Annotated in this window: 195 protein-coding genes, 1 tRNA gene and 11 pseudogenes (2 of these 207 running past the window's edge); 108 read left to right on the top strand and 99 right to left on the bottom strand. The window is 55.9% G+C overall.

Features of this window, described 5'->3' with window-relative positions; all coding sequences use genetic code 11:
* Both thcB4 and HU724_RS13565 read right to left on the bottom strand, forming a co-directional pair.
* Positions 1 to 762, bottom strand: partial view of a Thoeris type III anti-phage system protein ThcB4 gene (gene thcB4, locus HU724_RS13560; protein ID WP_186567037.1) — the 5' portion only. The gene continues 393 nt to the left of window position 1, outside the view; only the first 762 of its 1,155 coding nucleotides appear in the window; it begins with the start codon at positions 760 to 762; its stop codon lies off the left edge, out of view.
* Between the two features lie 32 nt (positions 763 to 794).
* Positions 795 to 1,313: a TIR domain-containing protein gene (locus HU724_RS13565; RefSeq protein ID WP_217847192.1), complete on the bottom strand. Its 519-nt coding sequence runs from the start codon at positions 1,311 to 1,313 to the stop codon at positions 795 to 797.
* A gap of 527 nt (positions 1,314 to 1,840) precedes the next feature.
* Between HU724_RS13565 and HU724_RS13570 the strand changes: the two genes are divergently transcribed.
* The 3 genes from HU724_RS13570 to HU724_RS13580 all read left to right on the top strand — a co-directional run bounded on the left by HU724_RS13570 (position 1,841) and on the right by HU724_RS13580 (position 5,572).
* Positions 1,841 to 4,471, top strand: coding sequence for a UvrD-helicase domain-containing protein (locus HU724_RS13570; protein WP_186567035.1), 2,631 nt, complete (start codon positions 1,841 to 1,843; stop codon positions 4,469 to 4,471).
* A gap of 323 nt (positions 4,472 to 4,794) precedes the next feature.
* Positions 4,795 to 5,307, top strand: coding sequence for a hypothetical protein (locus tag HU724_RS13575; RefSeq protein ID WP_186567033.1), 513 nt, complete (start codon positions 4,795 to 4,797; stop codon positions 5,305 to 5,307).
* Between the two features lie 10 nt (positions 5,308 to 5,317).
* Entirely contained in the window at positions 5,318 to 5,572 is a 255-nt protein-coding gene (locus tag HU724_RS13580; RefSeq protein WP_225927691.1) for an MbcA/ParS/Xre antitoxin family protein, read from the top strand.
* 24 nt (positions 5,573 to 5,596) lie between these two features.
* Here the strand turns inward: HU724_RS13580 and HU724_RS13585 are convergent, their stop codons facing one another.
* The 4 genes from HU724_RS13585 to HU724_RS13600 form a co-directional block, all read right to left on the bottom strand.
* Entirely contained in the window at positions 5,597 to 6,013 is a 417-nt protein-coding gene (locus HU724_RS13585) for a helix-turn-helix domain-containing protein (protein WP_186567031.1), read from the bottom strand.
* A gap of 161 nt (positions 6,014 to 6,174) precedes the next feature.
* Complete coding sequence (locus HU724_RS13590; protein WP_186567029.1) at positions 6,175 to 7,065, bottom strand: hypothetical protein; 891 nt, start codon at positions 7,063 to 7,065, stop codon at positions 6,175 to 6,177.
* Positions 7,066 to 7,215: 150 nt separating this feature from the next.
* A complete protein-coding gene (locus HU724_RS13595) occupies positions 7,216 to 7,599 on the bottom strand; it encodes a hypothetical protein (protein WP_186567027.1) in 384 nt (127 codons plus the stop codon).
* Between the two features lie 236 nt (positions 7,600 to 7,835).
* Positions 7,836 to 8,471 carry a helix-turn-helix domain-containing protein gene (locus HU724_RS13600; protein ID WP_225927692.1) on the bottom strand — a complete coding sequence of 212 codons (636 nt, stop codon included), beginning with the start codon at positions 8,469 to 8,471 and terminating at the stop codon, positions 7,836 to 7,838.
* A 204-nt stretch (positions 8,472 to 8,675) separates the two neighbouring features.
* Here HU724_RS13600 and HU724_RS13605 point away from each other — a divergent pair, with 204 nt between their 5' ends.
* From HU724_RS13605 to HU724_RS13620, 4 genes are all read left to right on the top strand, one after another.
* Positions 8,676 to 8,957 carry a hypothetical protein gene (locus tag HU724_RS13605; RefSeq protein WP_186567025.1) on the top strand — a complete coding sequence of 94 codons (282 nt, stop codon included), beginning with the start codon at positions 8,676 to 8,678 and terminating at the stop codon, positions 8,955 to 8,957.
* A 165-nt stretch (positions 8,958 to 9,122) separates the two neighbouring features.
* The gene (locus HU724_RS13610) at positions 9,123 to 9,620 is read left to right on the top strand and encodes a hypothetical protein (protein ID WP_186567023.1); all 498 of its coding nucleotides are present in this window, start codon (positions 9,123 to 9,125) and stop codon (positions 9,618 to 9,620) included.
* 202 nt (positions 9,621 to 9,822) lie between these two features.
* Complete coding sequence (locus tag HU724_RS13615) at positions 9,823 to 10,209, top strand: hypothetical protein (protein WP_158497709.1); 387 nt, start codon at positions 9,823 to 9,825, stop codon at positions 10,207 to 10,209.
* A gap of 93 nt (positions 10,210 to 10,302) precedes the next feature.
* Entirely contained in the window at positions 10,303 to 10,761 is a 459-nt protein-coding gene (locus HU724_RS13620; RefSeq protein WP_186567021.1) for a hypothetical protein, read from the top strand.
* 87 nt (positions 10,762 to 10,848) lie between these two features.
* Here the strand turns inward: HU724_RS13620 and HU724_RS13625 are convergent, their stop codons facing one another.
* Positions 10,849 to 11,817 carry a toll/interleukin-1 receptor domain-containing protein gene (locus HU724_RS13625; protein ID WP_186567019.1) on the bottom strand — a complete coding sequence of 323 codons (969 nt, stop codon included), beginning with the start codon at positions 11,815 to 11,817 and terminating at the stop codon, positions 10,849 to 10,851.
* A 400-nt stretch (positions 11,818 to 12,217) separates the two neighbouring features.
* Here HU724_RS13625 and HU724_RS13630 point away from each other — a divergent pair, with 400 nt between their 5' ends.
* On the top strand, positions 12,218 to 12,568 hold the full coding sequence (locus HU724_RS13630) for a hypothetical protein (protein WP_186567017.1): 351 nt from the start codon (positions 12,218 to 12,220) through the stop codon (positions 12,566 to 12,568).
* An 18-nt stretch (positions 12,569 to 12,586) separates the two neighbouring features.
* Here HU724_RS13630 and HU724_RS13635 read toward each other — a convergent pair.
* Together HU724_RS13635 and HU724_RS13640 are read right to left on the bottom strand one after the other, a co-directional pair.
* Positions 12,587 to 12,967 (bottom strand): annotated as a pseudogene (locus tag HU724_RS13635) (DUF4113 domain-containing protein); the annotation flags it as partial.
* A 41-nt stretch (positions 12,968 to 13,008) separates the two neighbouring features.
* On the bottom strand, positions 13,009 to 13,587 hold the full coding sequence (locus tag HU724_RS13640) for an AraC family transcriptional regulator (protein ID WP_437180342.1): 579 nt from the start codon (positions 13,585 to 13,587) through the stop codon (positions 13,009 to 13,011).
* Between the two features lie 28 nt (positions 13,588 to 13,615).
* Here HU724_RS13640 and HU724_RS13645 point away from each other — a divergent pair, with 28 nt between their 5' ends.
* Positions 13,616 to 14,077 carry a Rid family hydrolase gene (locus HU724_RS13645; protein WP_186567015.1) on the top strand — a complete coding sequence of 154 codons (462 nt, stop codon included), beginning with the start codon at positions 13,616 to 13,618 and terminating at the stop codon, positions 14,075 to 14,077.
* Here HU724_RS13645 and HU724_RS13650 read toward each other — a convergent pair.
* From HU724_RS13650 to HU724_RS13660, 3 genes are all read right to left on the bottom strand, one after another.
* Positions 14,074 to 15,081 carry a LysR family transcriptional regulator gene (locus HU724_RS13650; protein WP_186567013.1) on the bottom strand — a complete coding sequence of 336 codons (1,008 nt, stop codon included), beginning with the start codon at positions 15,079 to 15,081 and terminating at the stop codon, positions 14,074 to 14,076. The two genes, HU724_RS13645 and HU724_RS13650, sit on opposite strands and share 4 nt — an antisense overlap.
* A gap of 408 nt (positions 15,082 to 15,489) precedes the next feature.
* A complete protein-coding gene (locus tag HU724_RS13655) occupies positions 15,490 to 15,957 on the bottom strand; it encodes a metallophosphoesterase family protein (RefSeq protein WP_186567011.1) in 468 nt (155 codons plus the stop codon).
* 90 nt (positions 15,958 to 16,047) lie between these two features.
* The gene (locus HU724_RS13660; protein WP_186567009.1) at positions 16,048 to 16,563 is read right to left on the bottom strand and encodes a GrpB family protein; all 516 of its coding nucleotides are present in this window, start codon (positions 16,561 to 16,563) and stop codon (positions 16,048 to 16,050) included.
* A 452-nt stretch (positions 16,564 to 17,015) separates the two neighbouring features.
* Between HU724_RS13660 and HU724_RS13665 the strand changes: the two genes are divergently transcribed.
* Positions 17,016 to 17,609, top strand: coding sequence for a DinB family protein (locus HU724_RS13665; RefSeq protein WP_186567007.1), 594 nt, complete (start codon positions 17,016 to 17,018; stop codon positions 17,607 to 17,609).
* Here HU724_RS13665 and HU724_RS13670 read toward each other — a convergent pair.
* The 5 genes from HU724_RS13670 to HU724_RS13685 all read right to left on the bottom strand — a co-directional run bounded on the left by HU724_RS13670 (position 17,530) and on the right by HU724_RS13685 (position 21,265).
* Positions 17,530 to 18,450 (bottom strand): LysR substrate-binding domain-containing protein, encoded by a 921-nt coding sequence (locus HU724_RS13670; protein WP_186567005.1) that lies wholly within the window; start codon positions 18,448 to 18,450, stop codon positions 17,530 to 17,532. The two genes, HU724_RS13665 and HU724_RS13670, sit on opposite strands and share 80 nt — an antisense overlap.
* Positions 18,451 to 19,524: 1,074 nt before the next feature.
* The gene (locus tag HU724_RS27815) at positions 19,525 to 19,773 is read right to left on the bottom strand and encodes a DUF2625 family protein (protein WP_225927609.1); all 249 of its coding nucleotides are present in this window, start codon (positions 19,771 to 19,773) and stop codon (positions 19,525 to 19,527) included.
* Between the two features lie 2 nt (positions 19,774 to 19,775).
* Complete coding sequence (locus tag HU724_RS27555) at positions 19,776 to 19,937, bottom strand: hypothetical protein (RefSeq protein WP_225927610.1); 162 nt, start codon at positions 19,935 to 19,937, stop codon at positions 19,776 to 19,778.
* A 142-nt stretch (positions 19,938 to 20,079) separates the two neighbouring features.
* Positions 20,080 to 20,754 (bottom strand): FMN-dependent NADH-azoreductase, encoded by a 675-nt coding sequence (locus HU724_RS13680; RefSeq protein WP_042609824.1) that lies wholly within the window; start codon positions 20,752 to 20,754, stop codon positions 20,080 to 20,082.
* Positions 20,755 to 20,782: 28 nt separating this feature from the next.
* Positions 20,783 to 21,265, bottom strand: a complete 483-nt coding sequence (locus tag HU724_RS13685) for a GNAT family N-acetyltransferase (RefSeq protein ID WP_123418303.1) — start codon at positions 21,263 to 21,265, stop codon at positions 20,783 to 20,785.
* Positions 21,266 to 21,354: 89 nt separating this feature from the next.
* On the opposite strand from HU724_RS13685, the gene pdxR reads away from it, so the two are divergent.
* Positions 21,355 to 22,857, top strand: a complete 1,503-nt coding sequence (gene pdxR, locus HU724_RS13690) for a MocR-like pyridoxine biosynthesis transcription factor PdxR (RefSeq protein WP_186567003.1) — start codon at positions 21,355 to 21,357, stop codon at positions 22,855 to 22,857.
* Here the strand turns inward: pdxR and HU724_RS13695 are convergent.
* On the bottom strand, positions 22,784 to 23,263 hold the full coding sequence (locus tag HU724_RS13695; RefSeq protein ID WP_186567001.1) for a carboxymuconolactone decarboxylase family protein: 480 nt from the start codon (positions 23,261 to 23,263) through the stop codon (positions 22,784 to 22,786). The genes pdxR and HU724_RS13695 overlap by 74 nt on opposite strands.
* A gap of 611 nt (positions 23,264 to 23,874) precedes the next feature.
* On the opposite strand from HU724_RS13695, the gene HU724_RS13700 reads away from it, so the two are divergent.
* On the top strand, positions 23,875 to 24,618 hold the full coding sequence (locus tag HU724_RS13700) for an SDR family NAD(P)-dependent oxidoreductase (protein WP_186566999.1): 744 nt from the start codon (positions 23,875 to 23,877) through the stop codon (positions 24,616 to 24,618).
* Positions 24,619 to 24,988: 370 nt separating this feature from the next.
* Here the strand turns inward: HU724_RS13700 and umuC are convergent, their stop codons facing one another.
* Both umuC and HU724_RS13710 read right to left on the bottom strand, forming a co-directional pair.
* Entirely contained in the window at positions 24,989 to 26,269 is a 1,281-nt protein-coding gene (umuC, locus tag HU724_RS13705) for a translesion error-prone DNA polymerase V subunit UmuC (RefSeq protein WP_186566997.1), read from the bottom strand.
* Complete coding sequence (locus HU724_RS13710; RefSeq protein ID WP_186566989.1) at positions 26,256 to 26,687, bottom strand: LexA family protein; 432 nt, start codon at positions 26,685 to 26,687, stop codon at positions 26,256 to 26,258. The genes umuC and HU724_RS13710 overlap by 14 nt, the downstream gene beginning before the upstream one ends.
* A 98-nt stretch (positions 26,688 to 26,785) precedes the next feature.
* On the opposite strand from HU724_RS13710, the gene HU724_RS13715 reads away from it, so the two are divergent.
* Together HU724_RS13715 and HU724_RS13720 are read left to right on the top strand one after the other, a co-directional pair.
* A complete protein-coding gene (locus HU724_RS13715) occupies positions 26,786 to 27,496 on the top strand; it encodes an SOS response-associated peptidase (RefSeq protein ID WP_186566986.1) in 711 nt (236 codons plus the stop codon).
* Between the two features lie 178 nt (positions 27,497 to 27,674).
* Entirely contained in the window at positions 27,675 to 28,040 is a 366-nt protein-coding gene (locus HU724_RS13720) for a histone-like nucleoid-structuring protein, MvaT/MvaU family (protein ID WP_186566984.1), read from the top strand.
* Positions 28,041 to 28,161: 121 nt separating this feature from the next.
* Here the strand turns inward: HU724_RS13720 and HU724_RS13725 are convergent, their stop codons facing one another.
* The gene (locus HU724_RS13725) at positions 28,162 to 29,124 is read right to left on the bottom strand and encodes a GlxA family transcriptional regulator (protein WP_186566982.1); all 963 of its coding nucleotides are present in this window, start codon (positions 29,122 to 29,124) and stop codon (positions 28,162 to 28,164) included.
* A gap of 381 nt (positions 29,125 to 29,505) precedes the next feature.
* Here HU724_RS13725 and HU724_RS13730 point away from each other — a divergent pair, with 381 nt between their 5' ends.
* The 5 genes and pseudogenes from HU724_RS13730 (at position 29,506) to HU724_RS27950 (ending at position 33,900) form a co-directional block, all read left to right on the top strand.
* Positions 29,506 to 29,913, top strand: coding sequence for a hypothetical protein (locus HU724_RS13730; protein WP_186566980.1), 408 nt, complete (start codon positions 29,506 to 29,508; stop codon positions 29,911 to 29,913).
* A 141-nt stretch (positions 29,914 to 30,054) separates the two neighbouring features.
* Positions 30,055 to 30,825, top strand: a pseudogene (locus HU724_RS27935) (MCP four helix bundle domain-containing protein); the annotation flags it as partial.
* Positions 30,826 to 30,894: 69 nt separating this feature from the next.
* Positions 30,895 to 31,683 (top strand): methyl-accepting chemotaxis protein, encoded by a 789-nt coding sequence (locus tag HU724_RS27940; protein WP_410479224.1) that lies wholly within the window; start codon positions 30,895 to 30,897, stop codon positions 31,681 to 31,683.
* Between the two features lie 351 nt (positions 31,684 to 32,034).
* Positions 32,035 to 33,042: pseudogene (locus HU724_RS27945) on the top strand (methyl-accepting chemotaxis protein); the annotation flags it as partial.
* A 102-nt stretch (positions 33,043 to 33,144) separates the two neighbouring features.
* Entirely contained in the window at positions 33,145 to 33,900 is a 756-nt protein-coding gene (locus HU724_RS27950; RefSeq protein WP_437180359.1) for a methyl-accepting chemotaxis protein, read from the top strand.
* 375 nt (positions 33,901 to 34,275) lie between these two features.
* Here HU724_RS27950 and HU724_RS13745 read toward each other — a convergent pair whose 3' ends face one another.
* On the bottom strand, positions 34,276 to 34,818 hold the full coding sequence (locus HU724_RS13745) for a cysteine hydrolase family protein (RefSeq protein ID WP_186566974.1): 543 nt from the start codon (positions 34,816 to 34,818) through the stop codon (positions 34,276 to 34,278).
* Between the two features lie 88 nt (positions 34,819 to 34,906).
* Positions 34,907 to 35,797 carry an MBL fold metallo-hydrolase gene (locus HU724_RS13750; RefSeq protein ID WP_186566972.1) on the bottom strand — a complete coding sequence of 297 codons (891 nt, stop codon included), beginning with the start codon at positions 35,795 to 35,797 and terminating at the stop codon, positions 34,907 to 34,909.
* A 220-nt stretch (positions 35,798 to 36,017) separates the two neighbouring features.
* Between HU724_RS13750 and HU724_RS13755 the strand changes: the two genes are divergently transcribed.
* Positions 36,018 to 36,974 carry a GlxA family transcriptional regulator gene (locus HU724_RS13755; protein WP_186566970.1) on the top strand — a complete coding sequence of 319 codons (957 nt, stop codon included), beginning with the start codon at positions 36,018 to 36,020 and terminating at the stop codon, positions 36,972 to 36,974.
* 193 nt (positions 36,975 to 37,167) lie between these two features.
* On the opposite strand, the gene HU724_RS13760 is transcribed toward HU724_RS13755, so the two are convergent.
* The 3 genes from HU724_RS13760 to HU724_RS13770 are packed head-to-tail and all read right to left on the bottom strand — an operon-like array spanning position 37,168 to position 40,174.
* Positions 37,168 to 37,806 carry an RraA family protein gene (locus HU724_RS13760; RefSeq protein WP_186566967.1) on the bottom strand — a complete coding sequence of 213 codons (639 nt, stop codon included), beginning with the start codon at positions 37,804 to 37,806 and terminating at the stop codon, positions 37,168 to 37,170.
* Positions 37,807 to 37,839: 33 nt separating this feature from the next.
* Positions 37,840 to 38,814 carry a hydroxyacid dehydrogenase gene (locus tag HU724_RS13765; protein ID WP_186566965.1) on the bottom strand — a complete coding sequence of 325 codons (975 nt, stop codon included), beginning with the start codon at positions 38,812 to 38,814 and terminating at the stop codon, positions 37,840 to 37,842.
* Positions 38,815 to 38,824: 10 nt separating this feature from the next.
* Positions 38,825 to 40,174, bottom strand: a complete 1,350-nt coding sequence (locus tag HU724_RS13770; protein WP_186566963.1) for an MFS transporter — start codon at positions 40,172 to 40,174, stop codon at positions 38,825 to 38,827.
* 170 nt (positions 40,175 to 40,344) lie between these two features.
* Here HU724_RS13770 and HU724_RS27820 point away from each other — a divergent pair.
* Both HU724_RS27820 and HU724_RS13775 read left to right on the top strand, forming a co-directional pair.
* Positions 40,345 to 40,536, top strand: a pseudogene (locus HU724_RS27820) (helix-turn-helix domain-containing protein); the annotation flags it as partial.
* A gap of 114 nt (positions 40,537 to 40,650) precedes the next feature.
* Positions 40,651 to 41,889: an IclR family transcriptional regulator gene (locus HU724_RS13775; RefSeq protein ID WP_225927698.1), complete on the top strand. Its 1,239-nt coding sequence runs from the start codon at positions 40,651 to 40,653 to the stop codon at positions 41,887 to 41,889.
* A gap of 157 nt (positions 41,890 to 42,046) precedes the next feature.
* Here HU724_RS13775 and ycaC read toward each other — a convergent pair.
* From ycaC to HU724_RS13795, 4 genes and pseudogenes are all read right to left on the bottom strand, one after another.
* Positions 42,047 to 42,679 (bottom strand): annotated as a pseudogene (gene ycaC / locus HU724_RS13780) (isochorismate family cysteine hydrolase YcaC).
* 324 nt (positions 42,680 to 43,003) lie between these two features.
* The gene (locus tag HU724_RS13785) at positions 43,004 to 43,696 is read right to left on the bottom strand and encodes a DUF421 domain-containing protein (protein WP_186566960.1); all 693 of its coding nucleotides are present in this window, start codon (positions 43,694 to 43,696) and stop codon (positions 43,004 to 43,006) included.
* 152 nt (positions 43,697 to 43,848) lie between these two features.
* Positions 43,849 to 44,076: a DUF6555 family protein gene (locus HU724_RS13790; RefSeq protein ID WP_186566959.1), complete on the bottom strand. Its 228-nt coding sequence runs from the start codon at positions 44,074 to 44,076 to the stop codon at positions 43,849 to 43,851.
* A gap of 164 nt (positions 44,077 to 44,240) precedes the next feature.
* Entirely contained in the window at positions 44,241 to 44,651 is a 411-nt protein-coding gene (locus tag HU724_RS13795) for a response regulator (RefSeq protein ID WP_186566958.1), read from the bottom strand.
* A 422-nt stretch (positions 44,652 to 45,073) separates the two neighbouring features.
* Between HU724_RS13795 and HU724_RS13800 the strand changes: the two genes are divergently transcribed.
* The 6 genes from HU724_RS13800 (at position 45,074) to HU724_RS13825 (ending at position 50,685) form a co-directional block, all read left to right on the top strand.
* Complete coding sequence (locus HU724_RS13800; protein WP_186566957.1) at positions 45,074 to 45,892, top strand: chemotaxis protein CheB; 819 nt, start codon at positions 45,074 to 45,076, stop codon at positions 45,890 to 45,892.
* Positions 45,893 to 46,248: 356 nt separating this feature from the next.
* Positions 46,249 to 47,073, top strand: a complete 825-nt coding sequence (locus HU724_RS13805) for an alpha/beta fold hydrolase (protein ID WP_225927611.1) — start codon at positions 46,249 to 46,251, stop codon at positions 47,071 to 47,073.
* A 186-nt stretch (positions 47,074 to 47,259) separates the two neighbouring features.
* The gene (locus HU724_RS13810; RefSeq protein ID WP_186566955.1) at positions 47,260 to 47,484 is read left to right on the top strand and encodes a DUF2188 domain-containing protein; all 225 of its coding nucleotides are present in this window, start codon (positions 47,260 to 47,262) and stop codon (positions 47,482 to 47,484) included.
* 190 nt (positions 47,485 to 47,674) lie between these two features.
* Entirely contained in the window at positions 47,675 to 48,130 is a 456-nt protein-coding gene (locus HU724_RS13815) for a hypothetical protein (protein WP_225927612.1), read from the top strand.
* A gap of 299 nt (positions 48,131 to 48,429) precedes the next feature.
* Positions 48,430 to 49,941: a sensor domain-containing diguanylate cyclase gene (locus HU724_RS13820; protein WP_186566953.1), complete on the top strand. Its 1,512-nt coding sequence runs from the start codon at positions 48,430 to 48,432 to the stop codon at positions 49,939 to 49,941.
* Positions 49,942 to 50,073: 132 nt separating this feature from the next.
* Positions 50,074 to 50,685: a LysE family translocator gene (locus HU724_RS13825; RefSeq protein WP_186566951.1), complete on the top strand. Its 612-nt coding sequence runs from the start codon at positions 50,074 to 50,076 to the stop codon at positions 50,683 to 50,685.
* Positions 50,686 to 50,738: 53 nt separating this feature from the next.
* Here the strand turns inward: HU724_RS13825 and HU724_RS13830 are convergent, their stop codons facing one another.
* Positions 50,739 to 51,047 carry an AzlD family protein gene (locus HU724_RS13830; RefSeq protein WP_186566949.1) on the bottom strand — a complete coding sequence of 103 codons (309 nt, stop codon included), beginning with the start codon at positions 51,045 to 51,047 and terminating at the stop codon, positions 50,739 to 50,741.
* Positions 51,037 to 51,753, bottom strand: a complete 717-nt coding sequence (locus tag HU724_RS13835; RefSeq protein WP_225927699.1) for an AzlC family ABC transporter permease — start codon at positions 51,751 to 51,753, stop codon at positions 51,037 to 51,039. The genes HU724_RS13830 and HU724_RS13835 overlap by 11 nt, the downstream gene beginning before the upstream one ends.
* 158 nt (positions 51,754 to 51,911) lie before the next feature.
* On the opposite strand from HU724_RS13835, the gene HU724_RS13840 reads away from it, so the two are divergent.
* Positions 51,912 to 52,775 (top strand): LysR family transcriptional regulator, encoded by an 864-nt coding sequence (locus HU724_RS13840; protein ID WP_186566945.1) that lies wholly within the window; start codon positions 51,912 to 51,914, stop codon positions 52,773 to 52,775.
* A 173-nt stretch (positions 52,776 to 52,948) separates the two neighbouring features.
* Here HU724_RS13840 and HU724_RS13845 read toward each other — a convergent pair whose 3' ends face one another.
* The 4 genes from HU724_RS13845 to HU724_RS13860 all read right to left on the bottom strand — a co-directional run bounded on the left by HU724_RS13845 (position 52,949) and on the right by HU724_RS13860 (position 55,751).
* Positions 52,949 to 53,422, bottom strand: a complete 474-nt coding sequence (locus HU724_RS13845; protein ID WP_186566943.1) for a hypothetical protein — start codon at positions 53,420 to 53,422, stop codon at positions 52,949 to 52,951.
* Between the two features lie 470 nt (positions 53,423 to 53,892).
* Positions 53,893 to 54,102 (bottom strand): hypothetical protein, encoded by a 210-nt coding sequence (locus HU724_RS13850; RefSeq protein ID WP_186566941.1) that lies wholly within the window; start codon positions 54,100 to 54,102, stop codon positions 53,893 to 53,895.
* Between the two features lie 421 nt (positions 54,103 to 54,523).
* Positions 54,524 to 54,976, bottom strand: a complete 453-nt coding sequence (locus tag HU724_RS13855; RefSeq protein ID WP_367617185.1) for a VOC family protein — start codon at positions 54,974 to 54,976, stop codon at positions 54,524 to 54,526.
* 34 nt (positions 54,977 to 55,010) lie between these two features.
* On the bottom strand, positions 55,011 to 55,751 hold the full coding sequence (locus tag HU724_RS13860) for an SDR family NAD(P)-dependent oxidoreductase (RefSeq protein ID WP_186566939.1): 741 nt from the start codon (positions 55,749 to 55,751) through the stop codon (positions 55,011 to 55,013).
* Between the two features lie 155 nt (positions 55,752 to 55,906).
* Between HU724_RS13860 and HU724_RS13865 the strand changes: the two genes are divergently transcribed.
* Entirely contained in the window at positions 55,907 to 56,509 is a 603-nt protein-coding gene (locus HU724_RS13865; RefSeq protein ID WP_130928746.1) for a TetR/AcrR family transcriptional regulator, read from the top strand.
* A 31-nt stretch (positions 56,510 to 56,540) separates the two neighbouring features.
* Here the strand turns inward: HU724_RS13865 and HU724_RS13870 are convergent, their stop codons facing one another.
* The 3 genes from HU724_RS13870 to HU724_RS13880 are packed head-to-tail and all read right to left on the bottom strand — an operon-like array spanning position 56,541 to position 58,674.
* Complete coding sequence (locus HU724_RS13870; protein ID WP_130928745.1) at positions 56,541 to 57,518, bottom strand: saccharopine dehydrogenase family protein; 978 nt, start codon at positions 57,516 to 57,518, stop codon at positions 56,541 to 56,543.
* Positions 57,515 to 57,916 carry a VOC family protein gene (locus tag HU724_RS13875; RefSeq protein ID WP_130928744.1) on the bottom strand — a complete coding sequence of 134 codons (402 nt, stop codon included), beginning with the start codon at positions 57,914 to 57,916 and terminating at the stop codon, positions 57,515 to 57,517. The genes HU724_RS13870 and HU724_RS13875 overlap by 4 nt, the downstream gene beginning before the upstream one ends.
* Positions 57,917 to 57,930: 14 nt before the next feature.
* On the bottom strand, positions 57,931 to 58,674 hold the full coding sequence (locus HU724_RS13880) for an SDR family NAD(P)-dependent oxidoreductase (RefSeq protein WP_186566937.1): 744 nt from the start codon (positions 58,672 to 58,674) through the stop codon (positions 57,931 to 57,933).
* Positions 58,675 to 58,813: 139 nt separating this feature from the next.
* Here HU724_RS13880 and HU724_RS13885 point away from each other — a divergent pair, with 139 nt between their 5' ends.
* Positions 58,814 to 59,707 (top strand): AraC family transcriptional regulator, encoded by an 894-nt coding sequence (locus HU724_RS13885; protein WP_177433955.1) that lies wholly within the window; start codon positions 58,814 to 58,816, stop codon positions 59,705 to 59,707.
* Here HU724_RS13885 and HU724_RS13890 read toward each other — a convergent pair.
* Positions 59,619 to 60,137, bottom strand: a pseudogene (locus HU724_RS13890) (nuclear transport factor 2 family protein); the annotation flags it as partial. The gene HU724_RS13885 and the pseudogene HU724_RS13890 sit on opposite strands and share 89 nt — an antisense overlap.
* A gap of 15 nt (positions 60,138 to 60,152) precedes the next feature.
* Here HU724_RS13890 and HU724_RS13895 point away from each other — a divergent pair.
* A pseudogene (locus HU724_RS13895) lies at positions 60,153 to 60,260 on the top strand (winged helix-turn-helix transcriptional regulator); the annotation flags it as partial.
* 189 nt (positions 60,261 to 60,449) lie between these two features.
* Here HU724_RS13895 and HU724_RS27955 read toward each other — a convergent pair.
* Positions 60,450 to 60,602 carry a DUF7693 family protein gene (locus HU724_RS27955; RefSeq protein ID WP_419790014.1) on the bottom strand — a complete coding sequence of 51 codons (153 nt, stop codon included), beginning with the start codon at positions 60,600 to 60,602 and terminating at the stop codon, positions 60,450 to 60,452.
* 329 nt (positions 60,603 to 60,931) lie between these two features.
* Between HU724_RS27955 and HU724_RS13900 the strand changes: the two genes are divergently transcribed.
* From HU724_RS13900 to HU724_RS13910, 3 genes are all read left to right on the top strand, one after another.
* A complete protein-coding gene (locus HU724_RS13900) occupies positions 60,932 to 62,500 on the top strand; it encodes a DUF6531 domain-containing protein (protein WP_186566935.1) in 1,569 nt (522 codons plus the stop codon).
* A gap of 180 nt (positions 62,501 to 62,680) precedes the next feature.
* Complete coding sequence (locus tag HU724_RS13905; protein WP_186566933.1) at positions 62,681 to 65,473, top strand: RHS repeat-associated core domain-containing protein; 2,793 nt, start codon at positions 62,681 to 62,683, stop codon at positions 65,471 to 65,473.
* Between the two features lie 15 nt (positions 65,474 to 65,488).
* Complete coding sequence (locus HU724_RS13910; RefSeq protein ID WP_186566931.1) at positions 65,489 to 66,076, top strand: hypothetical protein; 588 nt, start codon at positions 65,489 to 65,491, stop codon at positions 66,074 to 66,076.
* 300 nt (positions 66,077 to 66,376) lie between these two features.
* Here HU724_RS13910 and HU724_RS27565 read toward each other — a convergent pair whose 3' ends face one another.
* Positions 66,377 to 66,586, bottom strand: a complete 210-nt coding sequence (locus HU724_RS27565) for a hypothetical protein (RefSeq protein WP_225927613.1) — start codon at positions 66,584 to 66,586, stop codon at positions 66,377 to 66,379.
* Between the two features lie 327 nt (positions 66,587 to 66,913).
* Positions 66,914 to 67,441, bottom strand: coding sequence for an SH3 domain-containing protein (locus HU724_RS13915; RefSeq protein ID WP_186566929.1), 528 nt, complete (start codon positions 67,439 to 67,441; stop codon positions 66,914 to 66,916).
* Between the two features lie 381 nt (positions 67,442 to 67,822).
* On the opposite strand from HU724_RS13915, the gene HU724_RS13920 reads away from it, so the two are divergent.
* The 6 genes from HU724_RS13920 (at position 67,823) to HU724_RS13945 (ending at position 74,484) form a co-directional block, all read left to right on the top strand.
* Positions 67,823 to 68,215 carry a MarR family winged helix-turn-helix transcriptional regulator gene (locus HU724_RS13920; RefSeq protein ID WP_186567213.1) on the top strand — a complete coding sequence of 131 codons (393 nt, stop codon included), beginning with the start codon at positions 67,823 to 67,825 and terminating at the stop codon, positions 68,213 to 68,215.
* Positions 68,212 to 68,958: an NADPH-dependent F420 reductase gene (locus tag HU724_RS13925; protein WP_186566927.1), complete on the top strand. Its 747-nt coding sequence runs from the start codon at positions 68,212 to 68,214 to the stop codon at positions 68,956 to 68,958. Before HU724_RS13920 ends, HU724_RS13925 begins: the two co-directional genes overlap by 4 nt.
* 775 nt (positions 68,959 to 69,733) lie before the next feature.
* Positions 69,734 to 71,377, top strand: a complete 1,644-nt coding sequence (locus tag HU724_RS13930) for an acetolactate synthase large subunit (protein ID WP_186566925.1) — start codon at positions 69,734 to 69,736, stop codon at positions 71,375 to 71,377.
* 201 nt (positions 71,378 to 71,578) lie between these two features.
* Positions 71,579 to 72,724 (top strand): Re/Si-specific NAD(P)(+) transhydrogenase subunit alpha, encoded by a 1,146-nt coding sequence (locus HU724_RS13935; RefSeq protein ID WP_186566923.1) that lies wholly within the window; start codon positions 71,579 to 71,581, stop codon positions 72,722 to 72,724.
* A gap of 9 nt (positions 72,725 to 72,733) precedes the next feature.
* Positions 72,734 to 73,045, top strand: a complete 312-nt coding sequence (locus HU724_RS13940; protein WP_186566921.1) for an NAD(P) transhydrogenase subunit alpha part 2 — start codon at positions 72,734 to 72,736, stop codon at positions 73,043 to 73,045.
* 2 nt (positions 73,046 to 73,047) lie between these two features.
* On the top strand, positions 73,048 to 74,484 hold the full coding sequence (locus tag HU724_RS13945) for an NAD(P)(+) transhydrogenase (Re/Si-specific) subunit beta (protein ID WP_186566919.1): 1,437 nt from the start codon (positions 73,048 to 73,050) through the stop codon (positions 74,482 to 74,484).
* A 1,073-nt stretch (positions 74,485 to 75,557) separates the two neighbouring features.
* On the opposite strand, the gene HU724_RS13950 is transcribed toward HU724_RS13945, so the two are convergent.
* Together HU724_RS13950 and HU724_RS13955 are read right to left on the bottom strand one after the other, a co-directional pair.
* Complete coding sequence (locus HU724_RS13950) at positions 75,558 to 76,517, bottom strand: LLM class oxidoreductase (protein WP_186566917.1); 960 nt, start codon at positions 76,515 to 76,517, stop codon at positions 75,558 to 75,560.
* Positions 76,518 to 76,797: 280 nt separating this feature from the next.
* Positions 76,798 to 77,703 carry a LysR family transcriptional regulator gene (locus HU724_RS13955; RefSeq protein WP_186566915.1) on the bottom strand — a complete coding sequence of 302 codons (906 nt, stop codon included), beginning with the start codon at positions 77,701 to 77,703 and terminating at the stop codon, positions 76,798 to 76,800.
* A gap of 372 nt (positions 77,704 to 78,075) precedes the next feature.
* Here HU724_RS13955 and HU724_RS13960 point away from each other — a divergent pair, with 372 nt between their 5' ends.
* From HU724_RS13960 to HU724_RS14000, 9 genes are all read left to right on the top strand, one after another.
* Positions 78,076 to 79,281: a CaiB/BaiF CoA transferase family protein gene (locus HU724_RS13960; RefSeq protein ID WP_202883380.1), complete on the top strand. Its 1,206-nt coding sequence runs from the start codon at positions 78,076 to 78,078 to the stop codon at positions 79,279 to 79,281.
* A 25-nt stretch (positions 79,282 to 79,306) separates the two neighbouring features.
* Entirely contained in the window at positions 79,307 to 80,785 is a 1,479-nt protein-coding gene (locus HU724_RS13965) for an aldehyde dehydrogenase (RefSeq protein WP_186566913.1), read from the top strand.
* A 46-nt stretch (positions 80,786 to 80,831) separates the two neighbouring features.
* Positions 80,832 to 81,323 carry a MaoC family dehydratase gene (locus tag HU724_RS13970; RefSeq protein WP_186566912.1) on the top strand — a complete coding sequence of 164 codons (492 nt, stop codon included), beginning with the start codon at positions 80,832 to 80,834 and terminating at the stop codon, positions 81,321 to 81,323.
* Entirely contained in the window at positions 81,320 to 82,534 is a 1,215-nt protein-coding gene (locus tag HU724_RS13975) for a CoA transferase (protein ID WP_186566910.1), read from the top strand. Before HU724_RS13970 ends, HU724_RS13975 begins: the two co-directional genes overlap by 4 nt.
* 50 nt (positions 82,535 to 82,584) lie before the next feature.
* Complete coding sequence (locus HU724_RS13980; RefSeq protein ID WP_186566908.1) at positions 82,585 to 83,985, top strand: GntP family permease; 1,401 nt, start codon at positions 82,585 to 82,587, stop codon at positions 83,983 to 83,985.
* Positions 83,986 to 84,019: 34 nt separating this feature from the next.
* Positions 84,020 to 85,678, top strand: a complete 1,659-nt coding sequence (locus tag HU724_RS13985; protein WP_186566906.1) for a GMC family oxidoreductase — start codon at positions 84,020 to 84,022, stop codon at positions 85,676 to 85,678.
* Positions 85,679 to 85,689: 11 nt separating this feature from the next.
* Positions 85,690 to 86,508: an HTD2 family dehydratase gene (locus HU724_RS13990; protein ID WP_186566904.1), complete on the top strand. Its 819-nt coding sequence runs from the start codon at positions 85,690 to 85,692 to the stop codon at positions 86,506 to 86,508.
* A 27-nt stretch (positions 86,509 to 86,535) separates the two neighbouring features.
* Positions 86,536 to 87,375 (top strand): HpcH/HpaI aldolase/citrate lyase family protein, encoded by an 840-nt coding sequence (locus HU724_RS13995; RefSeq protein WP_186566902.1) that lies wholly within the window; start codon positions 86,536 to 86,538, stop codon positions 87,373 to 87,375.
* Positions 87,376 to 87,526: 151 nt separating this feature from the next.
* Positions 87,527 to 88,576 (top strand): hypothetical protein, encoded by a 1,050-nt coding sequence (locus tag HU724_RS14000; protein ID WP_186566900.1) that lies wholly within the window; start codon positions 87,527 to 87,529, stop codon positions 88,574 to 88,576.
* A gap of 8 nt (positions 88,577 to 88,584) precedes the next feature.
* Here the strand turns inward: HU724_RS14000 and HU724_RS14005 are convergent, their stop codons facing one another.
* Positions 88,585 to 89,541, bottom strand: coding sequence for a LysR family transcriptional regulator (locus HU724_RS14005; protein WP_186566897.1), 957 nt, complete (start codon positions 89,539 to 89,541; stop codon positions 88,585 to 88,587).
* Positions 89,542 to 89,666: 125 nt separating this feature from the next.
* Between HU724_RS14005 and HU724_RS14010 the strand changes: the two genes are divergently transcribed.
* The 11 genes from HU724_RS14010 (at position 89,667) to HU724_RS14060 (ending at position 99,708) form a co-directional block, all read left to right on the top strand.
* Positions 89,667 to 90,449 carry an SDR family NAD(P)-dependent oxidoreductase gene (locus tag HU724_RS14010; protein ID WP_186566895.1) on the top strand — a complete coding sequence of 261 codons (783 nt, stop codon included), beginning with the start codon at positions 89,667 to 89,669 and terminating at the stop codon, positions 90,447 to 90,449.
* A gap of 28 nt (positions 90,450 to 90,477) precedes the next feature.
* Positions 90,478 to 91,464, top strand: coding sequence for a quinone oxidoreductase family protein (locus HU724_RS14015; protein ID WP_186566893.1), 987 nt, complete (start codon positions 90,478 to 90,480; stop codon positions 91,462 to 91,464).
* Between the two features lie 59 nt (positions 91,465 to 91,523).
* Positions 91,524 to 92,273: an SDR family NAD(P)-dependent oxidoreductase gene (locus HU724_RS14020; RefSeq protein WP_186566891.1), complete on the top strand. Its 750-nt coding sequence runs from the start codon at positions 91,524 to 91,526 to the stop codon at positions 92,271 to 92,273.
* Positions 92,274 to 92,308: 35 nt separating this feature from the next.
* A complete protein-coding gene (locus tag HU724_RS14025; RefSeq protein ID WP_186566889.1) occupies positions 92,309 to 93,055 on the top strand; it encodes an SDR family NAD(P)-dependent oxidoreductase in 747 nt (248 codons plus the stop codon).
* A 45-nt stretch (positions 93,056 to 93,100) separates the two neighbouring features.
* Positions 93,101 to 94,279 (top strand): ABC transporter substrate-binding protein, encoded by a 1,179-nt coding sequence (locus tag HU724_RS14030; protein ID WP_202883379.1) that lies wholly within the window; start codon positions 93,101 to 93,103, stop codon positions 94,277 to 94,279.
* 68 nt (positions 94,280 to 94,347) lie between these two features.
* Positions 94,348 to 95,223: a branched-chain amino acid ABC transporter permease gene (locus tag HU724_RS14035; protein ID WP_186566886.1), complete on the top strand. Its 876-nt coding sequence runs from the start codon at positions 94,348 to 94,350 to the stop codon at positions 95,221 to 95,223.
* A gap of 2 nt (positions 95,224 to 95,225) precedes the next feature.
* Positions 95,226 to 97,223, top strand: coding sequence for a branched-chain amino acid ABC transporter ATP-binding protein/permease (locus tag HU724_RS14040; protein ID WP_186566884.1), 1,998 nt, complete (start codon positions 95,226 to 95,228; stop codon positions 97,221 to 97,223).
* Complete coding sequence (locus HU724_RS14045; RefSeq protein ID WP_186566882.1) at positions 97,216 to 97,938, top strand: ABC transporter ATP-binding protein; 723 nt, start codon at positions 97,216 to 97,218, stop codon at positions 97,936 to 97,938. Before HU724_RS14040 ends, HU724_RS14045 begins: the two co-directional genes overlap by 8 nt.
* A gap of 16 nt (positions 97,939 to 97,954) precedes the next feature.
* On the top strand, positions 97,955 to 98,263 hold the full coding sequence (locus tag HU724_RS14050; RefSeq protein WP_186566880.1) for a DUF1330 domain-containing protein: 309 nt from the start codon (positions 97,955 to 97,957) through the stop codon (positions 98,261 to 98,263).
* Between the two features lie 43 nt (positions 98,264 to 98,306).
* Entirely contained in the window at positions 98,307 to 98,789 is a 483-nt protein-coding gene (locus tag HU724_RS14055; RefSeq protein WP_186566878.1) for a hypothetical protein, read from the top strand.
* Between the two features lie 13 nt (positions 98,790 to 98,802).
* Positions 98,803 to 99,708 (top strand): N-acyl homoserine lactonase family protein, encoded by a 906-nt coding sequence (locus tag HU724_RS14060; RefSeq protein WP_186566876.1) that lies wholly within the window; start codon positions 98,803 to 98,805, stop codon positions 99,706 to 99,708.
* A gap of 110 nt (positions 99,709 to 99,818) precedes the next feature.
* Here the strand turns inward: HU724_RS14060 and HU724_RS14065 are convergent, their stop codons facing one another.
* Positions 99,819 to 100,811, bottom strand: coding sequence for a zinc-dependent alcohol dehydrogenase family protein (locus tag HU724_RS14065; RefSeq protein ID WP_186566874.1), 993 nt, complete (start codon positions 100,809 to 100,811; stop codon positions 99,819 to 99,821).
* 320 nt (positions 100,812 to 101,131) lie between these two features.
* Positions 101,132 to 102,121, bottom strand: a complete 990-nt coding sequence (locus tag HU724_RS14070; RefSeq protein ID WP_186566872.1) for an MBL fold metallo-hydrolase — start codon at positions 102,119 to 102,121, stop codon at positions 101,132 to 101,134.
* 1,099 nt (positions 102,122 to 103,220) lie between these two features.
* Here HU724_RS14070 and HU724_RS14075 point away from each other — a divergent pair.
* On the top strand, positions 103,221 to 103,610 hold the full coding sequence (locus HU724_RS14075; protein WP_186566870.1) for a VOC family protein: 390 nt from the start codon (positions 103,221 to 103,223) through the stop codon (positions 103,608 to 103,610).
* Here the strand turns inward: HU724_RS14075 and HU724_RS27570 are convergent.
* Together HU724_RS27570 and HU724_RS27960 are read right to left on the bottom strand one after the other, a co-directional pair.
* The gene (locus HU724_RS27570) at positions 103,598 to 103,819 is read right to left on the bottom strand and encodes a hypothetical protein (protein WP_225927614.1); all 222 of its coding nucleotides are present in this window, start codon (positions 103,817 to 103,819) and stop codon (positions 103,598 to 103,600) included. The genes HU724_RS14075 and HU724_RS27570 overlap by 13 nt on opposite strands.
* A gap of 167 nt (positions 103,820 to 103,986) precedes the next feature.
* Complete coding sequence (locus tag HU724_RS27960) at positions 103,987 to 104,325, bottom strand: DUF7693 family protein (RefSeq protein WP_186566868.1); 339 nt, start codon at positions 104,323 to 104,325, stop codon at positions 103,987 to 103,989.
* Between the two features lie 163 nt (positions 104,326 to 104,488).
* On the opposite strand from HU724_RS27960, the gene HU724_RS14085 reads away from it, so the two are divergent.
* On the top strand, positions 104,489 to 104,680 hold the full coding sequence (locus tag HU724_RS14085; protein WP_186566866.1) for a hypothetical protein: 192 nt from the start codon (positions 104,489 to 104,491) through the stop codon (positions 104,678 to 104,680).
* 238 nt (positions 104,681 to 104,918) lie between these two features.
* Positions 104,919 to 106,220: a beclin/Apg6 coiled-coil domain-containing protein gene (locus HU724_RS14090; RefSeq protein ID WP_186566864.1), complete on the top strand. Its 1,302-nt coding sequence runs from the start codon at positions 104,919 to 104,921 to the stop codon at positions 106,218 to 106,220.
* A 419-nt stretch (positions 106,221 to 106,639) separates the two neighbouring features.
* Here HU724_RS14090 and HU724_RS14095 read toward each other — a convergent pair.
* From HU724_RS14095 to HU724_RS14110, 4 genes and pseudogenes are all read right to left on the bottom strand, one after another.
* Positions 106,640 to 107,138, bottom strand: a pseudogene (locus tag HU724_RS14095) (hypothetical protein).
* A pseudogene (locus HU724_RS14100) lies at positions 107,135 to 107,343 on the bottom strand (hypothetical protein). Before HU724_RS14100 ends, HU724_RS14095 begins: the two co-directional pseudogenes overlap by 4 nt.
* A gap of 106 nt (positions 107,344 to 107,449) precedes the next feature.
* The gene (locus HU724_RS14105; protein ID WP_186566862.1) at positions 107,450 to 107,662 is read right to left on the bottom strand and encodes an autotransporter outer membrane beta-barrel domain-containing protein; all 213 of its coding nucleotides are present in this window, start codon (positions 107,660 to 107,662) and stop codon (positions 107,450 to 107,452) included.
* 593 nt (positions 107,663 to 108,255) lie between these two features.
* Positions 108,256 to 108,657: a helix-turn-helix domain-containing protein gene (locus HU724_RS14110; protein WP_186566860.1), complete on the bottom strand. Its 402-nt coding sequence runs from the start codon at positions 108,655 to 108,657 to the stop codon at positions 108,256 to 108,258.
* A 568-nt stretch (positions 108,658 to 109,225) separates the two neighbouring features.
* On the opposite strand from HU724_RS14110, the gene HU724_RS14115 reads away from it, so the two are divergent.
* The 5 genes from HU724_RS14115 (at position 109,226) to HU724_RS14135 (ending at position 117,647) form a co-directional block, all read left to right on the top strand.
* Entirely contained in the window at positions 109,226 to 109,594 is a 369-nt protein-coding gene (locus tag HU724_RS14115) for a hypothetical protein (protein ID WP_186566858.1), read from the top strand.
* 79 nt (positions 109,595 to 109,673) lie between these two features.
* Positions 109,674 to 111,044 carry a hypothetical protein gene (locus HU724_RS14120; RefSeq protein ID WP_186566856.1) on the top strand — a complete coding sequence of 457 codons (1,371 nt, stop codon included), beginning with the start codon at positions 109,674 to 109,676 and terminating at the stop codon, positions 111,042 to 111,044.
* A gap of 376 nt (positions 111,045 to 111,420) precedes the next feature.
* The gene (locus HU724_RS14125) at positions 111,421 to 112,353 is read left to right on the top strand and encodes a hypothetical protein (protein WP_186566854.1); all 933 of its coding nucleotides are present in this window, start codon (positions 111,421 to 111,423) and stop codon (positions 112,351 to 112,353) included.
* A gap of 521 nt (positions 112,354 to 112,874) precedes the next feature.
* Positions 112,875 to 116,816 carry a YobI family P-loop NTPase gene (locus tag HU724_RS14130; RefSeq protein ID WP_186566852.1) on the top strand — a complete coding sequence of 1,314 codons (3,942 nt, stop codon included), beginning with the start codon at positions 112,875 to 112,877 and terminating at the stop codon, positions 116,814 to 116,816.
* A 516-nt stretch (positions 116,817 to 117,332) separates the two neighbouring features.
* Positions 117,333 to 117,647, top strand: a complete 315-nt coding sequence (locus HU724_RS14135; protein WP_186566850.1) for a hypothetical protein — start codon at positions 117,333 to 117,335, stop codon at positions 117,645 to 117,647.
* A 713-nt stretch (positions 117,648 to 118,360) separates the two neighbouring features.
* Here the strand turns inward: HU724_RS14135 and HU724_RS14140 are convergent.
* Entirely contained in the window at positions 118,361 to 118,837 is a 477-nt protein-coding gene (locus tag HU724_RS14140; protein WP_069868481.1) for a hypothetical protein, read from the bottom strand.
* 173 nt (positions 118,838 to 119,010) lie between these two features.
* Here HU724_RS14140 and HU724_RS14145 point away from each other — a divergent pair, with 173 nt between their 5' ends.
* The gene (locus HU724_RS14145; protein ID WP_186566848.1) at positions 119,011 to 120,183 is read left to right on the top strand and encodes a phospholipase D family protein; all 1,173 of its coding nucleotides are present in this window, start codon (positions 119,011 to 119,013) and stop codon (positions 120,181 to 120,183) included.
* Positions 120,184 to 120,601: 418 nt separating this feature from the next.
* Here HU724_RS14145 and HU724_RS14150 read toward each other — a convergent pair whose 3' ends face one another.
* A complete protein-coding gene (locus HU724_RS14150; protein WP_186566846.1) occupies positions 120,602 to 121,021 on the bottom strand; it encodes a hypothetical protein in 420 nt (139 codons plus the stop codon).
* A 516-nt stretch (positions 121,022 to 121,537) separates the two neighbouring features.
* Between HU724_RS14150 and HU724_RS27580 the strand changes: the two genes are divergently transcribed.
* From HU724_RS27580 to HU724_RS14175, 6 genes are all read left to right on the top strand, one after another.
* Positions 121,538 to 121,855: a hypothetical protein gene (locus tag HU724_RS27580; protein ID WP_225927616.1), complete on the top strand. Its 318-nt coding sequence runs from the start codon at positions 121,538 to 121,540 to the stop codon at positions 121,853 to 121,855.
* A 744-nt stretch (positions 121,856 to 122,599) separates the two neighbouring features.
* Positions 122,600 to 123,742 (top strand): hypothetical protein, encoded by a 1,143-nt coding sequence (locus HU724_RS14155; protein WP_186566844.1) that lies wholly within the window; start codon positions 122,600 to 122,602, stop codon positions 123,740 to 123,742.
* 332 nt (positions 123,743 to 124,074) lie between these two features.
* A complete protein-coding gene (locus tag HU724_RS14160) occupies positions 124,075 to 124,293 on the top strand; it encodes an MbcA/ParS/Xre antitoxin family protein (RefSeq protein ID WP_186566842.1) in 219 nt (72 codons plus the stop codon).
* Between the two features lie 1,571 nt (positions 124,294 to 125,864).
* Positions 125,865 to 127,316, top strand: coding sequence for a site-specific integrase (locus HU724_RS14165; protein ID WP_225927618.1), 1,452 nt, complete (start codon positions 125,865 to 125,867; stop codon positions 127,314 to 127,316).
* Positions 127,316 to 130,717, top strand: coding sequence for a hypothetical protein (locus HU724_RS14170; RefSeq protein WP_186566840.1), 3,402 nt, complete (start codon positions 127,316 to 127,318; stop codon positions 130,715 to 130,717). Before HU724_RS14165 ends, HU724_RS14170 begins: the two co-directional genes overlap by 1 nt.
* Entirely contained in the window at positions 130,714 to 131,433 is a 720-nt protein-coding gene (locus HU724_RS14175) for a hypothetical protein (RefSeq protein WP_186566838.1), read from the top strand. The genes HU724_RS14170 and HU724_RS14175 overlap by 4 nt, the downstream gene beginning before the upstream one ends.
* A gap of 159 nt (positions 131,434 to 131,592) precedes the next feature.
* Here the strand turns inward: HU724_RS14175 and HU724_RS14180 are convergent, their stop codons facing one another.
* Positions 131,593 to 131,850 carry a hypothetical protein gene (locus tag HU724_RS14180; protein ID WP_217847171.1) on the bottom strand — a complete coding sequence of 86 codons (258 nt, stop codon included), beginning with the start codon at positions 131,848 to 131,850 and terminating at the stop codon, positions 131,593 to 131,595.
* Between the two features lie 561 nt (positions 131,851 to 132,411).
* On the opposite strand from HU724_RS14180, the gene HU724_RS14185 reads away from it, so the two are divergent.
* Positions 132,412 to 135,288, top strand: a complete 2,877-nt coding sequence (locus HU724_RS14185) for an AAA family ATPase (RefSeq protein WP_186566836.1) — start codon at positions 132,412 to 132,414, stop codon at positions 135,286 to 135,288.
* A gap of 527 nt (positions 135,289 to 135,815) precedes the next feature.
* On the opposite strand, the gene HU724_RS14190 is transcribed toward HU724_RS14185, so the two are convergent.
* A tRNA-Ser gene (locus HU724_RS14190) sits at positions 135,816 to 135,905 on the bottom strand.
* Positions 135,906 to 136,157: 252 nt separating this feature from the next.
* On the opposite strand from HU724_RS14190, the gene HU724_RS14195 reads away from it, so the two are divergent.
* Positions 136,158 to 136,829, top strand: coding sequence for a Bax inhibitor-1/YccA family protein (locus HU724_RS14195; RefSeq protein WP_008006561.1), 672 nt, complete (start codon positions 136,158 to 136,160; stop codon positions 136,827 to 136,829).
* A 65-nt stretch (positions 136,830 to 136,894) separates the two neighbouring features.
* On the opposite strand, the gene HU724_RS14200 is transcribed toward HU724_RS14195, so the two are convergent.
* Both HU724_RS14200 and HU724_RS14205 read right to left on the bottom strand, forming a co-directional pair.
* Complete coding sequence (locus tag HU724_RS14200) at positions 136,895 to 137,224, bottom strand: YceK/YidQ family lipoprotein (RefSeq protein ID WP_024012842.1); 330 nt, start codon at positions 137,222 to 137,224, stop codon at positions 136,895 to 136,897.
* A 58-nt stretch (positions 137,225 to 137,282) separates the two neighbouring features.
* Complete coding sequence (locus HU724_RS14205) at positions 137,283 to 137,720, bottom strand: Lrp/AsnC family transcriptional regulator (protein ID WP_056785725.1); 438 nt, start codon at positions 137,718 to 137,720, stop codon at positions 137,283 to 137,285.
* A 147-nt stretch (positions 137,721 to 137,867) separates the two neighbouring features.
* Here HU724_RS14205 and HU724_RS14210 point away from each other — a divergent pair, with 147 nt between their 5' ends.
* Positions 137,868 to 138,761, top strand: a complete 894-nt coding sequence (locus HU724_RS14210; protein WP_186566834.1) for a DMT family transporter — start codon at positions 137,868 to 137,870, stop codon at positions 138,759 to 138,761.
* Between the two features lie 3 nt (positions 138,762 to 138,764).
* On the opposite strand, the gene HU724_RS14215 is transcribed toward HU724_RS14210, so the two are convergent.
* From HU724_RS14215 to HU724_RS14230, 4 genes are all read right to left on the bottom strand, one after another.
* Positions 138,765 to 139,805 (bottom strand): FUSC family protein, encoded by a 1,041-nt coding sequence (locus tag HU724_RS14215; RefSeq protein ID WP_038861649.1) that lies wholly within the window; start codon positions 139,803 to 139,805, stop codon positions 138,765 to 138,767.
* Positions 139,806 to 139,860: 55 nt separating this feature from the next.
* Positions 139,861 to 140,820, bottom strand: coding sequence for an HlyD family secretion protein (locus HU724_RS14220; RefSeq protein WP_016774598.1), 960 nt, complete (start codon positions 140,818 to 140,820; stop codon positions 139,861 to 139,863).
* Between the two features lie 2 nt (positions 140,821 to 140,822).
* Positions 140,823 to 141,179: a DUF3302 domain-containing protein gene (locus tag HU724_RS14225; RefSeq protein WP_130912428.1), complete on the bottom strand. Its 357-nt coding sequence runs from the start codon at positions 141,177 to 141,179 to the stop codon at positions 140,823 to 140,825.
* Between the two features lie 102 nt (positions 141,180 to 141,281).
* The gene (locus HU724_RS14230; RefSeq protein ID WP_186566832.1) at positions 141,282 to 142,907 is read right to left on the bottom strand and encodes an NADP-dependent glyceraldehyde-3-phosphate dehydrogenase; all 1,626 of its coding nucleotides are present in this window, start codon (positions 142,905 to 142,907) and stop codon (positions 141,282 to 141,284) included.
* Between the two features lie 376 nt (positions 142,908 to 143,283).
* Between HU724_RS14230 and HU724_RS14235 the strand changes: the two genes are divergently transcribed.
* From HU724_RS14235 to HU724_RS14280, 10 genes are all read left to right on the top strand, one after another.
* A complete protein-coding gene (locus HU724_RS14235; RefSeq protein WP_186566830.1) occupies positions 143,284 to 143,895 on the top strand; it encodes a transposase in 612 nt (203 codons plus the stop codon).
* Positions 143,896 to 143,991: 96 nt separating this feature from the next.
* On the top strand, positions 143,992 to 145,548 hold the full coding sequence (locus tag HU724_RS14240) for a ShlB/FhaC/HecB family hemolysin secretion/activation protein (protein WP_437180360.1): 1,557 nt from the start codon (positions 143,992 to 143,994) through the stop codon (positions 145,546 to 145,548).
* A gap of 12 nt (positions 145,549 to 145,560) precedes the next feature.
* Positions 145,561 to 147,360: a DUF2341 domain-containing protein gene (locus tag HU724_RS14245; protein WP_186566826.1), complete on the top strand. Its 1,800-nt coding sequence runs from the start codon at positions 145,561 to 145,563 to the stop codon at positions 147,358 to 147,360.
* Positions 147,361 to 147,371: 11 nt separating this feature from the next.
* Positions 147,372 to 147,797 (top strand): ExbD/TolR family protein, encoded by a 426-nt coding sequence (locus tag HU724_RS14250; RefSeq protein WP_003201710.1) that lies wholly within the window; start codon positions 147,372 to 147,374, stop codon positions 147,795 to 147,797.
* A 3-nt stretch (positions 147,798 to 147,800) separates the two neighbouring features.
* Complete coding sequence (locus HU724_RS14255; RefSeq protein WP_186566824.1) at positions 147,801 to 148,505, top strand: energy transducer TonB; 705 nt, start codon at positions 147,801 to 147,803, stop codon at positions 148,503 to 148,505.
* 39 nt (positions 148,506 to 148,544) lie between these two features.
* Complete coding sequence (locus tag HU724_RS14260; protein WP_186566821.1) at positions 148,545 to 150,242, top strand: putative porin; 1,698 nt, start codon at positions 148,545 to 148,547, stop codon at positions 150,240 to 150,242.
* 17 nt (positions 150,243 to 150,259) lie between these two features.
* Entirely contained in the window at positions 150,260 to 150,889 is a 630-nt protein-coding gene (locus tag HU724_RS14265) for a DNA repair protein (RefSeq protein ID WP_186566819.1), read from the top strand.
* A 17-nt stretch (positions 150,890 to 150,906) separates the two neighbouring features.
* Entirely contained in the window at positions 150,907 to 151,377 is a 471-nt protein-coding gene (locus HU724_RS14270) for a YbjN domain-containing protein (protein WP_186566817.1), read from the top strand.
* Positions 151,374 to 152,321 carry a peptidylprolyl isomerase gene (locus HU724_RS14275; protein WP_186566815.1) on the top strand — a complete coding sequence of 316 codons (948 nt, stop codon included), beginning with the start codon at positions 151,374 to 151,376 and terminating at the stop codon, positions 152,319 to 152,321. Before HU724_RS14270 ends, HU724_RS14275 begins: the two co-directional genes overlap by 4 nt.
* Positions 152,322 to 152,488: 167 nt before the next feature.
* Complete coding sequence (locus HU724_RS14280) at positions 152,489 to 153,469, top strand: substrate-binding domain-containing protein (protein ID WP_186566813.1); 981 nt, start codon at positions 152,489 to 152,491, stop codon at positions 153,467 to 153,469.
* A gap of 665 nt (positions 153,470 to 154,134) precedes the next feature.
* On the opposite strand, the gene HU724_RS14285 is transcribed toward HU724_RS14280, so the two are convergent.
* From HU724_RS14285 to HU724_RS14295, 3 genes are all read right to left on the bottom strand, one after another.
* On the bottom strand, positions 154,135 to 154,494 hold the full coding sequence (locus HU724_RS14285) for a DUF6124 family protein (protein WP_042610027.1): 360 nt from the start codon (positions 154,492 to 154,494) through the stop codon (positions 154,135 to 154,137).
* Positions 154,495 to 155,449: 955 nt separating this feature from the next.
* A complete protein-coding gene (locus HU724_RS14290) occupies positions 155,450 to 158,395 on the bottom strand; it encodes a hypothetical protein (protein ID WP_186566811.1) in 2,946 nt (981 codons plus the stop codon).
* Positions 158,396 to 158,741: 346 nt separating this feature from the next.
* On the bottom strand, positions 158,742 to 159,101 hold the full coding sequence (locus HU724_RS14295; RefSeq protein WP_186566809.1) for a DUF6124 family protein: 360 nt from the start codon (positions 159,099 to 159,101) through the stop codon (positions 158,742 to 158,744).
* Between the two features lie 654 nt (positions 159,102 to 159,755).
* Here HU724_RS14295 and HU724_RS14300 point away from each other — a divergent pair.
* Positions 159,756 to 160,274 carry a GNAT family N-acetyltransferase gene (locus HU724_RS14300; RefSeq protein ID WP_186566807.1) on the top strand — a complete coding sequence of 173 codons (519 nt, stop codon included), beginning with the start codon at positions 159,756 to 159,758 and terminating at the stop codon, positions 160,272 to 160,274.
* A 1-nt stretch (position 160,275) separates the two neighbouring features.
* On the opposite strand, the gene HU724_RS14305 is transcribed toward HU724_RS14300, so the two are convergent.
* Positions 160,276 to 160,968, bottom strand: a complete 693-nt coding sequence (locus HU724_RS14305; protein ID WP_186566805.1) for an aspartate/glutamate racemase family protein — start codon at positions 160,966 to 160,968, stop codon at positions 160,276 to 160,278.
* A 197-nt stretch (positions 160,969 to 161,165) separates the two neighbouring features.
* On the opposite strand from HU724_RS14305, the gene HU724_RS14310 reads away from it, so the two are divergent.
* The 10 genes from HU724_RS14310 to HU724_RS14355 all read left to right on the top strand — a co-directional run bounded on the left by HU724_RS14310 (position 161,166) and on the right by HU724_RS14355 (position 177,192).
* Positions 161,166 to 161,657 (top strand): hypothetical protein, encoded by a 492-nt coding sequence (locus HU724_RS14310; protein ID WP_186566803.1) that lies wholly within the window; start codon positions 161,166 to 161,168, stop codon positions 161,655 to 161,657.
* A gap of 408 nt (positions 161,658 to 162,065) precedes the next feature.
* On the top strand, positions 162,066 to 163,040 hold the full coding sequence (locus HU724_RS14315; RefSeq protein ID WP_186566801.1) for a hypothetical protein: 975 nt from the start codon (positions 162,066 to 162,068) through the stop codon (positions 163,038 to 163,040).
* A gap of 129 nt (positions 163,041 to 163,169) precedes the next feature.
* Positions 163,170 to 163,847, top strand: coding sequence for a DUF3313 domain-containing protein (locus HU724_RS14320; RefSeq protein WP_076563101.1), 678 nt, complete (start codon positions 163,170 to 163,172; stop codon positions 163,845 to 163,847).
* Between the two features lie 288 nt (positions 163,848 to 164,135).
* Positions 164,136 to 164,636 carry a thiol peroxidase gene (tpx, locus tag HU724_RS14325; RefSeq protein WP_016774621.1) on the top strand — a complete coding sequence of 167 codons (501 nt, stop codon included), beginning with the start codon at positions 164,136 to 164,138 and terminating at the stop codon, positions 164,634 to 164,636.
* Between the two features lie 174 nt (positions 164,637 to 164,810).
* Positions 164,811 to 166,115, top strand: a complete 1,305-nt coding sequence (locus HU724_RS14330) for an MdtA/MuxA family multidrug efflux RND transporter periplasmic adaptor subunit (protein ID WP_130887338.1) — start codon at positions 164,811 to 164,813, stop codon at positions 166,113 to 166,115.
* Positions 166,112 to 169,213 carry an MdtB/MuxB family multidrug efflux RND transporter permease subunit gene (locus HU724_RS14335; RefSeq protein WP_186566799.1) on the top strand — a complete coding sequence of 1,034 codons (3,102 nt, stop codon included), beginning with the start codon at positions 166,112 to 166,114 and terminating at the stop codon, positions 169,211 to 169,213. Before HU724_RS14330 ends, HU724_RS14335 begins: the two co-directional genes overlap by 4 nt.
* Positions 169,214 to 169,349: 136 nt before the next feature.
* Entirely contained in the window at positions 169,350 to 172,457 is a 3,108-nt protein-coding gene (locus HU724_RS14340; protein WP_186566797.1) for an efflux RND transporter permease subunit, read from the top strand.
* Positions 172,454 to 173,926 carry an efflux transporter outer membrane subunit gene (locus HU724_RS14345; RefSeq protein WP_186566795.1) on the top strand — a complete coding sequence of 491 codons (1,473 nt, stop codon included), beginning with the start codon at positions 172,454 to 172,456 and terminating at the stop codon, positions 173,924 to 173,926. Before HU724_RS14340 ends, HU724_RS14345 begins: the two co-directional genes overlap by 4 nt.
* 299 nt (positions 173,927 to 174,225) lie before the next feature.
* Entirely contained in the window at positions 174,226 to 176,307 is a 2,082-nt protein-coding gene (locus tag HU724_RS14350) for a putative bifunctional diguanylate cyclase/phosphodiesterase (protein WP_016774626.1), read from the top strand.
* A gap of 138 nt (positions 176,308 to 176,445) precedes the next feature.
* Positions 176,446 to 177,192: an SDR family oxidoreductase gene (locus HU724_RS14355; RefSeq protein WP_130887336.1), complete on the top strand. Its 747-nt coding sequence runs from the start codon at positions 176,446 to 176,448 to the stop codon at positions 177,190 to 177,192.
* A gap of 131 nt (positions 177,193 to 177,323) precedes the next feature.
* On the opposite strand, the gene mapR is transcribed toward HU724_RS14355, so the two are convergent.
* The 3 genes from mapR to HU724_RS14370 all read right to left on the bottom strand — a co-directional run bounded on the left by mapR (position 177,324) and on the right by HU724_RS14370 (position 180,846).
* Positions 177,324 to 178,733, bottom strand: a complete 1,410-nt coding sequence (gene mapR, locus HU724_RS14360; RefSeq protein WP_186566793.1) for a GntR family transcriptional regulator MpaR — start codon at positions 178,731 to 178,733, stop codon at positions 177,324 to 177,326.
* 238 nt (positions 178,734 to 178,971) lie between these two features.
* A complete protein-coding gene (ccoG, locus tag HU724_RS14365; protein WP_186566791.1) occupies positions 178,972 to 180,402 on the bottom strand; it encodes a cytochrome c oxidase accessory protein CcoG in 1,431 nt (476 codons plus the stop codon).
* A gap of 195 nt (positions 180,403 to 180,597) precedes the next feature.
* The gene (locus HU724_RS14370) at positions 180,598 to 180,846 is read right to left on the bottom strand and encodes a DUF3203 family protein (protein WP_024012873.1); all 249 of its coding nucleotides are present in this window, start codon (positions 180,844 to 180,846) and stop codon (positions 180,598 to 180,600) included.
* Between the two features lie 123 nt (positions 180,847 to 180,969).
* Between HU724_RS14370 and HU724_RS14375 the strand changes: the two genes are divergently transcribed.
* A complete protein-coding gene (locus HU724_RS14375) occupies positions 180,970 to 181,482 on the top strand; it encodes an MgtC/SapB family protein (protein ID WP_016774631.1) in 513 nt (170 codons plus the stop codon).
* Between the two features lie 167 nt (positions 181,483 to 181,649).
* On the opposite strand, the gene HU724_RS14380 is transcribed toward HU724_RS14375, so the two are convergent.
* Positions 181,650 to 181,808: a hypothetical protein gene (locus tag HU724_RS14380; protein ID WP_165368403.1), complete on the bottom strand. Its 159-nt coding sequence runs from the start codon at positions 181,806 to 181,808 to the stop codon at positions 181,650 to 181,652.
* A gap of 217 nt (positions 181,809 to 182,025) precedes the next feature.
* Here HU724_RS14380 and HU724_RS14385 point away from each other — a divergent pair, with 217 nt between their 5' ends.
* The 3 genes from HU724_RS14385 (at position 182,026) to glgB (ending at position 189,785) form a co-directional block, all read left to right on the top strand.
* Positions 182,026 to 184,023 (top strand): alpha-1,4-glucan--maltose-1-phosphate maltosyltransferase, encoded by a 1,998-nt coding sequence (locus tag HU724_RS14385; RefSeq protein ID WP_186566789.1) that lies wholly within the window; start codon positions 182,026 to 182,028, stop codon positions 184,021 to 184,023.
* A 186-nt stretch (positions 184,024 to 184,209) separates the two neighbouring features.
* Positions 184,210 to 187,551, top strand: coding sequence for a maltose alpha-D-glucosyltransferase (gene treS / locus HU724_RS14390; protein ID WP_186566787.1), 3,342 nt, complete (start codon positions 184,210 to 184,212; stop codon positions 187,549 to 187,551).
* Positions 187,552 to 187,553: 2 nt separating this feature from the next.
* Complete coding sequence (glgB, locus tag HU724_RS14395; RefSeq protein WP_186566785.1) at positions 187,554 to 189,785, top strand: 1,4-alpha-glucan branching protein GlgB; 2,232 nt, start codon at positions 187,554 to 187,556, stop codon at positions 189,783 to 189,785.
* Between the two features lie 116 nt (positions 189,786 to 189,901).
* On the opposite strand, the gene HU724_RS14400 is transcribed toward glgB, so the two are convergent.
* The 19 genes and pseudogenes from HU724_RS14400 to HU724_RS27970 form a co-directional block, all read right to left on the bottom strand.
* Positions 189,902 to 190,954 carry an autotransporter outer membrane beta-barrel domain-containing protein gene (locus tag HU724_RS14400; RefSeq protein WP_186566783.1) on the bottom strand — a complete coding sequence of 351 codons (1,053 nt, stop codon included), beginning with the start codon at positions 190,952 to 190,954 and terminating at the stop codon, positions 189,902 to 189,904.
* Positions 190,955 to 191,333: 379 nt separating this feature from the next.
* On the bottom strand, positions 191,334 to 192,116 hold the full coding sequence (locus HU724_RS14405; RefSeq protein ID WP_016774637.1) for an endonuclease/exonuclease/phosphatase family protein: 783 nt from the start codon (positions 192,114 to 192,116) through the stop codon (positions 191,334 to 191,336).
* A gap of 214 nt (positions 192,117 to 192,330) precedes the next feature.
* Positions 192,331 to 193,089: a PIG-L deacetylase family protein gene (locus HU724_RS14410; RefSeq protein WP_122601767.1), complete on the bottom strand. Its 759-nt coding sequence runs from the start codon at positions 193,087 to 193,089 to the stop codon at positions 192,331 to 192,333.
* A 178-nt stretch (positions 193,090 to 193,267) separates the two neighbouring features.
* The gene (locus HU724_RS14415; RefSeq protein WP_186566781.1) at positions 193,268 to 193,927 is read right to left on the bottom strand and encodes a glycosyltransferase family 2 protein; all 660 of its coding nucleotides are present in this window, start codon (positions 193,925 to 193,927) and stop codon (positions 193,268 to 193,270) included.
* Complete coding sequence (locus HU724_RS14420; protein WP_186566779.1) at positions 193,924 to 194,523, bottom strand: SAM-dependent methyltransferase; 600 nt, start codon at positions 194,521 to 194,523, stop codon at positions 193,924 to 193,926. The genes HU724_RS14415 and HU724_RS14420 overlap by 4 nt, the downstream gene beginning before the upstream one ends.
* On the bottom strand, positions 194,520 to 195,278 hold the full coding sequence (locus HU724_RS14425; protein ID WP_186566777.1) for a PIG-L deacetylase family protein: 759 nt from the start codon (positions 195,276 to 195,278) through the stop codon (positions 194,520 to 194,522). The genes HU724_RS14420 and HU724_RS14425 overlap by 4 nt, the downstream gene beginning before the upstream one ends.
* Complete coding sequence (locus HU724_RS14430) at positions 195,275 to 196,273, bottom strand: acyl-CoA dehydrogenase family protein (RefSeq protein ID WP_024012877.1); 999 nt, start codon at positions 196,271 to 196,273, stop codon at positions 195,275 to 195,277. The genes HU724_RS14425 and HU724_RS14430 overlap by 4 nt, the downstream gene beginning before the upstream one ends.
* A gap of 1 nt (position 196,274) precedes the next feature.
* Entirely contained in the window at positions 196,275 to 198,434 is a 2,160-nt protein-coding gene (gene glgX, locus HU724_RS14435) for a glycogen debranching protein GlgX (protein ID WP_186566775.1), read from the bottom strand.
* Between the two features lie 238 nt (positions 198,435 to 198,672).
* Positions 198,673 to 199,011 (bottom strand): DUF2934 domain-containing protein, encoded by a 339-nt coding sequence (locus HU724_RS14440; protein ID WP_186566773.1) that lies wholly within the window; start codon positions 199,009 to 199,011, stop codon positions 198,673 to 198,675.
* A 21-nt stretch (positions 199,012 to 199,032) separates the two neighbouring features.
* Positions 199,033 to 201,807, bottom strand: coding sequence for a malto-oligosyltrehalose synthase (locus HU724_RS14445; protein ID WP_186566771.1), 2,775 nt, complete (start codon positions 201,805 to 201,807; stop codon positions 199,033 to 199,035).
* Positions 201,804 to 203,882: a 4-alpha-glucanotransferase gene (gene malQ, locus HU724_RS14450; protein ID WP_122692629.1), complete on the bottom strand. Its 2,079-nt coding sequence runs from the start codon at positions 203,880 to 203,882 to the stop codon at positions 201,804 to 201,806. The genes HU724_RS14445 and malQ overlap by 4 nt, the downstream gene beginning before the upstream one ends.
* Positions 203,879 to 205,681 carry a malto-oligosyltrehalose trehalohydrolase gene (treZ, locus tag HU724_RS14455; RefSeq protein ID WP_186566769.1) on the bottom strand — a complete coding sequence of 601 codons (1,803 nt, stop codon included), beginning with the start codon at positions 205,679 to 205,681 and terminating at the stop codon, positions 203,879 to 203,881. The genes malQ and treZ overlap by 4 nt, the downstream gene beginning before the upstream one ends.
* A 17-nt stretch (positions 205,682 to 205,698) precedes the next feature.
* On the bottom strand, positions 205,699 to 207,285 hold the full coding sequence (gene glgA / locus HU724_RS14460) for a glycogen synthase GlgA (RefSeq protein ID WP_137213532.1): 1,587 nt from the start codon (positions 207,283 to 207,285) through the stop codon (positions 205,699 to 205,701).
* A gap of 533 nt (positions 207,286 to 207,818) precedes the next feature.
* Positions 207,819 to 208,772 (bottom strand): D-2-hydroxyacid dehydrogenase family protein, encoded by a 954-nt coding sequence (locus HU724_RS14465; protein ID WP_186566767.1) that lies wholly within the window; start codon positions 208,770 to 208,772, stop codon positions 207,819 to 207,821.
* Between the two features lie 12 nt (positions 208,773 to 208,784).
* Positions 208,785 to 209,831: an alpha/beta fold hydrolase gene (locus tag HU724_RS14470; protein WP_125916206.1), complete on the bottom strand. Its 1,047-nt coding sequence runs from the start codon at positions 209,829 to 209,831 to the stop codon at positions 208,785 to 208,787.
* Between the two features lie 86 nt (positions 209,832 to 209,917).
* Positions 209,918 to 210,352, bottom strand: a complete 435-nt coding sequence (locus tag HU724_RS14475) for a YqaA family protein (protein ID WP_041480976.1) — start codon at positions 210,350 to 210,352, stop codon at positions 209,918 to 209,920.
* Entirely contained in the window at positions 210,352 to 210,798 is a 447-nt protein-coding gene (locus tag HU724_RS14480; protein WP_041480975.1) for a DUF411 domain-containing protein, read from the bottom strand. The genes HU724_RS14475 and HU724_RS14480 overlap by 1 nt, the downstream gene beginning before the upstream one ends.
* A 241-nt stretch (positions 210,799 to 211,039) precedes the next feature.
* Positions 211,040 to 211,567, bottom strand: a pseudogene (locus HU724_RS27965) (methyl-accepting chemotaxis protein); the annotation flags it as partial.
* 333 nt (positions 211,568 to 211,900) lie between these two features.
* A pseudogene (locus HU724_RS27970) lies at positions 211,901 to 213,031 on the bottom strand (HAMP domain-containing protein); the annotation flags it as partial.
* A 353-nt stretch (positions 213,032 to 213,384) separates the two neighbouring features.
* On the opposite strand from HU724_RS27970, the gene HU724_RS14490 reads away from it, so the two are divergent.
* Positions 213,385 to 213,912 (top strand): hypothetical protein, encoded by a 528-nt coding sequence (locus HU724_RS14490; protein ID WP_024012886.1) that lies wholly within the window; start codon positions 213,385 to 213,387, stop codon positions 213,910 to 213,912.
* 45 nt (positions 213,913 to 213,957) lie between these two features.
* Here the strand turns inward: HU724_RS14490 and HU724_RS14495 are convergent, their stop codons facing one another.
* From HU724_RS14495 to HU724_RS14515, 5 genes are read right to left on the bottom strand one after another with little or no spacing between them, the layout of a single operon-like run.
* On the bottom strand, positions 213,958 to 214,893 hold the full coding sequence (locus HU724_RS14495) for a GNAT family N-acetyltransferase (RefSeq protein ID WP_186566766.1): 936 nt from the start codon (positions 214,891 to 214,893) through the stop codon (positions 213,958 to 213,960).
* Complete coding sequence (locus HU724_RS14500) at positions 214,862 to 216,172, bottom strand: phenylacetate--CoA ligase family protein (protein WP_225927619.1); 1,311 nt, start codon at positions 216,170 to 216,172, stop codon at positions 214,862 to 214,864. The genes HU724_RS14495 and HU724_RS14500 overlap by 32 nt, the downstream gene beginning before the upstream one ends.
* Positions 216,173 to 216,216: 44 nt before the next feature.
* On the bottom strand, positions 216,217 to 218,619 hold the full coding sequence (locus tag HU724_RS14505; RefSeq protein ID WP_186566764.1) for an aldehyde dehydrogenase family protein: 2,403 nt from the start codon (positions 218,617 to 218,619) through the stop codon (positions 216,217 to 216,219).
* A gap of 1 nt (position 218,620) precedes the next feature.
* Complete coding sequence (locus tag HU724_RS14510) at positions 218,621 to 219,751, bottom strand: LuxE/PaaK family acyltransferase (protein ID WP_186566762.1); 1,131 nt, start codon at positions 219,749 to 219,751, stop codon at positions 218,621 to 218,623.
* Between the two features lie 9 nt (positions 219,752 to 219,760).
* The gene (locus HU724_RS14515) at positions 219,761 to 221,008 is read right to left on the bottom strand and encodes an MFS transporter (RefSeq protein WP_186566760.1); all 1,248 of its coding nucleotides are present in this window, start codon (positions 221,006 to 221,008) and stop codon (positions 219,761 to 219,763) included.
* 354 nt (positions 221,009 to 221,362) lie between these two features.
* Between HU724_RS14515 and HU724_RS14520 the strand changes: the two genes are divergently transcribed.
* Positions 221,363 to 221,551 (top strand): hypothetical protein, encoded by a 189-nt coding sequence (locus HU724_RS14520; protein WP_016770563.1) that lies wholly within the window; start codon positions 221,363 to 221,365, stop codon positions 221,549 to 221,551.
* An 18-nt stretch (positions 221,552 to 221,569) separates the two neighbouring features.
* Here HU724_RS14520 and HU724_RS14525 read toward each other — a convergent pair whose 3' ends face one another.
* On the bottom strand, positions 221,570 to 221,947 hold the full coding sequence (locus tag HU724_RS14525; protein ID WP_133337893.1) for a fe2+ zn2+ uptake regulation protein: 378 nt from the start codon (positions 221,945 to 221,947) through the stop codon (positions 221,570 to 221,572).
* Positions 221,948 to 222,190: 243 nt separating this feature from the next.
* Between HU724_RS14525 and pvdQ the strand changes: the two genes are divergently transcribed.
* Positions 222,191 to 224,530, top strand: coding sequence for a bifunctional acylase PvdQ (pvdQ, locus tag HU724_RS14530; RefSeq protein WP_186566758.1), 2,340 nt, complete (start codon positions 222,191 to 222,193; stop codon positions 224,528 to 224,530).
* Between the two features lie 52 nt (positions 224,531 to 224,582).
* Here the strand turns inward: pvdQ and HU724_RS14535 are convergent, their stop codons facing one another.
* The gene (locus HU724_RS14535) at positions 224,583 to 225,584 is read right to left on the bottom strand and encodes a FecR family protein (RefSeq protein WP_186566756.1); all 1,002 of its coding nucleotides are present in this window, start codon (positions 225,582 to 225,584) and stop codon (positions 224,583 to 224,585) included.
* A 153-nt stretch (positions 225,585 to 225,737) separates the two neighbouring features.
* On the opposite strand from HU724_RS14535, the gene HU724_RS14540 reads away from it, so the two are divergent.
* Positions 225,738 to 226,007, top strand: coding sequence for a PepSY domain-containing protein (locus HU724_RS14540; RefSeq protein ID WP_041480965.1), 270 nt, complete (start codon positions 225,738 to 225,740; stop codon positions 226,005 to 226,007).
* A gap of 59 nt (positions 226,008 to 226,066) precedes the next feature.
* Here the strand turns inward: HU724_RS14540 and HU724_RS14545 are convergent, their stop codons facing one another.
* Positions 226,067 to 230,686 carry the 3' portion of a dermonecrotic toxin domain-containing protein gene (locus tag HU724_RS14545; RefSeq protein WP_186566754.1) on the bottom strand. It continues 231 nt past the right edge of the window, so the window shows 4,620 of its 4,851 coding nt (coding positions 232-4,851); its start codon lies beyond the right edge, outside the window; the stop codon is at positions 226,067 to 226,069.

The following is a 230,686-nucleotide window of genomic DNA, read 5'->3' on the forward strand; positions in this document are numbered from 1 at the left end:
TTGGTTGGTCAGCGACGCGCCATCAGATAAGAAATCGTCTTTGGTCAGGCGTAAATCCAACGTAACTTGGCTTCGGTCATCGAGATCTACCTCTGGCCAGCCAGCTCTGAGAATGGGAACGCCCCGGAACACGGCGCGCCCAAACTCTGCTGTTGTCCAACGGCTGTCGAAGTAGGACGGTGTGTCCAGATAGATCATGACATCGCTATCGCACAGCTTTTGCCAGAGCACTTCCTGAAAGTGCTCCCCTGGCAAGATCTCATGCGTGTCGAGGAAAACGTCGAACAACCGTTCTGAAAGCGCCGCATAGAGCTGTAGCGCTGCGGTGGTAGATTCCGTTCGTCTGTAGCTCAGGAAAACGCGTCGTTGCCGAGGCAAGAGCGAAGCGCATTCCAGCAAGCAATTGACGATGGTCAGGATGTCCGATGAGTCCAGTCCTAGCCCGTTCAGGATCGATACTGACGGAGGAAACTCCGCGGCCAGATGCCCGAGTTTCGACGCGACAGGGATGACGGGGACACCATCCTTCATCAATTTCGTGATGTGTACGTCTTGGCCATCAGGAAGAGGGAAACAGAGGGCTGCGGTGCATTTCCCGTTGGCTACGCGGTACTCGTCAGGCATACCTGTATACCAATCGACCTCAACGCCGAGGTTGAGTGACAGCACCGCGAGCTTCGCTTTCAAGGCTTCGTGGAATTCATCAACAAAGCCTTCGGGAGGCGAACCGAAAATAGCCAGGTAGTAAGAGGCGTGCTGCATGATGTTTCTCATTGGCAGAGTGATGAGGGGGGTTAGTAGGGCTTTCTGATTGCTATCGCTTCTTCTACCCACTTGCCAAGATTCTGGGAGATGTTTGCGTACCGCGTGGCACTGTCATAGCCGGCTGGATCATACGACCGCACAATGTTAGAAAGCGGGACGTTGTTGATATTGAAGTTCGCAAACGGGTTGGCACCGATTCTGGAGGTTTGATTGTTGCGATCCATCACGGCGTGAATGTAGACCCCAAGCAACCCCATGCCTTTCTTCCAAGCTTCTACGATTTCGTAATCGATCCACTTCCGGCCCGCAGTTTGTGAGCCGATTAGCACAATCGCGCACGAGCAGCCGTTCATTTCGGCGGCGATCCTGTTTTTGATTGCCTGTTCGCTGCCATTTTTCACAGCTTCCCAGCCGTTGTCATAGGCCTCACGGGCGCCATGGATAGCCCCGATCGAGCGAATCTTTGCAGCTCGCCAGTTGTCGGCCTGGTAGTGAAAGCTGTAGAAGCAATGGCGCATGATCCCGTCTCCGCGCAGGTAATGCAGCACCGAATGCTCGGTGCTGCGAGGGCGTTGATATCATAGGGCCGCTACTCATGGGGCGCTACATCATGCTTGTAAAAAGGCTACGCAGACTCAAGCGCTTGCGCTGGGAGCGCGCGGGTGAGCGTGCGCTGTTCAAGTTACGCCGGTTGCTTAGCCTTACTGGCTTCCAAGCGCTCGTGAACTTGCTTGAGAGCTTCCCGGCGCTGTTGCGCATCAGGGGCCTCCACCTGCGCAAGAAGCCAATTTGCAGCTGCGTTTAGCTCCATCACGCCCAGATCCTTGCCGTCTGGGCTGAGTGTTACCAGTCAGCTGCCGCTGACGTGAGTACTCGTAACCACCGGGTGTGGGGTAGGCGATACACAGTGCGTGCGTCGCGGGATAGAGCATTTTACGAGAAGCAGTGAGAGAAACGTCCGCTCTGGTGGTAGGCTTCTCGTGGCCTAAGCCTCGGATGAGGCGTCGCATTTGAGCCTATTCCCACGACTCACGTAGCGCATGGGCTTTGTCGCACAAAAAGGAGATTGGCTGTAGTGGATGCCCCAAAGCCTGACGCACAAGCGGATGAGATCGTTGAGCCAGTGTTATCTAAAAGTCTGCTGCATCGCGTGGTCAACCGACTACTTGATGTCGCGGGCGTGCAGCAGGCCTCTGCTTGGAAAGCAGGTCTTGCCGCGGGGCAACATGATGGATATCAGAGGGGATTGAAAGTAGGTCAGGCAGCAGGCCTTGCTACAGGAAATGAGGTGGGGCATGCACGCGGTCTTGGTGAAGGGCGTGTTACCGGGCATGAGGAAGGTCGAGCCCTTGGCTTTCAGGAAGGGCAGGTGGCTGGGTTCAAAGCTGGGCACCAAAAAGGATTTGACGAAGGTAAGCTGGTCATCGAGGTTCAGGCAGGCCCCGAACCAATGACGGGAGCTCCGAGTATTCGGGAAGACCAACTCTTTAAGGATTGGCGCTTCCCGATTACAGAGGAGTTGGAGGCACAAATCAGAGCTGACGTTGCTGACCGGTTGCCGAAGCAACCGCCCTCAGCGGATCAGTGGAAAATGATTCTGTCCAAAACTCCTACTACTTCTGTGGTTGCCGGGGCGGGGAGTGGCAAATCTACCACCATGGTGCTGCGGCTTCTGGTGTTGAGGCATTACTTAGGAATCGATTTCTCGAACCTCACCGTTGTCACCTTTACGGTTGAGTCAAAGAAGGATTTCGCTAAGAAAGTCCGAGAGGTTTTCAAGCTTTGGGGCTATGACATTTCCCATGATGACTCGCTGAAGATCGTCCGCACCTTTCACTCAAGGATTTTGTCCTTTGCCCGCTGCCTGCCAGGTATGAGTCAGGTGCAGCCTTTCGAGTTCTTGGAAAAGGACGGCACCACGAAAGAGAAAGGCTCCATGTTTCAGGTGAAGGTGGGGGAGCCTCAGCTGGAGCTGATGAACGAATGCTACATGCGTCTCTACAACAAGAATTCAACGTTCAAAACGCTCATCGGTAAGCTGTATCGTCATGCGCTGGCGATGGAGAAGGTCAACGCAGATAGCCCCGATGCGCTGAAGGCGCAAAGGCAGGCGCGTGACTTGGCAAAGGCTGATGAAGACATCTGCGATACACTGGAGCGACTTTGGCGCGCTGCAGGCAAGTGGCCGATCGAAGGCATTGAGCCATCGCGCAAGGTGATTCAGCTTCTCGGCGAGGACTTCCAAGTCAACGGCTACATTCCCGAGCTCGATGCCTTTGTCATACTGGGGGTGGATAAGTCGGAACCAAGTGATTTGAAGGCAAAGGAGGGGCGCTTTCCCTACCTCACCGCGGACGTCAAAAACAAGCGAATCCTTTTTCAGGCTCATTGCTCTCGGCCAGTCATCTACCTAAAAAGCTATGTCGAATCGGCCAGTCCGATAGAGGCAATTTGCAGCTTGGTGAACACCTGTCCAAAATTTACTTATAAGCTTGAAGGTGACATTGCTCCTCAGTACATCACGGAGGCGTTCTACAGCGCCGCATCGTACATGGAGAATCTTGGCTTGGATGTTTTTGAGGCCATCAGGGCCATGCGCCTACGCAAAGACGATGCAGATCGTGACTTCTTCCATGCCCTCGCGATCTACTGGAACGACTTCACACGGATGCTGTTCAACATGACTCCGCCGGTGATGACCTTCAACACAATGTTCTCCATCTTCAGCGAACGCAAGCCCCATAACCTTCGAGCACTGACACCAGATGTGCTGCGGCCGATGACTACTTTGCTAGTCGACGAGTTTCAGGATGTCGGCGCTAATACCATCTCCTGGATACGTGCGACGTTTGCTGAAATCGAGCGACGGAATTTGAGGGTTCCCACCAACGGTTCGCCGGCGTACGCCTCGCTCATGGCAGTCGGCGATGATTGGCAGAGCATATATGGTTGGCGTGGTAGTTCTCCGCACTACCTTATCGACTTTGACAAGGTCTTCGAATCACCAGAACCCAACCGGGTGCTTATGCAGGAGAACCACCGGTCTCACCAAATGGTGATTGATGCCGCGGAAGAAATCGTAAAGCGTACGCCAGGTGGTGTACCTGGCAAGCGGGGGATTGCGAAAAACCAAGCTGTGGCAGAGCATCAGGTACCAGTCGAAGTGCGCGAGATGGATTGGAATCAGATCGCAGCCGATGTTGGGCGACACTACGATGCAGGTGATTCGATCCTCGTCCTGACACGCTCAAACTCCGTGAAGGAAGAGGCGCGCGACGCGCTGGAGGATCTTCGTGAACGAGCCAGGCTGGAAAGGCGATCTGACCAAATCAAGTTCCTGACCTACCATTCTGCAAAGGGACTGCAAGCCAAAGCTGTTTTCTTGCTTGGTGATTGCGACCTCAAAACGTCCTCTCCGTCCAAGAATGACCTGTACGCTCAGGCTGGCCTCAATCGCCCGGGTGATCCTTGCGGATACGACACTTCACAAGGCGAGGAAGCCTTGCGTACAGCATATGTGGCGATTACCCGAGCGATTACCTATTGCTACTGGTACCTGGATGATGGGGCTAAGCCGGTGATCGAGCGGGCCAGCCGTCATATCAACGCGGCTCAACCGTGCTGGAATCGGGTGAACGCTCCTGTTCCGGACGCTGCCAGCAAGCCCAAAAGGCCAGCTAAGCAGCCTGGAAGTCGAGTTCACTGAGTTCCTCCGAGTGATAGAGAATGTGAAGCAAGCAATTGGACGAGCATCTCATTCGATTTCTAAAGGGCGACGATCCGTTGATGCGAGAGGCGATTGACGCGCTTAAACGTTATCACGAGGCTGTGGATGCTTCAGCCCCTGAGGAAGAGGTAGTGCATCTGAAGAACGAAGCGGAAGCGCTCTTTCAGGCAGTGTCCGATTACCTAGTCCGCGCGACCGGAGGTTAAGCAGGGACGCTGCATTGATCGTACCTGAGAGTGAGCAGGACTGTGTCGCGTGGTAGTCAAGACCTAGTAAATGAAAACTTTCTGAAGAGGAAGGCCATGGGAAAACATCAGCATCTCGTCGACCTAGCGCTGGGTGGAGAATTGCCCAAGCTTGCGATCGAGTTTTTCATCGTGTTCTCCAGATTCGAATGTGCTCTCAAGCGGTCAGGGGATTATGCAGCGCCAGGCGACAACGCAAAGGTAAACGCCAATTGGGACGCTTTCGCAAAAGATCTCGGGAATGGCTTTTTCGAAGAGGTGATTGCTCAGGGTTTAGCTCCAGACCTAGTGCACAGACCGCCGAAGCTACAAGTGATACTTCCAGATGGAGGTGGGCTGGGGTGGCGTGACAGCTCTGCTGTCACCAACTCGGTGGAGCTTTTCATCGCAGTTCGTCGTGCCCGGAACAACTTGGCGCATGGAGCTAAGTACCGTGACCAAGCCACGGGGAAGGTAGATCCCGTTGAGGGATCTGAGCGTGATGAAAGGTTGCTGGATCAGGCATTGGCTGTGCTTGGCCTAGCGCTCGAACGAAATGCAAAAGTGCAGGGCTTTTTCCAGCCGTACTGAGCTGAGTAGCATGCACGGCGTAAAAGCAATGGTGCGAGGTATGCACTATCGAGGGTTCGAGAGGGTGGAAAAAGTGGAGTTTTCAGAGCTGCTACGGTATCAGGCTGAGCGAGTATTTGGTGACAAACTCAAAGCTGCGACGTGGCTGAGGCAGCCACGGCCTCACTTCGACGGGCTCGCTGCGCTGGAGTTTGTCCAGGACGAGGCCACCTGCCTGCAGGCAAAAGAGTTCCTGGACAGGCTTGAGCACGGTTTTTCATGCTGACCTGACATCGGCAGTCGCTCAGTCTTAGAGGGCGTGCTCAGTTTGATTAGGACAGGTGGAGGGTTGTCGTTTGGGGAGCCGCGCCGGTGGCGCTGCCTCGACAGGGCGGGAAGGATGGAAAGACATGCTCTGTTGCAGGCTGCTCAGTCCTGGTAGGCCACCTTCGCGTTCCAATGTTTCGAGTTCAACCTTCAGTGTGTTGACAAGATATCTAGCCGGTCTGCAACCGCCTTCGCTCAGCGTTAAAGCCAATAGCGTCCATGGGCTCAGTTCGAGACGCGCGCTGAGCTGTTCGAGCTTGTCTAGAGTGATGTTTGATTTACCGCTCTCAAGCTTCGACAAGTAGGTACGGCTGGTTGCGTCTGCGAATTGCCGCTGGGCAATGCTGCGCTTGCACCTGCTGGCGCGGAGCACGGTCGCAAATGACGACTTGAGTGTCATGAGCTCGGCCTGGTCATCTGACGTTGTAGATACATCGCGTTCAGAGTTTTCCTTTTTGGATGCTGCTTACCGGAGTGCTAGCACTTGATCGTGATTGGTCGAATGCAATGGCTAGTGACAGTTTAGCATGGGATTTTGTTGGAAAAACGGTTCTCTAATTTTTAGACCCTAGCTTCTAAAGCTGATGTGAGATCTTCACCCATCATGAACAGAGCTGCCTCAATTTCTCGGCTCGTCCATGTCCTGGGTAGCCTAGCGCCACTGCAGTCAAGCGTTGCGGCTTTGGCTAACCGCCCGATGATCCAGTTGGCTCTCCGATTCCAAGTTGCATGTCGTCGGTGGTATCTGATGTGGCCGGAAGGTGTGAAGTATTTGAAGGTTTTGCTATCAGGGGTTCTCACAGCTTTTGGCGTTTTCTGCGTATTGGCCCTCATGCAGCCAAAGCGCAGATGCTCAGGAACACGGAGCCCGCACTCCTGTGCCCACTCTTGTGCAAGCCATGCAAACGCCGCAGCGACACGGCTGTCGTAGATCACGAATCCAGGCAAGATTAGAGAGTGGATTTTTGTGGTGCCGGCATTGGAGCGAAGATCGCTCAGCCTCTCAAGCAGATTAGGTTCCTCGCTTTCTAGAGCCGGAAGGGCGCGAGTAAGGTATTCGTGCAAGCCTCCGTTTAAATTCTCTAGCCACACTGCATTACCTGGGCGTTTGAAGACGCCTCCCCACTCCATAATCGCTTGTGCCCAGCCATTCAGTTCAGCGGCGTTGACTGCGTGCGGAGCCATGCAGCCTTTGATGCCGTCCGACAGTTTCTGCAGAAGCGCTTCATTCTGAGCAAAGTTCGAGTTCCTAGCGATGCTCATAGCTCCTGCGGGTGTGGCAAGCTCGATGCGCTTGAGAGGCCAGCTATAACGCTCGAACGCATTGCTCAAAAAGTCATCAACACCGGCCCGATGTGGGAACTGGAGAGGGCGTGCTCCGATGGCCACCGATTCGAACCAGGTCAGAAACGCCAAGGTATCGGGGTTCGTGAGAAAGTCATTTTTCGTCATGGCACCTAGCGCTCCATTTCCAGCCGGCATTCTTGCAGACGGCGCTGCCTTAGCACACCCGAATGCTATGCCTGGTGTGATCGGGTACTCAGGTTGCAGACTTTGAACAGGGGGAGCTCTCGTGGCTTCCCATCGGCGGCGTCATCGGTGCTATTTTGGTGTGCCGAGATACTGCGTAAATTCCTGAGCGTCTATTGCCTGTAACCGGTAATACTGTCCGTTCGCTTTGAGTGCGGGTTGGAGCTGACACTGCGCGTATGGAATGCCATAAAAGGTATTCCGACCATGGATGTTGAAGACAAACTCTTCTCCGCGGAAATGTTCGTGTTCCAGCAGTAGGTTGTCGAGAGCACCCGCCGCCTCCCCGTGTCCTTCGGCGATTTCGATTACTAGGGCGCGCAGGGTGGAGCTATCTCTGTCGGAGACCTCCACTGAGAATTTCCGCTGACGGTGATTGCCACCACTAAAACCACCTCCTGAACTGGCGGAACCGATTCGATTGAGGGTGATGTGAGCGAGCAGTACTACTTCCACGGTTTGGTCTCCATAATTCTGATTATCCACGATCGCAGATGGTAAGTAGTCGGTGGCTTGCCCGGGTCTGGTTTGGAATGCAGCGACTGCAAATGTGGGACGAGAGCCGTCAGCCACCATCCGCATCCCCTTAAACCATTCAAAACGATCGGCCGCAGGACTCGCATCACTGCTCGGGACTAATGTCACGATGAATGTCTCTGCGGGATTAGCGCCTAGTGCTCAGATGATCCTGTTCAACTCTCAGTTGACAGCGCCCGCTCCCAAAGAAACCCCACGGTTGATCGGCTTATCCCAAGCCGCCTAGCGGTCTCTGCCTTGCTCAAGCCAATCTCTTTGCACTCCAGCACTTTTTTGAGCTTGATCAAATTCACTGGTCGAGCGGCAGGCCGCTTCACTAGATCAATTCCAGCAAGGTGCGCGGCAATATCGTCGTCGCTGACGCGTTTTTGTAGCTCCTTCAGCTCCTCTGCGGCCTCTGCGAGCAAAGCCGAGGAGGGAATCTTATTCCGTGTCGAGAGAATCAGCGCCATGAAAGCCAAAGGGCTCATGCCGAGAGCCTCGGCAAGTTCTACGAATTTATCAATGGTGGGGCTGCTTTCGGCGTTCTCGATTTTGCTCAGGTATGTGCGCGATGCTGCATGGGCAAGGTTTTCCTGAGTGAAGCCTAGATTCCCTCGAACTGCTCGAACGACCGCTGCCAGTGCTGGCTTCAACAAGATGATGTCCTCAAAAGAGAGGATGTAGCCATGTTGTCGTGTACAGTTACACGTCATATGATGTATAAAACCGTACAGATTGCTGTCAGTGATCTCGCTTGCACTGGCCGGCGCGCCAATCAGCGGCGTGTAAGGGCACTGCGGGCTCAGCATGCACAGCCTTGGGTATGGTTATGCGTACGCAGCGTGACTACGGTTGGAGGCTCACTCAATTCTTCCAATTATTTACTAAATCGCACCGCGTATAGCGAGCCTACTGAAAGAGGAGGCGGTGTAATCGCTCGTCGTTCGTAATAGTTTTATCAATTGTCGAGAATCCAGCAGATGTTCAATTGTGATTGTGCGCAAGACCGCCAGATGGCTGAGGAACTCCAGGGCGCCTTGCAAGGATTGCCTCAAGAAGTCGTCCGGGCTCAGCACGTCGACTGGTCGGTCGGTGTCGACGCATTCCTTTTCGGCGCCGCGAGGGTGGGGGAGCGCTATGTCGCGCTTGTCTACAGCGACCAATCGGGAGTGTCGAAAAACGGTATGACAGTCGCGACACCTCCCGTGCGCTGCATCGCCGAGAAAGACGGCTTCAAGCTGGTTCGCAGTGTTGTAGGAGATCACTACGTGATCACAAGCGAGCACGATTGTTGAGTGCCAAAAGGCTCTGATTGGCTTCAAGCCCAATTGGGAGACGAAAAGGACAATAACCCCAACTTCGTTTTCAAACGTGTACGCATGAACTACGCCATCAGGAGGGGCTTGATGGGTATTCAGATAGCCGCACCTTCCGAAAACCGAAGCGCTTAAGGATGAAAAATGGCTGACCTCGAAAAAATAACCGTGACGATCAAAAATTATGACGTCCAAGCGCAAGGCGATCTTGATGCTCTTTACAGTCGAGTGCGACTTGAAGATGCAAATGGAGAAACATTCTATTTCAAACAGGTGGTTGTTCCGAAATACCTGAAAATTCATGGTGCGATGGCGACCGAGACTCCACAAACCTGGTATTTCAAGAGAATCTCGAAAAAGACCATTGTGGTGCTGGCTTTTGAAAACAAAGCCGGAAAAGTTGAATACGATCTGGATGACATCCGGTTGATCGCAAGATCGACAATATTGAAAGGCGTGGTGTTCTCGCTCGGCTCAATTCCTGCGGCCATTATTGCTGCCACGGCAACATTTGGACTCGGGTTGGTCATCATGCCGATGGGGCTCTGGTATGGATACAGGAACATTTTCAAGCTTCCAGCGATGCTTGGTCGCAAAACACTCCTTCGCGATTTTGCGAAGCACGGAATCATTGTTCGCTAATCACCGCGAACGTTAGTTCGACGTGCGTTGTGGTTGCGTAGTCGAGAGATCGCTAACTTATGAAACTGACCTCTCTACCTCCCGTCCGACCTTTGCTTGGGAGGCGTAGCCTGGACTTGCAATCTATGGATAAGGCTGACGGACAACTGCGCAGCACCCACTCAACTAACCATGAGTACATACGTGCTCCCAGGGCGTCGTGATGAGTGATATCTGGCTACGAGAACGAGAACGAAGGAAGGCGCTATGGCTGCTCGCTGAACTGGTACCGGGCGATCAAAGCGCACGAGCGATCCTAGAACGATTGGATGAGCTTGAACGACTTGATCATGAAGTTCCATTGAGCGCCTGCCATCTCGACCACGCTGAACTGGTTCGGCTGCCTAGGGAGGCTCATCCCGTAGGGTGCTGGATTATTCGCGATGCAGATATCCCAGAACCTTGGAGATCCCGCTTCGCGGTGGCTCTGGGGTCAGCAGGTCGCGTGGAGGCAGGATTCTATTGGCATGATTGGACTGATTTTCTAGAGGCTTGGGAGCGCGAAGTCGCGCACGTGGAACAACATCGATTGGCGCTTGATGACGAGTAACGGCAATTTCCCGAATGCCCACGATGTTACTCCAGTGGATCAGAGTGGTCTCTTGAGTATGGAAAGCGGGAATTAGTCAGCGGGAGGAGAATGATGGAGAAGCACGTAAGAACGCTGGGCCGTGACAACCTATCAGAACTCGAATCTGTTGAACGACTAGTAGCGTCAATCGGGCCAGCGGCGTTCGAAGCCGATGTACGATTTTTATCGAGCCTGCATACCGTTGATACCGAGTCAGCTATCCAATCGATCAGCCGCCTCACCCATCCCTCCCTAATCGGGATGAGCGAGACACCCTTCCAAATTTTCCAACGGCTGTGTGACGACCTTGTATTACGAGCTCCGTCGTTGCTTCAGCGCCCAAGTTATCGATACAGAAATGGTGATAACACAGCAGTTCCTTTTGGACTCTGGTTGAGCATCGTTCGGCATGCCCGAGAACATTTTGACCCAGCAGGGTTGGATGCGGATTTTTTGGTCGCAAGGATACGGGAGGGGCATTCGAGCAAGGAAGCCTTCGATGCTCTTATTGCTTCGAAGCGCCCCAAGTGATGGGAGACATTGACTCCAGGCGATAAGCACCCGATACGCGTCTCGCCTCCACTCCATCACCAAGTCTCTGTGGTTGGCCAGGAAAGGTTATCTCTCGCGTTGCAAAGGCGTGATGACGATTCCCCAGAGCGCCTCCGCAGCACCTTCTTGAGACAGCTTCTGGTCGTGTCCGGAAAAGTAAGACATGCCCAGAGTTTTCAAGTACAGGGTCTGATCATCAGCGTTTACCGAAAGTGACTCGTTGTAGCTGTTGCCCGCTAACGAATCGCCTTGGCTGTAATAAATCCCGGCACCCAGCTGACCTCCCGTAAACACCGTCCCCCTAGCAACGTCCCGTCCGTCCTTGTAGATGACCGCAGAAAAGCGATTGGCGTCGATTCGACGATACACACCTTCATAGCCAGGATTACGAGCTTGAAGCTCTTGCAGGGAGTTCTCGAAGTAGCGAGCGATATATTCGAAGGTGTCCAGCAAGAACTGATCTTTGTCCCGCTGGGTGAAGCTCTTGGCAACTCTAAGGTTACTCGACCGGGGGCCAGTGGCCGGTAGCGGGGAGGGCGGTTGTAGGATAGCCGTCGCCGAGCGAGCGATTTGCGATGAAGGAATGGGCACCTCCTTGCGGCATCGTTCTACAGCTTTACGCACTGCCTGCGCTACTTGCAGGAAAGCTACATCGCGGTCAGGCCACAGGGTGACGGGTTTACCATCTTCAGGCGTGGCAAGCAGCTTACCGAACGGAGCATGATGCCAATCACACGCGCGCAAAATCACAGGGATCACGATCGCTTCCTTCGCGGCGTGGCGTTCCATGGCGCGAGCCATCTCGATGTTGTAGCAATAATCAGAGGCGATGAAGTCCGGGCTGACCAGGAGAAGGATGATTTCATCACTGTTGATGTGGTTGTCGATGGCTGCATCGATTTCTTGACCAGCTTCGATCCTGCGGTCATGCCAAGTGTCGATAACGCCTTGGCGCTTGAGCATCGATAGCTGTTTTTCCAGATGATCACGAAGCGCCTCATCGGCATGGCAGTATGAGAAAAAAACGCTTGGCAAGATCGGCGCTCCATGGATTGGTGACGGCTTAGATCTTAGGGGCTGTCCGATGCCGAAGTACAGGCCTTAACATTCCCGTGTAGGACAACGTGCAGCGTGTCGTGCGATTCATAAAGCGTACATTGTCGTAGCTCTGGTAATCGATATATTGGGCGGGATCCTTAGTCACTTCGGTGAGTTAGCTTCGAGTAGCGCTTCTTTTAGAGCTGCGAGAGCGCACTCCAAACGGCGATCTTCCCGAGGATCGCCACTTGCAGGCTTGTGCGATTGACAGTGATGTAACAGGGCCTCTAGGTCGTTTTGGTTAAGGTCGAATTCGATTTGCATCAGCTTGCTCTCTGTAAGTGAGGGGCGACGGGTTGAAAGCTAGGCACTGCCCGAGGAAATTAATGAGGTTAGCGTGCAGGATGAGGTAGCGAATCTGCTTTGGGAACAGTCGTGGCAGGTCTTCGGCGAATCTCTGAGCAAGGTATTAAGTGAGGCCTTTACTAGCTACAAGCGCAGCGCCGGCTACGATGAGATGCAGCGCTTGTACCCGAGCGCGGTAGGTGACGAGGCTTTTCAAGTTTTGAGACAAGCGCTAATCCAGCAGTGGCCCAAGGTCAATGGTGAGAGCTCGCACGCTTATGTTGAATTGCGTGGTCGCCTCAAAGGGCACGTTGAGCAGTACTTACTTCGCCGCCTCGTTCTAGGTAATCAGGTCGCACCGGCGCTCCGAGATGCGCTGTTTGCTGCTGATTTGGGCGTGTGAGGCTGAAACATTCGCTCATTACTTAGCAATGACAGTCCACAGCTGGTTAATCTTCGTCATATAGCTCTGGCTCATCAGTTCACTGCGCATCGCCCAACCAGGCGCGGCAGTCACGCTGGCTAAACGCAGCACTCCCTGTCCCCAGCGACTATTGATCTCATCCAGGACACCCATTACTTTGTCCGCAATCACAGGCTGCGAATGCGCAAAGAGGTCATCAGTGAATTCGCCAGGCTGTCGCAGATCCATCAGCAAAATCTCGGCTTTGCTGTATTTGTAGCCCGATCGGAAGAGGCGATTGACCGCTTCGGTCGCAGCCTTCGTCGTCAGCCTCACGTCGTTGATCGGATACGGCAATTCTACCAAGGCGCCGTTCACATACGTCACCTCCTCGGGGTTAGACCTGCAGACACAACTGCCACTATATGAAGCTCATCAAATCACAGCGCAGGCGATTGATTGTTCTGTTTCCAAGCCCTCGGAGTCACACCTTCGGTTCGCACGAATGTTCGACAGAAGTGAGACTGGTCAGAGAAGCCACACTCCAGTGCAATGTCCGCAAGTAGCAATCTCGAAGTCCGAAGCAGCTGCTTGCCCCTCAAAATCCGCTGCTCTCGCATCCATTCTTTAGGTGAGACAAGAGTGCTTTTTTTAAACTGACGGGTGAAATGGCTGCGCGATAGCGCACACGCCTGTGCGATAGCTGCCACGGAGATATCTGCGTCCAGGTTATCGAGCATCAACTGCTTGGCGCGCTGGATCTGCCAAGGTTTCAAGTGTCCGGATTGTTTAGCCAAATCCCTAATTGAGGACGCGCATGTTTCGTTTTTCATCCTGATTTCTTTTTCCCAGTAGCCGGTTGATAAGCTCAATCCAGCGGTCAGTCGATGAGAAAAATTTAACGGAAGGCGCGTCGTGATGGGGGCGCAATTTTGCGTTGCTGAAGGCGCAAAAATGCGCCTTTCCAATAGTGTTTCCAGTGCTAGCCTTTGCTTCCCGACAACTCGAATCGACGTCATTCGATCCGTCATCTGCAAGGAGAAAGCAATGGCTGCTTCACAACCGCACGGCAAAAACACCGCTTACTGGGGCGTCTCATGGGAGGAGGGCTACGGCTACCCCCAGGCCAGAAAAGTTGGAAACGAGATCTATATCTCTGGTCAGTTCAACCACGATGAGGAGGGTAACCTGGTTGCTCCCGCACCTTTGAATAGCGAGGGCAAACCCAGCGATTTCTCGTCGATAGGAGAGCAGATGCGCGTCTCCTACGACAACATCGCCAAGTTGCTCGCGCTCTATGGAGCAACCCTTGATGATGTCGTCGAAGAAACGCTCTACGTCTTGGATATGGACGCGGCATTCGCCGTGGTAGGTGATGTGCGCAAAGCCGCATATCGCACTGAGCGGCCACAGTGCGCGAGCAATATCATCGGTGTATCCAGGTTGGCTCAACGTTCACAGCTGATTGAAATTGTCTGCAAGGCTGTCATCGGATCTCGCGCTGCCTAAGAGACGCTCCCGGTTTCGCCCTGCGCAACCGGGAGATCCAGCTGCCCTTCGATCAAAGGCTTTTGATGCGCTACGGCTGCTGCACAAAAAGTCATGAACGCCTTTACTCTCCATGACTTTCGAATGTCCTGGTGCGTGAGCAGCCAGAGCTCATCCTGTAGTTCGCGCACAACTGGCCCGACGCGTGTTAACCCAGGCGTAATGTCTCCCAACATGCATGGGAGAAACCCATAACCAAGGCCTGCCGCAATGGCAACGCTAGCCGCAGCAACTGAGTCCGTACGATAAGAAATACAGTCGGCGCTGACTCTGTCCTCGACGTAGCTTTTAGCCTTCAGCCCACATAATCCTGCGGAATACGACACCCACGGTTGGCCTTCTGCGAACGGGGTAGTAGTCGCTTGTTTTATGCTGCCATAAGGCGCCCATGCGATCGAAGCGAGCTTGCGCCCGACGAGACTTTCGGCAGGTTTTTTGGTCGCTCTCACCGCTACGTCAGATTCATCGCGAGCCAGACTTAACGTCTCGTTGCCAACCAGAACCTCGATGGCAATTCCTTCATTAAGTGTCTTGAAGTCGGCGATGATCGGCGTGAGAAAATACAGCAGCAGGGAGTCGCTGGTAGTGATCCTAAGCTTTCCAAGCAGCCCTTGACCTGCCCGAGAAACTCTACGAGTGACACTCACGATATCAAGCTCTACTCGTTCGGCGAGCGCCCGTAACTCGATGCCTTCCGGCGTCAGCATGTACCCTGAGCGACGGTGGTCAAACAGGGCGACCCCAAGCGTCTTTTCCACTTGAGCCACACGACGCGATACGGTGGATACATTGATCCCCAACCTCTTTGCAGTCGTGGCTCTATTACCGCATTCGCTTAGCGTCTTGATGATTCGCAAATCGTCCCAAGAAAGCTGACTAACAGCATCGGTTAAATTCTGGGTGACGCCGGTTGGTACGGGCAGAGTGATTGAAGCTTTTTTTGATGATGGTTTCACGCCAAGCATCCCAAACTTAGATTGCTCATCATACGAAATGGCTGGAGGTGAACCAAGAAATCACGTGCACAAGCGAACTTTGCCCAAGCAATCGGTGAGGATGCCTCGGTTAAAAAGGTTGGTGTCAGCTGATGGGTTAGTCCTTTATTTTTACCATGCCCCCTGACACCTTTGCGTGTAGCTTTCATTCATTCTGCTAGCGCTTAGAGACGCCAGAGGCGCTTCGCGAAGGAACGATGTTCGGCCACAGACGATTGGTGTCGTGTCTTACTTAATCTCCGATGGCAGCATGGCGCCAAGGGCGTCGTTCAGCGTTTTTTCAGAGGCTGGCTGCTTCCTACAAAACGCTGCGGCAACTGTTGGCGCGGCAGATCACGCGTGGATTCCCTGTTCTGGATCGCGGTAACCGTAGCGATTTCAGGCGGGGGGATCCAGCAGGGAAATCAGGCGCGGCTCGATGCTGTCGGGTTGTATCTCGAGAATCGCCAGCGTGACCGGCAATTTGAAACGCCGAGGGCCGGCGCTACCAGGGTTCACGTATAGACGATCGCCGCGCCATTCTATGCGCGGTTTGTGGGAATGGCCGGTGATGATGAGCTTGATGTCTGGATCCAGATCGGCGGGGACGTCGGCGATGTCGTGGATTAGGAGGGTGTGCCAGCCGTTGAGCGTGCAGGTCAGAAGGTCGGGAAGGTCTTTGGCCCATGGGCTGCTGAGATCATTGTTGCCGCGCACGGCGTGGACGGGAGCAATTTTGGACAATTGGACGAGGATGTCCGGGTTGCCGATGTCGCCGGCGTGGATGATCAGGTCACAGCCTTGGAGCGCGCCGATTGCTTCGGAGCGGAGGAGATTGTGAGTGTCGGATATTACGGCGGTTTTCACGGCCAATTCTCCGTGGACGTTTCGGGTAGGAGTGACTGCTTTCGGCCAAAAGCGGACACTTGATTCCGGGGGCGCTCAGCGACCCATCGGTCATTCAGGAATGGATATACCGGCATGAAGTAACGCCGCGATAATAAACGGAGACTTTTTCTCCAGATACTCAGCCATCCCACCAATATTGCTCGACTCCAACTGAAACTTCAGCGCTTCATACTGCTGGCGGATCGAGGCATCGCGCCTAAGCAAATCTCTGAACCCAAGCATCTGGGTGATCGTAAGGTGGCCACGGGTACAAGCGTGGAGCTTGTGCGTGCGAATCCCATCCACATTACGCCGATAGAAATGATGCCCTTCCGATAGATCACTTCCTCGTACATATCCCAAACCCATCAACACCTCGTCCCGCGCCGAGGCATTGCGATTATCGTGAACCTCGATGAGCACATCGATCTCGGGCTTCGCCGCGAGCCCTGGAACAGAGGTGCTTCCAACGTGGTGTATGGCAATCAGTTCATCGCCAAAGGCCGAAGCGATGAGTGGTTTGTCTGGCAGAAAGCGGGCGGGCCAAGTGGGATTGTAGGGAGTGATCTTGCTGGTCAATGCCATGTCCGTTCCTTGGCGACTAATATCTAAAGCACCGAATTTTCCGTCAAAACATCTGCATTCGCCAGCGACTGATAACGAAACCTCGGCATTACGGCGATTTAGCAGATCGAATTAGAATCTGGCCGAGGTTGGGTATCTGTCCTGTCCAGCGTCTGCTTCTGGCCGTAAGCAGCCGTTCAAGACGGCTCGTTTTTCAGGCGGCAGAGGCCCATCCCGTCGCCGCTACCTGGCGCTCACCCTCCACAACTGATCCAGCTTCGTCGTATAACTTTGGTAGGCTCCCTGATCAGCAAGGACTGGGGGGGGCAGGCAGCGCCTTTAGGCTTTCCGGCTTCAAGTCTACTAGCCCAAATTGGCTCCCTGGCGCTTGCCGACCGATAATCAGCGTCTTCGATGCCGCTTGTTATGAGGGCTATGCTTGGCATTACGCCCATTTAAACTGGGGAAATCTGGTGATCAACGTACGCACAGCCCGCATGCTTGCCGAGTACAAATGCTGGGCCGATCAGCGCCTCTTTGACAGCCTGGCCGCACTGCCTCCTGGCGAAGTCAACAAAGAGCGAGTGTCGGTGTTCAAAAACATAATTGGCACTTTGAATCACATTTACGTAGTGGACTGCATTTGGCAGGCTCACCTCGAAGGCCGGGGGCACGGCTTCCAAACTTCACATGATCTGCTGCATCCCGAACTCGCTGATTTGCGCTTGGCACAAAAGGAGATCGGTCACTGGTACTGCGACTGGAGCGCCCGGCAGAGCGAGGCATCGCTGGATAGACCCGTCGAGTTCACATTTGTGTCTGGGGAACGCGGCACCATGAGTGCCGGAGCAATGCTGATGCATGTGGTCAATCACGCCAGCTATCACCGTGGGTGGGTGATCCAGATGTATTTCGACATTCCGGCCATGCCGCCAATGACAGACATGCCGATATTCCTGCGCGAGACCGATCCAAGTTTCAATTCGCTCAATACACCGGCAGAGGCGTCGCCATGTGTTGGGCAATTAGTGAGCGCAACCAACGCTCTGCCGGATCGTTATCGTTGACCCCGCTCCAGACCATCGACAACTCCGACGGCACGATGTCAAAGGGCGGGTCATCAGCACGCAACTGGCTGCTGCCATCGATCAGCGCGCACGCCGCGTAGTCCGGCACTGCGGCTAGCATTTCCGTGCCCGCTAATAAGGCACGCAGACCTGAGAACTGGGGTACCGCCAGCATCACTCGCCGCGAGCGGCCGATGCGTGCCAAGTCGGTATCGATGGCGCCGGTCAAATCCCCGGAAAACGACACCAAGGCGTGAGGTCGTTCGCAATACTCATCCAAGGTCAGGGGGCCAGGACGATTATCGCCGCGCAGTATCTTTACGCGCAGATCCCGCAGCTTCTTGCGTTTAGCATTGGCCGGCAACTCGGTGGTGTAGCTGACTCCGACGGAAATCTCTCCGGAGGCAAGCATGGTCGACATCAGCAGAAAGTTAACCCGCCGTACCACTACGATTACGTTTTGCGCCTCTTCGCGAAGTTGATTGAGCAATGGTGGAAACAGGCCAAATTCGGCATCGTCGGAAAGGCCGATGCGGAATACGTCCCGGCTGGTGGATGGGTCAAAATCCTTAGCTCGGCTGACAGCTCCGGAGATTGTGTCCATGGCTGGTTGCAACTCTTTAAGAATTGCCAGCGCTCGCTGGGTCGGCTCTAAGGTACGACCGTTGCGTACTAGCAAGGGATCGTCGAATAAGTCGCGCAACCGCGCTAAAGCGGCACTGACGGCGGGTTGGCCTAAGAACAGTTTCTCCCCAGCCCGAGTCAAGTTCCTTTCGAACATTAAGGTTTCGAAAATAACCAGAAGATTCATGTCCACGCGACGCAAGTCGTTTCGATTCATTCGTAGGCCCTCGCAGGCAGCATAATTTTCAAGTAAAGCAGCTACGCGGCAGAACACCGTGTTTCTGCTGCAACTAGACTTCGAATCGCCTTATTCAATCTCTTTACATTTGACCGGAAATGGATCGGGTTCGTGTAGCTCAAATTGGCGTGGGGAGTACGTCCCGTATTTCCCTTAGCGAGCATTAGGACTCAGAGAGTTCTCCCCTCCAAGCTATGGTCGATGTCCAAAGCGGCACGCCACTTCTCGTCGCTCTTTAACCTTCGCATCTAAAGACAGGCTCAAGTCAACAGCAAAACGAGCTAAGTGCGATTCCCGTGCCCGCGAACCAAAATTTTCGTTTCAATTTTGCAGCAGAATCCGAGGGGCAGTCTGTGTTAGACCAGTGCTCGCGACTTTATTGATAAAAACGAAATCCAGTAGTCCTTTTTCCTCGCTTGTCCGCCTTCTCTCCCGAGTGGATCTTTGTACTAATCAACCCATGATCTGCGTTGCGGTGTTCCTAGGCAGATAGAGCAACTTCGTAACAATTGCTGCCAACAAAATTACAAAGGTCGGAGGACTTATGCGCCAAGATCACCTTGATGGTCTTGGTTACATTCTTAGAGGTAGCAAGGCAGCGCAGCTGCACTTGGGCATCCCACCATTGGGAGGCTCCCCCTGCTGTAAGCTAGGTCGAGAGAAACCTTGAAGGAAGGCTCGGTGTTGTATTGTTCAAACGTACTACCCGGAGTGTCAGTCTGACGTAAGCAGGTGGTCAGTGTCTCAGTAATCGTCCGGTAAATGCTTCAACTTTGAAGTGTCTGTGCGTAACCAGCGCACTTTGACTCACGGCCGGCCTGCTTATTTAATTAGGAGTGATGGCGGGGCGTACAACTGGCCGGCTAATGTGCAATTCAAATCATACTATTCAGCCATGCTGACAACCCTGCGCGCTTATTGCCACTGAGTCCCTCGTGTCCATAGGAATGGGTAGAAAGACACGCATTGATCTCCGCTCACACACTGAATGTCGTTGCGCCAGGATTACCAACGTAGGCCCTCTTAGTAGGCCGCCGTAAGATTGCTCACAGCTCATTCCAAGAAGGCGGTATAACTGATGCCCAATGGCTCCCACTGCAGAATATCGGGCGCCCAGTAGTACACCGCTCCCACATCGTCACCCAAGCCGCCCCCGTTGATGGAAAAGCATCCACCTGCTGCGTCATCTGCCACCAGCAGATGCCCTTGCGCCCGTCCCTCGCTCCATCCCGCCAGGCCCCGATCAATCTGTATCCCGCCAGTCTCGAATGCTATAGCCCCCAAAGTAGACTTGGTTGTCACCTTTAGCTGTAGAAGAACGCTGGAGTTTTGAGGTGAGGTGGAAGCAAGTCGTAGGGGCGGTCGGCATGCTCCAGCATCTCTCGTATGTAGATCATGGCAGGGTAATTAATTTCAAGCGACTTGGCTGCACCATGTGAAGTTTGAAACCAACTGAGGCGACTCATGATCAATTCCTGTTAAGAGGGGGGCATGCGGCCCATAGCTGCCGACCCGGGCGAACAGCTCTCCCGAAAATCAAAAAGCTAGGCTCAGCTTCAGGCATCGCTGCCGACCTTTGTGCTTCGGCCGTCTGGGGGGTTACCGGCTTCAGGCAACTGTTTCATGAGTCCTAGTTTCGATTTCCTCATGGAAGAACGTGTGCACATCGTCGTACCCTATTTTCTGCGCCGTTTTTAGCGCGTCCGTCCCTTTTGCTGTGCCTTCAACAGTGAAGTAATGCACCTGATTGAGACCGATGGTTTTCAGCACTGCGGATAGGTAGGGACGAAGAAAGTCGGGTTGCCGTGCCCTCTCACCGCTAATGTAGCCGCCGGTGGCTACGGCAACGTAGACGGGGCGATCCAATAACGTTCCAACCTTACCTTTTGATGTGCTGAGGAAAGTTTTTCCGACGCGTACGACGTGGTCGATCCAGGCCTTGAGCGGCGAGGGCACGCTGTAGTTGTGCATGGGAGTAGCGATAAGCAGCACATCGCAGGCATTCAACAGGATGATCATTTGGTCGGAGCGACTCAATGTACCTTTCTGATCCTCGGTAGCTATTTCGCTCGGATGGGCCAAGGCATGGGCATAAGTCGCATCGACTGGCGATAACGTGTTCAGGTCTATATCCGTCAGTTCAATCCCGCGTATGCCAGCGCGTACTGTCAGAGCGTGCAGAATCCGCTCAGACAGTTTCAAGCTTTCAGATGCATTACCGTTGGGACTGGCAATCAGGCGAAGGATTCGCAAAGGAGCGAGGGGCTTCTGAGACGGGTTCATGATATTGCCTCCTGTACGGGTGATGCGGTCATGGGGTATCGAACTGTTTTTGAAAACGCAGCGCGCCGGTATAAAGGCCTTCGCGGAAGTAGAAGCGTTGGGCGCGCGCGTTGGCCAAACCCGTGTCAAGCACAAGGCGAGCACAACCGCTGGCACGAGCCAGTCGTTCCAGAGCTCGCAATAACCGGGAGCCCCACTGGCCGCCGCGCTGGGCTTCATCGGTGATGAGGTCATCGACATACAAGAATGGGCCATAAATCAGATTCTCCTGAAGGCGGTAACCTGCAAGCGCCACGAGAGCCGATGACTCGAAGGCTCCAACCAGGCGATAGCCGCCGGCTCGCATTCGTTCGATACGACTCATAAAATCGGCCTCGCTTGTTAGGTGGGGGCGCAATTGCTGTATTACCGGGAAAGCGATTTTCAAGTCATGGCGGCTGTCTAGAGGACGCAGGGCAGTGTCGGCCAAGTCGAGCACGCTGGGCACGTAGTCTTGAAGATTGAACGTCATGGGAGAGGCCTTAGTGGGTTGTGATGGTCAAATCTTGAACTAACATTGCCTCAATTTATTGAACCAAGAAGTGAGATATGAACTAGGCCATGATGACTTCCTGTTCGCACCCTTTCGCCTCCTTGGATGGGCAACCCGGTTCGCCTCTGTACCGTCAGTTATATGACCGAGTACTCGCCGCCATCGCCGCTGGCACGCTTTCCCCTGGTGACCGATTGCCTTCGGTGCGAGCTCTCGCCAAGGATCTCGGCGTTGCTCGTGGCACCATCGAACTGGCCTATTCGCTGCTCACGAGCGAGGGCTACCTCTTGGCCCTGGGGCAGAAGGGCACCGTAGTCAATCCCGAATTGCAGAAGCCGCTACTGTCTGCCCCCGCTTTATCCGTCAGCAGCGAGGTGATTGAAAACTCCCCAGACGCACTATGGCGTCCACCGCAACTTTTGCCGTTTCAGATGGGAGTGCCTGCAATGGATGAGTTCCCACGCAAGATCTGGGCGCGCTTGGGTGCCCGTTATCTGAGAGGCATGCGTTCAGGCGATCTGGACTATCCGCCGCCGCACGGCCTGCCTGCCTTGCGCAGCGCCATCGCCTCATATCTGCAGGTGTCTCGAGGTATCGATTGCGGCGCCCATCAGGTGTTTATCACCAGCGGCTGGCGCAGTAGCCTGTCGCTGATCGTACATACTTTGCTGCGCGCAGGGGAGCGAGCCTGGGTCGAAGATCCTGGCTACCCAACCACGCGCCAAGTGCTTCGTCAATTCGGTATTGAGCTTGAGGCAGTGCCAGTTGATGCCGAAGGTATGGATGTGGAGCAGGCCATTGCCAGGCATCAGGCTGCACAGGTCGTCATGGTGACGCCGGGGCATCAAAGCCCGCTGTGTATGGCGCTGTCTTTGCCTCGGAGACAGTTGTTACTCGAATGGGTGGCCCGGAGCGATGCCTGGGTTGTCGAGGATGATTACGACGGCGAGTATCGCTATGTCAGTCGCCCCTTGCCGGCGTTGGCGAGCCTGGATCGCAACGGGCGCGTGCTGTACGCCGGGACTTTCAGCAAGGTGCTTTTCCCCGGTATCCGCCTTGCCTACCTAGTGGTGCCTCAGGGGCAAGTGGCAGCGTTTGAGCGTGTAAGTCGGGCGTTATTCTCCGCAGGCTCGCCAGCGATTACTCAAGCGCTGGTCGCAGAGTTCATTGTCGAGGGGCATTTCACTCGGCACATTCAGCGCATGCGAAGGCTGTACAGCGAACGACGCGCTTTGACTATTGAAGCGTTGGAGCGGAGTTTACCCAATGGACTGCTGGTGGAGCGCTCGCCAGGGGGGATGCACTTGGTACTCCGTTTGCCGGAGGGAGTAGCCGACACTGCCCTGACTGAGCAACTGCTGGCCAAAGGCATCGCCGTGCAACCCTTGTCGCGATGGAGTGTTTCATCGCGGCGTCAATCTGGGCTGCTGCTGAGCTTCACCAACTGCGCCTGCGCTGCTCAGGGCGAGCAGCTTGGCGCGTTGATAAACCGTGCGCTCAGTAGAGGTTGGCTTTGGTCAGGCCGAACACCTCATCCGACGAACCAGGGACTGCCTGAAAGGCCACATTGAGGCGATTCCAACCGTTGATGGCGACAATCAGGAACGACAAATCCGACAGATCCTGTTCGGAAAACTGCTCACGCACATCCGCGTAGAGGCTTTCAGGTACACCATGGGATGGCAGTTGGGTGAGGGCTTCTGTCCAGGCGAGCGCCGCGCGCTCTATTGGCGAGTAGAGTTGCGATTCACGCCAGACCGCAATGTGATGGAGGCGCAATTCGCGCTCGCCATGGATCTTGGCTTCCTTCACGTGCATATCCACGCAGAACGCGCAGCCATTCAATTGAGACGCCCGCAGCATTATGAGGTGGGCCAGGTCAGCCAGTAGCGGCTTCTTACTCAGTTGCATCGTCAGCTCCACCAGCTTATTGGAAGCCTGAGGCGACTGTTTGAAGTAATCAAGACGGTTGTTCATGGCGGTCACTCGCAGGGGGTTTAGGGTTGTTGGAGCCCACTGTAGCCACGCGTAGTCTAGTCAGACAGGGCCAAGAAAAGACCTTTCAACTAAGCCATGCAGTTCTGATTCTCGATTTGCCGTTCGCCGATGTTGCCAAGCCGGTTGTCCATGTACCCGGCGGAAGGCGACCCAAAGCCGGTGTATAAACTGGCACAGTAGCGGCAACTGAGTTGCGATGCGCGATAGTTCTGAGGTGGATAACAGGTGCAGCGCCTTTGTGAAGACTGCTTTCTCTCGCCGGTCGACAACGCCGAAACAGATCGCGAGAGAATGGGGCGGTGGGCGGCCAATCCGCAGTTCGCAGAGCAGCTCAGGCGTATTTACGAAGAGTGGAGTGGTATTTTCCTCTCAAAGAAATTCGATGCGGCCGGATTTTCAGTCCTATAACGCACCTGAGAACACAGCCATTGGCGCGTGTCAAAAAAACCTATTTGTCGTCATTTCGACAAAAACGAATAATGGTCAAATTGACTCGGTAGAGCTTCGGCACCCTGATTTTTATGACGTTTTAGGTTGGCATGAAATGTGTCAGTGATGGGTAAATGGCTTAATACCCAAGGAGCTGAAACATGAAAAGTGAGTTCGACAATCGTGTCGCTGTGGTAACCGGAGCAAGTTCAGGCATCGGACTGGCAGTCGTACAACGATTACTAAGCTATGAAGCGACGGTAGTGGCGATGTCCCGTGGCCAGGGCGGCCTGGCTGCACTCAAAGACGTTCATGGTGATCGCCTCCATATTGTCAATGGCGATGTTACGGTAAGTTCGGATCTTGAGAAGCTTGCACACTGCGTCTCCAGAATCGGGCCTGTAGATTTTCTAGTACCGAATGCAGGAGTCGCTGTACTTGAAGATAGCCTGGCGAGTCAGGGATTCGAGCGAAATTGGGCCGTCAACGGAGCAGGTGCGCTTAACACGCTTTCAGCTTTGCGAGCCCAATTGGCGAGACCCGCTTCGGTTGTATTTGTGGGGACTTTTCTTTCCGCTTTGGCCTTCCCAGGCTTGGCTGGCTACATTGCGTCGAAAACAGCACTGACAGCGCATGCTCGAACCTTAGCCGTCGAACAGGCTGAGGCGGGAATTAGAGTGAACGTCGTATCGCCAGGGCCAACAGCTACGCCGATCTGGCGATCACTAGGGTTGGATAATGCGACGTTGTCCTCAGTCGCGGAAACGGTCAACCAGCGCCTACTAGAGGGTAAGTTCCTTGAGCCGGAAGCGGTGGCAGATGTGATTCTGTTCCTTCTATCAGAGCGAGCACGTGGCATTTACGGCCAAGATATTGTGGTAGATGGTGGGTATACCTTGCGGTAGGGCATAGAAACGCGAAGAGGTCGTGTAGACATGTATCCGGTGCGGATCGTGCGCTCGGCCTCTTATTTTTCTTGCGCTAACTTTACCTCGATTGACGCGATCACCTCGGGCCCTTGATTACGTACATTCCCCCCATGGTTGCCCACCTTGTATCTATGATTCCTCAGCTGGCCGGTGCCGAGACGCCCAGCTTGCCTTGAACGAAAGACCCACATGGGCAAGCCCGCAGCGGTGACCACCTTTGCTATATGCATGGCTCATTTATGTCCGCTTCTGGCCGATTTCTGCCTGTCGTGACCGACTGAAATGACCCTAAGCAGCCGTTCAAGGCTGCTCGTTTCTGCGGCGGTAGATGCCCATCCCGCGGTCGCTACTTGGCTCTGACCGTCCACAGCTGATCTAGCTTCGTCGTGTAGCTCTGACTCATCAGCTCTCGCCGCATTGCCCAATCAGGCGCCGCAGGCACGCTGGCTAAACGCAGCACTCCCTTGCCCCAGCGGCCATTTATCTCATCCAGAACGCTCATCACCTTGTCCGCCATCACGGGTTGCGAATGGGCGAACAGGTCATCAGTGAATTCGCCGGGCTGCCGCAGATCCATCAGCAAGACTTCCGCCTTGCTGTACTTGTAGCCGGGACGAAAGAGACGATTGACCGCTTCGGTCGCAGCCTTCGTCATCAGCCGCACGTCGTTGGTCGGGTACGGTAACTCGACCAGCGCTCCATTCGCATACTTCGCTTCTTCAGGGTTGAACATGCCGGTGCGAATGCTGACCCGGATTTTCTTGCAGAGTGAGTTTTGCGTTCGGAGCTTTTCCGCCGCGCGTTGGGTGTAGGTAGCGACCGCTTCCTTGATCGGCTCAATCTGCGTGAGCCGCGTGCCGAACATCCTGCTGCAGCAAATTTCCTGCTTCGGTGGGTCAGCTTCCCCCAGTTCCAAACATGGGGTACCGGCTAGCTCGCGAGCCGTTTTCTCGACCACCACGCTGAATTTCTGACGAAGCATCCACGGATCGGCTTTTGCCAAGTCCATTGCAGCCTTGATGCCCATTGTTTCCAGATGAGCCTTCATGCGCTTGCCAATGCCCCAGACTTCGCCGACGTCGGTGTTGCGCAGCGTCCAGTCGCGTTTGAACGGATCGCACAAATCCACTACGCCGCCGGTGATATCGAGCAGCCGTTTGGCTGTGTGGTTGGCTAGCTTGGCCAGTGTCTTCGTGCGCGCGATCCCCACCCCGACTGGAATGCCTGTGCGCTTGAGAAGAGTGGAGCGCATGTGCCTGCCAAACGCGGACAGATCTCCAGGCATGCCAGTCAAATCAGCAAATGCTTCATCAATGCTGTAGACCTCAAGTGCCGGCACCATCGATTCGATGATCGTCATGACGCGCTCGCTCATGTCGCCGTACAGAGCGTAGTTACTGCTGAAGGCCACGATTCCATGCCGGCGTAGATGGTCTTTGATTTGGAAGTACGGCTGGCCCATTTTTACGAACGGCTTGGCGTCGTAGCTACGCGCGATCACACAGCCGTCGTTGTTGGACAGCACCACGATAGGTGTCTTGGCTAGGTCGGGTCTAAAGACGCGCTCGCAGCTCGCGTAAAACGAGTTGCAGTCGATCAGGGCGAAGACAGGCTCACGTATTGTCATGATCGCGCACGCTGTATTTCACAACGCCCCAGACCACAAGCTCATCGCCTTCCATGACATTTCTAGCCGGATATTTTGGGTTCTCTGACACAAGCAACACGGCGTTCTCGCGCAGAAGCAGGCGCTTGCAGAAGGGCTCCGAATTCAACGCGGCAATAACGATATCGCCACTGACCGCTTCGATGCTTCGATCGACGATCACCACATCCCCGGAATAGATGCCCGCGCCCTGCATGCTATCCCCATCAATCCTCACCAGATACACGTGCGGCGCCCTGATATCGAACAGCTCATCCAGGGAAATGTGCATTTCGATGTGGTCAGCCGCCGGGGAGGGAAAGCCCGCCGGTACTTTGGATGAATAAAGGGGCAGCTGCTTACCGCCAGAAGCGAGGGGGCCGAGGAGGGTGATGCTCATGATGCAAACCTTAGGAGATTAACTGTACATGCATACAGTTAACGATTTGGTTCGCTTGCGGTCAATGTCATAGGCACCACAATTCGACGGGTGACAGCATGTGCGGACGCTACTCGATCTACGAATCAATGGATCACTACCTCAAGGAGCTCGCGCCAAAGCAGTTGGTGATCAATGGCTATGACCTCTGGCCCGTTGAGCGATACAACGTCGCACCGTCGACGCGGGTGGAAATCATCCGGCCGGTTCGAGAGGGCTTGAGCATTGATAAGGTCAAATGGGGATGGGCGCCTTTCTGGGCGAAGGGAAAGCGTCCTGACCCGATCAACGCGAGAGTCGAGACCGTCATCATCGGCAAGTTTTTCAATCAGCTCTGGCCAAACGGACGCGTACTCGCGCCGGCGAACGGCTGGTTCGAATGGGTGAAGGACGAAGAAGATCCAAAGAAAAAGCAGCCGTATTTCATCACCTTGAAAGAGCAGATTCCGATGTTCTTCGCGGGATTGGCCGAGGTGCACGAAGGCCTGGAGATGGATGAGCGCGACGGCTTCGTCATCATCACCGCTGCGAGTGACGATGGCATGGTCGATATCCACGATCGCAAACCCTTGGTCTTATCGCCTCAGCACGCCCGTGAATGGGTCGATCCCGACACTTCACCTGAACGAGCTCGCGAACTCGCAATGGAGCACTGCAGGCCTGCTACGGATTTTCACTGGTACAAGGTTGGCAAGGATGTGGGGAATGTTCGTAATCAGGGCTCGCACCTGATTAAGCCACTATCTCTGGCTTCGGATGTTGACGACTGACTAAAACCGAGAGTCGACAGTATTCGTGGGCGGAACGACGAGCTCTCCACAATTATTTGGAATTATGGCCAAGCCATAATTATCGCGAATTGATAATTTTCCCTAGCCCGTTTACGAAGCGGGCACGAAATGCAGAACTGCAATACACTCTTAGTTACCTATCTAATCGAGACCTGTCATGTCCAAACTCGCAGAATTCCGCCAGCTCGAAAAACACCTCGCCGAACAGCTTCAGGCCCTGGAAGCCCTCAAGGGCGATGCAGGCCTCAAGAAAGAAATTGAGTTCGAAACAAAGCTGCGTGACTTGCTCGCAAAATACGGCTACAGCCTCAAGGACGTGATCAATCTCCTGGATCCGCAAGCTGGTCGTCGCGCTCCAGCGGTCGAGTCCAAAGCAGGGAGCCGCAAGCCTCGCCAATTGAAGGTTTATAAAAATCCTGAAACGGGCGAAGTCGTAGAGACCAAGGGCGGTAATCACAAAACGCTCAAGGAGTGGAAAACAAAGCACGGCGCTGCGACCGTAGAGTCTTGGCTGAGTAACTAATTACCTTCGAGAGAAGGCCCTTATAGGGCCTTTTTGCTCATCTTGGTACGGCGCGGATCTGCTTGATCGCTCGCTGAGGAGTTAGAGTAATCAGGCTGATATAGTGAGAGAAAAGCTGAAATCAGATGGTTGACTTAAATCTTTGGCGATACTCATTTGGGGTCACGCCAAAGAACTTCCAAAATTTACGTATCAAGCTCGCTTCATGTCCCAAACCGGTCAGGTACGCGATTTCCTTAAGAGGGCATTCCGTACTCACAAGCAGGTGACGCACCGCATCAACTCTTAATTTTTCGACCATCTTGCTCGGAGTCTGGCCTGTTGTAGTCCTGTACCTTCTTACGAATGTACGCTCGCTCATGTTCATTCTCTTAGCGAGCGTGGGAATTGACAGATCCTCTACAAGATTTTCATTCATCCACGCGTGCAGATCTGAAAAAGTTGAGCTTCTGGTTTGCATATCTAAGCTAGAACTGAATTGATTTTGATCGCCAGGCCTCTTCAAGAAAACAACCAAGTGCTTGGCCACTTTCAAAGCAAGGGCGTGTCCTAAATCAGCTTCAACGAGTGCTAATGCTAAGTCGATACCTGAGGTGACGCCGGCTGATGTCCAGATACGTCCGTCGTTGACAAATATTGGCCCACGATTGAGTAAAACATCGGGATAGTTTCGCTCAAGCTCATCATACGCAGACCAGTGCGTCGTCACCTCACAGCCTGAAAGCCCTCCCGCTGCGGCTAAGGCGAACACCCCGGTGCATACGGAGACTAGTCGTGTAGCTCTTTCAGCGTGTCTCTTAAACACCGTATCGAAGCGCGGGTTTTTGCAGAAGTCGTATATCCCTAACCCACCCGGGACAATCAATGTGTGCGGGGCAGGTGTGTTTTGATCTAAAGGTATTGAGTGGAGGTGCGTGCCAGGAAGGACAGTGGAGATACTATCGAGCGAAGCTATCGATAGATTGTAAGGCAGAGCTTTCGGATCCGAAAAATAGTTTGCTGTTAAAAATACTTCAAGGGGCCCTGCGAGGTCGATTAGGTTCGCATTAGAAAATGTCATGAACTGAATCGTTTTAGTAAGCATTCAGCGTCCCCTGCGCGCACCAATGTAGAGCGTATGTATTCATTTTTGGCGTGAATCGTCAACCTATTGTCATTTATTTTAGACGAAGTGATAGCGTAATATCATCACGTCGGCGATTTCTCGATGCCGATTAAACATCGGAATCTCTGATGGTTTTGACAGTGTCGATTCATTTTGGCATCCGCAGTCCTGGATCGAGCATAGGTATATCTCGGAGGCGAAGGAAACTAGGCAAAGCAGTTCTGGCTCAGCTTTAGTGTGCTCATCGTAATGGAATACAAAAACAATAATTCCATAACAGCTAACGAACATTGCTGGTCTACTATTATGTCAAAGTTATATAACTATGTGGAAGCAACTAAGAAGTGCGAAGAGCTCACCATGCAAATGGTGGAAGATGTTGGCGGCATTGTTTTCTCAGTCAGAGCGCTGGAACACACCTTCTTGCTTGCTAACCTTGAGGTTGAAAAAGCCGCGCAAATTGACGTTAGTGACTCCGGTAAAGCTACATCTCTGCCGTCTTATATGCTTGCTAGGGAATTAAAAAAGCTTAATTTTTCTCTAGAGGCTTTGAAGACGACAATCAAGCGTAACATTGGCGAAAGTCTCAGTTATCTAAACTCCGTCACAACTAGTCTCGAAATTGATATCCATGAAGATCCGGATGATCCTCTTTCAGAGGCGTTTTGTGAGTATAAGAGGGTGTTGATTAAAAGTATTCGTACTTTGAAGAAGCTTGATGATGAATTGTTCAATACGGAGATTGGTCTCGTAGATAATAAGCAGTGATCAGTTTGCAGGCTTAATTCGTGTTGAACGGATATCAGCTTTTGAAAAAAGTTGTGCTTCGCATTGCCGAATAATATTTCTATGAAGTCATCCGCATCCTGAGTGTTTCACTCGCGATGAAAAACGACTGTCGGAGTCACTATGTATTTCAGAAATTTAAGCATTTCTAAAAAAGCTACTCTATGTTTTGGGGTTATCACCGCTATTCTAATCGCGCTGGGTGGGTTTTCTTATATTCAGTTATCACATCTGCGGGCCGCTGGACAGCAGTTGGCAGAGAATGCGCTTCCAAGCACGCAAACTATTGATGATATCCAAATCTCTTTGCTAAATGCTCGCCTGGAAAGCATCAGAATGCTCGCGAATTCAACGAACGTAGCGGGAAAGCTGGCCGCAGAGTCTAAAGTCCAACATGCTGTGCAAACTTTGGAGGCTCGAAGTGAATATTATCGAAAGAACCTAATCTCGGACGATCAAGACTTGGCTCGTTTTGACGCCGCAGACCAAGCAATGAGAATTTACATTGCGGGGCTCGAACAATTAACTAAGCTTGATTCATCTGAGCATGAGCGCGCGCTGGCTTTCGCCAATACTACTCAAGCTGATAATGCCAATTTATTTCAGGATAAACTAAACGTAATAAGGCAGTTCAATGCAGAGCAAGCTAAAGCCCTGGGTGTCGAAGCTGGCGAGGTTTATGAAAAGAGTGTTGAAGTGCTTGCTGCTGTTGTTCTTGTATCTTTGTTGCTCACGGTCGTGTTAGCTATAGGGTTGACACGTAGCATTGTAAGGCCAATAGGGGATTCGCTCAGGCTGGCAGAAGAAATTGCATCAGGAGATCTGACCCGTCGCCTTGAGATTTCAGGATCGGATGAGGTGTCCAGGCTTATGGTCGCACTCAATTTAATGTCAAAAAATCTCCAAGGGACAGTTTTGGAAATTTCAGAAGCCTCCATGCAGTTAAGTTCAGCCGCCGTCGAAATGACGTCTATAACCGAGGCTGCGGATCGACTTCTTCAACAACAAAATAGCGAAATCGAACAGGCTGCTACGGCTGTCACAGAGATGACTTCAGCGGTGGAAGAAGTTGCTCGTAATGCCACCTCAACCTCACAAGCTGCCCAAGAGTCTAGTGAGTCAGCTAAGCGCGGTAACCTCCGTGTTTCTGAGACGTTGAGCGCCGTTGAAACCCTGACAGATCTCGTAGAAAGTTCGTCTTCTCAGGTGGTTAAGCTGGCAGCGCAGGCGGAAGATATAAGTCAGGTTGTGGGAGTTATCCGAAGTATAGCGGAGCAAACCAACTTGTTGGCCTTGAATGCAGCTATCGAAGCCGCGCGCGCAGGCGAACAAGGGAGGGGGTTCGCTGTTGTCGCTGATGAAGTCAGAGCACTTGCTCATCGAACTCAAATCTCCACTTTGGAAATTGAAAAAATGATAGCAGCCATCCAGAGTGGGTCATCAACTACTGTCGAGTCTATCCGTAAGAGCACTGAGGAGGTTTATAACACCAAACGGACGGCTGAGGGCGCGGGCCAGTCTCTGCAGCAAATCACTGACTCCGTTCTTCAAATCAACGAGCGTAATTTGCAGATCGCGGTGGCGTCAGAGCAACAAGCTAATGTCGCGAGGGACGTTGATAGGAGTTTGATCAGCATTCGATCTTTAGCCATCCAAAGCAGCGAGGGTGCGAATCAAACAATCACCGCAAGTAATGAACTAAGTCGGCTTGCGGTTAACTTGAACAGCCTCGTTCAAAAATTCAAAGTTTGACATGAGTGCCAGATACATCAACAGGCCTTAGCTTCCCTTCACAGCTTGCTTTTAGTAATGCGCAGAGGAATTTTACGGATGCTGATCAAAAATTCGATCAAGTCTCGCATGCTTATAATGGTGGGGGCGTGCCTTGGCTTGATAGTCGTATCTCTCGTTGCGATTGCTATCTATAGAGCTGACGCTAATACACGCTTAGTTAGCGTGGAGGCCCAAGGTCTTCTAAAGGACGCAGCCGACAAAATATTGGTGGCTGAAGCTGGGCTTCAAAGCGCAGCTGTTCAGAAATATTTCCAGGGCGCGTATCAGAGCGGGCTCGACATTTCGACCAGTGCGGTTCAAGTCCGCAAAATGATAAGGGATGGAAGTCTGGAGTCGCTAACGGGAAGGATTGAACTGATAAATTTAGTTTCGGACAATCTCAAGTTGCACCCTGAACTGCTCAGTCTTTATATAATTTTCGAGCCTAACTCACTCGATGGTAATGACAAGTTATTTATGGGAAGGGATGACCTTGGGAGCAACGAGGTCGGTCGATTTTCTTTCTATGCGGCGCAGCAGGATGGGCGCCTTGTTGTTCAGGCGACACCTGAGTCTGTTATCTCTGATACGGCCCTTACACTTGATGGTAGTGAGTTCAATCGTTGGTATACCTGTCCCCAAACATCCGCTAAGCCGTGTTTGTTATCTCCTTATTTTGATGACTCATCGGGTCGGAAAACATTGATCACCACGCTTTCCTTTCCTCTATTGGATGGTCAAAAGGTACTGGGAGTGGTTGGTATGGATATTAGCTTGGAGTCGGTGCAACAGCTGGTACAGGAAGGTAACACGAAGCTTTTCGGAGGAACGGGGCAAGTGAGTATATTCAGCCCAACCGGACTCTTGGCGGGCCACAGTGCAGATTCAAAAAAACTGGGATTGCCCTTGGTTAAGGCCGGCATTGATGATGCGATGGAGCTACTGAACTCCGTTAGTGGCGGCTCGACGTCTGTCGCTTTGCTGCATGGCAACCAGCGAGTGTCTCTGCCGGTGCAGCCTATTCCAGACTCCGCTAATTGGGGCGTTGTGCTAGACGTTCCTACTCACGTTGTAATGCAGCCAGCCCATGCTTTGGCGGCGAAATTGGATGAGCGCAATTTCTCTGATGCAGTTTGGTCAACATTTTATGGAGCCGTCACTCTAAGTTTGGGATTATTGATAGTTTTCTTGATTGCTCGAAGAATCGTTACTCCGATCCACCAGGTTTCGGAAATGCTTAAAGAGGTTGCAGGCAGTGGGGGGGATCTTACAAAACGACTGCACTATACCCGTAAGGATGAACTAGGCGTTCTGGTGATGTGGTTCAACACATTCCTCGGTAAGCTTCAGCCAATGATGTCCGATTTGAAGCGACTGGTATTAGAGGCACACAGCAATGCCGATAGATCAGCAAACATCTCGGATAAAATCAGCGCTGAAATGCAGCAGCAATACCGGGAGATTGACCAAGCGGCTACCGCGTCGAATGAAATGAGCTCTTCAGCTCAAGAAGTGGCACATAGCGCAACCAGAGCAGCCAATGCTACAGGTGAAGCTGGAGTCGCAACGCAGGATGGGCAGCGAATTATCAAGGCGACATGTGACACGATTGAGAGCCTGGCGAAGGAAATATCGACGGCCATGTTAAAGATCGAAGGGCTAGCTGGCAGTAGCGATCGTATCGGCAGCGTACTCGAAGTGATCCAGGCAGTAGCTGAGCAGACTAACCTTCTCGCTCTGAATGCGGCTATTGAGGCTGCAAGAGCGGGAGAGGCAGGCCGGGGCTTCGCAGTTGTGGCTGAGGAGGTTCGCAATCTCGCGAGCAACACCAGTCATTCGATTGAAGAAATTCGCGACGTGATCCAGCAATTGCAGAGAAATACGCTCGAAACAGTCAGCGCAATGAAAAAAGGGGTAGCCCAGGCTCAATTAGCAGTAATGCATGTGGGCGATGCTTCAAAAGCATTTGATCGGATTAATGAGTCTGTGGGCGTAATTAACGATATGAATTTTCAGATTGCCTCTGCAGTTGAGGAGCAGAGCAGAGTGGCGGGCGAGGTTAGCCAAAACGTGATCACAATTCGGGATGTTACGGAATCCCTTTCAGCGCAGGCGCAAGAGTCCCAGGAAGTCAGCAGATCAATTAACTCGCTGGCAATCAAGCAGCAGGCGCTCGCGAACCAATTTGTGACCTAAGGGTGGTTGGTGATTTGAGTAGATCGATGGAAGGTCGCACTCAGCCTCACCCTGTGGGGGCCCTGCCTCGTAAGGCCAGCTCTCACAGCTTTATGGACAACTTATTCGTGTTGCCTACATTCCCAGCAATTACCGGCATTGGAGCCGGCTAAAGAGGTTACGGTTCTAGTCATTTTCACTGCAGTAAGCCTCCGCGAAAGGGATTCGGAAGAGCCGTTTCGTGACGTTTAGACGCATATGTGCACCGCCGTGTTTAAGGACATTGCTCGCCATTTAATCGTCTGCGCGGTAGCTACGAAATCCTTCGTCTTCCTATCGCGATACTGGTAGGGAACAATAAGGGGCCCTAGGGCCCCATGATTTACAGCTACTCAGTCAAGCCGATAGGTACTCTTCCACAGACTGAACGGTGGCGTAGCCGAACTCGAATGCAGCCATTATTGCCGCATGCGCCTGTGGGGCAGGTACGGTCACACCGCGAAAGGTAAGATCCAGTGTGGCGCAAGCATCATGCAATACAGTCACCGGATAACCCATGTCCGCCGCTGCACGCACCACTGCGTCGATGCACATGTGGCTCATCGCGCCGATAACCACGATTTCCTGGACATCAGCGGCTTCTAACTGCTGCTTCAGATCTGTTTCCCTGAATGCGTTGATGTGTTTTTTTACAATCATAGATTCGTTATCTCGTGGAGCTACATCTGATTGAATGTTTGCACCAACAGATCTCTTTGCGAAGATGGGAGCCTCTTCAGCGGACTCATGCCTGATGTGAAAAACAGGGAGCCCCGCGTCACGAGCATCGCTGATCACCCGGATAGCATTCTCGACGGCGGTGTCGATGCCAGTCAGGGGCAGCTTGCCAGTGGGTAGGTATTCGTTTTGCAGGTCAACAACGATGAGACCTCGCTTCATAAAAATTACTCCTGCACATTATCCGTGTGATTCGGTAGAGGGCCGGGGTTTTGCGGTTATAAACCAGCGTCAACCACGGCCCAATTAATCAGAATTCCAGCGAAGCGCCGTCTTCCGGAATATCGACCCGGGCCTCAATGCCGTGCTTCCTGACGTACGTACGCAGTTCTTCACGGGTTAGCGACATGTGATTGATTGCGTCCATGTGCACGGCAACGATTTTTGCGTCTTTCGCAGCCTTTGAGGCTCGTAGGACGTCCTCCTCTCCCATGATGATCGAGCCTTTGTACCCGGTCATCATTGCTTTACCTGCGTTCAGAACAATGACTTCTGGATGATATTTCTCGATTGTTTGATCGACTTCTTTACGCCATACAGTATCGCCAGCAAGGTAAAGGGTCTTATAGCCTGGCGCTTGGAAGACTACGCCCATGGCTTCGCCTAGCGGTTTAGCAAGCGCCGGCACGGCATACATTTCGTCTGTTCCATGTTGACCACCAGTCTTGGTGATCTTGACGCCGCCAAATTCAGCTACATCAGTCAGTACGCGCACGTTCTTGAAGCCTTGGGAGCGAATCAACTTCGCATCGTCCTCATGCTGAGCGAACAGAGGAATGTCCTTCGGCAGTGCCTTCTGAGCAGCATCATCCCAGTGGTCAAGATGTGTATGAGTGACGATGACAGCATCTACGCCAGAGATCACGTCTACGGGCGACTCGGTCAGGTCAACCAATGGATTACGCAGGTTGCTACGGTAGGTGTTTTCAAATCCTGGGTAGGCCCCCTTTTTTGCCAGCATCGGATCAATCAGGAAGGTCGTACCGCGATAGGTGATTTTTGCGGTCGCGTTGCGAACTTGCTCAAATTCCACCTTCGAGGAAGCTTCAGCTGCTTTCGTAGCTTCGGTGTCCGCGAGCGCTGATGTAGTCGCCGCAGCGCAAGTCATGCTGAGCACTAGCGGGAGAGCTTTGAATTTCATGAGATTGATCCTGTAAATGAGTTGATGAACCCATTTTTGCGCAATAGCTGGAACCTCAACAGTGGCCTGAATGACATATTTCGATATAATCGGGCCAGCCGCCCAGCATTCGTCAATTGGCTGCGGCCACGTATCTCGTTCGCCTACAGAGCAAACATTTGTAGGTGTGGTTGTCGATAATTCTGCTAGCGATACATTTGAGCCAATACGAGGATTTCTAATGCAATCCATACAAGTTGCCGTCCTGGCTTTTAACGGAGTAAGCCTGTTTCATCTTTCTGTGCCCGGAGTAGTTCTGGGTTCAGCCCAATCCGCGCCTAGTGACCCTCAATACAAGGTCAGTTACTGCGCTGAAATTCCAGGGATGGTGACTTGCGACCAAGGCATCGATCTCGCGGTTGCTCACGGATTGGAGTTGATGGAGGAGTCTGACGTAATCGTCATTCCAGCGTGGGGCGATCAGTTGATAGCTGCATCGTCGCAACTGATAACAGCGCTCCAGTTAGCCCATGTTCAAGGCAAGCTAATTGTTGGATTATGTTTAGGCTCATTTGTCCTCGGAGATGCCGGGTTACTTGATGGCAAGGAAGCAACCACTCACTGGGCAGCCCGAGAAAAGTTCGCTCGACGTTTTCCTAACGCTAGGTTCAGACCTGAAGTGCTCTACGTCAGTGATGGCAACATCATGACTTCTGCTGGAACAGTGGCGGCAATTGACTGCTGCCTTCATCTGATACGCCAACGGCTCGGTGCTGACGTAGCGAATCGCACGGCGAAGATGCTCGTGACTCCGCCGCATAGGCAGGGGGGCCAAGCGCAGTATGTTGAGCAACCAGTGCCCCAACTATCCAGCGAGGCGCATCTGTCTGACGTAATGGTGTGGGCCCGAGCGAACCTCTCTAATGATCTGTCACTCGACGTATTGGCCGACATGGCTAGGATGAGTAGGCGCACATTTACCCGGCGATTCAGGGAGGCGACCGGCAGTACCGTCACAAAATGGTTGAACGCTCAGCGGGTTGCCAGAGCACAGGAGCTGTTGGAAACCACTGACCTGCCTGTGGAATGTATTGCGGGCGAAGCCGGGTTTGGTACGCCGTTATCGTTTAGGCAACAATTCAGCAGCCAACTCGGCACGTCGCCTTCGGAATATCGCCGAACATTTTCCGCGAGATAACTGTCGATCTAAAACGGATTCAACGAAGACGTAGATAAGCTCTTGTTGCGAAATTATCGAGTTTCTCGGTCGCAATTATCAGGAAGACTCCGCGAACGCTGAGGCGGCGTGTCCACGACTCAATTATGAGGATTCAGCGTTCAAAGTCTATCCAGGGAGGCTAAATATGGCTCCCCGGACTTCTCGACGACTCTCAGCGAATGCTCGCCCGGACTTTTTCTCTGAAACTGTTCTCGATCTCATCCTGGATTTTCAGTTTCTCAGCGAGTGATGGAACCAGATGGCGGCTGATGACGATAATTCCGTCTCTATCCCCCAGAATGGCGTCGCCTGGATTACACACAACGTTGCCGCAGGCGACTGGCGCCCCGACCTGGCCCGGGCCGTATTTGGAAGGGCCTGCTGGATTTACAGCGCGAGCGTAAGTGGGCAAACCCATGACACTCAGCTCTTCGATATCGCGGACGGCACCATCGATCACAACTGCTGCGACTTGGCGCGCCAGGCATACCTCGCCTAACAGATCGCCAAATACTGCACGGTTGATTTCACCGTTGCCGTTGATTACGAGCACATCCCCTGGCTTCGCATCATCCAATGCCCTGTGGATGGCCAAATTATCCCCTTCCCAAGTGAGGATGGGCAGCACCGTTCCGTAGAACGAAGCTTTACCTGCCACATGGTGGATAGCGGAGGCCATCATTCCCAGGCGCTGCAGGACATCGCCGATCAATGCGACTGGGTAATGCGATATCTCTTCAATTTGTTTAAGGGACGCGCGCTCCCAATCTCCGCTCACGGTGATGCTTTCATCAGTTACATTGATAAACATGGTGACCTCGGCGTGAATCCGTTTAAAGCGCTATTAGCTGAACGTCTTGGATGCAGGTTTGTTGACTGGGTGCAGTGGAGCTTCGCCGCGCAAGACTGCGGAGATCGCCTCTACCGCGCTCATGCCAACGCGCAGCAACGACTCATTGGTTTGCCCGGCAACATGGGGCGTCACGAGCAGGTTAGGTAAGTCGGAAACGGGGAATGTGTTGCAACTGAAAGGTGTGATCATGTCGATGTTTTCCGCCGCCAGCACATCCACACCTGCACCCCCCAGCTTGCCGCTGCGAAGCGCTTCGGCAACCGCCGCTTCATCGATCACTCCACCACGGCTGGTGTTGATCAAGATGGCACCTGTTTTCATTTTCTCGATTTCAGCCCCGCCAATGAGGTTCTCAGTGCCTAGCTGCAGAGGCACGTGGAGGCTGACCACGTCTGCATGTTCTAACAAGGTATCGAGATCAACCAACCGTTTATCGAAGCTCGAATCATAGGCAGGGTCAGTCGCAAGAACCTTCATACCGAAAGCTTCCGCAACTGGCGCAACGTGCCGGCCAATGTCGCCAAATCCAATCAAACCTAAGGTTCGGCCTTCGAGCTCTATACCAGTGAGAGACAGTCGATCTGCCGCCCAAATATTATTTCGAGTCTGATCAGTTGCTAGTTGAATCTTGCGGCTGATACCCAGCAGTAATGCAAACACGTGCTCGACGACACTTCTTCTGTTTGCGCCTGGTGTGTTGGTTACCCAGACACCCAACTCAGCTGCTGCTTTGTAGTCAACGTTGTCATAGCCCGCGCCGTGCCGGGCGACGATCCGCAGCTTCGGGGAGTGGGCAATCATCTCCGCAGAGATGTGGCCACCGCGCAAAAATACGGCATCTACTTGTTGTTGAATGTCGGCATAGGAAACTGCGTTCGGGCCGTAGCCGAGTCGAACTTCACCCAGAGGTGAAAGGGCTTCCAGTACGTCTGGATGAATCGGGCTTGTCACATAAATCAAAGGCATGATCATCACCTTAGGAGAATTGATGGGTGTTGACGTCATCGCCCGCCGCCGGTGCATTTTTACGAACGGTCGAGATAACGATCAGACCCAAGAGACCTGAAGCGCACAAAATGAATGCGGGCGTGGATTGATTACCGGTCGCGCCGATCAGCCAAGTGGCTAGGAACGGGCCGGAACCCCCGCCAATAACAGCGCCTACGCTGTGGCCAAATGCGACGCCGGTGTGGCGAATATGCATCGGGAAAAATTCCGGCATCACCGAATAAGTACCCGCTTGGCAGAGTGCGTACGGAATCATGCCGAGGGCGAGACCTGCCATTGCCAGATTTACCGAGCCTTGCTGCATCAGCATGAAGGACGGTATCGACACGACGGCGTAGGCCAAGTAGGAGTAACGCAGGATGGACTTTCCGCCGCGATAAGATCCGAGTTGGCCGGCGAGAGGGATCAGGAATGCAGCAAGAATCACGGCAATTAGAACGATGGTGGAAGCTTCGCCTTTCGAGTACCCCAGAATCGAACTGAAGTACGCCGCGATGAACACGGTGCCGATGTAAGTGCCGATGTTCTGAACCATCGCAATCATGATCACTTTGACCAGAGGCATGCGGTAGTCACGAATCAACTCGGCGAAGGGCTGGCCTTTTTTGACCTCGGCATCGTTTTTCTTAGAAGCGAACTCCGGGCTGTCTTCAATGCTTAGGCGCATGTAAAGACCAATAACCCCAAGGGGCAATGCCAGCAGAAATGGAATACGCCATCCCCAGGACAGCATCTCCGGATCGGTGAGCGACGCTGCAGCTAAGCCTGCAATCGCAGCTGCCAAACCCTTACCGAATTGAGCAATCGATGGCAGGAAGGAGATGTACAAGGCGCGGCGTTTAGGCGGAGCCCACTCGCGAATGTAGCTTGCAGCGCCACCAATTTCGCCACCAGCGGAAAAGCCCTGCAGCATGCGTAGTACGACAAGAAGTATCGGCGCCCAGACGCCAATCTGTGCATAGCCGGGCAACAGGCCAATCAGCGTGGCAGCAGCCCCCATCAAGGTAATGCTCGCGATCAGACTGAAGCGTCTGCCTACCTTGTCGCCGAGCCAGCCGAAGGCAATGGCGCCGAGCGGTCTCACCAAGAAAGCAGAGCCGAACACGAGGAAAGTGTTCAGCAGGCCGGTCGTTGCATCATCTGAAGGAAAGAAAACCATGGCGAGGGTTGCAGCGACATACCCGTAGACGCTGAAGTCGTAATACTCGACAAAGGTTCCAAATACAGCGGCCCTCGTGGCCTTCTTGGCTTTCCTCGTCTGCTCCGTCTCTTCAACGGTCTCAACGATAGGCTCGGCCATAACGTTATTGTTGTTCATGGGCACCTCGGGTTGGCGGACGTTCGTCTTATCAAAAAATGGGACACCGTCCTGCTTTTGTTTTTTCTAGATTCTAGAACCACAACGCGCTTGTCAACAGGCAGGTGCGATTTGCGGTTGGGCAGCTTTTGCCTCCAGAATGGAGCTCCAACACCTCGATTTGTCTAAAGATGGCTCAGTCAGAACGCTCTATTACCGCATCTACGCCAGCGCACCCCGCATCGAGCCATACCAGGCTGATAGAGGTAGTGGACGCACTTGTCAGGAGAGCTGGCGGGGAGCCTTGGGGGGTTCGAGAGCTTGCGGCAGAGCTTTCAGAGAGTCGGAGTACCGTTAATCGGATTTTGGCCTCCTTGGTTGAAGTCGGCCTTGCTAGTGAGATTGGACTTGGTAAGTACAGCATTGGGCCGAGGATTGACGTTCTTACCAAAACGCTCCGCGATAGGAGTGTGCTTCTCGGACGGAGCGGAGCATTGTTGAGTGAGCTGGCTGACTCATCACAATGCACTGCGCTGGTCTCGATCTACTGCCCGTCTAGTGACGGCTATTTCGTAGCTGCATGCCGCGAGGCCAAAGCTACTCTCACGTTTAGGCCTGCACTAGGTGTTGTCTTTCCGCTCAAATTCGGAGATATCGGTCGGCATTTTGCTGCTTTCATCGAAGCCGAATCTTCACTGCGCACTGAACGAGGTAACACAGAGGAGCCTGACTATAGTTCCTGTCGCGACCTAGGATTGTTATCCGAGGCAGAATTTCCCAGCGCTTTATCAATTGTCACGAAGGGGCTTGCAAACGGACTAATCGTGTCCATCTCCGTCCATTCGGTTAATAGCGCTAACTTAGATAAAAATTCGCAACTTGATGCGGATCTGCAACGAGTTGCTGCGGAAATAGACGCGGCAGTACAGTCTCGAAAGATGAACATGCTTCGGCAAGCGCCTAAGATATTGATTGAGGAAACTAAATCTACTGTCACTCGTCTTGAACGGCTCTTACTGTTGGCCTGTGCGTTTCCGGATGGGTTAAAACGAACCTTGGGATTGTCCGAGCAACTCTTATGCAATGAGGCTACAGCCAAACGACTGATACAGTCTGGAGCGCAAACAGGAATTATCAGCTTATCTGATGCAACCTTGTTTCCGGGCTCAACCCTCTATCGATGGGCTTCCAAGATCGGCAGCGATTTCCGCAATTTTGCGGATCTCACCCGGCCCATTTTGTCAGATTTAGTTCAAGAGACTGGTGAGACAATCGCGTTCCTCGTCTACGATGATGCGTGCAAAAAAGCAGAGTTTCTTGACGTGATTCAAGGGTGGCGCCCCATTCAATACAAACTGCAGATCAATGTCGAGGTGCCGCTTTATGCCGGCGCGGCAGGTAAAGCGGTGTTAGCTTTCTGTGAAGAAGAACTGGTTGATTCCATTGAGCTTATCCAAATCACCGAGGCAACCATTACCTCCAGGGAAGTGCTCAAGGAGGAGTTAAAGGTAATTCATGAAAGAGGTTGGGCCACCGGAGAGGGTGAGCGTGTGCTCGGAGCCTTCGGCTTGGCGGTACCGTACTTCGTAGACGGTAAAATTCGTGGGTCGATTTCAGCCACTATTCCTCAGTATCGCAAAGATGAGCGCGATCTTCCCTTACTACAAGAGTTGATGCGCGAGGCGACTAAAAGGATTGGACGACTTTTGTCTTTGGGATTAAACCTAGATCGGTGATTTAGGATAATAGGGCGATTATTGGCCATCTAAATTTCATTTAGCTTGAGTGCGAAAGAGTTCAGCACGATTTCAGTTCTAAAAGCTCTATTTATGCTTGCCCACAAGTGCGAATGCCTAAAGCCCGCATGAGCGGGCTTTAGGTTTCAAATCAGATTTAAGATTGATGTGCAGTCAACGCCGAGTAGCTGTTCATCAGATTGCGATAGTTTGGGATGCGCTGAGATAAGAGATTACCCAGACCTTCGATATCGTTGCGTCAATCACGGTGCAGCTCACACGCCACCGAGAACCAGTTCATCATCTGAGCGCCGGCCTGAGTCATGCGGCTCCACGCGGCTTGTTGCACGGTGGTGTTGAAAGTACCGGAAGCATCGGTCACCACAAACACGTCAAACCCTTCTGCCAGCGCCGACAAGGTCGGGAATGCTACGCAGACATCCGTCACCACACCGGCAATAATGATCTGCTTGCGGCCGGTAGCCTTGATCGCTTTGACGAAGTCTTCGTTGTCCCACGCGTTAATCTGGCCAGGGCGAGCGATGTACGGCGCGTCCGGGAACATCTCTTTTAGCTCCGGCACCAGCGGGCCGTTCGGGCCTTGTTCGAAACTGGTGGTGAGGATGGTCGGCAGTTCGAAGAACTTGGCCAGATCCGCCAGAGCCAGCACGTTGTTCTTGAATTCGTTTGGCGAGAAGTCTTGCACCAGCGAGATCAGGCCGGTCTGGTGGTCAACCAGCAGCACGATAGCGTCGTCTTTGTTCAGGCGGTTGTAGGTGGCGGTGCTCATGATGAATTCCTTTTGAAGTAAGTGAATGCTGTCGTTCAACATGGGCACAGAATAAGGATTAGAGCTGTCTCGAAAAAGGCGCTGGAAACGGTTTAACTGTCCACTGTACTAGGACAGTAGCAAGGGCTTATTTAGGGGCATCGATCCTCGACAGAGCGCCGTTCCGCATCAAGCATCAAAAATGCTCAAGCTCATCCTTGCTTGTCGCTCATTCGGGCAGGGCCCGGCTCAAGATGGCTTTTTAAGCCGCGCTAAACCCTGCGCGATGTGCCCAGCATTCCCACCAATCGCCCACAACGCGCCGCGAACGTAGTCCCCCTAGCGTCACCGACAGCGTGGTGTTGTGAGTGCGATTGACCAGATGCGGTGGTTACACCGAGAGCAGTCTGCTCGTTGAGCTTCAACAATATGATGCGAGAAACCGCAATTTACGCAGCAGTACAAAGCCGATGCAGGCGCAGTTTCAAACTCAGCACGATGCTCTAATGGTAGGACGGACAGCCCAGGGCGTAGGTCTTTCTGCTCGAAAAAATAAAGGCTGATGTCGCCGTCGGTCTCAACGAGCCCTAGTCTTACTTGGCCGAGGTGTTCGACGCCTTGCTGTCGTAACTCCATCAACAATTCGTTAGATGAGATGTTCAGCGTTTCTAAAGATTTGAGCTCATAGAGCCCGTCGCGGATGACGGTTACCGGAAGCCCATCCATCCAGGCTTCAAACTTTTTGCTCTTTGTCATCATTAGGACGGTAAGCCGGTAAAGAAGCAGGAGCGTGAGAAATACTACGGCGACCGGGAGTAGGGGAACGTCATGGTAGAAGGACACATCTCCTGCTGCTGAGCCCAATGTCAAAATCACGACCAGCTCAAAGAGTGAGAGCTGTCTGATCCCTCGTCGACCGCTGGATTTCAAAAAAAGAAAGACTGCGAGAAAAGCGAAGGTGGCCCTAAAACCTACCTCCAGCAAAAACGCTAAGGGGAATTCGTCTATCAGCATCCGCTGGATATCGAAAGGCGACATCGTGACCTCATTTTTATTTTCAGAGTGGACGACGGATCGAATCAGCGTTGGGTTCAAAAGCTGATTTCGGAATATTCAGCGGGTAATCGGACTTTGCGGGCGGTTACGACATGAAGCGCGTTCATCAATAGCCCGCGCCATACCACGCACTGCTACGTTGAGCTGGCTCGCCAGGTGACATCGGTAATGCCGTATTTTTCGGCTTGGGGTTTGGACACCATTTTCAGTGGTGGGCGACCAGGCCTGGGAATGGGAGCTACGCCCGCATCGCAACTAGCCCAGTGCCAGGCATCAGCGTTTTGCATCGCTTTGCTACGGATGATGAAGGTCTTCGGCACACCATGAAGCTTGTAGTTGATGACGAATAGATTGTTTTCCATGACTTACTCCGTCTGCTCATTTCAAACGGAGTCATCGGGCGTGGAAAAAATTCAGAAAATTCAGGGACTTCACCACCGAACGGTTTTCACTCGAGGTAGAGTCGCGAGTCTCAGGAGCTAAGCACTATCCGTGTCCTACCTGGCCTCATACTTTCAAGCCAGGCTCAGCGTTTGCTAATCGGGCTACCGGGTTGCAGAAGCTCCGCCACTGCCACCACCATCTCATCCAGCGACCAAGGCTTGTGCAGGTAAATAGTTTGAGCTGGCACTTCAGTGCCCTCGATCAGATAGCCCGAGGTAAGTATCGCAGCGATGTGAGGCCACCTGCCTTTGACCATCTCTATGAACTCGATGCCTTGGACTTGGCCGGGGACGCCGTGATCGGCGATAACTAAGGCGCATTCACCATGTGCTTCAAGCAGGTAGGTCAACGCATCATCCGCCGTCGCGAACGGGACGGTCGTCGCACCAATCTCATCCATGATATCGGTCATGAGCGACTGCAGAGTTGGGTCGTCCTCAATGACGATGACCTCACCGCGAATCGGCAGCAATCCTTCCCAATTTACGTTCAAACAATCCTCCTCTTACCAGAGAAACCGACCAAACAAACGGAACGGTTGCATGAGTGTAAGCGAAAATATCGCGTGTGCCGTGAAAGCGCTTGGAGCTCGCGGGTCATTCGGCTCGGCTCAAGTCCACTACAGCTGTCCTCGCATCGTATTGAAGGAGCGCGTGGCGCCTTGCTTTTCTGATAGTCCGTGAGAGCATCGAATCCCCTCCAATGGTGCGTTGGAGGCTACGAATGCTGCGTAGCAATCCCTTGATCTAGCTCAAACATTGTTCAATTTTTCGAACCTTCCCTCAGAGGTATGTATCGAAACTAGGAAGAGGGTAAGCGCCTAACGAGAAACATCGACAAGCACTCATTCGCGAATTAGCTGAGGCCGCTGAGTGAAATTGGAGCATGTAATAGCTAGCAACTTAGGATCGATCCATGCAGCAAGAAAGCCAAAACCCCCAAGTCATCGTCATCGGCACCTCCAGCGGCGGGCTTGCTGCATTGCGTGAATTTCTTGCCGGGCTTCCGTCTGATTTAAATGCGGCTGTCTTCGTCACGATGCACATCGGAGACCAACCTAGTGCTCTCCCTAACCTTCTTACTCAGTCGAGCCAATTGCCCGTCGGCTTCGCGTTGAGCGAAGAGCAGATACAGACGGGGCGTGTATACATAGCACCTCCCGACAAGCATCTGCTTGTCAAAAACGGAGTTGTTGAGATCATTCGAAGCGCAAAGGAAAACCACTCGCGGCCCGCGATTGATCCAATGTTTAGATCGGCTGCCATCAGCTACGGAAGCAGTGTCATAGGGGTGTTGATGACCGGCGAGCTTGATGACGGTGTAGTTGGGCTTCAGGCGATAAAAGCCTATGGCGGACTGGCCTTCGTACAAGATCCTGAGACTGCTGAAGCGCCCTCAATGCCAACGAACGCTCTCCGGTATGTGACCGTGGACGGATGCTTGCCGCTCACCGAGTTGAGTAAGAGGCTCGTACAGGTCATCAATCAGCGTACAGCGGAGGCGACAGCGGCTTCTGAGTCAAAACGTATCGAGCCATTCGCAACGGAGAATGATCTGGCTGAGGATTTCAGTAAGGGAGGTACCTCCGCGCTGGATGAGATCGGCCGAGTCGCAGGCATCTCCTGTCCTGAGTGCGGAGGCGCTCTGTGGGAGGTACACGCGTCATCGCCCCGGTTTCGCTGCCATACCGGGTCATGCCTATACCGCCGGCGCATTATTTCATGCGCAGGATGAAACGATTGAGGAAGCACTCTGGGTGGCCATTAGAGCGTTGCATGAAAAACAGTTGCTCCTTGGTCGGCTCGTTCAGAGCAGCAGAGATGGCGGGCGCTTGGGCGCGTTACGAGAATACGAACTTGCAAGTGAGGGACTCGAAGGCCACAAGGCAACTCTTCGAGAATTGGTTTCATCCTTACGTCCCGGTTGAACACGCGCCGACTCGGGTTCTTTTATTGTGGCGCCCAGTAACGTGTACGGCGCCGGTGAAGATGTTCGAAAGTTAATTTGAAGTCTCTATCAGGCTGTCTATTGCCGAAAACAATCGAGTTTTTACAGCTCATGACAGAGAGGTGTCCATGCCGAGCCGGATCATGACCGTTAAAGACTTGCAGGTGAATGTCTCAATCGCCGGCCAAGGCCCACCGTTACTCCTACTCAACGGTCTGGGAGGTTTGATCAAAACCTTCGATGCTTTGCGCAACGAACTAGGCGACTACACAACGATCACGTTGGACGTGCCTGGTGTCGGCAAATCGCAAATGCCCCGCTGGCCGATGCGTTTGCCAAGTCATGCCGATCTGATCGCCGAAATGCTCAAGCAACTGAGCATCGACCATGTTGATGTATTCGGCGTGAGTTGGGGCGGTGCATTGGCGCAAGAGTTCGCTCTTCGTCATCCCACCATGGTGCGACGGCTTATCTTGGCGGCGACCTCTGCGGGCCCGGTTCTACTGGTGAAGCCCGCTGACATCCTGGAGTTCTTTAGAGGAAGCGCAGGCGCCAAACAGCCCGAACGAGATGGTTCAGCCAGTTCGACACAGGCGCAGCTGCGTTTCGGTGTTGTAAAGCGAATGCTAACCGTACGCCTGCGAACCTACCACCACCAGCTAACCGCGTTAGTAGGCTGGACAAGTCTGCTGCGGTTATCCCGTTTGCGTATACGCACGCTCATCCTCATCGGCGATCGTGACACCCTCGTGCAGCCATACAATGCGCATGTCCTGCGACGCTCAATTCCACAAGCCGAACTGCGCGTTCTCAAGGGCGAGGGGCATTTTTTCGTAGTGACCAGTGCTAGGCGAACTGCTGGTTTGATACGCGAATTTCTTTCTCGGCAGCAGAACGGTGAAGGCCCGGTGCCGGAGATCGCTAACCGCGCTGGTAAGCAACGCTTGCAGCGAGCTAAGACTGTTTAAGCTTTGCCATGCTAAAGCTCTAACTCTGTATAGCGGCTACAGCCCCATGCTTCGGGAATTGCCCCTCATCCCGAGAAAACTTAATGGATCTCCGTAAGCATCGAGAATGCCGCTAATCCGTTCAAACTCTTCGGTTCTCCTATGGTCAACCTGTCAGGTATTGATCGTCATGTCAGAGGTTAGCCAATGGATAACTATCACATCAAAAAAGCGGAAGATCTCTGGGAGCTCATCAAAGAGGGCGCGCAACGCGCCTCCAAGACCGCATCCACCAAAGCAGAAATCACCGAGATAGCGAGCGAATTTCTTCAGGGCAAGAAAGCCTCTCTCAAAATCCACAAAGAGGACGGCACGATCCAAGAGGAGCGTACATTTCCTCGTTCAGCGGATCCTAGACAAACGAAAGGTTAAACAGACCATTTGCCCAGAGAGGTGCGGTGCCCATTGAGCCGCACTGCTGTGAATGCGGCCGACCGGAGGTCTCGCCGCATTTCAAGTGACTTCATTTCTAACTCAGGTGCAGATAATGGTAATCGCATGTCTAGGATGGGGGTCGTTGATTTGGAAACCGGACACCTTACCGCTCGCAAGCGAGTGGTTTATGGACGGCCCGGTGTTACCGATCGAGTTCGCGCGGGTCAGTGATAACGGAGACCTGACGACAGCTATCTGCGCAAACGCACCTGGGTGCAAAGTGCTTTGGGCGGTATTGGATCTCGACAACCTTGATGAGGCACGCGAGGCTCTTAGAATTCGGGAGGGGGTTCCTCAAGACCGGGAGGATGGCATCGGTAGTTTCGTGGTCGGTACGAACGCAGCGGGAATCATCGCTGAATGGGCGATCGCCCGCCGATTGGACGCGGTAGTTTGGACAGGACTGCCACCAAGATTCGGAGGCGTTGAGGGGCTCGTCCCCGCAGCAGAGGACGCTATTGCCTATTTCGCCGGCTTAAGCGGAGAAACACTTAAGAGCGCGCGCGACTACATCAATCAAGTGCCGTCGCAGATCGATACGCCTTACCGACGAGAAATCATTTCAAGGTTAGGGTGGCAGTGATCTGCACTGAAAGCCCGGAACGATTCCCGACATCATGCCCATCCGTTGGTCTGCGGTACCCAAGACGGTAATCCTCCTACGATGAAGAAAGTGGGGGTCGCTGCGATTCGCAATCTTCAATCGATAGGTTTATGAAGCATCTAGGTGTGTAAGTGGGAATCTGCGGGGGGGGTATGCAAAGAAATAACGTCTGTCTGCGCAGATTTTCAGGGATTCCGAAGCTGCGGGTGAACGCTTTAATTTCCACGCCGGTATAAAAATTGCTCGCTTGAGCCCACCGCCAATTTGAAGACGTATATATGACGCTCTCCTTACCGATCTACGCAAGGCTGACACCTAGAGCGTTGTCCCTTTCGCTGATAGGTTTCGTTCTTTTAGTTTGTTTATCGTTGATCCTTGCCACTGCTTGGCAAATTGTGCAGTCGTCCGGTGAGCGAGTAGACGCGGCCAAAATAACTGTTTCGAACATTGTACTTGCCGCTGAACAGCAGGCGCGTGACACGATGCTGCAGGCTGACAATACCTTGCGAGATCTGGCAGAGCGTGTGGCGCACGATGGAAGCGGCCCTGATCAACAGGAACGGTTGGCGAAGCTGATGGCGCGCCAAGTGAACGACATTGAAGGCGTTCAGGGTCTATTCATCTTCGATGCTCAAGGCAATTGGATGGCCAATTCGTTTTCCGAAGGTTTGCAAACCAAAAACAACGGCGACAGAGCTTACTTTCGATATCACCGTGAGCACGATGACCAGTCCATCCACGTTGGCTCGATAGTGGAAAGTCGAACGACAGGGGATATGGTGATCCCTATAAGTCGGCGTATCCAAACAGCCGATGGAGCTTTTGCAGGGGTTGCGTTAGCCACGGTTCCGGTTTCATATTTTCAAAGCTTTTTCAAACGTATGGCCGTGGACGACGAAGGGGTAATTTTCCTAGCACTCGATAACGGCGAACTCCTCGCGCGACGCCCGACCGTCGCAGCATTGATGACAACTAATCTTTCCAAAGGCGAAATTTTTAGCCGGTATCTACCTGAGAGCGATAGCGGGACTGCAGTCATAAAATCTATCGTGGATGGTATCGAGCGGATCTACGCCTATCGTCGTCTGGCTGGGCTGCCTATCGTCGCAGCAGCGGGCGTGTCGTATGAGCATGTATTTGCCCCTTGGTGGTCATATGTTTACCAATCGGTTGCACTGGTAGGTTCCATCATACTGGCGTTGGCAATTTTAGGTAGCTTGCTATATCGCCAGATCCAACAGCTGCTGGTTGCAGAGTACGAGCTAAAGATTATCCGAAAAGAGTTAGAGGTAATAGCCCACACAGATGGTCTGACTTCTCTAGCCAATAGGAGAAGCTTTGACTTGGCTATGGATAAAGAATGGAAGCGTGCCACGAGAAATCAGACAAGCATATCCGTAATCCTTTTGGATATAGATCTTTTTAAACAATATAATGACCATTACGGCCATTTAAGCGGCGATGAGTGCCTAGTGCGCGTAGCGAGCGTTATTGCAGCCAACGTCAACAGGCCAGGTGACTTCGCTGCGCGCTACGGTGGGGAAGAGTTTATAGTTCTGCTTCCGGAAACTGAACTTGCAGGTGCGGTCATGGTTGCAGAAAATATAAGGCTGTCCCTGTTGAATGCAAATATTCAACATTTAGCGAGTCCATTCGGGATTGTCACGATAAGCTCAGGTGTTGTTTCGACCTCTGGAACATTAGGGGAGAGTCCAAAAGAATTTCTGATCAAAGCTGACCAATTGCTTTACGCCGCTAAGTCTCAAGGGCGAAATCGCGTAGGAAGTTGAGCTGCTGACCGTCTCGAAATGCGCTTCGCCAACTCAAAGGCGTGACTGGGACGAGTGCTATGCTGTCGCTCAGAGTGTCAATTCTCGCGTGACACGTTTGAATCTCTTATATTGCAAAGCCAAGGGTGATGAATGCAGACAGCTAATCTGGTGACTTATCTCGTGACGTGCGTTATCGCGGCTGCAACCCCGGGGCCGGGCACCATTAGCGTTATTAGCTACAGCGTAAATCTGGGGTGGAAGAAAACTCTTCCCGTGATATTGGGGATCCAAGTCGGAATGCTTGCCATGGCTGTGCTGGCTCTTTCCGGGTTGACAGCGGTTTTAGGAGCGTCACCGGTATTATTTCAGACACTGCAATACCTAGGTGCGTTTTATATTGCCTACTTAGGATATATGAGTATTCGATACTCTCGTACTCAGATTTCGGTGCAAAGCGGAGAGGCCAGTGCAGAAAGAGCGCAAGGTTTTAGGCATGGAGCACTGGTAACGTTCGCTAGCCCGAAAACCTTGCTTTTTTTTAGCTCTTTTTTTCCTCTGTATATCGACGCCAACTCCGCAATCATTCCTCAAGTCGTACTTCTTTTGGCGATCGTTCTAGCTTGCACCCTGCTGATACACATTGTGTATGCCCTAGGTGTCGGTTTTGTAAGCGCTTGGCTAAAGCGACACAGCTTTGGCTTCAATATCTCTGTTGGTCTAATATTTATTGGACTTGCAGCATATATGCTGTGGCAGGTTTGAAGAGGATGGCCATGTAATCACCGGCGCTTCCAAAATCCCTAGGAGATTTCAGCTTAAAGATTGCGCCATAAAGCCGCTACGGCTATGCCTGCTGCGATAGCCGGGAGGGGCTTTTTAACGAGCAGCATCATCACTCCAGTTGTTACCAAAGCGAGGCGGGCTCCATTGTCTCCCGTGACTGCTAGCGGTGTTAGTACTGCTATCAACACTGAGCCGGACATTGCGCTAATGAATTGCTGAACGCGGTAGTTTATGGGCACAAAGGACATGACGAAAACGCCTCCCCAACGTGTCGCAAGTGTTACCACAGCCATGATCAGAATCAGGGAAATTGTTCCAAAGCCAGCGCTATCAATCCTCATTTTTATTTTCCATCCAGAAGGCTCCCAGAATCCCGCCGGCCAGCGCACCTACGACGACATGACTGTTTTTGGGCAAATACCAATATGCAAGTAGCGCTGCACCCGCAGCCACAATCCAAATGACCGTTATGCGCGAATTTTTCTTTCCCCCTATAGCCATGGCGAGCAAGAAACAACCCATCACCATATCGAGCCCTAGGCTGACGGGGTTTTTGATCGCGCTCCCAAAATATATGCCCAGCCAAGTCCCTATCGTCCACGATACCCATAAGGCGATCCCGCCGCCAAGTAGTACGCCAAAGCCAGGTTTTCGACTGTTGAAAGCCTGCATGGACATCGCCCAATTGGCGTCCGAAACCACCAACATGACGCCATATCGTTTAGCCAGGGGAAGCTCCCTTAACCAGGGGTACAAGGTTGCCCCCATCAAAAGATGTCGCGCATTGATCGCAAAGACCGTGATCATCAAAGGGACTACAGGGACGTGCGCGCCCCAGAGGTCAAGAGCTGCAAATTGTGCAGCGCCTGCGAATACGAGCAGGCTCATGAGTACAGTCGAAGACTCATTCAATCCAGCCTGAGCAGCAGCGAGCCCAAACGCGCCCCCAAAAACCGCTACAAATAACGATATGGGTAGCAAGCTCTTGAAGCCCGCCCAAGCCTCAATGGACGTTAAATCAGATACAGAGCTTTCAGCGGATACCACGGCGTTTCCTCCCAGTCCAATGATTAAGGCTGCGAAGGCAAAGCTTTGAAGCTCAGCGGCATCATAACGCGCAGCTGAGGCTACTATCGCTAACAGGCGATCTTTCGGAAAGCGCATAATGATTGTAGCTATTATCCGTTAATCGAATGGACGACGTGATGAACGTTCAAGACCTTCAAATAGATTGGCTCAAGTGCTTTGTGGCGGTCGTCGACACAGGATCGCTTACCAGCGCTGGGAACGAAGTGTTTCGCTCGCAATCGGCGGTGAGCATGCAGCTTAAAAAGCTCGAGGCTGCGGTGGGGCGGCAATTACTCATCCGGGATGCGCGCAACCATCAATTGACCCACGACGGGCAAATGCTCCTGGGATACGCCAGACGGATATTGGATTTGCATGCGGATGCCCAGGCGGCTTTCACTGGCGCTGAATTGAGGGGACGAATACGCTTAGGCGTTCCGGATGATTACGCAGCCAAATATCTCACTCCGGTGCTCAAGCGTTTTGCACCCCGCCATGGCTCGGTAGAAATCGAACTTCACTGCGAGCAATCGACTTCGCTACTACCTCGTGTTGAACAGGGCGATCTTGATTTGGCATTGGTATCGCGCGACCACTCTAGACGAGGCACGCTTTTGTTTCATGAGCCTATGGTCTGGGTTGGATCTGCTCAGTTTGACCTCTGGGCCCGAGATCCGCTTCCCATCGCAACGTATGAGGAAGCGAGTCTAGCCAGACGCTGTGCAATCGACTCATTAGCGCTGCAAGGCCGCAACTTCAAGGTGGTCTATCACAGTTCTAGCCTAGCGGGTCAGATCGCAGCAGTTGAGAGCGGCCTAGCGGTTGCTGTCCTGACTCGGTGCAGTGTTCCCGAGCACTTGGAGATACTTGGCGGAGAGCATGGGCTTGGCCCGCTGAGGCCAATGGAAGTTGCGGTATATCGAAGTCGCGCGTCTGCTAGATCAAAGTCAGTAGACAGTTTGCATAGCTTATTGGTCAAGACCCTCCGAATATCGGCTTGAGCTTTCACTTTGCATCACCTGCGATAGTGCAGTCGCCATCAGGTATTCCTTTTAGCCATGATTGGACAGACGGCCAACCCTCCGAGAACGCGCGGCCGCAGGCGGAAGCGGTCGTGACCAGTCGCTAGCGTTGGACAACTAACTGATGCCTAACGAATTCATATACAATGAGTTCAAATCCAGCCTAACCATTTCGCTACTCCTGAAGCGATAACCGCCGAGACGATACCGGCTGTCCAGCCAATCAGAGGAGTCAATTTTTGTAAGTTACCCGATTTGAATCCAGGTGCACCCTTAATAAACTTACTTGTAACATCGTCACCAGCCTCAGCAATATCCTCCGGCGCGTATCCGCCACCAACGCTGAGAAAAAAAATGCCAGAAGACTCTCTATTTATAGAGTCAATATTTTCTCTATCTGTTCGGTTGATCTTATCGCGCTCCGCAGCTTCGGTACTGGTAGTTTCGATGATTCTTACATGTGTGAGTGTATTAGGATCTATAAGATCATTATCGCAAAAAAAAGTATTCCCTTTCTCATAAGGCGCTATGAACTGTCGCAGCAGGGACTCCTTTGAGAGGTCAGCTAGCAGTACGCGAGTTTCACTTGAGTGGTTTAGCTTGCCAATGACGTGGAAGTAAGGCATCGATTCAAATCATCCGATAGGGTAGTAGCGGTCGCTGCTAGAATATTAGCCTATTAGAAGTCCCACCTTATATTTTTTGGCGCCTCAGGGCAGGTTATTGGCGGCTGCCTTGGTTACTTGCCAGCTTTTCGGTTCCCCGATTCGTCTTAGGCAATATTTCCGGCTTTAGTGTAGGCCTTATTATCTTCTTCTCGATGCCGACGTTCTGTTCCATCTTGTAGCTAGCATGTTCTGCACTGGCAACCCTTACCGAAACGGAAAAGATCATTTCACTGGCCTACTGTGCGGTGCGTCTCACCACGAAGTCATGACGGACACGTCGAGAGTCGCTGCGGATGAGTCCGCGACGTACGCGTTGTGCTCGAGGGGGAAAGTGATGACGCTGCTCTTGTCTCAGGATGAGGGATCGTGTTGGAGCTCCAAAATTGATTAGCATTTCCATGCAATCGCTCCTTCGGGCAAGGCCCGGCTCAAGATGCATTCCTAAGCCGTGCTAAACCCTGTTTGATGTGCCCAGCATTCTCACCAATTGCCCGCAAAGCACCTCGGACATTATCCCCGACTTCAGCACTGCCCTGGGCTTCAACATGGAGCGTTAACTCCATCAGCGCCGCCTCCAGGGCGAGCTGATTCTGATACATCCTTTCGAGCACATCTGATAACGAGTATTCAGCTGCCATTTTCCTCGTCCTCTCCCTGGAGTCATCTGAGCATAGCCATTTTTAGCGTTCTATGGATTAGCCGCATCTCACGCAATCTGTTGAGCACGTCGAAAATTGCCTGATCCTTCGTTTGGTGTGCAGTGAAGCCAATAGTGCAGCTTTTTGGGCGGAGGCCGCCCCCAGTTGTTGTTTCCCCCAAGAGGACGAACGTTTTGCCGCTGCTGGAAAGGATGACTTCATTTCACATCCAGATGCCCCTGTTCCTCGCGAAGCGGTGTTAGCGGAAGGTTGCCTTTATCATCGGCTTCGAACGGGCCGACATAGTGTTTTAGCCCGGTAACCCAGCGCTCCGTGCTGGACGCCCTGATCCGGATAACTGGGAAGAGAGATCATCGAAATCATTATCGCAGCAGTCCTAGCCGGATGAAGGGCTATGGAGTCAAAGAGCCGCTTGGCAAACGGCCTCTAGGTTCATTCCGTCGGGCGCCAAGACATAAGCCGCGTAATAGCTAGGGTGGTAATTAGGCCTTAGGCCGGGTGCCCCATTATCTTTGCCGCCGGCAGCTATGCCAGCCGCATGAAAAGCGTCGACCGCTTCACGGCTCTCAGCGACTAGTGCTATGTGCAGGCTATGGCTGGAATCGGGCTCGTCATGCAACCATAGAAATGGCTTTCCTCCACGGCCAAATCCCAGTCGTCGAGGCTTTGCACAAGGAGGATCAGCCTCAATGCTCATTACTAAGCTGATACCTAGTGGCCCGAGCAGTGAGGCGTAAAAGGTTTTGGCGTGCACGATATCCGAAACACCGATGCCCATATGGTCTATTGCCGAGCCCGCAAAATTGTTCATTAGATGACTCCATAAATATCGACTGCTCGGCTGGCGAAGCATGCAATTAATGCCCCGTGCGTCCGTTCATCAACCCCTAAATCTGCGATGCGCCACCGTCGGCGAATAGCTCGGTGCCATTAACATAGCTTGACGCATCACTCGCAAGGAAAAGAGCGGCTTGACCAATTTCGCGTGCCTCGCCGATTCGACCCAGCGTGCTTTTCTCGCTGAGGCCATCAATCACCTCCTGCGCGTTTTCGCCAAGTACATCGCGAAGGGATTGGGTGTTCACAGGGCCGGGGCTGAGTAGGTTGATACGGACGCCAGAACCTTTGATATCCAAAATCCAACTACGCACCAGCGCCCTCAGGGCCGCCTTTGTAGCTCCATAGACGCTCAGACCGGGGCCAGGGTTGATAGAGGCGGTCGAGCCGATGATAACAATGCTGCTCACCTTGCTCATCAACGGCAGTGCGCCTTGTACGGTGAAAATCGTGCCTTTGACGTTGGTAGTGAAAACTTTATCGAACCCTACTTCGGTGATCGCTCCCAGTGGCTCGATTACGCCTATACCTGCGTTGGCAATCAATACATCGATATGGCCATGAACCGCCTGCATGTGGCTGAACAACTCGGCAAGGTCTGTGGCGTTCGAGATATCCGTGCAGACAGCGGACGAGTTCCCGCCCAGGCGACTCACGGCTTCATCTAACTGAGGTTGCCGACGCCCCGTGATGATCAGAGTGGCGCCTTGGAGGGCGAACGCTTCAGCGATGGCGAAGCCGAGGCCTGAAGAGCCACCAGTTACCAGAACAACCTTGTTTTTAAATTCCATGGGAAACGTCTCAGCGAGTGAATATGTAGTGAACACTACATAGGTGCACGTTCAATCACAACCTTTTTAGCGATCACTAAACAATTGGTGCCCGACGCGATTGATATCAGCTGTAGCGATCGCTACAGTTGTCGCCTCGACTGAGTGAGACATCAATGAACATAAGCACCCGCCAGCGCCGTCCCGCGTTTGATCGCGAGCAAGGGATAGCGATTGCTCAGGCATTGTTTCATCACCGGGGGTACGATGCAGTCAGCCTGTCTGACCTGACGGATGCCATGAATATTAAGCCCCCAAGCTTTTACGCCGCCTATGGCAGCAAGGCCGAACTGTTCGAGCGGGCAATGTGTCGCTACGCTAGCGAAAAAGCATTACCTCTAGACAAGCTGCTAACGTCGGATTTGCCACCCGCAGCAGCGCTGAAGTCGCTGCTTGTAGCCGCTGCGAAGCAGTACGGAGGAGATACCGCTTTGCGTGGTTGTCTTATCACTGAGGGCTTGCGCGCGGATGATCCTGTTGCCCGAAGCATGGCCGAGAAGCTGGGAGGAGCCGCAATTCAGACAATCCGCAATTACCTTGACCAAGTTTGTCCCCGAGGCGCGCAAGCGCTGACTGACTACCTAGTGACCACTTTGCGTGGACTCTCTGCTGCAGCATGCAACGGCATGTCCCTTGGGCGGTTGATAGAGGTGGCGCAAATTGCCGGCACCGCAATTTCTGTAGCGCTAGATGCAGGCGACACCGCCGCTGACTCCTGAGCAACCGCCACTGCTTTAACCTTTTGATGATTTAGAGATCCGTGATAGTCGTACCCGCGATGCTCTCGGCGAACTCAACCCCCAGCAGCCTCGCTGGCGTCTCGAAGCCTGGTTGTCGCTTGCCTGCCAATACTCTGCGCGCAGCCTCCACTGCAGCGAGCGGAGTGTAGGTGTATCCATTGACAGTTTCGATTATCGAACGCGCAACAGCACCGTCGGCGCCGGTAACTTCGGCTACGGCTCGTGCGCGATGATTTTCACGTTGGTGCACATCCGGCCCCTCGGGAAGCGTTGAAATATCTGCTTGGGGAATCGGATCGCCAGAGAAATGCACGAACATGGAAATGTTGGGTATGCCAGTGGAATGCCAGCTCGTGATCAGATCGCCAAACGAGAGCGGCGCACACAGCTCCGGGCCGTCACCAAAATCGAACGATCGTGGTTGTGCAGCGGGAGTTGCAACCACTGCCCCGTCAATCCTCGCCAGCAACCCTGCACCAATGATTTCGCTAACACTTCGGGCCGAGCCACGTGACATCGAACCTGCGACCTGAAGTGCGATCTTTATCGACTGCGGCGCTTGCACCCGACGTGCAACATGCACCGCCAGGCAATCAGTTGGCACTACATCCCACCCGACCCCGGGCAGGAGCATGACGCCTGACTCGGCTGCCTTAGTGCCCATTCGCTCGGCCAGCTCATAGACCTTGATCTCAGCCGTGATATCAAGATAGTCGACGCCAGCGTTTATACAGGTCTGCATTAGCGCACTGGCCGTTTGAGCAAAGGGCCCGGCACAATTCAGGAGCGCGGCGACACCGCTAAGCATTTCTGGCGTCAAAGCATCAGGCATAAATATACGATAAGGAACATTCAACTGGGTGGCCAGAGCGCGCAGCTTCTCCTGATTGCGCCCAGCAATGATGACATCCAGCCCCTGCGCTGCTGCATACTCGGCAGCCATGCGTCCCATGTAGCCGGTTGCGCCGTAGATCATCAATTTCTTCATTGGGCGTGCTGCCAGTTCTTGTAAACGAATTCGAGGCTATAGCCGTCTGGGTCGAGGACATTGGCCGCGTAGTAGTTCGGGTCGTAATGCAGACGTGCGCCGGGAGGGCCGTTGTCTGTTGCCCCTTGGGCGATGGCCGCTGCATAGGCGATATCGACCTCGGCACGGCTATTGGCGACGAAACCTACGTGCACCGCCTGTCCCTCCACCGCCCCTTCGCGCAGCCAGAAGAACATTCGGCCATGGGCGCCAAAGCCCTTGAGGTCAGGATGACCAGGAGGCCCGTCCTTGCCGTCGTAATCCAGACGCGCCGTGATGCCAAGCGGCGTCAGTGCTGCCTGATAAAAGTGTATCGAGCGCTTGATGTCGCTCACCGAGAGAAAAATATGATCGAGCATGGAGCCTCCATGATTTAGATGATGTAGCCGCCTGCGACTTCGATGGTTTGCGCGTTGATCCAGGCGCTTTCCTGAGAGAGCAGCATCGCAATAACACGAGCGACGTCTTGCGGCTCGCCCACCCGGCCCAGTGCTGTCTGACTGGCCAGCATGGCTTCAAACTCATCGTTCAAACCGCCCCCCAGCTCAGTACGAATGGCACCAGGCGAAACCGCATTGGCACGAATACCGCGCTCACACAGTTCTTTCGCCATGTAGCGGGTCAATACTTCGAGACCGCCTTTAAAGGCCGCATACGGCGCGACCCCTGATGTCGCGACGCGCGTTGTGGCACTCGTCAGGTTGACGATGCTCGCGCCATCTTCAAGTAGCGGCAGCAGCGTTTGAGTGAGGAAGAAAGGCCCCTTGAGGTGCACTGCGAACAGGCCGTCGAATTGCTCCTCGCTGACTGACTCCAGCGGGTTGAACAGACCGTAGCCTGCGTTGTTTACAAGACCTGCCAGCGTGTTTGTGCCCCAGGTAATTTCCAGAGCGGAGACCACGGCATCACGAAATGCAGCAAAGTTTGAGGTGTTACTCACGTCCAGCCGCAGCGCCACCGCCTTGCCGCCAGCGGCCTCGATTTGCCGGACGATCTGGTGAGCTGCATCAGGATTCTGGTTGTAGGTAAGGATGACGCCCATCCCCCGTTCGGCAATATGGAGAGCAGCGCTGGCGCCAATGCCGCGACTGCCTCCGGTGATAACGATGACGCCCATGGTGCACTTCCCGTGTCGATGACTTGAGCCTCCACAGTAGAGTCCCCGGCCATCCAGAACGTGGCCATTCCTACTCGAAACCTGCCTGTTTCTGCTTTCTGCTTGCCAAGTCCCAAACGAGCCGGGCAGGATCCAGCCCATGACCACACAATTGAATGAACTGCGAGCCCTGACCTCAAGTGCTGAAAATCGGCGCACTGAGACAGGAATCCCCAGGGTAGCCATGGTGCAGGGTGAGATTCCCGAGCACATGCTGGCCGCCGTCTACGAGCCGATGATCAACCTGATTCTCCACGGCAGTAAAACCATGACCGTCGGGGAGCAGACGTTGCACTATGACCCGGCGACGTACTTCGTGATGTCGATCGAGCTGCCCGCCGTGGGCACAGTTCATCCGGCGTCGACCGGAGAGCCTTATCTCGCGGTAAGCCTGACTCTCGACCCGGTGGCGCTAACCACGCTGCTGGCCGACCTACCACTTCCGGCTGATCGCCATGACCAAGATCCGGGTTTTTCAGTAGCGCCGGTCACGCCTCAGTTGATGGATGCTTGGGTGCGCCTGCTGCGCTTGATGGGTGACCCACAAAGTATCGCCGCCCTGGCGCCGGCATACGAACGCGAGATCCTCTATCGTGTACTCCAAGGCCCTCACGGCTGGATGCTGCGTGAAATCGCCGCGCCGGACTCTGCGATGGCCCGTGTCAATCAGGCCATTCAGTGGATCCGCCGCGACTTCGCCGAATCTATTCGGGTAGAACATATGGCAGAGAAAGCAGCAATGAGCGTTTCGGCATTTCACCGACACTTCAAGGCGGTAACCACACTGAGCCCTCTGCAATATCAAAAGCGTGTACGCCTGCTTCAGGCTCGCACCCTTATGGTTGCCAACGCCAGAAGCGTCACTGCGGCTGCCTTTGAAGTCGGGTATGAAAGCAGCACCCAGTTCAGCCGAGATTACGCAAAAGTCTTCGGGCTACCGCCCTCAAGAGACGCTGCGCGCATTCAGCACGAGAATAAAGTTTCAAGGGCCTGATCAGATCAAATACGGCGAGGACTGCGGGATCTCCCGTCCGCCAGACGTTGTCCACCACGATGTGCTGAATGCGCCCAGTTTCACCCTGCCTGACCAGCTTCACGTCGTAACGGTTTTTCATGAGATAGGAACGGGAGTGATCAGTTTTCAAAACATGTTGGGCTTCTACCAACGCATCCAGCACCGCCTCATCTCCTTCAACGGTGACGCGGGGATTGTTCACAGAGTGCGTGGTATCGACTCGGCTAAGTGACGTAATGAGAGCCTGGACGATGGTGTCACGACCTTGAAGAACAGGGTATTCAAAACCGGCTTTGGCTGCTGCGGGCCGGAAATCAGAAGCGGCACTATCTGTAAGCGCCGAGGCCATAAGCCCGGCATCACGAATATCAATACCTGCAGCGTAGCCATATAGAGCTTCGGCGACTGCAAGCTTGTCAGCGGTGAAAAGCCGCTTCGCTTTAACGAACTGAAGCGGTGCCTGGACGGTATCACTCAAAAAGCGCTGACCCAGGCGCTCAGAAGGCTCGAACGTAACGGGATCCTTGCGCGCGGGTTGGCTTGCGTCGTTGCATCGGTAGGAAAATTACGACGATCCTGGGCCAGCGTCCGTCCTCATAAACCAAGTCGCAAAATAAGCTCCCAGTCGTAATTATGCGTTTGGGAACGACCTAGGTATCAAGCGTCTCTGGCGTAGTTTTTGAATGCATCGAAAATGCTCGCTCGCTGTTGGCTCTGGTCTTCAGAGCTCCTTCAGTTGGTTCTCAAGCGTTTGATTTTCCCACACAGAGAGCAGCGCAATGGGATCTGTGCCAAACCGGTTCCCCGAATCGAACGACCAACGCCGGCCATCTGGGCTTATGCACTCTTCACAGTAGTCGAGCTCGTCACACACGTTGAAAATCGTAATGCTCCCCCCTCGATCTTTACCATGAACAAACCGGCATAGAGCTCATCCCAACTCTGAGCGCTTTGCCTACGGGTGGGCGTTGGGAGCAGGGGCAGCTTCGCGGGATTTTCCGGAACTACCGCGCTTGATAATGCCAGTAATTTGAACGCCAAGGGTTCTTAGAGCTGGAGATTCCATACATCAGCCGATGTAGCTATCGCATGGCGTTGCACGGTACGTCGCACGTGCACGAAAAAAATTGCACACTCGCAATGAGCGGCTATAACTTACTGACAGGGAACATTTGGTCAAAGCTTTGGAGGCAAGGACGCTCTATGCGTAGTGTCAATACAATAAGCTTGGGAGCTATCGGTGTTGTATGGCTTACCATAGTTTGTGCAGTGCCCTGTAGCGCTGAAAACAAGTGGATCGGATACCGCTCGTCCATCACTCCACAGCCAGATATTATGTCAGCCTGCAAAGCGGCAGTCGATGTTGAATATGCGCCTGGAGCTTGGCCTTGGTCTCAGGATCTACTATTCAAAGATACCTTGCGCTTCACAAAGCTTGATTATCTCTATATTAATCCGATCATGGCGACTTGTGAGTTTACAGCTCGTAGCCCGTATAATCCTGAAATATATGGCACTGCCGGCGTAATTGTCGCACGCTATGGGACTCAGTGTGATACGGGTAATGAGTACAATCCTGATACTGGCCGCTGCGACTCAACGGCTGGAGAGATTCCAAGAAAACAATTGGGCGTCCCTCCCTTTCAAGGATGTGAGTCCAATACTTTTTTGGGGAATCCTATAAATTTCTCAACAGGAAACAAGTTTCAAGTAGAGAAGGATTATCTCAAGACAAGTAGTTCTCCGCTTGAAATCACGCGATATTATAATAGCAAGGACGGTATTTGGCGGCATACGTACTCGCAAAGTATATTTCTGACCCCAGAAATGGTCTGGATCACTTTAGAGGATGGCCGGCAAATAAAGTTTTCTCGCGTGGGCTCTGTAATTACTTCAGAGCAAACAGAGCTCGGTACTCTGAAGAATACAGCTGACGGTGGATGGGAATACATATCACCCAATAACGAGCGCTTGAGGTTTACTGATTGGGGCGTATTAGTTGGTAAAGTTGACGCGCTAGGGCGCAGTGTTCGTATTGAAAGGACTGGAACTGTCATTAAGGTGACTGATGAGTTTGGTGGTGTTCTTACTTTGAAAGAATATGGCGTCGCTCAACTCCTTTCCGCGGAGGCTCCTGGGGTAACCATAAATTACACATATAACGATCTCGGCGAGCTAGAGGTTGCAGAATTTAAGAGACATGGTAGCGAGATCGTCGAGAAAAGAAGTTATCTATACAAGCCAGGGACTGACAAAAAGCTATTGATTGGCTTGATTGATCAGCGGGGAGTACAAAGCTCTACTTGGGAGTATGACGAGGCTGGGCGCGCGACATCTAGCGAGCACGCTGGCGGGGTTGGTCACGTAAATATTGCTTATAATAATGATGGAACGGTTAATGTGACTAACGAACTAGGTAAGTCGACTCTTTATCAGTTTAGTTTGATTCAAGGGGTGAGGCGAGTGGTTTCAATTGTTGGGCAACCGTCCCCAAACTGCCCTTATAGCAACTCAACCTTCACGTATGACTCGCGCGGATTGGTAGAAACAAAGTCTGATGCGGAAGGGCATTTGACAACCTATGCATATAATGAGCGGGGCTTCGAGGTAAAACGTGTTGAAGGAGCAGGCTCAGCGCAGCAAAGAAGTATTAGTACAGAATGGGATCCGGTATTGCCATTGAAGAGCAAAGTTTTCGAGCCGACTAGGATGACAGTATTCACGTACGATGGGCAGGGAAGGCCGCTATCTGTTCAGGTCACGAGTAATTGATTTTATGGGAAGATGAAATTTAAATGATTTCGATTGATGTCTCCGGCAGCTTTTAAATTAAAGTGATCGCTACCGAGAGCGAAATTTATTACTCTGACTGTATAAGGTATGTGGCGGGTGAGTGTTATGTGGAGGCTTAATTGGAAACAAAACAATCATTTCATTAAGAAGGATCTTATGATGTCTCCAGTGACGCCTCGGATTAGTCTTTTAATAACAGTCATTGCAAGTTTTCTTATAAGTCTGCAGGTGTTTGCTGATAGCTCCACTAATTATACCTACACAACGTTGGGGCAGATCGCTAGCATTGACGGGCCGCGTACTGATGTCTCGGACGTTACTAGCTACACATATGACCCTCAGGGCAATCTGACCACGATCACCAATGCGCTGGGCCATGTTGTGACGTTTGCGAATTTCGATAACCAAGGGCACGCGCAATCGGTAACTGACGCCAATGGGGTGGTAACGATATTGGGTTATACCCAGCAGGGATGGTTGGCATCAAGCAATACTGCAGGAGCGACAACTAAGTACGCCTATAACGCAGTAGGTGACCTTACTCGCGCTACGTTACCGGACGGCAGTTTTCTTGCTTATTCCTATGATGACGCCCGACGCCTGATAAGTGTTGCGAATGCTCTCGGCGAGACTCAAACGTATACTTTGGATGCAATGGGCAACCGCACGGTCGTGCAGGTAAAGGACGCAAGTGGCGGCCTAACTCGTCTCCAGCATCGTACTTACGATGAGTTGGGGCGGTTGCTTACCTTAGTGGGTGCAAATGGACAAACGACGCATTACGCTTACGATCGGAACAATCAGCGCATAAAGCAAACTGATGCACGGAGTAATGCAACTACACAGGCATTTGATGCGTTGGGACGTGTAACACAAATTGTAGACCCCTTAAGTGGTGTCAGTGCACTGACCTATAACGCTGATAACAAGATAACTGTATTCGTGGATCCTCGCGGTGTCACGACAGAGTATGTGTATGACAGTTTTGGTCGTGTCCTGCAGGTAAAAAGTCCAGATAGCGGCCTTTCGACCTACGTTTATGATGAAGGGGGCAATGTCACACAAAAAACCGATGGTCGGGGTTTGATCACAACCTATCAGTACGACGCGCTTAATCGTGTAACAGCACGGCGCTATCCATCAAATCCAACATTGGATGTGCTGTACACTTATGATGCAAGCGATACGGATAACAAGGGCATCGGGCGCCTAACAGGTGTTCAAGATGCGAGCGGTACGGTGTCCTATAAATATGATGGTCGTGGGCTGCTTATCGCTCAGGATAGTGCTCAGAAATTAGATGCGCTCAAAGTTACCACCACTCAAAGTTACGATTATGACAATGCGGGGCGAATTGCTAGCTATAATTACCCGGATGGCATATCTGTGAATTACACCCGTGATGGTTCTGGGAAAGTAAACGCAATCACAGCGATATCTCTAGGAGATACATACCCAATAGCTACCAATATCAATTATGTTCCGTTCGGCCCGGTTAAAAAGTTGACGTGGGGTAATGGCTATGAGTTAACCCGTACGTATGATCAAGATTACCAGCTCATTACTCAGAATGTCGGCAATTGGCAGCATCAGTATAGCTACGATGCAGTAGGTAACATTACTAGCCAACAGAGCAATCTTTGGGAAGACGTGCAATACCGGTATGACGCTCTGAATCGCCTTACGCGTGAGCAGGCAGTCAGCACGCAAAAAGATTACGTCTTGGATGCCTCCGGCAACCGTACCTCGCGCACTACAACAAATCTGGCTAATGGTAACATCAGTGAGATGCAGCAAGCAGTTGTTGCGTCGGATAGTAATCGCTTGACGACGATTAATGATTTTCCACTTACCTACGATGAAAGTGGGAATATTCAGCAGCACAGTAACGGCTTGCGTTATACCTATGATGCCTCTGGGCGAATGAATGCGGTTTATCAAGATGGTACGCAAAAGGTTGCTACTTACGGTTATAACAACCAAGGGCAGCGAGATATTCAAATCAATTATGACCCAGTAAGCGGTGCGCTGCTGAATGGTAGCGTCTACCTGTACGGCCCTAACGGAGACCTAATCGGCCAAGCGAATTACAATTCGATAGGGCAAAAAACCCTAACCCGATATTGGTTCTGGCTGGATGGTATGCCATTGGCACAGGTCGAACTCAGCTATATAAATGGTTCCAATAATGGCCGTCGTTTAATTTATCTTCATCCGGATCACTTGAATACTCCGCGCCTAGCTAGCACAGATCAAGGTGTCATCTGGAGCTGGAACAGTGATGCATATGGAAACAGCCTCCCCAATGAAGACGTCGATGGAGATGGTGTCAAAACAAATATCCCTCTACGTTTTCCTGGGCAGCTTTATGACGTACAAACAAAGCTAAATTACAATTATTTCCGCGATTATGATCCCGAGATCGGGCGTTATATCGAGAGCGACCCGGTTGGACTCGAAGGCGGGTTGAACACCTATGGATATGTCTACGGAAATCCACTGAAATATTCAGACTCTAAAGGCTTAAATCCAGCCGTAGCTGGATTATGTTTTGTGCCTGGTGTGGGCTGGATAGGGTGTGGGGTAGCAGCGGCGGGCACAGGTGCTGCAGCTTTAGCCTGTTATCTTACGGGTACCTGTGAACGATTCGCTGAGGCCTGTAGTGCAGCTTGGAATGAAATCGCAGGTGGGGATGAAAGCGTAGTTGATACGACCCAGCCAGAAAATCCACCAACAATTTCTGATGATCCATCTCAGCCGCCAGGTGAGGGCTGGGAGTGGCGAGGTCGGGGAGAGCCTGGCTCAAGAGAAGGGGCATGGTATAACCCGAGTACTGATCAATCACTTCATGACGACAGAACTCATCCAGCAGGAAAAGATCCACATGTCACTTATACTGATCCAAGCGGTAAGCGTTGGGATAATTACGGAAATGGTTGGGTTTCCCAGTAATGGCGGTGAGAAAGCATGAATAAAATTTCTTTGTCTCAATTATCTGCGGTTTGGAAGGAGCATGTTTTACTACGAGCCTCAGAAGCCATGAAAATTGGCCTGATTGAAACCCAGGACTGCATAGATTTACAGAGCGGCATAGTTATCTTTCCAGGCGGCATTGATGAGGATTGCATAACAAATTCACGACCTGATACTACAGTGAATGAATTGCTGTCTGTTCGTCATGAGGCTTTCGGGAAATGGACAGAGCGCCTTGAGTGTTTGGAGGACGCAGCTGAAGCTTTGCATGAGCTATGTTATAAAGAGAAACAAGCATTTATGTTTTGTGAGGCGGGATACTTAAAGCTCGGAGATAAGTTTTTAACTCAATATGATTATGTTGTAGTTAATGGCGATCCGTTGCTTTTAGTAGATGTCCTCAAAAGCTCATCGGCCGATATAGCAAAAGTTTTGAGGGCTTCTCGATCTACAAGGATACTAGGAGTCGTAAAGGTTGAAGTGCCGGATAAAAATAGTTTTCTAGGCCGCCACAAATTGTTTATATGTGATGCGCTAGATGGGGATTCGGTATTTGTTTCTTCGTTGATACATGATTCTTAAATTGACGCGTTCACTACTATGCTGATTTTTAAGCATCACGACTCGGATTCCGGGCTCATGGCGATGCAAGGTGGTGGACGGCGCTGGGAAAGCGCCTTTGGGATGCATGTGCTGCAGTTATCATGTGGCTGGACTGGATTGCTAAAATATGGAGCACTCAATTAGTCCTTTCTAGAGTTTGTGATGCGTCCAATGGGGTAAGAGGATTGGTCAAGTGTCCATCGAAGCGGCAATACACAATCTTTCCAGGCGCCACCGAAAATCAAGTGATCACGGAACCGTTGATTCTTCTGGCAAGGTTCACGGGGTCTTTCTAAGCCTTGCTAAACCCTGCTTTATGTGACCCGCGTTCTCGCCAATCGTCCACAACGCACCTCGAACGTTACCCCCAATCTCAACGCTCCCCTGGGCTTCGACATGGAGCGTTGACTCCATCAGCGCCTCCTCTAGTGCGAGCTGATTCTGATACATCCTTTCCAGCACGTCTGATAACGAGTATTCGCCTGCCATTTTCCTTTTTCCTTTTTCCTTTCCTTGGAGCCATCCGTCTGCTATCCGATGTTTTTGTTCATTCGGTTTCGCTTTCTCCGGCACCAAAGAAGGGGGGAGCGCGCAGCGTCCCTACGAAGGATGGCGGTTTGGAACGGAAGCCATCTGCGCATATATCCCAGCTCAACCCCATTGCGCACATCCCAGCTAAGGTTCGAGTCAATGCCTATCTCACACCTGAGCGCCGTACGAAAAAAGGTACGTGCTTGGGCAATTGAAAGCAGTCCACTTTCGGCTGTTAACGCGACGAACGACTAACTCAAAGCTGTAGCGAGATCACGCCTGAAATCACACGCCGTAACGTTTCTTCCCTCCTGAAGTAATGCAGTATCTTCCCCCTCGGGGGCCAATGCATATGCTGCCGGATGAACATGGACAAGATGAGCCGTATTCAGAAGCGGGGCTACGCACAGGTTGCGGCGCGGCACGCGCAGATTTTGGAACAGGCGCGACGTAGCAATCTGCACCGCTGCAAAGATTTTTAGAGGAAAGCCACCTAGCTGGCTGGCCATCAACACTTACGCGTACCCACTCGTTTCGTTTTTCAAAGACCTGCACCTTGTCTCCCCGCTGAAGCTTGGAAATGATTTTTCCGCCGGGTTGATCTCGGATGTTGAGTTTGTCTGTGCTGACGTATTGGTCGGCTGGCGGGGCTATGGGAGATGAAGGTTTAGCTGGAAACGAGGCTAATTTACCCGGTGTGCTCTGGGTGGTGGGCTGAATTTGGGCTGGAGTAGTGTCTTTTTTGCCGATTGCCCACAGAACTGCGACCAAGATTAGAAGCGGGACAAACCAAGATTGAGATTTCTTGCGCATGTCCATTGCTCCCAAAAAAAGGTTCGTCAGTTGCCTTCGCGACGGAGTTGATTACTGCGGCCTACCGTGAGCTTAGACGTGCATCCGTTATCCTGTTCGAAATTCCAACCCGCTACTAAAGCGCTCACAGTTAGATTGCGCTGAGCAAGAGTTTCTACCGCCCAATCATCGGCGTCCCTCTCCAGGTCGTTGAATGCCTCACTGGTACGCTCGTTCAGCAGCCAACCATGGGCACGCGTGGCGCAGCTGTGCAAAACGTGGTGGATCGCTGTCGCAGAACAGGTTATTGTCTAGCGAACTAGATAATAGTGAGCTAGAGAATTGAATCAAAATAGCGTTAGTCAGCAGCTTTCGTTTGCCCTTTATGGCGCGGCAAACCGGATGGTGCGGCTACACAAGCCCTTTCTTGAGCCCTTAGGCCTTACGTTCCCTCAGTACCTGGTCGTGCTGGAGTTGCTCAATGGTGCCCCGCAACCCGTTGGCGTTCTCGGTGAGCGCCTAAGTATGGATACAGGAACGATTACTCCGCTCCTTAAGCGTCTCGAATTATCGGGGCTTGTTACGCGTAAGCGGGATCCCAGTGATGAGCGCCGCGTCCTCGTGGATCTCACATCTCAAGGTCGAGCACTGGAGACTGAAGTTCAGGCAATCACCGGCAAGATCAGGACTGCATGTCAGCTGAACGAGCAGAACGTAGTAGAACTTCGGCGCACCCTAGACGGCCTAGCCCACCCACCAATTGAACACCCAATCGCAACAGTGGAGGAACCATGAAAATCGGCATTCTCGGCACAGGACATATCGGTAAGACTTTGGTTAGCAAATTGAGCCTTGCAGGTCACATCGTTAAGGTTGCGAACTCCCGTGGCCCAGAGACGATCGACAAAGCATTGCTGACTACCGGCGCAGTAGCACTAACCGCGCAGGAAGCTGTAACGGATGTCGACGCAGTCATTTTGTCTGTTCCCCTTACGCGTATTCCTGATGTTGCTTCGATACTCTCAGGTGTCCCAAGCGAGACGGTGGTGATCGATACCTCCAACTATTATCCTTTCCGCGACGGAAATATTGACGCGATTGAAGCTGGACAAGTGGAAAGTCTCTGGGTCGCCGAGCAATTGGGTCGCCCGATTGTAAAAGCTTGGAACGCGATCGGTTCTGCTTCGTTAGCCAGCAAGGGTAAACCTTCCGGGGATCCAGACCGTATTGCATTGCCAGTTGCTGCCGACAGAGACAGAGATCGTGACGTGGCTAGAACCTTGGTCGAGGATACGGGCCTTGATTTTTATTATTCGGGGCCACTCAAGGACTCGTGGCGGCAGCAGCCTGGTGCCCCAGCTTACTGCACTGATCTCAAACTAAACGAGATAGCCGAGGCGCTCGCCGCGGCGGAAAAAGACAGGTTGCCGAAGCGTCGAGATCTGGGTGTCGCAGTGATGCAGGAGCGGCTTGGTGATGGCACGACCAATCCAGATGCAGAGTGGGGCGTACGATTGGTACGGGCTATTAATATGTAGGTTTCATTTGCGCGAAACGCTGTGATGTCGAACTTCGTAATGGTAGAAAAATTTGCCACAGCGGACGTGTGCATCACAGCGTTTCATTTCCGGAACATGCCCACCTTCCTTCTCGTCGTAACGCTTTGCGATGTTGTGGCTGAGGTCGGAGGCTGAAGGCTATATGCGTCACCTAGGCCAAGATCGGTGGGATTGTGTTAGCGGGCGGTGAACTTCAGTGCCGTCAGTACGCCCGCTGGCATAAGCCGCATATGCCGCTTCTCTTAGAAAGATCATCGTTTTATAGAAGCGTACCCTGAGCGTGCGGGAAGACGCTGGCTGGGCATTGTTAATTGGAAGCCAGGTACGCCCCCCTTAAGGCGTTTGGAGCCGCTCCGAAAGGCTGAAATCGTCATCATTCGTCAATCGAAAAGTCCCCCTAGCTTGAGCAACATGGTTCACATACATCGGAGCCTTATTGCGCGGTTTTGGCGCCAAGCATAGGCGCACACTCACAGCGAATGTCCCGGCTTTACAGCGACCTCTGCTCTTGAACTCCGTGAAATGATCTACCTTCGCCTCGAAGAAGGTCTAGGCCATTCAAAATGCGCTTTGTTTCGATCTGAATACCAGTCCTGTCCCGTTCAGCGCCTTTATCCCTAGAGGGCGCTTTGAAAGAATGCGAGTTATCAGTTGTATCAACTGACCGCCTGTGGATTGGCTTCATTAGCAGGCTAGCCGGATTATTCAGCGCAAACACTGACGTGTTTGACCTCCACCACCGAGGAAACAAACAATGGCCAAGGCCTCTGACGTATTCGTGCAAAGTCTGGAGAATGAAGGCGTGAAATACGTTTTCGGCATTCCAGGCGAAGAGAATCTCGACCTTTTAGAGTCCTTGCGAAAGTCGCCCATCAAGCTGGTGCTTACGCGTCACGAGCAGTCTGCGGGATTCATGGCTGCGACTTATGGCCGTCTGACCGGAAAAACGGGTGTTAGTCTTTCCACCTTAGGCCCCGGTGCTACGAATCTGGTGACCGCTGGAGCATATGCCTACCTTGGTGGTATGCCCATGCTGATGATTACTGGGCAAAAACCAATAAAAAAATCCAAGCAAGGTCGTTTCCAGATCATCGATGTGGTCGGCATGATGCAGCCGATTACGAAGTACACCCATCAGTTGGCATCCGCCGACAACATTCCTTCGCGTGTGCGTGAGGCATTTCGCCTTGCGGAAGAGGAGAAGCCAGGCGCTGTGCACCTAGAGCTCCCTGAGGATATTGCTGACGAGCAAACTGAAAGCACGCCGTTACCTCCAAGCTCCAGCCGTCGCCCACTGGCAGAGCACAAATCGATCTGTTCAGCGGTTGAAAAGCTCAAAGCTGCTCGTTCCCCGATCCTCGTCATCGGCGCCGGCGCGAACCGTAAAATGACTGCAAAAGTGTTGAGGCAGTTGATCGACAAAACAGGTATCCCTTTCGTGACCACGCAGATGGGCAAGGGGGTGGTGGATGAGCGTCACCCGCGTTTCCTAGGGAACGCCGCATTATCTTCAGGCGACTTTGTGCACCGAGCCGTCGGAGCTGCAGATCTAATAGTGAACATTGGCCACGATGTGATTGAGAAACCGCCTTTCTTCATGGCGCGCGGAGGGACTGAGGTCATTCACGTTAACTTCCGCTCTGCTGAGGTTGACCCAGTGTATTTCCCGCAGATAGAAGTTGTCGGGGACATTGCGAACGCGGTATGGCAGATCAGTGAAGCGCTAGATGACACTTCGCAATGGGACTTTACGCGGCTGATGGCCATCCGCGAAGCCAATGAAGCCCAAATTGCTGAAGGTGCCGACGATAATCGCTTCCCGATCTACCCGCAGCGGCTGGTCGCAGATATCCGGAGGGCATTGCCTTCCGAAGGCATCGTTGCGCTCGATAACGGGATCTACAAGATCTGGTTTGCGCGAAATTACAAGGCGCACATGCCGAACACCGTGCTGCTCGATAATGCCTTGGCGACGATGGGTGCTGGCTTGCCATCGGCGATGGCGGCGCACTTGGTCTATCCCGACCGACCAGTGATTGCGGTCTGTGGCGACGGTGGCTTCATGATGAACAGCCAAGAGTTGGAAACTGCCGTTCGGATGAAGATGAACCTGACAGTGGTGATTCTTCGCGATGACGGTTACGGAATGATCCGTTGGAAGCAAGCCAACATGGGTTTCACCGACTTCGGGCTGGATTACGGCAATCCCGACTTTGTTCAGTATGCGGAAAGCTACGGGGCCATGGGGCATCGTGTTGAAAGCGCGGAAACGCTACTTACGCTGCTGAACTGGTGCCAGAAGAATCCTGGCGTGCATGTGATTGACTGCCCAGTTGACTATTCCGAAAACGATTCGATTTTGAATCACGAACTCAGAAAGCGTAGCGCCGCCGTGTAACGCTCCGCCAGGGGCACCATATTTGGTGCCCCTGACGGCTTTTCTTGATTGGTATCAACTCTATACAAGTCTTGGCTCAAAACTGATGTTTTTCCATGTGTGAGCATGCACTAGCATCAACCTGTTAAGCATGTTCTGTGCCCTAACTTAACGCCACGATAATTATCTAAATTCAAATCGACGCTTTGTTTGGAGTCTGTTATGAAAATCGGAATACCTGCCGAGCGGCAGGCGCGCGAAAATCGCGTGGCGGCCACTCCGGAGTCTGTCAAAAAACTCATCACGCAAGGCCACACCGTAATAGTTGAAAAAGGCGCTGGCACTAAAGCAAGTTTTTTGGATGAAGCTTATGAAGCGGCTGGAGCAATTTTAAAAGATGCAGCTGATGCTTATTCAGCTGATATCGTCTTGAAAGTGCAAGCGCCAATGGCTGAAGAGTTTGAACTCATCAGAGCTGAATCTGTAATTTTGGGGATGCTCGATCCATTCGACCATGTGACTGCTGCTCGCATCGCAGCAAGCGGCGCCACTGGGTTCTCACTCGAATTGGCACCTCGTACCAGCCGAGCACAAAGTCTCGATGTGCTGTCGTCGCAGAGCAACATTGCTGGGTACAAGGCGATGATGATCGCGAGCAACCTGTATCAGCGCTTCGTGCCAATGCTGATGACAGCTGCCGGTACTGTGAAAGCTGCGCGCGTATTGGTGTTGGGTGCTGGTGTGGCTGGACTGCAAGCAATTGCAACAGCCAAACGTTTGGGGGCCGTGGTTGAGGCTTCGGACGTGCGGCCTGCGGTCAAGGAGCAGATCGAGTCACTGGGGGCAAAATTCTTAGATGTGCCTTTTGAGACAGATGAGGAGCGAGAGGCCGCGGAGGGGATGGGTGGCTACGCTCGCCCCATGCCGGCGACTTGGGTCAAGCGCCAGGCGGAACTGGTTCATACCAGGGCGGCTCAGGCAGACATTGTTATAACTACTGCGCTCATTCCTGGGCGACCAGCACCCACACTGTTGTCGGTAGAGACCATCAAAGCTATGAAACCTGGATCGATCGTAGTTGATCTTGCTGCAGGCCGAGGCGCTGAGCATGAGGGTCGTAGAGGCGGTAACTGCCCGCTCACCTGTGAGCATGAAGTGGTAGAGCATTTTGGGGTGAAACTGGTCGGATTTTCAAACCTGGCATCCATGGTTGCAACCGACGCCTCCTCACTGTACGCACGAAATCTGTTGGAGTTCATTAAATTGATTACCAACTCTGGCGGTCAACTTGAAATCAATTTGGAAGACGACATCGTCAGCGCTACCTTGCTGTGCCAGTCCGGTCAGTTAAATAAAAAGTTTAATTAGGGTGAACCTATGTTGAGCCATGTGGTTATAAATCTCATTGTTTTCGTGTTGGCGATTTATGTGGGTTACCACGTCGTCTGGAATGTAACGCCCGCATTGCACACCCCACTGATGGCCGTAACCAATGCCATCTCTGCGATTGTAATCATTGGAGCAATGCTTGCTACGGCACTTACTACTGATCCATTGGCTCGGTACTTTGGTGGATTTGCGGTATTTCTGGCTGCAGTCAATCTATTTGGCGGATTCTTGGTGACTCGCCGAATGCTAAGCATGTTTAAAAAGAAAGCTAAGCCAGACGCTGGCAAGGCGGGAGTCTGATCATGAGTCTCAATGTCGTTGCGTTGCTCTACCTAGTAGCGTCGGTACTTTTTATTCAAGCTCTGAAAGGCTTGTCATCACCAAGGTCTGCTCGTCTGGGCAACCTGTTCGGTATGTCCGGAATGCTGATCGCAATTCTGACTACTCTTGCTGTGATCCTTGATCATCCGAGGTCTGAAAGCTCATTGGAAGGGCTGGTCACCTTATTCGTCGCTTTACTGCTCGGTGCTTTAGTGGGGACTTATCTCTCGATTAAGGTCGAGATGACGAAAATGCCTGAGCTCGTAGCCGCCATGCATTCCCTGATTGGCCTTTCTGCGGTTTGCATTGCTTTTGCAGTGGTGCGGCAACCGCAAGTGTTCGGACTCGTGGATGAGCTCGCGCTTATTCCTATGGCGAACCGAGTGGAACTGGCGCTAGGTACCGCAGTAGGTGCGATAACATTCACTGGTTCCGTAATCGCATTCGGCAAGCTGTCCGGGCGCTTGAAGCTGCGTATTTTCCAAGGCGCGGCCATTAGATTTGCGGGCCAACATCACCTGAATTTGGCAATTGCTGTGGCGCTGGTCGCCAGTGGGGCAGTTTTCGTAATTGATCAGTCCTGGACGCCATTTCTGATCATGACCGCATTGGCATTAGTGTTCGGCGTGATGCTGTTGATACCGATTGGCGGGGCAGACATGCCCGTGATCGTTTCGATGCTGAACTCCTACTCGGGATGGGCCGCCGCAGGGATTGGTTTCTCACTGAACAATTCGATGCTTATCATCGCCGGGTCACTGGTTGGCGCATCAGGGGCCATCCTCTCTTACATCATGTGCAAGGCTATGAACCGCTCTTTCAGCAGCGTTCTCCTAGGCGGCTTTGGTGCTACCGCAGATGCTGGATTGACTGGGCAAAGCGAGTCGCGTCCAGTGCGCTCGGGTTCCGCGGATGATGCTTCGTTCATGTTGGCGAATGCTGAATCAGTTCTGATTGTACCGGGCTATGGTTTGGCCGTGGCACGCGCCCAGCATGCTCTCAAGGAACTCAGTGATAAGCTCCAAGCTCGCGGTGTTGATGTCCGCTACGCCATTCATCCTGTCGCGGGTCGGATGCCTGGCCATATGAATGTGCTACTGGCTGAGGCAGAAGTCCCGTATGACATCGTTCATGAGATGGAGGAGATCAACAATGACTTCGCCCAGACCGACGTCGTCCTCGTCCTGGGGGCCAACGACGTGGTTAATCCTGCAGCCAAGAACAACCCAGCTTCGCCAATTGCAGGGATGCCAATCCTTGAAGCCTACAAAGCCCGCACGGTGATCGTTAACAAGCGGTCGATGGCAGCGGGGTACGCAGGACTCGACAATGAGCTGTTCTATCTGGACAAGACAATGATGGTTTTTGGTGATGCGAAGAAGGTGATCGAGGAGATGGTACGTTCCGTCGATCAGTGACCAAGAAAAGGCTCACCTGCAGGTGGGTCTTTTTTTCCTGTCAGTGACGTCGGTGAACTAGGTTGGGTGGAGCGAAGGGAAGGGCTCTCTGAACCAGTGCACGAAGATATGAATTGCCGGGGACAGATGCGATTGGCCGTGATGGAACATCGCGGCGAACCTCGGTTTTAGCTTCAGCGGATGCCAAATTTCGACCAACGCTCTGCTTGCCAGATATTGATCCAATGCAATCCTTCGCGCCTGCCATATCCCGTCTGCGATAACGCACTGAACATGGCTGGTCGAGTCGTCGACCGCCAACATCACCGGGTTTTAACAGCATACGCTTTCTCTTTTCCCTCCAGCATGCATTGCCAGGCTAGCGGTTGCTTGCCTCCCCTCCAATTTGCGATCCCCTTGGCCAGCTTCAGGTGCGGCAACCCATTCTTGTTGCGCTCGAAGGTAGTGGCTGTGGTTAGCACACCTTTGATGCAGCCATGTGACCTCGGTGAGCTAAAAAGCCTCTCGATCCCGCTTTTACGGCCTGAATCGAGTCAGCAATTCGGGATCAAGGGTTGCTGTCACGGCGAAAACCGCGCATTCGACATCTATATCTAACGCCGCCACCCAGAAAAATGGTTGAGCACCTGCAGACGTTACGCGCAGTAGGCAGTAATTCGACGGCATCAAAAAGAATGTGCGATTACCGAGGCATAGCTCGACCCATGCCCACTACTACGGGCCTGCTCATGACTATCCGCAGAATGAGCTGAGTGAGTTTATTAGAGAGGGAAGAGCAGCTACTTAGTCCGTCCGACTGAGCGACTACTATTTCGAATGGCGGCGGGAGGTGAACAAAGCAGTTGCGCCGAAGCAGTTGTTGCTTCGCCGACTTCTCAGCTGTCTGAGGTGGAACGAAACTCCAAGCAGCTTGAGGTTCTGCCTGAGGGAAATTCGTATGCCTCAAGGCCGGTAATATATGTTGGATCCCGTTATCCAAAGCTTCCGCTTCGAGGGCCCAGGATTTTTTCTTCTGGCTTCGAGAGCTATTCAAGCTCACAAGAGGCTGCAATCAGCAGCCTCTAACTGACAGATCAGGTGAACAGCGGTAGCACCGACTCACCGAGCTCCTCGATAGTCTCCTTCACAGGACGGCTCGATACACGCATGTTTAACGCAACATGCGAAACGCCTTGATCACGCTGACGCTTCCACAGCTCGATCAGTGCCTTACGGCCACCGTAGATACCATGTCGCACCCGAAGCGGAGCGTCTGGATCGCGGTCGAGTTCGAAGAAGGTGCCGTAGCCGTAAGGCTTGAAGACCTGGGGGCCGCAAGCTGCTCGCCAGCTTTCGATAACGGTGGGTAAAAGTTCTATGTTGCTCTGATGCCAGATCCAGCCATCCATGTTATCCGCGAGCCATGAGATGTCTTGGCCGCAGCGCCCTACAGCCACGGTTTTCAGCCTGGCCTGTTTTGCCTTCGGAACTAGGTCGAGCGAGCCATCCAGCGTGCCGTAGAACTTGGACTGATGAACCGGGAATGATTGGTTTACGGCAGCAGTGATGAGTGTATGAGCATCCCTGAAGCGTTCGGAACGGTTCTCGAATTCAGCGCCGAATGCAGGATATTCAGAAGGTCGATCGCCAGTAGACAACCCAAGAATAAAACGCCCCCCGGTCAGTTGATCAACCGACAGCGCTTGTTTGGCGACTGCGAGAGGGTCACGGAGAGGAAGCACGATACCTGCAGTACCGATCGCAATATATCGCGTCGCCGCGGCAAGCCAACCGGCATACACCATTGGGTCATAGATCTGGCCCACATCTCCAAAAGCGGGATCCCGGAACGGTACATCCCTCAGCCAAAGCGCCGCAAACCCGAGATCATCTGCAAGTGTGGCCAAGGCAGTATGGTTTCTCATCGTTGGGGTATCGCTATTTGGGTAGCCTTCGAGGGGTGTCAACAAACCAAAGGTTAGCTCACCTGGCTTGAATACCTTGTCGAACACACTAGCTGCCGACGTGGCCGTGGAATTTCGATAGTCAGACATGGATTACCTCTTGAATATAATTCAGCGCAAAGCAACCACAGAAATTGGGGTGAGCAGCCAGATTGCAGATAAATAATCTGAGATTGAGCGTGGGAGTTGCTCGGGAAACGGGCGGCAGCCACCCGGCAAAGTCGGTGTGGAACTCCTTTACCTTGTGCGGAATTTTATCAAGCTGAACGCATTGGAAATATAAGCATTGGCTTCATAGACTGGTTCCAGCAAAGTACCAATCAACTGAGGACAAAGTGAGGCGTGCAACACGCCTCTGAGAAATTTCAGTTTACTTTTTTTGGGTGTTCAAGCTGCGGAATAACTCAGCCACCCATTCTACAAACACCCTTACATTAGGTGATAAATTTCGACGATCAGGGAACAGGATCGATACTTGTTTGGGCTCTGTATGTAAATTTTTGAGGACTTCTACCAACGCACCAGAATCAATGTGTTCCTGCACAGCGGGTCGGAGCCCTTGGAGCACACCAATGCCAGCCAGTCCGCAGTGCAGGAAGGAACCGGCATTGTCTACAGCTACCGCGCTTTTCATTTTGATGTCAACCAACTCGCCGTCGACTCGGAATCTCCACGGCATAATTTGCCGCCGATGTCCGACAATGAAGTTTACTGCCACGTGATTGCGCAGATCTTCAATGGTTGCAGGCGAGCCTCGCTGGGCGATGTATTTTGGAGCAGCACAATTCACCAGTTCGACTTGGCCGATCGGCTTGGCGATCATGCTGGAATCGTCCAGCACTCCTAAACGAATCGCACAATCTATTCCTGAGGCTATGAGATCGTTTTGATGGTCAGATGTACCGATGAACAACTCAAGGCCAGGGTAGCGCTCAAGGAAATCGGGCAGTTTGGGAATAATGATGGCATTTGCCACCACTGTGGGCATATCAACACGCAGCTTGCCTTTGGGTGGTCGATTAGGCGAGAACCATTCCAGCACATCTGAGATGTCTGTTAGCAGCTGAACGCTACGGTCGTAAAACAGCTCGCCATCAGGCGTCACATTTACTCTTCGAGTAGTGCGATGCAGCAACTGCACACCCAGATCTTTTTCAAGGTTCTGAATGGTTTTAGATAACGCCGGACGATGAAGCCGCATGGATTCTGCAGCCTTGGTGTAGCTGCCATGATCGACCACTGCCACGAACATCTCCATGGCTTCTAGCATATTCATTCTTGGAGCCTGTCATTGTTCATAGTTGGATCCTGACACAAATCCCGCAAAGGATAGCTCACCATCGTTCCCGAAACCGGTTAGCCACTGCAGCATAATTAGGCACGCTACCTGTAGTGATCAATCGCCTGACTATAAAACATCCTGCTTCCCAGCATGCGTACTGCTGTGGAAACAGTTTGTTAATCATAGTCTTACCAATGCTACCTGCCGACTATCGCTAAAGTCTTCCCAAACAGGGTCACGCAGCTGATCGAATAAAATGAATAATCCCATGAATTATTCAATTAGTGATGCGTTGCCCACGCTTGTAGCATTTCCTCATCCCTTGAAGCGGCTAGCCCGCTCAACTGAGTGCATGAGGAGAACGCTGTGAGCCAAACAACAATAAAACAGCCGATGGAAGGTGTCCGAGTGCTAGACATCGCGACGTTCGTCGCTGCGCCATTTTGCGGAACGATACTTGCCGACTTCGGTGCCGAGGTGATCAAGATTGAGCAGCCGAACGGCGGCGACACGCTGCGGAGATTTGGCACTCCGACTGAGTGCGGGGATACGCTCGTGTGGCTTAGTGAAGCCCGCAATAAGCAGTCGATGACGCTGGATTTGCGTACCCCTGAAGGAGCGGAGTTGTTCAGGGCGCTTGTGGCCGAGTCTGATGTCGTCCTGGAAAACTTCCGCCCAGGTACGCTTGAGAAGTGGGGGCTCGGCTTTGAAGCCCTACGTGAAATTAACCCTAAGCTCGTAATGCTCCGCGTCAGTGCCTATGGACAGACCGGGCCCAAGCGAGGTGAGCCAGGGTTTGCACGAATCGCACATGCCTTTGGTGGCCTCTCTTTTCTTGCAGGCGAGCCCGACGGGCCACCAGTTGTACCTGGTTCAACATCCCTTGCTGATTACATTTCTGGCATGTGGGGCGCGATTGGCGTGCTGTTGGCAATGCGTTCGGTCGCCGCCGGCGGCGTTGGCCAGTTCATCGATATCGGACTGTATGAATCGGTGTTTCGCTTGCTGGATGAAATCGCCCCTGCCTACGCCAAGTTCGGACTTGTCCGGGAGCGCATGGGGCCTGATACCGTCAACGTCGTGCCTCATAGCCATTATGAAACCAGTGACAACCGCTGGATTGCACTTGCCTGCAGCAACGACCGGATGTTCCAGCGGCTGGCCGTGACCATGGAGCAGCCTGAATTAGCTGAGCTCTACCCCACGAGTCCAGATCGAGTTGCTGCTAGGGCCAAGATCAATGCTCTCGTTTCTTTATGGGTCTCCCAGCACACTCAAGAAGAGCTCCTGAAGGTTTGTGCAGAGGGTCAGGTACCGGCAGGGCCCCTGTACTCGATCGAGGAAATCTTCCAAGACCCCCAATACGCCGAGCGCAAAAACCTCATTCGAATCCAGGATCCCCGTGTTGGTGAATTGGTACTACCAAGTGCCATCCCGCGCCTGTCCGAAACCCCTGCGACTTTCAAACACGCAGGCCCTGCGCTGGGTAGCAGTACCGATGAAATTCTTCGCCGAGTTCTCTCCCTGACGGCCGCCGACATCGCGTCGCTGCGTGCCAACCAAACCATCTGATTACTAACGTTACGAGGCAGCCAGAATGAAAAACTACAAAATGTACATCGGCGGCGAATGGGTCGAATCGTTATCGGGGGAGTCGTTCGAGACCAAGAATCCCTACACCGGTGAGGCCTGGGCAACGCTGCCTCGTGGCAATGCGGACGACGCAAACCGCGCCGTTGCGGCGGCTCAACGTGCGTTCGAGGACGGTGAGTGGGCGAGGATGACCGCCAGCCAGCGGGGGCAGCTGTTGCGGCGCCTAGGCGATCTGATCGCCGATAACGTTGATTTGCTTGCGAACACCGAAGTTGCTGACAACGGCAAGCTGCTCGCGGAAATGCGCGGTCAGGTCAACTATCTGCCCCAATATTTCTATTATTTTGGTGGCTTGGCAGACAAAGTCGAAGGTGGCGTACTTCCGATCGACAAGAAAGACACGTTCACTTTCACCCGCTATGAACCACTCGGTGTGTGCGTCGCCATTACAGCCTGGAACTCGCCGCTGCTGCTGGCGGTGAACAAGCTGGCTCCAGGGCTGGCGGCGGGTAACACCTTCGTTCTGAAGCCTTCCGAGTTCACGTCCGCGTCGGCGCTTGAGCTCGCCAAACTTGTCGAAAAAGCAGGTTTCCCTGCTGGTGTCGTCAACGTCGTAACGGGCTTTGGCCTGGAAGTTGGCGAACCATTGGTCAACCATCCCGACGTACAGAAGATTGCCTTCACAGGTAGCGAGATGGGCGGGCAAAAAATCTACGAGGCGGCAGCCAGGAACCTGAAAAAGGTGACCTTGGAGCTGGGAGGTAAATCTCCAAACATCGTCTTCGATGATGCCAATCTCGATAACGCCGTAAAGGGCGTTGTTGGTGGGATCATGGCGGCGACCGGCCAGACTTGCGTGGCAGGCTCCCGTCTTCTGGTTCAGGAGTCAATTCACGATGAGTTCGTCGACAAACTTCTGGCCTTCGCTAGTACCGCAAAAATGGGCGATCCGATGCTGTCCACCACCCAGATCGGCCCGGTAACCACTCCACAGCAGTATCAGAAAATCCTCGATTACATCGCTATCGCTAAGGACGAGGGGGCAATCTGTCGCTTGGGTGGTAAGGCTTCGACTGCACCTGAGTGCGGCAATGGTCTGTTCGTTGAGCCAACCATTTTCACTGGCGTACACAACAAGATGCGCATTGCCCAAGAAGAGGTGTTTGGCCCTGTCTTGTCCATCATCCCTTTCAAGGACGAGGCGGATGCTATTCGCATCGCGAACGACAGCCTATACGGCTTGGCTGCGGGTGTCTGGACTCAAAGCATGCGCCGTGGGCTGCTGATGTCCGAGAAACTTCAAGCCGGGATGGTTTGGGTAAACATGTATCGCGCTGTGAGCTACATGGCGCCGTTTGGTGGCTACAAGCGGTCGGGCGTTGGCCATGAGAACGGACAGGATGCGATCTACGCGTACCTGAAAACCAAGAGCGTCTGGTTCAGCACTGCGCTGCATACCCCAGACCCATTCGTTCTTGGTTGATTGAACCTGCCGTTCTCAAGCTTTGCGCACAAAAAGGATAAAAGCGATGCACCAGCCATTTCCTATGCCAGGCAACTTCTTTGACGATTTCGCGGTGGGTAATACCTACCGCCACTGGCCAGGTCGAACCATCACTGAAGCCGACAACATCCAGTTCAGCCTGTTGACGATGAATCGCCATCCGATGCATTGCGACAGCAACTTTGCAGCATCCAGTGAATTCAAGAAGCCGCTGATCAACAGCGGCCTCACCGTTGCGATTGTATTGGGCATGACGGTGGATGAAATCAGCCTCAATGCGATCGCGAATTTGGGGTGGAAGGACATTGAACTGAAGGCACCGGTCTTTCCAGGTGACACGCTTTACGCTCGATCGGAGGTCACTGAGGTTAGAGCTAGCCGCTCACGACCAGGGCAAGGAATCGTTACCTCGAGAACCGAAGCCTTCAATCAGCATGACGTTGTCTGTCTTGTTTTCACTCGTTCATGCCTGGTTCCGACTCGTGAGTTCGCCGAGACAGCGAGGGGTGGCCAATGAATTACGATTTGCTCAAAGGAACCCGAGTGATTGAAAGCTCGGCTTTCATCGCGGCACCTCTCTGTGGGATGACACTTGCGCAACTTGGCGCAGATGTCATCCGAGTCGACCTGATCGGAGGCGGCATTGACTACAACCGTCTCCCGTTGTCCGACGATGGCCGAAGTATCTACTGGACAAGCCTTAATAAGGCGAAGCGCTCAGTCGCAATTGATCTTCGGTCAGGGGAGGGGCGTGAGCTCATCCAGAATCTGGTCTGTGCTCCGGGTGAGCAATCAGGTGTGTTATTAACCAATATCGGTGTGGACTGGCTTAGTCATGAGGTGCTTCGCGCGCGGCGCGCCGACCTGATCAGTTGCACGATCGAAGGTAACTTCGATGGGAGCACGGCGGTCGACTACACCGTCAATTGTGCAACTGGATATCCAGTGATCACTGGAGATGGCTCCGAAGATCGTCCCGTCAATCACACGCTTCCGGCGTGGGACGTGATTTGTGCAAACCAGGCCGCTACTGCGGTGATAGCCGCATTGGGGCGACGGTACCGTGAGCGCGTTGGTGCAGAAATCCGCCTCGCACTCTCCGACAGCGCATTCTCCACTCTTTCTCACCTAGGCATGCTGACTGAGGCGGAGCTGCTGGAGCCTGAGCGTAAGTCGCTGGGGAATTACCTGTACGGTGCCTTCGGAAAGGACTTCGCAACGTCCGATGGCCGTCGCGTGATGGTGGTGGCCATCTCTAGCAAGCAGTGGACATCGTTGGTCAAGGCGTGCGGTTTAGAAGACATCATCGGTGGCCTCCAGCAGACCCTTGGATTTGACTTCCGCCAAGAGAAAGACCGCTTTGAGGGGCGCGAGATCATCGCACCGTTGATTGCCCGGTGGTGCTCGACGCGCACGCTGGCGCAGATCGAGCAGCATTTCAAATCTCACGGGGTCACTTACGGCCCTTACCGCACCGTCCGCCAGCTACTTGAAGAGGACAATCGCGTCTCTCTAGAGAACCCGCTGTTCGAATACATCGAGACTGAAGGAGTTGGCCAACACCTGTCCTGCGGCACACCTTTGCGTTTCTTTGGCCAGCAGCGCGGTCATGTACAAAGCGCTCCTGTCGTGGGGCAGCACACCGATGAAGTGCTCGCCGACGTCCTTGGGTTCGACTCCCATCAAATTGCCAGGCTGCACGACGCCAAGGTGGTCGCGGGCCCGTAAAAAGCAAAATCGACTCAACTCATCGACAAAAATAATAGTGAGTGCGCTTAATGAGTAGTTTGTTCATTTGCCTGGCCTCGCTAGGTTTCCTGATGTATGTCGCCTACAGGGGATTTAGCGTCATCCTGTTTGCGCCAATAGCGGCCTTGGGTGCAGTGCTACTCACCGATCCATCGATGGTCGCGCCAGCATACAGCGGCATTTTCATGGACAAGATGGTTTCACTGCTGAAACTGTATTTCCCTGTGTTCATGCTCGGCGCGGTCTTTGGAAAGCTCATCGAGGTTTCGGGGTTCGCGAGGTCGATCGTATCTGCGATCTCACGGGTCTTTGGCAGCAGCTACTCCATAACCTGCATCGTCGCGGTCGGAGGCGTGCTGACCTACGGCGGTGTATCGCTGTTCGTTGTAGTGTTCGCTATCTACCCGTTTGCTGCAGAGCTCTTTCGGCAGAACGACATTCCAAAGCGATTGATCCCCGCGACAATTGCCTTAGGTGCCTTCACATTCACAATGGATTCACTGCCTGGGTCTCCTCAGATCCAGAACATCATTCCTACGAGCTTCTTCGGCACCGACAGTTACGCAGCTCCTGTGCTGGGAATCGTAGGTTCGATCTTCGTGGCTGGGTGTGGGTTGATCTATCTGGAGTGGCGCCGACGTACGTTGATGGCTGCCGGGGAGGGCTATGGTACCGGACACACAAACGAGCCATCTCACATGCACGACCAGAAGCTGGTCAACCCATGGATCGCAATTCTTCCACTCCTGATTGTGGGGATTGGGAACAAGCTCATTCTTGAATTGATTTCGTTCAGCTACGGTGCAGGTAATCAGGTACTGGTGACGTTCCGGCCTGACTACCCTGGCGTACCTCAAGAAGTCACCAAAATGGCTGCCATTTGGGCGGTAGAGGGGGCGCTCACGCTGGGCATCCTCGCCACGGTAGTGCTGGCGTTCTCAAGAATCAAATACGTGTTTACAGAGTCCACCAAGATCGCAGTTTCAGGGTCGCTGCTGGCCGGATTGAACACTGCTTCTGAGTATGGGTTCGGGGCAGTTATCGCTGCGTTGCCTGGATTCAAAATGGTGGCTGATTCCCTCGCGCATATAGAGAACCCTCTGATCAATCTCGCGGTCAGCGTCAATATTCTCGCAGGCATTACGGGGTCATCGTCAGGTGGTTTGAGCCTGACGCTGGGAGCCCTGGGCGATCAGTTCATAGCGATGGCTCATCAACACGGAATTCCCGCAGAAGTGATGCACCGGGTCGCATCCATCAGCGCGGGAGGCATGGATACGCTCCCGCATAACGGCGCGATCATCACGCTCATGGCCGTTACGGGCCTCACGCATCGCCAATCGTATGGGGACATTTTCGTCCTAACGATTTTCAAAACCCTAGCCGCATTTATCGTGATCGCGGTCTTCTATCTGACTGGCTTGGTTTAAGCACTCAAAACAACTACAAGAGATGGGTATCTATATGAGCAACTCACATTATGACTACATCATCATCGGTGCAGGTTCATCAGGGTGTGTCCTGGCCAATAGACTGACAGCCGATCCCTCCAAACGCGTGCTTCTCCTTGAGGCCGGGCCTGCGGACAACCTGCTGTGGATCAAGATTCCTGCTGGCATGACGCGGCTGTTTTCCAACAACAAGGTGAACTGGCGCTATCAGGGCGCTGCGGAACCAGGCCTCAATAACCGAGTGCTTTATTGCCCTCGCGGCAAGACGTTAGGTGGCTCCAGCTCTATCAATGGTCTGGTCTACATGCGTGGCAACCCGAAGGATTATGATGATTGGCGAGACGAGGGGAACAGTGGGTGGGGATGGGACGATGTCCTTCCTTACTACAAAAAAAGCGAAAAACAACTGCGTGGTGAAGACGCTTTCCACGGTGCGGATGGTGAGTTAGCAATCGCAGACGTGGTAAATCCTCATCAGGCTTCTCAACTGTTCATCAAGGCAGCTCAAAACGCTGGTATTCCGTTTAACTCCGACTTCAATGGCGCTCGCCAGGAGGGGGTCGGTTACCCACAGATGACCATGCAAAACGGAGTGCGGCAGTCAGCCGCGACCGCGTTCCTCGACCCGATAAAGCACAGACCGAATCTTGACATCCTGGTCAACGCCCACGTTGAAAAGATCTTGTTTGAAAGTAACCGTGCAATCGGCGTCAGCTACGCCATCAAAGGTAAGCCCGGGAAGCGTACTGCCATGGCTAGCGAGATCATTCTCAGCGGCGGCACAATTGCGTCCCCGCAGCTTCTGATGTTGTCTGGCGTAGGGCCGAAGGAGCATCTGCAAGAACACGGAATTGCGGTCGTAAAGGATCTTCCGGGCGTCGGCGAGAACCTTCACGACCATGCATATGTGCACTTTCTGAATCAGGTATCACCGGAAATGTCCATCAACCACCAGATCCAAGGCTGGTGGCTGATTCCGCATGTTCTGCAATACGTAGGCGTGCGAAAAGGGTTGCTCACCTCTGCAGCAGCCCAGGTCGTTTCGTTTACCAAGTCCGATCCATCGTTCGAGTATCCAGACATCCAGATCCAGTTCCGTCCATTCAGCATCGTCGTGACTGAGGACGGCCGGATCGTCCCAGAGAAGATCCCAGTGGTCACAGCCTCGTGCAGCCAGGTTCGCCCTAAGTCCCGTGGACGGTTGCGCCTGAACTCTGCAAGTGCCTACGACGACCCGAACATCCTGATGAACTACCTCACTCATGAAGATGACTGCAAGGCAATGATTGCCGGAATCCGCTGGATGCGAAATATCTATTCATCGCAACCATTGGCGGACAAGGTTGTGAAGGAAACGATGCCCGGCCGACAGCTGCAAACCGACGAGGAATTGCTTGGCTACATCCGCAAGTTCGGCCAATCGATGTATCACCCTGTGGGTACTTGCCGAATGGGAAACGACAAGATGGCGGTGGTCGATAGCCGTTTGCGGGTTCATGGGATCCAGGGGCTAAGGGTCGTGGATGCGTCGATCATGCCCAGCATCACGTCAGGCAATACCAACGCTCCGGCAATCATGATCGGGGAAAAAGCTGCGGACATGATCATCGAGGATGCGTGCGCCCTGGCTAATGTGGGTTACACGCCAGCTACCAAATCGGCAGCGGTTTGAGGAGAATACCGATGGACTATTCAACCTGGGCTGGCCGTACTCAAACGCGGCATGACTCCATCAGCCCCGAGCTGGTTACCCGAATCGCGGGTACGTTGAGCGAGCCTGCTCCAGCAGCAGGAGAGCCATTGCCGTTGCTTTGGCATTGGGCATTTTTCCAAGAAGCTGTAGCAGCCGAGTTAATCGGTGTGGATGGCCACCCCGTAACTGGAGAATTTTTGCCCGAAGTGGGTAGTCGTGCTCGCATGTGGGCGGGTGGGCGGCTGGTATTTAACAAACCCCTGAAAGTAGGTGTTCCTGCCGAGCGGATCTCCACGATTGAAAGGATTCAAGAGAAAGAGGGGCGCTCTGGCTCTCTGTTGTTTGTGACGGTGAAGCACAGCATTTATCAGCTTAACGAACTGATGCTCACCGAGGAGCAGGACATCGTTTATCGCGACCCCAGCCCTTATAAAGCCGTGCCTGGTAAACCCGCACCCGAAGCGGAATGGCGTGATCAGGTAGATATCGATCCGGTAATGCTCTTCCGATACTCGGCAGTCACGTTCAATGGCCATCGGATCCACTACGACTGGCGTTATGTGACCGAGACAGAGGGTTATCCAGGTCTGGTGGTGCATGGGCCACTGACCGCAACCCTTGTTCTTCGAACCTTCACCAAGGCTAAGCCTGACGCTGTTGTACGCAGCTTCGCGTTTAAAGGCGTGCAACCGATTATCTCAGATCAGACGGTCGAGATAGGCGGGCTTGTGGAGTCTCCTGGCGTCGCTCATATATGGGCAGCCACAAGCAACGGCATCAGCCAGACCGGCCAAGTAACGTTTGAATAACCAGCCATTTATTCTGGAGTTAACTTCATGGATCAGCTTGACCGTGCTACTCAAATTGTCAGGTCTGCATTGTTCGTTCCTGGGGATCGGCCGGAACGATTTGCCAAAGCCTTGGCCGCGGGCGCCGACCGAGTGATCATCGACTTTGAAGACGCTGTCGAGGAAAGCGCAAAGCCGGGGGGCCGCGATTCGCTTCAGGCGTTCCTTCAGCAAAATCCGGAGGCGGGGGTGTGGGTGAGGATCAACAGTACGGGCCATGATCAATACCAAGCTGACGTCGATTTCTGCAATCGCGAACCAGGCGTCGCGGGGATCATGTTACCGAAGGCAGAAGATCCAGCACTGGTGATGCAGCTGTCTGAGTGCGGCAAGCCGCTCTGGTTGATCATTGAAACGGCCACGGGAGCCGCAACCCTGTCACTCCTCGCAGCGACGCCTGGCGTAGAGCGCCTTTGTTTTGGCTCGATCGACATGGCCGTGGATTTAGCTTTGGAGGAGGGCACCCAAGGCGGCCAACACATGCTCAATACGCTTCGCGCAGGCGTCATTTTGCACTCGAAGCTGAACAGGTTGGCGCCGCCGCTGGATGGTGTCTACCCTGCGATTGCTGATGTGTCCGGTTTGGCAGAGTCGGTGAAGAACTCACAAGGCATGGGGTTCGGCGGAGTGCTGTGTATCCACCCGTCACAGGTATCCGTCATTCATGAAAGCCTTACCCCTTCGGCGAATGAGGTGGACTGGGCACGACGCGTCCGTGAGGCTGCGCTCAGTCAACTAGGCGCCTTCAAGTTGGATGGCCGGATGATCGATGCGCCGGTGCTGGCGCGGGCAGACCGCATTATTTCGCTAGCCAGCTTGCCCTTTTAGATGCCCATGGGAAGCCACAGCCTGAAGCTGCTGTGGCATTTCCTAACTCATTCCAAAGCGTTCGGCTTGCAAAGCGATCATCGGATAAGATGGCCACTTTTGCTGAGCCTTGCAGCACTGGCTGTGGCTCCCTTGTCTGTAGGAAAGAGTCATGGAACGAAAATACGTTGGAATTACGGACGAGGCCGTCGATACTGGCATCGCTACTCGTAGCTTCTCCGAAGCCGAAATTCGCCAAATCAGAGATAGCAGTGGGCGGTTCGTAAAGCACATAAAAACGCAGTCGCATCCTCGCTCGCTTTTGCCTGCTTCCGTGATTCAGGTGAATCAAACCTACGTGTACCAAGCTGACCTGCGCCCGGTTATGCAAGCTATCGCCCGCACTAGAGACGTGCAAATCGCGGACGATTTAAGTGAGCGATACCGACTGGTGCTGTCCAAGTTGGAGCGCTTTTTGAACCACAGGCGGATTCTCGATAGCCTGAATGAAGCCGCTGGGGACGCTGCTGAGATATTCGATTTGCGGCTAACGCCTATTCTAGAGAAGCTGGGCAACAGTAGGTCTGATGTACCCGCAGGCGTGGCACTCATAGACATGCTACGAGCACAGGTGAATATTGAGTTTGTTTACCTGCTTTCGACATTTTGGATTGACCGCAAAAGTGTGTCCATCGACACAGGGCTACCGAGAAGACTTGAGGGATTAGAGCGCAGGGTGCGGAGAGCTCTAGAACAATTGGTGGCTTACCAGTACCAACCAAACAACAGATTTGTGCTTCGAGACTCGTTGTATGGTAAGTACCTGTTGCAGGGTGATAACGGTATTTCTTATCTACAACAGTTTTTAGAACACGATTCGCGCTTCGAATCCTATGATGAGTTCATGGGAATGATTTTCAACGAACGCCTTGAGTACACCGGCAATCATGATTATCGAGGAGACCGCTCAGGCGATGCCAGTTTCGGATTCAATTTTACGGTCGACCAGATCCACTTCAAGGATGACGAGCGTCATAGTTTCGCCTGTAGTCTACGAGCGGTGCTGTGTGACATACCTCAAGTTCGCTCCATTCTTGAAGAGCTGAAAGACGCTCACACGATTGATCCAGAAGATATTCAGCCTCAGACCGGAGCGGATTTAGCTGACCCGATCCGGCTGATGGCGATACCTCTATTGTTACCTAAGCCTGCCTCTGAGTGAAACAGAGGTCAGCTCATGTAGGGTTGGGTGCGGTTACGCGTCGAATGAGGTAAGCCGATGAGCAATCGTACCAACTGTGCGAGCTTGGCCGCTGCAGGTGATAGGGCTCGTCCTTTCAGAGTAATGATCGCCACCTGCCGGGTCATCCTCGGCTGCACAATCAGCATCTGGCTGGTGTCTGGAAGAGGGTAGTCAGGCAGCACAACCGATGGAAGTACCGCGGCTCCTAGTCCTGCACTCGCCATGGAAATTAACGTCTGTGCCTGATTGAACTCATAGCGGGTCGTCAGCGTAAGGTTAGACGCCTTTGCAGTTTCGTCGATCAGCATCCGCAGTGCGGTGGCTTGGTTTAGCAGTAGCAGAGGAAGCTTGGCCAACTCCTCCATCGTGATCGTCTCTCCCGCGTCGGGCAGAAGCTTCTTGGGAACCAATGCATAGAGATCTTCGGTGAGGACAGGCTCGAAATTGAAATCCTGAGCATCACTCATAGGGCCAATGCCGAAGTCTACCTCACCCTTGCGAATGCTTTCGTGCATGTCGCCAGAGGTGAGTTCCCTTACGAAAACCTCGATCGCAGGATAATCGTGATCAAACGCAGACAGAATTTTCGCTAGGCGAGTGGCGGCCACCGTGGTGGAGCACGCGAGGAATATTCTGCCGCTCTGCAGGTCAGCCGATTCCTGAATCTTGCGCAAACCTAACTCAATCTCATGGATTGCCCGACGTGCGCTATCCAAGAGCTGTTCCCCCTCACGGGTCAAGCTCACATGACGTGTCGTGCGGTGAAACAGTGAGAGCCCAAGCTGTGCTTCCAACAGCTTGATCTGACTGGTGACTGCCGACTGCGATTTATGAGTTAAATCAGCAGCCTGTCGAAAGCTTCCATGCTCAGCTACAAGCAAGAATGCCTGCAGGAGTTTGAGATTTACGTTCGGTAACGCGCGTGGTTCAGTCGAAAGGGACATGACATTTACCATTTGATCGAAAAATCTTCATAATTCCGATGATAATTGAATTGGATGGGTTTCGCACCCAGCCTTATGCTTCAAACACGTCGTAACGGCATCCACAAAAACAAAAGGAGCCCGATGTGTCATTTGATCGGAACTACTCAGTTGCAAAGTCTTTTCGCCTTGATGGTAAGCATGCGCTGATCACAGGCGGCGGTGGTGGAATCGGTGCCGGCATCGCACTTGCGCTTTGCCAAGCTGGCGCAAGTGTGACCTTGGTAGGCCGGACGGAATCAGCCCTGCGTGATGTCGCAAGTGAATTGCAGTCTGAAGGGCATGAGGCTTCAATCATTGTTTGCGACATCACTGACTCCGCTGCAATAAGGAGCGTGATTGACGGCCTGCCGCAGCTAGACATTCTCGTAAACAACGCGGGAACCAACTTCCCGCAACCGATTCAGGACGTCACCGACGAAAACCTGGATCTCATGCTTAACCTGAACGTTCGGGCGCTGTTTGTGACCTCGCAAGCCGCCATCAAAAAGATGCTTGAGTCAGGTGATGCCGCTGAGGCATGCGTGATCAATGTGACCTCTCAAATGGGGCACGTCGGTTCACCTAACCGGTCGGTCTACTGCATGACCAAACACGCCATCGAAGGGCTGACGAAGGCACTCGCCATCGAACTCGCTTCCTCCGGTATTCGGGTCAACAGCATCGCTCCCACCTTTGTGGATACCCCGCTCATTCGCAAAATTGTTGATACGCCTGAAAAGTACGACTTCCTTGTTTCGAAAATTCCTCTCGGTTACATGGCTGACATTTCCGACATTGTAGGCGCCGCCGTTTACTTGGCTAGCCCTGCAGCTCGGATGGTCACTGGTACCTGCATTCGCGTCGACGGCGGTTGGACAGCCCAATAATCCGCCACCTCTAAATAGGAGATATGAAATGAGTGAATCCACTGGCTACGTGCTCATCGAGCAAACTGGCGGGCCTGAGGTCATGCAATGGAAGCAAGCGCCAATTGCTGCGCCAGCAGCAAATGAAGTGCAAGTTCGTCATGAGGCGATCGGTGTCGACTTCATCGATACCCAGCTGCGTTCCGGCATCCTTCCTGTGAACTTGCCGAGTGGTTTGGGCTTCGCAGGTATGGGCACAGTAACCGCTGTGGGTGGCGAGGTCAGCGAGATCAAGGTAGGACAGCGGATTGCTTATCACTACGCTGTCCCTGGCTCTTATTCTGAGGTACGCAATGTCCCTGCCGGTCGAGCGTTCGTTCTGCCAGACCAGAACATCGATCCAAACATTGCTGCCGGTGCCCTGTTCCGCGGCCTGACGGCCTGGTACCTATCGACTCGACTACGTGAGGTAAACAAGGGTGATTGGGTATTGGTTCATGCTGCGGCAGGCGGTGTCGGACTGATCCTTTGCCAATGGCTCAGTCATCTTGGCGCCAACGTAATCGGCACCACCGACAGTACCGAGAAGCTGGAGGTGCTGAAGGAATATGGGTGCAAGTATCCCGTTAATCTTAACAGCGAAGACTTCGTTGAGCGCACCAAGCAACTGACCGATGGTGTAGGCGTCAGCATCGTCTACGAATCCATTGGTAAGGCTACCTTCGAACGTTCTCTGGATTGCCTCAAGCGCTTCGGTCTGATGGCTTCCTTCGGCTGGCCTTCTGGTGACGTAGAGCCTATCCAGTTGGCTCATACCCGCAACAAAGGGTCGCTGTTCCTGACCCGACCAACCATTTCCCACTACATCGCGGAAGACGCCGATTTCAAGCGCGGTGCTGCTGAGCTCTACGGCTTGATCAGCGAGGGTGTTCTGAAAATTCGTACGGAGCACTGCTACCCACTCAAAGAGGCGGGCAAGGCTCACGACGACCTGGCCAATGGACGCACTACCGGTTCGGTCGTGCTTCAACCCTGACCTAACCGGACGCTTACGAAGTTCGCAACTCACCAGCCAAAAACAATAAAGGTGATCAAATGCTACTTGAAGGCAAAACTGCAATCGTAACCGGCGCCGCTTCCATGAAGGGCATCGGTTGGGCAACGGCGAAGTGCTTCGCGCTGAATGGCGCCCGTGTTGCTTTGCTTGACCTAAACCTTGAACACACTGTGACTGCTGCCAAGGAGCTGGGTGACGGTCATCTTGGACTGACGTGCGATGTACGCGATCCAGCGCTGTGTCTGGCGGCGGTGAACTCTATTGTTGAGTCGTTCGGGAAGGTCGATATCCTGATCAACAACGCAGGCGTCAGTCAGTCTTTTAGGCTGATGGACAGCACGATGGACGATTACGACCTGGTCATGGATGTCAGTCTGCGCGGTGCGTACAACATGTCACGCGCTGTGGTGCCACACATGCGCACCAACCGCAGTGGCGCGATCGTATGCATGGGCTCGGTCGCTGCCCAACGCGGAGGAGGTGTCCTGGGCGGGCCTCATTACGCTGCCGCCAAAGGCGGCGTCCAGACGCTGGCGAAGGCAATGGCTCGTGAGCTCGCCGCCGACAACATCCGGGTCAACTCCATCGCCCCTGGCCTCGTCGATACCGAGCTGCTGATCGGCAAACTCACCCCTGAAATGCATGCTGCAGCGATGGCGGCGACCCCATTGGGGCGCATGGCGTTGCCTGCCGACATTGCAAATGCCTGCCTGTTCTTGTCGTCCGACCTTTCCAGCTACATCACTGGCGTGATCCTCGACGTCAACGGTGGCTTGCACATCCACTGATGCGCCAGAGCTTGTCGTCAGAGTTGGAGGTTGCCATGTACTTGCAAGGTAAAGTCGCAATTGTAACGGGCGGTGCTTCCCTCAACGGAATTGGCTGGGCGATAGCCCAGCGTTTTTCCGAGGAGGGGGCAAATGTGGTCTTGGTCGATATAGCTCCATACGATACCGAGCGTGTCGCTGCACTGCCGACGCCTGCGCTGGCGTTGAATTATGACATTCGTGATTTCGCTTGCTGCCAGGCAGCAGTGGCGACAGCGCTCGCCCAGTTCGGTGGGATCGATATCCTTATCAACAATGCAGGGGTCAGCCAACCCCGGAAAGTATTGGATATTGATGATCAAGGCTACGACCTGGTTCTGGACGTGAGCCTGCGGGGCTCGCTGAACATGGCTAAGGCCGTCGTCCCGAGTATGCGGGCCCAGAAAAGCAGCGCGATTGTTTGCATGAGTTCCGTTTCCGCGCAACGCGGTGGCGGCGTTATGGGCGGAGCCCATTACTCAGCGGCAAAGGGGGCTGTCCAAGCCCTCGCCAAGGCCCTGGCCCGGGAACTGGCGCCTGATCAAATCCGAGTGAACGCGGTAGCGCCCGGCCTGATTGAGACAGACCTCATCGCGGGCCGGCTATCTAGCGACAACCGCGAAAAAACCCTGTTAGCCACACCATTGGGACGCATTGGGTGTCCTGACGACGTAGCCAAAGCTTGTCTCTATCTCGCATCTGATCTTTCCAGCTACGTCACCGGTGTCGTGCTGGATGTGAATGGAGGCCTGCACATTCACTAGCTCCATGTTTCAGATCATCCAGAACAAGAACAACGGAGAATGAAAATGAAACGACTCATCAGCCATGTTGCCGCAGCTTTAACACTTGTAACAGCCTGCGCCGCCTTTGCCGACGAACCAATCAAGATCGGCGTGCCTGGCCCGTATACGGGAGGCTCCGCTCCAATGGGCGTCTCCATGCGTGATGCCATGCGAATTGCGGTCAAGGAAATCAATGAAAAGGGCGGTGTCATGGGCCGTCCATTGGAGTTGGTAGAGCGTGATGACGAAGCGAAAAATGAGCGCGGCATTCAGGTAGCCCAGGAGCTGATTTACAAGAATCAAATCGTGGCGGCTGTCGGCGTCATTAACACCGGCGTCATGCTAGCCAGTCAGCGTTTCTACCAAGAAGCAAAAATTCCGATCATCACCCCGGGCCCATCGGGCTCAGACGTGACCAAGGCGTTCCTGCCTGACAGCTATGTGTTCCGCGTTTCGCTTCCAGATCGACTTCAAGCTGAAATGATCGTGAAGGAGTCAATCGACAATCGGCATTTCGAAAAGGTCGCAATCCTTGCTGACTCCACGAACTATGGCCAACTCGGTCGAGCCGACCTGGAGGGTGTACTCAAAGAACGGGGCATCAGTCCTGTCGCCGTGGAGAAATTCAATATCAAAGATGTGGACATGACGCCGCAGTTGCTTAGAGCTCGAATGAAAGGGGCTCAGGTCATCCTGACCTATGGCGTAGGGCCTGAACTCGCTCAAATTGCCAATGGCATGGCCAAGCTTGGCTGGAAGGTTCCCATGATCGGTAGTTGGACGCTCTCCATGCCTAACTTTGCGGAAAACGCTGGCGCGAACGCTGAAGCTGTCCGTATGCCTCAGACCTTCATTCTCGAAGGGGCCGCTGGCAAGCGCGAAGCCTTCATCAAGAAGTTCGAGCAGGCCTATGGTGTCACGCGGATCCCTGGCCCCGTGTGGGCAGCCCAAGGCTATGACTCCATTTATCTGTTGGCCGCCGCAATCGAACAGGCCAAATCCACCGATGGCACCAAGATCAAGGAAGCTCTTGAGGATCTTCAGGCCCCGGTTGAAGGGCTAGTCATGACTTACAACAAGCCGTTTTCCAAAACTGACCATGAGGCGTTCAAAACCACGAACGTAGCCATCATGGGTGAGATCAAGAACGGCCAAGTGGTCTTCGCCTACGACGCAGACCGCGGCAAGATTCAAGCGAACTAATCATTTCCCACAATCAGGCGCCCAGACATCTGAGCGCCACGGCGCCCTGCGCGCTGAAGAGGTGAAAGATGGACGGAATGCTACTTCAAGTCCTGCTTAGCGGGGTTTCCGTAGGCATGATTTACGCTGTGATTGCCTTTGGCTACCAACTGACGTTCTCGACGTCATCGACTCTTAACTTCGGCCAAGGAGAAGCTCTGGCACTGGGGGCGCTGGTCGGCTTGACGATAGTTCCATACGTTGGGTATTGGGCAGCCATTCCGCTGGTAATGCTTTTTGGTGCTGCGCAAGGTGTTTTTGTGGAGCGTGTCGCGGTACGGCCGGCGCTCAAAATCAAATCCGAGTTTGGGTGGATTTTGGCAACGATTGCCTTGGCCATCATTTTCAAGAACGTCGCTGAGAACATATGGGGCAAGGACGATCTCAAATTCCCATCACCGGTGTCAGAAATGCCCATCCAAATCGGATCGGCGTTTGTAATGCCGATGGAGCTGATTGTGGTAGCAGGTGCGCTATTAATCATGGCCGCGGTCGAGTTTTTCAATCGCAAAACGATCCTGGGCAAAGCAGTGGTTGCGACAAGCTCGGATCGTGATGCCGCAGGTCTGATGGGTATCAACACTGGTAGCGTCATCACGTTCTCCTACGCACTGTCGTCAATGACTGCGGCCTTTGCAGGCATTCTGGTCGCCCCCTTGACGCTGACTGGCGCCAGTATGGGCGTGGCTTTGGGACTTAAAGCGTTCGCAGTAGCAATCATCGGTGGGTTGACTTCCGGTGTCGGGGTGATCGTGGGCGGGATCATCCTGGGTTTGTCTGAGACAGCGACAGGCTTCTTCCTCTCCACCGGTTACAAAGATGTCCCCGGTCTCATCCTGTTGCTGGTCGTGTTGATGATCAAGCCCGCAGGCATTTTCGGCAAAGCCGTGATCAAGAAGGTGTAACCATGAAGAAGACCTCAATCCTCTCTCTGGTTCTGTTGCTTATGGCCGGTGCGTTGCTGCCACAGGTGTTCCATAACCCGTATTACCTGCACCTGATTGTCGTCATTGGTATCTACGCAATTTTGCTATTTGGGATGGATATCCTGGTCGGGTATACCGGCGAAGTTTCTCTCGGCCATGCCGGCCTGTTCGCTGTGGGCGCCTACAGTTGCGGTATTGCTGCCACCAGCCTTGGTTGGCCGGTATACGCAGCAATCCCGCTCGCAATAGGTGTTACGGCGATCTTTGGTGGTCTATTGGCATTTCCGGCCCTCAAGGTGACAGGCCCGTACCTGGCGATGGTGACATTGGCTTTCTCCACTATCATCCAGATCCTCACCAATGAGATGGAATTCTTGACCAAAGGCCCTCAGGGCCTGCAAGTCCTCAAACCTGAGATTTTCGGTACCAGGCTTACCGCTGTAGAGTTCTATTATGTAGTGCTTGTCGCTTTGATCGCAGCGCTAGTCGTTGTGTCTCGAATTCTGCGCTCGCATATTGGTCGAGCTTTTGAAGCGCTGCGCGGCAGTCCGATTGCAGCAGATTGCATGGGCGTCAACGTATACCGCTACAAAGTGCTGGCCTTCGTTCTGAGCGCCGCCTTTGCGGGCCTTGCTGGTGCGTTGTTCAGCTACTCAGAAGAGTACATCGCACCGAACTCGTTCGGGTTCGAGCTCAACGTGCTGTTCCTGCTCGCCCTGGTTTTGGGCGGTAAAAAGAGCAGGATCGGGGCCATAGTTGGCGCAGCGATCGTAGTCATGCTTCCCAACTGGCTCTCGGATTTGGCAACAGTCAGAACGCTCGCTATCGGTATCGCTATCGTGACCGTGGCGACAGTCGTGTATTCGCTGGCAAAAAGCAAAATCTCTCCGAAGTATGGCGTGGCTGCGGTGGCAGTGGCGGCCGCAGTGGTGTGGGCAGTCTTGCGCATTGAAGATGTGACCGAGCACCGCCTGACAATCTTCGGTTTGATGATGTTGGGTGTGATCTATTACCTGCCAATGGGCGTAGTTGGCTTGGTCAAGACGCTAACGCCACCGGCCAAGGCTCGTAGCGAAAGCATAGCGGGCGCCTCTGCACCATCAGTTGAAGCTTTCCTGGGCGGTCAGGTCACCGCCAACCAAGGCCCGGCTCTGCAGGCTCGTGGCGTTGTCATGCAATTTGGCGGGCTGAAGGCGCTAAACGGAATCGATCTGGATATCGAGCGCCGAACTATCCATGGGTTGATTGGCCCGAACGGCTCAGGCAAAAGCACCATGATGAACGTCATCACGGGCATTTACCGAGCAACTGAAGGAACGGTTCAGTTTGCAGGCAAAGCCATCCAAGACTCGACACCCTCCAAAATAGCAATGAGCGGTGTCTCTAGAACATTCCAAAACGTGCAGCTGTTCGGCGAAATGTCTGTCCTCGAAAACGTCCTGGTGGCGTTCAACCATAGCTTTGCCAGCCGCCTGCCATCGGTAGCGCTGGGGCTGCCCGGCTACCGAGCAGAGGAAGGTGCGGCGCGGGAGAAGGCTTGGAGCATTCTTCGCTTTATTGGCTTGGATCATCTTGGTCATGAGGAGGCGAGGAACCTGCCTTATGGCAAGCAGCGCATCCTTGAAATAGGGCGTGCACTCGCTCTCAACCCGGCCTTGTTGCTTCTGGATGAACCTGCTGCAGGACTTACCGCACCTGATATCGAAGACCTGATTCGAATCATTCAAAAAATCCGGGATCGCGGCGTGACCATCGTATTGATTGAACACCACATGGACATGGTGATGCGGATTTGCGACCGCGTCACAGTCTTCGACTTCGGCCAGAAAATCGCAGAGGGTTTGCCACTTGATGTGCAGAACGATCCACGAGTTGTCGAGGCTTACCTGGGCGTAAAGCCAGAAGAAGAAATCGTCAAAGCAGCGACGCCGGATGGCGAAACGAACAGCTTCGTTGCTGGAGGTGCAAAGCATGCTTAAGGTCAAGAATCTGATTGCCGGGTACGGAAGCGTCCAAGTGCTTCACGGCATCGACTTTGAGGTCAAAAAGGGCACGGTTGTTAGCCTGATCGGCTCAAATGGAGCCGGTAAGACCACCACGATGCGAGCTCTTTCGGGAATGATTAGCCCCAGTGATGGGGAAGTCCTTCTGGATGGCAAAAACGTCGCTGGGCTGCCTTCGCATAAAATCGCCAGGCTCGGTCTTGCTCACTCACCCGAAGGACGGAAAATTTTCCCTACGCTATCCGTCGTCGACAACATAACGTTGGGTGCGTTTCCAAGGTTCATCAGGAGCCGGCCGAAGGGAGACATCAGGGGCGACCTTGATCGCGCCCTTGAGCTCTTTCCTCGTCTGCAGGAGCGCAGAAACCAGCAGGCTGGAACGCTTTCCGGAGGTGAGCAGCAAATGCTCGCCATGGCCCGGGCAATCATGCTTAACCCTGATGTCATCCTGATGGATGAACCCTCAATGGGCCTGGCTCCCATTCTTGTTGAAGAAGTGTTCAACATCATTCAACGGCTCAAGTCGACTGGTGTGACCATGCTCTTGGTCGAACAGTTTGCGGCTGCCGCTTTGGAGGTCAGTGATTATGCGTATGTGCTTGAGAACGGCCGCATCAATATCCATGGCCTGGCTTCGAAAATGAAGAACGATCCCGCCGTGAAAGCGGCTTACTTAGGCGGCACTCATTAACTACGAGAGACACGCGATGAGCAACGGCAAAGGTTACATCTACGCAGAACTCAAGGTGACGAATCCAGAAGTATTTTATGGGGAATATATGGAAAAGGTCACACCTGTGCTCCAGAAGTGGGGTGCCACATTCGCGATCGCCGGTGGTGAACCAAGGGTGCTTGAAGGGGATAGGGTAGTCGAGCGTGTGGTGCTCGTGGAGTTCGAGAGCCCTGAGAAGGCAAACGAGTTCTATTACTCGGAAGATTATCAAGCGGTGATCGACTATCGATTCCGCTCTGCCGATACGCATCTATACATGCTCAATGGGTATAGCGCTTCGTAATGGTCAAGTGGGTGCGTTGGCCCCTTTTCCGAGGAGGATCATCATGTCTGCTCTAACTCAACGGCACACGCTGACCAGCTGGTCAGCTGTGTCAGCGGCCAAAGGGGATGATTGGTTTTGCTACGTAGCGTGCATCAAGCCGACCTATGACCATTTAATTCGGCTGGCAGGTCAGATCAGCGGCATGCTGATCTTGTCTGACGGTGAAACGCGCCTGGAAGTTCTCATGAACATGCCGCGCTCGTTGAGCGAACAGGCAGAGGAAGTCAAGGCAACGCTCATGCGGATAAAACCACCCAAACTTGGTGTCGATCACCTTCGGCACATGGTGTCGAGTGCGGTGAAATTGAACGGGCTCGCGCGCACGTTGGAAGCTCAGGTATCCGTAGGCGCTGAACCCGCTGTGACCTGTCACTGGCACAGAGAGCTCTCCGAAATCCTCAGCCTCTTGAAATGCGCTTCTGACCCATGGTCGGGTCTGCAGCCGGTTCAATTCGAGGGATGCTGTGCCTGCTGTGCTCACTGACAAGGATATAACAATGACAAAAAATGCCTATTCGATCCGCGTGCTGGAGTATGCCTTCGCGTTGAACTGCCCAGAAAGCGCCGTGATTTATGGCGCTCACAACGAGGGCATCCGTAAGCTTCCCTATGCCTATGTACTGATCCAGGGGCAGGGCCATAACATCATGGTTGATGTGGGTTACAACCACGCTGAGTATGGCGGCTTTCTGGCTGATAAATTTGGAGTCATCAATTGGCAGCCACCTCATGCGGTATTGGCCGAGTGTGACCTGACGCCTGAAGACATTGACGTCGTGATCCTCACGCACGCTCATTTTGATCACATGGGCAACATCCAAGCTTTCCCTAATGCGAAGTTCTATATACAAGAACGGGAGATTTCGAACTGGATATCGGCCATGGCACAACCTGCGCACATGCAGTGGGCGATGCTGGGCACCGATCCGTCGGATGTGCTGCGCGTGGCCGACCTGGCTAGACAGGGGCGATTGGTGTGTCTCAAAGGAGAGGTTGAAGACCTTCTGCCGGGTATTGACGTTCATACAGCCTTCAATACGCATACGGATGGCTGCATGTGGGTCAAAGTCCGTAATGACCTTGCGCGTGACAGCCAGAACGTTTGGGTTCTCGCAGGAGACCTGGTGTACTCCTACAAAAACCTTCTTGATGATCCAAAGATAGTAGGCGGGGAAGTGGAAGGCGACTTGAGGCTTAGGCCAGTAGGGCTTGCGATGGGGAGTATGGTCAACCTGATCCACAGCTCTGATGAGATGCTCAAGCATGTGGGATACCAGATCAAGCGCTTGATCCCAGTGCACGAACAATTACTGCCTCAAGTGTTCCCAAGTCGAATCACAGAAGCTGGGCTTCAGCTTATTGAAGTTAGCCTAGCGGATGATGATTTCTCCAGAGTCTGCTGAGCAACGAAAAAACCATCGTTGTCCCTGAGGACAACGATGGCTATGCCAATCAGCAGCGTAGAAGGAGGGACTACTTTGCTGACGCAATCAAAAGTGAGTCAGGCAAAAAATCAACCGACGGAAACTACGATTTTGCCGATCTGAGCGTTGGATTCCATGTGGCGATGAGCATCAGAAATCTGCGAGAACGGGAAGACCTTGTCGATGACAGGCTTCAGTTTGCCTTCAGCCAGACCTTGGTTAACGAACGCTTTAGCGCGAGCCAATTTTTCAGCGTCAGTAGTAATCTCGAACAGCTCATAACCACGAATGGTCAAATGCTTGCCCAAAATCTCGAACACCGGTACTGGAATGTCGCGGTGATCCAGTGCTCCGTATTGGAAGAAGAAGCCTTGGGGTGCGAGCGACTGGATAAGCTTGGTAGCCTCTGGCCCACCCACCGGATCGAAGGCGATTTGAGCGCCCTTGCCTTCGGTGATTCGTGCGATCTCGGCAACAACGTCCTGCTCTTGGGTGGCAATCACGTGCTTGGCGCCGGCATCGAGAAGTGCTTGACGCTTCGCGTTGGTACGGGTGAGGGCGATTGGAGTCGCGCCGAGCATATTGGCAATTTGAATCGCTGCAAGACCGACACTGCTTGATGCAGCAGGAACCAACACGGTATCACCGGCTTGCAAGTTGCCGTATTCGACCAGAGCGCCATAAGCGGTGACGAACATCATCCAACTGGCAGCGGCTTCTTCAAACGACAGGTTGGTGGGGTGTTTCACCACCGCGTGGACTGGAGCATTTACAACTTCGCCGTACATACCGTAATCGGCGAACGAGAACGCGGGGACTACGCTCACGATATCGCCTACAGCGAAATCGGTCACGCCATCGCCCACCGCCCGGATAATGCCAGCGGCTTCGTAGCCAAGCTGTGCTGGATAGACAGGGTCAATCACGTATTGACCGGTGCGGTACATGATTTCAGCACGGTTCAGGCCCAGAGCTTTAACTTCGATCTGGACTTCGCCCGTAGCAGGCGGGTTTACGACGACTTCATCAATCTGCAGAACGTCTGCGTCGCCGGTACGATGGAAGCGGACAGCTTTAGTCATGGTAGCCTCGTTAAGGTTGAGGTGAATTAGTTAACTCGACTGGGAAATCCTAACAAATGGTTCGCTGTGGATAGATAGTCGAAAGGGTCATAGATTGGTATTGCATTGGCAACAATTAGATAAGCTCCCAGCTTGGACAGTTCGAGCAAGGGTTTTTGAATCCCTGCGCGGTATGCAGCTATCTTCACTGACGAAGTAGCGAGGGCGCCCCGGAGGATGCGCCCCCTATGGCCTTCAGCCCTTCCTGTATTAGCTGGGTTGGGGCGCCGATCATGTTTCAACTAAACAAAACCGAGCCCTTACAGGGCTCGGTGCTTGAATCACTTTTCAGAATTGATTGGGTTACGGTATTCCGCAGGGATCCAGCTGTAGCCTTCGGCTTCCTTGCGTACGTGACCCAGGCCAGGGAACGGGAGGTGGGCAGCTGCTACAAGCCACCGTCCGTCAACGGCTTTTGCTAACAATCGCTGACGCGAGGCGATGGCAGCTTTCGGATCCACATCAACTGCAATAGTGACCTCGGGATGAGCAAGTTGAACCGAGTGGACGTGCACGATATCACCCCAAACCAACATCTTTTTCCCCGCTGAGCTCACCAGATAAGAGGTATGACCCGGAGTATGGCCATGAGATGATAGGGCCTCTACGCCGGGCACGATAGAAGCACCGTCTTCAAAAGTCTTGAAGCGCCCGGTTGCCAAATATGGCGCCATAGCATCCCGGGCCATTTTGAAGAAAGGGCGTTGGTCGACGGGCAAGCTTTTTTCTTGATTCACATCGAGCCAGTAATCGGCATCACCTTTGGCTGCCCATACCGTCGCATTCGGGAAGGCAGCTTTGCCGTCGGGAAGAGTCACACCGCAGGCGTGATCAGGATGCATGTGAGTGAGCAGCACTGCATTGACTTCTTCCGGAGCGAATCCCGCCGCGCGAATATTATCTACCATGCGGCCCATAGTCGGGCCGAAGCAATCTGAAGAACCTGAATCGATGAGAACGAGTTGATCGCCGATCTTTACCAAGAAGGCATTTACCGCGGTCTGCACCATTGGGGAAGCTTTTTGATATTCATCAAAGATACGCTTATGAATATCCGCTTGGGACATGCCTGAAAGATGCTGAGGGTTTAGATCTATGTATCCATCATATACAGCTGTAACAACAGCATCCCCTACTGCTTGGCGATAATACCCGGCTGCTTGTTCGTAGATGTTTTGTGGTGCAGCGTAAGCGATTGTAGCGGTTAAGCCCATAGAGCCGATCAAACCAATCATGGCTAATGACTTAAAAGAGTTTTTCAAAAGATTCATTACTAAGCTCCAATGTTGGGCGTTTTGCCTGGAGCGATATTAGGCGTAAGAAATTATTTGATCTATCTCCGCTTTTGAAACAGATTAGGCGCGTGATTGTTACCAATATGTTTGTAAGATTTTGTGCATTTTCCCCTTAGACCAATAGTCATATAGTTTTCGAAATGTGCCCTCACATTGCAAAACCCCGGTCTAGAGCAGGGCAAAAGAACAGATAGCCTGCCATCTTCCTTAGCCCCAACCACGCCACGAAGCCGAAGCACAGGGAGCGTTTGGTTACCGCGCGTTAAAAGCTCGGAGCTGCTCATCGATCTCGAATAATGCTCCTCCACCCCAGGGCTGAATGGATGAGAGAAATTATCGTGGGGTACCTTACTATTTGGTTGGCGGGGGTCGAAAGCTTTTTTCAGGCAGGAGATGTGTTGAAGCGCATTCAAGCTTAACAACATGGAGTCGTGAGGCGCCTGCACGGAGCGCGGAGCCGTCGGTTGCTTGCAGACCCTCATGCGACCGAGGAGGAGGGTCACCCAGGTTTGGTAGTCCACGGCCCTTGGTGCTAAGTCAGCGTTGTAGTTGTTCATTCGGGTCTACCCCGATTCTCGAATACGCCGTTGAAGCATCAAGGGAGTGCGCTCCTTGATTAGCCCGGCGCCGGTCAACATTGCCGGTAGGATTGAGGAGGCGGGTATTGCATAAGTCTGGGCAGGGGGCGAAGGTGGCGTAGGTCGAGAAGGTTTAATTGAAGACAAATGAAATCAATTTTTTTGGTGAGGGCACACTCTATTCTCCACGACCAAATCGCTCCATGATTTGTTACGTTTATGACCGTCGGAGAAGAGGGTATGAGGCATTGGCTCTGGCAGGGGAAGTGGCGATGTCCTCCCCAAGAATCTAGTGCACATGCTTTGACTGATGTGGTACGACATGAGGCTCATATTGACTGGTTGATTTAGTGGGCAGCATTAGCCCAGCTAGCAATCGATCTGCCGTGAGCGCCTAACTAAATCCTGCGAGCAGGCAAACGCCTGCATCTTTATATTCCTCTGGGCATGTTCACACCTTGAGTGAGCAGCCTCCACCTAACAGAAAGGAGGGTGCGATGATCGACCATCTAGACCATCTCGTACTGACAACTATCGACGTTGAGGCATGCAAGGATTTCTACACGCGAATTATGGGTATGCGTGTGGAGACCTTCGGCGAGGGGCGGATCGCTTTCCACTTCGGCGAACAAAAAATAAACGTTCATGTTCGAGGTCATGAGATTGAGCCGAAAGCACACCTTCCTGTTTCTGGGTCATTGGATCTCTGTTTCATCGCCAGCGAGCCTCTGGAGGAAGTGATCGCACATTTCGGCAAACAAGGTTGGCCGATCAAAGATGGGCCTGTACCGCGCACCGGGGCCACCGGGCCCATACGTTCGATTTACGTTCGTGACCCCGATCTAAATCTGATCGAGATCTCTGAAAACCTTGTTCAGGAAGAATGACGGAGACGCATTATGGCATCTGTAATGGCTTGAGCATTCTTGTCCAGCGTCTCCATTGCCCCGATTGCGTTAGCGGCCAGATTCTCCGCTCCGTTATCAAGCAGCCACTTTGTCACCTCTTCAATGGCTGCGCATATTGCGTGTTGGTTGTGTAGCAGCAGCGTGAGGGCGTCTGCTGTGGCTACGTTCGCTATAGAGCTATCCGGCATCGGTATCTTCCTTGATGATCTGGTGCGTAAATCGTAGCTGATCTAGCGCCTGCTCGATCTCTGCCTGAATCTATCCGCAAGGGGATGGCCCATCGGTTCTGGCACGACCTATGGTCTCAACCGCAGTGAGTACGTCGAAAATGCTTGCTCGCTATTGGCTCTGGTCTTCAGCGCTCCTTCAGTTGCTTCTCAAGCGTTTGATGTCCCCATACAGACAGCAGCGCAATAGGATCTGTGCCGAACCTGTCTCCTGAATCGAACGACCAACGCCGGCCATCTGGGCTTATGCACCCTTCACAGTAGTCGAGCTCATCACAATCGTTGAAGACCGTAATGCTCCACCCTTCGATCTTTACCATGAACATTCCGGCATAGAGCTCATCCCAAGTCTGAGCGCTTAGCATAATCATCACTCGTCGCCCGAAGACTGCATCGCGCAGTACCTGGCAAACATCCCTTGCTGTGAGTACAGGCATAGATTCGTCAGTGCAGTAGTTTGAAACCATAAAAGAAACCAGCGGGTTTTGGTCGTTTCTTCAAAGGTACACTGGGAGCCATGACGCAGGTAGCCGGCACCGTTACCCTTCCTCAAAGCAGTGCTTGTACCGGCTGGTGTGATTTAAAGAAGTGGGGTATGTATCTCTGATCTCACAATGGCAGGAGGCCGACATGAGGTTGCAGAGCGATATCGATGCGCTAGCGGCGATCGAAGAAGACGCAAAAGCAATGCTAAAACGGATAGGGCTGCCCGACGATGCACACAAGCTTGAGGTAGTCATTGTCCTTCGACAGATCGTCGACCTGGCCACTTACATGGAGTCGGCTGATCGATTCATTGAGACGCCGATCATTGCTGGATGAGGTATCGCGGCAAACCACAGACGGTTAGCAACGATTCGTTTACGGCTGTTCCGTCTGTAGGTTCATATTTGGGACGGCATCCTAGGGCACAAGGCCGGGCTAATCGGAGCGCCACCATTTCCTTTAAGATCGACGCTTCATATCACATCGTCTATCCGTCGGAAGTAGGTAACCAGCTGTGTAGTCGCAACGGATTAGCTACGATCATTTGTTCTTCAAACGTTGGAAAGTGATCCCTATGGAAGGCTCAGCTAACGCTCAGAACTCAGCGGGTGATATGTCGGACGAAGTGGTGACGAGAGACTCGCTTTTCGATCTGGCTTGGTCGACTCCAATGACCAAAATTAGCTCGCGATTCGGAGTCTCCTCCAGCTATCTCACGAAGGTCTTCGTCAGCCTGAATATTCCCAGGCCGCCTGTTGGCTACTGGGCGCAAGTCGCGGTAGGAAAAGCTAAGGCTCGCCCAGTCTTGCCTGATGCTCAACCTGGCGAACCCACGGTGTGGAACCGAAATGAAGCACCGCTTCAGGTTCAGCGACCGTCAGCGATCAAACAAAAGAGGGTGAATCGTACGGCGCCGCGAAATGCAGACGCGCAACCCCGAAGGCACCCACTTTTACTAAGCATTGAAGACCACTTCAAAAAAGTGCGGGAAAGCGAGAACGGCTACGATAGGCCTACCAAACGTGCGATGGCGGATTTGATAGTGAGCCGCAGTGGGCTCGCTCATGCAGTCAACTTCGCAAACCAGTTGTTTCTAGCGTTTATGAAAAAAGGCCTCACCGTTACCTTCACCGATCCTGCCGAGCGCATGAGCCGCGAACCAGTTGATCATAGGGACAACCCTTCATCGAGATATGTCTATCCCTCGCTTTGGCAGCCTCAACGTCCAACTGTGGTTCATGTTGGAAGCGTCGTTTTTGGTTTGTCCATTTACGAAATCAGCGAATACGTTGAAGTCAAAAGCGTAGACAAAAGATTAGTCCGGCTGGATTCACGTCCAGAGAGAAAACGCGTTGCCCCGTATCGAAACGAATGGGTAATGCGTGCCGACATGCCCAGCGGTCGACTGTGCCTTCAGGTTTATTCTCCCTACTACCGGGCGGAGTGGGTTCAGCGCTGGAAGGAAGACAAGCCTGGCGATCTGATCAATAAAATCCCGAGCATCGTGAAGCTTCTGATCGCTGAAGCTCCAGGGCTTGCCGAGAAAGTGAAGCTCGAACGGGAGAAAGCCGAACTCGAACGGCAAAAGCACCAACTGCAAATGGCGGAATGGAAAAGAAAGGAGGAGGAGAGACAGCACCTCAAGGTTATACAGGACAGCCGTGAGCAGCTCGAAGCCGCAATCCAGACGTGGGCAAAGGTGAATAGTGTTCGCGCATTCTTCGCCGATATCGAAAAATCAGCGCAGTGCCTCGATGATGTGGCGAGAGAGGCTGTCATGGAGCGGCTGGCCAACGCGAAGGAATTGATCGGCGACCTTGATGCGTTAAAACACTTCGCTGACTGGAAACCACCACTGCTTCAGGGCGGCGATTAGAACGCCCAGCCATCACAATGAGTGAGTGCGCGTGTTGTTAAAATCCGAGTGCTGAAGAATGCAATTGGGCTCAAATCGTGACGCTTGGATGTGCTACCAGCGCTTTTCCTGGCAAAGTCATTCAGTTCCCAAGGCTTTTCTAGCGGGAATGTTTAGGTGTGGCGCCTCCCCAGCTTCTGACATCCCAACGCATTCAGCATGTCGGTGTCCGATTAATGCGCCCGAGCCTTGGTAAGCGGAGCGCGCAGGCGTGCGGGATGGACGCCCGCGCGCTCGGCGCGCCGCATCCGACTCTAGACCGGGTTTTCAATCGCATGCAGTACGAGCTCAGCAGATCGATTGAAATCGTCGAAAATCCAGCGACCTGAGACCCTTGGAGCCGATGCACCACTCAGCACTGGCACCGTTCTCCATCCAGGCTAGCGGCTATCCTCCCTGAAGGTCTGCGTACGCAGCCACGCTTCCACTTTTTGCCATCGGCCAACCCTGGGAAGCTGTGACGTCGCTGTATCTAGAGTCTCAAGCAGTCGCAGTCTTTCGGCTTGTGAGTGATACCAATTATTAAGCACGACGCTGCAATAAATGGACTCGCTAAGCGCACATCTCACGACCATATCCGCAGCAGCCATGTAGTGATCCGCCATGAAAAGGCCCCGTTCTTCAACAGACCAGCCGCGCTCCGCTAGCTCATCGGTCACGTCGATAATGCCAAGTTCACTAAAGTAGGCGGTGGGGTCAGGATAATGGATACCTGCCAACGACACACTTGGCCACGCCGGATTCCCTATCAAAATATGGAAGGAAATGCCATCCATCCGTTGTACTCTCAACGTGCGGAAAATTGATAGCGGCTTTGCCAGTTATGTAATGCTCAAGCGAAACGCGTTTGAGATCAAAATCGAAGAGCGGCTGACTCATGGGAGCTTTTTAAGCCGGGCTAAACCCCGCTTGATGTGCCAGCATTCTCACCAATCGCCCACAGCGCGCCGCGAACGTTGTCCCCAACTTCAGCGTTCCCTTGGGCTTCGACATGGAGCGTTAACTCCATCAGCGCCGCCTCTAGGGCGAGCTGATTCTGATACATCCTTTCTAGCACGTCAGACAACGAGTATTCGCCTGCCATTTGCTTCTCCCATCCGTGGAATCATTTGAGTTCAATGAGCGCCGTCCAGCGCTCCCGAACTCTCGTTTGTGTGGGCCTACGACGCCACGAAGTGAAACAGTTTAAATCAGAAGTCGTATTTCACCCCCAGCATCCCTTCATAGCTGTGGTTGTCGCCATCGAAGGACTTCTGGTAGCCCGCCGACACGAAGAAGGTCACCTTCTTGTCGGCTTGGTAATCGACGCCCAGATTGGCTTCCCACCAACTCCCACCGATGTCGGATTCGAACGGCAGCGCCATTCGCTGATGAGAACTCGGTTTTGGGATGGGTGGCGTCATCAAGCGCAGCGGCTAGAGTTTCCAAGGCATCAGCGAGGCGGGCGTCCTAGTGCGCGTCCTCGCTACTTGGAACAAAATGCTGGCAGTGCCGTAGCAATGCGTCGCGGTCGTTATGGTTCAGATCCAGTTGAATGTGCATTGAAGGTTCCGAAACCGCTCCTTGGCCTGGTGTTCTGGCACGCTTTAACGGAATATTGCGCGCAGTGAGTAGGCCGTGAGGGCAGGGTATTGAGGGTTGAACAGGAGGCGCAGGTTTGGCTATGCGCTATTCGGCATTATCGCGCGTGTCTTACGTCGATAGTGAGTGATGCAGTGACAAACTACCGCCGAAAGCCCGGCTTGGATAGCTTGACCCGCGTCTACAAACAGGATGTCGGAGCGGAGGCATTTTCTGTGCTTGAGACCGTCCTTCCGAGCACTAATGTGCCGCGCACGGATAGCAGTTACATCCATGTCCGGCAGCAGCTACGGTCTCAGGTTATCTATCACGTACTCAAGCGCCTTGTGGATGATGATCTCGCGCCAGCTGAGTTTCGGGACGCTCTTCTTTCGATTGATCTCGGACTTTGACACCAGAGCAGTCCCAGAATCACCTACTCCGCGAAGCACAGCTCGGCTTGCGAGGAAGGGCAAGCAACCTCCCGCCGGCGGGGAGAAGTGACCCGTATCGCACGGATATCTGGGAGTGATGAGATCCCAAAGCCTTGAAGCGCCCCATTGGCTTCCAAATCTGCGACGTCAGCTTTGAGTCGCTGTACGAGCGCATCAACAGATTGGCCGCTCTCCACGCTAAGCGTCAGAGTGAACAGTGTGAGGGGGCTCAACCCCATCGCATCACTGATGGCTATCAGCTTGTCGACGGTAGGGCTTGAAAGCCCATGTTCCAGCTTCAGCATGTAGCCACGGCTGCTAGCACCCGACATGTTCTTATGGGTGAGCCCGCGGCTAGTCCGGATAGCTTTCAGTACAGTGGCGAATCCTGTTTTGAGCGACATTGATGCTCCTGGCCAAGGAGAGGTGGAAGGGCCCACGCACATCTTTTGCAGCGGAAAGACCCTACATAGAGCGTTAGAGAGTACCACAGGCACTGAGCTCGCCTACTAACCTTAGGGATCATTCTGGATACAGCAGATGCTCATCCCTGACATCTCGATACCCCCCTTTGCAGGGGATGCGCTCGCATCCAGCGTCCTACAAAGTCAGTGCTTTTCACTAAATCTGTCCATGGTCTTGGAGGTTTTCGCTGTATTTTATTTATTTACCTGCATGCCCCCTTGAAATTTTTTTCGCGAGACGGAGTTCTATATTTGAGGACAAGAAAAAAGCGAGTGGCTTGCAGCGGCAGGTGACCTGCAAGGTTCACACCCGGTTTTGCCGGTTCGGTTTTTGCTGCTGACGGTTTCCAGATTTGGCCTCGTTGCCAGGCTCGCGTCTGGATCGCCTCGCAGGGGCTGAGGGGGAATCGCCTTCTTCGCAGCCTTTGGCTGCGCTTACGCTTTGGATACAAACAAAGACGCCAAATTTTTAAAAAAATGAGGTTCAGCAGGCTTCGCGGCCTACTTGATGATGGCGATCTTCGTGGAGATGGCTAGCGCAAGGGGGAAAGGCCTGTCTGCCCATGGTCTGGAGCAACTGGACGCCATTGCCTATGAACTGATTATCTGGCTACGCGAGCGCTTAGATCCTAAATACCCAATAAAAATGATGATGGAGCAGCATCAGCAAACCTCCAATAGCCCCGTGTTGCACTCATTCTCTGAAACCGACCTCCTTGCGCTCAGGAGACCTCCCGTATCTGCAGAACAAGCATTCTGCAGTGGAGCCCGCCATTATCCGATCGTTCAATGGTTGCGGCTTTATAGCCCTGGGATAATCGCGAAGCACAACCAATTCGTTTTCCTCTCTGGGGAGCGTGTCGTTGACAGCCGATAGCCGACAGTCCCATTTTGACTCGAGGAAACTTGGGTGACCCTTAGCGTTTATCTTTCAATATGGCAGGGCATGCGTACATATGGATATTGGCTTCGTAGATTTAGACATCCTTGTCACAAAAATTCGAAATCCCGCTTCCAAGCGTTACTTTCTCGATGCAGTCAAAGCCTACAAAGCCGGGGCTCTACGGGGATCACTCACTTCACTTTGGGTTGCATTAGCCTACGATTTGATCGCCAAATATCGTGAGATCAGCGCTCAAGGGGATGCAGCTGCTGCTCAATTCATCAGGCAATGGGACGCGGCGACGGCAGCTGACAATATTCCTAAATTGTTGACCTTGGAAGGTGAAATTCTTGACCATGCTACGGACACGACGCAGGTTCTTGACCCGATCGCCAAGCGTCATTTGCACCGTTTGCGACTAGATAGGCACTTGTGCGCACACCCTGCATTCTCTGCCGAAGCTGAGCTCTTCGAACCGTCACCGGAGCTGGTTAGGCTTCACATTGTCAATGTCATCGATTGCGTGCTGTCGCGTGAGCCGCGCCAAGGAAAAGCGATCTATGACATTTACAGCCTGGATGTCCAGTCAGCTGGGTTTCCGACATCCCCTGATCAGATCCATGAATATGTAGATCAACGATATTTGAAACGCATAAAGACGCAGAATGTGCAAAATTTCGGCACAGTTTTGGGCAAATCATTGTTGAAAGGAACTCCTCCAGAATGGGAGACGCACCAGCAAAAAATTGCCCATACCTTGGTGGCTTTGCGCAATAGGGCCCCTGACGCTTGGCCAGACATCTGCACGGCGATCCTGAGGCTCATTGACAACGCTGAGCCTGCATCACGCCCTCGGGCAATCTCCCTGCTGGCGTTGTTCCCCGCGTTTTGGTCACATCTGGAACCTGCAACCCAAACCGCTCTCGTTGAAACTGCCGCGAATTTTGACACTGCGAATGCGCCTGATTATAGGACTCTCGCTGGCGTTTCAGTACCTGCCTTGCGAGAAGGGCTGCTGAGCGTGATCCGAGAGATGAGTGAAGCTCATCTTGAGCAGGCGATCAGCGCATCGCCGATTCCAGAACTGTGGGATCGGGCTGTCTCGAGCTACGGCGATTCAGGAAGTTTCAGAGGGTCAGAGATCCGTTTCCGCAGTCTGCTTGCACCATTCTCCGGAAGACTGGCCAGCCCACAGCTTGACCTTCTCCTGGCGACACTCATGGGCAACAGCCAATGCTGGAATGCTGCCGCCACTGAGGGCCTTGTGTTGGGGCTTCTTCGAGACGCGGAGCCCCATGATTTGCCAAGTAATCAAGCAAAGGACAGTTTTTTCCAGGAAACTGTTCGCAAAAATGCATATTCCCAATTTACGAATGTTTTCAGCTTCTTCATCAGCCGCGGCTGGACTCAGCCGCAACCAGAGGTCGATGAAGAACTTGAGTAGTTGTCGGTAAGCAGACTGAGCGTTCCGCCATCCCGGCCGGATTGTTTAGCAGTCGCTTGAGCGGCTGATCGGTTTGGAAGAGCGGGGGACTGCGAACGCAAATCCTATGGCCTAATAGGAATTGCAAAACGGAGAATATCGTTCGGTACTACATGGAGGAGGCAGGCCTTACCACCTCCAATACTGACTACAATGGCATCGTGCCCCCGTCACGCCCTGGGCCGACGTCACTTGCCCGTTGACACTTTATTCGACTAAGGTCTTAGCTAACGGCTCTAGCTCAGGCCTTGGCGCTCGGCGTTAAGCGCGTTAATCTCGAGTTTTTGCGTTGAGACTGCCGATGCGAACGAAGCGAAGGATCACTCGAGCATACTGTGTGGAGCTGGGCAAAGAATTAACTATTGGCGGTGCACATCAGGCCTATTTCAACCAAAACCAGCCACGTAGTCGTTTTTTGTTCCAGTGCTCATCACCGGAATGCAGGGCACTCAAAGTGGTGCCTAAAATCACAGCCGTCAATTACTACATCCACCCGACCGACAAAGCGCGCGTTCAATCTCCGCATTACAAAGACAACGAGCATTATGTCCATCATGCGGACTGCGAGTGGATGCTGCCAGATGAGGACGAAGGTAGCGATGCGCCGTTGCCCGGAGAGACGGAGTTACAGACCCGCACACGCTTGGCAAAACGCCAACTCACTTCGGTAATCGATATCTTTGTTCCCCCGACACAGCCAGAACGACCCGTAGTACGTCCACCTCGAGCAGCACCAGGCGACGAGGACGAGGCAGGAGCTATTCGTCGACGGGGCGGTGGAGGCGCAGAAGGCACCCGATCCGATCGGAAGCACCGAAGCGGTGACTTGCGTGAGCTAGTGGATTACTACCACGACACACGCGAAGCCTTGAAAGACCTCTTTCCCGAGGTAACGATCAACGTGACAGGGCGTGGTGAGATACCGTTGCGTTCGTACTTCAAGAAGGTGGCTTGGGCCAGGCCTGACACTGCAGGATACGTCTACAACGGCGGTGGGCGGATTGAGCCGCGGGAAGGGGCCGGCTTCGTATTCAACTTCTATGACAAGGTTGTGGACAAAGATGCATCTCTCCAGGTCTCTGATGAGGTCATGACTCAGCACCGATCGAGGCGCTATGTGAATGAACTTCTCGATCAGGCACGGCTGGTAAGGTACTTCACGTTCTATTTCCTGGGCACCTTCACCTATCACGAGGCCAGCGACACCATGGTTGCACAGGTTACTGACCTTCGCTGCCTGGCGATTGACTTGGGGCCGTTGAGGAGCTGAGCTTCCGTAGAGATGGCAGCTCCTAACCATTGGCAAGGGCGGCACCCGACGGGTAAATGCTTAAATCAGCGAGAGGCCTTCGCCTACTTCAATCCAATTCGCAGGAGCCTCACCGAACGCTGCGCGTTTCTGAAAGACTTACAGCGCCAGCTGACGATGCCCGTCATGCCGGACTCGGCGGAAAGCGGGTAACGGCTTACCGACACTCTGTATGCACACATCGTCCAAGCTCCCAAGATTCTCGATCCGGCAGCACCGGCTAGGCCGGCCCAAATAACGTTCTTCTCAGCCTGATTAATCCTCTCGCGGCTTGGTCATGCATGCGGATCGTGCAGAGGTAAGCTAGCGCCTAGCTCTTACCTGGTTGAAAAAGGGTTCGCAGGCGAAGATGGCCGTGAGCTATCATCTCCGCCCTCGTATCAGGCTCACCGGAAGTTCACCTTCCCGCTCAGAACCAAGATCGATCATTCAGTCTTCGGCAGATGAATGCCTGGTAGCCGCCAGCCTGCTTGGAGACAAGGATGTTCATTCGCTTGCGCGCCATTTATCACCGGGCAGTACATGCCTATACCGTCTGGAACAACGAGACTCGCCGCCAGCTGGCCGCCCTGAAGCGATACCCATGCGCGGTCGTCGCTGCTTACAAGGCCGCATATGCGTTCTTGGCCACGCCTACTCATGAAAATATGTTCCAGCCGCTAACCCCTGTGCTCATTGAGCCTGAGAAGATACAGCGGTATGAGCGTGAGTTATTGAACGGTCTGAGGAATGATCAAGTCAGGAACATCGCTATTACGGGGGAGTACGGGGCAGGGAAGAGCAGCGTGCTTCGCACCTTCGTCCACCGCCACCCAGAGTTTGTCTACGCGTTTGTTTCGTTGGCTACCTTCGGCAAGGATAACGAAATCTCCGGGGCGACTGAGCTTGTTAGCGATACCGACGTGGCCTCGGATTCTTCGCGGCCCTCCGAATCCTCCACCAAGGCAGGGCAGGAATCTAAATCCGAGGCAAACAAAGCTGAATCCGATCTGGTTGCTCGGATCGAGGAGACGATCGTCCAGCAGCTCCTGTACGCCGTCCCAGCAAAGACGCTTCCCAAGACCCGCCTTAAGAGAATCGATCAGGCTTCCGGCCCGAAGATATGGTGGAAAACGCTCTGCTATGGCGCCCTCATTTTGGCAGCACTCAGACTTTACGTTCCTGTGGCAGAAAAGCTGCCAAAGATCGAACCGACTTGGCTCATGGAATGGCTGCTGTTGATCCCGAGCCCGCTAGCCGTCGGGATCGCCGCGTTAGGGTGCATACACCTGCTACACACGTGTCTGAGGCTGGGTTCGCTGTTTAGTATCGATGGGTTGACTCTCAAAGGCGGCAAACTGGAGACCACCCACCATGGCTCCGTCCTGCATAAAAATATCGATGAGATCATTTACTGCTTTGAGCGCAGCAGCATTGACGTGGTGATCATTGAGGATCTCGACCGGTTCGGCATCCATGACGTGTTCACCCGATTGCGAGAAATCAATTTCATCATCAAGCAATCACCTCAGGTGAGAAGACCTGTCTATTTCGTCTATGCGCTACGCGATGAAATGTTCGTCGTTGGCGAAAAGACGAAATTTTTTGACCTCATCGTTCCAGTGATCCCAGTGATCAATTCGGAAAACTCCCAAGAAAAGATGATGGAGTTGCTGAACCATCGAACCTTCAAATCGAAACCCTTGGGCGAACATCTCGAGCGTCGATTGGTTGAGACAGTCTGCTACTACATCGACGACCTTCGGCTGGTTAAAAATATCGTCAATGAATTCGATATGTTCTCCGATATCCTTGCCAGCAGCCTACGCCTTGAGCCAAACAAGCTGTTTGCGATTGTCGCCATTCGCAATCTGCATCCCGGCGCGTACGCCGACCTGGTCAAACGGCGGGGGGCGATCTATGGGGTCATCAAGGGCCTCGATGCCTGGAAAACCCTGCAGAACAGCGCCAATGCCAAGCGACTTGACGACTTGCGGCGTGAGCGAGATGAGCGGGTCTTCGAACTGGCAAACAATGTCAGTGAATTGAGGGCCTACGTTTGGTTCACGCTTCTGCGATTGACCAAATTCGACATCGCAACCCATGTCTTAATCAATGGTACCCGGTACACGGCACAGCAGTTCGTGACCGACGAGGTGTTCGACCTATTAATGAATCATGCCGGGGCCGTCTCAATGATCATCGTCGATCAATATGGGGGGAGAAACTCATCTCAAGATGTCTCGAAGGCAGAGCTGCTCAACGCAACATCCTATGAGCGACGCCATGCCTTACTTGGGCGGCGACTTAGCACAATTGCGGACGAAATCGCAGCGGTGCAGAGGCAATCGGATCTGGTCATCCGGATGTCCTTCAATACCGCCGTCAAAAAAGGCTATGGGGAGGTCGTAAGAAACAAACTTCCGGGCTTGAACGTCGTGAGCTATCTGATGCTGCAGGGTTTCCTCGACGCCGACTACACGGACTACCTCGGTTATTTCTATCAAGGTTCGCTGACACCTGGCGACAAAGACCTGATCCTTTCGCTGAGACGTGGCGTGCTGCCTGAGGTATCCACGCCTGTCGACAGTCCGAATACCGTGCTGGAGAAGCTTAAGAGCGACGAACTCGACGAGGGCAGGGGGATCATCGTCGATTTGATCGCCTGTCTCAGCGTCCGACCAACCTCGTTCGCAACTAACTCAGCAGATGCCCAGCTAAGCCACATACTTAAGAGCGGCCTCAACGAACACCCCGAACGGATGGCCGTCGCTGTACGCGAACTTTTGAACCGAACAGAAGCGGCTGAATTTATTCGCGCCGTGTACCGCCTCGAACCCAAACTGTTTCAGAGCCTTTTCGACGCTAGGGACACGGGGGACGCTGGCGGCGTGTTTGAAGGAAGCGAGGCCCGTCAGTCCCTCGTCAAAGTAATCGCCGGCAACCTGCCAGAATCCGACTTCAAGACCCTGGCCGATGACGCTTCAACGGATCTGATTCCTACGATCGATTGGCTGGAAGATGCCTCACGACTGATGCCAGGATTAGAGAGCAATGTGGGAGCTTGGGCGTGGCTGAGGGCTTACCCAGTCCAGTTTGCCTCACTGGGCCATATGATGAGTCTCGCAGACCTCGAGAGGCTGATCGACTGGCGCTGCATCAAGATCAATCTGCCAATGCTATCGCTGATATGCGCGAAGTCAGAAGCTGGACGGGATTCTAAAGAGGCCAAATCTGATCCTGCAGATGTGGGCATCGTGTCTCTGCGTAGACTGCAGGCTTTGGGCATCAATGGGCTCGGTGATTATCTGCTATCTCACGCCGATGAGCTCGCCAAAGCGCTTCTGGATCAGTCTGCTGTCCTGGATGAATCAAGCGAATCATTGGCGAGCTTACTGGCAGAGCTGGATTCGAATGATGACCTGGCAGACAGACTCTTTGATCATACGACATGCGACCTACAGGCACTCACTGATGCCCCGAAGCACCTGTGGGGAAAGGCACTTGAGTCTGATCGTCTGGCTGCCAAAGCAGAGGCTGTATGGATTTATTACGACAAAATCATTGCACGAGACGGCCACGATTCGGGTGATGAAAGTGGAGCGGAATCCGCAACGCTATTCACGGGCTTCATCGCGCGGAACGCATCGTCTCTCAAGAGCAAGCTGTGGCAGTCAACAAGCGCAGATTGGACGCTGCAGCAGTATCTTCTGAACTCCATCAACATCAGTAATGACGTGCTCAAGGTATTGCTCGATGGAGTCGTGCTCCAAGATCTATCAATGATCAAAGCGGTCTTACCTGCGGGGCGCTGGGTCATGCTGGTGACCTCATCATTCCTTCCATACAGCTCTGAGGTCAGGGACATCGTATTGAGTACTTGCCCACACCTCGAAGGCCACTACCTGGCTGAGCGGTGGGATCTAGCGAAGGCAGAGATCGATATCGGCTCGCTCCAACTCGACTCGATGCTCACGCTGAGCAGAAGCAAAGCGTTACCACTCACACAGAAAATTCAGATGTGGTCAGGGCTTAGCTTGGAGACGATTGAAAGCAAACCCGAAGCGGTTCCTGAGCTCGGCCGTGTATCTACGCTAGCCAACCAAGCTGGCGAAAAGTTTGCTGATTCGCTGACGCCTGTGCTGCGACATCTGGTTCGCAACGCAAGCCTCACCCCGGAGCATCGCTCTGAAATGCTGACACAGTGTCTTCCAGGGATGAAGTGGCCGGACGTTTCAGCAGCTCTGGCGTTGCTCGACGATGAGGACTTTAAAACCGTGAGTTCGAAGGTCAAGAAGATCAAGATAAGAAACACTGAGTCAAACCAGAGGTTGGTTGGCGCGATGAAATCTGAGGGGTACCTGGCAACGGTGACACCAGAGGACGACGTCATCATCGCAACTACCAGGCCTTCATCCATGACATCTGAGAACGGATGGCTCTAGCCTGACCGTTGAAGGTAGCAGCTTAGCGACCACCATACAGCGTCGCCTGGGTTCACGATTTCTAAGCCGCTCGTCCAGGCGTTCATTGAAATGTCTGGAGAGTGAGCGAGGATCGTTTGCGAGGCTTATGCCTTTAGACCCTGAGTTCCAGCTACGGTCGTGTGGGGCTAACGAAGCAGAAGCTCACAAGCGATCGGCGACAGAAATCTAATGCCTTCGTCTTAAGGCCGGCCATTTCTATCAGCTGCCATCGATTACCAGCTGTAAAAAGCTGGTCATTTGCATGGGCTAGTGCATTGACCAGCACAAGGGTACGTCTTGACCGGCAGAAATCGACCCGAAGCGGCCTTTCGCCAAGGGGCAGTAACCGGCCAGACGCAACCGGTGGCAACGGGCAAAAAACATCTAGCAGAAGTCACTGGACACATATGCCGTCGGTCGTTAGCCTCGACGTCGCCGACATTCCGGTGTCTCACAAAGCCTTCATGCAGCTAAAGGTCAGGAGCCGGCACAACTTTGGCCTACGAAATTCACATTGTCAGATCGACGGAAATCGCTCTTGAAGAATGGCGATTACTTTGCGCCAGTGACCCATCATTTAAGCTAGAAAACGAGTTAACTCGCAGGAATCCTGTCACGGGTGAGGCCATTGTTTTCAGCGGGAAGAATTCAGCAACTTGGACCTCTCCACTAACACAGCAGCAGTATTTCTTTGACTATCGCAGGGGGATGATTTCCTTCGTCTACAGTGATGCAGCAATCATAAAGGCCAAGGAAATTGCGAAAGCACTTGCAGCAAGTGTTGAAGGCGATGAAGGCGAGGCATATTGAAAAATATGCTTGATATCGGATGTGCTCTCGCCTCCTATCAGTGAACTTCACCTGCTAGCTGCTGAGAGGCAGCTATGTGTCGTTAGCAGCCATTCGCGACTGACCGTTAATGACCATTGCGAAAGTGCTGCTCTTGCTCATTTTCGAGGCTGGCAAGAACGCTGTGGGAGCGGGTTTACCCGCGAAGCAGGAACGGAAAAACGGCTGCAAATTCCGTACGATCACTCGGGTTTTGATGCAAGGCCTGTAACGCTCGGGCCTTATCTACGGATTCATATACCTCGCGGTCACGGAGGTATGCAATGCCATAAATCGCATCGTTTTCTTCGGCTGAAAATGTTCGGCTAGGGCTAAAACCCAAGGCTTCCTAAACGTGGAAGCGCGGAGCGTCAAAAGTAGTCAGAGCTAGTAAGTAGTCGGGATGCGCTGCCCCTGATCCTGCAACATCAGCCGCCCACGTTTGTAGCTCCAGCGTACTGATCGCGTTGCTCAGATAGCAATTCACTACGAAGGCAATGGTCGTAGGGTTTTTTCCCGCGTAAGCCCAGTCATGATCATCCTTTCCTGTGCGCTTCATGCCCATTCATTATCAGGATGGATAATTTGCAGTTCCCAGTCCATGCAGGACTCATTTTGGGAAGCCTTTGCCTGTAGTTGAACGTCCGTTTCGGGTCGGAAGCGGGCGCCTCACAAGGCAGCCTCCCTCTTGCCCCTCAGTTGCTGCCGTTGCGTTTCAGGGTCATCTTGAATGAGAACTTTCCATTCACATCGGGCTTGTCGTCAGTGGTGGTGACTTTGCCATTGGCGCCGCCATCGATCGAAAGCGCATAGTCCTTATGCATGACCATCGCCGCCAGTCCAAGCACGCCGACGGTGGCAAGCGCAGCAACGGCAACCGCAGCTGCGCCGCCACTGATACCGGTAGCGCCTACCGCACCCGCAGCAGCTCCGAAGGCCACCAGACCGCTTGCTCCGGCAACACCACCAGAAATAGCCCCCACCGGGTTCCAGAAGCTGGCCGCGGCTACCCCTGCTCCGCCTGCTATCAATGCAAGTTTCGTGTACGTCACGGACTTGATCACACGTACCGCCAAAGCAAGCTTGCGATCGGTGATTACGATGCTGTCTGCCTTGTCGTTCAGGGCGCTTTTCAGCTCTTTAGCATTCCCTACGAATCGCGTACTGCTCACTTCGGTAGTCCTTGGAGATGATGGTCAAAGGTGGCAACGGTGCATCATTATACGGCAAAAGGCTATCATCTTCTTGGAGCTCCGATCCAAGGCTGCCAACGGCCAAGAGCGGACAATCTATGGACGCGGCAAGGGCGTACCTAAATTTCGTACCACACTTGATAAGGCGTCATATGGAACTGATTCTGCTTCCGAAAAACTCCGAGAATCTCAGCCTCGATGGAATTTACCACCGCGCACTGAGCCGCTCGAAAGAGCTATACATCGTAAGTGCTTACCTTACTGAGTGGGGTATTAGAGAGTCGCTTGGCGACCAATGTGAGTCTTTCCTTTTCATCGTCGGAAAAGATTTTGGCATCACCCGCAAGAGCGCCTGTCGGGCCGTCATGGAATGGCTCCCAGCCGACCGCCATCAAGAGTTCATGGTAGCGGAGTCGATCAATGGCTTTCATCCGAAGGCAATGTTCTGGCGTGAGCACGATGGAAAGTGCTACGCGCTGCTTGGATCCTCCAACTTGACCAAGGCAGCATTCTCCACGAACTTCGAGGCCAACGGTTTCGCCTGCATATCTGACGAGCAGTTTCAACTGGCGTCTGAGTGGATCGAAAGAGTTTTCGAAGTGAGCGTGACCCTGAATGAAACTTGGCTTGATAGGTATCAGGAGGCTCGCCAACCTGCGAACGCGGGTGGCTCGAAAGCGGATGACCCCAAAGAAACCCAAGAGGCATATCACCTGCCACTGCCGGCAATACGCAAGCTCAAAGGTTATAAGCCGTACCTCACTCGGCGGCGCGACCAGATGAAAGCTTTTAGAAGGAATAAGACCAATTTGGTGTCGCTGATTCGTAGTACAAGCAAGGCCAGGATCTGGAACCAGACTCGAATTGATGATTTCTACAACAACCTCTGTGCATTGTGGTACATGGGGGAACAGGGAAGTCGCTTTCAAGGCAAAGGGTGGGAGCGTACGGGTCGTAATAGCGACTTTCGCGAATTCTCAAAAAGCCTTATTCGGGTGCTCGACGCCCCGTTCGCAGGTCGTGACCGAGTAGTGATTCAGGAGGTAAATCGCCTCACGTCAATAGGATTGACAACTAGAGGCGCGTTGTTCTCCGAGATGCTCTGTCAGTTTTTCCCGAAACACTACTACGTATTAAATCGCCCAATACGAGGCTGGTTTGAAGGTCTGGACATTACGTTCCCAAGAGGTCTCAGCAAGGGAGAGCGCTACGTCGATTGTGCTCGTCTTCTCCGTGCGGCTCTGAAGCGGGCAGATGGCTACCCAGCAGCAAATCTGGCCGAGCTCGATTGCATCATCTGGTTCGCTAGCACCCTGGATGGTTGAAAGGGCTCGACATCTGCTTGCAACCTGATAGCAGCTAACGGCGGATATCTTCGATGCCGAAGGGCTGCAATGGGTCGATACCTGCCGGTCAAGGCGTACCCGTGCGCTGGTCAAGCCCGATGCAAATGGCTGGTCAAGTCGAATGCAATCAGGTGGTCAAGTGGGATGAAAACGCTAGGTCAAGTCAGGTGCAATTTCCCAGGTGGCCTGCCTAGTGTTGAGTGTGATCGTGCGTGCAGGCTTTCCGTGACTGGTATCCGATCATTTCGAACCGGAGGGATCAACTGGATTAAGCACTTCCCCGGCCATGAGCTTGCTCGACCGAGGCTTGAGCGCTCAGGAGAGTAGGGGGCTCGTATTTTTCAAAGTGCCTTGTCAGTGACAGGTGACCGAGCAAGCGATCTACAGTGCGTCGCCTTCAAGCCCAGGCGATCCAACGCTCCATCTTCCCTTCAAACCCATCCGCGCAAAACTCCAGATTTGGCCAATAGTTTTGGTACACCTCATAGTCGAGCGCCGTTGCGATCCCGCGGTTCTCGGCGTTCAAAACGCTCCATGCTCGATACATCCGGTGCTGCCAGCCGGTTTCTGTCACCAACCGGTGCGATGTGTTCGATGACCAGCCGTCCTTCATAAGCGTTGTAACGAAGAATTCCGCAGCCGCATTTGCACAGCCGGCGTCGTGGGCAATCATCCTGTCCAGGATCGAATAGGAAATACCAATCGCCTGGAAGATCGATACCACTTGGCTGTCCAGCTTGTCGCTACATCGGGGAGCTTTCGAGGCACGAGTCTGCTGCGGGATGAAGGCGAATACGGTGGCGATCGGGGAGGTCATAGGAACTGCCTTTATTGTTGTTGTTTTATTTCATGATGCCCATGGAGCAAGCGTCGCCGCAACGCGTCGCATGATGTCTGCCCGGGCACTCATGAATCGAAGCCATGAGCCAAACGGAGTGCGCTAGCACGAGGATGTAAGCCCGGAGGGCCAAGACCCAGACGCAGTCAGGGCATGGATCACAACAGCCGTGCTGCAGGCCGTGTCCAGCCCTCGGGTGTTCCTGGGTCTGGCTTCACCGCGATACGTGATCGCGAACAAAGCGCCCACGTGCATGCTTGCCCTAGTCACGAGTGGAGGTTGTTAGGGACTTAGTGACCGGAATAGTGATGGAGTACAGATGTACTCCTAAGGACTGATGAGAACTTCCCCCCCCGTCTTGCTTACTGGGTCAGCGTGGCTTCAAGCACTTTATCGATTGACGATTAATGCCATGTAGCGATCCGTATATCTCACCGGTGCAGCTTGTGAGTCGTCTGTGATGTCTTTGAAGTATCAGCTCACAAGATCTGCTTGATGCGCCATACGACACCAGACGGTCGCTACTTCGTAGTCAAAGGTCAGTTATGGCGCAGCAGCAATCCCGCGCTATCTGATGACCAGCGCCAGCAGTTGGTGCAGATGTTGATGGAGGCGCGGAGAGCCGTCAAAGTAGCGAAGGCAACAAATCATGCAGATCAGATGCGCACCGCTCGAGCAGAAGTAGATCAGGCGAAAAGGGCACTAGGGGAGAGGGGCCCGGTATGGCGGAGCGACGGCAGCCCGGACTACAACCGCCACAAGGCTGTTAACACGCCCTATGCTGAGTGGTACCGCTCACTGCCCGAGCCGTAGGGATCATGCGCGCAGAGGCACAGATTTTGAGCCCACCTATTGCTTGACGCTCGCCGCTACTAGTTCCGCGATGCCTTGTCGCACGGCGTCGATGTTGTCGTCGAGAGTCGTCAGAGCACCATTCACATTTCCCACCACACTGCTTGCTCCTCGATCACCAACCCATTTGGCTAGCTCTTCGACGGCGGCGCGTAACGCATCCTGGTTATGGCTGAGGCGCTCAAGCACTTCAGCGGCTGTCCTTAGCCCTTTCATGAGTAGCTTGTCCTGGTAAGGTTGGCAGCAGACTTTGTATCACGGTTTCCCGCGATAAAGCTGGCGTCTTGGTATTTCAAGATGCCGCCCTGGTTGTGTTCCGCTCCCCTCATTACGCTCACGCGAAAGCTGGAGAGTGTGCAGTAGGGGCTGCCACGTGTATTGATCCGCATCGTCAGTAGGTTCGGTCGTGGCTTGTAACGGAGGTTGACTTTTATGCTGTATTTATATACAGTATAAAAGTCCGGGGAGTGCTCCAATCTAATAGATGTGGTACTGACTCTCAGATGTGCCTTTTCGGACTCGTGTAACTATCAGGATGATTTTTGCACGCACACAAAAGCCCCCTTCGGGTCTTTTTTCATTTTAGAAATCTTCGGCTTCGACATGGTATTAGTCATTCAGCCCTGCGGAAGAAATCAGTCCCATTTGATCACTCACCACTAAGCTAAGATTCTTCAATCTTATGACCAAGTGAAGCGAGGGGCTATGGCAGTCGTGTTCTTTCTACCGTGGGTATCTGCTGCCAAAGAGCTGCGGATCGCAGACCTACGCTTGATCCCTTATGAGCGAGGTCGACTTCCGGGTGAGTTGCTGGGCATACCGCAGGAAGCTTTCGACGGCGTACTAGGCAACTACGGCGACAGAGGTTTCGGTTCTCAGCCTTCACAGCCGATCCAGCAAGCCGCGGTCATCATTTGGGACGAAGACAAACCGGGCCTTGACGCCTCGGATGCCCAGATCCAGCAGCGACTGGTTCAGTGTTCGTATCTCGCATTCTCTGCCCTGGTAGGTCGGTCGTTGTGCTCAACTTCCGACTATTGCAACGCCGACACACTCCAAGTCGTTGCGCAGCGGTTTGATGTCGCGTCACCGGCTCATTCCTGTGTGACCACGCGTCGGCGTGACGGTGGGACACAAAACATGCTGGCGGGCAGTGGAGGGCTCAAGTTCATTCGGCCGTACCACGTCGACAGCAGCTCGCGGATTACGCTCGACATCCCACTGTTTGAAGCACTACTCAAGCTACCTGTTGGAGAACTTAAGGAACGCATCGACGAAGCGGTCGTTTCCTTCCTCAGAGCCAATACCGATGCGTCATCCATAGATGAACGATCCGAACTGATCCTGATGCGGGTCGCCATAGACACGGTGCTTGACGTTCCGCATGACAAAGCTGCCTTCCGGAGAGCCATCAACGAACACTTCGACGAGCTACCGAACCCGCCCATCTGGCATAAGGGTAATCTGGACGAACAGTGGTGGTGCAAGCACTGGGACAAGCACGTAAATCGCCCGCTCGACGCCTGGGTTCACGATTTCTGTGCCGCTCGTAACGCCGCAGCTCATGGCCCCGCAAATGGTGAGAAGGGAAGCATCTGGCCTCGCCATAACCACCTCATTTTCTCCGCTTGGTTGCTGCCGCTGATCGTCAAAAAGCTACTTGCCCAAGCCGGTTTTTACGAGTTCACCGCCGAAGATAAGGTCGCGAGGGCGGGCTTCGAGGTCTTTCTGGCGCACGATCTGCTGGCCTTCACCGACCAGGATGAGAACAAGGTTTGGTGGCAAATAGCCGAGTCTGAGCTTTATCTGCCTCTGTTTGCTGAGCGATTGCAGCGCGCATGCGAATGACGGAAACCATGGTGTTGTGGACTTGAGTCAACGCGTGCTGATACGCAGTGGGATACGGGGAGGGAATCCGGGAGAGAAGTGATGATCTAGCTTGAAACCGCCCTCGACCTGGTGTGTAAACCAATTTTTTGATGTGTAAACCACCGGGCTTTACACGTCAGAAAACTGGTTTACACATTTTCTGAGACGCCAGCCTCAGGCCAACGTAACCACCTGCAGGGATTGTAGTAATAGGCACGCCTGAAACTGGCACCAGGCTCGCCTATAAGGGGGAGGCAGTGAGCGGATGGCGATGGTGTAGTCTAGGATCAGGCCGCAGAAGGAGCGTACTCATGAGCACTTTGTCCCCCGATCAACAAGCCCGTTATTTGGAAGTGCTCGACGCCGTGAAGCGCTTGTATGGCGGCGATATCGACGCAGCCATGCACTGGATGTCACGTCCGGTAAAAGCATTTGGTGGCAAAGCTCCTGCCGCTATGGTCACGACCAGGCTGGAGACGGACACGGTTATCCAGTTTATCAGGCGATTGGAGCATGGGTTTGTTGCATGAGTGGCTTCGAGCAATGCCATCTAGCTGGAAATTAGGAATCGCGGGCTGTCAGTGGCCTTAAAGCCAAGCGAAAGGTATCTGCGTGGGGGATGCTGCCGGAGTGTCAGTGCTCACGCTTGGTCTACCCCATGGGGAATGAACCATGCCCCTTTTTCGTAGTCCGCTCGCATTATATCGCTTAACCCGAAAGCCAGAGCATGTGCAGGAGGGCGGGCTACCTTCTATTGATCCGCCTGATGAGTGTGGTCAATACCGACTCGTAGCGGGGGGGGCTGCTATGCTGTATCTATGTACGGTATAAAGACCCAGGCAATGCTCCTCTCAATAGGTGTGGTACTAACTGTACGAAGTGTTTCTTGAACTCATGCAACGATCCGGAGGATTTTTGCATGTGCAAAAAAGCCCCTTCTGGGCTTTTGTCGTTTTAGAGGCTTCTCTCGCGTCTTTTTTGACAGTAGGTCGGTGTAAACCATATTTCAAAACTGTTGGTGGAGATGGCTCACGGTGCAAAGAATGGTTTACAGCTCTTAGAATGCACAGCTGATTGTCAGGATTGTCCATTTTGAATTGAGCGGAGAAGGGCAACAGGTCTTAAGCTTGGTTTTAGGGCTGCCGGATTGAAGTGGTTCGCAGCGTTGATGTTCACACTCTCAATAGAACTCACCCTTTCCAGCTGTGCTCGCTGGCGTTTCTACGGCCTCATACTTGGGATCCGGTTGTGTGGCGCCGCCCGGCGCGCGTTGCGAGCTATGCAGGTCGAGCGGGCGTGCGCGCCACTTATTAATGAGCTCGAGCTTTCCAATTCTGAATTGGTGATCGCAAATTTTTGGATAGCCGCCGTCTCCTCAAGCGAGATACCAAAAACAGTCACACTATTAGTGGGCCCTGTGCAACCTCCAGCGTGTTGATCTGACATTGGTTAATAGAGAGCGCTCTAATGCCGCGAAACTCATGGTACCCATTGCCTGCCAATTCTGAATTGGTTGAGCCTTCGCGATTGATCGCGGTGATTCCCTAGGTTTGACGGGCGGAATACGCCAGCGGCCGAGATTTAAACATTTCGGTCTCGGTGCATTCCGTATGCTGCCTGTGCAGCCCTTAACGACCAGACTTTGCTGATGGAATGCGGCCGTCACATGGGGTGAGCGTACCTTGTGAATCCAATTCACAATTGGCATTGGACATTTCGTTTACTTGTAATTACGAGATATGCGGTTGAGATCTAAACGATTTGACTGCGCCGCTACTCCACAAATCTGAAAATCATCCGCGATTACGTCTGCCGTATTCGATTTCTGAAAGATTTCTAGCAACAGGGCCATTGGCACGACCTGCAATTCCTCAATGGAAGTGCTGTTTATTCGAATGAAAAATGCTTGAAAATTCTGATTTTGCGCGGCCGGCCGAAGTGGCATTTTTTAATGTAGTGGCCGGCCAATTAGTAAACTTAGTGTTCTTTGGCCGGCCATATTAGTGCACTCAGTAGACTAACTAATGATGCAAAAAAAAGTTGCGTGCTGGCCGCGACTTATGGAAGGATAAATGGACGTAGGGTGAATTTCAGGTCTGCAATGAATATGCAAGTGGCGCCATTTCTTCGATTGTCAGCTCCATTGGTCGAGCTTATTCCTACCGTTCGTGACGGTCGTAAGCAGTTCAGATTGCTGTGTACTGATCCTCTTCAGGCCGCTTTTTTTGACAATTTCGTGCGCGGCTTGGCGAAAGAACTAAAATATAAAACCGTTAAAACGTATTGCTATGCGCTTAAAGTTTTTCTCAATTATATCCAAGTAATCACAAGCATTTCAGGTGGTTTGACTCCAGTAGCCTTACTTGATGCTCTCGAAAACTATGAGAGTTTTTTAACCTTTGGCACACTGAGTGACATAGAAACGGTGAGGAAGGTCGCGCGTGTGATCGGGGATCGGAACATTGGAGGAGGTTCTATTCCCGTTCACCTGGCGGCGGTCAATAGATTTATTACTGCAAGTGAATATTTTCGTGATGGTTTTCTGGAACTCGAAAGCAAAGGCTATATTGTATCTACGTCGATGTCGGGCTTTTCCCTGCAGCAAGTAGTATCGATGGAGTCTCCGCAGAAAGTACGCCAAGCGGTTAAAGCCAATAGCTGGTTGGCTGGATGCATTGCCGGTGGGGCTAAGAAAATCCGGCGCAAAGGGTTAAAACCAGCCTCGCGTCCATCAGAGCTCGCTTATACAGACGAATTTGGAGGTGATGAAAAGGCATTTCCGATCGATAAGTGTAAAGAACTAATCGATAGAGCTCCGTCCTTGCGAGATAAAGTGCTTTGGAGTCTACTAGCCGCCACTGGCTGCCGGATCTCGGAAGCACAAACGATGCTTGAAAAGGATGTTCAGATTAGGATTAACAATCCCACTATGAATCATGTGCTTATTGTCGACCCTGCCACCCGTAGGGAAGAGTTGATCCGTTTTTTAAGCGAGCATGAAATCAATCAGCTTCCGCATAAGGGAAGAGCAAGTTCTAAGACATTTATGATTGAACCGTTCGCAAGCATGTTTTGGATTGCTTTGGCTGAGTATAAGGTCGAGGAGTTTACAAAACAGCAGCGAAGACCATTCCCTGTCAGGCATCCTTTTTTATTCAGAAAGTTGGATTCGGGGGAGCCAATGTGTGACTCCTACCAAACGCTGTACGAGCGCTTTTCAAAGGTCGCGTTTGAAGTTACGGGTCGTAACTATGGCTTTCACAGTCTTCGTCATATGTATGGATATTATTTAGTCAACCATTGCCCAAACCCTTACTCCGATGGTCGCCAGTTCGGCATCGATATCACTCGTGTAAAGGAGTTCATGGGGCATGTAAAAATTTCTACTACGAAAAAATATGCACGCCAGGACGCCACGATGTTGGAGTCGATGCTATCCGCTATCAATTTGGCAAAACTGCACGGTGGAATAAAAACTGTACGTCAAGCACAAATTGCTCACCTTGAACACGAAATTAAACGTTTGAAATTGGAAATTGCGGCGGACATCTGATGATTAACCTTCAACAATCTAAACCTGTGTGGTTGGTTTCCGAAGGCGAGATTGGAATTGAATTTGATATTTCCGTGAGGGCTGTTGCCCGTATTTATCGGGGAAAATATCCAGGATCTGCCTCGGCTAGTCCTGTGTATCGTGTAATTAAGCCTATTGAGAAAATGGGAATGTCGGCGTTCCGTCATTGGAACGCTGCGCAGATTGAAGGCATCATGCATCTCGGAATTCGAGCTAACAGTAATTTCACTCCGGATGGCTGGCCGTTTAATAGCCCTGGAGACAAAGCGAAAGCTAACACTTTTTTCCGATTTGTGTTTATTGATCTTTGGATCCGTCGGAAGATCTTGCTTCCTCCTGACTTTACAGCGCCTTCGCATCAAGAAGACATCCTTGACAGTATGGTTTCATCTTCAGGATGTGCCTCTATGATTCGTATCAGGAGCGTGAATCAGCATTCGTCATTGAAATACGAGGGCGGAATGTCAGACGCCGATCGTGCATTGCGGATGTCGCACTGGTTTCGGCTGCTTTTGACTACAACGATCTATGATCCGGCGGATTTAACCGAAGCAGATATGCGTGTGCTAAAGCCCGTCAAATGGGATAAAGAGCTTGACTGGTTCCGTCGCTATTACCCTGATGATTTCATTATCGTTCTATCTGATTTGGAAGATCAGAAAAAGGCAGCCGCGAAAGTTTTCGCTGAGGCTCGAGCTGAGGCAGTAGTGGAGCGGGAGCGCTCGCGCCCTGTGGCGCGAGAAAAGATCAAGCGATCTCAGTTTGATATGGGTCTTGAGCGTGCGATGACATTTCTGCATGGAGGGGATCACAGCCTTGCTGGACTAATCAAGGCTGCAGGTGGAATGCCAAATGTGCGAGTGGACTACTCTATTCAGCCGGGAGCGGACGATCCAAATGAGGTAAAATTTGGAGCTGCATATGCTCAATTGCCTGATCAAGTTAAGGGATTCGTTAAGCTTCTGAATAGCGCTTACGGTTCTTTCGTACGCTCTAAAAAATATCAATCAGAAAAAAATACCCGGGCGCCCCTTTTGTTGATGATGGCCTATGTCTCATCCTATCTGTATAAGTTTTTCGAAGATCGGGATGGGCATTTAGGTGAGTACCCTACGACCCTAAATGATTTTTCTTGTGAACTCTTTGTCGCGGGTGATCGTAATCTGGTAGACGGTTTGGTGGTTTACAAGAAGAAGAGGCCCGAAACGCTTGTTGAATTCATGCATCTTTACGCATCTGCCAATGGTTGGGGGGCGGAGACTCTTTATGCGCGTATAAAAATGATCGACGGTTTCTTCGATCATATTGTCGAAAATAATATTCGATACGCTAATGCAGACCGCGTGCGAAATTCTTTCAGCCCGGCCTGTTATCCTCGATTGAAGAAACGTTACGGCACTACCAAGAAGCCGATTCCAAGGCAATATTTCGCGACGTTTATGAGTATGTTGTATTCATTGGAGGTACTAGCTATGCACCTCAATGAAATGGCTGAAGGGGAAGTTGGTGGCGTTATCGATGGCAATCTCGTTCATCCGAGTATTGAAGAACTGACACAGCTCCCCGAGTGGGCTGGACTTTGGGGGTTCTGGGAAAATAAAATGGCGGGTGTTGATCTCAGTGCTCTAAATTATTGCCCTATTTTTTATCACGATCAAAAGCCGGTTAAGTTTGAGTATATCCCGCGATTCTATCGTGCTGCTGATATGGAGGTTATGCGAAAGGTCGGGGATAGTATTGAGCGTCGTGTTGAACCTCGCATTATTATGAATGATGTGAGAATTACTCAGTTAATGTGCGAAACAGGCATTCGACAGCATCATCTAATATGGCTCGATAGAGATGAATACGATTGCCATGTAGATGTAAATAGCCGCCGTTCACTGGTACCACTTTACGTTACGACTGATAAGGCTCACTCCTCGTGGAGTGCAATCACTTCTCGTCGTGTCATGGATTTATTGCACAGGCAAGCTGATTGGTACGATAAATGCGCTAGTGCAGATTTTAAAGAGGATATCTGGTACGGAGGTACTATCGGCTCTTCTTTTGGAAAATTTAGACCGTTGTTCCGACTTCAACAGGGCATTAACAGTTGGAATAACCATGCTTCTTTTACTTCGTTTCTTCTTTGTTTGCAATATTTTATTAAGATCGGACTTCAAGATGATTCAATGAAAGATATTGTCTGGCTGAAAAAAGGTGGGCACCCGGTGGAGCATATCTCAGATCATGATGCTCTTTCGCTGGGTCTGCATCCTAGTAAAGCCTTTAGGCGTGCTATTTCCCCTCATGGGCTACGAGCGGGTTTTGTGAGCGAGGCTATAAAATTCTTGCCCCCTTTCTTGGTTGGGCAGTATTTTACGGGTCAAACTGAAGAGCTAGTTTATTATTATGCGGTTCATGGTGACGATGATCCGGAAATGGGTTTTGAGCAAGTTCTTGCCAAAATTCTATTAAATAATCAAGAGAAAATCAACGATGGTCTAGCTCCTAATTTGACTAATGCCATTATTCAGATGAATTTGAGACTTCAGCGAGATATTGAGCGCAATCCTAGTTCAGCTATCGATACGCATAGGTTATTTAGTCTGGAACGCGCTAAAAATAACAAAGGCGAGTTTGCAAAAAATGGAGTTGACTTAATTCGGTTAGAGGAGGCGACTTCATTAGCATTCAACAGTAGCCATATTTGCCCGTTCGGAAATATTTGCACGATCGAAGCCATAGAGATCGTAGGCGGGCCTAACCATTGTGCGGGTTGCCCGTTTGCGATCAGGGGGGCGGCACATTTACCTGCAATTTCTGCGCAGAAAGACAAATACAAAGAGTTGATGCTGGGTGTTCTTAGGATGATTAGCGAGATGCTTAATCGTAACCCTGAACATAGGGCAGCGGCAGACTTGGAGCGGTTAGAAATGGAATATGACCACTTCGCAACACAAGCGCTGCTGCTAGAGGCAGTTGAGTTACAGTTAATCGAGATTTCGCAACAGGGCGACGGTAAGGGGCTGATGGTGCAGCGTCGCGGCGAAGTAGTGAAGCAATATGCTCGGTTTGGCGTGCCTGAAGAGGCTCAACTGCTCAAACGTCTTGTTGATGCGCAATCATTTCCAGATCTGAACAGCCCAGAACTGGAGAGCCAGTTGGCTTTGATGAGGTGCGAGCTATTAATGGACGGCCCGGATGCTAGGGAAAAACTACGAATTACCACGCAGCCGGGTAGGTCGGCTGCGCACAATATGGGGGCACTTCTCGCTAGCATGGTGAGCAGTGGAGCAATCGAGGAATTTGACGTGTATAAAATTTGCGCTGACGTCGAAAGTCGAAATAAAGCCATTCCAGCACCAACTCCAGTGATGTTAGGGCTGCTGGGATGAATATTAAGATTCGAAATCAGTCTTTTCGTAAAGCCTCAACCTTTGATCCGTTCATCGCGGCAAGAGGAGAGGCGACTGAGCGGCTTGTAATCAGCGCTGCGCGGACTCTAGACGCATCAAAATATCGAAATTTGACTGAGTATTGTAAAGCATTAGCAATGATTGTTACTCAGTTAAGAGCAGCAGAGGCTCACGCACCCATGTCGCCGTTTCATAGTGCAAAGCCCAGGAATTTCAGCCATGTAACCCTACTTCGCAATGAGCGTTACCGAGAGATAGTGGAGCAAGTCTTCAGCGTCTCTCGATCGAATGTGAAAGACACAGAGGCTGAGGACGATCTAGACGTACTGCGGGCTCAGAACGCAGGGTTAGCTGCCCAAATTACTCTTTTGAAGGCTAAGATCATCTCGATGGATTCTGTTCAGGATGAGTTAGGCTCGCGTGTACTGAACGGCGATTATGAAGAAGGTGGGGCCATCATTGATGGCCTCAATCAGCGGATTTTTGTCATGCTCAAAATATATCGAGCGCTACGATTAAACTTAGGTAAGGCAGTACGCTATATAGAAGTGGCTACCAATGGCAATGAGGCTGGACTCATTGGTGTTCGAGGGCAAATCGCCACTCTCTCCGAACTCGATCAGATGCGTCTTGCAGAAGAGGCGCTCCCGCCCGACATGCGAAAGCAGTTAAGCGGAATGTTTCTAGAGGTCTAGGCTTCGATTCTGGCAGGGTGCTTGCGATCTTATCCAGGATGTCGCATGCACCAAAAAACTGATTGTCTTGGGGTCATTCTAAGCAGTTCACATTGGAAAGAGCGATCGCAATACGAGTACCTCGACTCCTTCGAGTGCTTTCAGGTCGCCGCCCCCGACTCACAAACCTAGATCTGACGCGATTTTCTTGTCCCAAAGAGTGCGTGGAAGCTCGTCCGCAGTGACTTTGGTCAGTAAATGCTTTGAGATGAGCTTGATGGCGCACTGTTCCATAGGGACGACTTGACCTTCGTAGTCGGAAAGACGATCAAGAAAGGGCATTCCCACAGTCATTCCATTCAGCTCAGCAGCCCGCATCATTCCATGAAACATTGACTCAGCGTGTTCCTGGGGCAGGCTGGAGAGATCTACTGACACAACCGGATTATGCTCATCTTCGATGTAATCGAAAAAATTTCCTCTATATCGGCTTCCAGCTCAGTTGGTGAAACGTGCGAGCACCCGAGTTGGATGATCCTCATCGTGAGTTCAAATGGCATCAGCTTTTCTTGCATAGTGTGTTCGCGCATTGCGGGTAGGGAAATCTGTACTTGTAAGGTGGGTTTATCTTAGCGATCTGCCTGAGGTTATCTCAAAAGCGCGGTGATGGGCACGCTCGATTCCCAAGCGCAGGCGGCGAGGGTAGCCTGCGAGTTCATTGGGAGACTTCGAGGCGCAATGAGCTAATCAGCAGTTTAAGTCCTTCACTGTTGTGCCGCCTGCTCGCGTAGGAAACGTGGTAGCCAGGAAAAGCAGCGCACCAGTCATAAAGGAGCCGTAGCAGCAAGCCATTGCTTAGGTGCTCTGTGACGAGGTCTTCAGCTATCTGCCTTGCCCCAGGCTGTCCAATTTTATCCGAGCTCCGGCCTTTCCAGAGCGCTTGGTAATGGCTTCTTAATTCCAGTCAGGTTACGCTGATGTCACCAGGGAGGATGCGCGATGAGTCAGTACCTTTTAAGTTTTGCGAGGCAGAACCTTGAGGGCCGCACTGATGCTTACTTGGCGCTTCTCTGGTGCATGTATCAGGCTAACCAAAGCAAGGGCCGCTACTCCGACCACATAAAGTCACACATCACCACGGCGTCGGATCATCTGCTGGGTCGCAACTACCAACGTGTCGCTGCCCGCTTCAAGAAAGTGCTCGATAAAAAGCCTGAACTGGATCGAATCCCACCCTCGGGCTTGGGGGCGTTGGATTACCTTCGCGTCAAGAATTTCCGTGGCTTTGGGGAGTATGGCGCCGACGATAAAGGCACGTTCATTCGATTCAGTAAGTTAAAAAACATTTTCTACGCGCCCAATGGTGGCGGTAAATCATCGCTCTGCGAAGCCATCGAAATTTGCACTACTGCGGAGATCAAGGAAGCCGCCAGGCGCAAAACTAAGGTCAAGCAGTACATTGCACGTGGAGAAACTAAGCCTCAGCTCGCTCTCTTTGGAGCGAATAAGCTCAAAATTGCGCCCAGCATCAGTTGGTCGAGCTGCTTCATTGATCGCAATCGCCTTCAGGAGTTTTCGCTCCTGGGCTCCAAGGACACAGGCAGTGGCGAAAGTGATGTCCTGGCTACCCTGTTCGGCCTAGAAGAGCTCCAGGAAGTCATTTCTCGTTTCGTCCGCCCTGACAGCTTTACGCTCAAAGCATTCATGCGCGCCGACCAAGCGGAGGCGCTGACGAACCTTGAGCGCGCTCGAACAGAACTAGGTCAACAGCGGCGCAAGCACAGGGCAGATCTTCATGCCGCGATTTCGGAAACCTGTCAGCTATTGGGACTGCGGCCTGATCAGGATTTCGAAATTCGTCCAAAGGTACAGCGGCTGCGTAAAATGATAGACATGCACATCCGTGGGGCCGAGCGACTGCGAGCAGCCAAGGCACCAGTGATCATTCCTTTGAAACGTGTTGCACGTACTTCTGCCATCGCCAAGCGGTTACTCAACCGCAGAACTCAGATCGAAACACTTTTTCTACAAAGGGCCACTGACGTTAACTATCGCGCTGTTTTTGAAGCCTTGGAAGCTGTGGAAGTCACCGAGCAGCAGTCTGACCAGACCTGTCCCGCCTGTTTGACGCCACTTGACCAAGTCAAAGTGAATCCGTTTGAAAGGGCTCGCGATCAGATCAAAGCGCTCGGGGCTCTCGAGGCGCTTAAGCAATCCAAGCTGAGAAATGATGCTCAAGTTGTCCTCTGGGCATCAAGGATCGCGACCGGGATCAATTCAGTGAAGGCTAATGCCAATGCCGATATACCCTGCCGACTGGCGATGGATGCGTTGGAAGCGGTGCTTACAGAGTTCCATATGGCCACCGACCGCTCGACAGTGGCGGCGTCTGTCCTCAACGCTTTCATTGCACTTTGTGCTGACAGCACAGCCCAGATCGAGGCCTATGTGCGTGCCTGCGAGCGCAAGTGGCGGGAGGTTGATCGGGCAGAGGTTCAGGCGGCTCGTCTGGATGCGCTCATCGAACACCTCAAGCAGGTTGATGAGTCGCTGAAGCGACAGTTCGACATCAAAACCCATGCGCTAACCGAGTTCACAACCGCCAATGACAGGATGCTTGCGCTAATCGGGCAGAGAAAGGCTTTGCTCAACGATTCGGTGGATAACAGCCACTTTAACCAGTTGCTGAGGAATCTTGAAGTTGAATACCGGGTGCTCTACGGAGACCTGCTGGACTACAAGCTAGAGCTTGAAAAAGCACGCATTACAGGGATCGAGGCCAAGGCTGCCGAGTACTACCGAGCGATCAATAACCATGACGATGACCATGAGCAGATAGATACGCTGGCCTTTGAAAAGCTCACGGAGAGCTACCGGATCAAGATCACCAATGTGGACGGATCCCTGGTGGACGCGTTTGCTGTGCTCAGCGAAGGGCATCTGAGGGCGCTGGGCTTATCGATTCTTTTGGCAATGGCTGAGAAAAACAGATTCCCGCTCATCGTCTTTGATGACGTCGTCAATGCGATCGACACGGATCACCGATCCAACATCATCGACTTGTTTTTCAATGACGCCTACCTGCGCCGGATCCAGATGGTGGTGACCACCCATGATCGCCTCTTCTGGGAGCGCTTCTGCATCATCGCTGACCGTCATCCTCAATGCGACCAGCACGCAAACCACGTGCTCAGCTACACGAACAAAGGCATCGTGGTCATTGATCACGCCGGTGGTTTTCAGAAAAAGGTGCACGTGGCGCTGTCGGTTTTCGACGTTCGGCAAGCATTGCTGTATTGCCGGATCTGGTTCGAGTCCATGGTGCTGGAGTTCTGCATTGAGAACGGCGTCCAGGTCACCGCGAACTTCAACAAATCTCAGCTCAAGAAGAGTATGTACCTGCAGGTGAGCCTGGAGCACACCTTCAAGCTGGTGGAGCCCTTCATTGACTATGACCTATCGTATTTCAATTTCATCAAGAATGATCTGGTGAACTGGGGTGGCCAAAACCAAGAACACCATGCCTTTGATGAAGGAAGCCTGAACTTTGTGCACTCCAAGACCAGTGGTGAGGTTTCGAAAATCTACGACGCGATCCGTTTCCTGGAATGTCAGCTTTTCATGGACAAAAAAAAGCAGTCAGGAGAAAGGTATCTAGCAGAGGTGGATGAAAAAATCGAGAAGGGGCGCAGGAAATTGGCAGGACTCGCCAGAGCACCTGAAGAGGTACAAAAAGAGCACCGGGCAGGGTTGAAGGTGCTGGAGAAGCGCGCCATTGAGCTCACCCAGGAGCTTCAGTTCATCGAGCGCTGCAGAGTGAGCATGGCTGACCGCGAGCGAGTCGGGGAGCTGCCGGCTGAGATACCGCCTGCGTAGTGCGGTATGTCGCAGGCCATCATTTGGCGATTAGGAACGGCATGGTTAGTGCCTCCTCCATAAGTTCATTAAGGTATCAGATGTGGCAACAGCGCCGGTTGAGTGTTGCGGAGAGTAATTCCCGAGCTAATTTGAAAATCGAATGCAGATCGATTCCCAGATGAAGTGGAAGCTAAAAGCGCACGTGTCGATCTGTCCTGCTTTCATCGCAGGTATAAAGGGGGGGCAGGTCTCGGGCTGGTATTCACCAAGAGTATGATTCTGGGGCTTGCCTTGGTTTTTGAGGGTGGTGGGTTATACAGAGGGGGCAAAGGATGCAACTAGGGAAAAGGAGTCTCGCTAGCCATTGAAGAATGCAACCTGATGCAATAGAGAGCAATCAATCTAGTTGCATGCTGTAAGCAATAGGGGAGACTGTTGTGGTCGGCGGATTTTTTGAGGTCGATCAGCTTGAGAATTGCGGGCACAAAAAAAGGAGTTAGGATCACCTAACTCCTTGATTGACGAGGCTTTCGCCTTGAAATTCGTGGTGGAAGGCCGGGGATTCGAACCCCGGGTGCGATTTCTCACACGCTGGTTTTCAAGACCAGAGCTTTAAACCACTCAGCCAACCTTCCAAATTTTTGAAGCTTCAACAGAAACGTTGAGTAGGGTGCAACTGGGAACTGCCTATGATAAGAACTCATGGACCTGTTACAGTCGACGGTTTTCAAGACCGTTGCCTTAAACCACTCGGCCACACCTCCGTTTGCGTTGCGGGCGCCATAATACCTGAATGAAACACACTGTCAAACTCTCTGCATGGCTTGTTACAGAGCGTCTGTTATGATCTTTGCGACTGAACGTTTCAAACCAACAGGAGTGTCGCCATGCGCGAACAGGATTACGCAGTTAATAACAGCGTGCAGGCTGAGCAGCTAGAGGTTAGCCGCGTCCTGCGCAACACTTATGGTCTCTTGGCTCTGACCCTCGCATTCAGCGGCGTGATGGCCTTCGTAGCCCAGCAGATGCGTGTCGGCTACCCGAACATTTTCGTGGTGCTGATCGGCTTCTACGGGCTGTTCTTCCTTACCAACAAACTCCGTGATTCCGCGTGGGGCCTGGTATCCGCCTTCGCGTTGACCGGTTTCATGGGTTTCCTGCTCGGCCCGATCCTCAACCGTTACCTGGGCATGCAGGGCGGCGCTGAAGTGGTCAGCTCGGCGTTCGCCATGACCGCACTGGTGTTCGGTGGTCTGTCGGCCTACGTGCTGATCACCCGCAAGGACATGAGCTTCCTCGGTGGCTTCATCACTGCCGGTTTCTTTGTCCTGCTGGGCGCTACGCTGGCGAGCTTCTTCTTCCAGATCAGCGGCCTGCAACTGGCGATCAGCGCCGGCTTCGTGCTGTTCTCGTCGGTCTGCATTCTGTTCCAGACCAGCGCGATCATCCACGGCGGCGAGCGCAACTACATCATGGCGACCATCAGCCTGTATGTATCGATCTACAACCTGTTCGTCAGCCTGCTGCAACTGTTCGGCATCATGAGCCGCGACGACTGATCGTAATGGCTGCAATAAAAAACCCGCTTCGGCGGGTTTTTTATCGTCTGGACAAAGGTGTCTGCTCAGTTGATGACGATGCTGCCGTCCACTTGCTGACGGTAGATCGTGTACGGCAGCAGCAAAGTATCGAGCGCGCCGGAGACCACGGCGTCCACCAGCACCACCGGAATGGCCGCGTTGCGGTGATCATCGGGATCGATGCCTGAGGCCAGCGGAGCGTTCAGCGTGCAGAAGTCATAAGCGAGGCCGCTGTAGATTCTCGGTACCGCGCCGCAATAGCTTTTCTGCTGCTTGAGCCCGTCAATGGCAGCCTGGTCGTCGCGCGCCACCGTTTGAATCGTGCCACAACCGCCGAGCAGCAGGGCCGCGAGCAGTATTGCCTGAATTTTCATAGCGCCATTCCTTAGCCGCGAAAAACCCCAATCTACCCTGATCATTGGTAAAAGACACCTACGCCATCGGTGGCAGGCGCCGCTTGACCGGGGTCTTCTTGACGATCGCGGTGTTGGTTTCGGCCAACGTATTCAGTCGGTCGAGCAGGGTATCGAGCTGTTCCATCGAGCGCACGTGCAGGCGGGCGATGAAGCAATCGTCACCGGTGACCTTGTCGCACTCGGTGAACTCCGGAATCGACATGATCTGGCGCTCAACCTCCTGCAGTTGCCCTGGCAGCGGCCGTACGCGAACGATCGCCTGCAACTGATAGCCGAAGCATTTCGGATCGATCTCTACCGTGTAGCCCTTGAGCACGCCACGTTCTTCCAGCCGCCGCAACCGCTCGGCCACGCTGGGCGATGACAGGCCACTGATCTGCGCCAGCGCTTTGAGCGAGCGCCGCGAGTCTTCCATCAGCGCGCTGATGAGGATCTGATCGATATCGTCAGTCACATTCAAACTCCGGATTAGGCGAAGGGCGCAAATCTCCCTCGATAAAAAAGGCAAAAAGCGAGTTTAGCCTGCTTTATGCGCTGGAGCAGCCCGAGGTGCGCTTGGCATACTTTTGCCATGCTTTAGACACAACCTCAGGAGAAGATGATGGACAACGCAATCCGCCGCGGCTCGCTGGAAATGACCGCCGCCATGCTGATATCGGGGACGATCGGCTGGTTTGTGCTGGTGTCCGGGCAACCGGTGCTGGACGTGGTGTTCTGGCGCTGCGTGTTCGGCGCCGGCACCTTGCTGTTGGTCTGCGCCGCGTTCGGCTTCCTGCGTCCGGGAATGCTGACCCGTACAACGTTTCTGCTGGCGGTGCTCAGTGGAATGGCGATTGTCGGCAACTGGGTGCTGCTGTTCGCATCCTATTCCCGCGCCTCGATTGCCATTGGTACGGCGGTCTATAACGTGCAACCGTTCATGCTGGTCGGTCTGGCGGCACTGTTTCTCGGCGAGAAAATTACCCTGCAGAAGCTGTTCTGGCTGGCGATTTCGTTCATGGGCATGCTGGCGATCGTCAGCGCCCATGGCACGCAAGGCGAGGAGGGTAACGATTACTTGATGGGGATTGCCCTGGCGTTGGGCGCGGCGTTTCTGTATGCGATCGCTGCACTGATCATCAAGCGCCTGACCGGCACGCCGCCGCACCTGATTGCGATGATTCAAGTCTGCACAGGTGTGTTGTTGCTCGCGCCTTTCGCGCATTTCGATGCGTTGCCGCAAGGCGCCGATGCCTGGGCGAGTCTGCTGACTCTGGGAATTGTTCACACCGGTCTGATGTACGTTTTGCTGTACGGCGCGATTCAAAAATTGCCGACGGCATTGACCGGCGCACTGTCGTTCATCTATCCGATCGCGGCGATCTTCGTTGACTGGTTCGCCTTCGGCCATCGCCTCGAATTGCTCCAGTGGATCGGCGTGGCGGCGATCCTGCTGGCCGCCGCCGGCATGCAACAAGGTTGGGGCTGGAAAGCCCGGCGGCTGGCAGCGCAATAAGAGTCAGATGTTCCAGCGCGGTGCGGTTGCGGCCAGGCGCTGGCGCATCTCGCTGATATTGGCGGCGAGTTGGCGGGTCAGCATCCGGTAGCCGTCGAGCGTATTGGCAACCGGCGCATCAAGGTCCGCTGCTGGCAGCTCCATCGGCCGCTCCAGCCGCTGCGAAGCGCCGGTTTTCAACGCGCGGGCCATGCCGATCAGTTGCACGCGAATCTGCCGGTGCTCAGCCTTCAGTGCCGTTTGCAGATGTGCCGTGGCCTGCGGGTCACTTGCGTTGGGGCGGATATTGCCGAGAATCTCCAGCGTGCTGATGCACATGCGCAGGTTGCGCTGGATGGCGTCGAGTTCGGTCATGGAAATCTTCACTTCCTTGGACACCGACGGCATCAGCGAACGCAACTGCACCATCACCGCACCCACCTTGCTCATCAGCCGCACATGCTCGTCGGCGCTGACCGCTTCACCGTTGATGATGCGCCCGTACACCGTGGCGCAATCGCGCAAGGCATCGGCGAGGTTGTAACGCCACGAGTAGACCGCGTACAGCGGCAGGGCGAAGGAAAACGCCAGGGCGAGGGCGATGCCGATCAGGATGTCGACGCCGCGCCACAGACCATCGGTGATCGGGTTGTCGCCATGCCCGGCGACGATGAACACCGTGATCGCCGAGAGCAGGGCGGTGTAGCCGCCCTTGCCAATCGCGTGATACGAGAAAAAACCGCACACCACAGCCATGGAAAAGTAGGTCAGCCACGGCATGCCCAGCCAGGCGTGCTGCGCCACTAGGGCCAATCCGACCCCCGCGCCGATCAAGGTGCCGATGGCGCGCTCGGCGGCTTTTTTGCCGATGTTGCCGTGGTGCTGCAAACCGCCGATCACTACCAGCATGGTCACCGATGCCCATTCGCCGTGGGGCAGATTGATGCCAGTAGTCAGCAGAATCGTCGCCAACAATCCCAAGGCCACCCGCACGGAATGGATCAGTCGGGCGTGACGGTAGCGCCGATACGGGTCCAGTAACGGACGCAGGATACGGCGCAACAGCGGTGGCAGGCGGTGGGTGCTGTAAGTAGTCAGTGCGAACCTCGTGAGTCAGTCATCAATGGAAGGGGAAAATGTAATTCATCCAGGCGGACATGCGCAGCAGGATTTTGCGCATCGCGCCGATGTGATGAAAGTGCTGACTGTAAAGCGCCGCTTGTCCGTAGGCGCCGCCCGGCATGAGCGCGCTGTATTCGGCGAACGCCGGGTCAGTGATTTCAATGATCACCGGCACCCGTCCCGCCGGTGGCGAGCCGGTGTAACTGATCAGGGTGCCGGAAGGTTGCACCTGGCCCTCGGCGATCACCCCGATCACACTTTTCACCCGACCGGCGAAGACCTTGCCGGGAATGCCATCGAAGGCGACTTCGGCCTCGTCGCCCACGGTCAGACGCAGCAGGCTGTTCTGACGCATCCAAGCGGCGAAGTACTGACCTTCCTGCGGAATAAACACCATCGACGGGCGCAGCGGCAGCTTGCTCGCCATCATTCCCGGGCGCAGCGAAACGTGGGTGACGAAGCCTTTGCTCGGTGCTCGCACCACGGTGTTGTCCAGCTCGAACTGAGCATTGTCGAGTTGCGCCTGCAGATCGTCGGTGCGGGCAATGGCCGCGTCCAGTTCGCGCTGGGTGCCGAAGTTGCGGCGAATCAGCTCGGTGATGCGGTAGCGGTCGCCTTTGGCTGCGACCAGTTGCGCCTTGAGCGATTTCAGGCGGTTCTGGAAAGGCGTGGGATCGATGCGGAACAGCACGTCGCCTTTTTCCAGGGGTTCGTTGCCCTTTACCGGCACGTCGATCACCTGGCCACTGATGATCGGAATGACCGGCACCGAGACAAAGTAGGAGCGCGCCACCTCGGAATAGGGATGGTTGTAGTTCATGGTGAAAATCAGCGCGCCGATGATCAGCACGCCACCCAGGACAGCGGTGGGCACCGTCCATTTGTTCAGCGGAATGCGGAAGATCTTGAAGATGGCGACGCAGAGTGCGGCGTACGTGAGGATGAGCAACAGATCCATGCTCAGATCCCCCCGCTGTCAGAGTGAGGCGCAACCGGCGACTGCGCTTCGAGTCGCTCGATCCGGGCTTGCAGCTCAATGACCTGCTGCTCGAGCCGGATGACATGGTTCTGAACGGGTTTGCCATCGCCGAAACCCCAACCGCGATCCTCGCGATAGGCCATTGCCCAGATCCACAGAAACGGCCAGAGCGCATGCAGCGTAAACAGGCTGACCCAGCCGGTGGCATGGATCGCGTCCTGGTGCGGGTGGTTGCGGTGAACGGCGATCTCGTACGGAATGTCATGCAGCACGATGATCCCGTAAAACAGCACGAGACCGACAAAAACCAGCAAACCCAACGCGAAGTAGTCGAGCATGGTCAGCCTCCCGGGCATCCAGCAATGCTGGGCTCAGTGTAGTCACTGAATCGCCGGGGGGCTGACGGATCGGCAGGATCATTCAATCCTGCCGATCACCCGTCAAAAGATGTAATCGGTGGTCAGGAAACTCGAATCCCGCCCGCGAATGATCTCGCTGATCAGATCTTTGTTGCTCTCCTGGAACTTGGTCGCCACCAGCGTACGAATCGAAAACACCCGCAAGGCATCGTGAACCGAGAGCGTGCCTTCGGCGGAGTTCTTGCGACCGTTGAACGGGTACGTGTCCGGGCCGCGCTGGCACTGGGCGTTGAGGTTGATCCGCCCGACCTGGTTGGCGAAAGTGTCGACCAGCCGGCCGACCGCCACCGGGTTGGTGCCGAAGATGCTCAACTGCTGGCCGAAATCGGATTCCAGCACGTAGTCGATCACGGTATCGAGGTGGCGGTACGGCACGATGGGCACGACCGGGCCGAACTGTTCTTCCTGATACACGCGCATCTGCGGGTTCACCGGATAGAGCACTGCCGGGTAGAAGAACGAGGCATGGGATTCGCCGCCATTCGGGTTGACCACCTGTGCGCCTTTGCCTTGCGCGTCAGCAACCAGACCGTGCAGATAATCGACCTTGCCCGACTCCGGCAGCGGCGTTAGCGCCACGCCGCTGTCCCACGGCATGCCCGGTTTCAGCGTGGCCAGTCTGGCGTTGAATTTCTCGATGAAGCTGTCGACCACGTCTTCATGCACGAAAAGAATTTTCAGTGCGGTGCAGCGCTGACCGTTGAACGACAGCGAACCGGTGACCGCTTCGCTGACGGCGTTGTCGAGATCGACTTCGGGCAAAACGATGCCCGGGTTCTTGGCGTCCAGACCCAGAGCCGCGCGCAAGCGGTGTGGTTTCGGGTGCAGCTTTTTCAGGTCACTGGCAGCCTTGTTGGTGCCGATGAAGGCAAAGATGTCGATCTTGCCGCTGGCCATCAAAGCGCTGACGGTCTCGCGGCCGCTGCCGTAGATGACGTTGATCACGCCGCTGGGGAAGCTGTCGCGGAAGGCTTCGAGCAACGGGCGAATCAGCAGCACGCCGAGCTTGGCCGGTTTGAACACCACGGTGTTGCCCATGATCAGTGCCGGAATCAGCGTGGTGAAGGTTTCGTTCAGCGGATAGTTGTAAGGCCCCATGCACAAGGCGACGCCGAGCGGTACGCGGCGGATCTGGCCGAGGGTGTCCTGCTCCAGCTCGAAGCGGCTGGAGCGGCGGTCGAGTTCTTTCAATGCATTGATGGTGTCGACGATGTAATCGCAGGTGCGATCGAACTCTTTTTCCGAGTCCTTGAGGTTCTTGCCGATCTCCCACATCAGCAGCTTGACCACCGCCTCGCGCTGCTCGCGCATGCGGCCGAGGAATGCTTCGACGTGCTGGATGCGCTCGGCCACGCGCATGGTCGGCCACAGGCCCTGACCTCTGTCGTAAGCGCGAACGGCAGCGTCGAGGGCGGTGAGGGCGGTGTCGGCATCCAGCAGCGGCGTGCTGCCGAGGATCACCTGTTCTTCGCCGTTTTCGCTTTTCAGATAAACCGGGCTGCGCACCTGCGCGAGCGGGCCGTCCCAGCGACGCAATTGGCCATCGACCAGGTATTCACGCTGCTCGACCTGAGCGTCGAGGCGATATTTTTCCGGGATGTCGCTGACCGAAGGGAACAGGTTGCCAAGGATGTTTGCTGTGGTCATGTCACTACCCTGTGTTGAAGTCGGCGTGCCGATTGAAAGTCTTGTGAAGGTTATACGCCTGAACGGGCCGGGATTTAACCCTGTGAATGTCACGCGAATGTCACGCACCCGTGCAACCACAGTCCACCCTGTGGGAGCGAGCTTGCTCGCGAAGGCGGCGGCACATCCAACATCCTCATGTCCTGACACAGCGCTTTCGCGAGCAGGCTCGCTCCCACGGTCGATCTTTTAAATCAGTCAGTCTGTCTTCGGTAATGAAGCTTTTATGACAAAAGTTCGGTAGCCCTTTGCCAGTCCGGTCATGCCTGTGTAACGCGCTTGAGGAGCCTTTCGGGGCGCACTTTGCGAGTCGGGGCGGGACGCCGGGAGTGAGGCAATGGGGACTATGGAACGCTATTCGAAAGTGGGCATGCAGGAGCTCGATCAACGCCTGTCGAAGATCGTCGAAGCGGCGCGCAAGAAGCCGGTTTCGGTGTATCGCTACGGCGCGCCGTGGGTCTGGATCGTCTCGCAGGAGGACTGGCAGGGCGCTCTGAAAGAAGTGTCCAGCTACATTCCGCCGGGCCATTCGCTGGTGTTGCTGCGCCCGCAGATCGACGATCTGCTCGACGCCCACCAGGACCTGCTGCACGACCTCAACGCAGCACCCGGCATGCTCATTCCCCCGCAGACGGTGATGCACATCCTGCTCCTGCAATTGCTGTATTCGGTGCCCAGCGAACAGCAGCTCTATGAACAGCTGAACTACAACCTGCTGTTCCGCTGGTTTGTCGGCCTTGGCCTGAACCAGAAAGTCTGGAGTTTCACCGCCCTCAGCCGTGACATCGCCACGCTGCTCAACGAGCCGCGCGCGGTGCTGCTGATTCAGAAAATCATCGGCGAAGTGTTCTGCGGTGCCTTGCTGCAAATGCCCGAGTTCTCGCTGAACTTTGCGCTGTTGCATACCTGGCTGGGCAAGCACGCCTGCGCCACAACGATCAGCAATTGACGCAGCACACCGGGCGCTAACGCCCACAGGTCATCGCGAATTTCAGGGGGTAATGTGGAACGGATTTTCACGTCACGGCTGGCGCTGTGGGGCTGGCTGCTGGTGACGGCGGGCGCGCAGCCGGCGCTGGCCGAGGAGGGCACAGAAGCGCCCGCCGCGCAGCGACTGGTCGACGTCAACGAATACTTCGTGCGCGGCAATACCGTGCTCGATGCCCGCGCGATCGAAGAAGCGGTGTACCCGTTTCTCGGCCCGCAGAAAGCCTTGAGCGACATCGAAGGCGCCCGCGATGCGTTGCAGAAGGCCTATCAGGAACGCGGCTATCAATCGGTGTTTGTCGAGCTGCCCGAGCAGGCCGTGGCCGATGGCATCGTCTATCTGCAAGTCAGCGAAACCAAGGTCGGCCGGGTGCGCGTGGTCGGCGCCAAACACTATTCGCCGCTGGACATTCGCGACAACGTACCGGCGCTGAAAGAAGGCGAGGTGCCGGACTTTGCCAAGGTCCAGGGCGAACTCGCGCAGCTCAACAGGACCCCCGGTCGCCAGGTCATGCCGCTGGTGCGCGAAGGTCAGCGCCCCGGCACCATGGACGTCGACCTGCAGGTCGAAGACCAGAACCCGTGGACGGCCAGCGTCGGTCTCAATAATGATTACAGTGCCGACACCGAAAAGCTGCGAAGCGTCACCAGCCTCGGTTACAACAACCTCTGGCAGCTCGGCCACAGCGTCAACCTGACGTTCTTCACCGCGCCGCAGGAAACCGACAACGCCAAGGTCTGGTCGGGTTCCTACACTGCGCCGCTGAGCGAGCGCTGGAGCGTGCAGTTCTCCGGTTACCAGTCCGACAGCAACGTCGCCACCATCGGCGGCAGCAACGTGCTCGGCAAGGGTCATTCTTACGGCGTCGCGGCGATTTACACGCTGCCCTCGAGCGGTAACTGGTCGAACTCGCTGTCGGCCGGCATCGACTTCAAGGACTTCGACGAGCGCCTGAGCCTGTCCGGCGAAAGCGACAAGGTGCCGCTGAAATACGCGCCGTTCACCTTCGCCTACAACGGCTTTCGCTACAGCGAAAAGAGCCAGCTCGGCCTCGGCCTGAGTCTGGTTGCCGCCACCCGCAGCGTGTTCGGCTACGGCAGTGACGACGAAGATTTCGACTACAAACGCTATCGCGCCAAACCGAGTTTCGCCGTGCTCAAGGGCGACACCAACTACACCTGGACCTTCGACAGCGACTGGCAGAGCGCAAGCAAAGCCGCATTCCAACTCGCCTCGGGGCCGCTGGTTTCCAACGAACAATTCTCCGCCGGTGGCGCCACATCCGTGCGGGGCTATCTCGCGGCTGAGCGCACCGCCGATGACGGCTATTTGCTCAGCCAGGAATTGCGCACACCGTCGCTGGCGAAATTCGCCGGCACGTGGATGCAGGACTGGCGCTTCTATGCCTTCGCCGAAGGTGCGCAGCTGTACCTGCGCGACGAACTGCCGGATCAGGACGCCAATTACGCCCTGGCCAGCGTCGGTCTCGGCACCCGCGCCAGCCTCAGTAAATGGCTGTCCGGCAGCCTCGACTGGGGCTACCCGCTACTCGAAGGGCCGAACACCTCAAAGCAGGAATCGCGCCTGCACTTCAACCTCCAAGCCACTTTCTAACGGAGCACGTCCATGCAACGCCTCTTCCTTTCGTTGTTGATCTGCCTGGGCTTCGTGCTCCCGGCCACGGCTCAGGCCTGGTGGCAGGACGACTGGCATTACCGTAAACAGATTGCCGTCGACACCACACCACAAGGCGCGGCGATCAATCAGGCCCTTGGCCGCACCGCGCTGCTGGTGCGCCTGCACACTGGCAACTTCACCTTCGACGGCGTGAAAGAGGACGGCTCCGATCTGCGCTTCGTCGCCGCCGATGACAAAACCGTGCTCAACCACCAGATCGAGAGTTTCGATGCGCTCATGGGCATGGCGCTGATCTGGGTCGATGTGCCGAATGTCGAGGGCGGTCAGCGTCAGGACATCTGGATGTATTACGGCAACCAGAAAGCCCCGGCCACCGGCAACGGCCAGTTGACCTTCGATCCGAATTACACCGCGCTGTATCACTTCGACGGCGCCACCGGCACCCCGGCGAAAGACACCACGGCCTACGGCAACACCGCGCAAAGCGCGACCGGCACAGCGATTGATGGCGTCGTCGGCCGTGCCTTGCAGTTCAGCGGTCAGCCGTTGTTGCTGCCGGCCAGTCCGTCACTGCAACACAACGCCGGCAGCGCGTTCACTTTCAGCGCCTGGCTGCGTCTGGATCAGGCCAGTGGCGAGCAACTGATCCTGGCTCGGCGCGAAGGCACGCAAAGTCTGCTGATCGGTGTCAGCCAAGGCCTGCCGTTCGTGGAAATCGACGGCCAGCGCGCTGCCGCCACGCAAGCTCTGGCTCCTTCGCAATGGCAGCACGTTGCGCTGACTGCCGAGGGCTCGAAAGTCACGCTGTACGTTAACGGTCGCGAGAGTGCTGCGTTGGCCCAGGCGATGCCGGCGTTCAACTCGGTCATGGCCATCGGCGCTGATCTGCAGGAAGGCGCGTTCCAGCCATTCGCTGGCGCTATTGATGAGCTGCGCCTGTCGAAAGTCGCGCGTCCGGCCGCGCTGTTGCTGGCCGATGCCACCTCGCAAGGCGCCGAGTCGAAACTGGTCGCTTACGGCGTCGATGAAGAGCAGTCCGGCTTTGGCTTCGGCAGCCTCGGCTTCCTCCTTAACGCGGTGCCGATCGACGCCTGGGTGATCATAGCCGTGCTGGTGCTGATGATGTTCCAGTCGTGGATCATCATGCTGCGCAAGAACCGCAGCCTCAGTCGCGTCACCGCTGCTAACGAAGATTTTCGCGTGCAATTTGCCAAGGTCGGCACGCGTCTGGAGATGTTCGCCGACGACGCGCAACTGGCTCAACGTCTGCAGCATTCGTCGCTGTGGCGCCTGTATCTGGTGGCAGTCAAAGAGATCCGCACCCGCCGCGAGCAGGGCGCCGATACCTCGTCGGTTTCCGCCGCGACCATCGAAGCCATTCGCTGCTCCATGGACGGCGTGCGCACCCGCGAGAACCAGCAACTGAGTTCGAAACTCTCGACCCTGTCCAACGCCATCGCCGGCGGTCCGTATATCGGCCTGCTCGGTACGGTGCTGGGGATCATGGTGGTGTTCCTCGGCACGGCAATGGCCGGCGACGTCAACATCAACGCCATCGCGCCGGGCATGGCCGCAGCACTGCTCGCCACAGCGATGGGCCTGTTCGTCGCGATCCCGGCGCTGTTTGGCTACAACCGCCTGATCACCCGCAACAAGGAAGTCAGCGCCGACATGCGCGTGTTCGTCGACGAGTTCATCACTCGTCTGGCGGAGATGCATGGCGAGAGCCAGTTCAGTGAGGCGTCGCACCAGCGCGGCCATCACGCCAACCACTCCGTACCGGCCTGAGGAGCACTGCCATGGCGTCCGTAAATGCCTCCCACGACGATGATGACGATGCCGCCGTCGACAGCATCAACATCACTCCGCTGGTCGATGTGCTGATGGTGGTGCTGGTGATGTTCATCCTCACTGCCACCGCGCAGGTCTCCGGGATCCAGATCAACCTGCCCAAGGCTAGCGCTTCGGTGTCGCTGTCGGAGGCCAAGACCAAGGCGATCTCGGTCAACGACGGCGGCCAGGTGTTTCTCGATGCCTATCCGGTGACCCTGGCCGAGCTGGAAGAACGCCTGCGCATCGAGAAAGCGCAGAGCCCGGATTTCCCGGTGATCGTGCGTGGCGATGCGACGGTGCAGTACCAGAAAGTCATCGAAGTGCTGGATCTGCTGCGCCGGCTCGAACTGTCCCAGGTCGGTCTCGTTACCGGCAAACCGAGTCAGGGCTGAGTCATGACCGCACAACTCCCGATCGAGCCGCCGCCCGTGAAAAAGTCGTCGTTGCGCTATGTGAAGTGGGGCGCCGGATTGCTGGTCGGCGCACTCGCCGCGTGGTTCCTCTGGCAGTGGGCCAACGACATGGCCGGCGTGCGTCGCGAAGCGCCGAAGGTGCCGACGATCATTCCGTTGCCGCCACCGCCACCACCGCCGCCGGAGAAACCGCCAGAGCCGGAAACGCCGGTGGAAGAAAAAGTCGTCGAGCCCGAGCCAACGCCGGAGCCGGAGGAGGTCAAGCCTGAAGAAGAAGCACCGCCATCGCCCGCCGACGATCTGGCCAACCCGATGCAAATGGACGGCGACGCGCAGTCCGGTAGCGACGCTTTCAACATCGGCGCAGGCAAGGGCGGCGGCATGGCCGGTGCTGGCGGCGGGCGTTTGGGCACGGGCACGTACAGCCAGTTTCTCGCGTTCACTTTCCAGCGTTTGCTGCGCGAGAACCCCGAGCTGCGCAACCTCGCATTCTCGCTGCAGGCCGATGTCTGGCTGAGCAGCGTCGGCGAGATCACCCGTGTCGAGCTGATCAAATCCAGTGACAACCCGCAAATCGATATCCAGGTGCTGGCCGCTTTACGCGGTGCGCCAGCCCTCAGCGAACGGCCTCCGGCCTCCATCACTTTGCCCGTGCGCCTGTCCCTGCAAGGGCGGCGTCCGGGTTAATTCACTTATTCAAGCTTCGGCAAAAGGAGTTGTGTGCAGATGATTTCCAACGTGAATCGATTGTCCCTGGCGGTCGGCATGGTCATTGCGACCCTGGTCGGTCAGGCCGTGGCAGCGCCTGCGCCTTCGGAGAACGCCACGATCAATCTGATCCGCTTGCTGGTCGAGCAGGGCATTCTCAAACAGGACAAGGCCGACGCGCTGATCGCCCAGGCGCAGAACGAAGCGACGCAGGCGAAACAGGCGGCCGCGTCCACCGCAGTCGCGGCCGGGCCGGTCGCCGCGCCGGGGGATGTGCGCGTGCAGTACGTACCGGCAGCGGTGCGTGACCAGATCCGCGATCAGGTCAAAGCCGAGGTCATGGCCACCGCCAAACAGGAAAACTGGGCCGCGCCGAATACCTTTCCGGACTGGGCCTCGCGCATCAGCTTCGACGGTGACATTCGCCTGCGAGACGAGTCGCGGTACTACTCGGGCAACAACAGCAACGAAATCGTCGACTTCGCCAAGCTCAACAACAACGGCCCGTACGACGTGAACCCCAACAGCAGCACCAGCCTGCCGCCGTTGCTCAACACCCGCGAAGACCGCGAAAACCTCTTTCGCCTGCGCGCACGCCTGGGCATGAAAGCGGTGATCTCCGAGGAATGGACCGCCGGCATTCGCATCGGCACCGGTTCGGACAACAACCCGGTATCGACCACGCAGAACCTCGGCGGCGGCTTCGCCAAGAAGGACATCTGGCTCGATCAGGGCTACCTGACCTGGAAGCCAATGGACGAATTGACCCTGACCGGCGGGCGCTTCGCCAACCCGTTCATGTCCACCGACATGCTCTATTCCAACGACCTGAATTTCGACGGTGTGGCGGCGATCTTCGACCACAAGCTCAACCGCGATTGGGGTGTGTTCGGCACCGTCGGCGCGTTCCCGGTGGACTACACCAACGACACTTCCAGCAGCAACGGTTTCGACAAGGAAGAGAGCGACAACAAATGGCTGTACGGCGCTCAGCTCGGCGCGAAATGGGCGATCAACAGCAACAACCGCCTCAAAGGCGCGCTGGCCTATTACCGCTTCGACGACATTCAGGGCCAGCGCTCCAGCCCTTGCGAACCGTGGGCCGGCGCGCCGGGCTGCGACAGCGACGGAACGCGCGCGGCGTTCATGCAGAAGGGCAACAGCGTGTTCCTGCTGCGTGACATCACGCCGAACCCGCTCAACCCGAGCGCCACGCCGCAGCCGCAATTCGTCGGCCTCGCGTCCGAGTTCAACCTGCTTGATCTCAACGTGGTCTGGGATGCCGACCTGCCGCAGGATTTCAAACTGCGCAGCCAAGGCAACTACATCCACAACCTCAGCTACGACGAAGGCGACATGCGCAAGCGTTCCGCCGGGCAGATCGTCAACAACCTCGACAGCAACGGCGAGATCGAAAGCGGCGCCAATGCATGGATGGTGCAGTTCACCCTCGGCAATGCGCTGGACCTCAAGCGCAAGGGCGACTGGAACCTGTTCGCCGGCTACAAGTACATCCAGCCGGACGCCTTGCCCGACGGCTTCAACGACTCGTCGTTCCACCTAGGCGGCACCAACGCCAAGGGCTATTTCATGGGCGGCAACTACGGCCTGGCGAAGAACGTTTCTGCCACCGGCCGCTGGATGAGCACCGAAGCGGTGTACGGCGCGCCGTTCGACATCGACGTCTTGCAGCTTGAGATCAACACGCGCTTCTAAGGCGCCGGGAGAGCTTTATGAACACGCGTTTTCTCGCGCTGGGCCTGGGTTTGTTGATTGCCACCGGGGCGAACGGCGAAGGCATGGAAGAACGCTTGCGCACGCAGTTGCGCAGCACCACCCAGCAATTGCAGGCCCTGCAAAGCCAACAGGCCCAGGCCAGCGCCGCGCAACTGGCGGCGCAGAACGAAGCCAGGGCAGCGCAAGCGCAGATCAAGCAGCTGACCGCCGAACTGGCCAAAGCCAAAGGCCTCGCCGAGCAACTGGCCGGGCAACACCAGAGCCTGCACAGCCAGGCGCAGGCGCAAGTCGCGGCCAGTGCCGAGCAGACTGGCAAGTTCAAGAAAGCCTACGACGAGTTGCTCGTCCTCGCTCGTGGCAAAGAAGCCGAACGCACGAAGCTGCAAGCGCAGCTGGCGGAACGTGACACACAAGTGCAGCAATGTTCAGCCAAGAATCAGCAAATGTACGACGTCGCCAAACAGATCCTCACGGCCTACGAAAACATCGACGTCGCCGAAGTGATGAAGATCCGCCAGCCCTTCGCCGGCAGCGCCCGGGTCAAGTTCGATGAGCTGGCCCAAGGCTTTGGCGACGAGCTGTACAAAACCCAATTCGACGCGCCGCAAGCCGCGATCGCTCACTGATAGCAAGGAAGAAAGCCATGACTCAATTGATCACCCAGGTTTCCCCGCAGTCGCTGACCGACGTCCTGCAAGCCGCCGGTTACCGCGTCAACCAGAGCGAACAGAACGGCATCGTCCAGTTGCTCAGCGCCAGTCAGGGCATCGGCTACGCCGTGCGTTTCGGCAATCCGGCGCTGGAGCAGGGCAGCTTTGTTGATTTCACCTTCAGCTGTGCGCTGCGCGTGCAAGGTGATTTGCCCCAGGGCGTCGCCGAGCAGTGGAACGCGACACGGCGTTTTGCGCGGTTGTCGTTGCAGGGCGAGTTCCTGCTGATGGAAATGGACGTGGTTGTGGCCGCTGGGGTGAGCAATGAGCATCTGCGCGGCAACCTGGAACTTTGGGATCGCCTGTTGCAGGAATTCATCGTTTACCTGCGCGACTTCAGTCAGGCCACTGGTGTGCAAACGGCCAAATCAGCTATCGCCGAACAAGAGGAAGTCGCGCTGTGAAAAAGCCTGCCATGGTGATCGGCGCCGGAGCAGTGGCGCTGTTGGTGGTGGCCGTGGCGCTGGTGCTGCGACCGGGCAGTGATCCGGTCGCCGCTCAGCAGCCCTCGCCGGTGATGGCGGTTGCAGCCGGGCCAGCAGTGGCGCGGTTGGGCAATCAGCAGGTTTCGCCAGAGGAATTGCAGGCGCTGCTGGCCACCGTCCCGGCGCAAACCCGCGAACAGCTGCGCGGCAACCGTGAGGCGCTGGAACGCTGGATTCGTGCGCGGCTGGCGGAAAAAGCCGTGCTGGAACAGGCTGATGCGCAGGGTTGGGCGCAGCGTCCGGACGTCGCCCGGCAGACCCGTGCTGCGACTGAGCAGATCGTGTTCCGTGATTATTTGCGCTCGGTGAGTCAGGTGCCGGCGGAGTATCCGAGCGCGGTTGAGTTGCAGCAGGCGTATGACGCGGGCAAGGCCAATTGGCAGACGCCGGCGCTGTATCGGGTCAGTCAGATTTTCCTTGCTGTCAGTGATTCCGTTTCGTTGGAAACCGTGCGCAAACAAGCCGCTGAATTGAGCAAGAAGGCGCAGTCAGCACCGGCTGATTTTGCGGCGCTCGCTACGCAATATTCGCAGGATCGCGTCACGGCAGAGCGGGGCGGTGATACCGGCCTGCAACCGTTGCAACAGCTGGTGCCGGAAGTGCGTGGCGCTGTGGCACGGCTCAAGGTGGGCGCCGTGTCTGATCCGGTGCAAAGCGCTGCCGGTTTCCACGTGATCAAACTCACCGAACAACAACCGGCCCGCACCGCGACGCTGGAGGAACTGCGCGACCAACTGACCCAGGCCCTGCGCGCACAACGCCAGGAACAGATCGCCCAGGCTTATCTGGACGGCATGCTCAACACCGCCACCCTCAGCATCGACGGCGCAGAACTGAACAAAATCCTCGAGGAAAAATACTGACGTCAGCCAGAACACCATTCACCCCTGTGGGAGCGAGCCTGCTCGCGAATGCGGTGGGTCAGTCAGCGAAGATGTTGAATGTGCCAACGTTTTCGCGAGCAGGCTCGCTCCCACAATGAGATCCGGTGTATTCAGAGCAACCACATTAGATCGACAGGGAGTCATCAATGTCATTCACCGAACCCGCAGGACCCGACGCCGCCAGGGTTTACCTTTCGCCGCGAGACAACTCCGAACCCTGGCTCAACCAGGCCGCGACCATCGACAACGAAGTCGCCCAATACTTCCTCGTCAGCGCCCGCTGCGGCTGCTTCATGCAAGCCGCGCGCAGCCTGAATGTGCGCTCGACGCTGCTGCGCAAACAACTCGCGCAACTCGAACAGCAACTGCAACACAGCCTGTTCAGCTTCCAGAGCAGCGCCCTAACGCTCACCCGCGAAGGCCAACAGTTGCAGGCCCGACTCAGCACCCTGGCCCACCAACGCAAACTCCCGGTCATCGAACAACCGCTGATCCGCCTCGCCATCGCCGAATCCATCCTCCACGACATCCTCGGCCGCGACCTCATCGCACTGCTGCGCCGCAACGCCAGCCTGCGCCTGGAAATCATTGCCCTGGACAGCGAACTGGCGTTGCGTGCGGTCAGCGCCGACATTGTCCTCTGGCTCGCTCCTGGCGATGCTCCAAACCTTGTTCCCACCTTCGCTACCAGCGAACCGCAACACCTCGCGCGAATTGAATATCTGCCGCACATTGCCAAGCGCTATTCGAGGGTGACAGCGCGACCGGAAACGCCGGAAGATCTGGCGGACTTCATGCTGGTGCACTGGCAGTGTGATCGACAGGTTGAGAGCTTTCGCCCGTGGAATGGGTTGGTCGAGCAGCGCTTGGCTGGCGTAGTGCAGATGCAATCTTATGAATTGATGCTGGAGATGATCCGCTGTGGCGCGTGCATTGGATTGTTGCCGGCATACATGAGCCGCTTTGACCGAGGCCTCATCGCATTACCCGGATTATTCGCCGAACCGATGCAGCTACGCGCCTGGCTGGCGATCAATGCCGATTCACAAAACGCACCCGAAATCCAAAGCCTCACCGACCTCATCCAGCAAACCTTCAACGAACGCCACGAATGGTTCCAGCCCTAACCCGATCCCCTTGTGGAGTGAGCCTGCTCGCGATCACGCCAGCCCGGACCCCACACCCGCAACTGAACAAACCTTATCGAAGTGGGAGCGAGCTGCTCGCGAATGCATTCGCCAGTCGAAGCTACAGTGACTGACAAACCGCCTTCGCGAGCAAGCTCGCTCCCGAAAATCCAGCGGTGTAACCGCAGCCGAGTGAGCGACACAAATCTCCTGTGGGAGCGAGCCTGCTCGCGAATGCAATCCGCCAGTCGAAGCTACAGTGACTGACAAACCGTCTTCGCGAGCAAGCTCGCTCCCACAAATTCGGCGGTGTAACCGCAGCCGAGTGAGCGACACAAATCCCTGTGGGAGCCTGCTCGCGATGCATACGCCAGTCAAAGCTACAGTGACTGACAAACCGCATTCGCGAGCAAGCTCGCTCCCACAAATTCAGCGATGTAACCGCAGCCGAGTGAGCGACAAAAATCCCTGTGGGAGCCTGCTCGCGAATGCAATCCGCCAGTCGAAGCTACAGTGACTGACCCACCGCATTCGTGATCAAGCTCCCACAAATCCGGCGGTGTAACCGCAGCCGAGTGAGCGACACAAATCCCCTGTGGGAGCGGGCTTGCCCGCGAAGGCGTCGGCACTGCCAGCGCCTTATTCAGAGCCTGTCGCAAGACCCGCTACTGTGGCAACTCCAGATTATCCAGCACCCGATTCACCGCCAATTCCCCGAGCATGATCAGCTGTGCAATCCCCATCAACGTACGGCGCTGCGACGGTTTCACCAGCCCGGCAAATTCCTGGGCGATGGTTTTGGCCGACGCAAGCGTTTCACAGGCGTTGGCCAGCAGGTCTTCGTTTTTTGTGTCAGCGGTGACGGCGTACATGGCGCGGGGGCTGAACGGCGGTGGGGTCGAGCCGGGTGGGCAGAGGTAGTGGTCGAGTGCGCGGTCGGCGGCTTGGTGGAGTTTTTTTGAATCGAGGGATTCGTAGGGGGAGGTGGGGTCGGTTTCGGGTGGGTTGGGAGTGGGTTTGATCATGGTGAAGCCTCTAGAGTGGTGAAGCTGCCACCGTTCGCTGCTAACGAAGGAGGTGGCGGCTGTACGCGGGTTAGCAGACCAGGACTCTAGAACCCGGCGCACCGAAGTGCCCCACGCAAAGCCGCCATAACGGCGACGGACTTTGTGCGTCTAGAGTTAAGCCGGGCTGCTAAACCCGATCACTGAACATTCAGCGACCGGACCACAATAGAACCCGCCCCCAAGGCGCACAAGCCGGCGGATTCTGGCGTAGCTGTAGGCAATGGCGCAAGAATTTGTAGCCCTGAGACCGTGTCAGCAGGTGTTTTTTAAACGCCTGAGTTTAAAGTTCGTAAGACTAGGTGATTGTCGGAGCGCAACCCGGTCTTCATCATGGAATTCCGCACTTTATAGAAGTGCGGCGAACGTGGTTGGGACTGATAAATAAATGCGTCCCCTTTTTTCTACAGCGCTTGCATCGGATTGCTGCCGCCATACAGGAGCCGCTTCGACCAAGTCCCTATCGCATTGCCCGGATGATTTGCCGAACCGCTGCAACTGCATGCATGGCTCGCCGTGAACGCAGACTCGCAGAACACGCCCGAAGTCCAAACCCTCATCGACTAAATCCAACAAACCTTCAAAGAACGCCACGAGTGGTTCGAGCCCTGAAACGACAGTACTCATCGTCTGGCTCGAAATATTTCATATCTTAGACACCTCCCCTAAGGGAGGCGCTAGATTTGGTCTTGGACTTTAAAACCAATGGCAGGGATTGCGTGATTAATACCCGCTAGTCAAAGTCTGATACAGGTACCCAAGCCCGATCCGGATGAGGGCGTTTGACGCACGTTCCTTTCCCGAGGCGGTATGCGTCGTTTAAGCGAAATAAGCCCGAGTGAACCATTCATGTAATTTATAGTTTTCTAAATGAAGTCTTGAATCAAGATTTGAACTAGCTGCGATGCTGTGTTGGCTATCTGTACATTCGGACGTTATCTATGTAGAAACTTGAGAATGAACCTGGGTAGCTTCCGGATATTTCTATACGATCAATTCCCTGGGCATCTGTGAAATCATGGGTATCTGTTATGGGGCCGAGATGGTAGCTTAAAGGAATATTTTTTATCAAAGATGTACCACGATAAACCAGTATCGTGCCTGGTGCTCTAAATGTATTTGAATGCATGGTGAAGGTTACTTTTTTAAACGCTTCCTTGAAGTTCATCCTGCATAACTGAGGCGCTAAGCCAACATTTCCGGAATGAAGGACTTTATTTCCTGGGTAAACAGTGGGATGTGATGCTATGGAAAGAGTTCCTGAGAGGAATATTAGCGGGGTTTCTGAAACAGGCCCGTCAGGCAAGTTATCAAAATTCTCCTCAAGATAATCTACAATCGACAATGTTCGTGAGGTCGACAAATAATCATCTTCATATAGCGCTACGGCATTAAAACTGTGCCTCCCCAATTTCAAACCCAAAACGGGCAACATCCACTTTCCTGTCATTCCATCCGCCGCTGCCTCGCCTTTCGATTCGGAGCTAGTCCCATCCGCATCAAAAATCTGTACTTTCTGACCTTTACTTGCCTCGCCCTTGAGCGTCACCCTTGTACTTGCAGTTGTTTTACCTTCAGGAATTTCGACCCCTCTATCGTCCAACACATTATCGAGCGTGGGTGTAATCAATGCGGTCACCGTAAGCTCTCGTGGTGCCGAACTCTGCCCCGTGCCGTACTTCGCCTTGGCCACGAAGCTGTGCTTATCTCTAATCAAGCCTGTGACGAATAGTGTCCACTTGCCCGAGACACCATCTGCTACGACCTCCTCTACAAGTTGTTTATTGTTGTAGATATCAACCTTCTGGCCGTTCGTGGCGCTACCGATCAGTGTCACGGAAGTATGTACGGTGATGCCGCCGTTGATGATCTCTCGATTTTTAATGTCTTTCACAGATTCAATCCTTGGCGCCACATCCTCCACCGCACTCACCGTATAAGTGCGCACCATAAACCGCTTCGCCAACGCCAGATCTTCGCTTTTCCCAAACGCGATAAACATCTCGATCGTGAGGCTGCTGCCATCCAATAACCCCATCAAATCCTCATAAGGCGCTACCGCCTCAAAGAACCCATCCTTGACCCACTGCGCATTAACGAACGCAAATGGCGCTGCCCAGATGTATTTTTCATAGAGAGTGCCATCGGCATTAGTGCCTTTGAAAAACAGCCAGACAAATTGGTCCTCGGCAATAAGCGGGAAGCCCGGGCACCACATTTTGCCTTCGGGTGTGAGCTTGGCTAGGTTGAGTTCAGGGCCTGTGCCGTCGGCGTCGGCCTCTTTCAGCCGTGGGGAGGTGAGGGCTGATTGCGGAGGGTCTTGTACGGTGAGTGTCAGTATTTCGGAGGGGAGCTCTTCTCCATCGCGAGTGATGATGTAGCTGACGGTCACGGTGTCGCCCAGGCAGAACGCCATCAGTCCAGGCGGTACATTGATGTTGAGGCCGATTTCGCTGATTGGTTTTGGTTTGGTGATGATCGAGCCTTCAGCGTGTGTACCCGGTTTCGCGGTCCAGCAGATGCTGAGCAGGTCGGTGGGAAGCGTGTTGCCCTGTGGCACGACGACGGTGAGTTTGGTGAGGGCGGCCATCGGGTCCAGCGTCGCGCCGCCGGCTTGCAGAACGCTCGGTGGTTTCAGCTCGAAGTAAGTGCCGACGACTTGCGCTTTCGAGGTTTGAGATCGGCCAACAGGTACGCTGTTTCTTTTTACTTCATAGGTCACCGTAACGCTGCTGCCCAAGATGACTTTGTGATTGGGTACTTTAAGAATGCAGGTTTTCTTGGGCTCGAAATCGCCTTTTTCCACGGTGCCATTCAGTGGTTCGACAACATCGGGGTAGCCGGTACGTGTCGCGGTGTAGATGCCTTCGATTTCATCGCCCACTTCAATGCGGGCATCTGCGGTCAGGATCGCAACGGTCAAATCATTTTTGGCGAGCTTCTTCAGATCGATGATTTCCGGTTCATCCGTTGTATCGCCTTCAATCTCCCGCAGAATTGCTTTGAGAAACAGCAGGCCATCCAGATCTTCGACCACCGTCTGTGGAGGAGACCGCGGAGCGTCTGGGTCTGGGAAGTTGAGAAGCTGGTCGTGGACGGTGAACAAGAAGTCCAGTTCGTTATTTTCGCGTTTGGCTTTCATTAGAAAAGCCTTGTCCACGGTGAATTCAACAGTGCTTGGCGTTTCAGACCCGTGACTGGGTGGTGCGGGGGCATTATTCGAATCAGGACTTACCATAAAGTCCATCATCTCGCCGTTGCAGATCAGACTGATCACGTCATATGCCCGGCAGTAAGGATATTGGAATCTAATCTGCGCGCTGACGAAGTCAGGGCCTACACCGTTTTTGATGCTGTCGGGTAGCAGCAATTTAAGCTCGGAGTGTCCGCCCGGTACCGTATATCGATCCTTCAGCCCCGGCCGGATCAGATTGTAGATAAAGGTGAGGGGTTGCGATTCACCGATATTGTCGCTACCACGTCTAATGATGTAATAGAGGCGAGTGACCACGCCGTAGTAGAACTGACCCTCCGAAATAAACAACGCGACTGCGGCGTTCACGTCTTTTATCGTCGTAGTGTCCAGGAGTATTGGCGCTTTGGCTGAGGGGGGAAGGTTGGTATTCCAGTTGCCCTTGCCGGGTAGAGCTTCATAAATTGCCCAGAGCTCTACTTCATCTCCCTCATCAACCGAGCCAGCGAAAAATGGATCTAGCGTGACCTCAGCCATTCTGAAAATAGCACCCGGATAAGGAACCAGTGCATGTAACGGCACGCCGATGTCTGCGCCTTGGATCGGCTTGGTCTGGTGCTTGATTTTTGGTGGAAACAATTGAGAAGTCCCAATCTTGGAAGCTTTCATGGCGCAAATTCCTGACGGTGGGAGACTCCACTATCAGAGCGCTAATCTGGAAATCGCGCACCTGTCAGATCTGACAGGTGCGGGCGGTTTTCGGACGAATGGTGATCAAGCTAAGAGCGTGGACAGCCTTGTACACAGCGCCCTGCAGGAGCGAGCCTGCTCGCGAATGCATCCGCCAGTCGAAGCTACAGTGACTGACAAACCGCCTTCGCGAGCAAGCTCGCTCCCACAAATCCAGCGGTGTAACCGCAGCCGAGTGAGCGACACAAATACCCTGTGGGAGCGGGCTTGCCCGCGAAGGCGTCGGCACTGCCGGTGCCTTATTCAGAGCCTGTCGCGAGACCCGCTACTGCGGCAACTCCAGATTATCCAGCACCCGATTCACCGCCAGTTCGCCGAGCATGATCAACTGCGCAATCCCCATCAGCGTCCGCCGCTGCGATGGCTTTACCAGCCCGGCGAATTCCTGAGCGATGGTTTTGGCTGAGGCAAGGGTTTCGCAGGCATTGGCCAACAGGTCTTCGTTTTTGGTGTCGGCGGTGACGGCGTACATGGCGCGAGGGCTGAAGGGTGGTGGGGTTGAGCCGGGTGGGCAGAGGTAATGGTCAAGGGCGCGGTCGGCGGCTTGGTGGAATTTTTTTGAATCGAGGGATTCGTAGGGGGAGGTGGGGTCGGTTTCGGGTGGGTTGGGTGTTGGTTTGATCATGGTGAGACTCCGTGGTTGATTTAGCCGCCACGGCTCATCGCTAAACAAGTAAAGGTGGCGGCTGTACGCAGGTTAGCGATCCGGGTCACAGAAACCCCGGGTAGACCCGAAGGTCTCCCACGCACAGCCACCATGACATCAAGTGCAGATCCGAAAAACCGCAATTGAAACTGGGCATTGGTGCGTCTGTAAGGTGTCGGATCGCTAAACCCGATCGCTGATTCGTCAGCGACCGGACCACAATAGAACCAGCCCCCAAGGCGCACAAGCCGGCGGATTCTGGCTTGGCTGTAGGCAATGGCGCAAGAATTTGTAGCCTTGAGAACGTGTCTGGAGGTGTCTTTTAAACAGGGGCGTTTAAAAGGCAAAAATTGGCGACAGCACGGTGACGTTTTTGCCGGGAAGCAGGTGTTGGCTGTGAGGTCGCTTTCGCGAGCAGGCTCGCTCCCACAGTAATCTCCAGTGCTCACGGGGTTTATGCCAGGGCCGGATTAAAATGTGGGAGCGAGCCTGCTCGCGAATGCAATCTGCCAGTCGACGCTTCAATCTGAGCCAACGCCGTCGCGAGCAGGCTCGCTCCCACAATTTCATCTCGCCAGATTCCAGATCAGCGGTTTAGAGTGGCCAGCCACACGCTGATCACGGACCGATCCCATGTCAGAGCCAACCCCCACGATCCATCTCGAACGCTCCAACGAATTCCACCTCGAAGGCATCACTGCGCTTTACAACGACCCCGCCGTTGCGCGGCAGGTGCTGCAGATGCCGTTTCAATCCACCGAGGTCTGGCGTCAGCGATTGCAGGCCGACAACGAGCGCGCGCTGAAGCTGGTTGCTCTGCACCAAGGCGTGGTGATCGGAAATCTTGGGCTTGAGGCCTATTCAAGGATGCGTCGCGCCCACGCCGGCAGTTTTGGCATGGCGGTCGCGGTAGCCTGGCAGGGCAAAGGCGTGGGATCGATGTTGTTGGCAGCGGCGCTGGACGTTGCCGACAACTGGATGAACCTGCACCGCGTCGAACTCACGGTCTATGCCGATAACGAAGCGGCCATCGGCCTCTACCGCAAATTCGGTTTCGAGGACGAAGGCCTGTTTCGCGATTACGCGGTGCGCGACGGGCAATGGGTCAACACGTTGAGCATGGCCCGACTGCGCGGTTCGTCGAAACCCTGAGTCAGTCGCCCAGGGCGAAGGCCACCGCCGACTGCGCATGCAGCTCGGTGGTGTCGAGCAGGGGCAGGGCGCTGTGTTCGGGTTTGATCAGCAGGCCGATTTCGGTGCAGCCGAGGATGATCGCCTGGGCGCCACGGGCGGTGAGGGATTCGATCACCCGCTGGTAGGTCTGGCGCGAGGTTTCGCTGATGACGCCGACGCAGAGTTCGTCGTAGATGATCCGGTGCACTTCCTTGCGCTCGCCTTCGTCGGGCACCAGCACGGTCAGACCCTGGGCGATCAGGCGCTGCTTGAGTAAGTCCTGCTCCATGGTGAACGCGGTGCCGAGCAACCCGACCGTGCGCGCGTCCATTTCCAATGCAGCCTGGGCCGCGGGTTCGGCAATGTGCAGGAACGGAATGCTGATCGCCGCCTGAATCTGTTCGGCGACCTTGTGCATGGTGTTGGTACACAACACCACGCATTCTGCGCCGCCAGCTTCGAGCCGGCGCGCGGCATCCACCAGAATCGCCGCTGCATCGTCCCAGCGCCCGGCATGCTGGGCCTGTTCGACCGGGCCGAAATCGACGCTGTACATCAGCAACTGCGCCGAGCGCAACGGGCCGAGGCGGTCGCGAACCTGTTGATTGATCAGGCGATAGTATTCGGCGCTGGACTCCCAGCTCATGCCGCCGATAAGGCCGATGGTGCGCATTGGATTTCCTCAAGCAAATGTCAGTGTCGAGCATTCAGGGCTGCCCGAAGTTACCTTCTGTTCGAGACTCGACGCCAGTACCGACTGACTGTACCGCCGATCTTTCCCGCAACTGTGCATCTGCAAGAACTAAACGTACGCCGCGCCGGGGATCTGCCACTATCACCCTTCGCAGATCCTTTCCGAGGAACACCGAAATGAACGACGTACAGCAACTGGGCGAGATGCTTCGCCACTATGCCGAGAGCGAAGCGCACAAGAAGCAACTGTTCACTACGCAATCAGCTGAATGGGCGGCTCGGATTGGCGCGCTGTTCGACCAGATCGAGCAATGGCTTGAACCGGTCAAGGCGCCGAATCTGCTGGAGGTCAGTCGCGAGGCGTATGTCGCGTCCGGGCCGAGCGTGCCGGTGGAAACCTCGACATTCAAGACGGAAAAATTGAGCATTGTGATTGCCGGCAAACCGGTGGAGTTTGTGCCGGATGTGATGGGCAGCGGCGGGCAGATTTCCCTGGCAGTGATGGGGCTGACGGCGGCGCGGTACGGGAGCATTTCGCTGGTGGGCCTGGCGGATGGCGCATGGCAGTGGCGCAAGACCAATGGGTTGAAGGATCCGGATACGTTTGCGTTTGATGCGAATTTTCTCGCGCAGCAGTTGCAGGGGTTGATACCTCGGGATCGCGGTTAAGATCAAAAGCTTACCCCCTCACCCCAGCCCTCTCCCCCAGGGGGGCGAGGGGGAAAGGGAGCCGATCTCCGCCGCTGTCGAGATCGCATTCAAATCCGGTATTTCAGGCCGGTATATTTCGAATAAACAACGCGGTCAGTCCCCTCTCCCCCTGGGAGAGGGCTAGGGTGAGGGCAGGCCACTGACACACCTCACATATCCAGATTCAACCACCCCGGCTTCACTTCCTCCGGCGCCGCTATCGCGAGCAGGCTCACTCCTACACGGGGTGAGGCGCATACCGGGGAAACCCTTAGGTTCGGTGCTAATCCGGCATTTTCCCTTGGGTCACTGATGGCCTTTTGGTAGAGTCGCCGACGCCAGCGGGTTTTCGGCTGGACGATGGAACCGAAGAAGGGAGTCTGATCAGTGAGTCCGGGCAAAAAAATCCTCGGTCTCACGGCGTCGCTTTTGCTGCTGACGCTGTGGGCCAGTTACTTTTATGTATTCAAGGAAAACCGCGACGGCCAGCTCGGCGGTGTCGGCGAAAGCACCGCGTGGTGCGGCACGCCGCCGACCACGGAAGCGGCGTTGCTGGGCAAGGATCAACTGACCTTGCGCGTCACCAACAACCTGCGCGGCGAGTTCATGGTCGGCGGTTCGCTGGTGGTTTCCGAACGCACCTTCAACCGCTACGACCTGGGCCGCAACGAACTGCGCCTGCGTCTGGAACCGCTACAGTGGTCGTTCGGCGTCACGCCGATCTTCCTCGAGCAGGTCAAGGTGCAGCCGCTGAGCCGCAACCTCTCGTCGACCAACAAAAGCGCCTTCGCCGAACTTGAGCCTCGCGCAATCGGCGTGCACGCTCAGACTGCCGCGTTCCCCTTCGACACCTATCGCTACGCCTACAAACCGGTGCTGTATTACCTCAAGGGCAGCGAGCGCATCGACTTGCGCTTCAAGAACATCACCACGCTGATGGCGATGTCCAACACCTTTACGCCGATCCAGAAGTACAACCGCGCCGACTACATCAACGAGAAAAACTCGATGATCCGCGATGAGGACTACAAGCCGTACGGGGCGCATGAGTGCGCGTTCAGCGTCGAACGCAAAGGCTCGTTCAAGGTCGTGGTGCTGTTGCTTCTGCTGGTGCTGTGCCTGCCACTGATGCTGGTGTTCTACCGCGATGAACCGGGGATCGACTTTCTCGCGACGCTGGTGGGGATTGCGGTGGTGCGCACATTGCTGATCGGGCCGGTGGAAGATTTCCAGCTATACAACATCGACTTCTTGTTTGGTGCGGCGATTTTGCTGGTGGGAACGGTATCGCTGATCAAGGCGATGCGCGCCAATAGCCGGCGAGAGATGGCGTTGCGCAGTGGAGAAACATCCTCTTGGTAATACCGGTTGGCGAGGCACACGCGCTGTCGGATGTGAACTTTGCAATTGGCCATCGCATTTGCCGGGGTTTTGGCTATACCTGTATCTCCCCTATGCAAAATGTCTTGGCCTTCTCAAAGGAATTACAGCATGAAGCTAGCCGTCGTGATGGGCACGCTGTGCATTGCCACCCTTGGCGTGGTGGGTTGTTCCAGCAAAACCGTCGAGCCTGACCAGTATTCCGGTTTCCTCAAGGATTACAGCCAGCTGAAGGAGGCCAAGTCACCCTCTGGTGCCGAGGTGATGCGCTGGATGGACCCGAAACTCGACATCAACAAATTCACCAGCGTTTACGTAGAGCCAAGCCAGCTCTACCCGAAGCCGCAAGCCACCGAGAAAATCCCCCAGCAGACTCTCAATGGCATCACCAGTTATTACGATCAGGCGCTCAAGCGCGAACTCGGCAAATCGCTGCCTTTGGCCGCAGGTCCCGGGCCGGGCGTAATTGTGGTGCGTCCGGCGATTACCGCAGTCAGCAGCAAGACCGAAGGCCTGCAAGTCTATGAAGTGATCCCGATCGCACTGGTCGCCGCAGCAGTAAGCACGGCCACTGGCATCCGCGACCAGGAAACCACGCTGGCCACCGAAGCGGTATTCATGGACGGCGCGACCAATCATGTCATCGCGCAGGTAGTGCGCAAAGGTACCGGCAAACCGCTGGAAAACTCTTCCCAGGTGATGAAAGCCGACGACATGAAAGCGGTGATCGATGGCTGGGCAAGCGATCTGCATCAGTCGTATCTGAAACTCAAATCTGAAGCCAAATGATGCAGTAAGGCCGGTTGCCTTTTCGCGAGCAGGCTCGCTCCCACACTGGACTCGTATTCAGTATGGGAGTGAGCCTGCTCGCATTTCGGTGTATCAGTTTCGAATGTGCTGCCTGACACAACGCTTTTGCCAGCAGGCTCACCCCTACAGGGAAGCTGTGGTGGGTTGTATACAATGTCACCGCTCAGCACCCAACAATTTCCAACGGGGCATAGGTCGTCAGCCGATTTCGTGGTTAACTTCCGCCTCTTGCATGCTTTCCAATCAAAAAACAGAAGGACTCAAGTCATGGCTCAAGTCACCCTCAAAGGCAATCCGGTTCAAGTCAACGGCCAGTTGCCACAAGCCGGTTCCAAGGCGCCAGCCTTTTCCCTGGTAGCCGGCAATCTGTCCGACGTCACCCTGAAAGACTTCGCCGGCAAGCGCAAAGTCCTCAACATCTTCCCAAGCGTCGACACCCCGACCTGCGCCACCTCCGTGCGCAAGTTCAACGCCCAGGCCAACGACATCAGCAACACCGTGGTGCTGTGCATCTCCGCTGACCTGCCGTTCGCCCAGGCGCGCTTCTGCGGCGCTGAAGGTCTGGAAAACGTACAGAACCTGTCGACCCTGCGCGGCAGCGAGTTCATCGAAAACTACGGCGTGGCCATCGCTGACGGCCCGCTGAAAGGCCTGACCGCTCGCGCCGTTGTGGTGCTGGACGAAAACGACACCGTCCTGCACAGCGAACTGGTCAAGGAAATCGCCGAAGAGCCTAACTACGAAGCGGCACTGTCCGTTCTCAAGTAAGGCTTTTACAATTGTTAACGGCCTGGCCCTGTCCAGGCCGTTTTCATTTGTGTATCAGGGTTTTGCCTCACACCTTGAAACGTAAGTGGAAGGTAAATTGCCGGTAAAGCTGCTTTGCTTAAATTCACTCAGTGCTTATCGTTCAGCCTCCCGTAATAGAAGCCCACGCGCCCAATGGTCAATAACTCCATGCAATCGTCCCCCCGCAAATCCCGTCGCTGGCTGATCAGCCTGCTGGTCCTGTTGGTCATCGCTGTCCTGTGCTGGAAATTCTGGCCCACCGGCTCTGCTGACAAGGCGGGCGGCGACAAAGCGGCCGCCGGGCATACCGGGCGCTCGGGGATGATGCGGCCGGGCTTCGGCGGCGGTACCGGGCCGATTCCGGTGCGTGTGGCGCCGGCGGTGAAGGGCGACTTCCCGCTGTATTACAAGGCACTGGGCACGGTCACCGCGCTCAATACCATCAACGTGCGCAGCCGGGTTGGCGGCGAACTGGTGAAGATTCATTTCGAAGAAGGCCAGATGGTCAAGGCTGGCGACCTGTTGGCCGAGATCGATCCGCGTCCTTACCAGAATGCTTTGCTCCAGGCCGAAGGCACGTTGCTGCAGAATCAGGCGCAACTGAAAAACGCCCAGGTCGACGTCGAGCGTTATCGTGGGCTGTATAAAGAAGACAGCATCGCCAAACAGACCCTCGACACCGCCGAAGCGCTGGTCGGCCAATACTTGGGCACGGTCAAGACCAATCAGGCAGCGGTCAACGATGCCAAGCTCAATCTCGAATTCACCAAGATCCGCGCGCCGATCGCCGGCCGCGTCGGTCTGCGTCAGGTCGACGTCGGCAACCTCGTCGCCGCCAACGACACCACGTTCCTCGCAGTGATCACCCAGACGCAACCGATCAGCGTGGCCTTCACCTTGCCGGAAAACAGCCTCGACACCGTGCTGGCCCGTTACCGCAGTGGCGCCAAGTTGCCTGCCGAAGCGTGGGATCGCGGCGACACCAAGCTGCAAGCCACTGGCGTGCTGCAAAGCCTCGACAACCAGATCGACGTCGCTACCGGCACTTTGAAATTCAAGGCTCGCTACGACAATCGCGACCAGTCGCTGTTCCCCAACCAGTTCGTCAACGTTCATTTGCTGGCCGACACGCTGAAAGGTGTAGTGCTGGCGCCGTCGGCAGCGATCCAGTTCGGTACCAACGGCACCTTCGTCTATGCGCTGGACGGCGACAAGAAAGTCACCATTCGCCAACTGAAAATCGGTGCCAGCGACGGTGACAACACCGTGGTCACCGAAGGCCTCGCCGCGGGCGATCGCGTTGTGCTTGAAGGCACCGATCGCCTGAAGGAGGGCAGCGAAGTCGAAGTGGTCAATGACAGCAGCGAAGTACCGACCTCGCCGACCGAACATCTGCAAGGCAAATCCGCCGCCAATCCCGATGCGACCACCGCTGAAAAGGCCAAGAAGGGCGCATGAACATTTCGCGGCTGTTCATTCTCCGTCCGGTAGCCACCACCCTGAGCATGCTGGCCATTGTCCTGGCCGGCCTGATCGCTTATCGCCTGCTGCCGGTTTCGGCCTTGCCGCAGGTCGATTACCCGACCATCCGCGTCATGACCCTGTACCCCGGCGCCAGTCCGGACGTAATGACCAGCGCCGTCACCGCGCCGCTTGAACGCCAGTTCGGGCAGATGCCGGGCCTGACGCAAATGGCTTCGACCAGCTCCGGCGGCGCTTCGGTGCTGACCCTGCGTTTCAGCCTCGACATCAACATGGACGTCGCCGAGCAGCAGGTGCAGGCCGCGATCAACGCCGCGACCAACCTGCTGCCTACCGACCTGCCGGCGCCGCCGGTGTACAACAAGGTCAACCCGGCGGACACCCCGGTGCTGACCCTGGCCATCACTTCGAAAACCATGCTGCTGCCCAAGCTCAATGACTTGGTCGATACGCGCATGGCGCAGAAGATCGCCCAGATCAGCGGCGTCGGCATGGTCAGCATCGCTGGTGGCCAGCGTCAGGCGGTACGAATCAAGGTCAACCCCGAAGCGCTCGCGGCCAACAGCCTTAACCTGTCGGACGTGCGCACGCTGATCGGCGCCTCCAACGTCAACCAGCCGAAAGGCAACTTCGATGGCCCGACCCGGGTATCGATGCTCGATGCCAACGACCAACTGACCTCGCCCGAGGACTACGCCAACCTCATCCTGACCTACAAGAACGGCGCGCCGTTGCGGCTCAAGGACGTCGCGGAAATCGTCGATGGCGCCGAGAACGAGCGTCTGGCCGCGTGGGCCAACCAGAATCAGGCGGTGTTGCTGAATATCCAGCGTCAGCCAGGCGCCAACGTTATCGAAGTGGTCGACCGCATCAAGGCCTTGCTGCCGAGTATCACCGACAACCTGCCGGCCGGCCTCGATGTCACTGTGCTGACGGATCGCACCCAGACCATCCGCGCCTCGGTCACCGACGTGCAACACGAACTGCTGATCGCTATCGCGTTGGTGGTCATGGTCACGTTCCTGTTTCTGCGCCGCGCCAGTGCAACGATCATTCCCTCGGTGGCCGTGCCGCTGTCGTTGATCGGCACCTTTGGCGTGATGTACCTCGCCGGTTTCTCGGTGAACAACCTGACGTTGATGGCGCTGACCATCGCCACTGGCTTCGTGGTCGACGACGCCATCGTCATGCTCGAGAACATTTCGCGCTTCATCGAAGAGGGTGATAGCCCGATGCAGGCCGCGCTCAAGGGCGCGAAACAGATCGGCTTCACCCTGATTTCCCTGACCCTGTCGCTGATCGCCGTCCTGATTCCGCTGCTGTTCATGGCCGACGTGGTGGGGCGCCTGTTCCGTGAATTCGCCATCACCCTGGCCGTGGCAATCCTGATTTCCCTGGTCGTCTCGCTGACCCTGACGCCGATGATGTGCGCGCGTCTGCTCAAGCGTGAACCGCAGGAACACGAGCAAGGCCGTTTCTATCGCGCCAGCGGTGCGTTCATCGATTGGATGATCAACGAATACGGGCGGATGCTGCGCTGGGTGCTCAAGCATCAGCCGCTGACCTTGCTGGTCGCCATCGGCACACTGGCGTTGACCGTGTTCCTGTACGTGATCGTGCCGAAGGGTTTCTTTCCGGTGCAGGACACCGGCGTCATTCAGGGCATTTCCGAAGCGCCGCAGTCGATATCCTTCGCGGCGATGGGCGAGCGCCAGCAGCAACTGGCGAAGATCATTCTTGAAGATCCGGCGGTGCAGAGCCTGTCGTCCTACATTGGCGTCGACGGCGACAACGCCACGCTCAACAGCGGCCGCTTGCTGATCAACCTCAAGCCCCACGGCGAGCGCGATCTGACGGCCAGCGAAGTGATCGCTCGCCTGCAACCGCAACTGGACAAACTGGTCGGCATTCGTCTGTTCATGCAGCCGGTGCAGGACCTGACCATCGAGGATCGGGTCAGCCGCACGCAGTATCAGTTCAGCATGTCTTCGCCGGACTCCGAATTGCTCAGCCAGTGGAGCGGCCGTCTGGTCGAAGCCCTGGCGCAGCGTCCAGAGTTGACCGACGTGGCCAGTGATCTGCAGGACAAAGGCTTGCAGGTCTATCTGGTGATCGACCGCGACGCCGCATCGCGCCTCGGCGTGTCGGTGGCGAATATCACCGATGCGCTGTACGACGCGTTCGGCCAGCGGCAGATTTCGACCATTTACACCCAGGCCAGCCAGTACCGCGTGGTGCTGCAAGCCCAGGCCGGGGAGAAGATCGGCCCGCAGGCCCTGGATCAGATTCACGTCAAGACCACCGACGGCGCGCAGGTACGCCTGTCGAGTCTGGCGCATGTCGAAGAGCGTCAGGCGCAATTGGCGATCACCCACATCGGCCAGTTTCCGGCAGTGATGATGTCGTTCAACCTCGCGCCGGGCGTGGCGTTGGGGCATGCCGTGGACATCATCGAGCAAGTGCAGCAGGACATCGGCATGCCGGTCGGCGTGCAGACTCAGTTCCAAGGCGCGGCGCAGGCGTTCCAGGCTTCGCTGTCGAGCACCTTGCTGCTGATTCTGGCGGCGGTGGTGACCATGTACATCGTGCTGGGCGTGCTCTACGAGAGCTACATCCACCCGATCACCATTCTCTCGACCTTGCCGTCGGCAGCGGTCGGCGCCTTGCTGGCGTTGCTGCTCAGTGGCAACGACCTGGGCATGATCGCGATCATCGGCATCATCCTGCTGATCGGTATCGTCAAGAAGAACGCGATCATGATGATCGACTTCGCCCTCGACGCCGAACGCACCCAGGGCATGGCCCCGGCCGAGGCGATCTATCAAGCGGCGCTGCTGCGCTTCCGGCCGATTCTGATGACCACACTGGCAGCGTTGTTCGGCGCGGTGCCGCTGATGTTTGCCACTGGGTCTGGCGCGGAACTGCGTCAGCCGTTGGGTCTGGTGATGGTCGGCGGTTTGCTGGTGAGCCAGGTGTTGACGCTGTTCACCACGCCGGTGATTTACCTGTACTTCGACCGCCTCGGAAGGCGCTTTGGCAAAGCCAAAGCCGAAGGTGAAGAGGTCGCGGTATGACGGTCGGAATATATCTCCCCTGTGGGAGCGAGCCTGCTCGCGAAAGCGGTAGGTCAGTCACTGCCAAAGTTGAAGGTAAGGGCGCATTCGCGAGCAGGCTCGCTCCCACAGAGATATGCGGGGAGAACAAGAGTCGATGAACCTCTCCGGCCCTTTCATCAAACGCCCCGTGGCAACCATGCTGCTCTCGCTGGCCATCATGTTGCTCGGTGGGGTCAGCTTCGGTCTGTTGCCGGTATCGCCGCTGCCGCAGATGGATTTCCCGGTGATCGTCGTCCAGGCCAGTCTGCCGGGCGCCAGTCCCGAGGTGATGGCTTCAACGGTGGCGACGCCGCTGGAGCGTTCGTTCGGTGCGATTGCCGGCGTCAATACCATGAGCAGCCGCTCCAGTCAGGGTTCGACGCGGGTGATTCTGCAATTTGACCTCGACCGCGACATCAACGGCGCGGCGCGGGAAGTGCAGGCGGCGATCAATGCTTCGCGCAATCTGCTGCCAAGCGGGATGCGCAGCATGCCGACCTATAAAAAGGTCAATCCGTCGCAGGCGCCGATCATGGTGCTGTCGCTGACCTCGGACGTGCTGGAAAAAGGCCAGCTCTACGACCTGGCCTCGACCATCCTCTCGCAAAGCCTGTCGCAAGTGCAGGGCGTTGGTGAAGTGCAGATCGGTGGCAGTTCGCTGCCGGCGGTGCGCATCGAGCTCGAACCGCAGGCGCTGAACCAGTACGGCGTGGCCCTCGACGATGTACGCAAGACCATTGCCGACGCTAACGTGCGCCGGCCCAAGGGTTCGGTCGAGGACGGCGAGCGCCTGTGGCAGATCCAGGCCAACGACCAGTTGGAGAAAGCCAAGGATTACGAGTCGCTGATCATTCACTACGCCGACGGCGCCGCATTGCGTCTCAAGGATGTGGCGAAAGTCAGCGATGGCGTCGAAGACCGTTACAACAGCGGTTTCTTCAACGACGACGCGGCAGTATTGCTGGTGATCAACCGTCAGGCCGGCGCCAACATCATCGAGACGGTCAACGAGATCAAGGCACAGTTGCCTGCGCTGCAAGCGGTGCTGCCGGCCAGCGTCAAACTCAATCTGGCCATGGATCGCTCGCCAGTGATCAAGGCCACGCTGCACGAAGCCGAAATGACCTTGCTGATCGCCGTCGCGCTGGTGGTGTTGGTGGTTTACCTGTTTCTCGGTAACTTCCGCGCCTCGCTGATCCCGACCCTGGCGGTGCCGGTGTCGCTGGTCGGTACCTTTGCGGTGATGTACCTGTACGGGTTTTCGCTGAACAACCTGTCGCTGATGGCGCTGATTCTCGCCACCGGACTGGTGGTGGACGACGCCATCGTGGTGCTGGAAAACATTTCCCGGCACATCGACGAAGGCGTCAAGCCGATGCAGGCCGCGTACCTCGGCGCCAAGGAAGTCGGCTTTACCCTGCTGTCGATGAACGTCTCGCTGGTGGCGGTGTTCCTGTCGATCCTGTTCATGGGCGGGTTGGTCGAAAGCCTGTTCCGCGAATTTTCCATCACCCTGGCGGCGGCAATCGTGGTGTCGCTGGTGGTGTCCCTGACGCTGACACCGATGCTCTGCGCGCGCTGGCTCAAGCCGCACACCCCGGGCCAGGAAAACCGCCTGCAACGCTGGAGCCACAAGACCAACGACTGGATGGTCGGCAAATACGCCACCAGCCTCGACTGGGTATTGCGTCATCGGCGTCTGACCTTGTTCAGTCTGCTGCTCACCGTGGGCGTCAACATTGCGCTCTATGTGGTGGTGCCTAAAACCTTCCTGCCGCAGCAGGACACCGGCCAGTTGATCGGTTTCGTGCGTGGCGACGATGGTCTGTCCTTCAACGTCATGCAGCCAAAAATGGAAACCTTCCGCCGCGCCGTACTCAAGGATGAAGCGGTGGAAAGCGTGGCCGGGTTCATCGGCGGCAACAACGGCACCAACAACGCCTTCATGATCGTGCGCCTGAAACCGATCAAGCAACGCCAGCTGTCGGCGCAGAAAGTCATCGAGCGCTTGCGCAAGGAAATGCCCAAGGTGCCCGGGGCGCAGTTGATGCTGATGGCCGACCAGGATCTGCAGTTTGGTGGCGGCCGCGAGCAGACCAGTTCGCAATACACCTACATCCTGCAAAGCGGCGACCTCGCCGAGCTGCGCAAGTGGTTCCCGAAAGTGGTCACCGCGTTGCGTGCCTTGCCCGAGCTGACCGCCATCGATGCCCGCGAAGGTGCCGGGGCGCAACAGGTGACGCTGATTGTCGACCGGGATCAGGCCAAGCGCCTGGGCGTCGACATGAACATGGTCACCGCCGTGCTCAACAACGCTTACAGCCAGCGGCATATTTCGACGATCTACGACAGCCTCAACCAGTACCAGGTGGTGATGGAGGTCAATCCGAAATACGCCCAGGATCCGGTGACGCTCAAGCAGGTCGAGGTGATTACCGCTGACGGTGCGCGGGTGCCGCTGTCGACGTTCGCCCATTACGAAAACAGCCTGGAAAACGACCGGGTCAGTCATGAAGGCCAGTTCGCGTCCGAAAGCATTTCCTTTGACATGGCCGAAGGCGTGACCGTAGAGCAGGGCAGTGCCGCCATTGAACGGGCGATCGCCAAGGTCGGCCTGCCGGAGGATGTGATCGCGAAAATGGCCGGCACCGCTGACGCCTTCGCGGCCACGCAGAAGAGCCAGCCGTTCATGATCCTCGGTGCGTTGCTGGCCGTGTATCTGGTGCTCGGCGTGCTGTATGAAAGCTACATCCACCCGCTGACCATTCTTTCGACCTTGCCCTCGGCCGGGGTTGGCGCGTTGTTGTCGATTTACGCGCTGGGCGGCGAGTTCAGCCTGATTTCCCTGCTGGGGATATTCCTGCTGATCGGCGTGGTGAAAAAGAACGCCATTCTGATGATCGATCTGGCGCTGCAATTGGAGCGTCATCAGGGCCTGTCGCCGCTGGAGTCGATCCGCAGCGCCTGCCTGCAACGCCTGCGACCGATCCTGATGACCACGCTGGCGGCGATCCTCGGCGCCCTGCCATTGCTGCTCGGCCGCGCCGAGGGTGCCGAAATGCGCCAGCCGCTGGGCCTGACGATCATTGGCGGCCTGGTGTTCAGCCAGGTCCTGACCCTTTACACCACCCCGGTGGTTTACCTCTATCTCGACAAGCTGCGCCATCGCTTCAACAAATGGCGTGGCGTGCGCACTGATGCCGCTCTGGAAACTCCGCTATGACTGACCGTTCGCTTCTCCAATTGGCCACCGTTCGCGGCTCGCGCCTGTTGAGCCTGTCGCTGTGCGTGGCGCTGCTCAGCGCTTGCGCAGTCGGCCCGGACTACCAGCGCCCGCAAACTGCCGAAATCGCTCAGTTCAAGGAAGCCGAGGGCTGGCGTCAGGCCAACCCCAGCGACTCGCTGGCCCGTGGCGCCTGGTGGGAGTTGTACGGCGACCAACAGCTCAACGCCTTGATCGAAAAACTCAACAGCTCCAACCAGACCGTTGCCCAGTCGGAAGCGCAGTTTCGTCAGGCGCAGGCCTTGGTGCGCAGCGCGCGTGGGGCGTTTTACCCCAGCGTCGACCTGAGTCTGGGCAAGACCCGTTCGAGTCAGGGCACCGGCAGCAGCAGTTCGAGCCTGAGCAGTTCCTCAAGCGGCATCCGCGACACCTACAACGCGCAACTGGGCGTCAGTTGGGAAGCCGATGTCTGGGGCAAACTGCGTCGTGGCCTGGAGGCGGATGAGGCCAACGCTCAGGCGAGCTTTGCCGATCTGGCAGCGATGCGTCTGAGTCAGCAATCGGAACTGGTGCAGAACTACCTGCAACTGCGCGTCATCGATCAGCAGAAGCGTTTGCTCGAGGCCACCGTTGCCGCTTATGAACGCTCGCTGAAAATGACCCAGAACCAGTACCGCGCCGGGGTTTCCGGGCGCGATGCGGTGGCGCAGGCGCAAACCCAATTGAAAAGCACCCAGGCCGATCTGGTTGATCTGATTTGGCAGCGCGCGCAGTTCGAAAACGCTATTGCCGTACTGACCGGCGAAGCACCGGCCAACTTCAGCATCGCCGAAAGCCAGAGCATCCCGAATCTGCCGCAGGTACCGCTGAGCTTGCCTTCACAACTGCTGGAACGCCGTCCTGACATCGCTTCGGCCGAACGCTCGGTGATTGCCGCCAATGCCAACATCGGCGTGGCGAAAGCCGCGTATTACCCGGACCTGACCCTGAGCCTGAGCGGCGGCTACAGCAGCAGTACCTCGAAAAACCTGATCAGCCTGCCGAACCGTTTCTGGTCGGTCGGCCCGCAGCTTTCTTTGCCGCTGTTCGACGGTGGCATTCGTTCGGCCGAGGTTGACCGCAGCGAGGCAGCCTATGACGAAACCGTCGCCCGCTACCGGCAGACCGTGCTCGACGGTTTCCGTGAAGTGGAAAACTATCTGGTCCAGCTCAAGGTGTATGAGGACGAAGCTGCGGTGCGTCAGGAAGCGCTGGACGCCGCCCGCGATTCCCTGCGCCTGACGGAAAACCAGTACAAGGCGGGCCTGATTGCCTATATCGATGTGGTAGTGGTGCAGGCCACCGCGCTTAGCAACGAACGCAGTGTGCTGAATATTCTGCAGAACCGACTGATCGCCAGCGTACAACTGATCGCCGCACTGGGCGGCGGCTGGGACGGCCAACTGGACGTCAGCGACAACACCCGATGATCATTCCCACGCTCTGCGTGGGAATGCCTCACCGGACGCTCCGCGTTCAGCTTTGAAAGGGACGCGGAGCGTCCCCGGCTGCATTCCCACGCAGAGCGTGGGAACGATCGTCATCAGCCAGTTCAGCTTAGGTTAAAGCCCACCGCAGAGCCTTGTAGGACGATCGAACAAGCGTTTCATCGGCTTGATGGCATTTTGGTTACTTTGTCAGTGCGTTCTTCCGCGCAATCAGTACAATCGCCGCATTTGCCCGACCGAGAATGGAAGCAGTACGGTTTCGGCTTGTCACGAGAACGTCCATGCTCATCGGCAGCTATTCCTTCACTTTGGTTTTCATCTCGTTGTGCGTGGCCATTCTGGCTTCCTACACGGCGCTCGATCTCACTGGGCGCATCGCCACGGCGAAAGGCCGGGCCGTGCATTTCTGGACGGCGGGCGGGGCGTTGGCGATGGGCGTTGGCGTCTGGTCGATGCATTTCATCGGCATGCTCGCCTTCAAATTGCCGATCGACCTGGGCTACGACTTCGCCCTCACTGCGCTGTCGCTGCTGATCGCGGTGCTGTCCTGCGGTTTCGCCTTGTGGCTGGTCAGCCAACCTAAGCTGCCACTGGCGCAACTGGCCTTCGGTGCGCTGATCATGGGGGCGGGCATCAGCGCCATGCATTACACCGGCATGGCCGCCCTGCGCATGACCCCGGGGATCGATTACGACCCGACATTGTTCAGTGCCTCCTTGCTGATTGCCGTCGGCGCCTCGGCAGCGGCGTTGTGGATTGCCTTTCGCTTGCGCCAGCATTCGCCCTATGTGCGGCTGATTCGTGCCGGCGCTGCGGTGATCATGGGTGTGGCAATTGTCGGCATGCACTACACCGGCATGGCGGCGGCGCAGTTTCCTGATGGCAGTTTCTGCGGCGCGACGCTCAATGGCTTGAAGGGCAATGGCCTCGATAGCCTGGTCGTGGTTACCACGCTGGCGGTGCTGTCGATTGCCCTGTTGACCTCGATTCTCGATGCCCGCCTCGAAGCGCGCACCGCTGATCTGGCGCACTCGCTGACGGTGGCCAACCGCGAACTCACCCAATTGGCCTTGCACGATCCGCTGACCAGTCTGCCCAATCGCATGTTGCTCGACGACCGCATCAATCAGGCGATCAGAAAAGTTGAAGAGCAGGGCGGCTGCTTCGCCTTGATGTTCATCGACCTCGACGGCTTCAAACCGGTCAACGACGCCTTCGGCCATCACATGGGCGACCAATTGCTGCGCGAAGTCGGCGCGCGTCTACGTGAGGATTTGCGCAGCCAGGACACCCTCGCACGGATCGGCGGCGATGAGTTCGTTCTGCTGGTGCGCCTCAGCGAGCCCAACGACGCCTTGAGTCTGGCTGCGCGCCAGGTCGGTTTGATCGGCCGCACCTTTCGCGTTGCTGAACATGACCTGCAGATTTCCGCGAGTGTCGGCATTGCCTTGTATCCGGGTAACGGCGCCAACGCCCAGGAACTGCTGATGAACGCCGACGCTGCGATGTACCACGCCAAGGGCGGCGGCAAGAACGGTTACAGCTTCTTTGATGCGTCGATGAACACCAACGCACGCAAACAACTGCAACTGTTGCAGGACCTGCGCGCGGCCATCGAGCACAACCAGTTCTGCCTGCATTACCAGCCCAAATTCGATGCCGCCAATGGCCGTCCGGTCGGTGCCGAAGCGCTGCTGCGTTGGAAGCATCCGCTGCATGGCATGCTGATGCCGGACAAGTTCATCGATCTGGCGGAGAAAACCGGGCTGATCATTCCGATGGGTGAATGGGTGCTCAACGAAGCCTGCCGGCAGATGCGCGAATGGTACGTGCTCGGTTACACCGACTGGCGCATTGCCGTGAACCTCTCGGCCTTGCAGTTCTGCCATGCCGGGCTGGTGCAAAGCGTGGCCAAGGCGCTGGCGACCCACCACTTGCCGGCCAACAGCCTGACCCTGGAAATCACTGAAACCACAGCGATGAGCGACGCTGACGCGAGCATGACCGTGCTGCAAGAGTTGTCGGACATGGGCGTCGACCTGTCGATCGACGACTTCGGCACCGGTTATTCCAGCCTGATGTACCTCAAGCGCTTGCCGGCCAATGAGCTGAAGATCGACCGTGGTTTCGTCCGTGACCTGGAGCACGACAGCGATGATGCGGCGATCGTCTCGGCGATTGTCGCGCTGGGGCAGGCCCTGGATCTGCGGATTGTCGCCGAGGGTGTCGAGACCGGCGCGCAACAGGATTTCCTGACCAAACTGGGCTGTGATTCGCTGCAGGGCTATCTGCTTGGCCACCCGATGCCGGCGGAGCGCTTCATGCAGGACATCGTGCGCGGGCAACGGCTGGCGGTGGTCTGAGCGACCGAGTCATCGTTCTTCGCGAGCAGGCTCGCTCCCACAGGTGATGGCGCAAACACCATAGAACTCATGCAAAAGCCATGAATGGCAGTTATTCTTGGCCCCGACTGTTACGTGTGCACGTGGGGGAAGGCCAGCATGGATAAAGTCATTGTCATCACCGGTGGCGGGCGCGGAATCGGCGCGGCTACGGCATTGTTGGCAGCCGAACAGGGCTACCGGATCTGCATCAACTACCAGTCGGATGAACAGGCCGCACACAGCGTGCTCGAGCAGGTTCGCGCCTTGGGCGCCCAGGCCATCGCGGTTCGCGCCGATGTCAGCATCGAAGACGAAGTGATCGCGATGTTTCAGCGCGTCGACAATGAACTGGGCCGGGTCACCGCGCTGGTCAACAACGCCGGCACCGTCGGGCAGAAGTCGCGAGTCGATGAAATGTCCGAATTCCGCATCCTCAAAATCATGAAAACCAACGTGCTGGCGCCGATCCTTTGCGCCAAGCACGCGATCCTGCGCATGTCGCCCAAACACGGCGGGCAGGGCGGCAGCATCGTCAACGTCTCCTCGGTCGCGGCACGCCTCGGTTCGCCGAACGAGTACGTTGATTACGCCGCATCCAAAGGCGCGCTCGACACCTTTACCATCGGTCTGTCGAAAGAAGTCGCGGGTGAGGGCATTCGCGTCAATGCCGTGCGTCCGGGCTACATCTACACCGACTTCCATGCCCTGAGCGGCGACCCGGATCGGGTCAGCAAGCTTGAATCGGCGATTCCCATGGCGCGGGGCGGGCGGCCGGATGAAGTGGCGGAGGCGATTGTCTGGTTGCTGTCGGACAAGGCTTCGTATGCGACCGGGACGTTTGTTGATTTGGGGGGCGGGCGGTAAACCGGTGGGTTTGCAGTGTTAAAGCCGGCCTCTTCGCGAGTAGGCTCGCTCCCACATTGGTTCTGTATTCACAAATCAACTGTGGGAGCGAGCCTGCTCGCGAAGGGGCCAGTCCAGACAACATCTATCCCTCAGAACGACCGCACAATCCGCCCCAACGTCTCCATGGCCCTTTCCGATTCCTCGGTCCACGGGCTGCCGTAATTCAAGCGAATGCAATTTCTGAAACGCTGGGTCGCTGAGAAGATCGGCCCCGGCGCGATGCTGATGCCTTGTGCCAGTGCCATCTGGAACAGCTTCAGCGAATCCATCTGCTCCGGCAATTCAAGCCATAGAAAGTAGCCGCCCGCCGGCTGGCTGACGCGGGTCTGCGCCGGAAAATACCGAGCAATCGCCGCGAGCATCGCGCTCTGCTGTTCTTCCAGGGCATAACGCAGTTTGCGCAGATGCCGATCGTAGCCGCCGTGTTGCAGATAATCGGCGATAGCCGCTTGCGCCGGCATCGAAGCGCACAGCGAGGTCATCAGCTTCAGCCGTTCGATTTTCTGCGCGAAACGCCCGGCCGCCACCCAGCCGATGCGATAACCGGGCGCGAGGCTTTTGGCGAACGAGCCGCAATGCATGACCAGTCCTTCGGTATCAAAAGCCTTGGCCGGTTTTGGCGCCTGTTGCCCGTAATAAAGCTCGGCGTAGACGTCGTCCTCGATCAATGGCACCTGATGCTGACGCAGCAGTTCGACCAGTTCCTGTTTCTTCGCCTCGGGCACGGTCGCGCCCATCGGGTTCTGGAAACTGGTCATGCACCAGCAGGCCTTGATCGGGTGACGTTCGAGGGTTTGCGCGAGCACGCCGAGGTCGATGCCGTCACGCGGATGCACGGGGATTTCCACGGCTTTGAGCTTCAGGCGCTCCAGCACTTGCAGGCAGGCATAAAACGCCGGGGCCTCGATGGCCACCAGATCGCCGGGCTCGGTCACTGCTTGCAGGCACAGGTTCAGCGCTTCGAGGGCGCCGTTGGTGATCAGTAGCTCTTCCATCGGCAGCATCAGCCCGCCGACCATGTAGCGCAGGGCAATCTGTCGACGCAGTTGTGGGTTGCCCGGCGACATATCGGTGACGACCATGCGCGGATCCATCTCCCGCGCGGCACTGGCCAGTGAGCGGGACAGGCGTTGCAGCGGGAACAGCGTCGGGCTGGGGAAGGCCGAGCCGAACGGTACGGTATTGGGATCTTTGATCGAATCGAGTACCGAGAACACCAGTTCGCTGACGTCGACTTCGGTGGATTCGTTGACCTGGCTGCTGATCACCGGCTCGGAAAATGTGCTCGGTGTATGGGCGTTGACGAAGTAACCGGAGCGCGGCCGGGCGCGGATCAGGCCGCGGCGTTCGAGCAGGTAATAGGCCTGGAACACGGTCGACGGGCTGACCCCGTAAGCCTGGCTGGCATAGCGCACCGACGGCACCCGCTGGCCAGGGCCGAGGACGCCGGAGCGGATCAGTTCAGCGATGTCGTCGGCGAATTTTTCGTAGCGTTTCATCGAAGGGCCTTGGTGGACTTGATTTTGTGGGGTGTCAGGGAAGGAGCCCTCACCCTAGCCCTCTCCCAAAGGGAGAGGGGACTGATTGGGGGATGCTGATGAAATATGCCGCCCTGACAGTGCTTTGCCGAATCCATAATCGACTCGGTCTTTCAGGTCTATGCATAGCGACAGACACCTCGGTCGGCTCCCTCTCCCTCCGGGAGAGGGTTGGGGTGAGGGCAGCAGTGCCAGCTCCTCAACGATTCATCGGCGCCACAAACCGGCTGTTCGCCACGCTGTATACCTGCGGCTCGTCACTGTCTTCAATCCTGAAACTCAACGTCTGCGAACTGCTCGCCGGGCGCTCGGTGGTCATCGCCACCGACACCGGCACATCGACAATCTCCCCGGGCGCCAGGCTCAATACCGTTTTGCCCTGCAACTCAAACCCGTCGCCATCAACCAGACTCAACCGGTAATCCTGCCGCTGCTGAGTCTTGTTGATCACTTTCAGCGAATAAATATTCTCGATCTGCCCCTGGGCGTTCTCACGAAACAGCCCGCGATCCTTGGTCACGTCCAGCGACACCATCGGCCGCTCGATCAATGCCAGCACCAACGCGCCAATCATCACCAGTAACACCGCCGTATAGCCAATCAAGCGCGGACGCAGCAGATGAGTCTTGCCGCCCTGCAATTCGCGCTCGGAACTGTAGCGGATCAGGCCGCGCGGGTAATGCATTTTGTCCATGATCGAATCGCAGGCGTCGATGCATGCTGCGCAGCCGATGCATTCCATTTGCAAGCCATCGCGGATGTCGATGCCGGTCGGGCAGACCTGCACGCACAACTGGCAGTCGATGCAATCACCCAGGCCGGCTTCGACCGGGCGCACGTCACGCTTGCGCGGACCCCGGTTTTCGCCGCGGGCGGCGTCGTAGGCAATGGTCAGCGTGTCCTTGTCGAACATCACACTCTGGAACCGCGCATACGGGCACATGTGCATGCACACTGCCTCACGCAGCCAACCGGCGTTGATGTACGTGGCGGCGGCGAAGAACAGCACCCAGAACAGGCTGACGCCACCGATCTGCAGCGTCAGCAGTTCTTCGGCCAGCGGCCGGATCGGGGTGAAATAGCCGACGAAGGTCAGGCCGGTGATCACGCTGATTGCCAGCCACAGCGTGTGCTTGGCGGCACGCCGCGCCAGTTTGTTCAGGCTCCATGGCGCCGCTTGCAGTTTGATGCGCTGGTTGCGCTCGCCTTCGGTGATCTTCTCGCACCACATGAAGATCCACGTCCACGAACTCTGCGGGCAGGTGTAACCGCACCAGACGCGACCGGCAAACACGGTGATGGCGAAGAGTCCGAACGCGGCAATGATCAACAGCGCCGAGAGCAGAATGAAATCCTGCGGCCAGAACGTCGCGCCGAAGATGTGGAATTTGCTTTCCGCCAGATCCCAAAGTACGGCCTGCCGACCGCCCCAGTTCAGCCACACGGTGCCGAAAAACAGCACGAACAGAACGCCGGCACCGCTCATACGCAGGTTGCGGAACAGGCCGGTGAAACTGCGAGTGTGGATCTGCTTGTCGGTGGATCCGGCGGTCGCTTTCAGTGGGCGCGCGGGTACGCTTTTTATCGTTGGCGATGCTTCTACGGTTCGGACGGGGATTTGCTCGCTCATGTTCGTTCGCTCATCAGCCTCCATCAGGCCGATGCACTATGAGCGCCGATCTGTTTGCAGAACAGACTCAGCTTTGGCAATAAAAAGCGGATCAGATGAGGTTTGGCGCAATGCCTGCGACAACTTGAAACAACCTGCCAGGCAAGGCGCAAACGCCTATTGCAGGCGTCTGCGTCGGGTGTTGATGGAGATCAATCAAACCACCGAATCACTGTCATCGGCCTTCAGATGTTTGCGCCCGTCCTTGGCCCCGGCGACGGTCAAGGCATCGGCTTCTGCTTCGGTGATGTAGGTGCGTTTGCCTTCGATTTCCACGAACGACATGGCTTTGTCGCTATCGGTCATGACTTCCAGGGTGTCGCAGATGCGAATTTCCTCACCATGCTCGACGGTAAAAAAACACACTTTCTGCTCGGGGTTGGATTCATCGATTCGAACGGGCATGGCGGCAGTCCTTGTTCCAGGGAGGTCTGCATATTAGGAAGCGCAGCGCGCCGATCGTTCTGCGCAACCGATTAATGGTCGCTGTTGTCCATCGCTTATCAAGCCAATAACAAGGGAAGCACGATGGAAGACTGGTGGGATGAAGTGTGGGCCACTATGCAAGCCGAATTTGCCGATATCGGCGACGCCTCGCAGATGACCCGAATCACCGTACGCCTGGTGATGGCGGCGATCCTCGGCGGAATACTCGGTTTTGAGCGCGAGCATAAAGGCAAGGCAGCGGGCGTGCGCACGCACATGCTGGTGGCGCTGGGCGCGGCGTTGTTTGTATTGGTGCCTCAGACCTCGGGAGCAGAATCCGATGCGATGAGTCGGGTCTTGCAGGGCGTGATTGCCGGGATCGGCTTTCTCGGCGCCGGCACCATTCTGAAAAATCAGCAGGGCGACGAGGCCCATGTCAAAGGCCTGACCACGGCGGCGGGTTTATGGATGACGGCAGCGATCGGCGTGGCGGCGGGGCTGGGCAAGGAAGCGACGGCATTGCTCAGTACCATTCTGGCGCTGGCGATCTTCAGCGTGATGCCGTACGTGGTGAGGGTGTTCGAAAAGGATGTCGACAAGAACGACCACCTCTGACTCCCCGCCGGCTGATGATCTTTCCCACGCTCCGCGTGGGAATGCTTCAACGGACGCTCCGCGTTCGGCTCTGGATGGGACGCAGAGCGTCCCGGGCTGCATTCCTTTGCTGCGCGTGGGAACGATCAGATCAGACGCGGAGCATGGGAACGATCAGGAGACAGGGGTCAGACGATCACCGGCGGCATCGTGCTCGGTGGCTCTTCCTTCGGTGGTGGCGTGGTGCCTGGCGGCTCTTGTTCGGGCACCGCCGGCGGCTCGGTCTCCGGCAGGGTGGGTTTGTCGATGTTCGGATCGGGCGTTTCCGCCGGGATCGGGATGCTCATCAAGTGACCTCCGTATGGCACATGGCGTGGGACGTGCTTAAGTGAGTTGACCCGGCCACGACAAATTCGATCCGCAGGTTTGTCTTGTTAATTTCATCTGAACTTTTCCCCGCGCCGGTTGCTCGGAACCTAAGTGAGTTCATGACAGGGCCGGCGCTTTGTCGCGAATACTGTTCCGGCACAAGAGCGTCCTTGGGGCGTTAAGGAGAGATGCTCAATGACTGCTGAAAGACCTTCAGAGCTGAGTTACAACCCGCACATGCCATTGTCGCAGGCGTTGCTGCTGCCACGCATCGTCATCGAAAACACCATGCCGACTCTCGACGGCGGCCAGTTCGCCGCCAAATCGATTGCCGGGCGCGAAGTGGTGGTGACCAGCAAAGTCTTTGCCGACGGCCATGACAAGCTCGCTGTGCGCATTCGCTGGCGCGAGGAAGGCCAGGAAACCTGGCAGACCGAGGTCATGTCCGATCAGGGCAACAACACCTGGCAAGGTCAGTTCCGCCCCGAGGAGCAGGGTCGCTACCTCTATTGCATCGAAGCGTGGATCGACCATTTCGCCAGCTTCCAGTACGAACTGGAAAAGAAGCACAGCGCGGCGGTGCCGGTTTCTCTGGAGTTGCAGGAAGGCCGCACGATGGTGCAACAGGCCGCCGAACGCAGCGAAGGGCAGCTCAGCGAGCAGCTCGCCGCGCTGCACCATGAATTGTCCGGCCTGCTCGAAACCGAGCAGGTTGCGCTGTTTCTGCACTCGCGAAGTGCAGAGCTGATGGCTCAGGCCGATCACCGCGCCTACCTCAGCGTCAGCGCCGAATTCCCCATGGACGTCGAGCGCGAACTCGCCGAGTTCGCCAGTTGGTATGAGCTGTTTCCGCGCTCGATCACCGACGATCCCCAGCGTCACGGCACTTTCAACGATGTGCATTCGCGTCTGCCGATGATTCAGGACATGGGCTTCGACGTGCTGTATTTCACGCCGATTCACCCGATCGGCCGCGCCCACCGCAAGGGCCGCAACAATTCCCTGACTGCCGGCCCGGACGATCCCGGCAGTCCGTACGCGATCGGCAGCGAAGAGGGTGGCCACGAAGCGATTCACTCGCAACTCGGCACCCGTGAAGATTTCCGCCGCCTGGTGGCTGCCGCCGCCGACCATGGTCTGGAAATCGCTCTCGATTTCGCCATCCAGTGCTCCCAGGATCACCCGTGGCTCAAGGAGCATCCGGGCTGGTTCAACTGGCGCCCGGACGGCACGATCAAATACGCCGAAAACCCGCCGAAGAAATACCAGGACATCGTCAACGTCGACTTCTATGCGCCGGACGCGATTCCGAGCCTGTGGGTCGAGTTGCGCGACATCGTCGTCGGCTGGGTCAAGGAAGGCGTGAAGATCTTCCGCGTTGACAACCCGCACACCAAACCGCTGCCGTTCTGGCAATGGCTGATCGCCGATGTGCGCACGCTGTATCCGGAAGTGATTTTCCTCGCCGAGGCCTTCACCACGCCGGCGATGATGGCGCGTCTGGGCAAGGTCGGGTATTCGCAGAGCTACACCTATTTCACCTGGCGCAATACCAAGGCCGAGCTGGCGGAATATTTCACCGAACTCAATCAGTCGCCGTGGCGCGAATGCTACCGGCCGAATTTCTTCGTCAACACCCCGGACATCAACCCGGCGTTTTTGCATGAGTCGGGGCGTCCCGGTTTCCTCATTCGCGCGGCGCTGGCGACTATGGGCTCGGGGCTGTGGGGCATGTATTCCGGTTTCGAATTGTGCGAATCGGCGCCAGTACCGGGCAAAGAGGAATATCTGGATTCGGAGAAATACGAGATCCGCGTCCGTGATTTCACTGCACCCGGCAACATCATTGCCGAAATCGCTCAGCTCAACCGCATCCGCCGGCAGAATCCGGCGCTGCACACGCATCTGGGCCTGAAAATCTACAACGCCTGGAACGACAACATTCTGTACTTCGGCAAGCGCAGCGCCGATGGCAGCAATTTCATTCTGGTCGCGGTCAGCCTCGATCCGCATAACGTGCAGGAAGCGAATTTCGAATTGCCGCTGTGGGAAATGGGCCTGCCGGACGATGCCACCACCCATGGCGAAGATTTGATGAATGGCCATCGCTGGGACTGGCACGGCAAGTATCAGTTCATGCGCATTGACCCGGCGTATCAGCCGTTCGGGATTTGGCGGATTTCAGCTTCGTAACATTGGCACCGCCTCCGTGGCGAGGGGATTTATCCCCGTTGGGGCGCGCAGCGGCCCCTTTTTTCAAGCTGCACCGCGTTAACAATTTGCGACTGCTGCGCAGCCGAACGGGGATAAATCCCCTCGCCACAGGGGCTCACCACTGCGAGTCCCTCGGTGTATCAGAGAATTTTTCAGGAGTTCCACATGGCGAAGAAACCCAAGGCAGCCGCCTTCATCAAAGACCCGCTCTGGTACAAGGACGCGGTGATCTATCAGGTTCACGTCAAATCGTTTTTCGACTCCAACAATGACGGGATCGGCGACTTTCCCGGGCTTATCGCCAAACTCGATTACATTGCCGACCTCGGCGTCAACACCATCTGGCTGCTGCCGTTCTACCCCTCGCCACGTCGCGACGACGGCTACGACATCGCCGAATACCGTGGCGTGCACAGCGACTACGGGACCATGGCCGACGCCAAGCGCTTCATTGCCGAAGCGCACAAGCGCGGTCTGCGGGTGATTACCGAACTGGTCATCAACCACACATCCGACCAGCACCCGTGGTTTCAGCGTGCGCGTAAAGCCAAGCCGGGTTCGGCGGCGCGGGATTTCTACGTCTGGTCCGATGACGACCAGAAATACGACGGCACGCGGATCATCTTCCTTGACACCGAAAAGTCCAACTGGACCTGGGACCCGGTCGCCGGTCAGTACTTCTGGCACCGCTTCTATTCGCACCAGCCGGATCTGAACTTCGATAACCCGCAAGTCATGAAAGCCGTGTTGTCGGTGATGCGCTACTGGCTGGACATGGGCATCGACGGCCTGCGCCTTGACGCAATTCCGTACCTGATCGAGCGCGACGGCACCAACAACGAAAACCTGCCCGAGACCCACGACGTCCTCAAGCAGATCCGTGCCGAGATCGACGCCAACTACCCCGACCGCATGCTGCTGGCCGAAGCCAATCAGTGGCCGGAAGACACCCAGCTGTATTTCGGTGACACCGATGCCGCTGGCGTCAATGGCGACGAATGCCACATGGCCTTCCACTTCCCGCTGATGCCGCGCATGTACATGGCGCTGGCGCAGGAAGATCGCTTCCCGATTACCGACATTCTCCGGCAGACCCCGGAAATTCCGGCGAATTGCCAGTGGGCGATTTTCCTGCGCAACCACGATGAGCTGACCCTGGAAATGGTCACCGACCGTGAGCGCGATTACCTGTGGAATTATTACGCGGCTGACCGTCGCGCGCGGATCAACCTCGGTATTCGCCGTCGTCTCGCACCGTTGATGGAACGCGACCGTCGCCGCATCGAACTGCTCAACAGCCTGCTGCTGTCGATGCCCGGCACGCCGACTCTGTATTACGGCGACGAAATCGGTATGGGCGACAACATCTACCTCGGCGACCGCGACGGCGTGCGTACGCCGATGCAGTGGTCGATCGACCGCAACGGCGGTTTCTCCCGCGCCGATCCGGCCAGTCTGGTACTGCCGCCGATCATGGACCCGCAGTATGGCTATCAGTCAGTCAACGTCGAAACCCAGTCCGGCGATCCGCATTCGCTGTTGAACTGGACGCGGCGCCTGCTGGCCGTGCGCAAGCAATCGAAAGCCTTCGGCCGTGGCACGTTGAAAATGCTCTCGCCGGCCAACCGTCGCGTGCTGGCTTATACCCGCGAATACACCGATGTCGATGGCAAGCACGAAATCATCCTGTGCGTGGCCAACGTCTCGCGCAGTGCGCAAGCAGTGGAGCTGGATCTGTCGGCGTATGTCGGCATGGTGCCGGTGGAAATGCTCGGCGGTAACGCGTTCCCGCCGATCGGTCAGTTGAATTTCCTTCTGACCCTGGCGCCTTATGGCTTCTATTGGTTCGCGCTGGCAGCGGAGAACCAGATGCCGAGCTGGCACGTCGAGCCGGCGCAGAGCCTGCCGGACTTCACCACGCTGGTACTGAAAAAACGCATGGAAGAGCTGCTCGAAGCGCCGTCGCGTACGACGCTGGAGCAAAGCATTCTGCCGAGCTGGCTGCAGAACCGTCGCTGGTTCGCCGGCAAGGACGCGGCGATCGAGAAGGTCAATCTGGCTTATGGCGTGCGTTTCGGCGACGCCCAGCATCCAGTGCTGCTCAGCGAAATCGAAGTCACCAGCGGTGGCCAGACCAACCGTTATCAACTGCCGTTCGGCTTCATTGCCGAAGACCATGTCGGCCCGCCGTTGCCGCAGCAATTGGCGCTGTCGCGTGTACGCCGTGTGCGTCAGGTCGGTCTGATTACCGATGCGTTCAGTCTGGAAACCTTCGTCCGCGCCGTTCTGCAAGGCATGCAGAACAACACCGTACTGGAGTCGATCGAAGGCGAAATCCGCTTCGAACAGACAGATCATCTGGAAAAACTCGGCCTCGGCGCCGAGTCGGATGTGCGCTACCTGTCGGCCGAGCAATCGAACAGCTCCGTGGTTGTCGGCAACAGCCTGGTACTTAAGCTGATACGCAAAGTCGCTTCTGGCGTACACCCGGAACTGGAGATGAGCGCTTACCTGACCGAGGCCGGGTTTGCCAATATCTCGCCACTGCTGGGTTCGGTGATTCGCCGCGACGCGCAGGGTGAAGACAACCTCCTGATGATCGCCCAGGGTTATCTGAGCAATCAGGGCGACGCATGGGAATGGACGCAGAACAACCTGGAACGGGCGTTGCGAGATGAACTGGCCGACGCCATGTCCGAGCAGGAGCAGCATTACAACGCGCTCGGCGAACTGAAGGACTTCGCCGGCATGCTCGGCCAGCGTCTGGGCGAGATGCATCAGGTGCTCGCTGCGCCAACCGACAACGCCGACTTTGCGCCGCAAGTGTCGTCGAGCAAGGACATGGCCGCGACGGCCAAGGATGTCACCGCCCAGGTCGAACATGCCTTGAAACTGCTCAAGCAGCATCAAGGCGAGTTGAACGCGGCGGACCAGAAACTGGTCAAGCGTCTGCTCGACGAGAAGAAAACCATTCTTGCCCATGTGCAGGATCTGGCGAAGAAAGCCACCGGCGGTTTGCGCATCCGGGTGCATGGCGACTTGCACTTGGGTCAGGTGCTGGTGATCAAGGGCGATGCCTACCTGATCGACTTCGAGGGCGAACCGGCGCGGCCGTTGAGTGAGCGTCGCGGCAAGCACAGCCCGTACAAGGATGTCAGCGGCGTACTGCGTTCGTTCGATTACGCAGCGGCGATGACCATCAACGTACACAACGTCGACAACAGCACCGAAGCCGAAGCGGCGCGCAAACGGGTCGCCGAGCGCTATCTGCGTGAGGCTCGCGAGGCATTTGTCCAGGCATACCGCGAGGCAGCAGCTAGTCTTGAGCATGCCTGGCAGGATCCTCAGGGTGCCGACGCCGCGCTGGCGTTGTTCGGCCTGGAAAAAGCCGCTTATGAAGTGGCCTACGAGGCGGAAAACCGCCCAACGTGGCTGCCCGTGCCATTGCACGGCTTGTATGGATTATTGACAGGGCTTAAACCCTTTTCCGATCTTGGTGGAGAGTAGTCATGAGTTTCTCGAACAAGGAACAGGGTGTGGTAAAGGAAGCATTGTTACCCTCGGCACGCGACATTGATGCCTTGGTACGCGCCGAACATCAGGACCCGTTTTCCATTCTCGGCCCGCACGGCGATGGCGCTGGTGGGCAATTCATCCGCGCTTATCTGCCGGGTGCGCTGAGTGTGGCGGTGCTGGACAAAGACAGCGGCGAAGAGCTTGGCCCACTGGAGATGACCGAGACGCCGGGGCTGTTTGTCGGCCATTTCGATCGGGCGCGACCGTACCTGTTGCGCACGCGCTGGGCCGGTGGCGAGCAGGTCGCCGAAGATCCGTACAGCTTTGGTCAGCTGCTGGGCGAAATGGATTTGTATCTGTTCGCCGAAGGCAATCACCGTGACCTCAGCGCTTGCCTCGGTGCACAGCTGAAAACCGTTGATGGCGTTGACGGTGTGCGCTTTGCCGTGTGGGCGCCGAATGCCCGCCGTGTGTCGGTGGTCGGCGATTTCAACGTCTGGGACGGTCGTCGTCACCCGATGCGTCTGCGCCATCCTTCGGGCGTGTGGGAGTTGTTCATCCCTCGCCTGCAAGCGGGGGAGTTGTACAAGTATGAAATCCTCGGCGCCCACGGCATTCTGCCGCTCAAGGCTGACCCGATGGCGCTGGCCACCAGCCTGCCACCGGACACCGCGTCGAAAGTCGCCTCGCCATTGCAGATCGACTGGCAGGATCACGAGTGGATGAATTCCCGTCAGGATCGCCAGCAGCGCTCCAAGCCTTTGTCGATCTATGAGTTGCACGCCGGCTCGTGGCAGTGCGAGCTGGATGATCTCGGCGAGGTAGCGCGTCAGTACACTTGGCCGGAACTGGCTGAGCGGCTGATTCCCTATGTCAAAGAGCTGGGTTTCACTCACATCGAACTGATGCCGATCATGGAACACCCGTTTGGTGGTTCCTGGGGTTATCAGTTGCTCTCGCAATTCGCGCCGAGCGCGCGTTACGGTACGCCGGATCAGTTCGCTGCGTTCGTCAACGCCTGTCACCAAGCCGACATCGGCGTGATCCTCGACTGGGTGCCGGCGCATTTCCCCACCGATACCCACGGTCTGGCGCAGTTCGACGGCACCGCGCTGTACGAGTACGGCAATCCGCTGGAAGGCTTCCATCAGGATTGGGACACGCTGATCTACAACCTCGGTCGCACCGAAGTGCACGGTTACATGTTGGCCTCGGCGCTGCACTGGCTGAAACACTTCCATATCGACGGCCTGCGTGTCGATGCGGTGGCGTCGATGCTGTATCGCGATTATTCGCGCAAGGCTGGCGAATGGGTGCCGAATCGCCACGGCGGTCGGGAGAACCTCGAGGCTATCGACTTCCTGCGTCATTTGAACGACGTGGTTGAACTGGAAGCGCCTGGTGCGCTGGTGATCGCCGAAGAGTCCACCGCATGGCCGGGCGTCAGCCAGAGCACCCAGCAGGGCGGCCTCGGGTTCTCCTACAAATGGAACATGGGCTGGATGCACGACTCGCTGCACTACATCCAGCAGGACCCGGTGTACCGCGCCCATCATCACAATGAGCTGAGCTTCGGCCTGGTTTACGCCTGGTCGGAGCGCTTCATCCTGCCGATTTCCCACGACGAAGTGGTGCACGGCAAGCACTCGCTGATCGACAAGATGCCCGGCGACCGCTGGCAGAAATTTGCCAACCTGCGCGCCTATCTGAGCTTCATGTGGACGCATCCGGGCAAGAAGCTGTTGTTCATGGGCTGCGAGTTTGGCCAGTGGCGCGAGTGGAACCACGATCAGCAACTGGACTGGTACCTGCTGCAGTACTCCGAGCACAAAGGTGTGCAGAAACTGGTTGGCGATCTCAACCGGCTGTATCGCGAAGAGCCGGCACTGCACGATCAGGACGACGCGCCGCAAGGCTTCCAGTGGTTGATTGGCGATGATGCGATCAACAGTGTTTACGCGTGGTTGCGCTGGAGCAAGGATGGCTCGCCAGTGCTGGTGGTTGCCAACTTCACGCCGGTACCGCGCCAGTCGTATCGGGTCGGCGTGCCGTTTGCCGGGCGCTGGACCGAGCTGTTCAACAGTGACGCCGACATTTACGCCGGCTCCAACTATGGCAATGGCGGCGGGGCATTGACCGATGAAGTACCGAGTCATGGTCAATCGTTGTCGCTGGAACTGAATCTTCCGCCGTTGGCGGTGTTGATTCTCAAGCCGCAGGGCTAGCAGCTGTGGGAGCGAGCCTGCTCGCGAAGGCGTCATGTCAGTCAACGATGATGTTGAAGGTGATACCGCTTTCGCGAGCAGGCTCGCTCCCACAGGGTTCTTCAGCGTTCAGGAGATCACCAGCGCATCCGCACGCCGAGGCTGCCGATGATCCCGTTCAGATCATTGTCATCCACATCGCTGCTGTAATCGGCGCTCATGTACAGGCTTACCGCCGGTGTGACCCGCGCCACCAGTCCCAAACCCAATTCCACTGTTGAAGACTTGCGGCTGCTGCTGATCTTGTCGACCTGATCCAGTGTCACCGTGCTGCCGGTGTAAACGGTGTGCCAAAGGTTGGTACGCACGTATGGCTCAACAGGCAAACCATTCAAGTCATAACTGCCTTTCAACCGCGCACCGACGCGGCCGCTCCACGCGGTCAGGTCGGTGGAAGAGGCATTGCCCGAGCCGGCATACGGAGCGTCGAGACTGATGCGCTGGTTGATCAGTTGTGCCTGCGGTTCGACCACCCAGTTTTCACTCAAGCCGATCGGGTAACCGCCTTCGACGGAAAAGGTCATCGCGTTGCCTTCCGTGGCTTGCCGATTACCTTGCGCAGTGCGACTGAAACCGCTGACCCGACCGCCACTGGCCGAAAGGTCGACGTGCCAGCCTTGCGCACCCACCAGACTGTAATAGGCGCCCAGGCTCTGGCCTTGCAGGTTGAGGCTGTCAGTGTTGCGGTCGGCGAGGGCACGTCGGGTCAGCGCACCATCGGCATTCAGCTGGACCTGATTGTCGCCACCTATGAGACCTAGGGTCTGAGTAGTCCCGTTAGCGCTTTTCAACGTGACCACGGCCGGACCTTTGAACTCGCCAGCGGCCATCGCATAACCTGATGAAAGTGCGTCGGTCTGTGCTTGCCGAGCGCTTTTGCCGTACAGCTCGTCCCAGGCAGATGGGGCAAGATCCTCAGTGATCACGCGCGAACTCTGCTGACTCAATGGCAGTGGTCCGGGTGTTATCACGGTTACTGGCAGGGTCAGCACCGGTACGTCGGCGCGATACCACGCGGGTTCATCCGCCGCAGATCCCGCATGCGCCTCCATGGACGAGCACAGCAGCAGTGAGCCTGACACTGTGCAAAGGGTGATTTTCAGTTCGTGTGGGGTCAGTGAAGTTTTCATGGAGGTCTACCTTGCAAGCGCATGCGTCATCTCGTGTTTGGCGTCTCTCCTACCCCGAACGAGGGGCGACCGAATAGAGCGGGGCGAACCGCGGCTGCTCGATTTCGCGAGTGCCGGAAGGTCAGCCCCAGTAGTGATTCCGGGGGTAGTAAGGTAGAGATAAGAAGAGTGACGCCTGCGCGTCAAGAAAATGCACGATGAATGGCGCGCTTAAATCAGCCTTTGCAAGCGTTTGTTTTTCTGAACATAACTAAGTGTTTGTTTGCATGGAAAAACGCCTGCGAAGCAGGTGGCTGACGGTTTTTTGCCGCCGACGAAAGGTCCTCCCGAGCGTCAGTTGCCGGGAAGGCCTGTCATTTAATTGCTGTCAAAAATGCCCTTACAGATGCACTTCGACCGCCAGCGGGAGGTGATCGGAAAGATGCGTCCACGGCTTGTTGCCAAGAATGCGTGGGTCGTGGCTGCTGGCATTGCGCAAGTAGATCCGGTCAAGCCTCAGCAAGGGAAACCGCGCGGGATAGGTTTTCGCCGGGCGCCCATGGTGACGCTCAAAGGCTTCATGCAGATAATCGCGACGGGCGAGGGCGGCGTTGCCTTGCAACTGCCAGTCATTGAAATCGCCGGCGATGATCACCGGCGCATCGTCGGGTAGAGATTCAAGCAGCTGACAGAGCAGTTGCAACTGCAATTGTCGATGGCTTTCCAGCAGACTCAAATGCACACAGATTGCATGCACCTCGGCATGCCCGGGGACATCAAGAATGCAGTGCAACAGCCCGCGCCGTTCAGGCCCGGTGATCGACACGTCGAGGTTGCGATATTCGCGGATCGGGTATTTCGACAGCAGCGCGTTGCCGTGGTGGCCGTCGGGGTAAACGGCGTTGCGCCCGTAGGCAAAATCGCTCCACATGCTGTCGGCGAGGAATTCGTACTGCGACGTCTGCGGCCAGTCGTTGTAACGACTGGAATGGCGTTCGTGCTCACCCACCACTTCCTGCAGAAACACCAGATCGGCCGAGGTACTGCGCATCGCTTCGCGCAGCTCCGGTAGAACGAACCGCCGATTCAGTGCGGTGAAGCCCTTGTGGGTGTTGACCGTGAGTACCCGCAGGCGATGAATGACTGGCGCGTCGACCGCTTGACGCTTGGGATCGCTGGACACGTTCACTCCTCTGAATTGGGCCATGCCTGTTCATGCGACTGGTTTGAGGGGGTGGCAGTTCCTTCCAGAAATGTTTGATCGTACACAGGACTCTGTGGGAGCTGGCTTGCCAGCGATGGGGCCAAATCAGCAGTATCTCTGTTGCCTGATACACCGCTATCGCTGGCAAGCCAGCTCCCACAGGGTTTCACGGTGTCAGAGGGGTCTTTGGCGTTCAGAGGAAGACGATTTCATACGGCAAGCGCATCCGCTCCAGCAGCACCGGTGGCAGCAGCGGGGCGATGCCGATGGCCGGTTCGCCCTTGAGCTGGCTGGCATAGGCGTGGGTCGCGTGGCTCTTGCGCGCGACCGTCCAGGTGTCGAGCCGCAGCTTGCGCGCGCGTTCCCAGGGAATCATTTGCTGCTCGCGCTCCGGCCAGTGCCAGGCCCACACCGGCACATCGTGATAGGTCGCCCCGGCCTTTTGCGCCGCGTCGAAACTGGCGCGCCCGACCACTTCATGATCCGGCGGGCCATCCTTGCGCCAGGTACTGAACACTACGTCGCCCGGTCGCAGGTAACGGCCGATGAACTCGGTGAGTTGGCTTTGCTGATCACTCAGTGCGTTGTCGGTAAAGCCGCCGCGCACCCACTTCAGGCTGTGCATGGGCAGGCCGAGGCGGCGCAGGGCTTCGACGCTTTCCTGCGGGCGGAACACGCTCAGACGTTGTTCCGACCACTGGCGCGAGCCGGGGTGGCTGGCGCTACCGTCGGTAATCGAGAGCAATTGCAGAGGATGGCCAAGGCTGGAGAGCAATTGCAGCAGACCGCCGCAAGTGACCACTTCATCGCCCGGATGCGGGGCGATGACCACGGCGCGGGCGCCGGCGGGTACCAGACTGTGGGTGTTAATGACGGGAATATTGTCGAGTTGCGGCGCGCTGTTCCAGATCTGTGCCGGCAGGCCGTGTTCGTTGAGCAATGACGATTTCATGAGTGCGACGTCCTTGTGGTATCTCGCCCTCAGTCGTGAGCAGCCAACGCTGATCGCGGCCCGTGAAGGCAAATGAATAGCAACGGTGCAGTGCTCCAACCCTTGGATTACTGCGAGGCAGAGTATTGCTCAAGACAGCCGATTCGTCGCGTCACAGATCAATCTGATCCGTAATTTTTTATTCCAGCTGTGCCAGATTGCGCAGAAAGTAACCGAACCCGCCCTTGGCCCGACTGTCGAGACGGGCGCTGGTGTGCACTTGCGGTCGGTGACTCCAGGCGATATTGGCGCCGCTGCGCTCCAGTGCACGCACCAGTTGCACGTCCTCGTCACAGGTCAGCGGCTTGAAACCGCCGGCCAGGCGATAAGCCTCGGCACTGACACCGAGGTTGGCGCCGTGAATGTGCCGATGGCCATCGCGGGCCTGATAATGGCGGTGATAGCGAATCTGCGCCGCCTCATCAATCGATTCGTGCCAGTGCTCGACAGTGACCGTGCCGCACACAGCATCAGCCTCCAGCCCCAGTTGCGCCGCCAGCCAGTCATCGGCGACGCGGCTGTCGGCGTCGGTGCAGGCGATCCAGCGGGCACCGCGCTCGAGCAACAGGCGCGCACCGGCGGCGCGGGCTTCACCGACGTTGCGCGCATCGATCTGCAAGCTGAGCACTGGATAAGCGCTGACGATCTGCGCCGAGCCATCGCTGCAACTGTCGAGCACCACCAGGATTTCCACCGGCTCGCCGCCCAGTTGTGCATGCTGGCTGGCGCGCAACGCTGCACGCAGGCATTCATCAAGCAGCGCCTCTTCGTTGTGCGCGGGAATCACGATACCGATCAACGCAAGCCCTCCAGGGCCGCCACCGAGCGTGGCTCGCGGCTCCACAGTTCGAGAATGAAATCCGCTTCCTGATGTAACACCAGACGCGGCAAAGCCAATTGATCGTGGATCTGATCGTGGACCTGCCGTGCATTCAGCGGGCAACCCTCGATCGGCGGGCGCCAGTGGCAGGCCAGCAGTTGTCCGTCGGCGGTCAGTGACTCACTGATCCGGCGGATCATTTCTGTCAGATCTTTTTCGTCGAGGTAGTAGCCGATTTCGCTGAACACGATCAGGTCGAATTTTTCCTCCGGCCAGTCAGCCGGAAGGCGGCCCTGGCGGACTTCGGCGTGCTCGAAAATGCTTAAGCGCGTTCGCGCCAGCTTCACCGCCGCGCTCGCCGTGTCACAACACAACAGGCGATCGCAGCGCGGAGCCAGTTCTGCACTCAGTTCGCCGTTGGCGCAACCCGGTTCGAACACCGACCTGTAGCGCGGACGGGGCAGGGCGGCGAGGGTGATCGCGCGCTTGCGCTGTTCGTACCAGCGCTGGCGGAACGCCCATGGGTCGTCATTGCCCGCGAACAGGCCGTCGAAATAGCGGTCATCGACGCTCACAGGAACACCACTTCAAAAGGTTGCAGCAAACGATCTAGCACATAGGGCGCGAGCACTGGCCCGAGCCCGACGTCGCGGTCGCCTTCCAACTGGCTGGCGAACGCGTGCGCGGCGTGGCGTTTACGTGCTATGTGCGTCGGTGAAAGGAGAATCTTGCGCGCCCGCTCCCATGGCACCGAAGCGTCTTCCGGGGTTGCCCAGTGCCAGGTCCAGACCGGAAGCTCATGGCAGGTCGCACCAACGCGTCGCGCCGCCTCAACACTGGCGCGGCCGACAGCCTCGTGATCGCTGTGACCGTCCTGGCGCCAGGTAGTGAAAACCACGTCACTGGCGTGCAGATAACCGGCGATGAATTCGCTCAACTCCGGTTCCTGAGATGCGACTTGGGTGTCGGTAAAACCGCCGCGCAGCCATTTCAGGCTGTGCATCGGTAGGCCGAGGCGCCGCAGGGCTTCGGCGGATTCCTGCGGACGCACCACGCTCAAACGCTCGACTGTCCAGCGCTGCGAGCCGGGGTGACTGGCGCTGCCATCGGTGACCGAAATCAACTGCAACGGCCGTCCGGCTGCCGCCAGCAACTGCATGATGCCGCCGCAACCGAGCACTTCGTCATCCGGGTGCGGTGCGACGATCACTGCACGCGAGCCCAGCGGTACCAAGTCAAGAATATCGATGGCCGGCATCTCGGCGAGACGCCGCGAAGCCTGCCATTGCTGCAATGAAGTGCCCTGGCCAACGATCGGGTTGGCTTTCATAACGCCCAGACCTCGCAGGACTGACCAGCAATCTGCTGGCCCAGTGCAGCAAGGTCGCGTTCGGCATGACTCTGGCGCAGAAACACCGGCAGGTCGGCGCTCAACCGGGCGAAATGCCGATCCTGACAAAACGGCCCGGCACCCAACGCACGACCGACTTCACGCATCACCTGTTCAGCAGACTGTTCAACCACGGCGCGGGCGCGGCGGGCGAGCAATTCAGCGTCGGCCTCGGGCTGCGCATCGATTTGCAGCGCGCTGAAGCGCAACACATCGGCTGCCGCTTGCAGTGCTGTGTCAGTCGCACCGAGATGGGCGAGGGCGTGCGGTTCATCGCGTTGCGCGCAATGCTGACGCAGCCCTTCGGCAATCCGCCGTGAAGCGCCATACCAGCAAGCCGCGATACCGATCCCGCCTTGCCAGAAACCCGGCCGTTGCAGGTAATCACCGGGGTTGCCGATGGCCTGCGCTTCGGCGTTGTCGAACAGCACTTCAACGCTGCCGGTGGCCGCCATGCCCACCGCTTGCCAGCCTTGATCGGTGATGGTCACGCCAGGTTGATCGAGTGCGACTGCAACCAATTGCTGCTGACCGTCCGCGTCCCATGCGGTAAGCAAGGCGTGGCTGAGCACCGCAGCGCCAGAGCACCAGGCCTTGCGCCCGTTCAGCGTCACCATATGCCCGGCCGGCGTGACTTTCACCCGCGCCTGCGGCGGTTCGGCGGCCCACATGCCCCACGTGCTGCCCGGGGTTGGCGTACCGCCCAATTGCTCGATGATCGCCAGCGCGTCGGTGTGGCCCTCATAGAGTTTGCACAGGCCTAAATCGTGTCCACCGACTTCCGAGAGACGCTGAAAGCGCTCCAGCGTGTGACCGCTGCCGGGTAACGGCAAGCGGTCGAGGCCGGCCTCGACCATTGCCCGCAGGCAACGGCCGAGGGCGTTGGTGTCGGCGTAATCTGGCGGACGGCGGGCCAGATAATGTTGAAAGTCCATATCAATCTTCTTCGTCACGTTGCAGTTCGAACAGCAGCAACGAACGCCCGGTCACCGAATATTCATGGCCGAATTCAAAGCGCTCCTGGCCGCGAATCGACGGCTGATTGGTGTCGATCATGCAGGTCCAGAAGCCGCCGTCCGGCACTTCCGGCAGGGTGAAGTTGACGATGTCGTGGTGTGCGTTGACCACCAGCAACAGGGTCGCGTCGGCACCTTTGCGGCGGATGCCGGTTTCCTGCGCGCGTCCGTCGAGCAGCATGCCGAGGCAGCGGTTGTGCGCATCGTGCCAGTGCTCGGTGGTCATCTCGGTGGCGTCCGGTGCCAGCCAGGTCACGTCCTTGACGCCGATGTCTTCGTTGTACTCGCCGACCAGGAAGCGTCCGCGACGCAGGATCGGATAAGTCAGGCGCAGCTTGATCAGGCGTTTGACGAACTTGAGCAGGGCCTTGCCGTCCTCGCTCAGATCCCAATTGACCCAGCCGATCTCGCTGTCCTGGCAATAGGCGTTGTTGTTGCCGTCCTGGGTGCGGGCGAACTCGTCACCGGCAACGATCATCGGTGTGCCCTGGGCCAGCAGCAGGGTGGCGAAGAAGTTGCGCATCTGCCGATGGCGCAAAGCGTTGATTTCCGGATCGTCGGTCGGACCTTCGACGCCGTGGTTCCACGACAGGTTGTTGTTACTGCCGTCCTGGTTGTTCTCGTCGTTGGCTTCGTTGTGCTTGTCGTTGTACGAGACCAGATCGTTAAGGGTGAAACCGTCGTGGGCGGTGATGAAGTTCACCGACGAATACGGCCGGCGCCCGCGCTGGTTGAACATCTCACCGGAAGCGGTCATGCGGCTGGCGAAATCGGCAAGCTGAGCGTCGTCACCTTTCCAGAACGCACGCACGGTGTCGCGGAACTTGTCGTTCCATTCGACCCAGCCCGGCGGAAAGTTGCCGACCTGATAGCCGCCGGGGCCGCAGTCCCAAGGTTCGGCGATCATTTTCACCTGACGCAGCACCGGGTCCTGACGGCAGGCGACGAGGAAGCTGTGGCGCTCGTCGAAACCATCGTGGTAGCGGCCAAGAATGGTTGCCAAGTCGAAGCGGAAGCCATCGACGTGCATCTCACTGGCCCAGTAGCGCAGAGAGTCAGTGACCATTTGCAGCACGCACGGGTGGCTCAGGTCGAGCGTGTTACCGGTGCCGGAATCGTTGATGTAGTAGCGCTTGTCGTCCGGCATCAAGCGGTAGTAGGAGGCGTTGTCGATACCGCGCATCGACAGGGTCGGGCCTTGCTCGTTGCCTTCGGCGGTGTGGTTGTAGACCACGTCGAGAATGACTTCGAGGTTGGCATCGTGCAGATGCGCGACCATTTCCTTGAATTCGGCAATCTTGCCACTGGCCAGATAACGCGGGTCCGGGGCGAAGAACGCAATGCTGTTGTAGCCCCAGTAGTTGGTCATGCCCTTTTGCAGCAGATGCTGATCGTTGACGAAAGCATGGATCGGCAGCAGTTCGACAGAAGACACACCGAGCTTGCGAATGTGCTCGAGCACGTCGTCGACCATCAGACCGCCGAAAGTGCCACGCAGGTTTTCCGGCACCGACGGGTGACGCATGCTGATGCCGCGCACATGGGTTTCATAAATGATGGTCTTGTCCCACGGCACGCTGACGCGATGGTCGTTGCCCCAGGTGTGCGCCGGGTCGATGACCTTGCACTTGGGCACGAATGGCGCGCTGTCACGCTCGTCGAAACTCAGGTCGGCGTCGGGGTGGCCGATGGTGTAGCCGAACAGCGCCTCCGACCATTTCAGCTCGCCGACCAATTGCTTGGCGTATGGGTCGATCAGCAGTTTGTTGTGGTTGAAGCGGTGACCATTGGCCGGGTCATAAGGACCATATACGCGGTAGCCGTAGATCAAGCCAGGATGCGCATCCGGGAGGTAGCCGTGGTAAATCTCATCGGTGTATTCCGGCAGCTCGATGCGTTCGAGCTCGACCTCGCCGGCATCGTCGAAAATGCACAGCTCGACCTTGGTGGCGTTGGCGGAAAACAGAGCAAAGTTCACCCCCAGACCATCCCAGGTCGCACCGAGCGGGAAGGGCAGGCCTTCACGGATTCTCGACGGCTCGGCTTGCGCAGCGGGTTCGGCTTTCTTTGGACGGGTCATGATTGCTCCTGCAAAAAAACGGGACAGTTCAGGCAATGAGATTTCCTGGTGGGAGCGAGCCTGCTCGCGAAAGCGTCGGTACATTCGACATTTTCACCAACTGACCTAGCGCTTTCGCGAGCAGGCTCGCTCCCACAGGGTTGTGTGTTGTTCCCAAAAATGGGCTTTCTTCGGGGCGCAAGAACCCCTGTGGCGAGCACGCTCGCCACACAGTCATTCAGTTCAAAAATGGATCGGGTCAGTTCGCCGGAGGCTTCTTCGCTGCTCGCGGCTTTTTCTCGGCAGCCTTCTCGCCCGGCGGGGCTACTTTGGGCGTGGCCGCCGGCTTGGCTTTCGCTGCCGGTTTGGCTTTGGCGGTTGCCGGAGTCTTGCCGTCGGTGCTTTTTGCTGCTGCGGCTGTAGTCTTGCCAGCCACCTTGCTGCCCGCCGCTTTCGGTGGCTTCTTGGGTGCCAGCGCTTCGGCCTCGGCCAGCTTGCGCGCCATTTCCCAATGACGTTCTTCGTGGCCTTCAGGTTTCCCTTCCGACTCCCAGATCTGATAGGCGAATTCGCGAATGCGTTTATCGTCAGTGCTCATCGCAATGCTCCTGAACTGAACTCATGCTTGTGTTAAGTGTTGGATAAAGAGATTGACCGGGACATCCCCCAGCGCTTCGCTGACATTCAGCTCCCTGTTTTGTGTGACTACGGTGCTGGCAAAAAGTCCCTTCAGGTTTGCATCCGAAGCGGCAGACGGTAAAACCACCCGCGTATCGCCCCAGCGCAGCGCATCGACCTGCGGGATGGCACTGTTTTCCAGCAACGTCGCGCAACGCACCGGCACCACCACAATCGCCCGCACGCCCAGATGTTCACGCGCGAATGCCAAGACGTTGTGCGCCTGACTGCCCAGCACTTCCAATGGCTGGTAATCGCCTCGACGGAACAGCTCGCTGTGTTCCTTGCGCAGGTTCAACACCTCACTGATCAGCGCCTGTTTGATGCGCCCGTCACGCCAGTCCTTGAGCAGTTCGGTACCCGGCACGGATGCCTGCAACGCTTGCTCGCGGGCGGCGTAATCCACCGGGCGGCGGTTGTCCGGGTCGACCAGACTGAAGTCCCAGTACTCGTTGCCCTGGTACAGATCCGGCACACCCGGCACGGTCATGCGCAGCAAGGTTTGCGCCAGCCCGTTGAGCGCGCCGGCAGCGGCGATGCTGTTGACGGTCTTGCTCAGCGCCGCACGCAGCAACTCGCCTTCTTCACCGGTCAGCAGCTTTTCCGTGAACGCCTGTGCTGCGTTTTCATACGCTTCGTTCGGCGCGCTCCAGCTGCTTTGCAGCTTGGCTTCGCGCAGGGCTTTCTGTTGCCACTGCCAGATGCGCTTGGCGTATTCGGCGAAACCGGCCTTGTCGTCGTCCCGTAGATCCAGCGGCCAACTGCCGAGCAATGCCTGATAGAGGATAAGTTCGTCGCCCGCGGAAGGCGCGTCATCTTCGATGCGCACCGGGCGGGCGAGGGCGCGCCACAATTCGACCTGATCGGCGTACCAATGGCTGCGCTCGCTGAGTACGGCCAGCCGGGCGCGGGTGTCTTCGCCGCGCTTATGATCATGGGTAGCAGTCGCGAGCAGGTTGTCAGGAAACTCGGCCATGCGCTGTTGATTGAGTTCGTGGAACTCGCTGACCGGCGCACTGAATTGTTCGGTGTTGTAACCGACATCATTGCGCGACAACAGCACCGCCGAGCGATACAGCGCGGTATCTTCCACGGCTTTGGCTGCTGCCGGCGAAGTCAGTTGCTGGAAACGCACGCAGGCATGCTTGAGGATCTTGCGCGAGCGACCCCGTGGCTTGCGGCGCCACGGCGTGCCGCCGAGCCAACTGGCGACCGAGTCGAGCACTGGCCAGTCGGCTTCGCTGAGGGTTTGCCGCGCACCGTCCATGGCGTGCTGGAAAATCGCTTCGTCCTGCTCGGACCGGCCCATGGCGCTGATGTAAGTGCGATAAACCGGGAAGTGCACGATCAACGCATGGAGCACGCGGCGAATCGCGCCCAGGGTCAGGTCGCGGGTCATCAAGTCATCACGCGAAACTTGATGCAGGGCCTGCGCGACACTTTCGAAGTCGCTGGCCAGCGAGCCGTTGAGGATCTGCTGGCGGGCCAGTTGCGCTTCTTCCATGAACGCAGCCGGGCGCTCGGTGCGGCGCTGCCAGAGTTCGCCCAGTACATGTTCGCCGTCCGGGTCGTGTTGCAGCAGCGACAGCTGATTCATGAACTCGTAGCCGGTGGTGCCGTCGACGCTCCAGTCGCGGCGCAGGGTTTCGCCCTCGCCGAGGATCTTCTCGACATAGATCGGCAGATGACGTCCCGGCGCCAAGTGATCAAGGCGACGGCGCAATTTGCGGCAGTAGCCACGCGGGTCGGCGAGGCCGTCGATGTGGTCGATGCGCAAGCCGTCGACCAGACCTTCTTCGACCAATTGGAAGATTTTGCCGTGGGTCGCTTCGAACACCGCCGGACGCTCGACGCGCAGGCCGCCAAGCTCGTTGATGTCGAAGAAGCGCCGCCAGTTGATGTCGTCCGCCGCCGTGCGCCAACTGGCCAGGCGATAACTCTGCCGTTCCAGTAACTCGTGGAGCTTGTGGAAGCCTTCCTCGGTGGTGGAATCGTACTGTGCGAGGTTGCCTTCGATAGTCGCCAGAACACGCGGATCGCTGGCCAGCTCGCGCAACTCTTGCTTGAGCGGCATCGCCAGCGAATGTGCGTCGGTCTGGTAGCTGAGTGTGCTGAAGCGATCTGCCAGAGACTTCAGCGTGTCGTCGGACTTGAGCAGCTCGCCATAGTTGTTCGGGCAGATCGGGAAGTGGTGGTCGTAATGCTCGACGTAAAAAGTCCCGGTCTGCGCGTTGAATTTGAGCTTCAGCGTGCCTTCCTGCAACGCCACGCCGTAATCACTGCCAAGGAACGGCAGCAGCAACTGGCCTTCCATCAACGGGTCCGGCGAGTGCCACTGAATGTCGAAGAACTCGCCGTACGGGCTCAGGCGTCCCCATTCCAGCAGGTCGAGCCACCACGGGTTGTCGTTGCCGCCCACGGCCATGTGGTTGGAAACGATGTCGAGGATCAGCCCCATGTTGTGTTCGCGCAAGGTGCTGACCAGTCGGCGCAATGCCGGCTCGCCGCCCAGCTCCGGATTGACCTGGGTCGGGTCGACCACGTCGTAGCCATGCATGGAACCGGCGCGCGCCGCCAGCAATGGCGAGGCATAGATATGGCTGATGCCGAGGCGGGCAAAGTACGGCACCAATGGCGCCGCTTGTTCGAGGGTAAAACCTTCATGAAATTGCAGGCGCAAGGTGGCGCGCAGTGGCTGGATTTGCTGTTGATTCATTGGTCACGCTCAGAGGCTTGAAGGCGCGCGCAGGCCAGCAGTTCCAGGCGGCGGGCGGCATCGGGGCCGTCCAGCAACGCTTCGCTGGGACCGGGCAAACGTCGCGACCAGTTCGGATGTGAATCGGTGGTGCCAGGCAGATTCGGCTGTTCATCGATACCCAAGGCATCTTCCAGCGGCAGCAGGACCAGCGGCGCGCGGGTGTGGCCGAGGAAACGCACACTGGCATCGACCACTTGATCGGCTTCGTGGGACTCTTCGCGGAAGTTCTGCGGATCCTGGCGCAGCGCATCGCGCAGGCCTTCGCGTTCACGCTCGCGATGCCGGCGCCAGTCGATTTCGCCATTGGCATCGACCAGACCGAGGCGTGCATTCCAGTCGATGTCACGACCATGCCACCAACCGTTGAGTGTCGGCAGGTCATGGGTGCTGGTGGTCGCCAAGGCATCATCCGGCCAGTCGAGAATCGGTTTGAAACGGGTGTTGTCCTGTTCGAACAACAGCACGCGCATGCCCAGGATTGACCGCGCGGCAAGTTTTTCCCGCAGGCCTTCCGGCACGGTGCCGAGGTCTTCGCCGAGCACGATGGCCTGATGCCGATGGGATTCCAGGGTCAGCAGGCGCAGCATGTCGTCGAACGGGTAATACAGATAGGCGCCATCGGCCGGGGCGGCGCCGTTGGGAATCACCCACAGGCGTTGCAGGCCCATGACATGGTCGATGCGCAAGCCTCCGGCGTGGGCGAAGTTGGCGCGCAGCATGTCGATGAAGGCGCGGAAACCGTTGCGGATCAGCCCTTCCGGCGAGAACGCGGAAATGCCCCAACCCTGGCCGCTGCGATTGAGGATGTCCGGCGGCGCGCCTACGGTCAGCGAGGCGAGCAATTCGTCCTGAAAACTCCAGGCCTGGCTGCCAGCGCCATCAGCACCGACGGCGAGGTCGGCGATCAGGCCAATGCCCATGCCGGCACTGCGCGCGGCAGTTTGCGCGCGTTCGAGGCAGCGATGGATCAGCCATTGGCAGAAGGCGAAATAACCGATGCGCTCGGCATATTCCTCGGCAAACGCGCCCAGCGCCGCACCGCGCGGGTCGTGCCAGTGTTCCGGCCATTCGCGCCAGTCGAGACTTTCGCCACGGGCGGCGCGCATTTCCTGAATCGCTTCAAAGCGGCAATGGTTCTCCAGCGCTTCGCCACCGGCGTGACGAAAACTGGCGAAGTCGGCGTGCAACGGATGCTCACCAGCGACAAAACCGTCATATAAGGCTTGCAGCAGCTTCTGCTTTGCTTCGGCAGCGGTCGGCCAGTCGATCAGCTTGAGATTTTCCAGCTGCTCGAACTGCGCGGCCAGGCCACTGGCATCAATTGCATCACGCAACGCGCGTTCGCCGAGAATGCTCCCCGGCGCGGCATACAGTGAATTTAGAAACAAACGACTGGACGGCGAATAAGGGCTGTAGCGGCCATTGTCTGCGCTGAACATCGCGTGCATCGGACTGATCGCCAGCGCATCAGCGCCGCGCTCACCCGCTACACGAACCAGTTCCTCCAGCGCCTGGGTGTCTCCAAAACCACCGTCACCCGGACGGCGCAGCGAATACAACTGGGCGCTCAGACCCCAGGCGCGCGGGATCGGGCTATCGACCGCATCGGCGACGCTGAAGCAGCGTTCAGGCGCCACGGCGAGCGTGAAATACTGATCGGCGATATGCACTTGCTGGTAACCGACCGGAATCAAGCCGGGCAACATGGCTTCGTTGTCCAGCTTCAGGTTCATCTGCGAGCCGTCTTCAAGATGGATTTCGCAGGGGGTTTCCGGTGAGAAATAGCGACTCAGGTCGAGGGCAACGCCCACGTCGCAAGTCAGCAGGGGTGGCAAATGGCGGTCTTGCTGGACTTCTTGCAATTCCAGCAGGCTGGCATCGATTTCCTGCGCGGTGCTGGCGGGGTGGCCGAGTCCGATCAGGACATTGCGCAACACAGCAGGAGCGACTTTTTGCTGACGCCCGTTGGCGTCGATCCAGTCGACGGCAAGGCCGGCTCGACTGGCGAGTATTTCCAGTTGCGCATCGCTCATAGGCGCTCTCCATCCAGGGGGTGCATAACGGGTGCGGCCGTGAGGCTGACAAGCGCGGTGTACGCCGGCAGTTGGTTCGGGTCCGACAGTTCGACTGCGGCTGGCTGTTGAAACAACCAGTCGGTATCAGTCTGTGCAGGGTTGACCACTGGCGTGTCACTGAGGTTCAGGTCAATTCGCAGCTCACTACCGTTGCCCAGCCGCCAGCGTGCGCTGACCGCGCCATGGCCGAGCATCTGCGCGCCCAGAGCCTGGGTCCCGGAGAGGTTGGGAATGATGTATTGGTGCCGCAACTTGAGCAGTTGCCGATACAGCTCTTGGGTCTGCTGTTGCAATGGCGTGCCGCTGCCGGATAATCGCGGCTGCGAAGCGTGGAAGGTGCTTTCGGCATTCGGATCGGGGATCTGTTCGCGCTTGTGCGGATCGGTAAAGGCACTGAATGCGGCGAACTCGTTGCGCCGACCTTCACGCACCAGTTCCGCCAGTTCACCGTGATGGCTGGTGAAAAACAGGAACGGTTGCTCGGCGGCAAATTCATCGCCCATGAACATCAGCGGAATCATCGGCGACAGCAGCAACAACACTGTCGCCGCTTGTACCGCACGGGGGTCGGCGAGCTGATGCAGGCGCTCGCCAAAGGCGCGGTTGCCGATCTGGTCATGGTTCTGCAGAAACAGCACGAAAGCGGTGGAGGGCAGATGTTCGCTCGGCTCGCCACGGGGTTCGCCATGACGAGTGATGTGGCCTTGGAAAACAAAGCCCTGACTCAGGCAGCGCACCAATTGCTCGGTGGGTTGCGCGGCGTAGTCGGCGTAATAGGCGTCGGTTTCGCCGGTCAGCAGCACGTGCAAAGCGTTATGGCCGTCATCGTTCCACTGCGCGTCGTAGTCGGTCTCAAGCAGGCTCGACTGGTTCAGCTCGTTTTCGACGGTCAGCCAGACGTGCCGGGTCGGGTCGATCTGCTGGCGAATGCGTCGGGCCAGATCGCTGAGGAAGTCGGGATCTTCAATTGCGTGCACCGCGTCCAGGCGCAAACCGTCGAAACGGTATTCGAGCAGCCACATCAGCGCGTTTTCAATGAAGAACTCGCGCACTTCCGGACGGCGGAAATCGATCGCCGCGCCCCAGGGCGTGTGCTTGTCCTCGCGGAAAAAGCCTTTGGCGTAACGATGCAGATAGTTGCCGTCGGGACCGAAGTGGTTGTAGACGACGTCAAGAATCACCGCCAGGCCATGGCCGTGGGCGGTGTCGATCAGGTGTTTGAGTTGTTCCGGTGTGCCGTAGGAGGCTTGCGGTGCATAGGGCAGTACGCCGTCATAGCCCCAGTTGCGATCACCGGGGAATTGCGCCAGCGGCATCAGTTCGATGGCGGTGATGCCCAGCGCCACCAGCCGCGCCAGATGCTGTTCGACTTCGGCAAAACCACCGAGCGCACCGACGTGCAGCTCGTAAATCACCGCTTCACTCCACGGCCGACCATTCCAGGTCGTGTGCCGCCATTGGTAGGCATGGGGATCGACCACCACACTGTGGCGGTCGAGGTCGCCATCCTGTGCCCTGGAGGCCGGGTCCGGCACCTCCAGTTCGCCATCGATGCAATAACGGTAGCGACTGCCCGCCGGGCAATTGGCCTTGATTACAAACCAACCGTCGCCCTGAGGCAGCATGGGCAACGATTTTCCATCTTCCAGTTCCACACTGACGTAGAACGCGTCAGGCGCCCACAACGCAAACTGCGTGTGCTCGGCATCCAGCATGATCGCGCCGTGGGGCCAGGTTTCTTGGGTCCTTGACGGCATTTTCTGCAACTCCCTGGTTATTTGTGGCTGGCTTTACCCAACGCCTTGGCGACCAGTTGTTCGTAAAGTTCGGCGTAGGGTTCAACCGCTTTGCTCCAGTTGAACGGTGCAGCCATGGCGCGGCAGCGCATGGCATTGAGCAATTCCGGGAAGGCGAAGACCTTGAACGCGCGGCTCAGGGCTTCTTTATAGCTATCAACGGTGGACTCATCGAAGAGGAAACCGGTGACGCCGTTTTCAATGGTGTCGGCCAGACCGCCGGTGTTGCGCGCGACCGGCAACGATCCGAAACGCTGGGCGTACATCTGGCTCAGGCCGCAAGGCTCGTAACGCGAAGGCATCAGCAGGAAATCGCTGCCGGCGAACATGCGTCGGGCATCGGTTTCGTTGAAGCCGATGCGTACGCCGATCTGGCCAGGAAAGCGCAGGGCCAGTTCACGCATGGCTTGCTCTTCTTCCGGCTCACCACGGCCGATGATCGCGATCTGGCCACCGTTCTGCACGATGTACTCGGACACCGCTTCGGTGAGGTCGAGACCTTTCTGATACACGAGACGCGAAACCACGGCGAACAACGGGCCAGTCGAATCGTTCAAGCCAAACAGCTCACGGACATGCGCCGCGTTGATCGCTTTGCCTTCCCAGTCGCCGATGGCGAACGGGGCAAACAGGTGCGGGTCGGTCGCCGAATCCCAGCTCTCATCGATGCCGTTCGGGATGCCGCTGAGCAGGCCTTGCTGGGTCTTGGCGGCAAGGAAACCGTCGAGGCCACAGCCGAAGTCCGGGGTGGTGATCTCTTGCGCATACGTCGCGCTGACGGTGGTGATGTGGCTCGAATAGGCCATGCCGGCCTTGAGGAACGACATCTTGCCGTAGAACTCCATGCCTTCCTGTTGCAGGGCATGGGTGGGAATCCCCAGCTCCGGGCAGGAACCAAGGCTGGTCACGCCTTGATAGGCAAGGTTGTGAATGGTGAACAGCGTTGGCGTGCGCTGCCCGCGCCAGTGCATGTAAGCGGGCGCGAGGCCAGCCGGCCAGTCATGGGCGTGCACCAGATCCGGGCGCCAATGGATTTGCGCAAGATTGGCGGCGATGTCGGCAGCGGCCAGGCCGAGACGGGCGAAGCGGATATGGTTGTCCGGCCAGTCGCGACCGTTGTTGGCGCCGTAAGGGCCACCCTCACGCTCGTAGAGTTCAGGGCAGATCAGCACGTAGATCACCAGGCCATCGGGCATGTCCATGCGCCCGATCTTGCAAGGTGGCAGCGCGGCGTGGCCACCCAGCTCGCCGATGATGTGAATCGGGTTTTCGCTGTGCACCACTTGCGGATAACCGGGGATCAGCACCCGCACATCGTGCAGATGGGCCATGGCCCGGGGCAGGGCGGCGGAGACGTCACCGAGGCCGCCGGTCTTGACCAGATCGGCGATTTCCGAAGTCACGAACAACACTTTTTTCTTGTTGGGATTCTGGCTTGCTACCGGAGCAAGCGTCTTGGTGCCGGGTACGTTGATCTGTCGGCTGCCGGGAACACTGATGGTGCTCGATTCTCCAAGCGACTGGTGAGCACGCTCTCCCTGAATATCCAATGCCGCACTGATCATATGTATCTCCCGTGTGTGATCTGATTCTTGTCTCGAACAAGCTGTTTCGTGGCCAAGTCCTGTGGCCGGGCGCAAAGGCGCCACGCATCGGTGAGCAAATGCTGACCCAACACGCGCAAGCAGAATGGGTGGTGAGGCCGTTGCAAGGATTACACCAGTCGCTTTCGCCCAGTTGTTCTGATGACCTGTGGCGTGAAGCAAAAGTTTCGACTTTTTTTCGTCGGTATGACCGAGTGGTTTGGCCACTGAAAAATCAGTCTAGGCCAGATCCTAGAGCGGGTCGGGACAAATGGGTAAATTGTTCGACAATCGGTTGTGTCGGAATGTTAGCGAGGGTCCAGGAGGGGAAACGCTCCGACGAAGGGCATGTTTTTCGGTCAGCGGGAGCCAAAATGGTGACTGGGCAGTCACGATTTTGTGGTAGGGGATGGGCGAGTTGCACCGTTGTGGTGCGAGGGGGTTTCAGCGTGGTATCTGAAATGACCCCTTCGCGAGCAGGCCTGTTGCAGCAACTGAACTTTAAAGTGATGGAATCAATTCAACAGACGCACCGGCTCCCCAGTTGCCCAACCCTGAATATCCTCGATCATCTGCCGGAAGAACTGCTCGTAATTCTGCCGACTGACATAGCCCACATGCGGCGTGGCGAGGACATTGTCCAGCGTGCGAAACGGGTGCAGGGCCGGCAAAGGCTCTTGCTCGAACACGTCCAGCGCTGCCCCGGCAATGCGCCGTTTCTGTAGCGCCTTGATCAACGCCGCTTCATCGACGATCGGCCCGCGAGCAGTGTTGACCAAAAGCGCGCTCGGTTTCATCCACTCCAGCGCTTGGGCATCAACCAGACCGCGACTGCGTTCACTGAGCACCAGATGCACCGACAGCACGTGGGCCTGCTCGAACAGTTGCTGCTTGCTGACGTACGTCACGCCGACCTGTTCCGCGCGTTCGGCGGTGAGGTTCTCGCTCCAGGCGATCACGCGCATGCCGAACACCTGGCCGAACTGCGCGACCCGCTGGCCGATGCTGCCCAAACCCAGGATTCCCAGGGTCTTGCCATGCAGATCGCCGCCGAGGCCCTGTTGCCACTGGCCGGCGCGCAAGGCATTGGCTTCCTTCACCAGATCACGGGTGGCCGCCATGATCAGCGCCCAGGTCAGTTCCGGTGCGGCATGTTTGTAACTGTCGGTGCCGCAGACCTTGATGCCCAGCGCTGCAGCGGCCGGCATGTCCAGCGCCGCATTGCGCATGCCGCCGGTGACCAGCAACTTCAGATTGGGCAAGCGTCCGAGCAAGTCGGCGTCGAAACGCGTGCGTTCGCGCATGACGCAGATCACCTCGTACTGGCCGAGGCGCTCGGCCAGTGTCGCGTTGTCGGCCGGGTAATCATGCACAAAGGTCACTTCACCGATGCTCTCCAGCACGGACCAGTCGACCACGTCGCGTGCCACGTCCTGCCAGTCATCGATCACTGCAATCTGCACCGTCATCGGCTTACCTCATCATGGAGCGGAAGGAGTCTTGCCCAGCCAGCCGAGCAACGCCTGATGGAATTTCTCCGGTTCTTCCATTTGTGGCGCGTGGCCCATGCCCGGGAATTCGATCAGCGTCGACTGCGGAATCAACTTGGCGACCTGTTTGCCGAGCACCTCGTAGTGGCCGATTTTCGCTTTGACTTCCGGCGGTGCGAGGTCCTTGCCGATGGCGGTGGTGTCGGAGGTGCCGATCAGCAACAGGGTCGGCATCTTCAGGTCCTTGAACTCGTAGTACACCGGCTGGGTGAAGATCATGTCGTAGATCAGCGCCGAGTTCCACGCGACCTGGGTCTTGCCCGGACCTTTGCTCAGACCGGCGAGCATGTCGACCCAGCGATCGAATTCGGGCTTCCAGCGGCCGTCGTAATAAGTGGTGCGCTCATAGTCGCGAATGCCCTTGGCCGTGACCTTCAACTCACGCTGATACCACTGATCGACGGTGCGATAGGGAACACCGAGGGCTTTCCAGTCTTCCAGACCGATCGGGTTGACCATCGCCAATTGATCGACCTGCTCCGGGAACAGCAGCGCATAACGGGTGGCGAGCATGCCGCCGGTGGAGTGGCCGAGCACAGTGGCTTTCTGAATGCCCAACGCCTTGAGCAATTGCTGGGTGTTGGTCGCCAGTTGCTGGAAGCTGTACTGATAGTGCTCGGGTTTGCTGGAGGTGCAGAAGCCGATCTGATCCGGCGCAATCACGCGGTAGCCGGCATCGCTCAAGGCCTTGATCGAACTGTCCCAGGTCGCCGCGCAGAAATTCTTGCCGTGCATCAGCACCACGGTGCGGCCGTTGGCCTTGCCATTGGCGGCGACGTCCATGTAACCCATTTGCAGCTTCTGACCCTGGGATTCGAAGGCGAAGTGTTTAAGCGTGTAGGGGTATTGGAAGCCTTGCAGCTCCGGGCCGTAGGCAGGCCCTTCGGCGGGGGCGGTTTCAGTGGCCGCTTGCGCCATTAATGGCAGGGCAGCGCTGAGGACGAGGCCGGGCAGCCAGCGGGAAAGCGTGACGGACATAAGCACTAACTCCTTGAAAATTGGCCGACTCTGGAAGGTCGGGATTACGCCGACGTTAAACAAAGGCAATCACAGGAAGGGTTGGTTCAACCGAGCCAGCCCAGTGTCAGCAAGGCCAGCACGCCATAGCGCGCGCCTTTGGCCAGGGTGACGATCAACAGAAAGCGCCCGAGCGGTTCGCGCATGACGCCGGCAATCAAGGTCAGCGGATCGCCAATCACCGGCAGCCAACTGAGCAGCAGCGACCAATGCCCATAGCGCTCGTAGTGCTTGCGCGCCTTGGCCATATGCCGCGGACTGACCGGGAACCAGCGTCGATCCTGAAACCGCTCGATGCCACGGCCCAGCCACCAGTTGACCAGTGAACCGAGCACGTTGCCCAGCGTCGCTACCGCGAGTAAACCCCACAGCCAGTAACGCTCGCTGACGATCAGGCCGACCAGCAGCGCCTCGGACTGCAACGGCAACAATGTCGCCGCGCCAAACGCAGCAAAGAACAGGCCGAAGTAGGCTGCCCCCATCAACGGGCCGGGTAGTCCGCCACTACCACGTCAGCGCCGTCCTTCTTCAGGCCGATCACTTGGTACGCATCGCTCATGCCGTCCATTTCCATGCCCGGCGAGCCCATTGGCATGCCCGGTGCAGCCACACCCAGCAGATCGTCGCGCTTGCTCAACGCAAGCACCTGATCGGCCGGCACATGGCCTTCGACGAATTTGCCATTGATGATCGCCGTGTGGCAGGACGCCAGACGCGGTGGTACGCCGTGCTGCTGTTTAAAGCTGCTCATGTCGCTTTCGACGTGGTCTTCGACTTTGAAGCCATTGGCTTCGAGATGGCTGATCCACTTTTTGCAGCAGCCGCAATTGGCATCGCGGTGCACTTCGATCGGGATCAGTTCGGCGGCTTGCGCCAGGGAGGAGATGAACAGGGCGCTCAGGGCGAGCAGACGCAGTTGGCTTCGCATGGGAATGGGCTCTCGACTCGGTGAAGGTCAGCAAGAACGCATTTTGACCTGTTTTCCCGCTCCTACATCAACTGAGTGTTTCCAGTTGCTACAAAACACCCGAACCATTGTAGGAGTGAGTCTGCTCGCGAATGCGGTTGACCAGCCGCAGCTCCAGTGACTGAAAAATCGCTTTCGCGAGCAGGCTCCGCTCCCACAGGGGATTGGCGTAAAGGCCAACATCCCCGTGGTCGCGGTTGGCTTAACTGACCTTGAACCGCCCCATGATCGCGCTCACGCGGCTGTTGGCTTCGAGCAACTGGCGGGTATTCAGCTCGCTGGCCTGGCCGCTCTGCACCAGTTCGTCGACCATGTGGCGGATCTGCACCATGCTGCGGTTGATCTCTTCGGTCACTGCGCTTTGCTGTTCGGCGGCGGTGGCGATCTGCGTGCTGAGGCTGTTGATGTGGCTGACCGAACCGGCCATTTCGTCCAGCCCCGAGTTGACGCGGGCGGTGGCGTCAGCGGCGGACTGGCAACTGGCCTGGGTGTTTTCCATGGCACTGACCGAGGAACTGACGCCTTGGGTCAGACGGGTCAACATCTCGTTGATTTCCGAAGTGCTGGCCTGAGTGCGGGCGGCGAGGGCGCGGACTTCATCCGCTACCACCGCAAAGCCGCGCCCCTGTTCACCGGCCCGGGCCGCTTCAATCGCGGCGTTGAGGGCGAGCAGGTTGGTCTGCCCGGCAATCGCACCGATCACGCCGAGGATTTCGGTGATGCGCTGGGCGTCCTGCTGCATGTTTTCAACTTTGTGTGTAGCGCTGGCCACTTCGTCGATCAGCGCGACCACGCTGTTGGTCGCTTCACCCACCACGACGCGCGAGCGATCGGCGTTTTCATTGGCGCGCTGGGTGAACGCAGCGGTTTCAGCGGCATTCTGCGCCACGCTTTCAGCGGTGGAGCTCATTTCGGTAATGGCGGTGACGGTCTGGTCGGTTTCCGAGGCGTGACGCAGCAGAATCTGGCTGGTGTGCGCCGAAGTGCGTTGCAGATTGTCGAGGCTGGAGGCCATGGCGCCGGTGGCCTGGGTGACTTCGCCGATCATGTTCTGCAAATAGACGATGAAGGTGTTGACCGAATGGCCGATGGCGCCCAGTTCGTCCTCAGCGCGAATGGTGATGCGGCGGGTCAGGTCGGCGTCACCGCTGGACAGTGAATCGATGTTGGCTTTCAGAGCCTTCATGCGCTGTACCAGTTTGCGAATCGCGTAAACCTGCAACAGCACCAGCAGGATCACCAGCGGAATCTGGATCAGGCTGAGACTGTTGAGCACATCGTCACGCTGGGCGGTGAGCATTTTGGTCGGCAGGGCGGTGGCGAGGAACCACGGTGTGCCCTCGATAGGGCGCATGAAGAATGTGGCGTCTTCACCATTGTTGTCGAACTCGACGCGTTGCGCTTTATCGCGGTTCTGCAGGCCGGTCTTGATCTGATTGATGAAGGTCGAGCTGGCTGCCAGTTCGCTGATGTTCTTCAACACGATCGGACCGCTGATGCGCGAGCTGTTGCTGATGATCTTGCCGTCAGCCTCAACGATGAGCATTTCGGCGTTGAGGTCTTTTTCCTTTCGCGCCACCAGGTCGTTGAAGAAGCCCAGGGTCACGTCGATGGTCGAAACGCCCCAGGCGCTGCCGTTCTTGTAGATGGCCATGGCGCAGTTGGTGCGCGGCTCGGCACTGGCGTCGTCCTTATAGGCAGCGGCCCACGCGCACTGGCCGCGCGGGGTGGCCATGCCGCCCTTGTGCCAGCTCTGGTCGTAGTAGTTCGGTGCGGCGTCGCTGTTCCAGAACGTATTGACCTTGAGCTGACCCGAGGCATCCCGGTGCCAGAAGGTGCTGAACTTGTTGCGGCCGGCTTCGCGCTGGCCGGGCAACGGCCAGATACCGCCGCCAAAGACTTTCAGTTCGCCGTACTGATCCACCAGCCCTGGCAGCACCACGTCGATGGCGGCGCTGTCGAGCAGGGGGATGGTCTGGGTGATGCTGCGTTGCTGCGCCTGCACCTTGTTCAGTTCGCCCTGAATCTGCACGGCGACTTCGGCGATGCGGTTGAGCACGACCTTCTCTTCGGTATCGCGCAGGGTCGGTGCGACCAGTTGGCTGATGCCGACCACGGTGAGCACGGACAACAACAGGATGAACAGAATCAGAAACAGCGTGTAGCGAGCCTGAATAGTGCGCAGTGCGGGCATGGAACTGATCCTTGAGCGGCGTTTTTGTTGGAGGGCAGGAATAAAACAGGGCGGGTATCACAGCGTATCGTCGTTACGGGCGGAAGCTTTAGGTACTTGCGCGCCGAAAGAACTCAGGGCGATGACCGGTTGGTATCGGGATTGGTACATCCCTCGCAATCGCCACAGTTGTTACATCCTGATGACGGCGCTGAACCAATGTTTACGGGCTGCAGGCTTGTGTCGCGAATGTACGAGATTTGTAAAAAAGCGCACAAATGACTTGGTGCGATCAGGCGCATCGGCCGATACTCGCGCCCATTCAATTGGTTGGAACAAGGACATTTCATGCTCATTGCACAAGGAATCCTCGCATGACGATCGGCTATACCGGCGCCTGGGAAAGCAAGGCGGGCGTAATGGTCCGTGATACCGGGGCGAAAAAGCAGGTTTCGCAGAGCGTCAAGGTGCAGCAGATGCTGACGCTGGTCGGCAATGATCCGAACGCGTTGAACGTCGCTGAGATGGATAAGCAGGGGCTGCGCAAGCAGATCAAGGGCTTCGACCCGGCCAACGTTTCCGTCAAGCAACTGGGTAACCTCAGCGAGTTTCTGCGCGGGCGTGGGCTGATTTCTGAAATTACCTCGATCACCTTGCTCAATGCCGGTGACAAATTCGACCGCTTCGGCGTGCAGAAAGACCCGGAGGCGAAGTTCAACGCGCTGGAATATTTCGCCACGCAGCTCGATGCCATCCAGACTAACAGTCTCAATGGCAATTACTACGGCAAGAGCCTGATTCCCGAATTCAAGAAAGCCATTTACGTCCTGCAGAATCTCAAGACCTATGGCGAAGGCAATGCGGCAGTTCCGTCCGACAAAGGCCTGAAGGCAAAGGCCTGACATCTGCCGATGAAGCCCGCTCATCCGTGTGCGGGCTCGGGCTGTTTACACCGCAGCCATGGCTCGCCCAGTGAGTTGACGTTGTGCCTGGTCGTGTAACTGCTGCATGTGCGGGCAATGCAATGTCAGCTTGCGCGTGCGGTAGCCGCGATGAAACAACGTCAGCCAGCCTCCTGGATTGTCTTGCGCAGGCGCCAGACCGGTGAAAGCAAAACCGATGGCGTTAAGACTGTGCAGATCCACGGCAAACTGTCGCGAAAGCTGTAGACGAATCGAAACCAGCCAGTGCCCGGGCAGCGTTCTCAGCTGATCGAGCAGTTCCGGTTCGAGTTTTTCCACGAGCATTTCATGCCGATTGCCATGTTGTTGAACCTGAACCGAGGGCCCGCGCCAGCATGCTGCGCTGGGCGAACAGCCAAACGCCGTCGTCATACGCTCCATGAACGCACGGTAGCGGGTTGGCCACGGCTGCTCCGGCAGCGGGCGCTGATAGCCGTCTATGGCGCGGACACCCAAGACGATCGACTCCGGTGTTTTGCCGCCAAAGGGTGAGCGGACATAGTCCGGCAACAGTCCGGTGTTATGAAAACCGAGACTGATAGCCATGCGTTGGGTATAGGGGTGGTGGGTGACCTGTTTGATCGAAACGCTGCGACAACTCAACGCCTGTGCATGAGTCAGCAGTTGCGCGCCCAGCCGCGTGGCGATGTTCTTGCCGCGGGTATCGGGATGCACGGCGCTCAAGGCCAGTTCGGCATCGTGCGAGTCATCGCTTTGCCGGTACAGCGTGGCATGGCCACGAATCCGTTCACCCTCGACCGCAACCAGTGAGTGCCAGCGCTTGGCTGCGTGGTTCTGATTGATCAGGCAGGGCAGGTAGACGTCGCTTTGCACGTAATGATCGCCGTACACCTCGCGAAACAGTTCGCTGACGGCCGTGGCGTCGCTCTCACGGTAATTGCGCAGGATCAACGGTTCCATCACGCACCTCCCTGTCATGTTGGTCATAGCATCGATGATCGACGATTCGCAGGCTTTTACCTGCGCGAGGATGGCGCACGAGATCCTCGAAGCCGCAGCTCTGGATACGCAGCTCCAGCAGTCGAGCGTCTCGCAGTGGGGTTATCTGCGGGTAAAGTTCGATCAAACGAGTCTCAAGTGTGCCGTCAATGCCGGACGATCGTGCGTTCGCCACATATTTCAATGTCAGCACATCCCTGTCGTCGACCTGTTCAATCACCAATTGCCAATCGTCGCTGCCAGTCGTGCACCTTACGGTGTCGCTGATTTCATCCGTCATCAGCGACAGGATCCCGACCCGCACGCGCTGGCTGCTACAGCTGCGGCCCCTGAGCGCGAATTTGCGTTGCGCCGTGCCCACCGGTTCGCGCCAGCACGCCAGGTCACCCACGGGATAGCGGATCAGCGGCATCAAACGGCGATGGAGGTTGGTCAATACCAGCACACCGGTTTTGTCGCAGTCATCGATCCGTGCCCCTGTGTGCGGGTCGATGATCTCCAGCAGAACGTGGCCGTCAGGCGTGCGGTGTTCGCCCTCCATGCAGTCACGGTGGCTGGCACCGATAAATCCACCGTCGACGCTGGCGTAGCCAATGGAGGCAATGCGCGCATTGGGCAGCACTTGCCGGAGCAGTTGCCGTTGCGAGGCGAACAGGCTCTCCCCGCCGTACAGCACGCTGTCAATCATCGGCAATACCCGCTTGTGTTGCTTGAGCCAACCGGCAAAGGTCAATAGCTGCGCGGGCGGGCCGGCCAGCACGTTGATCCGGTGTTGCCCGATGGCATCGGCCAGCCTCGCCGGGTCAACGTCACCGGTAAACGGAAATTCGGTGACAGCCGGTGTAACGTGGGCCAGGGAATCGTGGATAAACAGGAAACTGGCATAGAGGTCGCCGGCGAAAAACAGATTGGCTACTCGGTCGCCGGGGTTGAATTGCGCGCTGAGACTGCGGCCGAAGTCCTCGGCCGTGCGTTGCCATTCAGCGCGCGTATAGACCGACAGTCGGCCGCCACCGGTTGACCCGCCGGTCTTGAAGACCAGCGCAGCCCGTACGGGGGCAGTCAAGACTGCCCATTCATCAAGGTTCTCGCTGCCAGTCCAGAATCCTGCAGGATCGAGCACAGGCCATTCACTCAGTCGGTTGAGCGCCTCAGGAACCTTGGCGAGACAGTTGTTGTAGTAGGGCGAATGCTGACGGACAAAGCCCATCAATTCGCCAATCGGGTCGTTTTTTTTCACGATGTCTTCTTCTTGTTTCGAATAAGCCAACTCACGTTCGAACGTCAGCGGCGAGAGTCAATGACCAACGGCGTCTTGCCGCTGTATTTGTTCTGAATAAAGGTCACGGGCAAGCATTGTTCTATGTGCAGAACCAGTACTCCGGTGTCGACGGCGCTCATCAGGGTCGAATTATTGGCGAGCCGTGCCCTGACCGCGTCGGCTGCAAGTTCGCTGTGCACTTGCAGCCGCTCGATGCCCTCTGCGCTGTGGTCCAGACGCAACTGAAACGGAACTTGCAGTCGTGTCGCCAGTTCGCTCAGAGAGATAAAGTAAGTGCCGATACGCAGCAGCGTGCCGTGGCGTTGCAACAGTTCGAAGCGCGGCGACTGCAGTCCGCAGGCGCAAACGCCCGGCAGCCAGCGCCCGGTGTCGCCAAGCTCATAACGCTCAACGATCTGACCGCCGTCGCGGGCGAGGGAGGTCACCACCAGCCGGCCGACTTGATCATCGACAATCGTTACATCCTCATCGAACGCGACGACTTCCAGCTGCTGGATATCATTCATCAAATGGAACACCCCGTCCGCTGAAGCCTGGCACGCATGGCCAAGCGGGCCGGCATCGACGCTGCCGTAGATCGCCGAGCGAATGAGCACGACGCCACAACTGCGCAGCAATTCACGGTTCTGCTCGCTGAGGTGCTCGCCACCCATGAAGACCTTTTCGACCCCGCCATAAGCGCGCAGACGCTCCTGCTCGTTGAGGAACAGGCGATGCAGCGTGCCGGGCATGCCGACCAGCACATTGACCCGCTGTTCGATGATCAATTGGGCAATTTCCCGATAGTCTTCATCGGCCGGGGCGGCCATGGGCAGATGCGTCACCTGCAGGCATTCCAGCGCTTTGTTGAGGCTCAGAAAACCGGCGTAGAGCCCGCCACAGTAGAACAGGTTCATGACCCGATCCCGCGCCGGATCGAGGCCGGCGGCGAACAGGCCGTCAGCCGTTGCGCGCATCTGACGATCGAAATCGCGATAGCTGTAGCCAGCCAGCGCAGGGGTGCCGTTACTGCCGCCGGAACGAAAATACAACTGCGCCTGAGCATTGACGGGTTGGGCGATGAAGGCCGCTTTGTCCATGATCGGAGCGCGCGACTTCGCCGGTAATGGCGCTACATCGAGACGGGCCTGTCTTGGCAATTGCGCGGTCGCCAGACTCACCGATACCCGCCGACTCAGACGTTGTAACGCATAGACGCCGTCATGGGGCTCGCCCTCGTAACCATCATGAATGCTGTCGATCGGTGCGATACGCGTAACCCCGGCTGCGATCAGCGTCCGGGTCAGCTCGACAATGCGCGGTTGCGCGCACACCAGCGCACAGCTTTGCAAGACGTTGCGCCATGGCTGCAGGGTGGCGGTCAGCAGTGCCATCGGCACGGGATGCAGCAGCACGCTACGAAACAGCGGCGACGGCGCAAGTTGCCGGTTATGTGCCCAGATCACCCGCCAGCCAGAGCCATTCCAGACCTGTCCGGTTTGCCCGGCAAAGCTCTGCGCCAGACTGGCCATTTGCGTGTGCATGGTGATCTGTGAAGCTTCCTGAAGCGTTGGTAACAAAGCGGGCCATTGTGCTGCACGTCGCTTTAGCGCCTGCGCCAGGCGTTCACCGATATCGCACAAAACCTGCGGATCGTCGCTGTCCACCAGCACCCACTGCGGGCTGGAACAGGCCTGCTGATCCAGGCGGCAGACTTCATCGGCCACGGCATCGAGCGCCTCGGGTGTGGTCGCTTCAGGGGTGAGATAGACAAAGCTGATGCGGTGCCCCCAATCAATCCAGCGACAACCCGGCGCCAACTGTTGCCGAATGGCTTGCAGCGCCGCTTCGCCACCCCACGCTGCGACACCGTTGGCATGCTTGCATAACTGGCCCGTCTGCTCGGAGCTCACGGGGATAACCGCCACGTAACCGGGCAATTGCCCGCTCGCATCGCACGCTACCAACGCGCTCAGCAGTTGCGCCGTCAGGCCTTGATCGCTGCGGCTGGGTCGCAACCAGTTGATGTTGCCGGCCAGCAGACTTTCGACCACGGCGCAAAAGGCCAGAAGCGGCGCGTTGGCGGGCGTGATGTGCACCACCAGTCCGAGCGGACGCCAGGCTTCGAAGCGCGGCTGGCGATAATCGATACGGCGCAATGAATCGGCATCCGCGCCGAGTTCACGCTGGCGCTTGTAGAGCAAGGCCTCAGGCTGGCAGAAATCGATCAGGGCCTGACGTTGTTCAGGGTCGAGAGGCAGATCCGCGTTAGCGCTGCGCAGATGCTCGGCAAAGGCTGACACGGTTTTGATCACCGTGCTGCTGTCGAGTGATGCCTCCAATTGCTGCGGCAATGCCTGTTGCAAATGCTGCAGTGCGTCGTCGAGGCTATAAGTGTCGTGCAGTTGTCCATTGATCAAGTACATATCAGTGATTCTCCAGTAATTCAGCAGCCGCCAGTGCGCAGCTTCTGCCCGCCGTGGTGCCGGCGCGGCCGTGCAGTTCGAACCAGTCGCTGGTCAATCCGCAGCCGCAACTTGCGCCCGGGTGCAGCGTGGCCAGATCGCTCATGACCACGGCGTGAGCAGGGCTGGAAGCGATGTAAGGCGAGACGAACCCGAGCAGGCCTTGCTGGCCATAGGGCAGCAATGAAAAGTCCCGCGGATCGCGAATCAACACCCGCGAATACACCGGCGCATGAAAATGGTGATGGGCGCATTCGATGTAAGGCACGGCATGCTCGACAGCGCCGTAGCCGTCTCGGCAGCGGACGGGGTCGATGCCCAGTTGCCGGTGGATTTGCGCATATAGCTGTTGCTTTGGGATTTCCTGCGCGGCCTGGGTTTTCCAGCCGCCGCCAAAAAATGCCAGCGAACCGGCGGGTAATTGCAGATCCTGCACAGCGGTAGCCTGCATGCGTTGCAGGGTCTGCCAGAGGAACGCCGGAAAGCCGAAAATTCTTACCGGCAAACCTTCTTCAGCGAACGACTGCAACGCGGCGATGACGCCGAACGCATCGAATTGATGGCCGCTGCCGGTAAGGCGCAAGGCATGGAACACGCGGTTGACCGGGGCAAACTGGCAGAGAAACTGGTCGGTGAAGGAAGTGCCGAGCGTTATGCGGCCCTCGGGTTCATGGCTAAGCAGCAGGTAGTTGCATGGCGTCTGCGGCGTGTCCCAGCCGTAATGGCGGAAGATCTGCGCGACCATGAATTGCGCGCTCGCCAGGCTGCGCTCGTCGTAGCGCATGCGGCTCTTCTGTCCGCTGGTGCCCGATGAAGTCAGTTCGAGGGCATCGGCGCCGGTACTGCTGAGCAAGAGGTGTTGCTTGAAGAAACTGGCGAAGATCGGCGGCAGTCGCGACCAGTCATCGAGCTTGTCGAGATCCTCGGGCGCAAGTGCATGGGCCTTGAGCCAGTGCTGATAGCCGGGCGTATGGGCGCAGTGGAAGCGGCTGATTTCTGCCATTGCCCGATCAAACAGATCGGGAATTGTGGAATCCGCGCAATAGGGATCCGTCAACGCGCACAGCGCGTCGGTAAAGGGCAAGTGAGTCATCAATGTTCCTTATTGAGGCGAAGCCACATCAGGCGTGGTGGTTTGCAGGAGGTGGTACATCAGGGGCAGGCACATCAGCCCGCCGAATGCGGCCCACATAGCGAAATATTCAAGACGGGCGCCGCCACCGATGGCGGCAATCAGCGAACCGCCGAGCCCCATGACGGCAATCGAAATCATGCCGGTCAGCGCCGATACCAGCCCTTTGCTGTCATCACTGGAAAACAGCGCCAGGCGATACACTGCCGCATTGCTCATGCCCAGCCCGACGGCGTAGAGCGCCACGCTGGCCACTACCGGTCCAGGTCCGGCACCGAGCAATGCGCACGCCGCCAACAGCAGCAGACCCAGACAGAACGGCCAGAGCGCCAGTTGAATCAATTGCTGCAATGAGTGGCTCTGCAGCAAGCGGTCGAGAATCAGATTGCCGGCGATCACCGCAGAAAATACCGGGATCTGCCACAGGCCATATTCCAGTGACGTCAGTTCCAGAACCCGCACCAGCAGCAACGGTGCGAGGCCGATCCAGGCAATCAGCGGCAGACTCATCAGGCCCAGCGCCAGACTGGCGCAGAGGAAGCGCGGATTGCCCAACAGCGCGGCGTAGCGCTGCGAAGTGCGGCGCAAGGAGAAAGGTACTTGGGGATTTCGATGCCCGTCGCGGCGCTCGACGCCTACGGTTTCCGGCATCCACAAATACAGACCGAGCCACACCAGCGCGGCGCCGCCGCCGAGCAGCAGAAAAATCTCGCGCCAGCTCAGCCATTCCAGCAGCACTATGCCAAGCAGCGGCCCGAGCAGCGGCGACAACAGAGCGACATTGCCCAGCAGCGCCATGAGCCTGACGGCGTCAGCTTCGCAAAAAACCTCCTGCAACGCCGGGTAGCTCACCGCTACGAGAAACCCCAGCCCCATGCCTTGCAACAGACGCAACAGGTTGAACGCTTCAATACTGTGGGTTAAAAAAGCTGCCGCGCACGACAAACCGAACAGTGCGCTGCCAATCAACAACAGCGGCCGGCGGCCGAATTGATCGGACAACGGCCCGAGGAACCACTGCAAGCAAACGCCACCCAGCAGATAAAGATTGAACGCATTGGGTACATGCCGCGAGTCTGCCTCGAGGTCGGTTGTCACGGCCAGCATCGCCGGCATGATCACGTCGCTGCCCATGTAGGTCAGGAGTTCGAAAGCGGTCAGCGCCAGACAGAAACCTGCCACTTGGCGGGGGCCGATGTTGATAAGTGTTCTCTGCATGAGCATCCCTGTTTATCGGTTGTAGGAAGTTCGCAGAGCCTAGGCGCAGACCTGTGCCGGACCTAGCCGTTTGCTGCGTCAGCAGATTTCAAAAATTTACGGCATGTTTAAAGGGCTGGCGCAAAGCCAAACGTGTTTACCTTGGCTGGTGTTGTGGCAGAAACAACAATGCCCGCTTTGGCGCGGGCATTGTTTGCATGACATCAGGTGGACGGTTGAGCCCTCTTGCAGCCAAAACGCTTCGGCGGCTGTAACATGAGCGCCGTTTGCATCGACGCATGCCCGCAATCGGTCAAGCGCATGACATGCACGCGGATACACACCGGATTCATTCCATCGTTTCAGGAAACCGCAATGACCCAGAAGCAACGCTTGATTTATTCGATTCTGATCGCCCTGTCCGTACTGGCGATCATGCTGGGCCTGTCCTGGCTGCAAAACGCCGGCATGATCACCGAGAAAACTTTCCAGTACGTCGCGATCGGCGTGGCGGTGGTTGTCGTGGTGATCAATGGCGTGATGCGCCGCAAGGTCAAGCCGTAACGGCGAGCACCCGGTGCCTCATTCGTGGTTGAGGACCGCTGCAGCCTGCGGGTGCAGGCTGTAACTCTTGTCGGCGTTGAAGGTGATCACGCCTTCGGCGCACAAGCGTTTCAGCACTTCGCGCACGCTGAGAAACGACAACGGCACGTCCAGATCGAGCAACTGGCTATGCACGCCACGTACGCCCAGGCGACGATTGCTCTGTGCTGCCACGAGCAGGGCGTCGATGACTTTCAGGCGAATCAGGCTGGTGCGCAGGCCGAAACTCTTCAGTAGCACGCGAATACGCTCGTTGCCCGGACGCTCGCCGCGCTGGCTGAAATTGCCAGAGTGCGAACTCATGGAAACGCCCTGTGGCGTCTGGCTACCGTCCGTTGGTAGTTGCGAGTTGTACATGCGATTACTCCTTTTCAGAGCCAGATCGGGAAAGGTTTTGTTGCGCTCTCTAAACAAGACGTTTCAGCACGACAAATCATGAAAGAAAAGATGTAGAAATTTCGTCGCAAATTCGTTTCGGCCTTGTGATGCCGGCCTCGTCCCGAAGGATTGCCCGCTAAATTTTTTTCCTCAGCTTCGTTTCTTCGTCAGGCTCATTGCGCGTGGACGCAGGGGCAATCGACCTTTCGATCAGGAGCAAGCGTGATTATTTCCAGGCAACTCACCGGGCTGGCCCTCGCCAGCACCTTGTTCGGACTGAGCCTGTCGGCCCATGCACTGAGCCCGGCTGCACAAACCAGCGCCGATATTCGCCGCACCAGTTTCGGCGTGCCGCACATTCGTGCCGAGAACGAACGCGGGCTTGGCTTCGGCATCGGTTACGCCTATGCCCAGGACAACCTGTGCCTGTTGGCCAACGAGATCGTCACCGTCAACGGTGAACGCTCGCGTTACTTCGGGCCGGAACAGTTCACTGTCGAACAACGGGAAAACCGCGTCAGTGATGTGTTCTTCACCTGGCTCAATGCTCCAGAAACGGTCGAAACCTTCTGGCAGGCGCAACCGGCGCAGGTCCGCGACCTGGTCGAGGGTTATGCCGCCGGCTACAACCGCTATCTGGGCGAACGGCGCCAGCAAGGATTGCCGCAGCAATGCCAGGGCGAGTGGGTACGTGATATCAGTGCCGAAGATCTGGTCAAACTGACGCGGCGCCTGTTGGTGGAAGGCGGGGTAGGGCAGTTCGCCGAGGCTCTGGCCGCCGCTACGCCGCCGCAAGCGACCGCACAGGTCAAGCAGGATGCCGAGGCGTTCCAGTTGGCCGACGCCCGTCAGCAACGTTTCGCCCTGGATCGCGGCAGCAACGCCGTGGCAGTCGGCAGCGAGCGTTCGTTCAACGGCCGTGGCATGTTGCTGGCCAACCCGCATTTCCCATGGGTCGGCGGCATGCGTTTCTATCAGATGCACTTGACCATCCCCGGCAAGCTCGATGTCATGGGCGCCGCTTTGCCGGGTCTGCCGATGATCAACATCGGTTTCAACCAGCATCTGGCCTGGACCCACACTGTCGACTCGTCGAAACACTTCACCTTGTATCGCCTGCAACTCGATCCAAAGGATCCGACCCGGTATCTGCTTGACGGCAAGTCGCTGCCGCTGAACAAACAGACGGTTACCGTGCAGGTCAAGCAGGCTGACGGCCAGGTCGTGCCAGTGAAGCGCGATATCTACAGCTCGCAGTTCGGTCCGATCGTGCAATGGCCGGGCAAGCTCGACTGGGACAAGCAATATGCCTACAGCTTGCGCGATGCCAACCTCGACAACGATCGCGTGCTCAACCAGTGGTACGCGATGAACCAGGCCAGCAATCTCAAGGATCTGCAAAACGCTGTGCACGAAATTCAGGGTATCCCGTGGGTCAACACCCTGGCGGTGGATGACCAGGGCCAGACGCTGTACATGAACCAATCTGTAGTGCCGAACGTCAGCGCCGAGAAACTGGCCAAATGCAGCGATCCGCGTGTCGGCCTGCGGATGATTGTGCTGGACGGTTCCAACAGCGGCTGTGCCTGGGACATCGATCCGCAAGCGGCACAGAAGGGCATTTTCGCGTCCAGTCAGTTGCCGCAATTGCTGCGCAAGGATTTCGTCCAGCATTCCAACGATTCCGCGTGGCTGGCCAACCCGGCGCAACCGCTCACCGGCTATTCGCCGCTGATCAGCCAGGAGGGCCAGCCACTGGGCCTGCGCTCGCGATTCGCACTGGATCGCCTCGATGTCTTGCGCAAAAAAGGCCCACTGGCAGTCAAGGATCTGCAGCACATGGTAATGGATGACCAGGTGTATCTGGCGACGCAGGTCATGCCTGATCTGTTGATTTTTTGTGGCTCTGATCTGGGCAATGATGCGGCGAAACTGAAACCTGCCTGTGCCGCCCTCAAAGCCTGGGATAGTCGCGCCAATCTGGATTCCGGGCTCGGTCTGGTGCATTTCCAGAACATCATGCAAGCGCTGCTCGAATCGCCGGACATCTGGCGTGTTGCGTTCAATCCGGCAGATGCGCAAAACACCCCGCGTGGTCTGGCGGTCGAGCAGCCCGCAGTTGCCAAAGCGCTGCGCGAGGCCATGCTGGCGTCGGTCGAACTGACCGGCAAAATGGGCCTGAAACCAGGCACGCGCTGGGGCGATATTCAGGTGGTCAGCAGTGGCGGGCGGCAGACGCCGATTCATGGCGGGCCGGGGACGCTGGGCATTTACAACGCGATGCAGAGCGTGCCCCGTGAGGATGGCAAACTTGAAGTGGTCAGCGGCACCAGCTATCTGCAAGTGGTGAGCTTTGATGAAAAAGGCCCGCACGCCCAAGGGCTGCTGGCGTTCTCGTTGTCCAGTGATCCGATGTCGAAATACTCGCGGGATCAAACTGCTGCATTTTCGAAGAAGCAGTGGAGTGTCCTGCCATTCACTGAGCAACAGATCAAAGCGGACCCGCAGTATCAGGTGCAGACGATCAAGCAGGATCAGGCAGGGAAGGTGGCAGCGCAGTAAACAGTCGTCGCCTGAAACAAACGAAGGCCGCCTCCCGCAAGGGACGCGGCCTTCAGCTTTTTGGTGGACGCTGCGGCATCGAATTGATTACCGGGTTGCCTTCTTTGTTGCGAGTCAGGTAGACCGGCAGTACTTTCGGCAGGCTGTTGGCGAGGTTGTTCATCTCTTTGATGTTGTAGACACCGCCCACGCGGATCGCGCCGGTACTGGTGTCGGCCAGCATCAACGGCTTGTCCAGGTAACGGTTGATCAACGGCAGAGCGTCGTGCAGCGCGAGGTTGTCCAGTATCAGTCGGCCGCTGCGCCACGCCAGCGAGGTATCGCCGGGGTAGGTCTGGCTGATTTGCGGTGCGTAATCGCCATGTCGGTAGCGTGCCTGCATCGATGGACTCAGACGCAAGCCGTCGCCCGGCAGATCGCGATTGCTGCTGACCAGCACCGAACCCTCGACCAGATTGACCCGCACCTGATCTTCGTACATCCACACATTGAACCGGGTACCGGTCACGCGGATCTTGCCGTCACCAGCGCGCACCACAAACGGATGAGACGCGTCATGGCTGACATTAAAAAACGCCTCGCCCTTGTTCAGTGTGGCGCGACGTTCATTCTTGTAATTGCTGAAAGTCAGGTCGGTGTTCAGGTTGAGTTCCAGCTGGCTGCCGTCACTCAGAGTGATCTGACGCACACTATCGGTGGCGGCGTAATGCTGATAGCTGTTGGGTACCCAGCCCAGATTCCAGCCGCTGTAGGCCGCGAGCGGCAAGCCGATAGCGCAGGCGCCGGCGATTACGGCGAACTTGCGCCACGAACGCAAGGGCTTGCGCTGCGCCGCGAGCGCCTCGGGCTCGGTTCGAGGCAGATTCCCGGCGACTTCCCAGATTTCCTGCATCGCTTCGTATTCGAAGGCATGCAGCGGATGGGCATCGTGCCAGGTTTCGAATGCGCGACGCTCCTCGTCCGTGCAGTCAGCGGCGTGCAGACGCATGCACCAGTGCGCGGCGGCATCGGTGATCGCATCGTATTCGGCTTCCGAGAGAGTGTCTTGGGTCATTGACTGGTCCTGATTTCGCTCATTCTAACCTTGCCGGCAGGCTGCCGAGAACATCTGTCATGGCATTTGCCCATCAAGGTGGAACTTATTTTTCCCTGTGGCGCCCAAAAAAACAGGAAGCAAATGCCTACTATCCATAAATGGAGTGAAAAAATGATCAAAAAGACATTCGCAGCCCTGATTGCCACCGCCGGTTTGCTCAGCGCCGGTGCCGCCCTGGCGGACAAGCCAGGCGCAGGCTGGATCACCATCGAAAAAGCCATCGAGGTCGCCAAGACCAAAGCCGGCTATGTCGAGGTCTATGAGATCGGCGCCGACAATGACGGCTACTGGGAAGGCGAAGGGCGCAAGGCCGACGGCATTGTCTACGAATTCCGCATCGACGGCGCCTCGGGTAATGTGCTCCGCGACCAAAAGGACTAAGCCTCAAAGACAGGCTATTGTAATAAGTGCGCCGGCGTTTAGCCGGCGCACTTTTTTGTTTACGGTACAGATACCATCTGGCTTGAGACCGGCGCTGGCAGCGGAATGGGCGCCGGCAGGGGGTCCAGCTCTCGGCCCATTTCGCTGATGAGTAATGCGATCGAGTCGGCGTTGGCCAGTATCACGTCAACACGTGCCTCGTCAGAGACTGGACTGCGAAACGCCTTGCGTGCCTCGGCAAGGGTTTTGGTTTTAGTCAGGGTCAGAATTTTTTGATAGTCATCGGCGTGCGATGGTACCTGGTCGATGTCCACCCAGTTCCCCAGATCATCTTTCTCCAGGAACAACTTCGCAGGTGGTGTAGCGCGCGACAGCGATTTACGCAGGCGATCAAGATCATCCTTGAGCAACTGGCCGTCCGCAGTGGTGGTGTCGATAAGGCTGGGAAAGGGTGCCATCGCCTCTACTGCAGCCAGATCTTCGCTATCGCAGACCAGATGCGACAGTTCATGGAGCAGAATGACGGCCCGAGCGTGGGAGTCCACGTTGAATCTGGGAGGCAGAAACTCCGTATAGGCGTTCAGCCCCGGATTGAAGAAGTGCTGGGTAAAGTGGACGATCTTCTTGCTGTCCTGCTTGAAAACGAAGGCAACCGTATCGTCACCGTAGCGCTTGTTCAGGCCAGCAAAGAAGCGATCGGTGTAGAGCAAGTCATCCTTGGGATCCGTCAGCTCACGGCACAACGGGATGATGACCTTCTCGAACTTCCTCAGCAGCGCCGGCGTAACCTGTGCCACGTCAAAAAAATCCCTGAGCACTCGCTCAACCCGCGTGCCTCCCAGGTTATCGCGGTGAATGACGAAGTTATGCAGGCAATTGAGCGCGTAGGCTCTTGCCCGGATGACGGCCTGCTGTATCACGAAAGCCCTGGCGGGAGAGGTGCGGTTGATCTGTGCCATGCCTTTGGCCTGGACCTTTAGCACGACTGAGCGTTCCTTTTCGACATTTTCTTGCAATGTTTTCGGTCGCTTGCGTCGGCAGCGCTGCACGGTCTGGCCGTCGCGAGCAATGATCAGTCTTGAGTTTTTTTCCTCAAGTAGCGGTCCTGCACTGCCATCCTTCTTGCGCATAAACCATTTTTTTTCCGCCTTGACGACGGAATAGACCTTGCCGGCAATCGCGACATAATTTTTCGCGGTGGATGCGTCGCGATAAACCAGTTTACTGGCCTCAAGCTTGAGGCTGTTCAGCGCCTTGCTGGTTTCAAACGATTGCAAGCTAACACGAGCAGGGGCAGCGGGCGGCACTTTCGCCCAGCGCGCGGCGGCTTGTACCGTCGTGTCAGTAACGTCAGGAGTTTTTACCTCAGAGGCAAATTCAGAGGTTGCCGTTTCCGCCTCGGTTTCCCAGGACAAACGTCCCAGGCTGAACAGCGAGATTGCCCCCGCAATAAAGTTCTTCAGGCCCTGCGCCCAATGGTGATCCTGAAGGCCTTCGGCGGATTCCTTGAAGTCCTGATAGCTTTTCCAGAGAAAAAACAAAGAGGCGAGTTTGCCCGGCAACAAGTGCGGCACCAGGCGCACCCCGTGACTGAAGAGAAACTTTGCCGCTTCCCAATCCGCCTGGGCATTGATCTGTGGCTGACTTTTGAGCAATTGCAGCAGGAGGTTGAGGGTGTCTTTGTGAAACCGCTCGAGCACGTTGCTGCTGATAGCCTGACTTTCAACCGTGATCTCGCTGGGTTTGCCAATCGTCGTTTGTAACAGGTTCCTGAACACGGCCTGCTGGTCTTCAGGCAGACGCCGGATGATCAGATCCTGAAAATGCCCGGGAGTATTCAGTGCATCGATCAACTGCACCTCGTTTTCGAACTCGCGAAAAACGAATCTGGAATAGGGCGCATACAGCACCCGTGGCCCTGTTTGCCCCGATCCTGGCCCGATGACATATAGCCCGAGTGCGTCGACGGGATCAGCGCCACCGGTCTTGATCAACGATAGCGGGCAAACAATCGCGTGGGCTCCCTCGACCGTGGTGCGAGCTACTCCATCGGGCATGTCGAGCACTTGGCAAATATAGTCATAACCGTTCCCGGACAGTTGTTGCTGCAACTTCAATGCGTGCGCGTGTTGCATCAACTGCCAGGGCAACTGACGGACGAAACGTTTTTTACTGACGCGCGCAGCCTCATTGGCACCGGACAGCGCGGCAGTCACTTTGCGTGCATAGGTCGTGACCACTTCCAGCGATTGCAGCAGTTGCCGCACGGCGGACTGATCGAAGTTTTTTGGTAAAGCCGTGGCTGTTTTCGCCGCCACCTTGAAACCGCTGCCCTGCACGACGTTGTAGTGATGCAGGGCAAATTCCAGCAGGTCGCAGGCCGGGCCTGCAAGCGTCAGGTTCGGAGTGATCTGAATGTCCTGCGGCTTGAGTCGGTTATTGGGGTATCTGGTATCGAGCAGTGTCTTCAGCGTTTGCTCGATGTGGGTGGCCAGGGGCGGAACGCCCTCAAGGAAATCCTTGCCATCGATAAACGCGAGCCGCACTTCGTCCAGCAGCGCTAGTTGCGTGTGCTGTTCCGTCATTGGGGCCATGCGCAACCAGTCGGGGTAGTCCAGATGACGGGCGACGCTACGGGCGATATCGATGGCTCGGCGCAGATTGGTATCGATGACGGTGGCTTTCATTTCGGCAAGTAACTTCGCCAGCGTGTCTTCGTCCTTGATGCACGTGCGTAATAGCTCACACTCGGCCATGTAATGTTCAATAGCCGATTGCATGCGATCACTCGACACACTCCCTTCTATCAACTCGAAATTGCCAAGCGTGTACTGCTGATCCAGGCGCCGTTGCCTCGTTGGCAGATTTTCCAGCAGGATTTGACTCTGGTTGTTGTCGTCGAGCCGTCGTTGCAGTTGTTTGCGCGCAGTCTCGATATCGTTGAAGGATTCCAGGCCATTGGCTGGTGTCCAGAGAATCGCGCGTCCGGAGTGCGCGACATCCATGCCACCGCGCTCGGTCAACAGCACACAATGAGCAAGCGGCAGTGCCTCACTCTGGCCGGCGCATTTCACGGTCATTGACCAGGCGTCCGGGCGAAAGCCATTGAGCGACTGGCGCTCGGCGCGTGTCGGGTGCCCTGTATCGAACACGGTATGGATAATCTGTCGTTCGGCCTCCAGCCACGAACCACTGAGAGTTCTCAGCTGTGCTTCGCCGCGCATAGCCGCCTCGAATGCCTGCGCCAGCTTCCAGCCAATGCTTTCTACAAAGCCGCGCTGCTCCCGACTGCTCGCGGTCGGCTGGTTCTTGAAGTTGCCGGTCAGGCTGTCCAGCGTTCGTTGCAGACTCGTCTGCAGTTGCTCGGCCTTGTCCGCCTGCACCAGTGACGATGGCGGCGCACTGGCAAACAAAGGTCGGGTGCTCCAGCGCTCATTGGCGTCAAGCCTGAGCAGGCGCTGATGGATCATTGACCGGATATCCAGCGCCTTGTCGAACAGCGCGTGAATATCGCTGGTGCGTTCGCTCTGACGAAACGACTGCAGGGCAAATTCAATGTTCTGCCGCTGTTTGGTGAGGACTGCCTCAAACAGGGTCGTCATGATTTCGCCGCCGATGTTTTCCCCTGACACCTGAGCATCGGTAAAACCAAGGTAGCGTTTGCGCTCCTCCAGGCTCATCAGCCCGTACAGTTCATCTTCGTGTCCGGCAGCACCGAGTTTTGCCGTCAGTGTCTGTTTGAGATCGGCATAGTCATTGAGTACCTGCACGCCTTCGCTGGGCGTGTAGAGGTAGGCTTTGTCATGATTAATCATCAACGACCCGGCCAATTCGACCTGGACGCTGTCTTCGCGCAAGCACACGGTTTCGAAGGTTGGCCTGCGCACGGCTACGTTCGGCTCGCGGATCAGACTGTGCAGGGCGTCGAACTCACTGGCGGAGAGAATTTCCGTTTCGCGCTTGATCATCAAGTCCGCGCGCGCCTGATCCATCAGTGTCTGGGCGAAGAGGGTGCGTCGCGGCGAGCCCTCGAATGAAGCAGCATTCCAGTAACCTTCGAGCTGCCGAAACAACAGCATGGTCAGTTTGCCCGATGCGCAGTTGATTGCAGTCGCCCACGCTGATTGATCATCAGTGCCGGGGAGACGGGTGGGATGGGAAAATTCAACGGTCTGACCCTGCGGCCAGCCCTGACGGCGAAAATGCACCAGCAACGCTTCAGTCAGTGAGTGTGAATCAAGCCACTGTCTGTCTTGGCCGGAGGAGGCGGGTGTCTTGACGGTGTAAAAACCGACTCGGGTTTGCGACTGCTGCAGGTCGCCAAAATGTGGCTTGAGCAGATCGTCGAGAATTGCTTGCAGCAGTGTAGTGAGCGACGGCAAGCGTTTCAGTTCGTCCACGAGGTCGCGTGCGCAGGCTTCCTGCGAATCGGTGATTGCTGTTTGTTGATCCTCGAATACATCACCTGTGATGGTTTCGCGGGTGATGGTAATGCCGCGTTTCTCCACCAGCTCCTTGCGCAGCGAAACGTTTAGAAAAGCCAATAGATCGTCTTGCTCGTCTGCATTGTCGAGGCGCGCTTGCAACGCCTCCGTCAGCGCCTGGTCATCGCTGTATTTTTTCAAGCCGTCGTAGGGGGTGTACAGAAACATCCCGTCATCATCAGGCGCCGCGCCAAG

Source organism: Pseudomonas iranensis, from assembly GCF_014268585.2.
In the GTDB taxonomy this organism is placed as follows: Bacteria; Pseudomonadota; Gammaproteobacteria; order Pseudomonadales; family Pseudomonadaceae; genus Aquipseudomonas; species Aquipseudomonas iranensis.

What these genes read in the sequence shown, in the direction of transcription:
- HU724_RS13575 (WP_186567033.1), top strand. Translation starts at nt 4,795, where the DNA reads ATGGGAAAACATCAGCATCTCGTCGACCTAGCGCTGGGTGGAGAATTG.
- HU724_RS13580 (WP_225927691.1), top strand. Translation starts at nt 5,318, where the DNA reads ATGCACGGCGTAAAAGCAATGGTGCGAGGTATGCACTATCGAGGGTTC.
- HU724_RS13585 (WP_186567031.1), bottom strand. Translation starts at nt 6,013, where the DNA reads ATGACACTCAAGTCGTCATTTGCGACCGTGCTCCGCGCCAGCAGGTGC.
- HU724_RS13590 (WP_186567029.1), bottom strand. Translation starts at nt 7,065, where the DNA reads ATGACGAAAAATGACTTTCTCACGAACCCCGATACCTTGGCGTTTCTG.
- HU724_RS13600 (WP_225927692.1), bottom strand. Translation starts at nt 8,471, where the DNA reads ATGCTGAGCCCGCAGTGCCCTTACACGCCGCTGATTGGCGCGCCGGCC.
- HU724_RS13605 (WP_186567025.1), top strand. Translation starts at nt 8,676, where the DNA reads ATGGCTGAGGAACTCCAGGGCGCCTTGCAAGGATTGCCTCAAGAAGTC.
- HU724_RS13610 (WP_186567023.1), top strand. Translation starts at nt 9,123, where the DNA reads ATGGCTGACCTCGAAAAAATAACCGTGACGATCAAAAATTATGACGTC.
- HU724_RS13615 (WP_158497709.1), top strand. Translation starts at nt 9,823, where the DNA reads ATGAGTGATATCTGGCTACGAGAACGAGAACGAAGGAAGGCGCTATGG.
- HU724_RS13620 (WP_186567021.1), top strand. Translation starts at nt 10,303, where the DNA reads ATGGAGAAGCACGTAAGAACGCTGGGCCGTGACAACCTATCAGAACTC.
- HU724_RS13640 (WP_437180342.1), bottom strand. Translation starts at nt 13,587, where the DNA reads ATGACGTCGATTCGAGTTGTCGGGAAGCAAAGGCTAGCACTGGAAACA.
- HU724_RS13645 (WP_186567015.1), top strand. Translation starts at nt 13,616, where the DNA reads ATGGCTGCTTCACAACCGCACGGCAAAAACACCGCTTACTGGGGCGTC.
- HU724_RS13650 (WP_186567013.1), bottom strand. Translation starts at nt 15,081, where the DNA reads ATGCTTGGCGTGAAACCATCATCAAAAAAAGCTTCAATCACTCTGCCC.
- HU724_RS13660 (WP_186567009.1), bottom strand. Translation starts at nt 16,563, where the DNA reads ATGGCATTGACCAGCAAGATCACTCCCTACAATCCCACTTGGCCCGCC.
- HU724_RS13670 (WP_186567005.1), bottom strand. Translation starts at nt 18,450, where the DNA reads ATGAATCGAAACGACTTGCGTCGCGTGGACATGAATCTTCTGGTTATT.
- HU724_RS27555 (WP_225927610.1), bottom strand. Translation starts at nt 19,937, where the DNA reads ATGAGTCGCCTCAGTTGGTTTCAAACTTCACATGGTGCAGCCAAGTCG.
- HU724_RS13680 (WP_042609824.1), bottom strand. Translation starts at nt 20,754, where the DNA reads ATGAACCCGTCTCAGAAGCCCCTCGCTCCTTTGCGAATCCTTCGCCTG.
- HU724_RS13685 (WP_123418303.1), bottom strand. Translation starts at nt 21,265, where the DNA reads ATGACGTTCAATCTTCAAGACTACGTGCCCAGCGTGCTCGACTTGGCC.
- pdxR (WP_186567003.1), top strand. Translation starts at nt 21,355, where the DNA reads ATGATGACTTCCTGTTCGCACCCTTTCGCCTCCTTGGATGGGCAACCC.
- HU724_RS13695 (WP_186567001.1), bottom strand. Translation starts at nt 23,263, where the DNA reads ATGAACAACCGTCTTGATTACTTCAAACAGTCGCCTCAGGCTTCCAAT.
- HU724_RS13700 (WP_186566999.1), top strand. Translation starts at nt 23,875, where the DNA reads ATGAAAAGTGAGTTCGACAATCGTGTCGCTGTGGTAACCGGAGCAAGT.
- umuC (WP_186566997.1), bottom strand. Translation starts at nt 26,269, where the DNA reads ATGACAATACGTGAGCCTGTCTTCGCCCTGATCGACTGCAACTCGTTT.
- HU724_RS13710 (WP_186566989.1), bottom strand. Translation starts at nt 26,687, where the DNA reads ATGAGCATCACCCTCCTCGGCCCCCTCGCTTCTGGCGGTAAGCAGCTG.
- HU724_RS13715 (WP_186566986.1), top strand. Translation starts at nt 26,786, where the DNA reads ATGTGCGGACGCTACTCGATCTACGAATCAATGGATCACTACCTCAAG.
- HU724_RS13720 (WP_186566984.1), top strand. Translation starts at nt 27,675, where the DNA reads ATGTCCAAACTCGCAGAATTCCGCCAGCTCGAAAAACACCTCGCCGAA.
- HU724_RS13725 (WP_186566982.1), bottom strand. Translation starts at nt 29,124, where the DNA reads ATGCTTACTAAAACGATTCAGTTCATGACATTTTCTAATGCGAACCTA.
- HU724_RS13730 (WP_186566980.1), top strand. Translation starts at nt 29,506, where the DNA reads ATGCAAATGGTGGAAGATGTTGGCGGCATTGTTTTCTCAGTCAGAGCG.
- HU724_RS27940 (WP_410479224.1), top strand. Translation starts at nt 30,895, where the DNA reads ATGACGTCTATAACCGAGGCTGCGGATCGACTTCTTCAACAACAAAAT.
- HU724_RS27950 (WP_437180359.1), top strand. Translation starts at nt 33,145, where the DNA reads ATGCAGCAGCAATACCGGGAGATTGACCAAGCGGCTACCGCGTCGAAT.
- HU724_RS13745 (WP_186566974.1), bottom strand. Translation starts at nt 34,818, where the DNA reads ATGAAGCGAGGTCTCATCGTTGTTGACCTGCAAAACGAATACCTACCC.
- HU724_RS13750 (WP_186566972.1), bottom strand. Translation starts at nt 35,797, where the DNA reads ATGAAATTCAAAGCTCTCCCGCTAGTGCTCAGCATGACTTGCGCTGCG.
- HU724_RS13755 (WP_186566970.1), top strand. Translation starts at nt 36,018, where the DNA reads ATGCAATCCATACAAGTTGCCGTCCTGGCTTTTAACGGAGTAAGCCTG.
- HU724_RS13760 (WP_186566967.1), bottom strand. Translation starts at nt 37,806, where the DNA reads ATGTTTATCAATGTAACTGATGAAAGCATCACCGTGAGCGGAGATTGG.
- HU724_RS13765 (WP_186566965.1), bottom strand. Translation starts at nt 38,814, where the DNA reads ATGCCTTTGATTTATGTGACAAGCCCGATTCATCCAGACGTACTGGAA.
- HU724_RS13770 (WP_186566963.1), bottom strand. Translation starts at nt 40,174, where the DNA reads ATGAACAACAATAACGTTATGGCCGAGCCTATCGTTGAGACCGTTGAA.
- HU724_RS13785 (WP_186566960.1), bottom strand. Translation starts at nt 43,696, where the DNA reads ATGTCGCCTTTCGATATCCAGCGGATGCTGATAGACGAATTCCCCTTA.
- HU724_RS13790 (WP_186566959.1), bottom strand. Translation starts at nt 44,076, where the DNA reads ATGGAAAACAATCTATTCGTCATCAACTACAAGCTTCATGGTGTGCCG.
- HU724_RS13800 (WP_186566957.1), top strand. Translation starts at nt 45,074, where the DNA reads ATGCAGCAAGAAAGCCAAAACCCCCAAGTCATCGTCATCGGCACCTCC.
- HU724_RS13805 (WP_225927611.1), top strand. Translation starts at nt 46,249, where the DNA reads ATGACCGTTAAAGACTTGCAGGTGAATGTCTCAATCGCCGGCCAAGGC.
- HU724_RS13810 (WP_186566955.1), top strand. Translation starts at nt 47,260, where the DNA reads ATGGATAACTATCACATCAAAAAAGCGGAAGATCTCTGGGAGCTCATC.
- HU724_RS13815 (WP_225927612.1), top strand. Translation starts at nt 47,675, where the DNA reads ATGGACGGCCCGGTGTTACCGATCGAGTTCGCGCGGGTCAGTGATAAC.
- HU724_RS13820 (WP_186566953.1), top strand. Translation starts at nt 48,430, where the DNA reads ATGACGCTCTCCTTACCGATCTACGCAAGGCTGACACCTAGAGCGTTG.
- HU724_RS13825 (WP_186566951.1), top strand. Translation starts at nt 50,074, where the DNA reads ATGCAGACAGCTAATCTGGTGACTTATCTCGTGACGTGCGTTATCGCG.
- HU724_RS13830 (WP_186566949.1), bottom strand. Translation starts at nt 51,047, where the DNA reads ATGAGGATTGATAGCGCTGGCTTTGGAACAATTTCCCTGATTCTGATC.
- HU724_RS13840 (WP_186566945.1), top strand. Translation starts at nt 51,912, where the DNA reads ATGAACGTTCAAGACCTTCAAATAGATTGGCTCAAGTGCTTTGTGGCG.
- HU724_RS13845 (WP_186566943.1), bottom strand. Translation starts at nt 53,422, where the DNA reads ATGCCTTACTTCCACGTCATTGGCAAGCTAAACCACTCAAGTGAAACT.
- HU724_RS13850 (WP_186566941.1), bottom strand. Translation starts at nt 54,102, where the DNA reads ATGGCAGCTGAATACTCGTTATCAGATGTGCTCGAAAGGATGTATCAG.
- HU724_RS13855 (WP_367617185.1), bottom strand. Translation starts at nt 54,976, where the DNA reads ATGCTTCGCCAGCCGAGCAGTCGATATTTATGGAGTCATCTAATGAAC.
- HU724_RS13860 (WP_186566939.1), bottom strand. Translation starts at nt 55,751, where the DNA reads ATGGAATTTAAAAACAAGGTTGTTCTGGTAACTGGTGGCTCTTCAGGC.
- HU724_RS13865 (WP_130928746.1), top strand. Translation starts at nt 55,907, where the DNA reads ATGAACATAAGCACCCGCCAGCGCCGTCCCGCGTTTGATCGCGAGCAA.
- HU724_RS13870 (WP_130928745.1), bottom strand. Translation starts at nt 57,518, where the DNA reads ATGAAGAAATTGATGATCTACGGCGCAACCGGCTACATGGGACGCATG.
- HU724_RS13875 (WP_130928744.1), bottom strand. Translation starts at nt 57,916, where the DNA reads ATGCTCGATCATATTTTTCTCTCGGTGAGCGACATCAAGCGCTCGATA.
- HU724_RS13880 (WP_186566937.1), bottom strand. Translation starts at nt 58,674, where the DNA reads ATGGGCGTCATCGTTATCACCGGAGGCAGTCGCGGCATTGGCGCCAGC.
- HU724_RS13885 (WP_177433955.1), top strand. Translation starts at nt 58,814, where the DNA reads ATGACCACACAATTGAATGAACTGCGAGCCCTGACCTCAAGTGCTGAA.
- HU724_RS13900 (WP_186566935.1), top strand. Translation starts at nt 60,932, where the DNA reads ATGCGTAGTGTCAATACAATAAGCTTGGGAGCTATCGGTGTTGTATGG.
- HU724_RS13905 (WP_186566933.1), top strand. Translation starts at nt 62,681, where the DNA reads ATGTCTCCAGTGACGCCTCGGATTAGTCTTTTAATAACAGTCATTGCA.
- HU724_RS13910 (WP_186566931.1), top strand. Translation starts at nt 65,489, where the DNA reads ATGAATAAAATTTCTTTGTCTCAATTATCTGCGGTTTGGAAGGAGCAT.
- HU724_RS27565 (WP_225927613.1), bottom strand. Translation starts at nt 66,586, where the DNA reads ATGGCAGGCGAATACTCGTTATCAGACGTGCTGGAAAGGATGTATCAG.
- HU724_RS13915 (WP_186566929.1), bottom strand. Translation starts at nt 67,441, where the DNA reads ATGCGCAAGAAATCTCAATCTTGGTTTGTCCCGCTTCTAATCTTGGTC.
- HU724_RS13920 (WP_186567213.1), top strand. Translation starts at nt 67,823, where the DNA reads ATGGTGCGGCTACACAAGCCCTTTCTTGAGCCCTTAGGCCTTACGTTC.
- HU724_RS13925 (WP_186566927.1), top strand. Translation starts at nt 68,212, where the DNA reads ATGAAAATCGGCATTCTCGGCACAGGACATATCGGTAAGACTTTGGTT.
- HU724_RS13930 (WP_186566925.1), top strand. Translation starts at nt 69,734, where the DNA reads ATGGCCAAGGCCTCTGACGTATTCGTGCAAAGTCTGGAGAATGAAGGC.
- HU724_RS13935 (WP_186566923.1), top strand. Translation starts at nt 71,579, where the DNA reads ATGAAAATCGGAATACCTGCCGAGCGGCAGGCGCGCGAAAATCGCGTG.
- HU724_RS13940 (WP_186566921.1), top strand. Translation starts at nt 72,734, where the DNA reads ATGTTGAGCCATGTGGTTATAAATCTCATTGTTTTCGTGTTGGCGATT.
- HU724_RS13945 (WP_186566919.1), top strand. Translation starts at nt 73,048, where the DNA reads ATGAGTCTCAATGTCGTTGCGTTGCTCTACCTAGTAGCGTCGGTACTT.
- HU724_RS13950 (WP_186566917.1), bottom strand. Translation starts at nt 76,517, where the DNA reads ATGTCTGACTATCGAAATTCCACGGCCACGTCGGCAGCTAGTGTGTTC.
- HU724_RS13955 (WP_186566915.1), bottom strand. Translation starts at nt 77,703, where the DNA reads ATGAATATGCTAGAAGCCATGGAGATGTTCGTGGCAGTGGTCGATCAT.
- HU724_RS13965 (WP_186566913.1), top strand. Translation starts at nt 79,307, where the DNA reads ATGAAAAACTACAAAATGTACATCGGCGGCGAATGGGTCGAATCGTTA.
- HU724_RS13970 (WP_186566912.1), top strand. Translation starts at nt 80,832, where the DNA reads ATGCACCAGCCATTTCCTATGCCAGGCAACTTCTTTGACGATTTCGCG.
- HU724_RS13975 (WP_186566910.1), top strand. Translation starts at nt 81,320, where the DNA reads ATGAATTACGATTTGCTCAAAGGAACCCGAGTGATTGAAAGCTCGGCT.
- HU724_RS13980 (WP_186566908.1), top strand. Translation starts at nt 82,585, where the DNA reads ATGAGTAGTTTGTTCATTTGCCTGGCCTCGCTAGGTTTCCTGATGTAT.
- HU724_RS13985 (WP_186566906.1), top strand. Translation starts at nt 84,020, where the DNA reads ATGAGCAACTCACATTATGACTACATCATCATCGGTGCAGGTTCATCA.
- HU724_RS13990 (WP_186566904.1), top strand. Translation starts at nt 85,690, where the DNA reads ATGGACTATTCAACCTGGGCTGGCCGTACTCAAACGCGGCATGACTCC.
- HU724_RS13995 (WP_186566902.1), top strand. Translation starts at nt 86,536, where the DNA reads ATGGATCAGCTTGACCGTGCTACTCAAATTGTCAGGTCTGCATTGTTC.
- HU724_RS14000 (WP_186566900.1), top strand. Translation starts at nt 87,527, where the DNA reads ATGGAACGAAAATACGTTGGAATTACGGACGAGGCCGTCGATACTGGC.
- HU724_RS14005 (WP_186566897.1), bottom strand. Translation starts at nt 89,541, where the DNA reads ATGTCCCTTTCGACTGAACCACGCGCGTTACCGAACGTAAATCTCAAA.
- HU724_RS14015 (WP_186566893.1), top strand. Translation starts at nt 90,478, where the DNA reads ATGAGTGAATCCACTGGCTACGTGCTCATCGAGCAAACTGGCGGGCCT.
- HU724_RS14020 (WP_186566891.1), top strand. Translation starts at nt 91,524, where the DNA reads ATGCTACTTGAAGGCAAAACTGCAATCGTAACCGGCGCCGCTTCCATG.
- HU724_RS14025 (WP_186566889.1), top strand. Translation starts at nt 92,309, where the DNA reads ATGTACTTGCAAGGTAAAGTCGCAATTGTAACGGGCGGTGCTTCCCTC.
- HU724_RS14030 (WP_202883379.1), top strand. Translation starts at nt 93,101, where the DNA reads ATGAAACGACTCATCAGCCATGTTGCCGCAGCTTTAACACTTGTAACA.
- HU724_RS14035 (WP_186566886.1), top strand. Translation starts at nt 94,348, where the DNA reads ATGGACGGAATGCTACTTCAAGTCCTGCTTAGCGGGGTTTCCGTAGGC.
- HU724_RS14040 (WP_186566884.1), top strand. Translation starts at nt 95,226, where the DNA reads ATGAAGAAGACCTCAATCCTCTCTCTGGTTCTGTTGCTTATGGCCGGT.
- HU724_RS14045 (WP_186566882.1), top strand. Translation starts at nt 97,216, where the DNA reads ATGCTTAAGGTCAAGAATCTGATTGCCGGGTACGGAAGCGTCCAAGTG.
- HU724_RS14050 (WP_186566880.1), top strand. Translation starts at nt 97,955, where the DNA reads ATGAGCAACGGCAAAGGTTACATCTACGCAGAACTCAAGGTGACGAAT.
- HU724_RS14055 (WP_186566878.1), top strand. Translation starts at nt 98,307, where the DNA reads ATGTCTGCTCTAACTCAACGGCACACGCTGACCAGCTGGTCAGCTGTG.
- HU724_RS14060 (WP_186566876.1), top strand. Translation starts at nt 98,803, where the DNA reads ATGACAAAAAATGCCTATTCGATCCGCGTGCTGGAGTATGCCTTCGCG.
- HU724_RS14065 (WP_186566874.1), bottom strand. Translation starts at nt 100,811, where the DNA reads ATGACTAAAGCTGTCCGCTTCCATCGTACCGGCGACGCAGACGTTCTG.
- HU724_RS14070 (WP_186566872.1), bottom strand. Translation starts at nt 102,121, where the DNA reads ATGAATCTTTTGAAAAACTCTTTTAAGTCATTAGCCATGATTGGTTTG.
- HU724_RS14075 (WP_186566870.1), top strand. Translation starts at nt 103,221, where the DNA reads ATGATCGACCATCTAGACCATCTCGTACTGACAACTATCGACGTTGAG.
- HU724_RS27570 (WP_225927614.1), bottom strand. Translation starts at nt 103,819, where the DNA reads ATGCCGGATAGCTCTATAGCGAACGTAGCCACAGCAGACGCCCTCACG.
- HU724_RS27960 (WP_186566868.1), bottom strand. Translation starts at nt 104,325, where the DNA reads ATGGTTTCAAACTACTGCACTGACGAATCTATGCCTGTACTCACAGCA.
- HU724_RS14085 (WP_186566866.1), top strand. Translation starts at nt 104,489, where the DNA reads ATGAGGTTGCAGAGCGATATCGATGCGCTAGCGGCGATCGAAGAAGAC.
- HU724_RS14090 (WP_186566864.1), top strand. Translation starts at nt 104,919, where the DNA reads ATGGAAGGCTCAGCTAACGCTCAGAACTCAGCGGGTGATATGTCGGAC.
- HU724_RS14105 (WP_186566862.1), bottom strand. Translation starts at nt 107,662, where the DNA reads ATGACGCCACCCATCCCAAAACCGAGTTCTCATCAGCGAATGGCGCTG.
- HU724_RS14110 (WP_186566860.1), bottom strand. Translation starts at nt 108,657, where the DNA reads ATGTCGCTCAAAACAGGATTCGCCACTGTACTGAAAGCTATCCGGACT.
- HU724_RS14115 (WP_186566858.1), top strand. Translation starts at nt 109,226, where the DNA reads ATGATGGCGATCTTCGTGGAGATGGCTAGCGCAAGGGGGAAAGGCCTG.
- HU724_RS14120 (WP_186566856.1), top strand. Translation starts at nt 109,674, where the DNA reads ATGGATATTGGCTTCGTAGATTTAGACATCCTTGTCACAAAAATTCGA.
- HU724_RS14130 (WP_186566852.1), top strand. Translation starts at nt 112,875, where the DNA reads ATGTTCATTCGCTTGCGCGCCATTTATCACCGGGCAGTACATGCCTAT.
- HU724_RS14145 (WP_186566848.1), top strand. Translation starts at nt 119,011, where the DNA reads ATGGAACTGATTCTGCTTCCGAAAAACTCCGAGAATCTCAGCCTCGAT.
- HU724_RS14150 (WP_186566846.1), bottom strand. Translation starts at nt 121,021, where the DNA reads ATGACCTCCCCGATCGCCACCGTATTCGCCTTCATCCCGCAGCAGACT.
- HU724_RS27580 (WP_225927616.1), top strand. Translation starts at nt 121,538, where the DNA reads ATGCGCCATACGACACCAGACGGTCGCTACTTCGTAGTCAAAGGTCAG.
- HU724_RS14155 (WP_186566844.1), top strand. Translation starts at nt 122,600, where the DNA reads ATGGCAGTCGTGTTCTTTCTACCGTGGGTATCTGCTGCCAAAGAGCTG.
- HU724_RS14160 (WP_186566842.1), top strand. Translation starts at nt 124,075, where the DNA reads ATGAGCACTTTGTCCCCCGATCAACAAGCCCGTTATTTGGAAGTGCTC.
- HU724_RS14165 (WP_225927618.1), top strand. Translation starts at nt 125,865, where the DNA reads ATGAATATGCAAGTGGCGCCATTTCTTCGATTGTCAGCTCCATTGGTC.
- HU724_RS14170 (WP_186566840.1), top strand. Translation starts at nt 127,316, where the DNA reads ATGATTAACCTTCAACAATCTAAACCTGTGTGGTTGGTTTCCGAAGGC.
- HU724_RS14175 (WP_186566838.1), top strand. Translation starts at nt 130,714, where the DNA reads ATGAATATTAAGATTCGAAATCAGTCTTTTCGTAAAGCCTCAACCTTT.
- HU724_RS14185 (WP_186566836.1), top strand. Translation starts at nt 132,412, where the DNA reads ATGAGTCAGTACCTTTTAAGTTTTGCGAGGCAGAACCTTGAGGGCCGC.
- HU724_RS14195 (WP_008006561.1), top strand. Translation starts at nt 136,158, where the DNA reads ATGCGCGAACAGGATTACGCAGTTAATAACAGCGTGCAGGCTGAGCAG.
- HU724_RS14200 (WP_024012842.1), bottom strand. Translation starts at nt 137,224, where the DNA reads ATGAAAATTCAGGCAATACTGCTCGCGGCCCTGCTGCTCGGCGGTTGT.
- HU724_RS14210 (WP_186566834.1), top strand. Translation starts at nt 137,868, where the DNA reads ATGGACAACGCAATCCGCCGCGGCTCGCTGGAAATGACCGCCGCCATG.
- HU724_RS14220 (WP_016774598.1), bottom strand. Translation starts at nt 140,820, where the DNA reads ATGGATCTGTTGCTCATCCTCACGTACGCCGCACTCTGCGTCGCCATC.
- HU724_RS14225 (WP_130912428.1), bottom strand. Translation starts at nt 141,179, where the DNA reads ATGCTCGACTACTTCGCGTTGGGTTTGCTGGTTTTTGTCGGTCTCGTG.
- HU724_RS14230 (WP_186566832.1), bottom strand. Translation starts at nt 142,907, where the DNA reads ATGACCACAGCAAACATCCTTGGCAACCTGTTCCCTTCGGTCAGCGAC.
- HU724_RS14235 (WP_186566830.1), top strand. Translation starts at nt 143,284, where the DNA reads ATGGGGACTATGGAACGCTATTCGAAAGTGGGCATGCAGGAGCTCGAT.
- HU724_RS14245 (WP_186566826.1), top strand. Translation starts at nt 145,561, where the DNA reads ATGCAACGCCTCTTCCTTTCGTTGTTGATCTGCCTGGGCTTCGTGCTC.
- HU724_RS14250 (WP_003201710.1), top strand. Translation starts at nt 147,372, where the DNA reads ATGGCGTCCGTAAATGCCTCCCACGACGATGATGACGATGCCGCCGTC.
- HU724_RS14255 (WP_186566824.1), top strand. Translation starts at nt 147,801, where the DNA reads ATGACCGCACAACTCCCGATCGAGCCGCCGCCCGTGAAAAAGTCGTCG.
- HU724_RS14260 (WP_186566821.1), top strand. Translation starts at nt 148,545, where the DNA reads ATGATTTCCAACGTGAATCGATTGTCCCTGGCGGTCGGCATGGTCATT.
- HU724_RS14265 (WP_186566819.1), top strand. Translation starts at nt 150,260, where the DNA reads ATGAACACGCGTTTTCTCGCGCTGGGCCTGGGTTTGTTGATTGCCACC.
- HU724_RS14270 (WP_186566817.1), top strand. Translation starts at nt 150,907, where the DNA reads ATGACTCAATTGATCACCCAGGTTTCCCCGCAGTCGCTGACCGACGTC.
- HU724_RS14280 (WP_186566813.1), top strand. Translation starts at nt 152,489, where the DNA reads ATGTCATTCACCGAACCCGCAGGACCCGACGCCGCCAGGGTTTACCTT.
- HU724_RS14285 (WP_042610027.1), bottom strand. Translation starts at nt 154,494, where the DNA reads ATGATCAAACCCACTCCCAACCCACCCGAAACCGACCCCACCTCCCCC.
- HU724_RS14290 (WP_186566811.1), bottom strand. Translation starts at nt 158,395, where the DNA reads ATGAAAGCTTCCAAGATTGGGACTTCTCAATTGTTTCCACCAAAAATC.
- HU724_RS14295 (WP_186566809.1), bottom strand. Translation starts at nt 159,101, where the DNA reads ATGATCAAACCAACACCCAACCCACCCGAAACCGACCCCACCTCCCCC.
- HU724_RS14300 (WP_186566807.1), top strand. Translation starts at nt 159,756, where the DNA reads ATGTCAGAGCCAACCCCCACGATCCATCTCGAACGCTCCAACGAATTC.
- HU724_RS14305 (WP_186566805.1), bottom strand. Translation starts at nt 160,968, where the DNA reads ATGCGCACCATCGGCCTTATCGGCGGCATGAGCTGGGAGTCCAGCGCC.
- HU724_RS14310 (WP_186566803.1), top strand. Translation starts at nt 161,166, where the DNA reads ATGAACGACGTACAGCAACTGGGCGAGATGCTTCGCCACTATGCCGAG.
- HU724_RS14320 (WP_076563101.1), top strand. Translation starts at nt 163,170, where the DNA reads ATGAAGCTAGCCGTCGTGATGGGCACGCTGTGCATTGCCACCCTTGGC.
- tpx (WP_016774621.1), top strand. Translation starts at nt 164,136, where the DNA reads ATGGCTCAAGTCACCCTCAAAGGCAATCCGGTTCAAGTCAACGGCCAG.
- HU724_RS14330 (WP_130887338.1), top strand. Translation starts at nt 164,811, where the DNA reads ATGGTCAATAACTCCATGCAATCGTCCCCCCGCAAATCCCGTCGCTGG.
- HU724_RS14335 (WP_186566799.1), top strand. Translation starts at nt 166,112, where the DNA reads ATGAACATTTCGCGGCTGTTCATTCTCCGTCCGGTAGCCACCACCCTG.
- HU724_RS14340 (WP_186566797.1), top strand. Translation starts at nt 169,350, where the DNA reads ATGAACCTCTCCGGCCCTTTCATCAAACGCCCCGTGGCAACCATGCTG.
- HU724_RS14345 (WP_186566795.1), top strand. Translation starts at nt 172,454, where the DNA reads ATGACTGACCGTTCGCTTCTCCAATTGGCCACCGTTCGCGGCTCGCGC.
- HU724_RS14350 (WP_016774626.1), top strand. Translation starts at nt 174,226, where the DNA reads ATGCTCATCGGCAGCTATTCCTTCACTTTGGTTTTCATCTCGTTGTGC.
- HU724_RS14355 (WP_130887336.1), top strand. Translation starts at nt 176,446, where the DNA reads ATGGATAAAGTCATTGTCATCACCGGTGGCGGGCGCGGAATCGGCGCG.
- mapR (WP_186566793.1), bottom strand. Translation starts at nt 178,733, where the DNA reads ATGAAACGCTACGAAAAATTCGCCGACGACATCGCTGAACTGATCCGC.
- ccoG (WP_186566791.1), bottom strand. Translation starts at nt 180,402, where the DNA reads ATGAGCGAGCAAATCCCCGTCCGAACCGTAGAAGCATCGCCAACGATA.
- HU724_RS14370 (WP_024012873.1), bottom strand. Translation starts at nt 180,846, where the DNA reads ATGCCCGTTCGAATCGATGAATCCAACCCCGAGCAGAAAGTGTGTTTT.
- HU724_RS14375 (WP_016774631.1), top strand. Translation starts at nt 180,970, where the DNA reads ATGGAAGACTGGTGGGATGAAGTGTGGGCCACTATGCAAGCCGAATTT.
- HU724_RS14380 (WP_165368403.1), bottom strand. Translation starts at nt 181,808, where the DNA reads ATGAGCATCCCGATCCCGGCGGAAACGCCCGATCCGAACATCGACAAA.
- HU724_RS14385 (WP_186566789.1), top strand. Translation starts at nt 182,026, where the DNA reads ATGACTGCTGAAAGACCTTCAGAGCTGAGTTACAACCCGCACATGCCA.
- treS (WP_186566787.1), top strand. Translation starts at nt 184,210, where the DNA reads ATGGCGAAGAAACCCAAGGCAGCCGCCTTCATCAAAGACCCGCTCTGG.
- glgB (WP_186566785.1), top strand. Translation starts at nt 187,554, where the DNA reads ATGAGTTTCTCGAACAAGGAACAGGGTGTGGTAAAGGAAGCATTGTTA.
- HU724_RS14400 (WP_186566783.1), bottom strand. Translation starts at nt 190,954, where the DNA reads ATGAAAACTTCACTGACCCCACACGAACTGAAAATCACCCTTTGCACA.
- HU724_RS14410 (WP_122601767.1), bottom strand. Translation starts at nt 193,089, where the DNA reads ATGAAATCGTCATTGCTCAACGAACACGGCCTGCCGGCACAGATCTGG.
- HU724_RS14425 (WP_186566777.1), bottom strand. Translation starts at nt 195,278, where the DNA reads ATGAAAGCCAACCCGATCGTTGGCCAGGGCACTTCATTGCAGCAATGG.
- HU724_RS14430 (WP_024012877.1), bottom strand. Translation starts at nt 196,273, where the DNA reads ATGGACTTTCAACATTATCTGGCCCGCCGTCCGCCAGATTACGCCGAC.
- glgX (WP_186566775.1), bottom strand. Translation starts at nt 198,434, where the DNA reads ATGACCCGTCCAAAGAAAGCCGAACCCGCTGCGCAAGCCGAGCCGTCG.
- HU724_RS14440 (WP_186566773.1), bottom strand. Translation starts at nt 199,011, where the DNA reads ATGAGCACTGACGATAAACGCATTCGCGAATTCGCCTATCAGATCTGG.
- HU724_RS14445 (WP_186566771.1), bottom strand. Translation starts at nt 201,807, where the DNA reads ATGAATCAACAGCAAATCCAGCCACTGCGCGCCACCTTGCGCCTGCAA.
- malQ (WP_122692629.1), bottom strand. Translation starts at nt 203,882, where the DNA reads ATGAGCGATGCGCAACTGGAAATACTCGCCAGTCGAGCCGGCCTTGCC.
- treZ (WP_186566769.1), bottom strand. Translation starts at nt 205,681, where the DNA reads ATGCCGTCAAGGACCCAAGAAACCTGGCCCCACGGCGCGATCATGCTG.
- glgA (WP_137213532.1), bottom strand. Translation starts at nt 207,285, where the DNA reads ATGATCAGTGCGGCATTGGATATTCAGGGAGAGCGTGCTCACCAGTCG.
- HU724_RS14465 (WP_186566767.1), bottom strand. Translation starts at nt 208,772, where the DNA reads ATGACGGTGCAGATTGCAGTGATCGATGACTGGCAGGACGTGGCACGC.
- HU724_RS14470 (WP_125916206.1), bottom strand. Translation starts at nt 209,831, where the DNA reads ATGTCCGTCACGCTTTCCCGCTGGCTGCCCGGCCTCGTCCTCAGCGCT.
- HU724_RS14475 (WP_041480976.1), bottom strand. Translation starts at nt 210,352, where the DNA reads ATGGGGGCAGCCTACTTCGGCCTGTTCTTTGCTGCGTTTGGCGCGGCG.
- HU724_RS14480 (WP_041480975.1), bottom strand. Translation starts at nt 210,798, where the DNA reads ATGCGAAGCCAACTGCGTCTGCTCGCCCTGAGCGCCCTGTTCATCTCC.
- HU724_RS14490 (WP_024012886.1), top strand. Translation starts at nt 213,385, where the DNA reads ATGACGATCGGCTATACCGGCGCCTGGGAAAGCAAGGCGGGCGTAATG.
- HU724_RS14495 (WP_186566766.1), bottom strand. Translation starts at nt 214,893, where the DNA reads ATGGAACCGTTGATCCTGCGCAATTACCGTGAGAGCGACGCCACGGCC.
- HU724_RS14505 (WP_186566764.1), bottom strand. Translation starts at nt 218,619, where the DNA reads ATGTACTTGATCAATGGACAACTGCACGACACTTATAGCCTCGACGAC.
- HU724_RS14510 (WP_186566762.1), bottom strand. Translation starts at nt 219,751, where the DNA reads ATGACTCACTTGCCCTTTACCGACGCGCTGTGCGCGTTGACGGATCCC.
- HU724_RS14515 (WP_186566760.1), bottom strand. Translation starts at nt 221,008, where the DNA reads ATGCAGAGAACACTTATCAACATCGGCCCCCGCCAAGTGGCAGGTTTC.
- HU724_RS14520 (WP_016770563.1), top strand. Translation starts at nt 221,363, where the DNA reads ATGACCCAGAAGCAACGCTTGATTTATTCGATTCTGATCGCCCTGTCC.
- HU724_RS14525 (WP_133337893.1), bottom strand. Translation starts at nt 221,947, where the DNA reads ATGTACAACTCGCAACTACCAACGGACGGTAGCCAGACGCCACAGGGC.
- HU724_RS14535 (WP_186566756.1), bottom strand. Translation starts at nt 225,584, where the DNA reads ATGACCCAAGACACTCTCTCGGAAGCCGAATACGATGCGATCACCGAT.
- HU724_RS14540 (WP_041480965.1), top strand. Translation starts at nt 225,738, where the DNA reads ATGATCAAAAAGACATTCGCAGCCCTGATTGCCACCGCCGGTTTGCTC.